168 protein-coding genes, 1 tRNA gene and 2 pseudogenes are annotated in these 200365 nt (G+C 72.9%); 85 read left to right on the forward strand and 86 right to left on the reverse strand.

The annotated features are described in order from the left end of the window. The first annotated feature begins 87 nt into the window (after positions 1-87). From BMY40_RS05360 to BMY40_RS05370, 3 genes are all read left to right on the forward strand, one after another. Positions 88-1047, forward strand: a complete 960-nt coding sequence (locus tag BMY40_RS05360) for a glycosyltransferase family 9 protein (protein ID WP_093656728.1) — start codon at positions 88-90, stop codon at positions 1045-1047. Continuing rightward, the gene (locus BMY40_RS05365; RefSeq protein ID WP_245769879.1) at positions 1044-1916 is read left to right on the forward strand and encodes a glycosyltransferase family 2 protein; all 873 of its coding nucleotides are present in this window, start codon (positions 1044-1046) and stop codon (positions 1914-1916) included. Before BMY40_RS05360 ends, BMY40_RS05365 begins: the two co-directional genes overlap by 4 nt. 73 nt (positions 1917-1989) lie before the next feature. After that, positions 1990-2892, forward strand: coding sequence for a glycosyltransferase family 2 protein (locus tag BMY40_RS05370; protein WP_093656730.1), 903 nt, complete (start codon positions 1990-1992; stop codon positions 2890-2892). Here BMY40_RS05370 and BMY40_RS05375 read toward each other — a convergent pair. Continuing rightward, positions 2880-3737, reverse strand: a complete 858-nt coding sequence (locus BMY40_RS05375) for a DUF1932 domain-containing protein (protein ID WP_093656015.1) — start codon at positions 3735-3737, stop codon at positions 2880-2882. The two genes, BMY40_RS05370 and BMY40_RS05375, sit on opposite strands and share 13 nt — an antisense overlap. A 119-nt stretch (positions 3738-3856) precedes the next feature. Between BMY40_RS05375 and BMY40_RS05380 the strand changes: the two genes are divergently transcribed. The 7 genes from BMY40_RS05380 (at position 3857) to BMY40_RS05410 (ending at position 9691) form a co-directional block, all read left to right on the forward strand. Next, the gene (locus tag BMY40_RS05380; protein ID WP_093656016.1) at positions 3857-4513 is read left to right on the forward strand and encodes a GntR family transcriptional regulator; all 657 of its coding nucleotides are present in this window, start codon (positions 3857-3859) and stop codon (positions 4511-4513) included. 78 nt (positions 4514-4591) lie between these two features. After that, complete coding sequence (locus BMY40_RS05385) at positions 4592-5518, forward strand: DUF6282 family protein (RefSeq protein WP_093656018.1); 927 nt, start codon at positions 4592-4594, stop codon at positions 5516-5518. Positions 5519-5551: 33 nt separating this feature from the next. Then, positions 5552-6268: a PIG-L deacetylase family protein gene (locus tag BMY40_RS05390; RefSeq protein ID WP_093656020.1), complete on the forward strand. Its 717-nt coding sequence runs from the start codon at positions 5552-5554 to the stop codon at positions 6266-6268. Continuing rightward, complete coding sequence (locus tag BMY40_RS05395; RefSeq protein WP_093656022.1) at positions 6265-6912, forward strand: 4-carboxy-4-hydroxy-2-oxoadipate aldolase/oxaloacetate decarboxylase; 648 nt, start codon at positions 6265-6267, stop codon at positions 6910-6912. The genes BMY40_RS05390 and BMY40_RS05395 overlap by 4 nt, the downstream gene beginning before the upstream one ends. Next, positions 6909-7673, forward strand: coding sequence for an ABC transporter ATP-binding protein (locus tag BMY40_RS05400; protein WP_093656024.1), 765 nt, complete (start codon positions 6909-6911; stop codon positions 7671-7673). The genes BMY40_RS05395 and BMY40_RS05400 overlap by 4 nt, the downstream gene beginning before the upstream one ends. After that, positions 7670-8530 (forward strand): ABC transporter permease, encoded by an 861-nt coding sequence (locus BMY40_RS05405; protein ID WP_093656026.1) that lies wholly within the window; start codon positions 7670-7672, stop codon positions 8528-8530. Before BMY40_RS05400 ends, BMY40_RS05405 begins: the two co-directional genes overlap by 4 nt. A 138-nt stretch (positions 8531-8668) precedes the next feature. Continuing rightward, positions 8669-9691 (forward strand): ABC transporter substrate-binding protein, encoded by a 1023-nt coding sequence (locus tag BMY40_RS05410; RefSeq protein WP_093656028.1) that lies wholly within the window; start codon positions 8669-8671, stop codon positions 9689-9691. Positions 9692-9786: 95 nt separating this feature from the next. On the opposite strand, the gene BMY40_RS05415 is transcribed toward BMY40_RS05410, so the two are convergent. Beyond that, the gene (locus BMY40_RS05415; RefSeq protein ID WP_093656030.1) at positions 9787-10185 is read right to left on the reverse strand and encodes a ChaB family protein; all 399 of its coding nucleotides are present in this window, start codon (positions 10183-10185) and stop codon (positions 9787-9789) included. A 185-nt stretch (positions 10186-10370) separates the two neighbouring features. Between BMY40_RS05415 and BMY40_RS05420 the strand changes: the two genes are divergently transcribed. Next, positions 10371-10805, forward strand: a complete 435-nt coding sequence (locus BMY40_RS05420) for a DUF2267 domain-containing protein (RefSeq protein ID WP_093656032.1) — start codon at positions 10371-10373, stop codon at positions 10803-10805. Between the two features lie 151 nt (positions 10806-10956). On the opposite strand, the gene BMY40_RS05425 is transcribed toward BMY40_RS05420, so the two are convergent. Continuing rightward, on the reverse strand, positions 10957-11307 hold the full coding sequence (locus tag BMY40_RS05425) for a DUF8129 domain-containing protein (RefSeq protein ID WP_093656034.1): 351 nt from the start codon (positions 11305-11307) through the stop codon (positions 10957-10959). Between the two features lie 193 nt (positions 11308-11500). Here BMY40_RS05425 and BMY40_RS05430 point away from each other — a divergent pair, with 193 nt between their 5' ends. Next, the gene (locus BMY40_RS05430) at positions 11501-12316 is read left to right on the forward strand and encodes an SAM-dependent methyltransferase (protein ID WP_093656036.1); all 816 of its coding nucleotides are present in this window, start codon (positions 11501-11503) and stop codon (positions 12314-12316) included. Continuing rightward, positions 12313-14508, forward strand: a complete 2196-nt coding sequence (locus BMY40_RS05435) for a putative bifunctional diguanylate cyclase/phosphodiesterase (RefSeq protein ID WP_425443077.1) — start codon at positions 12313-12315, stop codon at positions 14506-14508. Before BMY40_RS05430 ends, BMY40_RS05435 begins: the two co-directional genes overlap by 4 nt. A gap of 93 nt (positions 14509-14601) precedes the next feature. On the opposite strand, the gene BMY40_RS05440 is transcribed toward BMY40_RS05435, so the two are convergent. Together BMY40_RS05440 and soxR are read right to left on the reverse strand one after the other, a co-directional pair. Further along, complete coding sequence (locus BMY40_RS05440) at positions 14602-14946, reverse strand: DUF3140 domain-containing protein (RefSeq protein WP_093656038.1); 345 nt, start codon at positions 14944-14946, stop codon at positions 14602-14604. A gap of 136 nt (positions 14947-15082) precedes the next feature. Continuing rightward, positions 15083-15544, reverse strand: coding sequence for a redox-sensitive transcriptional activator SoxR (soxR, locus tag BMY40_RS05445; RefSeq protein ID WP_093656734.1), 462 nt, complete (start codon positions 15542-15544; stop codon positions 15083-15085). A 54-nt stretch (positions 15545-15598) separates the two neighbouring features. Here soxR and BMY40_RS05450 point away from each other — a divergent pair, with 54 nt between their 5' ends. Further along, on the forward strand, positions 15599-16339 hold the full coding sequence (locus BMY40_RS05450) for a transketolase (RefSeq protein WP_093656040.1): 741 nt from the start codon (positions 15599-15601) through the stop codon (positions 16337-16339). 30 nt (positions 16340-16369) lie between these two features. Next, entirely contained in the window at positions 16370-17299 is a 930-nt protein-coding gene (locus BMY40_RS05455) for a transketolase family protein (protein WP_093656042.1), read from the forward strand. Between the two features lie 96 nt (positions 17300-17395). On the opposite strand, the gene BMY40_RS05460 is transcribed toward BMY40_RS05455, so the two are convergent. Continuing rightward, positions 17396-18316 carry an alpha/beta fold hydrolase gene (locus BMY40_RS05460; protein ID WP_245769880.1) on the reverse strand — a complete coding sequence of 307 codons (921 nt, stop codon included), beginning with the start codon at positions 18314-18316 and terminating at the stop codon, positions 17396-17398. Between the two features lie 411 nt (positions 18317-18727). Between BMY40_RS05460 and BMY40_RS05465 the strand changes: the two genes are divergently transcribed. Then, positions 18728-20077 (forward strand): acyl-CoA dehydrogenase family protein, encoded by a 1350-nt coding sequence (locus BMY40_RS05465; RefSeq protein ID WP_093656044.1) that lies wholly within the window; start codon positions 18728-18730, stop codon positions 20075-20077. Between the two features lie 105 nt (positions 20078-20182). Here BMY40_RS05465 and BMY40_RS05470 read toward each other — a convergent pair whose 3' ends face one another. The 6 genes from BMY40_RS05470 to BMY40_RS05495 form a co-directional block, all read right to left on the reverse strand. Next, complete coding sequence (locus tag BMY40_RS05470; RefSeq protein WP_093656046.1) at positions 20183-20758, reverse strand: GAF domain-containing protein; 576 nt, start codon at positions 20756-20758, stop codon at positions 20183-20185. Further along, positions 20739-21329: a GTP-binding protein gene (locus tag BMY40_RS05475; RefSeq protein ID WP_093656048.1), complete on the reverse strand. Its 591-nt coding sequence runs from the start codon at positions 21327-21329 to the stop codon at positions 20739-20741. Before BMY40_RS05475 ends, BMY40_RS05470 begins: the two co-directional genes overlap by 20 nt. Beyond that, positions 21307-21681 carry a DUF742 domain-containing protein gene (locus BMY40_RS05480; RefSeq protein ID WP_093656050.1) on the reverse strand — a complete coding sequence of 125 codons (375 nt, stop codon included), beginning with the start codon at positions 21679-21681 and terminating at the stop codon, positions 21307-21309. The genes BMY40_RS05475 and BMY40_RS05480 overlap by 23 nt, the downstream gene beginning before the upstream one ends. Before the next feature lie 3 nt (positions 21682-21684). Next, on the reverse strand, positions 21685-22101 hold the full coding sequence (locus tag BMY40_RS05485) for a roadblock/LC7 domain-containing protein (RefSeq protein WP_093656052.1): 417 nt from the start codon (positions 22099-22101) through the stop codon (positions 21685-21687). A gap of 40 nt (positions 22102-22141) precedes the next feature. Continuing rightward, complete coding sequence (locus BMY40_RS05490; RefSeq protein ID WP_245769881.1) at positions 22142-24052, reverse strand: sensor histidine kinase; 1911 nt, start codon at positions 24050-24052, stop codon at positions 22142-22144. Between the two features lie 261 nt (positions 24053-24313). Then, complete coding sequence (locus tag BMY40_RS05495) at positions 24314-24955, reverse strand: alpha-ketoglutarate-dependent dioxygenase AlkB family protein (protein ID WP_093656740.1); 642 nt, start codon at positions 24953-24955, stop codon at positions 24314-24316. 236 nt (positions 24956-25191) lie between these two features. Here BMY40_RS05495 and BMY40_RS05500 point away from each other — a divergent pair, with 236 nt between their 5' ends. Further along, positions 25192-25986 carry a tyrosine-protein phosphatase gene (locus tag BMY40_RS05500; RefSeq protein ID WP_093656055.1) on the forward strand — a complete coding sequence of 265 codons (795 nt, stop codon included), beginning with the start codon at positions 25192-25194 and terminating at the stop codon, positions 25984-25986. 81 nt (positions 25987-26067) lie between these two features. On the opposite strand, the gene BMY40_RS05505 is transcribed toward BMY40_RS05500, so the two are convergent. From BMY40_RS05505 to BMY40_RS05525, 5 genes are all read right to left on the reverse strand, one after another. Then, the gene (locus BMY40_RS05505) at positions 26068-27150 is read right to left on the reverse strand and encodes a polyprenyl synthetase family protein (RefSeq protein ID WP_410535638.1); all 1083 of its coding nucleotides are present in this window, start codon (positions 27148-27150) and stop codon (positions 26068-26070) included. 28 nt (positions 27151-27178) lie between these two features. After that, the gene (gene hpnE / locus BMY40_RS05510) at positions 27179-28606 is read right to left on the reverse strand and encodes a hydroxysqualene dehydroxylase HpnE (RefSeq protein WP_093656057.1); all 1428 of its coding nucleotides are present in this window, start codon (positions 28604-28606) and stop codon (positions 27179-27181) included. Next, entirely contained in the window at positions 28603-29574 is a 972-nt protein-coding gene (hpnD, locus tag BMY40_RS05515; RefSeq protein WP_093656059.1) for a presqualene diphosphate synthase HpnD, read from the reverse strand. Before hpnD ends, hpnE begins: the two co-directional genes overlap by 4 nt. A 5-nt stretch (positions 29575-29579) precedes the next feature. Next, a complete protein-coding gene (gene hpnC, locus BMY40_RS05520) occupies positions 29580-30503 on the reverse strand; it encodes a squalene synthase HpnC (protein WP_245769882.1) in 924 nt (307 codons plus the stop codon). A 205-nt stretch (positions 30504-30708) separates the two neighbouring features. Continuing rightward, complete coding sequence (locus BMY40_RS05525; RefSeq protein ID WP_093656745.1) at positions 30709-31431, reverse strand: TetR/AcrR family transcriptional regulator; 723 nt, start codon at positions 31429-31431, stop codon at positions 30709-30711. A gap of 109 nt (positions 31432-31540) precedes the next feature. On the opposite strand from BMY40_RS05525, the gene BMY40_RS05530 reads away from it, so the two are divergent. Next, the gene (locus BMY40_RS05530; RefSeq protein ID WP_093656061.1) at positions 31541-33757 is read left to right on the forward strand and encodes an MMPL family transporter; all 2217 of its coding nucleotides are present in this window, start codon (positions 31541-31543) and stop codon (positions 33755-33757) included. Between the two features lie 90 nt (positions 33758-33847). Here the strand turns inward: BMY40_RS05530 and BMY40_RS05535 are convergent, their stop codons facing one another. The 7 genes from BMY40_RS05535 to BMY40_RS05565 form a co-directional block, all read right to left on the reverse strand. Further along, positions 33848-34681, reverse strand: coding sequence for an ABC transporter ATP-binding protein (locus BMY40_RS05535; protein WP_093656063.1), 834 nt, complete (start codon positions 34679-34681; stop codon positions 33848-33850). Next, entirely contained in the window at positions 34668-35606 is a 939-nt protein-coding gene (locus BMY40_RS05540; RefSeq protein WP_093656065.1) for an ABC transporter permease, read from the reverse strand. Before BMY40_RS05540 ends, BMY40_RS05535 begins: the two co-directional genes overlap by 14 nt. Before the next feature lie 95 nt (positions 35607-35701). After that, the gene (locus BMY40_RS05545; protein WP_093656747.1) at positions 35702-36574 is read right to left on the reverse strand and encodes a glycosyltransferase family 2 protein; all 873 of its coding nucleotides are present in this window, start codon (positions 36572-36574) and stop codon (positions 35702-35704) included. 60 nt (positions 36575-36634) lie between these two features. After that, positions 36635-37420 (reverse strand): CDP-alcohol phosphatidyltransferase family protein, encoded by a 786-nt coding sequence (locus tag BMY40_RS05550; protein ID WP_093656067.1) that lies wholly within the window; start codon positions 37418-37420, stop codon positions 36635-36637. Then, entirely contained in the window at positions 37398-38459 is a 1062-nt protein-coding gene (locus BMY40_RS05555) for an iron-containing alcohol dehydrogenase family protein (protein ID WP_093656069.1), read from the reverse strand. Before BMY40_RS05555 ends, BMY40_RS05550 begins: the two co-directional genes overlap by 23 nt. Next, positions 38447-39196, reverse strand: coding sequence for a phosphocholine cytidylyltransferase family protein (locus tag BMY40_RS05560; RefSeq protein ID WP_093656070.1), 750 nt, complete (start codon positions 39194-39196; stop codon positions 38447-38449). The genes BMY40_RS05555 and BMY40_RS05560 overlap by 13 nt, the downstream gene beginning before the upstream one ends. Beyond that, on the reverse strand, positions 39193-41124 hold the full coding sequence (locus BMY40_RS05565; protein WP_093656072.1) for a DUF5941 domain-containing protein: 1932 nt from the start codon (positions 41122-41124) through the stop codon (positions 39193-39195). The genes BMY40_RS05560 and BMY40_RS05565 overlap by 4 nt, the downstream gene beginning before the upstream one ends. A 290-nt stretch (positions 41125-41414) precedes the next feature. Between BMY40_RS05565 and galE the strand changes: the two genes are divergently transcribed. The 3 genes from galE (at position 41415) to idi (ending at position 44234) form a co-directional block, all read left to right on the forward strand. Beyond that, a complete protein-coding gene (gene galE / locus BMY40_RS05570) occupies positions 41415-42422 on the forward strand; it encodes a UDP-glucose 4-epimerase GalE (protein WP_093656075.1) in 1008 nt (335 codons plus the stop codon). A 177-nt stretch (positions 42423-42599) separates the two neighbouring features. Then, the gene (locus tag BMY40_RS05575) at positions 42600-43538 is read left to right on the forward strand and encodes a cation diffusion facilitator family transporter (protein ID WP_093656077.1); all 939 of its coding nucleotides are present in this window, start codon (positions 42600-42602) and stop codon (positions 43536-43538) included. 135 nt (positions 43539-43673) lie between these two features. After that, positions 43674-44234 (forward strand): isopentenyl-diphosphate Delta-isomerase, encoded by a 561-nt coding sequence (gene idi, locus BMY40_RS05580; RefSeq protein WP_093656079.1) that lies wholly within the window; start codon positions 43674-43676, stop codon positions 44232-44234. 36 nt (positions 44235-44270) lie between these two features. Here idi and BMY40_RS05585 read toward each other — a convergent pair whose 3' ends face one another. Further along, on the reverse strand, positions 44271-44795 hold the full coding sequence (locus BMY40_RS05585) for an ATP-binding protein (RefSeq protein ID WP_245769920.1): 525 nt from the start codon (positions 44793-44795) through the stop codon (positions 44271-44273). Between the two features lie 380 nt (positions 44796-45175). Here BMY40_RS05585 and BMY40_RS05590 point away from each other — a divergent pair, with 380 nt between their 5' ends. From BMY40_RS05590 to BMY40_RS05610, 6 genes are all read left to right on the forward strand, one after another. Next, positions 45176-45970: an enoyl-CoA hydratase/isomerase family protein gene (locus BMY40_RS05590; protein ID WP_093656081.1), complete on the forward strand. Its 795-nt coding sequence runs from the start codon at positions 45176-45178 to the stop codon at positions 45968-45970. A 9-nt stretch (positions 45971-45979) separates the two neighbouring features. Then, positions 45980-46843 (forward strand): SCO6745 family protein, encoded by an 864-nt coding sequence (locus BMY40_RS05595; protein WP_093656083.1) that lies wholly within the window; start codon positions 45980-45982, stop codon positions 46841-46843. Positions 46844-46944: 101 nt separating this feature from the next. Beyond that, positions 46945-47070 carry an LPFR motif small protein gene (locus BMY40_RS28910; RefSeq protein WP_281250737.1) on the forward strand — a complete coding sequence of 42 codons (126 nt, stop codon included), beginning with the start codon at positions 46945-46947 and terminating at the stop codon, positions 47068-47070. A gap of 90 nt (positions 47071-47160) precedes the next feature. Next, the gene (locus tag BMY40_RS05600; RefSeq protein WP_093656751.1) at positions 47161-49605 is read left to right on the forward strand and encodes a Tex family protein; all 2445 of its coding nucleotides are present in this window, start codon (positions 47161-47163) and stop codon (positions 49603-49605) included. 224 nt (positions 49606-49829) lie between these two features. Beyond that, a complete protein-coding gene (locus BMY40_RS05605) occupies positions 49830-50810 on the forward strand; it encodes an acyl-ACP desaturase (protein ID WP_093656085.1) in 981 nt (326 codons plus the stop codon). 366 nt (positions 50811-51176) lie between these two features. Further along, on the forward strand, positions 51177-52034 hold the full coding sequence (locus tag BMY40_RS05610) for a glycoside hydrolase family 16 protein (RefSeq protein ID WP_093656087.1): 858 nt from the start codon (positions 51177-51179) through the stop codon (positions 52032-52034). Between the two features lie 72 nt (positions 52035-52106). On the opposite strand, the gene BMY40_RS05615 is transcribed toward BMY40_RS05610, so the two are convergent. From BMY40_RS05615 to BMY40_RS05640, 6 genes are all read right to left on the reverse strand, one after another. Further along, positions 52107-52802: an ester cyclase gene (locus tag BMY40_RS05615; RefSeq protein WP_093656089.1), complete on the reverse strand. Its 696-nt coding sequence runs from the start codon at positions 52800-52802 to the stop codon at positions 52107-52109. 211 nt (positions 52803-53013) lie between these two features. Beyond that, on the reverse strand, positions 53014-54192 hold the full coding sequence (locus BMY40_RS05620; RefSeq protein WP_093656091.1) for a WD40 repeat domain-containing protein: 1179 nt from the start codon (positions 54190-54192) through the stop codon (positions 53014-53016). Then, positions 54189-54551 carry a CU044_2847 family protein gene (locus BMY40_RS05625; protein WP_093656093.1) on the reverse strand — a complete coding sequence of 121 codons (363 nt, stop codon included), beginning with the start codon at positions 54549-54551 and terminating at the stop codon, positions 54189-54191. Before BMY40_RS05625 ends, BMY40_RS05620 begins: the two co-directional genes overlap by 4 nt. Before the next feature lie 236 nt (positions 54552-54787). After that, positions 54788-55600, reverse strand: a complete 813-nt coding sequence (locus BMY40_RS05630; RefSeq protein WP_245769922.1) for an ABC transporter permease — start codon at positions 55598-55600, stop codon at positions 54788-54790. Positions 55601-55641: 41 nt separating this feature from the next. Continuing rightward, positions 55642-56463, reverse strand: coding sequence for an ABC transporter permease (locus BMY40_RS05635; RefSeq protein WP_093656095.1), 822 nt, complete (start codon positions 56461-56463; stop codon positions 55642-55644). Then, a complete protein-coding gene (locus BMY40_RS05640; protein WP_245769883.1) occupies positions 56463-57614 on the reverse strand; it encodes an ABC transporter ATP-binding protein in 1152 nt (383 codons plus the stop codon). Before BMY40_RS05640 ends, BMY40_RS05635 begins: the two co-directional genes overlap by 1 nt. A 201-nt stretch (positions 57615-57815) precedes the next feature. Here BMY40_RS05640 and BMY40_RS05645 point away from each other — a divergent pair, with 201 nt between their 5' ends. The 6 genes from BMY40_RS05645 to BMY40_RS05670 all read left to right on the forward strand — a co-directional run bounded on the left by BMY40_RS05645 (position 57816) and on the right by BMY40_RS05670 (position 64743). After that, positions 57816-58577 (forward strand): DUF1206 domain-containing protein, encoded by a 762-nt coding sequence (locus BMY40_RS05645; RefSeq protein ID WP_245769884.1) that lies wholly within the window; start codon positions 57816-57818, stop codon positions 58575-58577. A gap of 161 nt (positions 58578-58738) precedes the next feature. Beyond that, positions 58739-60136: a glycoside hydrolase family 18 protein gene (locus BMY40_RS05650; RefSeq protein ID WP_107436742.1), complete on the forward strand. Its 1398-nt coding sequence runs from the start codon at positions 58739-58741 to the stop codon at positions 60134-60136. Positions 60137-60434: 298 nt separating this feature from the next. Then, the gene (locus BMY40_RS05655; protein WP_093656100.1) at positions 60435-60782 is read left to right on the forward strand and encodes a hypothetical protein; all 348 of its coding nucleotides are present in this window, start codon (positions 60435-60437) and stop codon (positions 60780-60782) included. Beyond that, positions 60779-62584, forward strand: a complete 1806-nt coding sequence (locus tag BMY40_RS05660; protein WP_093656102.1) for an alpha/beta hydrolase — start codon at positions 60779-60781, stop codon at positions 62582-62584. The genes BMY40_RS05655 and BMY40_RS05660 overlap by 4 nt, the downstream gene beginning before the upstream one ends. A 92-nt stretch (positions 62585-62676) precedes the next feature. After that, positions 62677-63192, forward strand: coding sequence for a hypothetical protein (locus BMY40_RS05665; protein WP_093656104.1), 516 nt, complete (start codon positions 62677-62679; stop codon positions 63190-63192). 423 nt (positions 63193-63615) lie between these two features. Next, entirely contained in the window at positions 63616-64743 is a 1128-nt protein-coding gene (locus BMY40_RS05670; protein WP_093656105.1) for a glycoside hydrolase family 43 protein, read from the forward strand. Positions 64744-64793: 50 nt separating this feature from the next. Here the strand turns inward: BMY40_RS05670 and BMY40_RS05675 are convergent, their stop codons facing one another. Together BMY40_RS05675 and BMY40_RS05680 are read right to left on the reverse strand one after the other, a co-directional pair. Beyond that, on the reverse strand, positions 64794-65444 hold the full coding sequence (locus tag BMY40_RS05675; RefSeq protein ID WP_093656107.1) for a nucleoside/nucleotide kinase family protein: 651 nt from the start codon (positions 65442-65444) through the stop codon (positions 64794-64796). Further along, positions 65441-66127 (reverse strand): nitroreductase family protein, encoded by a 687-nt coding sequence (locus BMY40_RS05680; protein ID WP_093656756.1) that lies wholly within the window; start codon positions 66125-66127, stop codon positions 65441-65443. The genes BMY40_RS05675 and BMY40_RS05680 overlap by 4 nt, the downstream gene beginning before the upstream one ends. A gap of 433 nt (positions 66128-66560) precedes the next feature. Here BMY40_RS05680 and BMY40_RS05685 point away from each other — a divergent pair, with 433 nt between their 5' ends. Further along, complete coding sequence (locus BMY40_RS05685; RefSeq protein WP_093656109.1) at positions 66561-68192, forward strand: ABC-F family ATP-binding cassette domain-containing protein; 1632 nt, start codon at positions 66561-66563, stop codon at positions 68190-68192. A gap of 72 nt (positions 68193-68264) precedes the next feature. On the opposite strand, the gene BMY40_RS05690 is transcribed toward BMY40_RS05685, so the two are convergent. Then, complete coding sequence (locus BMY40_RS05690) at positions 68265-68921, reverse strand: TetR/AcrR family transcriptional regulator (protein ID WP_093656111.1); 657 nt, start codon at positions 68919-68921, stop codon at positions 68265-68267. Positions 68922-69011: 90 nt separating this feature from the next. On the opposite strand from BMY40_RS05690, the gene BMY40_RS05695 reads away from it, so the two are divergent. Together BMY40_RS05695 and BMY40_RS05700 are read left to right on the forward strand one after the other, a co-directional pair. Continuing rightward, on the forward strand, positions 69012-69587 hold the full coding sequence (locus BMY40_RS05695) for a class I SAM-dependent methyltransferase (protein WP_093656113.1): 576 nt from the start codon (positions 69012-69014) through the stop codon (positions 69585-69587). A gap of 50 nt (positions 69588-69637) precedes the next feature. Then, positions 69638-70360: a MerR family transcriptional regulator gene (locus tag BMY40_RS05700; protein WP_093656115.1), complete on the forward strand. Its 723-nt coding sequence runs from the start codon at positions 69638-69640 to the stop codon at positions 70358-70360. 87 nt (positions 70361-70447) lie between these two features. Here BMY40_RS05700 and BMY40_RS05705 read toward each other — a convergent pair whose 3' ends face one another. The 11 genes from BMY40_RS05705 to BMY40_RS05755 form a co-directional block, all read right to left on the reverse strand. Beyond that, on the reverse strand, positions 70448-72649 hold the full coding sequence (locus tag BMY40_RS05705; RefSeq protein WP_093656117.1) for a 3-hydroxyacyl-CoA dehydrogenase NAD-binding domain-containing protein: 2202 nt from the start codon (positions 72647-72649) through the stop codon (positions 70448-70450). 88 nt (positions 72650-72737) lie between these two features. Further along, positions 72738-73964: an acetyl-CoA C-acetyltransferase gene (locus tag BMY40_RS05710; RefSeq protein ID WP_093656119.1), complete on the reverse strand. Its 1227-nt coding sequence runs from the start codon at positions 73962-73964 to the stop codon at positions 72738-72740. A gap of 37 nt (positions 73965-74001) precedes the next feature. Next, entirely contained in the window at positions 74002-75144 is a 1143-nt protein-coding gene (locus BMY40_RS05715; RefSeq protein WP_093656121.1) for an acyl-CoA dehydrogenase family protein, read from the reverse strand. Continuing rightward, complete coding sequence (locus BMY40_RS05720; RefSeq protein WP_093656123.1) at positions 75141-76295, reverse strand: CaiB/BaiF CoA transferase family protein; 1155 nt, start codon at positions 76293-76295, stop codon at positions 75141-75143. Before BMY40_RS05720 ends, BMY40_RS05715 begins: the two co-directional genes overlap by 4 nt. Before the next feature lie 237 nt (positions 76296-76532). Next, positions 76533-77291, reverse strand: coding sequence for a GntR family transcriptional regulator (locus BMY40_RS05725; protein WP_093656758.1), 759 nt, complete (start codon positions 77289-77291; stop codon positions 76533-76535). Between the two features lie 87 nt (positions 77292-77378). Then, on the reverse strand, positions 77379-78095 hold the full coding sequence (gene deoC / locus BMY40_RS05730; protein ID WP_093656125.1) for a deoxyribose-phosphate aldolase: 717 nt from the start codon (positions 78093-78095) through the stop codon (positions 77379-77381). A gap of 83 nt (positions 78096-78178) precedes the next feature. Further along, on the reverse strand, positions 78179-78634 hold the full coding sequence (rbsD, locus tag BMY40_RS05735; protein ID WP_093656127.1) for a D-ribose pyranase: 456 nt from the start codon (positions 78632-78634) through the stop codon (positions 78179-78181). A 74-nt stretch (positions 78635-78708) separates the two neighbouring features. Continuing rightward, positions 78709-80259 (reverse strand): sugar ABC transporter ATP-binding protein, encoded by a 1551-nt coding sequence (locus BMY40_RS05740; protein ID WP_093656129.1) that lies wholly within the window; start codon positions 80257-80259, stop codon positions 78709-78711. Then, entirely contained in the window at positions 80259-81281 is a 1023-nt protein-coding gene (locus BMY40_RS05745; protein ID WP_093656131.1) for a sugar ABC transporter substrate-binding protein, read from the reverse strand. Before BMY40_RS05745 ends, BMY40_RS05740 begins: the two co-directional genes overlap by 1 nt. Positions 81282-81364: 83 nt before the next feature. Next, positions 81365-82366, reverse strand: coding sequence for an ABC transporter permease (locus BMY40_RS05750; RefSeq protein WP_093656133.1), 1002 nt, complete (start codon positions 82364-82366; stop codon positions 81365-81367). Continuing rightward, positions 82363-83280, reverse strand: coding sequence for a ribokinase (locus BMY40_RS05755; RefSeq protein ID WP_093656135.1), 918 nt, complete (start codon positions 83278-83280; stop codon positions 82363-82365). Before BMY40_RS05755 ends, BMY40_RS05750 begins: the two co-directional genes overlap by 4 nt. An 891-nt stretch (positions 83281-84171) precedes the next feature. On the opposite strand from BMY40_RS05755, the gene BMY40_RS05760 reads away from it, so the two are divergent. Beyond that, entirely contained in the window at positions 84172-85014 is an 843-nt protein-coding gene (locus BMY40_RS05760; RefSeq protein WP_245769887.1) for a helix-turn-helix domain-containing protein, read from the forward strand. Continuing rightward, a complete protein-coding gene (locus BMY40_RS05765; protein ID WP_093656139.1) occupies positions 85011-85256 on the forward strand; it encodes a DUF397 domain-containing protein in 246 nt (81 codons plus the stop codon). The genes BMY40_RS05760 and BMY40_RS05765 overlap by 4 nt, the downstream gene beginning before the upstream one ends. Positions 85257-85331: 75 nt before the next feature. Here the strand turns inward: BMY40_RS05765 and BMY40_RS05770 are convergent, their stop codons facing one another. After that, positions 85332-85748, reverse strand: coding sequence for an MmcQ/YjbR family DNA-binding protein (locus BMY40_RS05770; RefSeq protein WP_093656141.1), 417 nt, complete (start codon positions 85746-85748; stop codon positions 85332-85334). Between the two features lie 72 nt (positions 85749-85820). On the opposite strand from BMY40_RS05770, the gene BMY40_RS05775 reads away from it, so the two are divergent. Continuing rightward, complete coding sequence (locus BMY40_RS05775; protein WP_093656143.1) at positions 85821-87011, forward strand: saccharopine dehydrogenase family protein; 1191 nt, start codon at positions 85821-85823, stop codon at positions 87009-87011. Positions 87012-87058: 47 nt separating this feature from the next. Here the strand turns inward: BMY40_RS05775 and mmpA are convergent, their stop codons facing one another. After that, positions 87059-87223, reverse strand: a complete 165-nt coding sequence (gene mmpA / locus BMY40_RS27940; protein WP_177213893.1) for a morphogenic membrane protein MmpA — start codon at positions 87221-87223, stop codon at positions 87059-87061. Positions 87224-87358: 135 nt separating this feature from the next. Between mmpA and BMY40_RS05785 the strand changes: the two genes are divergently transcribed. Then, entirely contained in the window at positions 87359-88783 is a 1425-nt protein-coding gene (locus tag BMY40_RS05785; RefSeq protein ID WP_093656147.1) for a CoA transferase, read from the forward strand. Positions 88784-88795: 12 nt separating this feature from the next. On the opposite strand, the gene BMY40_RS05790 is transcribed toward BMY40_RS05785, so the two are convergent. Both BMY40_RS05790 and BMY40_RS05795 read right to left on the reverse strand, forming a co-directional pair. Continuing rightward, positions 88796-89491 (reverse strand): DUF1707 SHOCT-like domain-containing protein, encoded by a 696-nt coding sequence (locus tag BMY40_RS05790; protein ID WP_093656149.1) that lies wholly within the window; start codon positions 89489-89491, stop codon positions 88796-88798. Positions 89492-89548: 57 nt separating this feature from the next. Further along, positions 89549-91021, reverse strand: a complete 1473-nt coding sequence (locus BMY40_RS05795; protein ID WP_093656760.1) for a glycine hydroxymethyltransferase — start codon at positions 91019-91021, stop codon at positions 89549-89551. A gap of 219 nt (positions 91022-91240) precedes the next feature. Here BMY40_RS05795 and BMY40_RS05800 point away from each other — a divergent pair, with 219 nt between their 5' ends. Both BMY40_RS05800 and BMY40_RS05805 read left to right on the forward strand, forming a co-directional pair. Continuing rightward, positions 91241-91456 carry a dodecin gene (locus tag BMY40_RS05800; RefSeq protein WP_093656151.1) on the forward strand — a complete coding sequence of 72 codons (216 nt, stop codon included), beginning with the start codon at positions 91241-91243 and terminating at the stop codon, positions 91454-91456. Between the two features lie 164 nt (positions 91457-91620). Then, on the forward strand, positions 91621-91986 hold the full coding sequence (locus BMY40_RS05805) for a GNAT family N-acetyltransferase (protein WP_177213894.1): 366 nt from the start codon (positions 91621-91623) through the stop codon (positions 91984-91986). 99 nt (positions 91987-92085) lie between these two features. Here BMY40_RS05805 and BMY40_RS05810 read toward each other — a convergent pair whose 3' ends face one another. Then, complete coding sequence (locus BMY40_RS05810; protein WP_245769888.1) at positions 92086-92265, reverse strand: hypothetical protein; 180 nt, start codon at positions 92263-92265, stop codon at positions 92086-92088. Positions 92266-92500: 235 nt separating this feature from the next. Further along, entirely contained in the window at positions 92501-93856 is a 1356-nt protein-coding gene (locus BMY40_RS05815; RefSeq protein WP_218158234.1) for a glycoside hydrolase family 16 protein, read from the reverse strand. Between the two features lie 536 nt (positions 93857-94392). Between BMY40_RS05815 and BMY40_RS05820 the strand changes: the two genes are divergently transcribed. From BMY40_RS05820 to BMY40_RS05850, 7 genes are all read left to right on the forward strand, one after another. Next, a complete protein-coding gene (locus tag BMY40_RS05820) occupies positions 94393-95406 on the forward strand; it encodes a LacI family DNA-binding transcriptional regulator (protein WP_093656157.1) in 1014 nt (337 codons plus the stop codon). 156 nt (positions 95407-95562) lie between these two features. Next, entirely contained in the window at positions 95563-97239 is a 1677-nt protein-coding gene (locus BMY40_RS05825; RefSeq protein WP_093656159.1) for an ABC transporter substrate-binding protein, read from the forward strand. Between the two features lie 166 nt (positions 97240-97405). Further along, complete coding sequence (locus BMY40_RS05830) at positions 97406-98617, forward strand: ABC transporter ATP-binding protein (protein ID WP_093656161.1); 1212 nt, start codon at positions 97406-97408, stop codon at positions 98615-98617. Beyond that, a complete protein-coding gene (locus tag BMY40_RS05835) occupies positions 98614-99594 on the forward strand; it encodes an ABC transporter permease (protein ID WP_093656764.1) in 981 nt (326 codons plus the stop codon). Before BMY40_RS05830 ends, BMY40_RS05835 begins: the two co-directional genes overlap by 4 nt. Before the next feature lie 3 nt (positions 99595-99597). Further along, complete coding sequence (locus tag BMY40_RS05840; protein ID WP_093656163.1) at positions 99598-100626, forward strand: ABC transporter permease; 1029 nt, start codon at positions 99598-99600, stop codon at positions 100624-100626. Next, positions 100623-101690 carry an ABC transporter ATP-binding protein gene (locus BMY40_RS05845; RefSeq protein WP_093656165.1) on the forward strand — a complete coding sequence of 356 codons (1068 nt, stop codon included), beginning with the start codon at positions 100623-100625 and terminating at the stop codon, positions 101688-101690. Before BMY40_RS05840 ends, BMY40_RS05845 begins: the two co-directional genes overlap by 4 nt. Continuing rightward, a complete protein-coding gene (locus tag BMY40_RS05850; protein WP_093656167.1) occupies positions 101687-103159 on the forward strand; it encodes a GH1 family beta-glucosidase in 1473 nt (490 codons plus the stop codon). The genes BMY40_RS05845 and BMY40_RS05850 overlap by 4 nt, the downstream gene beginning before the upstream one ends. On the opposite strand, the gene BMY40_RS05855 is transcribed toward BMY40_RS05850, so the two are convergent. Both BMY40_RS05855 and BMY40_RS05860 read right to left on the reverse strand, forming a co-directional pair. Further along, complete coding sequence (locus BMY40_RS05855; RefSeq protein WP_093656169.1) at positions 103126-104103, reverse strand: lysophospholipid acyltransferase family protein; 978 nt, start codon at positions 104101-104103, stop codon at positions 103126-103128. The two genes, BMY40_RS05850 and BMY40_RS05855, sit on opposite strands and share 34 nt — an antisense overlap. 52 nt (positions 104104-104155) lie before the next feature. Then, on the reverse strand, positions 104156-105010 hold the full coding sequence (locus tag BMY40_RS05860) for a GNAT family N-acetyltransferase (protein ID WP_093656766.1): 855 nt from the start codon (positions 105008-105010) through the stop codon (positions 104156-104158). A 295-nt stretch (positions 105011-105305) separates the two neighbouring features. Between BMY40_RS05860 and BMY40_RS05865 the strand changes: the two genes are divergently transcribed. Beyond that, positions 105306-106334, forward strand: a complete 1029-nt coding sequence (locus tag BMY40_RS05865; protein WP_093656768.1) for a DUF3048 domain-containing protein — start codon at positions 105306-105308, stop codon at positions 106332-106334. 39 nt (positions 106335-106373) lie between these two features. Here the strand turns inward: BMY40_RS05865 and BMY40_RS05870 are convergent, their stop codons facing one another. Both BMY40_RS05870 and BMY40_RS05875 read right to left on the reverse strand, forming a co-directional pair. Continuing rightward, entirely contained in the window at positions 106374-107186 is an 813-nt protein-coding gene (locus tag BMY40_RS05870) for an MBL fold metallo-hydrolase (protein ID WP_093656171.1), read from the reverse strand. Positions 107187-107322: 136 nt separating this feature from the next. Further along, positions 107323-108144 carry a PaaX family transcriptional regulator C-terminal domain-containing protein gene (locus BMY40_RS05875; protein WP_093656173.1) on the reverse strand — a complete coding sequence of 274 codons (822 nt, stop codon included), beginning with the start codon at positions 108142-108144 and terminating at the stop codon, positions 107323-107325. 120 nt (positions 108145-108264) lie between these two features. Between BMY40_RS05875 and BMY40_RS05880 the strand changes: the two genes are divergently transcribed. From BMY40_RS05880 to BMY40_RS05890, 3 genes are all read left to right on the forward strand, one after another. After that, positions 108265-109902, forward strand: coding sequence for an acyl-CoA dehydrogenase family protein (locus BMY40_RS05880; RefSeq protein ID WP_093656176.1), 1638 nt, complete (start codon positions 108265-108267; stop codon positions 109900-109902). A 183-nt stretch (positions 109903-110085) separates the two neighbouring features. Beyond that, positions 110086-110649, forward strand: a complete 564-nt coding sequence (locus tag BMY40_RS05885; protein ID WP_093656770.1) for a zinc metalloprotease — start codon at positions 110086-110088, stop codon at positions 110647-110649. Beyond that, a complete protein-coding gene (locus BMY40_RS05890) occupies positions 110646-111848 on the forward strand; it encodes an MAB_1171c family putative transporter (protein WP_093656772.1) in 1203 nt (400 codons plus the stop codon). The genes BMY40_RS05885 and BMY40_RS05890 overlap by 4 nt, the downstream gene beginning before the upstream one ends. Before the next feature lie 52 nt (positions 111849-111900). Here the strand turns inward: BMY40_RS05890 and BMY40_RS05895 are convergent, their stop codons facing one another. The 5 genes from BMY40_RS05895 to BMY40_RS28915 are packed head-to-tail and all read right to left on the reverse strand — an operon-like array spanning position 111901 to position 120221. After that, positions 111901-113280, reverse strand: a complete 1380-nt coding sequence (locus BMY40_RS05895) for a type 2 periplasmic-binding domain-containing protein (protein WP_177213895.1) — start codon at positions 113278-113280, stop codon at positions 111901-111903. An 11-nt stretch (positions 113281-113291) separates the two neighbouring features. Beyond that, positions 113292-114275 carry a hypothetical protein gene (locus BMY40_RS05900; protein WP_093656178.1) on the reverse strand — a complete coding sequence of 328 codons (984 nt, stop codon included), beginning with the start codon at positions 114273-114275 and terminating at the stop codon, positions 113292-113294. Continuing rightward, complete coding sequence (locus tag BMY40_RS05905; protein ID WP_093656180.1) at positions 114272-115960, reverse strand: VWA domain-containing protein; 1689 nt, start codon at positions 115958-115960, stop codon at positions 114272-114274. Before BMY40_RS05905 ends, BMY40_RS05900 begins: the two co-directional genes overlap by 4 nt. Beyond that, positions 115957-118413 (reverse strand): serine/threonine-protein kinase, encoded by a 2457-nt coding sequence (locus BMY40_RS05910; protein WP_093656182.1) that lies wholly within the window; start codon positions 118411-118413, stop codon positions 115957-115959. Before BMY40_RS05910 ends, BMY40_RS05905 begins: the two co-directional genes overlap by 4 nt. Beyond that, positions 118410-120221: a S1 family peptidase gene (locus BMY40_RS28915; protein WP_093656184.1), complete on the reverse strand. Its 1812-nt coding sequence runs from the start codon at positions 120219-120221 to the stop codon at positions 118410-118412. The genes BMY40_RS05910 and BMY40_RS28915 overlap by 4 nt, the downstream gene beginning before the upstream one ends. 82 nt (positions 120222-120303) lie before the next feature. On the opposite strand from BMY40_RS28915, the gene BMY40_RS05920 reads away from it, so the two are divergent. Beyond that, the gene (locus tag BMY40_RS05920) at positions 120304-120624 is read left to right on the forward strand and encodes a trypco2 family protein (RefSeq protein WP_093656186.1); all 321 of its coding nucleotides are present in this window, start codon (positions 120304-120306) and stop codon (positions 120622-120624) included. 633 nt (positions 120625-121257) lie between these two features. On the opposite strand, the gene BMY40_RS05925 is transcribed toward BMY40_RS05920, so the two are convergent. The 4 genes from BMY40_RS05925 to BMY40_RS05940 form a co-directional block, all read right to left on the reverse strand. Next, complete coding sequence (locus BMY40_RS05925; protein WP_093656188.1) at positions 121258-121506, reverse strand: WhiB family transcriptional regulator; 249 nt, start codon at positions 121504-121506, stop codon at positions 121258-121260. A gap of 348 nt (positions 121507-121854) precedes the next feature. Beyond that, positions 121855-122451: a dihydrofolate reductase family protein gene (locus tag BMY40_RS05930; protein ID WP_093656190.1), complete on the reverse strand. Its 597-nt coding sequence runs from the start codon at positions 122449-122451 to the stop codon at positions 121855-121857. Between the two features lie 199 nt (positions 122452-122650). Beyond that, positions 122651-123502, reverse strand: a complete 852-nt coding sequence (locus BMY40_RS05935; RefSeq protein ID WP_177213896.1) for an ABC transporter permease — start codon at positions 123500-123502, stop codon at positions 122651-122653. Further along, positions 123499-124467, reverse strand: a complete 969-nt coding sequence (locus tag BMY40_RS05940; RefSeq protein WP_093656192.1) for an ABC transporter ATP-binding protein — start codon at positions 124465-124467, stop codon at positions 123499-123501. Before BMY40_RS05940 ends, BMY40_RS05935 begins: the two co-directional genes overlap by 4 nt. A gap of 314 nt (positions 124468-124781) precedes the next feature. On the opposite strand from BMY40_RS05940, the gene BMY40_RS05945 reads away from it, so the two are divergent. After that, entirely contained in the window at positions 124782-125876 is a 1095-nt protein-coding gene (locus BMY40_RS05945) for a calcium/sodium antiporter (protein ID WP_093656194.1), read from the forward strand. Positions 125877-126014: 138 nt separating this feature from the next. Here the strand turns inward: BMY40_RS05945 and BMY40_RS05950 are convergent. From BMY40_RS05950 to BMY40_RS05965, 4 genes and pseudogenes are all read right to left on the reverse strand, one after another. Continuing rightward, positions 126015-126734: pseudogene (locus BMY40_RS05950) on the reverse strand (saccharopine dehydrogenase family protein); the annotation flags it as partial. A 495-nt stretch (positions 126735-127229) separates the two neighbouring features. Next, the gene (locus BMY40_RS05955; RefSeq protein ID WP_093656196.1) at positions 127230-127700 is read right to left on the reverse strand and encodes a GNAT family N-acetyltransferase; all 471 of its coding nucleotides are present in this window, start codon (positions 127698-127700) and stop codon (positions 127230-127232) included. 71 nt (positions 127701-127771) lie between these two features. After that, entirely contained in the window at positions 127772-128188 is a 417-nt protein-coding gene (locus tag BMY40_RS05960) for a hypothetical protein (protein ID WP_093656198.1), read from the reverse strand. A gap of 72 nt (positions 128189-128260) precedes the next feature. Beyond that, positions 128261-130390, reverse strand: coding sequence for a tetratricopeptide repeat protein (locus BMY40_RS05965; RefSeq protein WP_093656200.1), 2130 nt, complete (start codon positions 130388-130390; stop codon positions 128261-128263). Positions 130391-130816: 426 nt separating this feature from the next. Here BMY40_RS05965 and BMY40_RS05970 point away from each other — a divergent pair, with 426 nt between their 5' ends. Both BMY40_RS05970 and BMY40_RS05975 read left to right on the forward strand, forming a co-directional pair. Next, positions 130817-131086 (forward strand): hypothetical protein, encoded by a 270-nt coding sequence (locus BMY40_RS05970; RefSeq protein WP_093656776.1) that lies wholly within the window; start codon positions 130817-130819, stop codon positions 131084-131086. After that, complete coding sequence (locus tag BMY40_RS05975) at positions 131079-131720, forward strand: DUF6879 family protein (RefSeq protein ID WP_093656202.1); 642 nt, start codon at positions 131079-131081, stop codon at positions 131718-131720. The genes BMY40_RS05970 and BMY40_RS05975 overlap by 8 nt, the downstream gene beginning before the upstream one ends. Positions 131721-131764: 44 nt before the next feature. Here BMY40_RS05975 and BMY40_RS05980 read toward each other — a convergent pair whose 3' ends face one another. Further along, positions 131765-132910 (reverse strand): dienelactone hydrolase family protein, encoded by a 1146-nt coding sequence (locus BMY40_RS05980; protein ID WP_093656204.1) that lies wholly within the window; start codon positions 132908-132910, stop codon positions 131765-131767. A gap of 143 nt (positions 132911-133053) precedes the next feature. After that, complete coding sequence (locus BMY40_RS05985; protein ID WP_093656206.1) at positions 133054-133344, reverse strand: hypothetical protein; 291 nt, start codon at positions 133342-133344, stop codon at positions 133054-133056. A 509-nt stretch (positions 133345-133853) separates the two neighbouring features. Between BMY40_RS05985 and BMY40_RS05990 the strand changes: the two genes are divergently transcribed. Then, a complete protein-coding gene (locus BMY40_RS05990; protein ID WP_093656208.1) occupies positions 133854-135914 on the forward strand; it encodes an N-6 DNA methylase in 2061 nt (686 codons plus the stop codon). A gap of 91 nt (positions 135915-136005) precedes the next feature. Here the strand turns inward: BMY40_RS05990 and BMY40_RS05995 are convergent, their stop codons facing one another. Next, positions 136006-136761 (reverse strand): ThuA domain-containing protein, encoded by a 756-nt coding sequence (locus BMY40_RS05995; RefSeq protein WP_093656210.1) that lies wholly within the window; start codon positions 136759-136761, stop codon positions 136006-136008. Between the two features lie 81 nt (positions 136762-136842). Then, positions 136843-137835, reverse strand: coding sequence for an L-glyceraldehyde 3-phosphate reductase (gene mgrA, locus BMY40_RS06000; protein ID WP_177213897.1), 993 nt, complete (start codon positions 137833-137835; stop codon positions 136843-136845). 513 nt (positions 137836-138348) lie between these two features. Between mgrA and BMY40_RS06005 the strand changes: the two genes are divergently transcribed. Beyond that, entirely contained in the window at positions 138349-139521 is a 1173-nt protein-coding gene (locus BMY40_RS06005) for a cellulase family glycosylhydrolase (RefSeq protein ID WP_093656214.1), read from the forward strand. Between the two features lie 98 nt (positions 139522-139619). Here BMY40_RS06005 and BMY40_RS06010 read toward each other — a convergent pair whose 3' ends face one another. Beyond that, a complete protein-coding gene (locus BMY40_RS06010; RefSeq protein ID WP_093656216.1) occupies positions 139620-140891 on the reverse strand; it encodes a right-handed parallel beta-helix repeat-containing protein in 1272 nt (423 codons plus the stop codon). A gap of 596 nt (positions 140892-141487) precedes the next feature. On the opposite strand from BMY40_RS06010, the gene BMY40_RS06015 reads away from it, so the two are divergent. Next, positions 141488-143905 (forward strand): AAA family ATPase, encoded by a 2418-nt coding sequence (locus BMY40_RS06015; RefSeq protein WP_093656778.1) that lies wholly within the window; start codon positions 141488-141490, stop codon positions 143903-143905. Positions 143906-143973: 68 nt separating this feature from the next. Here the strand turns inward: BMY40_RS06015 and htpG are convergent, their stop codons facing one another. The 5 genes from htpG to BMY40_RS06035 form a co-directional block, all read right to left on the reverse strand. After that, positions 143974-145929, reverse strand: a complete 1956-nt coding sequence (htpG, locus tag BMY40_RS06020; protein ID WP_093656218.1) for a molecular chaperone HtpG — start codon at positions 145927-145929, stop codon at positions 143974-143976. A 145-nt stretch (positions 145930-146074) separates the two neighbouring features. Beyond that, on the reverse strand, positions 146075-147193 hold the full coding sequence (locus BMY40_RS06025; protein WP_093656780.1) for a methyltransferase domain-containing protein: 1119 nt from the start codon (positions 147191-147193) through the stop codon (positions 146075-146077). Positions 147194-147300: 107 nt separating this feature from the next. Beyond that, entirely contained in the window at positions 147301-147459 is a 159-nt protein-coding gene (locus tag BMY40_RS27945; protein WP_177213898.1) for a hypothetical protein, read from the reverse strand. Between the two features lie 56 nt (positions 147460-147515). After that, complete coding sequence (locus tag BMY40_RS06030) at positions 147516-147710, reverse strand: hypothetical protein (RefSeq protein ID WP_093656220.1); 195 nt, start codon at positions 147708-147710, stop codon at positions 147516-147518. Further along, a complete protein-coding gene (locus BMY40_RS06035) occupies positions 147707-147910 on the reverse strand; it encodes a hypothetical protein (RefSeq protein WP_093656222.1) in 204 nt (67 codons plus the stop codon). The genes BMY40_RS06030 and BMY40_RS06035 overlap by 4 nt, the downstream gene beginning before the upstream one ends. A 135-nt stretch (positions 147911-148045) precedes the next feature. Between BMY40_RS06035 and BMY40_RS06040 the strand changes: the two genes are divergently transcribed. Continuing rightward, positions 148046-148876 carry a helix-turn-helix domain-containing protein gene (locus BMY40_RS06040; protein WP_342745056.1) on the forward strand — a complete coding sequence of 277 codons (831 nt, stop codon included), beginning with the start codon at positions 148046-148048 and terminating at the stop codon, positions 148874-148876. Continuing rightward, complete coding sequence (locus BMY40_RS06045; RefSeq protein ID WP_425443078.1) at positions 148860-149069, forward strand: DUF397 domain-containing protein; 210 nt, start codon at positions 148860-148862, stop codon at positions 149067-149069. The genes BMY40_RS06040 and BMY40_RS06045 overlap by 17 nt, the downstream gene beginning before the upstream one ends. A 59-nt stretch (positions 149070-149128) precedes the next feature. Here BMY40_RS06045 and BMY40_RS06050 read toward each other — a convergent pair whose 3' ends face one another. Further along, a complete protein-coding gene (locus BMY40_RS06050) occupies positions 149129-149698 on the reverse strand; it encodes a DinB family protein (protein WP_093656224.1) in 570 nt (189 codons plus the stop codon). A 76-nt stretch (positions 149699-149774) separates the two neighbouring features. Further along, complete coding sequence (locus tag BMY40_RS06055) at positions 149775-150395, reverse strand: restriction endonuclease (protein ID WP_245769925.1); 621 nt, start codon at positions 150393-150395, stop codon at positions 149775-149777. Between the two features lie 468 nt (positions 150396-150863). Between BMY40_RS06055 and BMY40_RS06060 the strand changes: the two genes are divergently transcribed. Together BMY40_RS06060 and BMY40_RS06065 are read left to right on the forward strand one after the other, a co-directional pair. Beyond that, positions 150864-151502: an HD domain-containing protein gene (locus tag BMY40_RS06060; protein WP_093656786.1), complete on the forward strand. Its 639-nt coding sequence runs from the start codon at positions 150864-150866 to the stop codon at positions 151500-151502. Positions 151503-152046: 544 nt separating this feature from the next. Then, positions 152047-155139, forward strand: coding sequence for a glycosyl hydrolase (locus tag BMY40_RS06065; RefSeq protein WP_093656228.1), 3093 nt, complete (start codon positions 152047-152049; stop codon positions 155137-155139). Positions 155140-155695: 556 nt separating this feature from the next. On the opposite strand, the gene BMY40_RS06070 is transcribed toward BMY40_RS06065, so the two are convergent. Continuing rightward, complete coding sequence (locus BMY40_RS06070) at positions 155696-156427, reverse strand: DUF7873 family protein (RefSeq protein WP_093656230.1); 732 nt, start codon at positions 156425-156427, stop codon at positions 155696-155698. Positions 156428-156572: 145 nt separating this feature from the next. Between BMY40_RS06070 and BMY40_RS06075 the strand changes: the two genes are divergently transcribed. Beyond that, the gene (locus BMY40_RS06075) at positions 156573-157292 is read left to right on the forward strand and encodes a hypothetical protein (protein WP_093656232.1); all 720 of its coding nucleotides are present in this window, start codon (positions 156573-156575) and stop codon (positions 157290-157292) included. Between the two features lie 203 nt (positions 157293-157495). Here the strand turns inward: BMY40_RS06075 and BMY40_RS06080 are convergent, their stop codons facing one another. Then, positions 157496-158731, reverse strand: coding sequence for a DNA sulfur modification protein DndB (locus BMY40_RS06080; RefSeq protein WP_093656234.1), 1236 nt, complete (start codon positions 158729-158731; stop codon positions 157496-157498). A gap of 319 nt (positions 158732-159050) precedes the next feature. Between BMY40_RS06080 and BMY40_RS06085 the strand changes: the two genes are divergently transcribed. The 8 genes from BMY40_RS06085 to BMY40_RS06120 all read left to right on the forward strand — a co-directional run bounded on the left by BMY40_RS06085 (position 159051) and on the right by BMY40_RS06120 (position 175355). After that, entirely contained in the window at positions 159051-161222 is a 2172-nt protein-coding gene (locus tag BMY40_RS06085) for an N-6 DNA methylase (RefSeq protein WP_093656788.1), read from the forward strand. A 115-nt stretch (positions 161223-161337) separates the two neighbouring features. Then, a complete protein-coding gene (locus BMY40_RS06090; RefSeq protein ID WP_093656236.1) occupies positions 161338-163329 on the forward strand; it encodes a type I restriction-modification system subunit M in 1992 nt (663 codons plus the stop codon). Continuing rightward, a complete protein-coding gene (locus BMY40_RS27950; protein ID WP_093656238.1) occupies positions 163326-164630 on the forward strand; it encodes a restriction endonuclease subunit S in 1305 nt (434 codons plus the stop codon). The genes BMY40_RS06090 and BMY40_RS27950 overlap by 4 nt, the downstream gene beginning before the upstream one ends. Further along, positions 164627-167809: a type I restriction endonuclease subunit R gene (locus BMY40_RS06100; protein WP_093656240.1), complete on the forward strand. Its 3183-nt coding sequence runs from the start codon at positions 164627-164629 to the stop codon at positions 167807-167809. The genes BMY40_RS27950 and BMY40_RS06100 overlap by 4 nt, the downstream gene beginning before the upstream one ends. 134 nt (positions 167810-167943) lie before the next feature. After that, a complete protein-coding gene (locus tag BMY40_RS06105; protein WP_245769889.1) occupies positions 167944-170202 on the forward strand; it encodes an AIPR family protein in 2259 nt (752 codons plus the stop codon). Between the two features lie 311 nt (positions 170203-170513). After that, entirely contained in the window at positions 170514-172046 is a 1533-nt protein-coding gene (locus BMY40_RS06110; RefSeq protein WP_425443083.1) for a serine/threonine-protein kinase, read from the forward strand. Between the two features lie 80 nt (positions 172047-172126). Next, positions 172127-174268, forward strand: a complete 2142-nt coding sequence (locus BMY40_RS06115; RefSeq protein WP_093656244.1) for a UvrD-helicase domain-containing protein — start codon at positions 172127-172129, stop codon at positions 174266-174268. Positions 174269-174629: 361 nt separating this feature from the next. Further along, entirely contained in the window at positions 174630-175355 is a 726-nt protein-coding gene (locus BMY40_RS06120; RefSeq protein ID WP_093656246.1) for an EcsC family protein, read from the forward strand. A gap of 19 nt (positions 175356-175374) precedes the next feature. On the opposite strand, the gene BMY40_RS06125 is transcribed toward BMY40_RS06120, so the two are convergent. Then, a complete protein-coding gene (locus BMY40_RS06125) occupies positions 175375-175734 on the reverse strand; it encodes an ATP-binding protein (protein ID WP_342745061.1) in 360 nt (119 codons plus the stop codon). Between BMY40_RS06125 and BMY40_RS29035 the strand changes: the two genes are divergently transcribed. From BMY40_RS29035 to BMY40_RS06135, 3 genes are all read left to right on the forward strand, one after another. Beyond that, entirely contained in the window at positions 175681-175899 is a 219-nt protein-coding gene (locus tag BMY40_RS29035; RefSeq protein ID WP_342745058.1) for a hypothetical protein, read from the forward strand. The genes BMY40_RS06125 and BMY40_RS29035 overlap by 54 nt on opposite strands. 103 nt (positions 175900-176002) lie before the next feature. Next, positions 176003-176908 (forward strand): helix-turn-helix domain-containing protein, encoded by a 906-nt coding sequence (locus BMY40_RS06130; RefSeq protein ID WP_093656248.1) that lies wholly within the window; start codon positions 176003-176005, stop codon positions 176906-176908. Continuing rightward, positions 176905-177120 (forward strand): DUF397 domain-containing protein, encoded by a 216-nt coding sequence (locus BMY40_RS06135; RefSeq protein WP_093656250.1) that lies wholly within the window; start codon positions 176905-176907, stop codon positions 177118-177120. The genes BMY40_RS06130 and BMY40_RS06135 overlap by 4 nt, the downstream gene beginning before the upstream one ends. A gap of 875 nt (positions 177121-177995) precedes the next feature. Here BMY40_RS06135 and BMY40_RS06140 read toward each other — a convergent pair. From BMY40_RS06140 to BMY40_RS06150, 3 genes are all read right to left on the reverse strand, one after another. After that, a complete protein-coding gene (locus BMY40_RS06140; protein WP_093656252.1) occupies positions 177996-184877 on the reverse strand; it encodes a polymorphic toxin-type HINT domain-containing protein in 6882 nt (2293 codons plus the stop codon). Between the two features lie 158 nt (positions 184878-185035). Next, entirely contained in the window at positions 185036-188560 is a 3525-nt protein-coding gene (locus tag BMY40_RS06145; RefSeq protein WP_245769926.1) for a LamG domain-containing protein, read from the reverse strand. 491 nt (positions 188561-189051) lie between these two features. After that, a tRNA-Leu gene (locus BMY40_RS06150) sits at positions 189052-189139 on the reverse strand. Between the two features lie 276 nt (positions 189140-189415). On the opposite strand from BMY40_RS06150, the gene fdhD reads away from it, so the two are divergent. The 9 genes and pseudogenes from fdhD to BMY40_RS28230 form a co-directional block, all read left to right on the forward strand. Further along, positions 189416-190285, forward strand: coding sequence for a formate dehydrogenase accessory sulfurtransferase FdhD (gene fdhD / locus BMY40_RS06155; RefSeq protein ID WP_093656254.1), 870 nt, complete (start codon positions 189416-189418; stop codon positions 190283-190285). A gap of 262 nt (positions 190286-190547) precedes the next feature. After that, positions 190548-192374 (forward strand): AMP-dependent synthetase/ligase, encoded by a 1827-nt coding sequence (locus BMY40_RS06160; RefSeq protein WP_093656256.1) that lies wholly within the window; start codon positions 190548-190550, stop codon positions 192372-192374. A 211-nt stretch (positions 192375-192585) separates the two neighbouring features. Beyond that, the gene (locus BMY40_RS06165) at positions 192586-193413 is read left to right on the forward strand and encodes an aldo/keto reductase (RefSeq protein ID WP_093656258.1); all 828 of its coding nucleotides are present in this window, start codon (positions 192586-192588) and stop codon (positions 193411-193413) included. Between the two features lie 318 nt (positions 193414-193731). Next, positions 193732-194319, forward strand: coding sequence for a sigma-70 family RNA polymerase sigma factor (locus tag BMY40_RS06170; protein ID WP_093656260.1), 588 nt, complete (start codon positions 193732-193734; stop codon positions 194317-194319). Then, entirely contained in the window at positions 194316-195092 is a 777-nt protein-coding gene (locus BMY40_RS06175; RefSeq protein ID WP_093656262.1) for an anti-sigma factor, read from the forward strand. Before BMY40_RS06170 ends, BMY40_RS06175 begins: the two co-directional genes overlap by 4 nt. Positions 195093-195661: 569 nt before the next feature. After that, on the forward strand, positions 195662-197272 hold the full coding sequence (locus BMY40_RS06180) for a molybdopterin-dependent oxidoreductase (RefSeq protein ID WP_245769927.1): 1611 nt from the start codon (positions 195662-195664) through the stop codon (positions 197270-197272). Positions 197273-197398: 126 nt separating this feature from the next. Further along, positions 197399-198076 (forward strand): fasciclin domain-containing protein, encoded by a 678-nt coding sequence (locus BMY40_RS06185; RefSeq protein ID WP_093656264.1) that lies wholly within the window; start codon positions 197399-197401, stop codon positions 198074-198076. Between the two features lie 275 nt (positions 198077-198351). Next, entirely contained in the window at positions 198352-199560 is a 1209-nt protein-coding gene (locus tag BMY40_RS06190) for a S1 family peptidase (RefSeq protein WP_093656266.1), read from the forward strand. A 314-nt stretch (positions 199561-199874) separates the two neighbouring features. Further along, a pseudogene (locus BMY40_RS28230) lies at positions 199875-200365 on the forward strand (S1 family peptidase); the annotation flags it as partial.

Raw genomic sequence — 200365 nt, forward strand, 5'->3', positions numbered from 1 at the left:
GAACGGGACGCGGTGAACAGCCCGGAACGGGGCACGGTGGGCGGCCCGGAACGGGACGCGGCGTCCGGCCGCCGGCCGGACGCCCCCGTGAACGGTTCCGCGGGCGCCCCCCGCCGGCCCCGGCTGCTGGTGCTGCGCGCGCTGGGCCTGGGCGATCTGCTGGCCGGGGTGCCCGCGCTGCGGGCGCTGCGCCGGGCTTTCCCCGGCCACGAGACCGTACTCGCCACCCCGGCGGAGCTGGCCCCCCTCGTCCGCGCGAGCGGTGCCGTGGACACCCTGCTGCCCGCCTCGGCGCCGGGCCGCGCCGTCCCCGCGATCACCGGCTGGCACGGGCCGCCGCCGCAGATCGCCGTCGATCTGCACGGCAGGGGGCCGGAGAGCATGCGGGCGCTGGCGGCGCTGAGCCCCGGGCGTCTGCTGGCCTTCGCCGCCGAGGACGGCCCGCGGTGGTACGCCGAGGAGCACGAGCGCGACCGCTGGTGCCGCTTCCTGTCCTGGTACGGCATCCCGGCGGACCCCGCCGACCTCCGTCTGCCGCCGCCCCCGGTGGCCTGCCCCGCCCCGGGCGCGGTGCTGCTCCACCCGGGCGCGGGCTCCCCGGCCCGCTGCTGGCCCGTCGAGCGGTACGCGGCCGTGGCCGCGCGGTTGCGGCACGCCGGGCGCCGTGTGGTGGTCACCGGCGGCACCCACGAGTACGACCTGCTGGCGCGGCTGGCCAAGCTGGCCGGTCTGCCCGACGCCGATGTCCACGGCGAACCGCCGCTGGAGCGGCTGGCCGCGCTGGTCGCGGGGGCCTCGGCCGTGGTGAGCGGCGACACCGGTGTGGCCCATCTGGCGGTGGCCCACGGGACTCCGTCGGTGACCCTCTTCGGGCCGGTGCCGCCCGCCCTGTGGGGTCCGCCGCCGCTGGAGCGCCACCGGGTGCTGTGGCATCCGGGCCCGCCCGGCGACCCCCACGGCCGCGGTCCCGATCCCCTGCTGCTGCGCATCCGGCCGGAGGAGGTACTGGAGGCGCTGTCCCTACTGCCGGAGGTGCGTGCCGCGTGAACGGCTCGCCGATAGGCGTGGTCATCGCCACCCGCGACCGCGCCGACAGCCTCGCGCGCACGCTGCGCGCGCTGACCGCACTGCCCGAGTGCCCGCCGGTGCTGGTGGTCGACAACGCCTCGGCCGACCACACCCGCACCATGGTCTCGGCCCTCTTCCCGCAGGTGGCGCTGATGCCACTGCCCGAGAACCGCGGGGCGATCGCCCGCAACCTGGGCGTGGCGGCGATGGAGACGCCGTACGTGGCCTTCAGCGACGACGACTCCTGGTGGGAGCCCGGGGCTCTGGAGAGCGCCGTCTCGCTGCTGGACGCCCATCCGCGGCTGGGGCTGATCGCGGCCCGCACCCTGGTGGGCCCCGAGGAGGATCCCGACCCCCTCGACGACCTGCTGGCCGGCTCCCCGCTGGGCACGGTCCCGGACCTGCCGGGCCCGCAGGTGCTGGGCTTCCTGGGGTGCGCCTCGGTGGTGCGGCGGTCGGCGTTCCTGGACGCCGGGGGGTTCCATCCGCTGCTGTTCTTCGGCGCCGAGGAGACCCTGCTCGCCTACGACCTGGCCGCCCGGGGCTGGGGGGTCGCCCACTGCCCGGAGGTCGTCGCCCACCACCATCCGGACCCCTCGCCGCGGTCCGGGCGCGGCTCCCGGGTGCTGCGCAACGAACTGCTCACCACCTGGCTGCGCCGTCCGCTGCCGCTGGCCGCGCGCCGCACCGGGGCGCTGGCCGCGCGGGCCCGCCGCGACCCGGAGGCCCGCCGCGCCCTGCTCGGCGCGCTGGCCCGGTTGCCGTCGGCGGTGCGCGCCCGCAGGCCCCTGCCGCCCTACATCGAGGAAGCCGCACGCCGTGTGGAAGGACAGCACCGTGGCCCCTGAGCCCACCGGAACCGACGAGGCCGCCGGACCCGGCGGGGCCGCCCGGCCCTCCGGGCACGCCGGCGCGGACGAGATCCCGGACGCCGGCTCCCGGGTCTCGGTCGTGGTGATCACCCACAACCGCCGCGAGGAGCTGCTGCGCACCCTGGGCCGGCTGGCCGGACTGCCCGAGCGCCCACCGGTGTTCGTCGTCGACAACGCCTCGGCGGACGGCACCGCCGAGACCGTCGCACGCGTCCGTCCGTGGGTGCGGCTGCTGCGGGCGGAACGGAATCTGGGGGCGGTGGGGCGCAATGTCGCGGTGGAGCGCGTGACCACGCCGTACGTGGCCTTCTGCGACGACGACTCCTGGTGGGAGCCGGGCTCGCTGGAGAGGGCCGCCGGCCTGCTCGACGCCCACCCGCGGCTGGCGGCGGTCACCGCGCGCATCGTGGTGGAGCCCGGCGGCACCGAGGATCCGATCGTCGCCGAACTGCGCGGCTCCCCGCTGTCCGGCCCCGAGTGGCTGCCCGGCCCGGCCCTGGGCTCGTTCCTGGCCGCGGCCACGGTGCTGCGCACCGACGCCTTCCGGGAGGCGGGCGGTTTCTCGCCCCGGCTGTGGCTGGGCGGCGAGGAGGAGCTGCTGGCCACCGATCTGATGGCGCGCGGCTGGTGGCTGGCCTACGCGGAGGAGCTGACGGTCCACCACGCCCCCTCGGCGGTGCGGGACCCGACCGCGCGCCGGGAGGACGGGCTGCGCAACACGCTGTGGTTCGGCTGGCTGCGCCGGCCGCTGCCCGCGGCGCTGCGCCGCACCTGGCGGCTGGCGCGCACGGTGCCGCGCGACGCGGCGTCGGCGCGGGCGTTCGGCCGGGCGCTGGCGGGGCTGCCGTGGGTGCTGCGCGAGCGCCGGGTGGTGCCGCCGGAGGTCGAGGAGCGGCTGCGGCTGCTGGAGGAGGAGCAGCGCCGCTCCGCCGCCCGCCGCTACGTCGGCTGAGGCGGCCGGGGCGGCCGAGACGGGCCCCGGGAATCGCCGGACGAGTCCTCCAGGGGCTCGTCCCGCGGCCGTTCCGCCCGTCCCTCGGCCAGGATCCGCAGCAGCAGGTCCCGGCTCGCGCGGGCGACGGCCGGCTCGACCCCGAGGTCCTCCAGCATTCCGGCGGCGGCCGCCATCTCCTCGGCCCGGCGGCCTGCGTGGCGCCGGGTGCCGGTGACCAGCCGGTCCACGGTCCGGGCGTCGGCCGCGGCGAGTTCGGCGGCGATGTTCTCCCGCAGCCAGTCCTCGCAGCCGGCGGCGCGGGCCGCCTCCAGCGCCTCGACGACCGCGGCCGCCATCCCCTTGAAGAACACGCTGCGCAGCAGCTTGCGGCGGGCGGCGGCGCCGGCTCCGCCGGGCTGGACGGTGACGGGCGTGCCCAGCGCCCCGAGGACGGCGGCGACGCGCTCCGCGGCCGGGCCGCTGACCAGCATCGGCACCCGCAGTCCCCGCCCGGGGACGGGCGCCATGATCGCCACGTCGGCGAAGGCGACGCCCAGCCGGGCGGCGGTCTGGCAGAGTTCGGCCTTCGCCCGCGGCGACGCGGTGTTCATGTCGGCCCAGACCGTGCCCTCCCCGATCCCGGGCGCGGCAGCCAGCAGGGCGCCGGCGGCGGCCGAGGCGCTGTTGACGCTCAGCACCAGACCGGCGCCCCGTACGGCCTCGGCCTCGTCGGCCGCCGTCTCGACGGCGTCCGGGGGGCGGACCGCCGGGTCGTGGACGCGTACGCGCACTCCGAGGGCGAGCAGGTCGCGGCCGAACGCCGATCCGGCCTCCCCGTAGCCCAACAGCGCGATGGACGGCATGGGTTGCACGGGAGCCTCCTCCTCGGCCCGCACCCGTTCGGAGCCCGGTGCTCCAGTCGGCACCCTGCTACACTCCCGCCAATATTGTCAACAATTCCGCCACCATTCGGGAGTCTGGAATGCCGAGTGACGCGCCCAGCGCGACGAGGGTCCGCACGAACGTCACGTCCGACATCCGCGAGGCCATCATGCGGGGCGACTTCGTGCCCGGTCAGCGGCTGATCGAGGCGGACCTGACGGAGCAGTTCGCGGCGAGCCGCGGAGCGGTCCGGTCGGCCCTGCTCGAACTCGCCGCCGACGGACTGGTCGAGCGGGTCGCCAACCGGGGCGCCCGCGTGCGGGTCGTGCCGCTCGACGAGGCGATCGAGATCTACGAGGTACGCATGGCGGTGGAGGCCCTCTGCGCGGCGAAGGCGGCCGAGCGGATCGGCGACGCGGAGGCGGAGGAGCTGCGTTCGATCGGCTCGGACATGCGGGCGGCCGTCGCCGACGGCGACACCATGCGCTACCGGCAGCTCAACCAGCGGCTCCACCAGCGGATCAGGGAGATCAGCGGGCAGCGCACCGCCTCGAACGTGCTGGAGAGGCTGCGCGCGCAGAGCGTGCGCCAGCAGTTCAAGGTCGCGACCATGCCCGGCCGTCCGCAGGTCTCGCTGCCGGAGCACCTGGCGATCATCGAGGCGATCTGCGCGGGCGACGCCGAGGGCGCGGACCGGGCGATCCGGGTGCACCTGAGCAGCGTCATGGACGCGATGCGGAAGGCCTCCGAGAACTGACCCCGCCGTGACCCTTGACGCTGGCAACAGGATTGCTAACAATCCCGTTCAACAAGTTGCCGACAAAAAGGTGTCACCGTGCCCCACCCCACTCCGAGCCAGCACGCCAGGGATCTCGTGCGCGGCGCCTACGACGTGCACGTCCACGTCGGGCCCGACGTCATGCGGCGCCGCATCGACGACAGCGACCTCGCTCCCCGCTTCGCCGACGCCGGACTGGCCGGATTCGTGCTCAAGAGCCACTACGTCCCCACCGCCGAGCGGGCCGCCGTCGTCAACCGGCTCGGGCGGGCCGAGGCGGTGGGGGCCATCACCCTCAACGCCTCGGTCGGGGGCCTGAACCCGATCGCGGTCGAGATCGCCGCCCGCGGCGGCGCCCGGTTCGTGTGGATGCCGACGGTCGACAGCTCCAACCAGCGCTCCTGCCTGGCCAGCGACCCCGAGGGCGCCAAGCCGCCGATGTGGGCCCGGCTGCAGGAGGACCTGCGGGCGGCCGGGATGGCCGCCGATCCGGTCGAGGTCGTCGGACCGGACGGCGCCGTCCTGGAGCGCACCCGCCAGATCCTGCGGCTCGTCGCCCGGCACGACATGGTCCTGGCCACCGGTCACCTCCACGGCGACGAGATCGCGGCCGTCGTCGCGGCAGCCGCCGAGGAGGGCGTGCGCCGCATCGTCGTCACCCACCCCGAGTTCACCTCCCAGCGGATCGGCATCGAGCGGCAGCGTGAACTGGCCGCCCACGGCGCGCTGCTGGAGCGGTGCTTCACCACCCCCTACACCGGCAAGGTCGACTGGGACCTGTGGTTCTCCAACATCCGCGCGGCGGGACCGGAGAACTCGATCGTCTCCAGCGACCTGGGCCAGCCGTTCAACCCGCCCGTCGAGGACGGGCTGGCGCTCGCCGCCGACCGCCTCCTCCAGGCCGGTTTCAGCGACGAGGAGGTCCGCACCATGACCGTGCACAACAGCCGGGCCCTCGTCGGCGCCGAACCGCTGGACGACTGACCGCCCCCGCACGGAACCGAGAGAGAAGAACCGATGAGCACACGTCGCATGCTGGTCGTCGGCGCGCACAGCGCCGACTTCGTCTGGCGCTCGGCCGGCGCCGTCGCCAAGCACACCGCCGCCGGAGGGGAGGCCCTCGTGGTGGCCCTCTCCTACGGGGAGCGCGGGGAGTCCGGTGTCCTGTGGAAGCAGGAGGGGCAGACCGAGGAGAACGTCAAGAAGATCCGCCACGAGGAGGCGGCCGGGGCCGCCGCCGTGCTCGGCGCCGAGTTCCGGGCGCTGGACCTGGGCGACTACCCGCTGCGCGTCGGCGACGAGGCCGTGGAACGACTGGCCTCGATCATGCGCGACTTCGCCCCCCACGTCGTGCTGACCCACCCCGAGAACGACCCGTTCAACCCCGACCACCCCGTCGCCCACCGGGCGGTGGCCAAGGCCCGGCTGCTGACCTCGGGCGCGGGCGTGGCCAGCGCCTTCCGGACGGCGCCGCCCTCGGAGTTCCTCGCCTTCGAGCCGCACCAGCCGGAACTGTGCGGCTTCACCCCGTCGGTCTTCGTCGACATCACCGACGTCTTCGGGCGGAAGGTCGAGGCCATGGGGCACATGGCGGCCCAGCGGTACCTCCAGGAGTACTACGCCCAGCGCGCCGAGCACCGCGGCAACCACGCCCGCAAGGTGACCGGCGACGCCGGCATCCGGCAGGCCGAGGCCTTCCAGCGCCTCCTGCCCAACGTGGTGGGTGCGCTGTGAACGGCACCCCGGAACGGGACGCGGCCGAGCTGGGCAGGGCCGGAGTCGCCACGGTGTACGAGGCGTACGGCCGCCGCGGGCTCATCGAGCACGCCTGGGACGCCGTCACCCCCGGGCGCCGCGCCGCCGGGCCCGCCTGCACCGTGCTGTGCGGCCCCGGCGACAACCGCGCCGTCCACGAGGCCATGGACGCCCTCCGGCCCGGACAGATCCTGGTCGTCACCATGGCCGAGCCGCGGCCCGTCGCCCTGCTCGGAGACCTCCTGGCGACCCAGGCGGCGGTGCGGGGAGCGGCCGGGATCCTCGTCGACGCGGCGGTGCGGGACACCGCGGAGCTCGCCGGCATGCAGATAGCCGTCCACACCCGGTGGCGCAGCGCCCGCGGCGCCGGCAAGGAGCACCGCGGGCAGGTGAACGTCCCCGTCCGCGTGGGCGGCACCACCATCGAGCCGGGTGACACGGTCGTACTGGACGACGACGGCGCCACCGCCGTACGGGCCGCCGACGTCCCCCGGGTGGTGGAGGCGGTGCGGGCCCGCATCACCAAGGAGGCCGCCCTGCGGGCGCGCTGGCTGAACGGGGAGATCAGCTACGACGCCTACGGCCTCCGCGCGCAGGACACCGAAGGGAGCGTGAGGGCATGACAGCCCTGCTGAGCGTCGACGGGCTCTCCAAGCGATTCGTCAAGAACGACACGGCCACGGTCGCCCTGCGCGACTTCAGCCTCTCGGTGGAGAAGGGCACCTTCGTCTCGGTGCTCGGCCGCAGCGGGTGCGGGAAGTCCACCATGCTCAACCTCCTCGCCGGGCTGACCACCCCCACCAGCGGCGAGGTCCGCTACCAGGGCAGGCGGCTCACCGGCCCGCACACCGACATCGGCTACCTGACGCAGTCGGACACGCTGATGCCGTGGCGCGACGTCCAGCGCAACGTCGAGATGCCGCTGGAGCTCCAGGGCGTGCCGGCCGCCGAGCGGTCCCGCACCGCGCGCGACCTCATCGACCGCGTCGGCCTGTCCGGCTTCGAGCACCACTACCCCCGCGAACTCTCCGGCGGCATGCGCCGCCGGGCGAGCCTGGCCCGGATGCTGGCCGGGAGGCCCTCCACCCTGCTGATGGACGAGCCGTTCGGCGCGCTGGACGCCCAGCTCCGCCACGAGCTCCAGCAGGAACTGCTGCGCCTGTGGGAGGACAGCGACCAGACCGTCGTGTTCGTCACCCACGACATCGAGGAGGCGATCCTGCTCGGCGACCGCGTCGTGGTCCTCGGCGGGCTGGGACGCATCGTCGTCGACCGGCGCATCGACCTCCCGCGCCCCCGGAACGCGGACGAGCTGCAGGTCGACCCCACCTACGTGTCACTCCACCGGGAGATGGCCGGCGCACTCCAGGGAGCCGCGGCATGAGCACCACCGACACCCCGCCCGAGGCCGAGGTCCGGGCGGACAGCCCGCCCACCGGCGCCGTCCGCGAGCACGTGCGGCGCACCTGGTGGCAGCGCCACGGCGGCACCGTGACCGTCTGGGCCGTCCGGGCCGTACTGCTGGTCGTCGTGCTCGCGCTCTGGCAGGCCGCCTCCGGCCGCTGGATCGACGGCACCTTCATCAGCAGGCCCAGCGACATCGTCGACCGGCTGGGGGCGTGGTGGGCCGACGGCACCCTGGCCGACCACACCTGGATCACCGTGCAGGAGATCGTCTACGGCTTCCTGCTCGGAGCCGTGGCGGGCGCCCTGGCCGGCTACCTGCTCGGCGCCTCGCGCTTCGTCTACCGGGTGCTGGACCCCTTCATCATGGCCCTCTACGCCATCCCCAAGGTCGCCCTGGCCCCGCTGTTCATCGTGTGGATCGGCATCGGCATGGACATGAAGGTCATGCTGGCCGCCGTCACCGTGTTCTTCCTGGTCTTCCTCAACACCGCGGCCGCCGTCCGCGAGGTCGACCAGGGCCTGGTGGACGCGGTGCGCCTGATGGGCGGCGGCCGCCGCCAGATCGCGCTCAAGGTGGTCCTGCCCTCGTCGATGGCGGGCTTCCTCACCGGTCTGAAGGTCTCCGTGCCCTACGCCCTCATCGGTGCGGTCATCGGTGAGCTGGTGGCCTCCAACCGAGGCCTCGGATACCTGATCAACGACGCCGCGGCGCAGTTCGACACGGCAGGCGTCTTCGCCACGCTCGTGATCCTCAGCCTCATCGCCGGAGCCCTCAACATCCTCGTCGGAGTGCTCGACCGGCGCGTCAACCGCTGGAAGCCCCTCCGGGACTGACCGCGCGGCCGGCCCGCGCCCCCACCCGGCGCCGCCGTCCCGTACCGCCGGCCCATACCGCACCACCCGCTCACGCCCCCGCCGCCCCCCCGCCCTCCCCGTCCACCGCGAAACGCCCGTCATGAACCGGAGAACCCCGTGTCACCATCGCGCCGCACCCTGCTCAAGGCGTTCGCCGCCTCCTCCGCCCTCCTGTCCCCCACCCTGCTCTCGGCCTGTTCGAGCGCGGGCTCGGCCACCAGGGGCGGCACCCTCAACATCGGTCAGATCAGCGACTCCGTCGCCTTCTTCCCGCTGTTCATCGCCGAGAAGCGCGGCTTCTTCGAGGACGAGGGCCTCTCGCTCGGCGACCGCCCCCGGCTCGGCACCGGCGCCAAGGTCGCCGCCGCGCTGAAGTCCGGGAGCATCGACATCGGCGCCGGGGTCATGACCGACGTCCTCAACCTCGCCGAGAACGACTCCCAGGCCCGGCTCACGACCTCCCTGGTCACCGAGTACTACGTCGACATCGTCGTGAAGAAAGGTTTCAGCGCAAAGGGCTCCTCCATCGAGGAGAAGACCCGCGCACTGGCCGGGGGGAAGATCGGCATCACCGGCCCCGGCAGCGGCACCGAGGCCCTGGTGAACCACCTCTTCGGGCTCGCCGGGCTGGACGCCAGGAAGGACGCCACCCTGGTCAACCTCGGTGCGGTGAGCAGCGCGGCCCTGGGCGCCCTGAAGGCCGGGCGGGTGGACGCGCTCGCCTTCTTCCAGCCCATCGGCCAGCAGGCCGAGGCCGCCGGGATCGGCGAGATCTACATCTCGCCGGCCGCCGGCGACGTGCCCTCCCTGTCCGGCGCCCTGCACGGGGTCGCCTTCACCAGGAGCGGCGTCCTGGAGGCGAAGTCCGCGGAGATCGCCTCCTTCCAGAGCGCGATCGACCGCTCCCTGGAGTTCATCGCCGGCGACGCCTCCCGGGTCAGGGACCTGCTCGGCGAGTACCTCAGCAGTGCGCCGGGCCCCGCGCTCGACGCCCTGGTCCCCATCCTGCGGAAGGAGTCCCCCGCGTCGGCCGCGGTCACCGGGAAGGGGTACGGCATAGCCCGGCGCTTCCACGTCGACAGCGGCCTGGTGGCGAAGGCCCCCTCCTACGAGAAGCTCGTTCCCGAGTCGTTCCGGTAGGCGCGGGACGCCGGCCGCGCGGGGGCCGTGGGCGCGGAGGCGCCCACGGCCCCCGCGCCGTGCCGGCGCTGTGTCAGCCCCGTGTCGGCACGGCCTCAGCGTGCCCGGCGGGTCTCGGAGCGGTTGGCCTTGCGGATGGCCCGCAGCAGCTCGTCCTTGGACATCCGGGAGCGCCCGTTGATGTCCAGCCGCTGCGCGATGGAGTACAGGTGCTCCTTACTGGCGTTCTCGTCGACGCCCTCGCCGCTGCGCCCGCCCCTGCCGCGCGGGCGGGCGGCCCGCTCGTCGGAGGGCCCCTTGCGGCCGCCCTCCTTGCGCTCCCAGTGGTCGCCCACCTTCTCGAACTTGTGCTTCAGCGCGCTGTAGGCGGTCTGGTGTGCGCGCCGGCCCTCCCCGTACTCCTCCACAGCGGAGTCGTGGGCCTTGATCCAGGTGCGCTGCGCCTCCTCGGGGGAGCGCTCCAGGGTCGACGGAAGCTCCTTCCGTGCGGGCACGTTCCTCACCTCCGATCGGTCTGATCCACTACGGGTTCCCGGCCGCCGGTCACGGAAACGGCAGGTGTCGATGCGCACCGGCAGGGTCACCCGCACCCGGGGGGGCCGCGGCCGGCGCGGAGACGGGCGAGTGCCGCGGCGGGCCCCCAAGAGATCCCGACGAGACGCCGAGAGGAGTACCGACCATGCGGTACGAGGAGCTCACCGGCCAGGTGCAGGCGCACGCGGACCTGCCGGACCGGCAGGCGGCCGAGCGGGCCCTGCGGGCCACGCTGGAGACGCTGGCGGAGCGGATACCGGACGGTGTGGCCGACCATCTGGCCGCCCAGCTGCCCGGGGAGGCGGCGGAGTCGCTGCGCCGGGTGGTGGCCGGGCACGAGACCTCGCCGCAGCGGCGGGCCGACGCCCGCACCCACGGCGAGCCGTTCGATCTGACCACCTTCGCCGGGCGGGTGGCCTGGCGGTCCCACGCCACGGAGGACACCGCGGTGCGGGAGGCCACGGCGGTGCTGGAGGTGCTGGACGCGGCGGTCTCGCCCGAGCTGATGACCAAGGTGGGCCACGTGCTGCCGCCGGACATCCGCGAGCTGCTGCCGTCCACCCGCGCCGAGGAGTACTGACCGGTCCCGGCTCACCCCGGCACTTCGGTCCTGCCCGCGCCCGGCCGCCCCTTCGGCGGCCGGGCGCGGGCAGGCCGGGCGCGGGCAGGGCATGGGCAGGGCCCCCGGGAGCGGGGACAGGCTCCCGGGGGCCTCGCCTGCCGGGCGGCCTCTACCGGAAGCGGTTGCCCACCGGCTTGGCGCGCTGGTCGGGGGTGCCGTGCGGAGGCGGGTTGTACGGCTCCGGCGAGGTCGCCGGGCTGACGGGGGATCCGCCGGGCTCGCCCTGCGGGCCCGAGGGCGGCTCGGCGCCGCCCGGGGAGCGCGGGCTGCCCTCCTCCAGCTGGTGCACACGGGCCGTCAGCAGCGCGATCACATGAGTACGGCCGGCGTGTTCGCGCTCGTAACGGAGCAGCCGCTCCAGGTCGTCGTGCGACAGGGCCCGAATCCGGTGCTCCAGCTCGCCCGCGGAGAGGTGATCGTAGTCGGGGAACGGGAGTTCGTCGTGATCGGTGGTACTCATCCACCCCGGGTGTCCGGGCAGGGGGGTGGGAAAACCCGGTGGCCGCCACGATTATCCCGACGGAGGAACCGGGGCAAGCTATACGTAGCGGGCCGGTGCCGGAACGTCGGCGTTCCGGGTCCGTGTACCTGCCAGCCTGGGATCAGTAGCCTCAGGAGTCCCTGTCATATTCACCGACCGGTTGGAGACATTGATGGAGCGTCCCGCCTGGGCTCCGCAGGACATAGACCTGTCCGTGCCGAGCGTTTCCCGCATCTACGACTACTACCTGGGCGGGTCGCACAACTTCGAGGCCGACCGGGAGGCCGCTCGGCGGGCCATCGAGGTGTTCCCGGGGCTTCCGAAGATCATGCAGGCCAACCGCGCGTTCATGCGCCGGGCCGTCCGCTTCGCCGCGCAGCAGGGCATCACCCAGTTCCTCGACGTGGGCTCGGGCATCCCGACCTTCGGCAACGTCCACGAGGTCGCGCAGGCCGCCACGCCGGAGGCGAAGGTGGTCTACGTCGACAACGACCCCGTCGCCATCGCCCACAGCCGGGCCGTGCTGGAGGGCCAGGAGGACCGCACCGGCGTCGTCGCCGCCGACTTCCGCAAGCCCGAGGACATCCTCGGCAGCGCGGAGGCCGGCCGCCTGCTCGACCTGGAGCGCCCCGTGGCCCTGCTGCTGGTGGCGCTGCTGCACTTCCTGGAGGACGGCGACGACCCTTGGGCGAAGGTGGCCGAGCTGCGCGACGCGCTCGCCCCCGGCAGTCTGCTGGTCCTCACCCACGCCTCGGTCGAGGGCGGCCCGCGCAGGCCCGAGCAGGGGGACGAGGTGGAGGGCGTCTACCGCAACATCGGCTCGCCGCTGATCATGCGCTCGCGCTCGGAGGTGGAACGCTTCTTCGACGGTTTCGAGATGGTCGAGCCCGGCCTGGTCTCCATGCCGAACTGGCGTCCGGAAGGACCGGTCGACCAGGAGGACCCCGTGGTCTTCACCGGCTTCGGTGGAGTGGGACGCAAGGCGTGAGTCCGACGCCACAGGGGCCCACCGCCTCCGGCCACCCCCTCGCGCCGGAGGCCCCCGGCGACCCTTACGACGGATACCGCCGCTTCGCCCGGATCTGGAGCCGCGCGGTCTACCCCGCCACGGCCACCTCGATGACCCGCACCGAGTTCGAGGACTACCTCCTCCCCCTGGCGCGCGCCCTCGGCGAGGCGCTGCACGCCCGCCCCTTCGACCCCTCGCCGGGGCGCGACGTGGGTGCGGCGCTCGTCGAGGCGCACTGCACCGCGCCCGAGGCGCTGCCGCAGGTGCTCGGCGTGGTGGACGCGTACCTGCTGCTGTACTGCAGCGACCCGGCGGTGCTGCCGACCGAGGAGGGCCGGGCCCGCTGCGCCCGGCTCCAGCACGCCGTCTCGGCCGGGTTCGCCCGCGCGCTGCAGGAGCGCACCCGCTCCGAGCAGGAGGCGCTGGCCCGTTCCGCGCTCGCGGCGCGGGAGAGCGCCGAGAAGGCCCTCCACGAGAGCGAGACCCGTTTCCGGGCGGTCTTCGAGGGGGCCACGGTCGGCATCGGGATCGCCGACATGGACGGGACCGTCCTCGACATCAACAGCGCGCTGGCGAAGATGTTCGGCGGCTCGGAGCAGCATGTGCGCAGCCGCCGCGTCTCCGACTGGGTCCACCCCGACGACGCCCCGGGCGTCTGGCGGATCCACGAGGAGCTGGTGCGCGGCGAGCGCGACCACTACCGCATGGAGAAGCCGTACACGCGCAGCGACGGCACCGTGCTGTGGACCAACCTGACCGTCTCGCTGCTGCGCGGCCCCGACGGCGAGCCGCGCTACATGCTGGCGCTGATGGAGGACATCACCGAGCGGCGCCTGCTGAACCTGCGGCTGCGCTACGAGGCCACCCACGACGCGCTGACCGACCTGCCCAACCGCACGCTGTTCTTCGAGCGGCTGGAGCACGTCCTCTCCCCCGGCTCCGGCACCGCCCGGATCGGCCTGTGCTACCTGGACCTGGACGGCTTCAAGACGGTCAACGACAGCCTGGGCCACTCGGTCGGCGACCAGCTGCTGGTGAACGTGGCCGAGAGACTGCAGAGTTGTGTGGCCTCGCCGCGCCACATGGTCGCGCGGATCGGCGGCGACGAGTTCGTGGCCCTGGTCAGCGACCCCGCCTCGCGCTCGGAGGTGACCGACCTGGCCCAGCGGGCGCTGGACGCGCTGTCCTGCCCGATCCCGCTGGCCGGCCGGGAGCTGCCGGTGCGCGCCAGCATCGGCGTCGTGGAGGGCCCGGTCGGGGAGCTGACGCCGGCGGAGGTGCTGCGCAGCGCCGACATCACCATGTACCGGGCAAAGGCCAGGGGCGGCAACCGCTACGAGCTGGCCGACCCCGACTGCGACGCCCGCACCATCAGCCGCCACATGCTGACCACCCATCTGCCCGCCGCGCTGGAGGGCGAGGAGTTCTTCATCGAGTACCAGCCGCTGGTGCGGATGGAGGACGGCAGTGTGGAGGGCGCCGAGGCGCTGGTGCGCTGGGCGCATCCGCTCCACGGGGTGCTGGGGCCGGACCGCTTCATCCCGCTGGCCGAGCACACCGGACTGATCGTGCCGCTGGGGCGCTGGGTGCTGGAGCAGGCGGTGCGGCAGGCGTGCGAGTGGCAGGTGCGCGGCATCGGCGGCACCCGGCCGCTGCGGGTGAACGTCAACCTCTCGCCGCGGCAGCTGCACCATCCGGAGCTGGTCTCCGAGACCGTGGCGGTGCTGGAGGACGCCGGGCTGGACCCGGCCTCGCTCTGCCTGGAGGTCACCGAGAGCGCCCTGATCCGCGCCGACGACGCGGAGCTGAAGCCTTTACGCCGACTCGCCGACCTGGGGGTGCGGATCGCCCTGGACGACTTCGGCACCGGCTACTCGAACCTGGCCAGTCTGCGCAGGCTGCCCGCGACCACCCTGAAGCTGGACCGCTCCTTCACCCGGGGCCTCCAGCAGGACCCGGCCGACCCGGTCGACCTCAAGGTCGTCGAGGGCATCGTCTCGCTGGCGCACGCCCTGGAGCTGGCCGTGACCGTCGAGGGCGTGGAGACGGCGGCCCAGGCCGACCAGTTGCGGAAGCTGGGCTGTGACTCCGCCCAGGGCTGGTACTACGCCCGGCCCGGCCCGCCCGAGCGCCTGTCGTCGCGGGCGCTGCCGCTGGCCGCCGGTCAGTGACGGGCGGCGCGGGCCGGGCGTACGGCACGGGCCGGGACGGAGAAGGGCACCGTACGGTACTGCGTACGGCACGGCACCCGGCGCGCGCCGCGGTCAGGACGCCCTGACGGGGTCGTGCCCCAGGGACATCATCCGGTGGCGCCAGTCGGAGTCCCGCACCGCCTCGGCCACACGCACCCGCTCGCGTTCGGCGCTGACGGTGTCGACGACCTCGCGCATCACCGCGACGTCGTCGTCGGTGAGGTCCGTGCGGCGCTTGCGCAGGATCGCCAGCACCTGCCGTCCCCGCTCGGATCCGGCCTGCTCGGGCAGCTCCTCGGCCCGCTCGCCGGCGACGCTCGTCCTGAGCCAGGCCTCCAGTTCGTTCGACGTCATGTTCACCACGGCGTGGAACTCGTCCCACAGGGCGTCCAGCTCCAGCTCGGAGATGTCGGCCATCAGTCAACCTCCCGGATCTCTCGCGCCGCGCGAGTGCCCCCGGCGGGGCCCGGGGAAACCCGTCCGGGGGCGGACGGGTTTCCCCGGGCCCCGCCGGGGCGGGTGCCGGGAGCCGCGCTCGCGCACCGGCCGTGCCTCAGGCCTCCGGCAGGGGGTCCCCCTCCAGGTAGCGCGCGCCCGGGCCCTGCGAGCCCGCGACGTCGCCCGGGTTGTACAGGCCGCACTTGCGCAGGCTGAGGCAGCCGCAGCCGATGCACCCGGTCAGCCGCTCCCTCAGCCGCTCCAGTTCGCCGATCCGCGCGTCGATCCTCCGCTGCCAGGTACGGGCCACGGCGTTCCACTCGGCCGCGCCGGGCGCCCGGTCCACGGGCAGCCGGTCCAGCGCGGCCCGGGCCTCCTCCAGGGACAGGCCGACCACCTGGGCGGCCCGTACGAAGGCGACCCGGCGCAGGGCGGTGCGCGGATATCGCCGCTGGTTGCCCGTGGTCCGCTCGGAGTGGATCAGGCCCATCTCCTCGTAGTAGCGCAGGGCGGAGGGGGCGAGCCCGGAGCGGGCGGCCAGCTCCCCGATGGCGAGGCGTCCGTCTCGGTCGGTCATGGCGGCGAGCATAGCGCTTGACCTCAAGCCGACTTGAGATTGCAGCCTCTTGGCATGACGATCTCGACACCGCCTGGCACCCCCGCGTCCGCGCCTCTCCCCGCACCGCGCGGGAGCCTCGGATTCGACGCCCTTCCGGCCCTGATGTCCCTGATGACCGGCGACGAGAAGCACGACGCCGCCGCCACCTCCACCCTGGACGCCCTGTGGGTGCTCTACGACAGGGTGCTGAGGGTCTCCCCGGACCGCCCCGGCGACCCCGGCCGGGACCGCTTCCTGCTGTCCAAGGGGCACGGCCCGATGGCGTACTACGCCGTGCTCGCAGCCCGGGGCTTCTTCCCCGCCGGCTGGCTGCCGGGCTTCGGCTCCTACGACTCGCCGCTGGGGCACCATCCCGACCGCACGCTGGTCCCCGGCGTGGAGATCGGCAGCGGCTCGCTCGGGCACGGGCTGCCGCTGGCCGTGGGAACCGCTCTCGGGCTGCGCGCCCGCGGGCGGTCCGGCCCGCGGGTGTGGGTGCTGGTCGGGGACGCCGAGCTGGACGAGGGCAGCAACCACGAGGCGATCGACTTCGCGGGCGCCGCCGGGCTCGACCGCCTGCACGTCCTGGTGATCGACAACTCCTCCGCCTCCCACCCCCTGCCCGGCGGCGTCGCCTCCCGTTTCACGGCCGCGGGCTGGTCGGCGCTGACCGTCGACGGCCGCGACCACGAGGCGCTGTACGCGGCGTACACCAGCCGGCACCCCGGGCGCCCGCACGCCGTGGTCGCCCGCGTCGAACCCAAGCACGCCTGACCGGCACGGAAAGCACGAGGAGATCCCCATATGGACACCATGCGCGAGCGCTTCGCCTCCGTCGTCTCCCGCCTGCTGGACGAGGATCCGCGCCTGGCGGTCGTCCTCGCCGAGATCGGCGCGGACGGCTTCCGCCGGGCCGCCGGGCGCCACCCGGACCGGGTGGTCAACGTCGGCATCCGCGAGCAGTTGCTGGTGGGCGTGGGCGGCGGGCTGGCCCTCACCGGCATGCGCCCGGTACTGCACACCTTCGCCTCCTTCCTGGTGGAACGCCCCTTCGAGCAGCTGAAGCTGGACTTCGGGCACCAGGGGACGGGCGGTGTGCTGGTGAGCGCCGGAGGCTCCTACGACTGGCCGGCCGGCGGCTTCACCCACATGGCGCCCGGTGACGTGGCGCTGCTGGACACCCTGGACGGCTGGACCGTCCACGTGCCCGGCCACCCCGACGAGGCCGAGACGCTGCTGCGCCACGCCTGCGCGGGCGGGGACGGGCGCGGGGACGACCGGGTGTACGTCCGGTTGTCGGCGCAGACCAACGCACGCCCCCTGCCGGTCACCGGCGAGGGCTTCCTCACCGTGCGGCGCGGCGGCCCCGGGGCTCCGGCGGTCGTCGCGGTCGGCCCGCTGCTCGGCGGCGTCCTCGACGCCGTACGGGGACTGGACGCGACGGTCCTGTACGCCGCCACCGTCCGCCCCTTCGACGCGGCCGCCCTGCGTGCGGCCGTCGTCGGCTCCGGCGCCCCCGAGGTCGTCCTGGTCGAGCCGTACCTGGCCGGCACCTCCACGGCGGCGGCCGCCGAGGCCCTGGCCGACGTCCCGCACCGGATCCTCGGGCTGGGGACGGCACGGGCCGAGCTGCGCCGCTACGGCACGGCCGCCGAGCACCTGGCGGCCCACGGCCTGGACCCGCGCTCGCTGCGGGAGCGGATCACCGGCTTCACGGCGGGCGCCGCGGTCTGACGACGCCCGCCCCGCGCGGCCTGCCCGTCCGCGGTGGTCCCGCCGGCCCCGGCCCCCGCGCGCCGTCTCGCACGCGCCCTTCTCACACGCGCCTTCTCACACGCGGTCGTCCAGCCAGGCCAGCAGGTCCGCCTGGACCTCGTCGCGGTTGGTCTCGTTGAGGATCTCGTGCCGGGCGCCCTCGTAGGCCCGCCAGGTCAGATCGCGCAGCCCCAGGTAGCGGAAGTCCTCCAGGAGTTCGTACACCAGCGTCATGCCCTGGTGGCAGGGGTCCCGGTCGCCGACCGCGACGTGCACCGGCAGGTCGCGCGGCACGCGGTCGAGCTGCCGCGGGTCGTTGGTCTTGCGCACCCCCAGCACCCAGTCCAGCGCCAGGCCGGCGCTGAAGGGGAAGCCGCACCGCTCGTCGGCGACGTACCGGTCGACCTCCGCCTCGTCGCGGGAGAGCCACTCGAATCCGGTGCGGTGCTCGTAGGGGTCGTTGAAGGAGCCGAAGAGGGCGGGCACGAAGTCCGAGGGGGCGGCGCGGCCGCCGCGGTCGATCTCCTCCCGCAGCCGCTCCACCGCCCCCTGCGGCTCCGCGCCGGGCAGCGAGCGGAAGGTCCCCGACAGGATGAGCCCGGCCAGCCCGCCACCGTGCTCCTGGGCGAAGTCGCGGGCGAGCTGGGAGCCCATGCTGTGCCCGAGCAGGACGTGGGGCACACCGGGCAGCTCCGCGCGCAGCCGGTCGCCGACCGCCTTCAGGTCCTCCACCACGGCCCGCCAGCCGCTCTCCCCCACCACGCCGTATCCGCCGGTGTGTTCGGCGGTGGCGCCGTGGCCGCGGTGGTCGGAGGCGACGACCGCGTAGCCGTGCCCGGCCAGGAAGCGGGCGAACCGGTCGTAGCGCAGGGCGTGTTCGGCCGCACCGTGCGCAATCTGCACCAGCGCGCGGGGGGTCGCGCCGGCCGGGAGCCAGGTGTAGGTGGCGACGGGCAGTCCGTCCTGGGCCGGGGTGGTATCCGCTCGCAGGGTCACGTTCTCTCGCTCCTCGGTGTCGGCGGGTCGGGAGGACCCTTCCCCACCACACCCCCGGCCGAACAGACCCCAGCCCTTAGCATGACGGGGCGTCCGATCGCACGCTGTCGGCGCGAACGGTTCTGTGACGTCGGTTACACACGGGGGTCGTGTAACCGGGCTATGCCACTGGGTAGTGCTCCCGGGTAATCCGCTCAGGGCTCATCGTGTTCAGATCAATCAACACCCCCCGCGAAAGGCACTCTGCATGACCCAATGGCATATTTTCGGCCATAGTCATGGAGTGATCTTGAAATGATCCGCACGCCGGAGACGATGTTGGTGGTGTCGGCCGAACGGGGCGGGACCACCGCAGACGCTCCACCCCCGCCTGACAGGCAAGCGGGGGCGTACCGCAGAAGAGGGCTCGTCATGGATGGTTACTTCGCCGACCAGCGGCACAAGGACCTGCGTCTGCAGGTGAGGGAGTTCGCGGAACGGGAGGTCCGGCCGCGGATAGCCGAGATGGAGGCGTCACGCGCGGTCTCCCACGAGCTGTCCCGGCTGATCGCCCGCCAGGGGTGGATAGGCGTGACCGTCCCCCGTGAGTACGGCGGAATGGGGGCGGGTCACCTCGCCAAGACGATCGTCATCGAGGAACTCGCGCGGGTGAGCGGGGCCATGGGCGCCATGGTCCAGGCATCGCAGCTCGGCGTCGCCAAGATCCTCCACTTCGGCGGCGAGGAGCAGAAGAAGCAGTGGCTGCCCGCGGTCGCCTCCGGCGACTGCCTGCCGACGATCGCCGTCACCGAGCCGGAGTCCGGCGGCCACGTCCTCGGCATGACCAGCAGCGCCGTCCGGGACGGCGACGACTACGTCCTCAACGGCCGCAAGGTCTTCGTCGGCAACAGCCACGTCGGCGATCTGCACGGCGTAGTGGTGCGCACCGGGCCCGGCTCCAAGGGACTGTCCGCCTTCCTGGTGGAGTCCGACCGGCCCGGCTTCTCCCTGGCCCCGCAGAAGCCCTCGATGGGGCTGCACGGCTTCAGCTTCGGCGAGCTGATCTTCGACAACTGCCGCGTCCCGGCGGCCAACCGGCTCGGCGAGGAGGGCGACGGCCTGTCCGTGGCCTACTCCTCGAGCGTGCTGTACGGACGCGCCAACCTCACCGCCGTGTCCCTCGGCATCCACCAGGCCGTCCTGGAGGAGACGACGAGGTTCTGCGCCGAGCGGCAGCGCTACGGCGCCCCTCTGGGCGAACTGGGCTCCATCAAGCTGAAGCTGGGGCAGATGCAGTCCCGGCTGATGACGGCCCGGCTGGCCGCCTACCACGCGGTGCACCTGCTGGACCGCGGCGTGCCCTGTGACGCGGAGCTGATGAACGCCAAGCTGGTGAACGTGGAGTACGCCCTGGACTCCGCACGCGAGGCCATGGAGATCCACGCCGCCGCGGGCCTGTTCACCGACCGGCCCGTCGAGCGCTATCTGCGCGACGCCCATCACATCTTCGCCCCCGCCGGGACCTCGGACATCCAGCGGCTGAGGCTGGGCGAGGTGGCGATGGGCACCGCGAAGGGCCAGTGGTCGGAGCGGCTGTCGGACCTGGTGCGGACCGACCCCGACGGCCCCGGTGAATTCGCGGCCCACGCGGACCTCGCGGCCGGGATACCCCCGCAGACCGCGGAGACCCCGGAGACGGCACCGGAGCTGTTCCCCGAGGCCGCCCCCCAGGAGCCCGCGCGCCGCGCGGGGCTGCTGGAGACGCTGCTCAACAGGCGCTGAGCGGCGAGCGCGGGCTCCTGGGGGGCGGCCGGGCGCCGAGCAGCCGCCGGACCGCCGGGCGGATCCGTTCCGTGGGTGCCGGAGCACTCACGGAACGGACGCCGCTCAGGCGCCCTGCTCCCGCCGGTGGATCTCGTCCACCAGCTCGGCGGCCATCGACTTGATGGTCTCCAGTCCCTGGCGGCCCCACGGGCGGGGCTCCTGCGCCACCACGCAGACCGTCCCGAGCGCCGTGCCGGTGCGGTCGATGAGCGGAGCGCCCAGGTAGGAGCGGATGCCGATCTCGTCCACGACCGGGTTCCCGGCGAAGCGGGGGTAGTCGCAGACGTCCTCCAGGACCAGGGCCTTGCGCCGCACCACGACGTGCGGGCAGTAGCCGTGGTCGCGGGCCATGACCCGGCCGACCTGCGGGGAGGAGGCCTGCGCCGGCCCCAGCTCCACGGCCCGGTCGGAGCCCGGTGCGTACAGACCCGCGAAGTACTGGCGGTGCTCGTCTATGAAGTTGACCATCGCGTAGGGGGCGCCGGTGGTCTGCGCCAGCCTGCGGGCGAAGTCGTCGAACTCCGGGATGGGGGCGTCCCCGATGCCCAGCTCGCGCAACCGCGTCACCCGCGCCGGGGCTTCACTGTCCTGGGGTGTGAGGAGCAGGTGGCTGGTGGGGTCATACGACGTGGGGGACATGGCCACTCCTTGAGTCGATCAGGTGCTGGACAAGGGATACGAGGACCTGCGTGCCGGAACTGGCGTGCCGCGCGTCGCACATCACCACCGGCACCTCGGGCTTGAGGTCGAGGGCGACCCGGACCTCGTCGGGGTGGTAGCGGTGGGCGCCGTCGAACTCGTTGACCGCGACGATGAACCCCATGCCGCGCCGCTCGAAGTAGTCCACGGCCGCGAAGCACTGGTCCAGGCGCCGGGTGTCGGCGAGCACCACGGCGCCGAGCGCGCCGCTGGACAACTCGTCCCACATGAACCAGAAGCGCTCCTGACCGGGGGTGCCGAACAGGTAGAGCACATGCCTGGCGCTGAGGGTGATCCGCCCGAAGTCCATCGCGACGGTGGTGGTCGTCTTGTCCTCCACCCCCTCCAGGCTGTCCGTGGCGGCGCTGACCTGGGTGAGCAGCTCCTCCGTGCTCAACGGCTCGATCTCGCTGACGGCTCCCACGAAGGTCGTCTTGCCGACCCCGAACCCGCCCGCGATCAGGATCTTCAGGGCGGTCGGAAACGGATCAGAGTCGTTTACGGAGTCCATGCAGCACCGCCTCCAGCAGTTCTCGGTCGGTCGGGTCCGCCCCCATCTGCATGGGGGCCCGTGTGGTCACGGCGCCGCAGTCCACCAGGTCGGAGAGCAGCACCTTGGTCACCACGGCGGGCAGCCGCACGTGGGCGGCGATCTCGGCGACGGTCATCGGCCCGTCGCACAAACTCAGCACCTGGGCGTGGTCGGGTCCCAGATAGCTCTGCGGCTTGGTCCCGGTGGACCGCACCATCGTCAGCAGGTTGAAGTCGGCCGTCGGCCGCGTCCGTCCGTTGCTGACGGTGTACGGCCGGACCAGGCGTCCGGCCGCGTCGTCCAACCACAAGTTCTCCTCGGGTTCCGGCATCCGTCAGTGCCCCGCCGGCTGCCGCGCCGGTGTGGCCAGATACGGGCGGACGCTCTTGACCAGCATCGCCATCTCGTATCCGAGTACGGCCGCGTCCGCCTCGCTCTCGGCGAGGACGGCCAGGCACGCGCCGGAGCCCGCGGTCGAGACGAACAGCAGCGCGGTGTCGAGCTCGACGACCACCTGCCGCACCTCTCCTCCGCTGCCGAAGCGGATGCCGGCGCTGCGGGCCAGCGAGTACAGGCCCGAGGCCAGCGCCGCCAGATGGTCGGCGGTGTCGGTGTCCAGTCCGTGGGCGGCCTTCACCAGGCCGTCGGAGGACAGCAGCAGTGCGCTGCGGGTGCTCGGGACGCGCTGGACGAGACCGGTCAGCAGCCAGGACAGGTCGGTCGTCTGGCCGATGGGGGCATCGCTCACCATGATCGCGTTCTTCTCCTTGGGGTGAGAGCCGTGCGCGGGACTAGCTTGGCTGGCTGGGGGTGTTGTCGTCGGTTCCCTCCGCGAGGCTGGCGCCCCGGCGGAAGGCGGCCATCAGGCCGGGAGTGTGCTCGGCCTCGGGCTCGTCCGACGCCCCCGGGGCCCGCGGAGACTGGCGCAGTTCGGGAACGAGGTGCTCCTGGCGACGGCGGCGCGGGAGCTGCGGACGGTCGCCGCCCGCCGCGCCCTCCGGCCCGCCGGGGCCCTCCGGGAACGGCGGTGCCGGTACGGCCCGGGAGGCGGACACGGACTGCGCGGCGGGGGCGGCGGCCTCCGCCGCGGAGGACTGGTAGTGGGGCCGGGGCTGGGGCGGACCGTACTCCGAAGGCGCCGCGGGGGCGGCGTGGGGCAGGGGCCGGGCCGTCTCCTGCTCGTACATCTGCTGCCCATAGGCGTGCTGCCCGTGGTCCTGCTGCCCGTAGGACTGCTGTGCGTAGGACTGCTGAGGGGGCGCGTCCTGACGGGAGGTCTCCTGGCGGGGGGTCTCCTGGCGGGGGGTCTCGGGCGGCAGCGGCCGGTGCCCGCCCGCGTCCGCCTCCACGGCGGCACGCCGCTGCGCCTCCCCGCCCTCGTCGCCCAGGACCGCGTCCGGTACGACGAGCACCGCCTGGGTGCCGCCGTAGATGTTGGTCTGCAGCTGCACGGTGATGCCGTGCCGCCGGGCGAGCGAGGAGACCACGAAGAGCCCGATGCGGCCGTCCTGCAGCAGTTCGGCGACGTCGATCCCGTCGGGGTCGGCCAGCAGTCCGTTCATCCGGTGCTGCTCGGCGGCCGTCATGCCCAGCCCGCGGTCCTCGACCTCGACGGCCAGACCCGCGGTGACGCGCTGGGCGCGCAGCAGGACCTGGGTGTTGGGGGCGGAGAACACCGTGGCGTTCTCGACCAGTTCGGCGAGCAGGTGGATGACGTCGGCGACGGCGTGGCCGCGCAGGGTGCCCTCGATCGGCGGCACCAGCTTGACCCGGGAGTACTGCTCGACCTCGGCGATGGCCGAGCGCAGCACCTCGGTCAGGGTGACCGGGCGGCTCCACTGCCGGCGGGAGACCGCGCCGCCGAGGACGGCGAGGTTCTCCGCGTGCCGCCGGATGCGGGTGGCCAGGTGGTCGACGTGGAAGAGGCCCTTGAGCAGGTCCGGGTCCTCGACCTCGTTCTCCAGCTCGTCCAGCAGCTCGATCTCACGGTGCACCAGGGACTGCAGCCTGCGGGCGAGGTTGACGAAGACCTCGACCTTCTCCTCGCTGCCGCTGGCGTTGCTGCGCACCAGCGCGACCGCCTGGACCAGAGCCAGTTCGGCGGCGCGCTGGGCCTGGCTGACGTCGTGGACGACGAGGCCCAGCGAGTCGCCCTCCGGCTCGGGCAGCGGACCGTGCACGGGCGGCCGCAGCCACTCGCCCTTCTCCAGCCGGCGGAGCATCGACTGGAGTTCGCCCTGGCTGTGGGCCGCGCCCTGCCGCAGCCGGGCGTGGCGCTCGGCGGTGGAACGTGCCTCGGAGGAGGCGGAGAGCGCGGCGCCGACCACCACGGCGCAGCCGAGCAGCAGCGCGCCGCCGAGCACGCCCCAGACGGTGGCGCCGTCGGGCCCCGCGGACACCCCCTCCCGCACACCGTCGAGCGCCCGCAGCACGTAGGCGACGACCGCCGCGGCGATGACCGCGACCAGGGCCGCGGGCAGGACGGCGAGACGGATCATGCGGTGCCGCAGCGCGGTGTCGGCGGCGGTGTCGCGGGCGGGGCCCCTGCGGTGCCCCGTGTCGTGTGCCGCGCCCGCGCCCCGCTTCCTCCTGCGCCTTCCCGGTGCGGAAGCGGCGCTCGGGACGCCGTCGTACGCGGGAGGGGCCGGGCGGCCGGGAGGAGAGGGCACGGAAGGCGGGGAGGGCGGGGAGGCGACGGACATGGGAGCGGAACTTCCCCTTCCTTGTTGCACCGCGCGGCTCGGGGGCTCAGGCATCGCAGTCCTCGGAACGTTGAGGTCGTCTCAGCGGGCCGGTGCGTCACCGGCTCTCGTGGCACCGCCGCAACGCTAATCGTCACCCAGCGGGGGCGCGGGCGAGGTCGGCGTATTCGCCACCCTTCGCCAGCCCCCAACGAGTGAAAGCATCGTCGCGCCCCGTGGGGAAGGGCGGCACGATCATAACCCTCGTTTGCCAGGGGCAAGTTACCGTGCCCGGACCGTCACGTTAACCCGCCCCCGCAGTCCGGTTCCAAGTGGCGCCGTGCCCGGGTGGACACGTGGGACGCCGTGGTAGGCCAGTCTGGAGGGACCTCCGAACACGAAGGCGTCCCCGCTGCGCAACTCGACGTCGGTCCACGGCCGTCCGCGGCCGTCCGGATTCCCGAACCGGAAGACGCAGGTGTCGCCGAGGCTGAACGAGACCACGGGGTCGCGGGAGCGCTCGTCGCTGTCACGGTGCATCCCCATACGGGCCTTTCCGCCGTAGAAGTTGACGAGCGCGATCTCGTAGGGGACCGTACAGGACCCGTCCCCGTACGCCTCCTCCACCGCCCGCCGTGCCCACCGCCCCAACCAGGCCGGGAACGGCTTGACCGGCGCCTCGTCGCCGTCCACCGCGGTGCGGGCGTAGCCGTACGGGTACCAGTGCCAGCCCAGACCGACCTGGCGCACCGACATCTCCCCGCCCCGGGGCATGCGCACGGTGCGCAGCCCGGCGGGCGGCCGCGCCCAGGCGCGGCAGGCGTCCAGCAGCTCACGCTGCGCGGCCCCGTCCAGGTGGCCGGGCAGGTGCACCGCGCCCGGCGCCACCTCGACCGCCGGGAGCCGGAACAGTGCGTCGTCCACGCCTCCCACCTCACCTCCGGGCACCAGACCGACACCGGACCCGGCACCGTAGTTCCACCGGATCTCCACGCTTCCGCCCCATCCCGGCGCAGCCCCGGCCCTTCCACACCCCCATGCCGTAGGGTCGCAGTGGCCGGTGCGGGGCTGTGCGGCGGGCGGCGTACCGACCCCGCCGTCCCGGCCGCCCAGAGCGAGGCCGGAGCAAGGCCGGAGTCAGGCCGGAGCAAGGAGTGCCCATGACATCCGAAACCGTGGAGCCAGTGCTGGCGGGGGTGCGCAACTTCCGCGACGTCGGCGGTCTGCCCACCACCGACGGCCGGCGGGTGCGCCAGGGCGTGCTCTACCGCAGCGGGCACCTGGCGCACGCCACCGAGGAGGACGCCGCCTTCCTCGCCCGGCTCGGCCTGCACACGGTCTTCGACTTCCGCAACTCCGCCGACCAGGCCCTGGAGGGCCCGGACGTGGAGCTGCCGGGCGTGCGCAACGTGAACATCCCGCTGTCGGACCCGGCCGAGGGCGCCGAGTTCTGGACGATGGTGCGCGAGGGCGACCTGGCACTGCTGCGGTCCCTGCTCGGCGAGGGGCAGGCCGAGGCCCGGATGGTGGCGTCGTACCGGATGATGGTCCGGCAGCGCACCTCCGAGCACGGCCGGCTGCTGCGGGAGCTGGCCGACGAGAGCGTGCCCGCCCTGATGCACTGCGCGGCGGGCAAGGACCGGGCCGGGCTGTCGATCGCGGTGACGCTGCTGGCTCTGGACGTGGAGCGGGACGCGATCGAGGCGGACTACCTGGAGTCCAACGCCCCGCACCGCCGCTACCGGATCCACCGCTCCCCCGACGCGGGCGGCGGGATGTCGCCCGAGGTCAGAGAGCTGATCGCACCCCTCTTCGAGGTCCGTCCCGCCTATCTGCACGCGGCGTTCGACACCATCACCGAGACCTGGGGCGGGGTGGAGTCCTACCTCTCCGAGGGGCTCGGCCTCACTCCCGGCCTGCGCGAGCGGCTGCGCGACCGCCTCCTGGAGCCCTGACCGCCGGAGCCCCGGCGTCCCGGCTCCGGCGGTGCCCGCCGGCCGGCCGCGGACAGAGCCGGCCGGCCTCCGCGGACGGAGTCAGCCCTCGCGGACGACGACGAAGTCCGCGAGGGCGGCGAACTGCTCGCGCACCCGGTCCGGCATGTCCACGCCGTCCAGGGCGGCGAGGGCGGTGGCGTGCCGGCGGCGGGCCTCCTGGGAGGTCCACTCGCGGCCGCCGGCCTCCTCGATCAGCCCGGCGCGGGTCGCGAACTCCTCCTCGCTGAAGTCCTCGAACTCCCGCTGGCTCTTGGCGGCGTCCGCGGCCAGCAGCTCCCCGAGCCGCTCGGCGGCCGGTCCGCCCCCGGCCAGGGCGGCGACCACCGGCAGGGACTTCTTGCGCTGCCGCAGGTCGCTCCAGGGCAGCTTGCCGGTCGCCGACGGGTCGCCCCAGATGCCCAGCAGGTCGTCGACGGCCTGGAAGGCCAGGCCCAGGTGGTGGCCGTACGCCTCCAGGGCGTCGGCGGTGGCCTCGTCCGCCCCGCCGAGGACCGCGCCGATGGAAGTGGCGCAGGCCAGCAGCGCTCCGGTCTTGTTGCCCTCCATCTCCAGGCACTCGGCGACGGTGACCTTCTCCCGGTGCTCGTAGGAGATGTCCTGGGCCTGCCCGTCGATGAGCTTGCGGGTGGCCAGGGTCAGGCGGCGGGTGGCGCGCGCGGCCTCGGCGGTGCCCAGTTCCAGCAGCACCTCGCCCGCCAGCGCGAACAGGGCGTCGCCGACGAGGATGGCCTGTGCCGGACCGTGCACCTTCCACACGGTGTCGCGGTGGCGGCGCTGCTCGTCGCCGTCCATCAGGTCGTCGTGGAGCAGGGAGAAGTTGTGGACCAGTTCCACGGCCACCGCCCCGGGGACGCCGGTGGCGGGCTCGGCGCCCGCGGCCTCGGCCGACAGCAGGGCCAGCGCCGGGCGCACCGCCTTGCCGCCGTCGCCGCGGGCCGGGTTGCCCTGTGCGTCGATCCAGCCGAAGTGGTAGGCGGCGACGGAGTCCATGGGCGGCGCGAGCCGCGCCACGGCGGCGCGCAGCATCGGCGTGGCGAGGGTGCGGCCGCGCTCCAGCAGCTCGATGACGCTCGCGGTGTCGACGGCTGTGTCCGTCAGGGTCCTCGGGGTCGCCGGGGTCACGGGGTCTCCTCTGCGTTCGATGTCGTGCTCACGCCGCCTCCTGGAAGACGTCGTCGTGCGGGCGGCCGAGGGCGGCCAGCGCTTCCCGGGCGGCGGTCAGCCCGCTGCGCACGGCGCCCTCCATCGTCGCGGGCCAGCCGGTGGCGGTCCACGCCCCGGCCAGCCACAGCCCCGGTGCCCCGGTGCGGGCGGCGGGACGCAGGCGTCCGACGCCGGGTACGGGGGCGAAGGTGGCGGTGCGCTCGCGGGTGACGAAGAAGTCGCGCACCTTCGCCTCCCGGGCGGCGGGCAGCAGCCGGGCCAGTTCGGGCAGGTAGCGGTCGCGCAGCGCGGCGACCGGCAGGTCGATCTCGTCCTGCGCGGCGGACTGGGACACCGCGACGTACTGGCTCGCCGCCCCTCCCGGCGCACTCCGCAGCCCGGAGGCGGCGGTGCGGTCGAAGACCCACTGCACGGGGGTGCCGAGCGCGGCGAGGAAGGGGCGGTGGAGCACCTTGCGGTCGTAGACCACGTGGACGTTGAGGATCGGCGCGTCGCCGATGCGCAGCAGCCGCTCCGGTTCCTCCAGTGCGCCCTCGGGGAGCAGCCGGTGGGCCTCGCGCTGGGGGACGGCGAGGACGACCGTGCCGGCCCGCAGCGTCCGGCCGGTCCGGCGCGCGCCGGTGTCCACCGCGACCCGCCAGGCGCCGTCCGGCTCCCGGGTCAGCTCCCGGGCACGGCCCTGCCGGACCACGCGTACGCCCGCCTTCTCCAGCACGGCGGCGGCGAGCGTGTCGTGCAGGTGCCCCAGCGGGACCCGCGACCAGCCGATGTCGGCCGCGCCGGGTTCGCTGAGCAGGCCGGTGGTGAGGACCATCGCGGCCAGCCCGAGCGAGACGTCAGGTGCGCGGGCGTTGAGGGTGGCGACGCCGACGAGGTCCCACAGCGCCCGTACCGCGCGCGGCGACTGGCCGTGGCGGCGCAGCCAGCTCCCGAAGTCCTGGGCGTCCAGGGCGGGGTCGGAGGGGTCGACCCTGCCCAGGCGTCCGAGCGCCAGGGCGGCCCGCCCCACGCGCAGCCGCTCGGCCGGGGAGAGGTGGGGGTAGCGCGCCAGGGAAGGGCCCAGGTGCAGCGGCGCGGGCAGGGCCGCGCGCCGCAGCCGGCCCGTCCTGCCGCGCGCGGCGTCGTGGACGGGGATGTCCAGACGGGGCTGGAGGGGGGCCAGCGCGCTCGCGCCGATGCGCTCCAGGAACCAGCGGTAGGCGGTGCAGCAGCGCAGATGGACGTGGTGGCCGTTGTCGACGGTCAGCTCGCCGGCCGCGCCGGAGCGGCGGAAGGAGAAGGCGAGCCCGCCGAGCCGGGGCCTGCTCTCCACCAGGGTGGTGGCCACCCCTGCGTCGGCCAGGCGCAGTGCGGCGGCGGTGCCCGCCAGCCCTCCTCCGACGACGACGGCGCGCGGATCGGGTGCGCCGCTCATGTCGCGCTCTCCCCGGGGGCCGTGCGGGCGGCCAGCCGGGCGTCGAGCCCGGACAGGCCGCGCAGGGCGACGTACGCCTTCTCGCGCGCCGGCAGGGAGACCCGGCCGCGCAGTACGGCGTGCGGGTCGCGGGCGATACGGGCCAGCAGGCGGTGGTAGATCCCGGCCATGGCCGCCACGCAGGCGGCCGAGCGGCGGTCCAGCAGCGGCAGCAGCCGCAGTCCCTCGGCGAACAGCGCGCGGGCGCGGCCCACCTCGAAGCGCACCAGCCCGGCGAAGTCCCCGCCGGCGGGGGGCGCGTGGCGGTCCAGCGAGGTGTCGCAGCCGAACGCGGCCAGATCCTCGCGGGGCAGGTAGGTGCGGCCCTCCGTGGCGTCCTCGCGCACGTCGCGCAGGATGTTGGTCAGCTGCAGGGCGAGGCCGAGGGTGTCGGCGTAGTGGGGGGCGCGGTCGGCGCCGGGTGCGCCCGGCACGGTGCCGAACACCCCCAGGGAGAGTCTCCCGATGGCGCCGGCGACGCAGCGGCAGTACTCCTTCAGCTCGTCCCAGGTCTCGTAGGCGCGGCCCCGGACGTCCATCAGGACTCCGTCGATCAGCTCGTCGAGCCCGCCCAGCGGGATCGGGAAGCGGTCCGCGGCGTCGGCCAGGGCGACGGCGACCGGGTCGGTGGCGTCGTCGGGGACCTTTCCGGCGCGGACGAGGTCGAGCAGGTCGCGGGTCTCCTCCAGCCGGGCGCGCTTGACCTCCGTCTCCAGCGGGCCGTCGCCGATGTCGTCCACCCGCCGCGAGAAGGCGTACAGGGCCGACATCGCCCGGCGCTGTGCGGTGGGCAGCAGCCGGATGCCGTAGGCGAAGTTGCGCGCCTGCCGCCCGGTGACGGCCTCGCAGTAGCGGTAGGCGGCGAAGACCTGCGGGGAGGGCGGCGCCTGCCGCGCGGCCCGCTCCGCGTTCGCGGTCCGCCTTTCCACCGGGCTCACCTCGCCCGGCCCAGGACGGCCGCGGTCTCGCGCAGCACACCGGCCGGGGTGGGCCGCGGGGCGCCGCCCAGGACGTCGTACCGGGCGGAGCTCAGGGCGCGCAGGGCCGCCCGCCCGCCGCCGGTGAATCCGGCGATGAGGATCTTCGGTATGCCGGGGACGCTGGCCACCAGCGGGACTCCTTCGTTCAGTAGTTCGTGCGCGCGCCGCGCCTCCCAGGCGACCAGGGCGCGCACCGAGGCGTTCGCGGTGGGCGCGGCGAGGTCGGCCTCGGTGACGCGGAAGCGCTCCAGGTCCTCGGCGGGGAGGTAGACCCGGTCGCGCAGCGCGAGGTCCTCGGCGACGTCCTGGAGGTGCTCGATGATCTGCAGCGCGGTGCAGACGGCGTCGGAGCGGCGGACGCGCTCGGGAGTCGTGGTCCCGGTGACGGCCAGGACGAGCCGCCCCACGGGGTTGGCGGACAGCTCGCAGTAGCCCAGCAGCTCCTCCCAGGTGCCGTACCGGCGGACCTTCTGGTCCAGCCGGTTGGCCTCGACCAGGGCGAGGAACGGCTCGGGGGTCAGCGCGTGGCGGCGCACGGTCGGCACCAGGGCGTACAGCAGGGGGTGGCGGGGGACGTCCCGGCCCTCGGCGCCCGGGTCCCGGGCGGTGCGGAAGACCCGGTGCAGATCGGTCTCGAAGGCGTCCAGCAGGGCGCCTCGGTCGCCGGCCCGGCCGGGGTCCACTCCCAGCAGCGCGGCGTCGGCGCCGCCGGGCGGCAGGTCGCCGTCGCCGATGTCGTCCAGGAGGCGGACGCAGCCGTACACGGCCATCAGGTCGTCCCGCCAGGCGCGGGGCAGGAAGCGGGGGGCCACGGGGAAGTTCTCGCGCGCCGCCTTGTCGAGGACGGCGCGGCTCCGCGCGTCCCGCGCAGGGGTCACCGGGGGCCGCCCGCTGCCATCGCCGTCATCTCTCCGTCCTTCCACCGACAGCACCCGGGCACCGGCACCGCCTCGTCGTCCGCGTCCGTGGCCGCCGGTCACCGCCCGCTGCAGGAGCATCATATTTCGGGCACGCCCAGGCTTCGGTCCGGTACTCGGCCGACCGGGTGCCGGACCGCCCGGTGCGTCGTCCGCCGGGACCGGCTCAGCTTACGTCGTGCTCGGGGGCATCCTTCGCCGCGGGTCCGGCGGGGCGGGTCGCGGACGGTCGCTCCGGCGCGGTGAAGCCCCGGATGACCGTGGTCAGGGCACTGGCGGTGAAGGCGTCGCGCTGCTCCGGCGCGAGCCGGCCCAGCGGGCCGTCCAGCAGCAGGACCGCCAGGCCGTGCACCGCCGCCCAGGCGGTGATCTCGGCACCGGGACGCCGTCCGGCGGGCATCCGGCCGGTGGCGACGAGCCCGTCGAGGGCCTCGGCCAGCAGCCGGAAGGAGCGGTACATCCAGCGGGACGGGTCCTCCTCCGGTCCGGGCCCGTGGCCGCCGTCCGGCGCCTCGGGGGTGCGGCAGAAGGCTGCGCGGAACAGGCCGGGCTCGGCCAGCGCGAACTCGATGTAGCCGGCGCCGAGCGCCCTGACCCGCTCCTCGGCCGCCTCTCCGGCACTCGGCGACCCGCCACGGGCGCCGGCCGACCGCTCCATCGTCTCCGCGAGCCCCCGCTGCCCCTGCTCCTTGACCGCCATCAGCAGGTCGCCCTGGCCTGTGAAGTGGCGGTAGGCGGCCGTCGGCGAGACCCCGACCCTGCGGGCGGCGGCGCGCAGCACGACGGCTTCCGGCCCGCCGTCGCGTGCGAGGTCCGTCGCCGCCTCGATGAGCGCGTTGCGCAGATCTCCGTGGTGGTAGCCGCTCTTTCCGGTGCCTTCGGTCCGCATCATTCGATACTGCCTGATGTTGACATCATTAACATCCCTCTGCCAGAGTCGAAGTTAACGCCGTAAACATCCTATGGCGCGCGCCCGCAAGTGAGCGAGAGGGAAGACCATGCTGTCGTGGATCGCCGATCTGGTACTGCGCCGCCCCCGAACGGTGCTGGTGGCCGCACTCGTCTCCGTGCTGGCCATGGCGGCCGTCGGCATCGGCGCCTTCGGCAAGCTCCAGAGCGGCGGTTTCGACGACCCCGACGCCCCTTCCAGTCGCGCCACCGCCCTGATCGACGAGAAGTTCGGCGGCGAGACCAATCTCGTCCTGCTGGTACGGGCGGACGGTGGCGGACGGCTGGACTCCCCCGCCGCCGAGCGGGCGGGCCGGGAGATCGCCGACGGGCTGAAGGACGAGCCGGGCGTGTCCGGCGTGGTCTCCTACTGGGACACCGGCGGCTCCGCGCTCACGTCCCGCGACGGCGACCAGGCGCTGATCCTCGCCCACATCGAGGGCGACGACACCGAGCGCACCGACCGCGCCGGCGAACTCTCCGAGAAGTGGTCCGGTGACCGGGGCGCCGTCACCGTGCACACCGGCGGCCAGGCGGCCGTCGCCAGCGACATCACCTCCCAGATATCCAAGGACCTCGCCATCGCCGAGGCGATCGCCGTCCCCATCACCCTGATCCTGCTGGTGATCGCCTTCGGCAGCGTCGTGGCCGCGCTGCTGCCGCTGGCCATCGGGCTGATCGCGGTCATGGGCACCTTCGCCGAGCTCTACGTGCTCGGCAGCATCACCGACGTCTCGATCTTCTCGATCAACCTCACCACCGCCCTCGGTCTCGGCCTGGGCATCGACTACGGCCTGCTGCTGGTCAGCCGCTTCCGCGAGCGGCTGACCGAGGGCGACGACGTACCGGACGCGCTGCGCACCACCGTGGCCACCGCGGGCCGCACCATCGCCTTCTCCGCCGCCACCGTCGTCGCCGCGCTCGCCGCACTGCTGCTCTTCCCGCCCTTCTTCCTGCGCTCCTTCGCCTACGCCGGGATCGGCGTCGTCGCGATCGCCGCGGTCGGCGCGCTGGTGGTCGTCCCGGCCCTGCTGGCAGTGCTGGGCCACCGCGTCAACAGCGGCCGGCTGCCCTGGGCGGAATCCGTACGGCGCCCCGACGCGCCGGTGTGGGGCCGCCTGGCCTCGGTGGTGATGCGCCGCCCCGCACTCACCGCGCTGCCGGTCCTGGCCGTGCTGCTGCTCGCCGCGAGCCCGCTGCTGGGCGCGTCCTTCGGCAACCCCGACGAGCGGGTACTGCCCGACAGCGCGCCCAGCCGCCAGGTGGCCACCGCCGTCGACGAGGACTTCGGCCGCGACGACACCTCGGCCGTCCAGATCGTCACCACCGGCCCGGTGGACGCCGCCGGGCTGGACGCCTACGCCACCGCGGTCTCCCGCCTCGACGGCGTCACCCGTGTCCAGGCCTCCTCCGGCACCTACCAGGACGGCGAGGCCGCCCCGCCCGGCCCGGTCAACGCCGCGCTCGGCCGGGACGACGCCCAGCGGCTGACCGTCGCCACCGAGCCGGAGTCCGGATCCGGCGCGGCCGAGGACCTGGTGCACGACATCCGCGCGGTGCCGGCCCCTGACGGGGTGGAGGCCCTGGTCGGCGGCCCGGACGCCCGGCTGGTGGACACCAAGGCCGCCATCGGCGACCGGCTGCCCGCCGCGATCGCCTGGGTCGCGCTGACCACCTTCGCCCTGCTGTTCCTGTTCACCGGCAGCGTCGTGCAGCCGCTGCGCGCGCTGGTGCTCAACACCATCAGCCTCACCGCCGCGATCGGCGCGATGGTGTGGATCTTCCAGGAGGGCAACCTGTCCTCGGTGCTGGGCTTCACCCCGATGCCGATGAACACCTCGATGACCGTGCTGCTGTTCTGCATCGTCTTCGGGCTGTCGATGGACTACGAGGTCTTCGTGACCAGCCGGATCAAGGAACTGCACGACGCGGGCGAGGACACCGGGACCGCCGTCACCCACGGGCTGTCGCGCACCGGGCGGATCGTCACCATGGCCGCCGGCCTGCTGGCGGTGAGCCTGTTCGCCTTCACCACCAGCGAGATCAGCTTCATGCAGATGTTCGGCCTCGGCAGCGGGCTGGCCATCCTGATCGACGCGGTCGCGGTGCGCGGCGTACTCGTCCCGGCCGCGATGCGGCTGCTGGGCCGCGGCGCCTGGTACGCGCCGAAGGCCCTGCGCCGGCTGCACGGCCGGGTGGGGCTGTCCGAGGCCGCCGCTCCCCCTCCGGCCCCCGCCGAGCCCCGGCGCGAGCCCGCCGGAATCTGACCCGGCCCCCGGCGGACCGCCCGGACGCGGACCGGCCCCGCCCCTGACAGGGGCGGGGCCGGTCCGCGTCCGGGCTCGGCGGCACGAGCGTCACTTGCGGGTGAACTCCTCGTACGCCTTCATCACTTCCTCGGTCGGGCCGTCCATGCGCAGCTCGCCGCTCTCCAGCCACAGCACCCGGTCGCAGGTGTCCCGGATGGACTTGTTGTTGTGGCTGACCAGGAAGACCGTCCCGGCCTCCTGGCGCAGCTCGCGGATGCGGGCCTCCGAGCGCCTCTGGAACTTCTTGTCGCCCGTCGCCAGCGCCTCGTCGATCATCAGCACGTCGTGGTCCTTGGCGGCGGCGATGGAGAACCGCAGCCGGGCCGCCATGCCGGAGGAGTACGTCCGCATCGGCAGACTGATGAAGTCGCCCTTGTCGTTGATGCCGGAGAAGTCCACGATGTCCTGGTAGCGCTCCAGGATCTGGGCCCTGGACATGCCCATCGCCAGTCCGCCCAGTATGACGTTGCGCTCGCCGGTCAGGTCGTTCATCAGCGCGGCGTTGACGCCCAGCAGCGAGGGCTGGCCGTCGGTGTAGACCCTGCCGCGCTCGGCCGGCAGCAGACCCGCGATGGCACGCAGCAGCGTGGACTTGCCCGAGCCGTTGGATCCGATCAGCCCGATCGCCTCGCCACGGTAGGCGGTGAAGCTGACGCCCTTGACCGCGTGCACCTCGCGCATGCCCGCCGGGGCCTTGCGGCGCAGGATGCGGCTGAGGGCCGCCGTGGCGCTCCCCCGGCCCCGGCCGCCGCCGTTGACGCGGTAGACGATGTGCAGGTCGTCGGCGATCACGGTCGGCCGCCGTTCCACGGGAGCGGCCTCCGCCGCCCCCTCGTCCTTGTGCGCCGACGCTGCGGCTGCGCTCTTCTCAGCCACGGCCATAACGCTCCTCCGCCTTCCAGAAGTACACGAACCCGCCGATGCCGATCACCAGGGCCCAGCCCGCGGCCAGCAGCCACACGTACCCGTCCAGACTCTGGTGGTGCGGTCCGTCGATCAGCGCGTAGCGCATCAGTTCCATGTAGACCGCCGCCGGGTTGGCCTCCAGCACCCCGGCCAGCCAGCCCGGGGCGTTCGCCTTCTCCAGCATGTAGGCCAGCGGGAACATCACGCCGGAGGCGTACATCCAGGTACGCAGCACGAACGGCATCAGCTGGGCCAGGTCGGGGGTCTTGCTGCCCAGCCGGGCCATGATCATCGCCAGGCCGGTGTTGAAGAGGAACTGCAGCAGCAGGGCCGGTACCACCAGCAGCCACAGCGGACCGGGGTAGTGCCCGAGTCCCACCAGGATGACGACCAGGACGATCATCGAGAACAGCAGTTGCTGGAGCTGCTGGAGGGAGAAGGAGACCGGCAGCGAGGCCCTCGGGAAGTGCAGGGCCCGCACCAGCCCCAGGTTCCCCGAGATGGACCGCACGCCCGACATCACCGAGGTCTGGGTGAAGGTGAAGACGAACACCCCCGTCACCAGGAACGGGATGTACTCGTCGTTCTCCATGCCGCCGCGTCCCCCGAGCAGCAGGCCGAAGATGAAGTAGTAGACGGCCGCGTTGAGCAGGGGCGTCAGGACCTGCCACACCTGGCCGAGCTTGGCCTGGCTGTACTGGGCGTGCAGCTTGGCCCGGGAGAAGGCGAGGATGAAGTGCCGCCGTGCCCACAGCTGCCGGACGTACTCCGTCAGGGAGGGCCGGGCGCCGCTCACCGTCAGCCCGTACTTGGCGGCGAGTTCGGCCGGGGACAGGCCGTCGTCTGGTGAACGCGGGGGCTCGCTCGTCGCGATCGCACCGCCGTGCGTTGTGTCGCTCACGTTGAAACTTTCGTCCTCACAGTGCGCAGCCGGGATGGAATGAGCGCAGGGAGCCCGGCCCTGTCACCGGACCCGATGCTCTCAGACAGAGCTTGTCAGATGACGGGAGGGCGGCCCAGCCGGGTCAGACGCCACACCGTACGCCACTTCATGGGACGGCGGGGGCCGCACGGGGTCGTCCAGCCCTCCCGGAAGCCGCCCAGCCAGGCGCGCAGGGCGGGGCGCGAGGGGCGCCGGGCGAGGGTCAGCAGCAGCCATACGCCCAGGTAGAGGGGGATCAGCGGCAGCGGCAGGTTGCGCCGGGCCAGCCACACGCGGTTGCGGGCGACCATGCGGTGGTAGACCGCGTGGCGGCTGGGGAGGGTGGTGGGGTGGTGGAGCACCATGTCCGCGCGGTAGTCGATCATCCATCCCGCGTCCAGCGCCCGCCAGGCCAGGTCGGTCTCCTCGTGCGCGTAGAAGAACTCGTCCGGCAGCCCGCCGACCTGCCGGAAGACCGCCGTGCGCACGGCGTTGGCGCCGCCGAGGAAGGTCGTCACGCGCGAGGAGCGCATCGGGTCCGAGGCGCGCAGCCGCGGTACGTGGCGGCGCTGGGTGGCCCCGGTGTCCGGGTCGGCGATGCGGAAGCTGATGATGCCCAGCTCCGGGTCGGCGGCGAACGCCTGCCGGACCAGCTCGGCGGTGTCGGTGTTCGGCAGCAGCCCGTCGTCGTCGAGGAAGAGCAGGGCGTCCACCTCGCTCCCGCCGGGCCCGAACGCCTCGATGCCGACGTTGCGGCCGCCGGGGATGCCCAGGTTCTCCGGCAGCTCCACCGTCCGCACCCCCTCCGGGAGCTCCGGCAGCGGGGCGCCGTTGCCGACGACCACGACCTGGACCGGGTCGCCGTCCTGCTTGGCGACCGAGTCCAGCAGGGCGCGCAGCTCCTCGGGGCGGTTGCCCATGGTCAGGACGACCGCGCCCAGTGTCAGGGGCCTGCCGGAGGCGGACTCCGCGCCCTCCGTCATGTCACTCAACGTCGTTCACCGCCCTCACCGCAGCCGGCTCGAGGCCAGGATGGACACCAGGTGCAGCAGCGTCTGCAGGACCGCGATGGCCGCCAGGACGGCGACGCCCAGCCGGGTGAAGAACAGGCCGCCGTGCAGTACGTCCGCCACCGCGACCAGCAGGATCACCAGGGACGCCTCGACGCCGCCGACCAGCCGGTGGAACTTCAGGGCCGCGGCCGCCCGGCGGGCCAGTGCCAGTCCCGAGGAGCGGGGCACGGCCGCCTCGTCCTTCACGGCCGGCAGGCCGCTGCGGGAGCGGGCCACGTCCACCAGGTCGGTCTCGGCCTTGATCAGGATCGCGCCCAGCGCGGCCACGGTGCCCAGGAAGGCCCACAGCCAGTTCGCGGAGGCCCCCTCGGTGCGGAAGACGTCGGCGGCCCGCACCCCGAAGCCGACCAGCAGTGCCGCCTCGGCCAGGTAGTGCCCCACCCGGTCGAGGTAGACGCCGGTGATGGAGGTCTGCTTCCGCCAGCGGGCGACCTCGCCGTCCACGCAGTCCAGCAGCAGGTAGAACTGGATCAGCAGGGCGGCGAGGACGGCCCCGGTCAGGCCGGGCACCAGCAGTACGGCGCCGGCCGCCACACCGGCGACGACCATCAGGTAGGTGAGCTGGTTGGGCGTTATCCGGGTGTTCACCAGATGCCGGGTCCAGCGCAGCGAGATCTCCCGCATGTACAGGCGCCCGGCCCAGTGCTCACCGCTGCGCCGGTCCTTCACCCCGGCGGGGTGGACGACCGGACGGAGTTCAGCTACTGACGGCTTTGACATAGTCGGCGTACGCGTCCCTGATCTGGTCGGTGGACAGGTCCAGGTGCTCGATGATCGTGTAGCGCCCGGGCCGGGTCTGCGGCGCGTACTCCACCGCGCGCACGAACTCGTCCTCGTTGAAGCCGATCTCGCCGGGCAGCACGGGCAGGCCGTGGCGGCGCAGCACGTCGACGATCAGCGCCGTCTGCTCCTCCGCCCCGCGCAGGTGCATCGCGAAGGCCGCCCCGAGCCCGCACTGCTCGCCGTGGGCGGCGGCGCGCTTGGGGTAGAGCAGGTCGAAGGCGTGGTTGATCTCGTGACAGGCGCCGGAGGCGGGGCGGCTGTCGCCGGCGACCGACATGGAGATGCCGGTGAGCACCAGCCCTTCGGCCAGCACGGTGAGGAACTCGTCGTCGCCGCAGCCGCCCGGGTGGCGCAGCACCGCCTCGCCGGCCTGGCGGGCCATGGCGGCGGCCAGGCCGTCGATCGACTCGCCGGTGACCTTGTGGGAGAGCTCCCAGTCGGCGACGGCGGAGATGTTGGAGATCACGTCGCCGACGCCCGAGCGCACGAAACGGATCGGGGCCTCGCGGATGACGTCGAGGTCGATCACGATCGCGATCGGGTTCGGCACTCCGTACGAGCCGCGGCCGGCGTCGTTGTCGAGCGTGGCGACGGGGGAGCACAGGCCGTCGTGGCTGAGGTTGGTGGCGACGGCGACCAGCGGCAGGCCGATGCGCGCGGCGGCGAACTTGGCGCAGTCGATGATCTTGCCGCCGCCCATGCCGACGACCGCGTCGTAGTGGCCGGACTTCATCGCGTCGGCCAGCTTGATCGCGTCGTCCAGCGTGCCGCCGCCGACCTCGTACCAGTCGGCGCCCGGCAGGGCGGGCGCGAACCGCTCGCGCAGGGCCGCGCCCGAGCCGCCGCTGATGGCGATGGCGAGCTTGCCGGAGGCCGAGATGCGCTGGTCCACCAGGAGGCCTGCCAGATCGTCCAGCGCACCGGGCCTGATGTCGACGACGACCGGCGACGGAATGAGCCGGGTCAGTACTGGCACGCGATCTCCCGCGCCTTGTTCAGGTCGTCGTGGTTGTCGATCTCGACCCACCTGACGTCGCCGATCGCGGCGGTGTCGATGGTGAGGCCGCGGTCGACCATCTCCTGGTAGCCGTCCTCGTAGTAGAGCTGCGGGTCGCGCTCGTAGGTGGCCTTCAGCGCGTCGGCCAGGTCGGCGGCGGCGTCGCCCTCGATGAGGGTCACGCCGATGTACTCGCCGGTGGCGTCGGCCGGGTCCATCAGCTTGGTGATGCGGCGCACGCCCCTGCCGGGCTCGGTGACGACCTTCATCTCCTCGTCGGCCAGCTTCTTGACCGTGTCGAGGGCGAGGATGATCCGCTGCCCCTTGCCGCGGGCCTCCAGCAGGGTCTGCTCGACGGAGACGGGGTGGACGGTGTCGCCGTTGGCCAGGATCACGCCCTCCTTGATGACGTCGCGGGCGCACCACAGGGAGTAGGCGTTGTTCCACTCCTCGGCCTTGTCGTTCTCCACCAGGTGGAGCTTGACGCCGTACTTCTTCTCCAGGGCGGCCCTGCGCTCGTGGACGGCCTCCTTGCGGTAGCCCACGACCACGGCGACGTCGGTGAGGCCGACCTCGCGGAAGTTGCCGAGGGTGAGGTCCAGCACGGTGGTGGTGCCCTCGCCCGCCGGGTCCACCGGCACCAGGGCCTTGGGAAGGGTGTCGGTGTAGGGGCGCAGACGCCGTCCGGCGCCGGCGGCCAGCACGAGGCCGATCATGCGGGTTCTCCTGTTTCGTCGTGTACGGCGGGTGCGTGTGAGGACACCCAGAAACGGACGCTCTCGGTGATCACCGTGAGCGCCAGGGCCCCGGCCAGGGCCGTGAGCGCGATCGTGAAGCCCTGCCCCGCGGCCCAGAGGGCGGCGGCGGCCGTGACCGCCACAGCGCGTCCCTCGTGCCCGCCGATCGCCCGCACCAGCAGGCGCGGGGGGGCGCCGGTGCCGCCGCGGATGCGGTACACCGTGTCGTAGTGATGGTAGGCGACCGCCGCGACCAGCCCGAACGCGGCGGGCAGGGCCCCCTCCGCGTCCGAACGGGCGGCCAGCGCCAGGACGGTGGTGTACTCCGCCGCACGGAAGAGGGGCGGGACCAGCCAGTCCAGCGCGCCCTTGAGCGGACGGGCGACGGCCAGTCCGGACAGGGCGGCGTAGCCGAGCGCGGCGGCCGGCAGCCAGGGCCCGACCGGCGCCCACAGCGCTGCGGCCACCAGGGCGGCCGAGCCGAGCAGGGCGAGGGCAGGGGCGGCGAACCCGGACGGCCGCCCGCCGCGCCGCCGGAACGCGGCGGCCCGCGCCACGCCCTCGGCCAGCGGCCCGGAGTCGGCCAGCTCGGCCAGGGCCCGCGCGGCGCCGTCGGTGCGCACGCCCTTGCGGCTGAGGGAGCGCAGCACCCGTCCGGCGGTGGTGTAGCAGGCGGCGAACGCGCATCCGGCCAGCAGCACGACGAAGGTGGTGCGGGGCGTGGTGAGCGCGGTGAGGACGGCGATCAGCGCCCAGCGTTCGCCGATCGGCAGCACGATCATGCGGCGGGCCCACACCGTCCAGCCGACCCTGTCGAGTCTCCCGGACAGGGCGGCGGCGGGGTTGGCGCTCCCGGCCGCCGGCTCCCCCTCGCGCTCCCCCGTGTGCTCCCCGCCGGCCTCCCTCTCGTGGCGGTCGGCCTCGTTGAAGGAGAAGTCCACCACGTGGCGGCAGGTCTGGAGCACCATCGCGCCCAGCGCCAGGGCCCACACGTCGTCACCGCCGCGGGCCGCGCCGAGGGCCAGGCCCGCGTAGTAGGCGTACTCCTTGGCCCGGTCGAAGGTGGCGTCCAGCCAGGCGCCGAGCTTGGAGTACTTCAGCGCGTAGCGGGCGAGCTGGCCGTCGGTGCAGTCCAGCACGAACGATGCGATCAGCAGCGCCCCGGCCGCGACGAAGCCGCCGCGGGTGCCGGTGGCCGCACAGGCGGCGGCGATCAGCGCGGTGAGCAGCGAGGCGGTGGTCACCTGGTTGGGGGTGAGTCCGCGCCGGGCGCACCAGCGGGCGATGTGGCGGGAGTAGGGGCTGACGAAGAAGGTGGTGAAGAAGCCGTCGCGGGGCTTCACCGCCGAGCGCAGCCGCACCCGTTCGTCGTCGACGGCCGCCACGGCCCGTTCCGCCTCGGCGCGCTCCGCGCCGTCGGCGGGCACGGCGGCGACGAGGACGCCCAGCTCGGGCCGGTGCACGGCGGGCGCCCGGCCGTCCTCCTCCAGGGCCGCGGCCACCCGGTCGGGCAGGCCGGCGGGCCCGCGGGCGGCGGTGCGCGCCGCACCGGCAGCGGCGCCGGCCGCGGTCCGCGCGGACGGGGCGGCGGCCGTGGAGACGGCGGCGGACACGGCGGTGGACACGGCGCGGACCAGGGCGGCGCGCGCCCCGGGCTGGACGGCCAGTGCGCCGGGGACCGCGGCGGCGGGGAAGCGCGGGTCGGTCAGGGCCAGCCGCAGGCTGTGCGCGTGCCCGACGAAGCGGGGGTCGACGAGGGCGACGCGCTCACCGGCCGGTACGGCCGCCAGCGCCGTCTCCACCCCGGCGGCGTCCTCCGCCACCCGCACGTCGAACCCCAGCGACCGCAGATCGCCCTCCAGGGGCGCCCCCGCGACCGGCGGACCGGTGAGAATGGCGGTCGACAAGAACGAACTCACTCCTTGGAAGCCGTACCGTCCGCGGCGCGGTCCGTAACGAGCGGCATCCGGGCAGCGGTCACCGTGCGCCATCACCCGTTCGGGGGGCAGGCAGCACGTGGCCAGAGGTTATCGGATAGGTGGAAGCGTCCGTTCACCCCGCATTCACCGGGCGAGAGCACCCCACCGTCACGAAAGGTGACAGAACACCACGGACCGCGTTCCAGGATCCTCGATCCCGGCGACTCGCACAAGGAGCGCGTCCGCGGCGGTGTCCGGCCGGTGGTTAGGCTGCGGCCATGACGTGGCTGGTGACCGGAGGAATCGGATACGTCGGCGCACACGTGGCGCGGGCGATGGCGGAGGCCGGTGAGGACGTCGTCGTGCTCGACGACGTCTCCAGCGGCCTGCCCGAGCGGTTGCCGCCCGGCGTGCCCCTGGTGCGCGGATCGGTCGCCGACCGGGGGCTGCTCGACCGCACGATCGCCGGGCACGGCGTCACGGGCGTGGTGCACCTGGCGGCGAAGAAGCAGGTGGGCGAGTCGGTGGAGCACCCGCTGACGTACTACCGGGAGAACCTGCACGGGCTCACGGTGCTGCTGGAGGCCGTGGTCGCGGCCGGGGTGCGGCGCTTCCTGTTCTCCTCCTCCGCCGCCGTCTACGGCATGCCGGACGTGGACCTGGTCACCGAGGACACCCCCTGCGTCCCGATGAGCCCCTACGGCGAGACGAAGCTGGCGGGCGAGTGGCTGGTGCGCGCCGCCGGGCGGGCGCACGGGCTGTCCACCGCCTGCCTGCGCTACTTCAACGTGGCGGGGGCCGCGCGGCCGGAGCTGGCCGACGTCGGCGTGTTCAACGTCATCCCGATGTTCTTCGACGCCCTCACGCGCGGTGAGGCCCCGCGGATCTTCGGTGACGACTACCCCACCCCCGACGGCACCTGCGTCCGCGACTACATCCACGTCGCCGATCTGGCCGAGGCGCACCTGGCCGTCGCCCGCCACCTGGCGGAGCGCCCGGCCGGCGGGGACCTGACGGTGAACGTGGGCTCCGGCGAGGGCGTGTCGGTGCGGGAGCTGGCCGATCTGGTCGTCGAGACCACCGGCATCCGCGAGCCCGCCCCGGTCGTCGTCCCGCGCCGCCCCGGAGACCCCGCGCGGGTGGTCGCCTCGGCCGAGCGGATCGGCGGGGAGCTGGGCTGGAGGCCCCGGCACGGGGTGCGCGAGATGGTGGCCTCGGCCTGGGAGGGCTGGCGCCTGCGCCACGCCGACGGCCTCCGGCGGGACGCGGCCGCACTCCCCGAGTGATCCGGGCCGGACCCCCGAACGAGCGGACGTCATCCGCCAGGTGACCGGAAAGCGCAGGTCAGAGGGGATGACAACGGTGTTCAGTGCCGCGTTGCCCCATACCCCCCGCCCGTAGTTCACTGGGATCGTCCGCACCGGTCGTACGCGGCGCCGGCCGCTATACGGGAGGCATCATCCATGGGCGCAGGGCACAACCACGGCGGGCCGCGGCCGGCCGGGCCGGGTACGGCGGGAGCCGCCTACCGGGGGCGGCTGCGCGCCGCGCTGGTCATCGCGGTCGTCCTGCTGCTCGCCGAGCTCGCGGGCGCCGCGCTGACCGGTTCGCTGGCGCTGCTGGCCGACGCCGGCCATGTGGCCACCGACGCGGTCGGCATCGGGATGGCGCTGCTGGCGATCCATGTCGCCAACCGGCCCGGCAGCGAGCGGCGCACCTTCGGCCTCGCCCGGGCCGAGATCCTCGCCGCACTGCTCAACGCCCTGCTGCTGCTCGGGGTGGGCGGCTACATCCTGGTGGAGGCCGTCGAGCGGCTGCGCCATCCCCAGGAGGTGCCCGGGGGCCTGACGGTCCTGTTCGGCGTCGTCGGCCTGGCACTCAACGGCCTGTCCCTGGCCCTGCTGATGCGCGGGCAGCGCGAGAGCCTGAACGTGCGGGGTGCCTTCCTGGAGGTCGCGGCGGACGCCCTGGGCTCCCTGGCGGTGATCGCCGCCGCGCTGGTGATCATGTTCACCGGCTGGCGGCAGGCCGACCCCGTCGCCTCGCTGCTGATCGCGGTGCTGATCGTGCCGCGGACGGTGCGGCTGGCCCGCGAGGCGATCGACGTCCTGCTGGAGGCGGCGCCCAGGCATGTGGACATGGCCGGGGTGCGGGCGCACATCCTGGGCGTGCCCGGAGTGGAGGACCTGCACGACCTGCACGTGTGGACCATCACCTCCGGCATGCCGGTGCTCTCCGCGCACGTGGTGGTCGGCAGGGAGGCGCTGGAGGCCGAGGGGGGCCACGACAGGATCCTGCGGGATCTCCACAGCTGCCTGGGCCGGCACTTCGACGTCGAGCACTGCACCTTCCAGCTGGAGCCGCACGGGCACGCGGCGCGCGAGGGGCGGTTGTGCCACTGACGCCCCCACCTGCGCAGTGACGGACTCCGTGCGGCACGCCCGGCGAGCGGCCCCCGTCCGTGTACGGCACACTGGAGCGGACAGTCGGAACATCGGAGAAATGCCGTTCCGACGCATTCGCGGTGAAGGGCGGACATGACCAACGGCACGGCGGACCCGATCATGCTCGAGCTGGTCGACGAGGACGGCAGGACGATCGGGACCGCGGAGAAGCTCTCCGCCCACCAGGCCCCCGGCCGGCTGCACCGGGCCTTCTCCGTCTTCCTCTTCGACGACATGGGCCGGCTGCTGCTCCAGCGCAGGGCGCTGGGCAAGTACCACTCCCCCGGTGTGTGGTCCAACACCTGCTGCGGCCACCCCTACCCCGGCGAGCAGCCCTTCGCCGCCGCGGCGCGGCGGGTCGGCGAGGAACTGGGCATGGCCCCCTCCCTGATGCGGGAGGCGGGGACGGTGCGCTACAACCATCCGGATCCGGCCTCCGGCCTGGTCGAGCAGGAGTACAACCACCTCTTCGCGGGACTGGTGCGGGACATGCCCCGGCCGGACCCGGAGGAGATCGCGGAGACGGCGTTCGTGACGCCCGAGGAGCTGCTCAAGCGGCACGAGGCTGAGCCGTTCTCGGCCTGGTTCATGACGGTTCTGGACGCGGCGCGGGGCGGCATCCGCGAGGTGACCGGGGTCTCGGCCGGCTGGTGACGCGCACGCCGCCGGCCCGCTGAACCGCGTCGCTGTTCAGCGGGCCGGCGGCGGTGTCGAGGGCGGTGTCGGGGGCGGCGCCGAAGGCGGCAGGGGGGCCAGCGGCATCGCGACCCGGACCACCTTGCCGCCGGAGGCGGTCCGGTCGGCCTCGCAGAGCCCGCCCGCCTCGGCGACGACGGCCTTGACCATGAGCAGCCCCCGTCCCCCGGTGTACTCCCGCCCCGGGGCGGCGGCCAGCGCCGCGGGGCGGTAGGGGTGGCCGTCCTCGACCCCCAGGCGTACCCGGTCGGCGTCGAGGGAGACTTCGACGCCGATCTCCTCGGAGAGCAGGGCCGCGTGCCGCACGGCGTTGGTGACCAGCTCGGAGAGGATCAGCAGCAGGCCGTCCATCAGCTCGCCGGTGACCGGGGCGCCCCTGCGGCGCAGTAGGTCCCGCACGGCGTGGCGCGCCCGGGGCACGGAGGACTCGTGCACCGGGACGGTGAAGCGCCAGGCGCCCTCGTACGGCCGGGGGCGGGGCTGCGTCTGCGGCCGGGCGTACGGCTGCGTCTGTCGCAGCGTCTGCTCCTGCGGTTGTTCCGGTGGCTGTTCCCGCGGCCGGGGACGCGGTTGCGGCCGCGATGGCGCGGCCGACCGGTCCGGCGCGGCCACCGGCACCCGTCTGTCCCGGTCAGGGAGGGAATCCCCGCGGATATCCATCTGCCGCACCCCGCTCTCGGCTCTCGCCGGCCGCCTCGGCCCGGACCGGTTCCGGACCGGTTCTCCCGTCGAGTGTTGGCCCGCCGTGCGCGCGATCCGGCCCTGTGACCGCAACTCGGCACTTATCGATGGCAATTGACAGAAGGCTTGCGCGCCGTTCGCGACTGTGACCGGCCCTGCGCGATCGTTTCTGCGCCCCCGCCTCGGCCCCCGCGCCCGCTGCCGTTACGATCCGGCCCATGCCCGCGCAAACCCCTCCGGCCGGCGGCCCGGCCCTGCCGGTCTCCGTCCAGGACGGCGTCGCCACCCTGACCATCCGCAATCCGGCCAAGCGCAACGCGATGACGCCGGACATGTGGCGGCGGATGCCCGCCGTGCTGGAGCGGCTCGCCGCCGATCCCTCCGTACGGGCCCTGGTCCTCACCGGCGAGGGCGGCACCTTCTGCGCGGGCGCCGACATCTCCGCCCTGCGCGAGGGCGACGAGGAGTCCCGCGGCCTGGCGGTGGCCGCCGAGGAGGCGCTGGCGGCCTTCCCGCGGCCCACGCTCGCGGCCGTGCGCGGGCACTGCGTGGGCGGCGGCTGCCAGCTCGCCGTCGCCTGCGACCTGCGCTTCGCCGCCGAGGGAGCCCTGTTCGGCATCACCCCGGCGAAGCTCGGCATCGTCTACGGCGCGTCCTCCACCCGGCGCCTGGTCTCCCTGGTCGGCCCTGCCACCGCCAAGTACCTGCTGTTCTCCGGCGAGTTGATCGACGCCGAACGGGCCCTGCGCACCGGGCTGGCCGACGAGGTGCACCCGGAGGGCGAACTGGACGGGCGGGTCGCGGCGTTCGCACGGCTGCTCGTCTCGCGCTCGCAGCTCACCCAGGCCGCCGCCAAGGAGTTCGCGAACGGCGCCGGGTCCGGCCCCGTGCAGGCGGAGCGGGTCGCGCACTGGGAGGAGCGCGCCCGGGAGAGCGGTGAGCGGGCCGAGGGGGTGGCCGCCTTCCTGGAACGGCGCTCTCCGGTCTTCACCTGGCCACTTACCGACGGGTAGCGTGCGGGTATGACGTCCCTCCCCGCCAAAGCCGGACGGCGCTGCCACAACGCCGTCAACCCGCTGCACTCGGCTCTCTACTTCGCCCCCGACCTGGCCCGCGAGCTGGCCCCCTACGGCATCGAGGACCCCTCCGCGGTCTACTTCGCAGGCCGTGCCGCGGCGCTGGGCCGGGTCGGGCCCGGGGTCGTCACCGCGACCTTCCACAACTTCCACCACGCCCTCGTCGCCCGCCACCTGCCGGCCGTGTGGGAGCTGGCCGCCCCCGAGACCGTGCTCGCCGCCCGGCTGCGCGCCGCCGACTCCATGCTGCGGCGCCTGCTGGGCGAGGAGGCGGTGGCGTCCAAGGAGATGGCCGAGGCCGCCGAACTGGCCCTGCGCGCCGCCGAGGGGTGCGTCCGCCCGGGCCGCCCGCTGTACGCGGCGCTCGCCGACCTCCCCGTGCCCGAGGCCCCGCACCTGGCGCTGTGGCACGGCGCCTCGCTGCTGCGCGAGCACCGCGGCGACGCCCATGTCGCCGTCCTCCAGCACGCCGGGCTGGACCCGGTGGAGGCGCTGGTCAGCCACACCGCCAGCGGCCGCGGCATGAACCCCAAGTGGGCGCTGGCCACCCGCGGCTGGAGCCGCCGGGACTGGGAGGAGGCCCAGGAGCGGCTGCGCGGGCGCGGACTGCTGGACGGCGACGGCGAGTTGACCGAGGCCGGCACCGCCCTGCGCAAGGGGCTGGAGGAGGAGACCGACCGGCTCGACGCCGCGCCGTACGAGCACCTGGGCGCGGCGGGCACCGAGCGGCTGACCGAGCTGTGCGGCGCCTTCACCGGCGCGGCCCTCGCCTCGGGCGCCTTCCCGGCGGACCTGTTCGGCAAGGACTGAGCCGAAACGGACGGAACACCCCAGAGGGCGAGAACCGGCCAACAGGGCCGGAACGGAGACGGAACGGGTTTGCCCGGCGCGGAATCGGCCATGCGATTGACATGTTCCGAGCCATAGCAGACGCACTCCGTACCGTCGGCGGCGCCATCGCGACCGTGGTGACGCTGCCCTTCCGCCTCCTCGCCCGCCTCTTCGGCGGGGCTTCGCACGGCGGACGCCGCGTCTGACCGTTCGCCTGTCGGTGCGGCCTGTAACAATGCGGGCTACCGGGGGAGCACCCAGCACCGAGTGAGGCGGAACGGATCGTGACACAGTCCATCGGAGAGACGCCCGTCGAGGGCGCGGCACCGGCCGGCACGTCCGGCGCGGCGTCCGTCGAGGGCAGGATCGCCGAGGAACTCGGCGTACGGGAACGGCAGGTCAGGGCCGCCGTCGAACTGCTCGACGGCGGCTCGACCGTGCCGTTCGTCGCGCGCTACCGCAAGGAGGCCACCGGCGGCCTGGACGACGCGCAGCTGCGCGCCCTGGAGGAGCGGCTGCGCTACCTGCGGGAGCTGGAGGAGCGGCGGACGGCGATCCTGGAGTCCGTACGCTCCCAGGGGAAGCTCGACGCCGAGCTGGAGGCCCGCATCCGGGCCGCCGACTCCAAGGCGCGCCTGGAGGACGTCTACCTGCCCTACAAGCCCAAGCGGCGCACCAAGGCGCAGATCGCCCGCGAGGCGGGCCTGGAGCCGCTGGCCGACGGCCTGCTCGCCGACCCGTCCGTGGAACCGGCCTCCGCCGCGGCGGCTTTCGCCGACCCGGACAAGGGGGTGGCCGACACCTCCGCGGCGCTGGAGGGCGCCCGCGCGATCCTCACCGAGCGCTTCGGCGAGGACGCCGACCTGATCGGCGAGCTGCGCGAGACGATGTGGCGGCGCGGCCGGCTCGTGGCGAAGGTGCGTGAGGGCAAGCAGGAGCAGGGCGCCAAGTTCGCCGACTACTTCGACTTCTCCGAGCCCTTCACCGAGCTGCCCTCGCACCGGGTGCTGGCGATGCTGCGCGGTGAGAAGGAGGAGGTCCTCGACCTCTCCCTGGAACCGGAGCCGGAGCCCGCCGGGGAGGCCGCGGAGGGCGGCGCCCTGCGCGAGACCACCGGCCCCTCCGAGTACGAGCGCGCGATCGCCCGCCGCTTCGGCATCGAGGACCGCGGCCGCCCGGCCGACCGCTGGCTGGCCGACACCGTGCGCTGGGCCTGGCGCACCCGCATCCTGGTGCACCTGGGCATCGACCTGCGGCTGCGGCTGCGCACCGCCGCCGAGGACGAGGCGGTCGCGGTGTTCGCGGCCAACCTGCGCGACCTGCTGCTGGCCGCCCCCGCCGGCACCCGCGCCACCATGGGCCTGGACCCGGGCTTCCGCACGGGTGTGAAGGTCGCCGTCGTCGACGCCACCGGCAAGGTCGCCGCCACCGAGACGATCTACCCGCACGTGCCGCAGAACCGCTGGAAGGAGTCGCTGGCGACGCTGGCGCGGCTGGCGCAGGAGCACCGGGTGGAGCTGATCGCCGTCGGCAACGGCACCGCCTCCCGCGAGACGGACCGGCTGGCCGCCGAACTGTGCGCGGCACGGCCTGAGTTGAAGCTGACGAAGGTGATGGTCTCGGAGGCGGGGGCCTCGGTGTACTCCGCTTCCGCCTTCGCCTCCCGCGAACTGCCCGACCTGGACGTCTCGCTGCGCGGCGCGGTCTCCATCGCCCGGCGCCTGCAGGACCCGCTGGCCGAACTGGTCAAGATCGACCCCAAGTCGATCGGGGTGGGCCAGTACCAGCACGACGTCTCCGAGGTGAAGCTGTCGCGCTCGCTGGACGCGGTGGTGGAGGACTGTGTCAACGGCGTCGGCGTGGACGTCAACACCGCCTCGGCGCCGCTGCTGTCGCGGGTGTCGGGCATCGGCTCGGGCCTGGCGGAGAACATCGTCGCCCACCGCGACGCCAACGGCCCCTTCCGCAGCCGCAGGGCGCTCAAGGACGTCCCCCGGCTCGGCCCCAAGGCGTACGAGCAGTGCGCGGGCTTCCTGCGCATCCGCGGCGGGGACGATCCGCTGGACGCCTCCGCCGTCCACCCCGAGGCGTACCCGGTGGTGCGCCGGATGGTGAAGACGACGGGCAGCGACGTCGCGGCCCTGATCGGCAACACCAAGGTGCTGCGCGGCCTGCGGCCGCAGGAGTTCGTGGACGACACCTTCGGCCTGCCGACGGTGACCGACATCATCAGGGAGCTGGAGAAGCCGGGCCGCGACCCGCGCCCGGCCTTCCGCACGGCCACCTTCAAGGAGGGCGTGGAGAAGATCGGCGACCTGGAGCCGGGGATGGTCCTGGAGGGCGTGGTCACCAACGTCGCCGCGTTCGGCGCCTTCGTGGACGTCGGCGTGCACCAGGACGGCCTGGTCCACGTCTCGGCGATGTCGAAGACGTTCGTGAAGGACCCGCGCGAGGTGGTGAAGTCCGGCGATGTCGTGAAGGTCAAGGTGCTGGACGTGGACGTGCCGCGCAAGCGGATCTCGCTGACGCTGCGGCTGGACGACGAGACCGGCCCCGGTGCGGGCGACGGCGGCCGTCCGGCGCGCGGGCAGCGCGGAGGCGGGCAGCGCGAGGGCGGCCGGCGCGCCTCCGCTCCGCGCCCGCGCCAGGGCGACCGGCGGGGCGGGGGCGGACGGGGGCGCGACGCGGCTCCGGCCAACAGCGAGATGGCCGAGGCCCTGCGCCGCGCGGGCCTGCTCTGACATTCGGACGACCCCGCGGAGGCGGGGGCGGCACTGTGCGCCGCCCCCGCCTCCGCTGATTTCCGCCCCCGCGGCTCCCGGGGCTCCGAGGCCTGCCCGCCCTCGGGCACACACGGTCCCCGCCTGCTCACGGAACCGATATTGCCTTTTGCGGTCCCATCAACCTACGGTTTCGTAACCTACGCTCTCGTAGGTATTGTTTCCCCCATCCCCGTGGAGCCTTCATGACCCTCGCCACCCCGTACGCCCCCGGATCGGAGCAGTGGACGGACGCCCGTCTGCTCTACGCCCTGGAAGAGGTGGTGGAGAAGGAGCTCAACCGTCATCTGAAGATCGCCAAGGACTGGATGCCGCACGAGTACGTCCCCTGGAGCGACGGCCGCAACTTCGACGGCCCGCTCGGCGGCGACCCGTGGGAGCCGGAGCAGTCCAAGGTCACCGACATCGGCCGCATCGCCCTGGTGGTCAACCTGCTGACCGAGGACAACCTCCCCAGCTACCACCACGAGATCGCCACCCTCTTCGGCCGCGACGGCGCCTGGGGCACGTGGGTGCACCGCTGGACCGCCGAGGAGGGGCGGCACGGCATCGTGATGCGCGACTACCTGCTGACCTCCCGCGCCGTGGACCCGGTGAAGCTGGAGGAGTTCCGGATGGCGCACATGTCGGAGGGCTTCGAGTCCGACAACCGCCACTCGATGCTCCACTCCGTGGCCTACGTCGCCTTCCAGGAACTGGCCACCCGCATCTCCCACCGCAACACCGGCCACCAGTCCGGCGATCCGGTCTGTGACCGGATGCTCGCCCGCATCGCCACCGACGAGAACCTGCACATGGTCTTCTACCGCAACCTGCTGCGGGCGGCCTTCGAGCTGGCCCCGGACCAGACGATGTCGGCGGTGCGCGACGTGGTGGTGAACTTCCGGATGCCCGGCCACGGCATGCCCGGCTTCGAGCGGGCCGCCGCCCAGATGGCGATCGGCGGCATCTACAACCTGCGCATCCACCACGACGACGTGCTCCAGCCGGTGCTGCGCCATCTGAAGGTCATGGAGATCGGCGGGCTCGGCCCGGAGGGCCTGAAGGCCCAGGAGGAGCTGGGCCTGTACCTGGACGGCCTGGACGGCGAGGCCCGCAAGCTCGACGAGCGCCTGGCCGCCCGCCGCGCCCGCATCGAGGCCCGCAAGGCGGCCGCCGGGGCCTGAAGCCCTTCGCCGCGCCCCGGCCCCCGGCGGGCCGCGCCCGACCCCGCCGCCGTACCCAACCCTGCCGCCGTGCCCGCCCCGTGATCCGCCACGGGGCGGGCACGGCGCTGCCGGCCCGGAACGGGGCAGCAGGTCCGGACCATTGACACGGGTGCCGTCGCGGTCGATCCTGAGAGCGCTCTCATACCGTCCGCCGCCGATCCGCCCCCGGACGACCGTCCGGCAACCGCCCGGCGGACCGGGCCGGACACCCTCCCCGTACGAGCCCCTCACGCTGGAGAGACCTTGCCCCACACATCGTCTCCGCCCCGAAACCGCCGCGGACCCCGGCGCCTGCGATGGCTCACGGCCGCCGCGGCGGCCGCCATGTCCGGTGTCCTCTTCGCCAACTCGGCCGCGGCGGCGCCCGTCACGGAGCACTGGACCGGCGAATCCCCCTACTTCTACCGGACATCGGCTCCCGGCGGCACCGTCGGCGTCGTGTCGATGAACGGACCCGACGACGGCCGCGCGCTCCAACTCAGGCTCGGCGCCCGCCCCGGCACCGGCCCGGGCAACGGCGTGGAGATCAGCAGCAACGAGGCCACCTACCGCTACGGCACCTACGGCACCCGCATCAGGACGGCGGACTGCACCGGCCAGGGCCGCCTCGGCGTGGTGACCGGCACCTTCACCTACTCCACCGACCACTCCGACGGCAACGGCAACGGCCTGCCGGACAACGACGAGATCGACATCGAGGTCCTCTGCGCCCAGCCCCACGTCGTCTGGCTGACCATCTGGACCGACTACGACGGTTCGGTGGCGCCGGGGCAGCCCATCCCCGTGCGCAAGATCTCCCGCGCGATCGACATGCGCACCGGGAAGGTCCTGCACAACTGCTACATGGTGCGGCTCGGCGGGGACTGCCAACCCGAACTGCCGGGCGAGAACAGCCCCGCGAGCGTCACGCCCGTGCCCGGCTTCGACTCCTCCACCCAGTTCCGCACCTTCATGTTCGACTGGCAGCCGGACTCGGTGACCTTCTGGGGCTACGACGACAGCGGGCGCAGGAACGTGCTGTGGGACTACCGCGGCCCCGCCTCCCGCATCCCGGACAAGCCGTCGGCCTTCATGCAGAACGTCTGGCACACCAACGAGTGGGACCCGCTGGACGGACCGGCCCGCGAGCAGCCCCAGACCGCGGTCTCCGCCTACGTCGACTCCACCACGCTCCCCCGCTGATCCCGGCGGCCCGGTGGTGCGCGGGGAGGCCCCGGCCCTCCCCGCGCACCGCCTTCCCCGCACCGGCCCGGGTCAGATCCCCACGGCGCCGACCTGCCGCAGCAGACCGAGGTCGTCCCAGTTCCACCAGCTCTCCGCGATCTTGCCGTCCACGAGGCGGAAGGTGGCGTGGCCGGTCCCGGTGATCTCCTTGCCGGTGGGCTCCAGGCCCTGGTACGGCCCCGAGTGGCGACCGGTGTAGGACAGTCGCGCACAGACCTTGTCACCCTCGGCGAACAGGTCCTCGATGGTCATCACCGGCTGGAACGCCTCCAGGATCTCCTGGTTCTCCTCCTTGGCCTGCGCGAGCCTGACGTCGTAGGAGGAGAGCGAGGGGTCGTGCTCGCGGTAGCCGTCGGTGCACAGCCCGTCCGCGACGTCGAGGTTCCTTCCGTTGATCACCTCCTCGATGAAGGTGCGGACCACGCCGGTGTTGAGCTGCTCGTCCCGGGAGACCTCCAGGTCCGTGAACGTCGGCCCCTCGTCGCAGGCCGCCGCCAGCCTCCGGAAGATCCGGTCGGTCTCGGGCAGATGGGAGTTGCGCATCGCCTCCTCGTAGGAGGGGAACTCCACGATCTCCACCACGTGGTCGGGGTCGGAGCGGTCCCGCGCGACGATCGAGTGGGTGGCCGTCCGCTTGCCCTGGGTCGCCCGGACCCAGTCGTCCATCAGCCGATCCAGTTCGTCGGCTCGGTGGGTCCTGCAGTCGATGACCTGGATGAACGTCATGATGTCGCCTCCCGCCGCTGGGAAAGTCGAGGCATCTCCAGGCTATAGCCGTTATGCGGCCTGTGTCCCGCCCGCCGGGCGCGCTCCTCCCCGGGGCCGGACTCGGCCCGGACGGTCTTCCCGCGGTACAGCCGGCCGGCCACGCAGCTGTGCGGGACGGTGCCGGCGATCGGGTCCGGCCGACGGGCCGCGGGCCCGATGCGGCTCCCTGCTACGGCGAGCAGACCCAGTCGGGCAGCCGGTGCGTCGGGAAGCTCTGCCGTCTGATCGGCCAGCGGTTCGACGAGAGGCTCTCGCAGATCTTCCCGGCCATCTCCTCCGGCCCGAGTACGGGTGCCTCCCACACCCTCGTCCCCTTTCCGTCCTCGGTGGCGATGAGGCCACCGGGGCCGAACACCACCGAGTCCACGGCGCCGCGGTGACCGGTGAGGGTGTCGCGGACCCTTCCGGTGCCCACGTCCCACAGGCGGAACCCGCCGTCCTCGCAGCCGACGGCGAGGACGGCGCCACCGGGATCGAACTCCATGGAGGTCGCGAGGCAGGGCCTGCCGTCGGCCGGGGCATCCGCGCCGGAGAACTCCGGCCCCTCGCCGGACCCGCCGTCTGCCGGGAGGGTGCCACGGAGCACGCCGGTCTCCGCGTCCCACACCTGCGCCTTCCCATCGGGCAGGAAGTCGCTGACGGCGACGGTACGGCCGTCCCGGGCGAACGCCACCTCGACCACGCCTCTCCTCTCGGATCTCCCCATGGAGAAGGCCTGGCGGACCTCCGCGGCCTCCACTTCCCACACCTGTACCTCGCCGCCGCTCGCGGTGGAGATCCTGTCGGGATCGCCGCCACCCACGACGGCGAGCCGGCCGTCCGGGGCGAACGCCACCGCGTACACCTCCCTTCTGTGTCCGGCGGCCGGTGTGGCACGGACCCTCCCGCTGCGGACGTCCCACAAGCGCACCCTGCCGCCAGCGATGGCGGCGAGAGTGTCTCCGTCCGGGGCGAACACAACCGAGCCGGCCCAGTAGGGGGAACCGGTGGAGAGCGATTCCAGGGCCTCCCCCGTGGCCACGTCCCACAGCCGCAGCCTGTCGTCGCAGTCCGCGACGGCGAGGAGATCCCCCTTCGGGCTGAACGCCGCGGCCCCCGGATCGTCGACGCGCCCGGCCATGGTCTGCCGCCTCGTCCCGTTGCCCACGTCCCGCACGTGCACCCGCCCGCCCGGCTCGCCCCCGGCGGCGCGCACCACGTGCGCGCAGGTGACGACGGTGTCCGCGGCGACCAGGAATCCCGTCCCGGCCGTGGCCCCGCCGTCCGCGGTGATCCGTACGACCGAGGCCGGGAGCGCTCGGCGGCGCCCGTCCCCGGCGCCGGCGGGCGCGGGGTCCGCGAGGGTCACTCGGTTCCCCCGTCCCGTCCGGTGTGCCCCTCGCCGCGCTCACCGCCGTTCCACAGCACCCGTACCTTCAGGTGGACCGAGGAACCGCCCTTGGTGATGACGGCTCCGGCCTCGGCCGACAGGTCCACCCCGAACTCGACCTCGTCGGGACCGGCCTGCCGCAGTTGCTCCAGCACCGCCCTGGCGGTGTCCGTGACCGGGGCCAGCGTCTGCTGCAGCGTCCGGGGCATCTCGCGGACCGTGTCGGCGATCCGTCCGGCCTTCACCGGCCCGCCGGCTCCGGCGGCGCCCGGCTCCGGCGGCGCCTCGAACAGGACCGTGCCCCCGTCCTCCAGCGGAATCCGCGCAAGGTCTCGCATCGTTTCCCCTCCCCGTTCCGGCCCGCGGCCAGGCCGGCGCGCCCGGCCGGACAGCCGGAAAGGCTGGCCGGTAACGCCCCGTCAGGAGGCGGAATCCGCTGTTCGCACCGGCGGGCACCGCGGCGGGAGGACCGCGGCGGGAGGACCGCGCCGGCCCGCCGCGCCTGCCGCGATCGGGTTCCGAGGACGGCTCCCGCGATCGGGTTCCGAGGACGGCGAGCGCTCCGGGCGGGCGGTCAGCCGTTGACGCCGGTGTAGTGCCGCAGGCTCCGGTTCCACAGCAGACGCGCCGCGACGAAGAGCGCCAGGCCCACCGCCGGGGAAGCCGCCGCCAGCCAGAACGGGACGCCCAGCGCCGCGCCGTGCCCGGTCAGCACACCTGCCGGGAGATAGGCGACGAACGCCAGCGGCAGCACGAAGGTGAACACCCCGCTCACCGCCTTCGGCAGGATCGACAGCGGATAGCTGCCGAAGGTCGCCATCAGCTCGTCCACCCAGGTGCTCCAGTAGAAGGCGGACGGGAAACGCAGCGCGGCGCAGGAGACGGCGGTGAAGACGGCCGCCTCCACCAGCATGCCGCCCGCCACCCCGGCCGCCAGGAAGACCGCCCGCCCGGCCGTCCAGGGCTCGGCGGCCTGCTGGACGGCGAAGGCGAACATGGTGGCGCCCACCGCCAGGTCCCCCAGGCCGTGGGTGGGGAAGACACTGAGCTGGATCTGCCGGTAGACGGGCATCGGACGCAGCAGGCAGGCGTCGAGCCGGCCTTCCTGCACCAGGAACGACAGGCTGTGGACCCGGCCGAAGAGCAGCACGTACAGGGCGTGGGCCAGCATCCGCATGCCGACGATCAGCAGTACGTCCGCGCCGCTCCAGCCGCCCATGCCGGGAAAGCGCTGGAGCAGCACGGTGGCGAAGACGATGACGGACGACTGCCAGGCGACACCCATCCCGACGGACATCAGGAACTCGGCGCGGTACTCGAGCTGCGCGCGGAAGTTGAGCCGGGTGATCCGCCAGGCGACGCACCAGGCGCGGGCCCACCGCCGCAGCCGTCCGGCGGCGGTGGGGTCGACGGCGAGGGACACGGCGGTCACCCTCCCTGGGAGACGACGCGAAGGGCGGCGCGGTGCCACAGCCACCGGGTGAGCACGGCCAGCCCGACCGCCCACACCGCCTGCACCAGCAGCGCGTGCGGGGCCTCGGAGGGCGGGATGCGGCCGATGTAGAGGGACAGCGGGGTGTTGAGCGTGGCCTGGAAGGGCAGGAAGTCGCTCATCGTGCGGAACCAGCCGGGGAAGAACCACAGCGGCGCGAAGGCGCCGGAGAGCAGGTTCTGCGCGAACTGCACGATCCGCAGGGCCGCGCCGTCGCGCAGCGTCCAGAAGCACAGCAGGTCGACCAGGAGCATCACCCGGTACAGGACCAGCTGCCCCAGCACCACACCGGCCAGGAACGCGGCGCCGGCCTCGGCCGAGGCGGGCGGGGGCAGCACTCCGGCCGAACGGCAGAGCAGGTAGCCGGCCACCACCCAGGCGAAGCCGTAGAGCTGGTCGCCCAGGGCGCGCAGCGCGTGGTAGCGGCGCGGCGCCACCGGGCGCAGGAACCAGTAGACGATGGTGCCGTGGTGCAGATGCTGCTGGACGGTGTCGCGTCCCGAGTGCCGGTCCAGTTCCCGGATGCGCAGGGCCAGTACGGCCAGGACGGCGTAGGCGACGGCCTGCTCGCGGTCGAGTCCGGCGACGGCGCCGTCGGTCTGCGCGTACAGGCCCCGCCACAGGAAGACCACCAGGAAGACCTGCACGGTCAGGCGCAGCGCGGTGGCGGTGAGCCGGGGCGGGGAGAGCAGCTCGCCCCGCGGGGTGATCCAGGCCGTCCGCCAGGGCCGGTGCGGCGCCCGGGCCGGTGCCGCCATCAGGCGCTCCGCCCGGCGGCGGGCGCCGCACCGTCCCCGGCCGCGCCGTCCGCCGCCGCACCGTCCGCCACCGCGCCGTCCTCGGCCGCGTCCCGCACCGGACGTTCCTCCCGCCGCAGGTAGGCGGCGCGCATCACGTCCTCCAGGTCGTTCTCCTCCAGCGCCAGATCGGTCACCCGGTAGCGCTCGACGATCGCCCGCAGCGCCCGGTGGACGGTGGGCGGGGCGGCACCGCCGGAGCCGCCGGGTCCGCCGGAGCCGTCCGGACCGAACACCACACGCGGCCCCTCCCGGCGCACCACCCGGATCCCGGGCGGCGGCGCGCCCTCCAGCTCGGCCGGGTCCAGCGTCGCGTGCACCTGCCAGGTGCCGCCGAACCGTCCGCGGATCTCCTCCAGCGAGCCGTCCAGCACGATCCGGCCGTGGTTGATCAGCACCACCCGCTCCGCCAGCCGGGCCACCTCGGTCATGTCGTGGGTGGTCAGCAGCACGGTGCGGCCGCGCCGCTCCACCTGGTGCCGCAGGAAGCCGCGGACCTGCTCCTTGACCACCACGTCCATGCCGATGGTGGGCTCGTCCAGGAAGACGACCGGCGGGTCGTGGAGCAGCGCCGCGGCCAGGTCGCACCGCACCCGCTGGCCGAGGGAGAGGTGGCGCACACGGGTGTCCCAGAACTCCGACAGCTCCAGCAGGGAGTCGAACTCGGCCAGCCGGGCGCGGTGTTCGGCCTGCGGCACCCCGTAGACGTCGCGCAGGACGGCGAACGACTCGCGGGCCGGCAGGTCCCACCACAGCTGGGTGCGCTGGCCGAAGACGGCCCCGATGTTGCGGGCGTTGCGCTCCCGCTCCCGGTAGGGCACCACCCCCGCGACCCGGGCCTCCCCGGAGGTGGGGGTGAGGATGCCGGTGAGCATCTTGATGGTGGTGGACTTGCCCGCGCCGTTCGGCCCGAGCAGGGCGAGCAGCCGGCCGCGCTCCACGCTGAAGGAGACGTCCCGCACGGCGGTCTTCTCCACCCGCAGCGGGTCGACCAGCGATCTCAGCGCGCCGGCGAAGCCGGGCCGCCGTACCGCGGTGTGGAAGGTCCTGGTGAGGTTCCGGGCGACGATCCCCTCCGCCGCCGTGTCCGGTCCGGCTGCCAACGTTGCCAAAACACGTCTCCGTCCGTCGGTCCCCGACGAGGCTGCCGGACCCCGCGGAGCGTCGGCAAACGATTTCCCGGGTCCCCGTCCGCGGGCGTCGGCGCGCCCGCCCGGGGCAGACGGGGCGGTATGAGGACATCGACGAGGACATCCGCACCGGCACCGGCGTCGATACGCGGGGGTGCCAGACGGGCGGCGAACAGCTCCGCCATGACGACGGCCGCCCGCTGGGGGATGGTCGCGTACGGCGTGATCTACCTGCTGATCGGTCTGCTGGCCCTGCGGATCGCCTTCGGCGACCGGGAGGGCCAGGCCGACAGCGGCGGCGCGCTGCGGGAACTGGCCCAGCAGCCGTTCGGACGGGTGCTGGTGTGGGCGGTCGGCATCGGGCTGGCCGGGCTGGCCCTGTGGCGGCTGTCGGAGGCCCTGCTGGGCGCGGCGCGCCCGGACGGGCACACGGCGAAGGAGCGGCTGCGCTCGGCCGCGCGGTGCGCGGTGCTCGCCGTGCTGTCGGCCTCCGCGATCGCCTTCGCCACGGGGAGCGCGAACGGCGGGTCGAGCGACCGGCAGTCCCAGGACCTCACCTCCCGGGTGCTCGACCTGCCCGCCGGGCGCTGGCTGGTCGGCGCACTCGGCCTGGCGGTCGTCGTGATCGGCGTGTGGAGCGCGGTGCGGGCGCTGCGGCACGAGTTCCGCCGGGAGCTGGGCCCGGTGCCCGCGCGCCTGCGCCGCGCCGTGGACTTCCTGGGCGTGGCGGGCGGCCTCGCGCGCGGGCTGGTGTTCGCGGTGGCGGGCGGCTTCGCCGTCCTGGCGGCCGTGCGGTACGACCCGGACCGGGCGAAGGGCCTGGACGACTCCCTGCGCGCCCTCGCCGCCACCCCGGCCGGCCCGTGGCTGCTGGCGGCGGTCGCCGTGGGGCTGGCGCTGTACGGGCTGTTCACGTTCGCGATGGCCCGCTGGCACAAGGGGTAGGAGGCGGGCACCGCCTTGCCGGCGGACCGCTGCACTCTTCCGGGGGACATGCGTACGGGCCGTTGCGGTGACTCGGGTGATGATCCGACCGGTGCGCCGCCGGATGGAGCCTCTTTCTCCCGATCATGGTCCGGCCACCGAACCGGATCCCGGGGAGTCCCATGACCGCCGCATCCCGTACCGCCCTTCCTCCACGGCCCCGCCAGCCCGGGGCCGCGCCGCTCCTCGCGGGCGCGCTGGCGGTGCTGCTCGCCGTCGCGCCGCCCGCCCCGGCCTCCACCTCGGCCTCCGCCGCGCCGGCCGGGGCTCCGACCGGGGCTTCGGCCGGGGTTTCGACCGCCCCCGAGCGGCCCGGCGGGGAGCGCGTCGGCTACTTCCCCTCCTGGGGGCCCGGGGACGGTTTCCACGTCAGGGACATCGACCGGGCCGCGGCCAGGCTCACGGTCGTCGACTACGCCTTCGGGCAGGTCTCGGACAAGGGCGTGTGCGTGGAGTCCGACGACAACCCCCGCAAGGACGCCTGGAGGGACTACCGGCGCCCGGTACCCGCCTCCGAGTCCGTCGACGGTGCGGCCGACCGTCCCGGGCAGCGCCTCAAGGGCAACTTCAACCAGTTGCGCAAGCTCAAGGAACGCCATCCGCATCTGCGGGTCGTCATCTCGCTGAAGTCCGCGCACTTCTCCGACGCCGCGCTGACGGCGAAGTCCCGCGCAGAGCTGGTCTCCTCGTGCGTGGACCTGTTCATCGGGGGCGATCTGCCCGAGACCCAGGACAGGGGCGGGCCCGTGGGCGGGCCGGGCGCGGCGGCCGGTGTCTTCGACGGCATCGACCTCGACTGGGAGTACCCGGCCCACCCCGGCTCCGGCGGGCACCGCCACCGTCCCGCCGACACCCGCAACTTCACGCTGCTGATGGCGGAGTTCCGCCGGCGGCTCGACGGCGCGGAGCGGCGTGCCGGACGCGAACTGCTGCTGACCGCGGCCGTTCCGCCGGACTGGCCCAAGCGCAGCAGGATCGAGGCCGGCGAGCTCGCCCGGCACGCCGACTTCCTGAACGTCATGGCGTACGACTTCGCCGGACCGTGGTCCCCGAAGGGGCCGACCGACCACCACGCCAACCTCCGCCTCGGCAGGACCCGGAACGTCACCAGCGGGCGGCTGAGCGCCGAGCAGGCGGCCCGCGCCTACGTCGCACAGGGCGTGCCCGCGCGGAAGGTGGTGCTGGGCGTCCCGTTCTACGGCTACGGCTGGAAGGACGTGCCGCCGCACGGCCACGGGCTGCACCAGCCGGCCGGGGCGGCGCTGGACAGCCGGCCCTACCGGTTCGTCGCCCGGCAGCCGGGCCGGGTCTTCCGCGACCGGGCCGCCGGTGCGGTGTGGAAGTACGACGCGGGCAGCCGGACGTTCTGGACCTTCGACGACGCCTCGACGGTGCGGGCCAAGGCCGCCTTCGTCCGCGAGCACGGCCTGGGGGGTGTGATGGTGTGGTCGCTGGACGGCGACGACGCACGCGGAACCCTGCTGTCCGCCCTCGACGCGGGCCTGCGGAAGGGGAGTTGACCGGCCCGTCCGGCCGGGCGCGGCAGGCGGGTCGCCCGAACGGGTGGAGATGAGTACGTGTACTCATGAGGCGGCACCGCGCAGCCGCCATGCTGGCCACCGGAATCAGGTGTGCCCCGCCCCCTCGACGCCCTTCCGTACTTTCGCGCGGCACGGGGGCAGGGCAGCATGACCTCGGTGATCGCATGGAGCGGGGCGCGGAATGGCGGAAGACCGGCAGTCGGATGTCTGGCAGCAGTTACTCGAGCTCGCGGAGAGGCCCGGGGGCGTGGGTTCCCCTGCTGCCGACAGCCCATGTATGACGCTGGCGTCCACCGACGCCCCGGGATCCGATCCCGGCGGCGCGGGCGGTCTCGAACAGAGCAACGGCCCGTGGACATCGGCCGCCGGTGTGGCCGACGATCTCGCGGGCAGCATGCGGACCGCGGAGGAGCGGCTCGGGACCTCCCACGGTGACGTGGGTGCCGAGGGGGTCGGGCTGGCGAGCATCGCGGCCCTGCACACCGTCCGCCGGTCGTGGGAGCGGCGTCTGGAGGACGCCCGCAAGGAGTGCGAGAGCCTCAGCGGGAAACTGCGGCAGGTGGCCAAGGACCATGACGAGAACGAGACGGCCACCAAGTCGTCCTTCGAGCGGCTCGGAGGATGACGGTGACGAGCACACTGACCTGGCGGCAGCTCCGGGACCTGGACATCGCCGGAATCCAGGACGCCGCCGACGGCTGGGCCGGTGCCAGTAACCGGGCGGCGTCGGCCCGCGACCGGGTCGACAACGAGATGCTGGCCAAGTTGAAGGACTCGCAGGAGGGAGAGGGCGCACGGGCCGCGGTCCGGAGACTGGGCCGGCTGAGCGAGAACTTCCACTACATCCACGTGGAATGCGGGCTCGCACGCACCGCCCTGGACGGCCTGGCACACGAACTCGGATCTTTTCAGAAGACGTTGAGAGACAACCTCGACGACGCCGAGGCTCTGAAGTTCACCGTCCACGCCGACGGTACCGTCAGTTACCCTTCGGCGGGTGAGGAAGTGGGCGGTGTCAAACCACCGGGCGGGACCGTCACCGGCTCGCACGACCTGCTGAAGCCCACCACCGACCCGTCCCTGAAACTGACCGACCGCAATCCGAACCGTGCAAGGGCCCAGGAGATCGCCGACCGGATCGCGCGCGTGATGAGAGACGCACGGACCGCGGACGGCGACTACGCGGAGGCGATCCGGAGGCTGAGGACCAAGCCCGGGATCGACATCAGCGACGCGATGTGGGCCGACGCCCACCGCGACTCCGCCATCGCACGCGACGCGGCCTACGACTACCTCGGCAAGGAGATCCCCCGTGACCTAACCCCGGCCCAGCGCAAGGAGTGGTGGGACGAGCTCGGCAAGGAGGAGCGGGAGCAGTACCTCACCCTCTACCCCCGTGAGATCGGTTCCCTGGACGGTATCCCCGCGGAGGTCCGCGACAGCGCCAACCGGACCTACCTGCCGCTGCTGATGGGCAAACTGGAGGGCGAGGGGACGGAGAGCGCCGCCACCAAACTCCAGGGACTCCGGGTCATCGACCGGAAGCTGGACGAGGACAGTGAGCCTCCGATGTTCCTCCTCGGCATCGGGGACGAGGGCAACGGGCGCGCGATCGTCAGTTACGGGAACCCGGACACGTCGAAGAACGTGTCCGCTTACGTGCCCGGACTCGGAACCGCGCTGGACGAGGATTTCGCCAACAACGACCTGGAGCGGGCGCGGGACACCGCACTTTCCGCTCAGAAGTACGATCCCTCGAGCGCGTCGATCGTCTGGCTCGGCTACGACGCACCGCAGCTTCCGGCCGACAAGTGGCTGGACAACGCCGATGTCATGAGCAAAAACCATGCTGCCACCGGGGCAGCGGAGTACAACGAGTTCATGGGTGGCCTGGCCGCGACCAACCGGCACTCCGACCCCCACCTCACCGCGATCGGTCACTCCTACGGCTCGCTCACCGTCGGCCTGGCGGCTCAGAAGTCGGGCGGGATTCCCGGCGCTGACGACATCATTCTGCTGGGAAGCCCCGGAGTGGACGCGGAAAGAGCCGAGGAGTTGGGGGTGGGCAGAGGCCACGTCCACGTCGGGGCGGCGGAGAACGACCCTGTGACGAAACTTCCCTCCAAGAAAGAAACCCTGAGCGGCGCGCTCGGTCTCGGAACCGGACCGTTCGGCACCTACCTCCACTCGAAGTCGGCAGACATCGAAGACGACGACATCTGGTTCGGGAAGGACCCCGCCAGCGAGGCTTTCGGCGCCAACCGATTCAGAGTGGACGACGGCCCGCGCCCCCTCATCGACGGCGAAGGCCCCACCCCGGCACACTCCAACTACTTCAACCCCGAGAAAGACCCGGAATCGAACGCCAACATCGGCGCCATCGTCGCCGACCGGCCCGACCTTGTCACCTCCGAGGAGCACCGGTGAGAGCCAGATCGGCAGCGGCAGTACTGATGGTGCTGGCAGTCTCCAGCTGCGGGATCGCAAGGGAAACAGGGAAGAGCGTGGAAGAACCGGCCATGAGCATGCAGGAAGCGGCCGAGGAAGCCGACAAGATCGTCAGCAGCACCATGCGGGCCGTCAAGCCACCCGTCGCATGGGCCCACAGCGTCTCGTCCGAAAGCTCTTGCGGCACCTCCGGCGAGGGCACCAGGACAGGATCGGTCACCCGGCGTGCAGCCGTCCTGACCGTCATCTCCGACGAGCGGAGAGGGAACTTCCTCGGTGTCCTGGAACGCCACTGGAAGAAAAGCGGATACGAGATCACCAGCGTACGGAACCACCCTGACAACCCGGCGATATTCGCGGCGACTCCAGATGATTTCCGCATGTCCCTGGAAGTCGGCTACAAGGGACAGGTCTTCCTCGATGTCACGACTCCCTGCGTGGCGGAATCCGAGGTGGCACCGCCCAACCCGGAGCCCGGCGAGCCCGAGTACACGGGAGAGAAACCACCGCTTCCCGACAGGCGGTCCGATTTCTGGTCCGCACGGACCCCCGTGACGTCCGGCGGGTCGGAATCGACCGCGAACTGACCGGACGGGCCGTGTTCTTGGCACCAGGCAAGCCGTTCCGAGCCGGGCTGCGGGGGCGCGCCCTGCTCGGAACCGGGGCCGCGGTGTTCGGCACGAACACCAGGCGAAGCCCCGGAAGACCACCGTGGTGGTCTTCCGGGGCTTCGCCGGGGCGGTACGGGAGAGCGTCGCGCCGCTGGAGCGGGGACGGTGAGCAGACGGCACGGAGGGGCGCCCCGGAACGCCCTGCCGGCCGCCGAGTGCGGGTCGCGGGCCCCGGGCCTCGTGTCGGTCGGCTGTTCCGCAGGCGTCTCGAAGAGGTGTCTCGAAAGCCGCCGGCGCTTCCGCCGATTCCGCGCCGGAAGCCTTGACGAGTGCGTACGGCGGGCCTACGTTCGCCCGGAATTACGAATGGCGTTCGATATATCGAACCTGGAGTCGTCCATGCCCCCCACACACCTCCCACGCCCGCTTCCCGGCGCCCGTACCCGGGCACTACCGCTTCTGGTCGCGGCGCTCCTCGCCTTTCTGGTCTCGCTCCTGCCGGGGTCCCCCGCGCCCCGCGCCGGGGCCGCCCCGCAGAGCGCGGTATCGGCCGCGGCCGCCCCGGCGGCGGCCGGGACCTTCACCAACCCGGTGGTCACCGCGAACGGCGCGGACCCGACGATCATCCGCTACGCCGGGTACTACTACCACCTGGGCACCACCTGGGCCTCCCACTGGGAGATGCGCCGCTCCCCCACGCTCGGCGGGCTGCGCGACGCGGCCCCCACCACCGTCTACCGCGAGACCGTCGCCTCCCGGTGCTGCAACTTCTGGGCGCCCGAACTCCACCACATCAACGGACCCAACGGCCTGCGCTGGTACCTGACCTACAGCGCGGGCGTCTCCGGGAACATCGACCACCAGCACGTGCACGTCCTGGAGAGCGCCGGGAACAGCCCCCTGGGCCCCTACACCTACAAGGGCCAGGTCGACCCGTACGGCGACAACCGCTGGATGATCGACAGCACCTACCTGTCCATGCCGGACGGCCGTCTCTACATGCTCTACTCCTTCTGGGAGGGCGGCACGCAGAACCTGTACGCGGTCCGGATGAGCAACCCGTGGACGCCGACCGGCCGCGCGGTGCGCATCGCCTCCCCCACGCACTCCTGGGAGAGGCAGGGCGCGAGCGTCAACGAGGCGCCGGTCGTCCTGCACCACGGGGGCCGGATCTTCCTCACCTACTCCGCCTCCTACTGCAACACCCCGGACTACAAGCTGGGGCTGATGGAACTCACCGGTGGCGACCCGCTGGCCGCGGGCGCGTGGCGGAAGTTCTCCAGTCCCGTCTTCCAGCGCGACGACGCGGCCGGCGTCTACGGGCCGGGGCACAACTTCTTCTTCCCCTCGCCCGACGGCAAAGAGGTCTGGATGGCCTACCACGCCAACTCCAGCCCGAGCGAGGGCTGCAGCGGCACCCGCACCACCCGTGTCCAGAAGGTGAACTGGAAGGCCGACGGCACCCCCGACTTCGGCACCCCCGTCTCCACCTCCACGGTGCTCCGGGAGCCCTCCGGCACCCCGTGACCCGGCACCGCGCCTGCCGACGCGCCCCGCCCGTCCGGCCCGGTGCCGGGTCAGCCGGTCCAGGCGGGGCGGCGGGGGTCGTCGGCGCGGACGACCACGTCGGCGGCCTCCCCCGGCCGCACCTCCTCCTCGTAGCGGGCGAAGGCCGGCAGCTTCCAGTGCTCCTCGGCCGGGGTGCGGCGGGCCAGGGCGGCGGGGGTGAGCAGCAGGTGGACCGCCAGGTCGAGGGGGAAGCCGCGGCCGAGCAGCAGCGGGCCGTCCATCACCAGTACGCCGCCGGGCGGCAGTTCGGTGTACGGGCTGCGGGTGGCGCGGTCGGCGGCCGGGTCCCACAGGTCGGGCAGCACCCGGCCGGTGCCGCCGGGGCCCAGCGGGCCGAACACCTCGCGCCACAGGGCGCCGTCGTCCAGCCACAGGTCGTAGTACGCGTCCGGGTCCCGGTGGCCGTACTCCAGGCGCAGGGAGGCGGGCCGCAGGAAGCCGGCCGCGCTCACCCTGTGCACCGGGCGGCCGCGCAGCCGCAGCGCCTCGGCCAGGTCGTCCGCCCACTCACCCGGCCGGGCGGCCGGGGCGCCGTCCACGGCGGCCCGCAGCCAGGGCGAGCCGTCGGCGGCCTCGGCGCCCGCGAGGCGGTCGGCGAGCGAGGCGATCGCCCGCTCCCGGGTGACGGGTGTGAACGCGCCGCGGGCCGGAGGTGTCACAGCCGCACCATGACCTGCTCCAGGTCCTTGCGGTGGATGTCGGGGACCTGTGCGTCGTCGGCCGGGTAGCCGACCGGGATGACGTACGCGGCGCGCTCCTCGGGCGGGCGGTCGCAGACCTCGTTGAGGAAGCGCATCGGGCTGGGGGTGTGGGTGAGGGTGGCCAGGCCCGCCTGGTGGAGGCAGGCCAGCAGCAGGCCGACGGCGATGCCGACCGACTCCTTGGTGTAGTACGGGCGCGGGGAGCCGGGCCCCTTGTGGACCTCGAAGACCACGATCACCGCGGGCGCGGTCTCCAGGAACGGCTTGCGCCAGTCGGTGCCCAGCGGCGCCAGGGCTTCAAGCCATTCGGCGGACGCACGGCGGCCGTAGAACTCGCGCTCCTCCGCCTCGGCCGCCGCGCGCAGCCGCGCCTTGCGCTCGGGGTCGGTGAGGACGACGAAGCGCCACGGCTGGACGTTCGCCCCGCTGGGCGCGGTGGCGGCGGTGCGGACCGCCCACTCCAGGACGCCCTCGGGCAGGGGGCGGTCGGAGAAGTCGCGCACGGTACGGCGGCGGGCCATCACGTCGTGGAAGGCGCGGGCACGGCTCTCGGCCTCCTCGGCGGGGACGCGCAGCGGCCGGTGCGGGACGGTGGGGCAGGCGGCGGGCGGCTCGTCGGCGAGCCCAGCGGTACGGTCCATGTGCCGCAGCACAGCACACCCGCGGGCGGCGGTAAACACCGCGGTGCGTCCGTCCGCGTGCCCGTTCGCGCCGCCGTTCGCGCGTCCGGCGGTACGCCGGCGGAAAACCGTTTGCGGCCCCGGCCCGCCCCTCCTAACGTCTTCCCCGGCCCTGTAGTCGTCGATCGGAGAAGGCCGTTGCTCGCCTGAGGTCCTGAGGCACCGGACCGCGGGACGCATGTGCGTCCGCGCGGCACCCGCCTGTGCGACGACCTCGGGCTGTGAGCCGCCCTCCGGACCGACCGGGCCGTACCGGCCGACCGGACCGTCCCCGTCCCCGTCCGGGGGTTCCGGCTCCGCGCCTTCCACGCGCTCCCCACCGTCGTACGGGTCCCCTCCCGGTGCCTCCCGCATGTCGCTCCCCCTTCCACGCCGAGAGCAACAGGAGGCCCGTATGGCGCTTTCCCCTTCCCACTCCCCCGCACCGTCCAATCCGTCCGTCGTCTGCACCGGGGTGCACTTCGCCTGGCCGGACGGCACCCCCGTGCTGGAGGACTTCCAGTTCTCCGCGGGCCCCGGCCGCACCGGGCTGGTCGGCCTCAACGGCGCCGGCAAGTCCACGCTGCTGAAGCTGATCGCGGGCGAGCTGACCCCGGTCAGGGGCTCGGTGCGCACCACGGGCGAGGTGGGCCACCTCCCCCAGACCGTCCACCTGGACACCGCGATGCGCGTGGACCGGGCCCTGGGCATCGCCGGGACCCGCGCCGCGCTGCACGCCATCGAGGCCGGGGACGCGAGCGAGGAGAACTTCGCGGCCGTCGGCGACGACTGGGACGTGGAGGAGCGCGCCCGTGCCGTCCTCGACCAGCTCGGCCTGGGGCACATCGGCCTGGACCGCACCATCGGCGAGGTGTCGGGCGGTGAGGCGGTGCTGCTGCGGCTGGCCGCGCTGCTGCTGGCCCGGCCGCGGATCCTGCTGCTGGACGAGCCGACGAACAACCTCGACATCACCGCGCGCGGGCGGCTGTACGAGGCCGTCCGCTCCTGGAACGGGGTGCTGCTGGTGGTCAGCCACGACCGCGAACTGCTGCGGCACATGGACCGGATCGCCGATCTGCGCGACGGCGGGGTCCAGTGGTACGGCGGGAACGTCGACGCCTACGAGGAGGCCCTGGCCACCGAGCAGGAGGCGGCCGAGCGGGCGGTCCGCGCGGCGAGGGCGGACGTCAGGCGGCAGAAGCGCGATCTGGTCGACGCGCACGACAAGCTCGCCGGGCGGATGCGCCAGGGCCGCAAGGCCGCCGCCACCGCGGGCCTGCCGAAGATCGTGGCGGGAGCGCGCAAGCGCGCGGCCCAGGTCTCGGCGGGCAAGCACCGCATCCTGCACGAGGAGCGGCTGGAGGAGGCGCGGGGGCGGCTGGACGAGGCCGCCGAGGCGTTGCGGGACGACGACGAGATCCGCGTCGACCTGCCGCACACCGCCGTACCGCGCGGCCGTACCGTCCTGACCCTGCGCGGTCTGGAGCTGCGCTGCGGTGCCCGCGCGGAGCTGGAGTTGCGCGGACCGGAGCGCGTGGCGCTGGTCGGGCGCAACGGCGCGGGCAAGACCACGCTTCTGCGCACGATCGCCGGGGAGCTGGAGCCGGCGGCGGGCGAGGCGGTGGCGCACGTTCCGGTGCGGTATCTGCCGCAGCGTCTGGACGTGCTGGACGACGCGCTGTCGGTGGCGGCGAACGTGGCGCGCTTCGCGCCGGGGGCGACCGACAACCGGGTCCGGGCGCGGCTGGCCCGCTTCCTGTTCCGGGGCGCGCGGGCGGACCGCCCGGCCGGGACGCTCTCGGGCGGCGAGCGCTTCCGGGCGGCGCTGGCGGCCCTGATGCTGGCCGAGCCCGCACCGCAGCTGCTGATGCTGGACGAGCCGACGAACAACCTCGACATGGCCAGCGTGCGGCAGCTCACCGGTGCCCTGGCGGGCTACGAGGGCGCGCTGGTCGTGGCGAGCCACGATGTGGCGTTCCTGCGGGAGATCGGGATCACCCGGTGGCTGCTGCTGGACGGGCGGCTGTCGGAGACCGATCCCCTGTAGCCGTCTGGGACGGGGGGGTAGCCGGACGGCAGGGGCAGGAACCGGGGGCGGGAGCGGGGGGGCGCCTCCGGTTCAGCTCCCGGCCGTTCCCGGGCGCGCGCCGCCGGTGAGCATGCGGCGGGTCAGCTCCGCGAGTCCGTTCTCCAGTTCCGTCCGGGACGCCCCGGGCAGGGCGGTGCCGCGGAAGCGGTGCGAGGCGACGAACGACAGCAGCCACCACGCGCCGGCGGCCGGGTCGAGGTCCGCCGTGATCTCGCCCGCCCGCTGCCCCCGGGCCAGCAGCGCGGTCAGCTCGTCGGCGAGGCGGCGGGTGCAGCGGCCGTACGCCTCGGCGATCGGGGGCTCCTCGGTGAGGGCGGCGGCGTCGGCCAGCAGGGCGCCCAGGCTGCCGCGCGCGTGCATCCGGTCGATGTGGCCGGGGGCGAGGACGTGGTCGAGCAGGGTGGCCACCGAGCCCCCGCAGCAGGTCTCCAGTTCCTCGCGCAGTTCCGCGCCGACCCGGTCGGCCACCCTGTCGAGCACGGCGGCGTACAGCGCGGCCTTGGAGCCGAAGTTCTGGAAGACCACCGGTTCGCTGACGCCGACGCGGGCGGCGATCTCGGCCGTCCGGCCGCGCCGGTAGCCGGCGTCGGCGAAGACGGCGGTGGCGGCCTCCAGGATCGACGCCCTGCGGTCGGCCGCGCTCAGCCGGGTGCGGCGGGGGGCGGTGGTCGGTTCCTGCTGGGGCACCGCCCCATCGTATCCGTCCGCTTGCCCGGGAACTTAGTGGCGACTAAGGTGAGGCTTGTTAGTCGCAACTAAGTAATTGGGGGAACCGCCATGCCCGGAACCGCGGCCGACAGCAGCCCCGGCCTCCTCATCAACCACCCCCGGCGCTACGAGCTGTTCAGCTCGCTCGCGCTGCCCCTGGTGCGCCGCCGGCTGTTCCAGCGGCTCGCCGGACGCTCCGGGGTCCGCCCCGGCGACCGGGTGCTCGACATCGGCTGCGGCACCGGGGCACTGACCCTCGCGGTCGCCGCGGCCGTCTCGCCGGGCGGCTCCGTACTGGGCGTCGACCCGTCGGAGCCGATGGTGGAGCACGCGCGCCGCCTGGCCGCCCGCCGCGGCGCGAACGCCTCGTTCGCCCTGGGCACGGCCCAGGAACTCGACGCCGCGGACGGCTCGTTCGACGCCGTCGTCACCAGCTTCGCCGTCCACCACGTCCGCGCCGACCGGCGCGAGCGCGCCTTCGCCGAGATGTTCCGCGTGCTGCGGCCGGGTGGCCGCCTGCTGGTGGCGGACTTCCGCAGGCCCGCCGGGCGGCACCGGGGGATGATCGCCGCGGCCGGCTTCACCGGCCTGGCCCGGGGCCGGGAACTCCCCTTCGCCCGCTGGATCACGGCCACCCGCCCCTGAGGCGCCGGGAGAGGTTTCACAACTGCGGTGAGACAGCAATACTGTCCGGCATGGATCCGGCTGCCTCACTGACCGTCGACGAGCTGGCCGCGCGCGCCGGTGTCACCGTCCGCACGATCCGCTTCTACTCCACCCGGGGGCTGCTGCCGCCGCCGGAGATCGGGCCGCGGCGCGTGGGGCGGTACGGGCCCGGCCATCTGTCGCGGCTCGCGCTGATCGAGGAGTTGCAGCACCAGGGGATGACGCTGGCGGCCATCGAGCGCTACCTGCGGCAGCTGCCCCCGGATCTCAGCCCCGAGGACCTCGCACTGCACCGGGCCCTGGTGGCCTCCTGGGCGCCGGACGCCGAGGCGGAGGCCACCAGGGAGAAGCTGGAGCGGCGGGCCGGGCGGCGTCTGACCGAGGACGACCTCGACCGGCTCGCGGCGATGAACGTCCTGGCCCGGACCGACGACCCGGACGTCTTCCGCATAGACCCGGTGATCCTGCACCTGGGGGTGCGGCTGCTGGAGGTGCCGGTCTCGCTGAAGACGCTGCTGGCGGCGCGCGAGGTCGTCCTGGAGCACAGCCGCGAGGCGGCCCGCGAGCTGAGCAGGATGTTCAAGGAGGAGGTCTGGGAGCCCTACCGGCGGCGCGAGTCCGACCCCGAGCAGGTGGAGACGATGCGGACGCTGTCGGCCCATATGCAGCCCATGATCGTGCAGGCGCTGGTGACCGCCTTCCAGCGCTCCATGCGCGAGGAGCTGAAGGCGTCCTTCCCCGACGAGGGATGACCTGCGCGTGGCGCGGGCCGGCCCGGGCCGCGGCGCCCCCGCGCGCACCGGGCGGGGGCGCCTTGAGCGGCCCCCGCCCGGCAGGGCCTACGCGGCGGGCGTGCCGGGCGTGTCGGTGAAGGTCTCGCCCTTCTCCGCCTTCTCCACCAGCAGCGCGGGCGGTGCGAACCGGTCGCCGTACAGCGCCTGGAGCTCGCGGGCGCGCGCCGTGAAGCCGGGCAGGCCGCCCTCGTAGCCGTTGATGTACTGGAGCACGCCGCCGGTCCAGCCGGGGAAGCCGATGCCCAGGATGGAGCCGATGTTGGCGTCCGCGACCGAGGTCAGCACGCCCTCCTGAAGGCAGCGCACGCTGTCGAGCGCCTCGGAGAAGAGCATTCGCTCCTTCATGTCCGTGAAGGGAACGGCCGCGTCGGGGCGGGTGAAGTGCTCGCGCAGTCCCGGCCACAGGCCCGCGCGCCGGCCGTCCGCGTCGTACTCGTAGAAGCCGGCGCCGCCGCTGCGGCCGGTGCGGCCGAACTCGTCGACCATCCGGTCGATGACCGCGTCGGCCGGGTGCGGCTCCCAGGTGCCGCCCGCGGCCTCCACCGCGCGCCGCGCCTCGTTCCGGATCTTCCGCGGCAGGGTCAGGGTCAGCTCGTCCATCAGGGAGAGCACCTTGGCGGGGTAGCCGGCCTGGGCGGCGGCCTGTTCCACGGAGGCCGGGTCCACGCCCTCGGCGACCAGCGCCACGCCCTCGTTGATGAACCGGCCGATCACGCGCGAGGTGAAGAAGCCGCGCGAGTCGCCCACCACGATCGGGGTCTTGCCGATCTGCCGCACCAGGTCGAAGGCGCGGGCGGTGGCCTCGTCGCCGGTCCGCCCACCGCGGATGATCTCCACCAGCGGCATCTTGTCGACGGGCGAGAAGAAGTGCAGTCCGATGAAGTCCTGCTGCCGCTCCACGCCCTCGGCCAGCGAGGTGATCGGGATGGTGGAGGTGTTGGAGCACAGCAGAGCGTCGGGGGCGACGACGTCCTGGATCTCGGCGAACACCTTGTGCTTGAGGGCGGTGTCCTCGAAGACGGCCTCGATCACCGCGTCGCATCCGGCGAGGTCGGCCGCCTCCGCGGTGGGCGTGATGCGGGCCAGCAGCGCCTCGCGCTTCCCGGGGGTGGTGCGACCCCTGGCCAGCGCCTTGTCCAGCAGGCCGGCGGAGTACGCCTTGCCCTTCTCGGCGGCCTCGGCGCTCACGTCCTTGAGCACGACCTCGATCCCGGCCTTCGCGCAGGCGTAGGCGATGCCCGCGCCCATCATCCCGGCGCCGAGCACGGCCACCTTGCGCACCTTGCGGGGCTCGACGCCCCGGGGGCGGCTGCGGCCGGAGTTGACGGCCTGGAGGTCGAAGAAGAACGCCTGGATCATGTTCTTGGCGGTCTGCCCGGTCGCCAGCTCGGTGAAGTAGCGCGACTCGATCGCCTGGGCGGTCTCGAAGTCGACCTGGGCGCCCTCGACGGCCGCGGCCAGGATGTTGCGCTGGGCCGGGTAGGGGGCGCCGCCGAGCTGCTTGGCGAGGTTTGCGGGGAAGGCCGGGAGGTTGGCGGCGAACTTCGGGTTGGCGGGGGTGCCGCCGGGGATCCTGTACCCCTTGACGTCCCAGGGCTGGACGGATGAGGGGTTGGCGTCGATGAACGCCCGCGCCCGCGCGAGCATCTCCTCGGGGGTGTCGACGACCTCGTGGACCAGGCCCTTCTCCATGGCCTGGCGCGGGCGGTACTGCCTGCCCTGGAGCAGTACGTTCAGCAGGGCGTCGGTGATGCCCAGCAGCCGCACGGTGCGCGCCACTCCCCCGCCGCCGGGCAGCAGGCCGAGGGTGGCCTCGGGCAGGCCGATCTTCGAGCCCGGGGCGTCGAGTGCGACGCGGTGGTGGCAGGCCAGCGCGATCTCCAGGCCGCCGCCGAGGGCCGCGCCGTTGATCGCGGCGACGACGGGCACGCCGAGGGTCTCGATGCGGCGCAGGTTCCGCTTCATGGCCATGCCGCGCTCGTGGAGCTCGCCGGCCTGCTCGGGCCGTACCGCCAGCAGGTCGTTGAGGTCGCCGCCGGCGAAGAAGGTCTTCTTGGCGGAGGTGACGATGACGCCGCGGACGCCCTCGCGCTCGGCCTCCAGGCGGTCGGCGACGGCCGCGAGCGAGGCGGCGAACGCGGCGTTCATGGTGTTGGCGGACTGACCGGGGTCGTCCAGGGTGAGGGTGACGACACCGGTGTCGTCCTGCTCCCAGCGGATGGTGGAGGGGGCTGCGGGGGCTGCCATGGTGGGTTTCGGTCTCCGTTGAGGTCTGGCTGCGTCGGAAGGTTCTGGGTGGGTGGGGCGGGGCGGGTGCCGTCGGGCGCGGTGGGGGTCAGAGCCGCTCGACGACGGTGGCGATGCCCATGCCGCCGCCGACGCAGAGGGTGGCCAGGCCGTAGCGCAGGTCGCGGCGCTCCAGCTCGTCCACGAGGGTGCCCAGGATCATCGCGCCGGTGGCGCCCAGCGGGTGGCCCATGGCGATGGCGCCGCCGTTGACGTTGACCTTCTCCATGGGCAGGCCCATGTCCCGCACGAAGCGCAGGACGACGGCCGCGAACGCCTCGTTGATCTCCACCAGGTCCAGGTCGTCGACGGTCAGCCCCGCCTTGGCCAGCGCCTTGCGGGAGGCCGGGGCCGGGCCGGTGAGCATGATCGTCGGTTCGGAGCCGGAGACGGCGGCCGAGACGATCCGGGCGCGGGGGGTGAGGCCGTGGCGCTCGCCGACCTCGCGGCTGCCGATGGCCACCAGCGCGGAGCCGTCCACGATGCCGGAGGAGTTGCCCGCGTGGTGGACGTGGTCGATCCGCTCCACCCAGTGGTACTTCTGCAGCGCCACCGCGTCGAAGCCGCCCGCCTCGCCGATGGTGGCGAAGGACGGCTTGAGGGAGGCGAGGGAGTCGGCCGTGGTGCCCGGGCGCATGTGCTCGTCGCGGTCGAGGACGACCAGGCCGTTGCGGTCGGTGACGGGGACGACCGAGCGGTCGAAGCGGCCCTCCTTCCAGGCGGTGGCCGCGCGCTCCTGCGACATCGCGGCGTACTCGTCCACGTCGCGGCGGGAAAAGCCCTCGATGGTGGCGATGAGGTCGGCGCCGATGCCCTGCGGGACGAAGGCGGTCTCGAAGCTGGTCATCGGGTCCATGGCCCAGGCGCCGCCGTCGGAACCCATCGGCACCCGCGACATCGACTCCACGCCGCCGGCCAGGATCAGGTCCTCCCAGCCGGAGCGGACCTTGGCGGCGGCCAGGTTGACGGCCTCCAGGCCCGAGGCGCAGAAGCGGTTCTCCTGGACGCCGGCGACGGTGTCGGGCAGCCCGGCGGCGATGGCGGCGGTGCGGGCGATGTCGGCGCCCTGGTCGCCGACGGGGGTGACGACGCCGAGCACGATGTCGTCGATGGCGGCCGGGTCCAGGCCGGGGAAGCGGCGGCGCAGCTCGTGGATCAGGCCGACGACCAGGTCGATCGGCTTGGTGCCGTGCAGGGCGCCACTGGCCTTGCCGCGCCCGCGCGGGGTGCGGATGGCGTCGTAGATGTACGCGTCGTTGCTCGCGTGGGTCGTCACGGTCGGGAGCCTTTCGAAGCTTCGGGGCGAGTGCGGGTCAGGAGAGCAGGGAACGGCCGATGATCTCCTTCATGATCTCGGTCGTGCCGCCGTAGATGGTCTGGATGCGCCCGTCGGTGAACGCCCTGGCGACGGGGTACTCGCTCATGTAGCCGTAGCCGCCGTGGAGCTGGAGGCAGCGGTCGGCGGTGCGTTTCTGCAGTTCGGTCGCCCACCACTTGGCCATCGAGGCGTGGACGGCGTCCAGCTCGCCGCTGACGTGGTCCTCGATGCAGCGGTCGACGAAGGCGCGGGTGACGGCGCACTCGGTGGCCATCTCCGCTATCTCGAAGCGTACGTGCTGGAGCCGGGCGAGCGGCCGGCCGAACGCCTCGCGCCCGGTGACGTACTCGCGCGTGATCTGGAGCAGGTGCTCGGCGCCGGCGATGCCGGCCACCGCGATGGCCAGCCGCTCCTGGGCGAGCTGCGTCATCAGGTGGACGAAAGCGCCGTCCCGCTCGCCCAGCAGGTTCTCCTTGGGCACGCGCACGTCGTGGAAGAACAGTTCGGCGGTGTCCTGGGACTTCTGGCCGATCTTGTCGAGGTTGCGACCGCGTTCGAAGCCGGGCATGCCGCGCTCGACGACCAGCAGGCTCAGCCCCTTGGCGCCGCCCTCGGGGGTCGTCCTGGCGACGACGATCACCAGGTCGGCCAGGATGCCGTTGGAGATGAAGGTCTTGGAGCCGTTGAGCAGCCAGTGGTCGCCGCGGTCCTCGGCCGATGTGCGGATGCCCTGGAGGTCGGAGCCGGCGCCGGGCTCGGTCATGGCGATGGCGGTGATCGTCTCGCCGGAGCAGAAGCCGGGCAGCCAGCGCTTCTTCTGCTCCTCGGTGGCCAGGGAGGTCAGATACGGGCCGATGACGTCGTTGTGCAGGCCGATCGCCAGGCCGGGCGTGCCCGCCCTGGTGAACTCCTCGGCCAGCACGGCGCCGTAGCGGAAGTCGTCCTGCCCGCCGCCGCCGTACTCCTCGGGGACGGCCACCCCCAGCAGGCCCTGGCGCCCGGCGGCGCGCCACACCTCGCGGTCGACGGCGCCCTCGCGCTCCCAGCGCTCGTAGTGCGGCAGCACCTCCCGCTCCAGGAAGGCCCGGACCGTCCGCCGGAAGGCCTCGTGGTCCTCGGTGAAGATCTTCCGCTTCATCGTGAGCCTTCCTGTCGCGGGCCGGACATGAGTGCGGGCAGGTCCCAGTCGCGGGCCACCTCGGCGGCGTCCGCGCCGGGCGTGGCGGGCGGGCGGCGCAGCGCGCCGGGGGTGGCGGAGAAGCGGGGGGCGGGGGCGGGCTGGACGGCTCCCGCGTACTCGGTGTAGGTGCCGCGGGCGGCCAGGTGGGGGTGGGCGGGGGCCTCGCGCAGGGAGAGCACGGGGGCCACGCAGGCGTCGGTGCCCTCGAAGACCTCCGTCCACTCCGCCCGGGTGCGGGTGCGGAAGCGGGCGGCGACGGCCCCGCGCAGCCCGTCCCAGCGGGCGGGGTCGTCGCGGCCGGCCGCGGTCCGCTCGTCCAGGCCGATCAGGCGGGCGAACTCGTCGTAGAACGGCCGCTCCAGCGCGCCGACCGCCATCCAGCCGCCGTCCGCGGTCTCGTAGACGCCGTAGAAGGGGCAGCCGCCGTCCAGCAGGTTGGCGCCCCGGCGGTCCTGCCAGGCTCCGGCGGCCAGCATGCCGTGGATCATCGCCGTGAGGTGGCTGGTGCCGTCCACGACGGCCGCGTCCACGACCTGGCCGCTGCCGCCCTCGGTGCGGGCGTGGTGAAGGGCGGCGAGGACGCCGACGACGAGGTAGAGGGAGCCGCCGGCGTAGTCGCCGAGCAGGTTGGCGGGGATCGCGGGCGGTCCGCCGGCCGGGCCGATCATGCCCAGCGCGCCGGTGACGGCGGTGTAGCCGATGTCGTGTCCGGCGCTGGCGGCCAGGGGGCCGTCCTGGCCCCAGCCGGTCATCCGCCCGTAGACCAGCTTCGGGTTGCGGGCCAGGCACGGCACGGGGCCGACGCCCAGGCGTTCGGCGACCCCGGGGCGCCAGCCCTCGATCAGCACGTCGGCGCGTTCGGCCAGGCCGAGTACGGCTGCGGGGCCCTCCGGTGCCTTGAGGTCGACCACCACCGAGCGCTTGTTGCGGCCGGTGACGTCGAGGGCGGGGTCGATGCCCAGGGCCTGCCCGCCGGGCCGGTCGACGCGGACGACGTCGGCGCCGAGGTCGGCCAGGAGCATCGCGGCGAACGGGCCGGGGCCGATGCCCGCCAGCTCCACCACCCGCACTCCGGCGAGCGGGCCGGGGCCTGTGCCTGCCGCTGCCATCCGGTCTCCAACCGTCCGGGCCGCCGCGCCGCGACCGTATGACACCAATGATGTAACACCGGCGATGCTAAGAACACGTTCCACTTTCCACAACCCCTCGCGGGGGGCGCACGCGGAACGTTGTGCCCGTGCCCTGCGGCGTACCGGACCCAGCCGTACCGGAAAGCCCGTATGCCGAAGGCCTGTCCCTCGGGGGACAGGCCTTCGGCATACGAGCGGGGCGGCGCACGGCCGTCCTCATCTGCGCTGCAGCAGGGAGGTGACGCGCAGGCGGCCGCTGTGGATCCACACGTCCGAGTACTCCACCGGGCGGTCGTCGGCGAGGTAGGTGACCTGCTGGAGGTACTGCACGGGGGCACCCTCGGCCAGCGACAGCGCCTCCGCGACCTCCCGCGAGGCGGCCTCCGCGCTGAAGGTGCGGCGGGCCGAGGCGATCTTCAGGCCGTAGGCTCCCTCCAGCGCCCCGAAGAGGCTGGAGGCCGTGAAGTCCACCTTCTCGATGCCGGGCGCGAGGTCGGCCCGCACGAAGTTGAACAGCAGGGCGACCGGCCCCTCCTCGGTGCTGCGCACCCGCACCAGGCGCAGCACCTGTGTGCCGGGGGCCACGTCCAGCAGGGCGGCGACCGGCCGGGGCGGGGTGATCAGGGAGCTCTCGCGCACTCTGGTGGAGGTGACCACGCCCTGGCTGGCGAAGTCCTCCGACAGGGTGCTGAGCTTCTGGGCGATGGCCGGCTCGATCACCGTGGAGGTGACGAACGTGCCGCGTCCGCGCACCTGTCGCAGCAGCCCCTCCTCGATGAGGGTCGCCAGGGCCCTGCGTACGGTGCCGCGGCTGACGCCGAACTCCTGGGCCAGCTCGGGTTCGCTCTTGAGGCGGTAGTGCGGCGGCCACTCGCCGCCGGCGATGCGCAGCCGGATGTGCTCCGAGATCTGGGCGTGGATCGCGGTGGGAACGTTGCGCTTGATGTCCGGAAGACCTCCCTCGTCGGCCGTCACGGTCACGCGTCTCCTCTCCGGTTGCGAAGTGCTCGGTCGCCGTGCACCGCCCGCGCGGGGCGGGCGGGGCACGGAGGCGGCCGGCCGTCAGTAGCTGGTGGTCGAATCGTCGGCGGCGTCGGTGACGATCGCCACGCCGGCACTGGTGCCGAGCAGCGAGGCCCCGGCACGCAGGAGTTCCAGGCCCTGACGGTAGCTCTTGATGGACCCGGAGGCCTTCACCCGAACGCCGTCGCGTGCCCGGTCGACAAGGTAGCGAACACTCGTCGGATTCGCGGTCTCGATCTGCCCGCTGCTGGCGTTCTTCAGGTAGGCCGCGCCCGCCTCCATGGCCAGTTCGACGGCGGCCTCCTTCTCCGCGTCGGTGAGCAGCGGCAGTTCCAGCATGACCTTGACGGGCAGGCCCGAGGCCCGTACGACGCCGGCGATGTCCTCCCGGAACTCGTCGTACATAGCGCTCTTGAGCCAGCCGATCTGCACGCCGATGTCGAGCTGCGTCGCGCCCAGGCGGGCGATCTCGGCGGCCTCGGCCGCCTTGCCCGCGCTGGTCATGACGCCGACGGTCGGGAAGTCCAGGGCCGAGGCCACCTCGATGCCGGTGCCGCGCAGTTCGGCGGCCACGACGGGGACCCAGGAGGCGGGGACCATCGCGGCGTTGAAGCCGTGGGCGACCGCTTCCCGGGCGTGGGCGACCATGTCGTCGCGGGTGGCGTCCGGGTCGATTCTGGTGTGCTGGATGTAGGGCGCCATCTCGGCCGGGCTGAGCGTCGGTTCGGCGGTGGCCGTGGTGGTGGTGTCGGACATTCGGGGGTCTCCTGTGGTGGAAGCCGTGGTGGAAGCCGTGGTGGAGGCTGTGGGTCGGCGCGGCGGGCGGGCCGCCGCGAGGGTCAGAGCTTGGACGCGTAGTGGTCCGGGACGACGACGCCCTCCCCGCCGAACCACCGGGGGGCGTCGACGCCGCAGAACAGGCCGATGTTGCCCCACGGTTCGAAGGCCCCGGTGCGCACGACGACCTTGGCCTGGTGGGCCAGTTCGCCGAGCACCTCGGCGTGCGGGCGCGTGGTGAACTCCGCGTCGGCGAAGCGTTCGCGCAGCCACCGGTCGAGCAGCGGGTTGTTGGACGGGACGTCCTCGGCGCGCACCACGCCCTCGACGACCAGTTCGTCGGCGATCAGGCCGAGCACGGTCCGCAGGTCCGGCAGGTTCTCGGCGATGGCGAGGTCGATGCGGTGCGCACCGCGGGGGACGGGGAAGCCGGCGTCCACGACCATCAGCAGGTCGGTGTGGCCGAGCGTGGCCAGGGCTCCGCTCAGTTCGGCATTGAGGATGCCGGAGCGCTTCATGACGGGGTCCTTTCCGGAAAAGGTACGGGGGCATGGGTGGGAGGCGCGGGAGGAATCGGGAGCCGGGGCGGGTGTCAGGCGGCCGGCACCGCTCCGGTGGCCAGGGCCATGACCGATTCCTCGGTCGCCTCCGCGGCCTCGACCGTGCCGACCAGGCGGCCTTCGCTCATCACCGCGATCCGGTCGGTCAGGGTGAGCAGTTCGGGCAGGTCGGAGGAGGAGCACAGGATCGCCAGGCCCTTCTCCGCCAGTTCGAAGAGCTGCTCGTAGATCTCGGCCTTGGCCCCGACGTCCACGCCGCGCGTGGGCTCGTCGAGGATCAGCACTCCCGGGTCGATCGCCAGCCAGCGGCCGAGTACGGCCTTCTGCTGGTTGCCGCCGGAGAGGCTGGTGATGGGCTGGCTCATGGTGGCGGTCTTGACCCGCAGCCTCCTCGCCTGCTCGGCGGCCCGCCGGTCCAGGGCCCGGCGGCGTACGAGCCCGAGGCGGCTGAGCGGCTTGGTCATCAGCGCGCCGACGTTCTCGCCGACGCTCATGGTGGTCAGCAGGCCCTGGGCGCGGCGCTCGCCGGGGACGAACGCCAGGCGGCGCTCGACGCTGGCGATGGGGTCGCGCCGCTCGTAGGGCCTGCCCAGCAGCTCCACCGTGCCGCCGGTCCCCCTCTCGCCGCCGAAGATGTTGTGCAGCATCTCCACCCGGCCGGAGTCGGGCAGTCCGGCCACGCCCAGGATCTCGCCGGGGCGCAGGTCGAAGGAGACGTCGGTGTGCCGCCGCCCGCTCAGTTCCCGCACCCGCAGGGCGGGTTCCCCGGCGGGCCGGGCGGGGCGCTCCGCGCGGCGGGTGAGCTGCCCCAGTTCACGGCCGACCATGGCGGCGACCGCCTGGTCGGGGGTGGTCTCGTCGCTGCGCCAGGAGGCGACGTGGGTGCCGTCCCGCAGCACCTCGATGCGGTCGGCCAGCCGGAAGACCTCGGGCATGCGGTGCGAGACGTAGAGCATGGTCGTCCCGTCCGCCTTGAGCCTGGCCATCAGCGCGAACAGCCGCTCGGCCTCGGCCGGGGTGAGCATCGCCGTCGGCTCGTCCAGGATCAGCACGCGGCAGCCACGGGCGACGGAGCGGGCCACCACGACGAGCTGCTGGGTGGCCAGGTCCAGCGACCGCACGGGGGCGGCCGGGTCCAGCCGGAGGTCCAGCGCTTCGAGGAGTTCGGCGGTGCGCTCCAGCATCCGGCGCCGGGAGGGGAACCAGCGGCTCCCCGGCTCGACGCCGCTGAGGACGTTCTCGGCGACGCTGCGGTCGGGCAGCAGCGACAGCTCCTGGGGGACGATCGCGACGCCGTGCCGACCGAGCATGGTGCTCGGGTCGAAGGAGGCGACCTCCTCGCCGAACACGGTGACGCCGCCGTCGCTGGGCGGCTGGAGACCGGCCAGGATCTTGAGCAGGGTCGACTTACCGGCGCCGTTCTCCCCCAGCAGTGCGGTGACCTCGCCCGCGGGGACGTCGAAGGAGACGTCGTCGAGGGCGCGCACCGGGCCGAAGTTGCGGGACAGACCGCGGACGCTGACGGCCGGGGCGGTCTCGCGGGAGGCGGTGGCCGGGGCGGTCTCGCGGGAGGTGGCGGTCATCAGTCCTCCACGGTCGCTTCGTCGAGGTTGTCCTGGGTGATGAACTGGGCCCCGGTGTCCATGCCCTCGATCTCGGTGCCCTCGGTGAGGAAGTCGTGCAGCACCTTCACGGCCTGGTAGCCCTGCTCCGCGGGGTTCTGGCTGATCGTGAAGTCCAGCACCCCCTCGTCGATGTACTCGGCCGTCCGGGTGAGGAGATCGAAGCCGCCCATGGCGATGTCACCGGCATCGCCGGACTGCGCCACCCACTTGGCGGCGGCGGTCGTCGAGCAGCAGTCCAGTCCCGCGACCGCCACGACACCGGACTGGCCGGACATGGTGGACTCGACGGTGTTGTAGGCGGCGCTGGGCTCGTTGCCGACGTTCACCGGCCCGACGATCTCCAGGCCGCTACCGTCCAGCCCCTCCTTGAAGCCGCCGAACCGGTCGTGCGACCAGCCGGCCCCGGTGTCCACGGAGAAGACGACGACCTTGCCCTCGTTCGTCCCGTCCAGTTCCTCGAGCAGCCGCTCGGCCTGGGCCTTGCCCGAGCCCTTGAGGTCCTGGCCGACGAAGCCCATCTGCTTGGAGTCGGGGTTGTCGGTGTTGAAGGAGATGACCGGGATGCCCGCGTCGTAGGCCTGGGCGATGACCGGCTTCAGGGCGTCGCTGGAGGCGGAGGAGACGGCGAGGCCGTCCACGGCCTTCTGCTGGATCAGCGTCTGTATCTCGGACACCTGCTGGGCGGCGTCGCCGCCGGTGGGCCCGATGAGGGCGACGTCGGCCCCCAGTTCCTCGCCCGCCTTCTCCATGCCCGCGCCGATCGGCGTGGCGAAGGCCAGGGAGGGGTCGTGGTAGCTGAGCTTGATCCGCATCGGCTCGCCGTCGTCGATGCGCTGCTGGATGTGGGAGGCGAGTTCGAAGGAGCCGTCCTCCGAGCCGCCGGAGTCGGCGGGGGTGACGGCGCCGCACGCGCTGAGGGTGAGGGTGGCGGCGGCGGCCGTGGCGGCGGCGAGGCCTCTGAGGAGGGTGCGAGCAGACATGGGCGTTCCTTGGTGGTGTTCGGGGGTGTCTGGGGTGTCCGGGGGCGCGGGCGTGCCCCCGGGGGGGCGCGGTGGCCGGGCTGTCAGGCCCGGGTCTTGCGCCTGCGCTGCCAGGTGTCGGCCGCGACGGCGGCGACGATCACGAGGCCGGTGACGACGGTCTGCCAGAAGGAGGAGATCCCGTTGATGTTGAGGATGTTCTGGAGCAGGCCGATGAAGGCGACGCCGATGACGGTGCCCCACATGGTTCCGGAGCCGCCGAACAGGGCCGCGCCGCCGATGATGACGGCGGAGATCACCGTCAGCTCCAGCCCCTGGCCGGTGACGCCCTGCACGTAGGAGAGGAAGGACAGGCCGAGCACACCGGCGAGGCCGGCGGCGAAGCCGGAGAGGACGAACGCGGTCAGCTTGACCTGCTTGACGTTGACGCCGACCAGCCGGGCGGCCTCCTGGTTGCCGCCGACGGCGTAGGTGTTGAAGCCGAAGCGCGAGCGGGACAGCAGCACCACTCCGACGGCCGCGACGGCGACGAAGAAGACGAACTGCATCGGTATCAGGCCGAACAACCGCCCCTGACCGAGGAGGTTGAACTCCGCGACCCCGGGCTGGGAGGAGCTGAGGGAGATCGGGGCGCCGTCGGAGATCAGCAGGGCGACCCCGCGGAAGACGCTGAGCGTGCCGAGGGTGACAATGAACGACGGCACGCCGAGCACCACGACGGCCAGCCCGTTGAGCAGCCCGGCCATCGCTCCCACGGCGAGTCCGGCGCCCATCGCCAGGGGCCAGCTCCAGCCGTCCGAGATCAGCATTCCGGTCGAGATCGCCGACAGCGCGTAGGTGGACCCCACCGACAGGTCGATCTCGCCGTTGAGGATGACGAACGTGGCGCCGACGGCCATGATGCCGATCTGCGCGATCTGCTGGCCGACCGAGAGCAGGTTGTCGGACTGGGCGAAGCTCGGCGAGAGGACGGTGCCCAGCAGGAAGAGCAGCACGAGAGCGGCGAAGACACCGGACTCACGGGCGTGGAGCAGTCTGCGCAGCGGGAGGGAGAACTCCCGTGCCGGTGCGGTGGTCGAGGTCATGGGACGTTTCCAATCCAGGCGTTCAGCCGGTCTCTGGTGGGCAGGGCGGGGATGACGCCCGCGATCGTGACGGTGTGGGCGCCCGCCGCGGCGGCGAACTCCGCCGCCTGCCGCAGGTCCCGCCCCTCCGCGAGGGCGACCGCGAGCGCGGCGGTGAAGGAGTCGCCCGCGCCCGTGGTGTCGACGACGGTGCCGGCCGGGTAAGGCGGCACCCTCGTCACGTCGGCGCCCCGGGCGATCAGCGCGCCCTCGCCGCCCCGGGTGAGGACGGCCGCGCCTTCGGTGCGCTCGCACAGGGTCCGGACGAGGTCCTCGTCCCCGAGCCCGTGCTCGTCGCCGAGGCCGAGGAGTACGGGGGCCTCGGTCTGGTTCGGTGTGATCACGTCGATGAGCGGCCAGGCGTCCTCGGGCAGCGGCCGGGCGGGCGCCGGATTGAGCAGGGTCGTGGTGCCGGTCTCGCGGCCCGCGCGCAGCGCTGCCACGACGGCCTCCTCGGGGATCTCCATCGAGACGACGAGGACGTCGGCCGAGGCGATCTCGGCGCGGAACGGCTCGACGGCCGCCGCGTCCAGTTCGTCCAGGGCTCCCGGGGCGATGGCGATGCGGTTCTCGCCGGACGGCTCGACCAGGATGAAGCCGACCATCGTGGGGGCGCGGGCCGTCAGCACGTGCCCGGCCTCGACACCCTCGCGCCGCCACAGCTCGCGCGCGGCGCGGCCGAAGTCGTCGTCGCCCACGGCGGTCAGCAGGGAGACCTCGGCGCCCAGCCGGGCGGCGCCCACGGCCTGGTTGCTTCCCTTGCCGCCGGGGCCGGGATCGAACACGCCGCCCGACACGGTTTCGCCCGCCGCGGGCGCCTTCGGTACCCGCATGGTGAGGCCGGCCCCATAGCTTCCGACAACTGCGATCTTCATCGACGCACCACGCTTTGTATGTGAACAACCATGAACAAGCGCGAGCGTAGGTACAGGGATGTCCCTAGTCAATAGGTTGCCGAGAAGTGAACGTCCGTTACGTTTCCGTGTCATTCGCCCGGGCCCGGCTCCGGCCCCGGCGCCCAGGACCGGGCGGGCACCCCGCCCCCGTCCACCCGTCGGGCTGCTCGGGCGCGGCGCCCTCGGCCGCCGCCCCCTTCGCCCGTCCCGTTCTGCCGTTCCGGCATTCCGACGCTCTGGCGCTCTGGCGCTCCGGCGCCGCAACCGGCGTGAAGTCGCCCGGAGTCGGCTCGTGTCAGCGCACTTCCGACCGGTGCGAGCCCGCCTTGGCGGGGCTCGCCTCCACCCGTCCCTGACACCCGACAGCACCTGTCGCCGCTACCGCCGGAGCCCGAGGTCAGAGGTCAGAGACCCCGAGCCCCTTCGAGCGGACAGCCGGACGCGGGACACGGGAAGGCCGCGGAACCTGCGGTGGGATCACTTGCGGCCGTCCCGTGACAGCGGCCCTGAGCAGCCGTTCGCCATCGAACCGCGAAATGGCGCGGTAAGCACGGGAGTCCCTGTTCGGCCTTGCCGACCGGTTCGCGGTACAGGGCCAGATACCGGGCGAGCCGGGCGCGCAGTGGGGTGGAGCTGAACCACTGCGTGAACACACGTACGGTAACTGCCTCTTGAGGGGGAAAGGGTTGCGTCCTGGCCTCGATCCGGCCTGGTCAGAGGGGCTCGACCGGCTCCGCTGCCCTACGCGGAGTCAGTGTACGAGCACGCCGGGGAGGCAGTGCGAGTTACCTTCCGTGACGGCGGATCAGCCGGTCGGACATATGGGAGGGGTCGGCGATGGCAGCGAACGGTACGGGCGGAAACGGCGACATGGCGGCTTTCCCCCCGGAGGACGGCGGCCACGTCGAGCCGGAGAGGCTGGACAGCCTCAGGGCGTTCGGCGAGGTCGTCAAGGCGTTCCGCAAGCGGGCGGGGCTGACCCAGGAGTCACTGGCCCCGAAGGTGCGGTACTCACCGGAGACGGTCGCCTCCATCGAACAGGGCCGCCGTTTCCCGCCACGGGACTTCGTCGAAAGCGCCGAGGAGGTCCTGGACGCGTTCGGCACGATCAAGGGCGCGGCCCGCCATCTGACCCGGCGGCCGGGACTGGCCAACTGGTTCCACCAGTGGGCCCAGCTGGAGACGGAGGCGATCAACCTCTACACGTACGAGTGCCGCCTGATCCCGGGCCTGCTCCAGACCGAGGCCTACGCGCGCACACTCTTCGTGGACCAGCTTCCGCTGCTGAGCGACGAGCAGATCGAAGCCCAGTGGGTGGCGCGGGCCGAGAGGCAGCGCCTGCTGCGGGAACGCCCGGGCACCACGTTCGGCTTCATCCTGGAGGAGCATCTGTTCCTGCGGCAGACGGGCGGCCCGGAGGTGACGCGTGAGCTGATCGACCACGTGCTGGAGATCTCGAAGCTGCGGAACGTGGAGGTGCAGATCATGCCGCTGGTGCGCGAGAACCATGCAGGTCTGGACGGCTCAATGCAGCTTCTGGAGACTCCAGACAACCGATGGTTCGCCTACAACGAAGGTCAGCGGGGTGGGTTGTTCATCAGCGACCACAGGGAGCTGAGCATTCTCCAGATGCGGTATGCCAGGATGCGTTCGCAGGCTCTTACTCCCGAAGACTCCGTGAGCCTGTTGCGGCGGATGCGAGGAGCAGCATGAGCAGCACGGAACTGTCCTGGTTCAAGAGCAGCTACAGCAGCGGCTCCGGCGGTGACTGCGTCGAGGTCGCCCTCTCCTGGCACAAGTCCAGCCACAGCAGTGGCGGAGACGGCGACTGCGTGGAGGTCGCCTCCTGCCCCGGCACCGTCCATGTGCGGGACTCCAAGGACAAGGACGGCCCGCAGCTCGCCGTCGCCCCGGAGGCGTGGAGCGGTTTCCTCGCCTACGCGGCCCGGAGCTGACCGCTCACCCAGCCGAACGCCTCGCACCGGAACGCCTGCGGTGCGAGGCGTTCCGCTCGGGACGGCGGCGGGCCGTCAGCCGGCTGCTCGCGCGTCGAGCTCCGCCACCAGCCGCTTCGGCGCGATGGTGCGGTAGCTCTCCTCCACCCAGTCGCACAGCAGCTCCGCGTCCGGCGCGTCCGGCGCGCCCAGCGGGATGGTCACCCAGCCCGCCCGGCCGAGTCCGTAACCGGTGGGGAGGGCGCCGGGGGCGGACATCGCGTGGGCGTGGGCCCCGGGGTCGGTGAGTTTGACGGTGGCGGTGGGCGGGGAGTCGCCCTGCCCCGCCACGAGGTGCCCGAGGAAGAGGAAGACGAAGATCTTCCGGTTGACCTTGACCACGGACTCCCCCCAGGGGAAGTCCTCGTACGCGCCGGGCAGTTCGAGGGCGAATCCGCGCACCCGCTCACGTACCGCCTGCGCGTCGCCGCGCCCCTTCGCACGCTCGTCCATGCCCCCACCGTAAGGTCGGGCACCGGCAGACGTCTCCGTCCGCTTCCCCCTCTCACCCTCAGGAGGTCAGGAGTGCCCCGCAACGACCGCGAGTACGACGTGGTGCTGTTCGGCGCGACCGGTTTCACCGGCGGGCTGACGGCCGAGTACCTGGCCGCCCACGCCCCCGACGGCTGCCGCTGGGCGCTGGCCGGGCGCAACCGCGACAAGTTGCTGCGGCTGCGCGAGCGGCTGGCGGAGCTCGATCCGGCCTGCGCCGAACTGCCGCTGCTGCACGCCGATGTCACCGACCCCGGCTCGCTGCGCGCGGTGGCCCGGAGCGCCGCGGTGGTGGCCACCACCGTCGGCCCGTACGTCGAGTACGGGGAGCCGCTGGTGGCCGCGTGCGCCGAGGCCGGGACGGACTACGCCGACCTCACCGGCGAGCCGGAGTTCGTCGACATGATGTACCTGCGCCACCACGACCGGGCCCGCCGCACCGGTGCGCGTTTGGTGCACGCCTGCGGTTTCGACTCGGTGCCGCACGACCTGGGCGTGCTGTACACCGTCGAGCGCCTTCCCGAGGGGGTGCCGCTGCGGATCGACGGCTATGTGCGGGCCTCCGCGGCCTTCTCCGGGGGTACGTTCGCCTCCGCGCTGACGGCGTTCTCCCGTGGCCGGCAGATGCGGGCCGCGGCGCGGGAGCGGCGGCGGGTGGAGTCCCGTCCGGCCGGGCGCCGGGTCAGCGCGCCGCTGGACCGGCCGCGCCGCAGCGGGAAGGCAGGGGTGTGGGCGGTGCCGCTGCCGACGGTCGATCCGCAGATCGTGGCCCGGTCGGCGGCCGCCCTGGAGCGCTACGGCCCCGACTTCCGCTACCGCCACTACGCCGCCGTCCGCACGCTGCCCATGGCCGTGGGCGGCATGGCCGGGGCGGGGGCGCTCTTCGCCGCCGCTCAGCTCCCGGCCGCGCGCCGCGCGCTGTCGGCCCGGCTGGCGCCGGGGGACGGACCGAGCCCGCGCAAGCGCGCGGAGAGCTGGTTCAAGGTCCGCTTCTTCGGCGAAGGAGGCGGCCGTCGGGTGGTGACGGAGGTCTCCGGCGGCGATCCGGGCTACGACGAGACCGCGAAGATGCTGGCCGAGTCGGCGCTCTGTCTGGCGCTGGACGACCTGCCGCCGGCCTCGGGCCAGGTCACCACGGCCGTGGCGATGGGGGACGCGCTGATCGACCGGCTGGTGCGGGCCGGGGTGGGCTTCCGGGTGGTCTCCTCCACGGAGCGCCGCTGAGCGTCGCGGGTGGGCCAGGGCCGGGGAGCCGGGTGGCGGGCGGGCGGTCAGCCCGTCACCCAGGAGGCTATGACGTAGAGCATGGCTATCACCCAGCCCACGGCGAGCGTGCCCGCCAGGGCGAACGCCAGGGCGGGGCCGCGCCCGAGGTCCGAGGCCAGGGAAGGGGCCATTTCGGGGGTTCCGTGCATGTTCTCCATGATCCGCTCCATGCCCTCAGGGTGCCGTGCCGGCACGACTTCCAAACATCCGTACGCGTACTCATCCGCGTTGGGGATCAAGCTAGTTGCGGGTACTGACAACGCGATCTCCGTGCGGGCGCACGGGACTGCGGGCACAATGCGTGCATGGATCAACGGTCTTGGGCCCGGCTGTGGGCCGCACTCGGCGGCGATCCCGGTCTGCTCGAGCGTGTCCGTCTCGTCCCCCGCACCTCCCCCGACGGGGCCGGCGGCGTGCTGCCCGCCCGGCTGCCGGTGCGGGAGCTGGCACGTTCCACCGTGGCGGTGTGCGCGCTGGCGGCGGCCGAGTTCGAGGCGCGCTCCGCCACGGGGAGCGCGGGGGCGCCCGTGCCCGGGGTCGGGGTGGACGACGGGGCGGTGGCCACCGCGTTCGTCAGCGAGCGCCATCTGCGGATCGACGGGCGCGCGCCGGCCACCTTCGCGCCGCTGTCGCGTTTCTGGCGCACCGACGGCGGTTGGCTGCGTACCCACGCCAACTACCCGCACCACCGCGCCCGGTTGCTGTCCGCGCTCGGCGTGCCGGACGGCGGCGACGACGAGGCACTGGCCGCCGCCGTCGCCGCCGTACTGGCGGAGCGCCGCGCCGAGGACGTCGAGGAGGCGGTGTACGCGGCGGGCGGTCTGGCCGTCGCCGTCCGCACCCCCGGGCAGTGGTCGGCGCATCCGCAGGGCGCGGCCGTGGCCCGGCTCCCGCTGGTGGGGATGGAGCGGCTGGACGACGCGCCCGCGCCGCCGCTGCCCTCCCCCGGCTCCGGCCCGCGCGTGCTGGACCTCACCCGCGTCATCGCCGGTCCCGTGGCCACCCGCACCCTCGCCCTGCTGGGCGCCGACGTGCTGCGGATCGACTCGCCGCACCTGCCCGAGAGCGCGGACGCGCACGCCGACACCGGGTTCGGCAAGCGGTCGGCGCTGCTGGACCTGGCGTCCCGCTCCGGCCGCGCCTCCTTCGAGGAACTGCTGGGGAGGGCCCATGTGGTGGTCACCGGCTACCGTCCCGGCGCGCTGGACCGCTTCGGGCTGTCGGCCGGGGAGCTGGCCGGGCGGCGGCCGGGTGTGGTGGTGGCGGAGCTGAGCGCCTGGGGCGGTCCCGGTGTCGGGCCGTGGGGCGGCAGGCGGGGCTTCGACAGCCTGGTGCAGGCGGCGAGCGGCATCGCCGTGACCGAGGGCGGGCCGGACGGCGGGCCGGGTGTGCTGCCCGCGCAGGCCCTGGACCACGGCACGGGCTATCTGCTGGCCGCCGCCGTGCTGCGTTCGCTCACCGACCAGCGCGGCGGCGGGGGTTCGCGGCTCGTACGGCTGGCCCTGGCGCGGACGGCGCACTGGCTGCAGCACGAGCTGGAGGATCCGCGGGCTCGGGAGGAGCCGGGCGAGGCCGGGGAGCCGTACGACCCGGCCGACTGGCTGGACGAGACCGGCAGCCCGCTGGGCCGACTGCGGCACGCCGTCTCCCCGGTGGCCTACGACGGCGGGCCGGGTGGCTGGACCCGGCCGCCGGGGCGGCCGGGTGCGGACGCGCCCGTGTGGGAGTGAGGAGGCCGCGGGTCAGTCGTCCCGGTCGTCACGCCGCCTGCCGTGACCGTGACCGTGACCGTACGTGTGACCGTGGCCGCCCTCCAGGCGCTTGCGTTCGCGGCGCTCCTCGCGCCTGCGCTTGCGCTCGACCCCGACTCCGCCCCAGAAGGCGAAGCCGCTGACCACCACGCGCGGCGCGCCCGGCTCGCCCCGGCCCGCGGCACTGTGGTCGAAGCCGCCCATGACGCCGATGCCGCGTACGTCGACCTCGGCCTCGTCCGGGACGATCACGTTGATGCCGCCCATGATCGCGAAGCAGCGGATCTCCACCTCGCGGTCCTCGAAGTACGCCTCGCGCAGGTCGATCTCGCCGCCGCCCCAGAAGGCGAAGCCGGTGAAGCGGCGGGGAGCGGTCCACGGCCCCTTGCGCACGAAGCCGCCCATGATCGCCACTCCGCCGCGGGAGGTGGCGCTGCCGCCGAAGCGGTCGGCCCAGCCGCGGCCGGCCCGGGCGGGCTCGGCCGGCGTGGCCGGCGCGGTGGTCTGGGGCAGGTCCCTGACCAGGGGCGCCAACTCGCCCTGGGTGCGTGCGGCGTAGGCGGAGTCCAGCCGTTCCTGGAACTCCTCCATGTCCAGGCGCCCCTCGGCCACCGCTTCGCGCAGTACCTCGGCCACGCGTTCCCGGTCGGCGTCGGAGGCCCTCATCTCGGGCAGGTCGTCGGTCATGGCGGCAGGCTACCGGCCGGGCCCGCCCGCGGGTCGGTTCGCGGGCGGGCCCTCCGGTCAGGCCAGGTCGACGCCGGGGTAGAGCGGGTGCCCGGCCAGCAGGTCGGCGGCGCGTCCGGCGGCGGCCTCGGCGACCTTGGGCTCCAGCAGGTACCGGGCCCTGGACGGGGCTCCGGCCGCGGTGGTGCCCGGCTCGGCGGCGGTCAGGACGGTGTGGATCAGGTCGGCGACCTCGTCCATCTCGGCCGTGCCCAGGCCGCGCGTGGTCAGGGCCGGGGTGCCGATGCGGATGCCGGAGGTGTACCAGGCGCCGTTGGGGTCGCGCGGCACCGCGTTGCGGTTGGTGACGATGCCGGCGTCCAGCAGCGCGTCCTCTGCCTGGCGGCCGGTGAGGCCGTAGCCGGTGACGTCCACCAGGGCCAGGTGGTTGTCGGTGCCGCCGGTGACGAGGGTGGCGCCGCGGCGCATCAGGCCCTCGGCGAGGGCCGCGGCGTTGTCCACCACCTGCCGCGCGTAGTCGCGGAAGGACGGCTGCCGGGCCTCGGCCAGCGCCACGGCCTTGGCGGCCATGACGTGGGGCAGCGGACCGCCGAGCACCATGGGGCAGCCGCGGTCCACGTGCTCGGCCAGCGCCTCGTCGCACAGCACCATGCCGCCGCGCGGGCCGCGCAGGGACTTGTGGGTGGTGGTGGTGACGATGTTGGCGTGCGGCACCGGGTCGAAGTCGCCGGTGAACACCCTGCCCGCGACCAGCCCGGCGAAGTGGGCCATGTCGACCATCAGGGTGGCGCCGACCTCGTCGGCGATCTCCCGCATGATCCGGAAGTTCACCTTCCGCGGGTAGGCGGAGTAGCCGGCGATCAGGATGAGCGGGCGGAACTCGCGGGCGGCGGCGCGCACCGCGTCGTAGTCCAGCAGACCGGTGGCCGGGTCGGTGCCGTAGCTGCGCTGGGTGAACATCTTGCCGGAGATGTTGGGCCGGAAGCCGTGGGTGAGATGGCCGCCGGCGTCCAGGGACATGCCCAGCATCCGCTGGTCGCCCAGCGCGCGCCGCAGCTGTGCCCAGTCCTCCTCCGACAGGTCGTTGACGTGCCCGGCCCCGGCCCGCTCCAGGGCCGGGCTCTCCACGCGCTGGGCCAGGACGGACCAGAAGGCGACGAGGTTGGCGTCGATGCCCGAGTGCGGCTGGACGTAGGCGTGGTCGGCGCCGAACAGCTCGCGGGCGTGCTCGGCGGCCAGCGCCTCGACGGTGTCGACGTTGCGGCATCCGGCGTAGAAGCGGCGGCCCACGGTGCCCTCGGCGTACTTGTCGCTGAGCCAGTTGCCCATGGCCAGCAGCACGGCCGGGGAGGCGTAGTTCTCGCTGGCGATCAGCTTGAGGGAGGCGCGCTGGTCGGTGATCTCGGCACCGATGGCGTCGGCGACGCGCGGCTCGACGGCGCGGATCACGTCCAGGGCGCTGTTGAACGCGGCCGATGCCGCCGATGCGGTGGCGGCGCTGCCGGTGTGCGGGGTGGGTGCGGTGGCCATGGGCCCCTCCTTGACGTCCTCGACGACGGTGCGGGCGGCCCAGGCGCGCGGCTCTCGGCGCGGCGGGCTCGTCACCCGGTGCGCGGGCCGCTCCCCGATGGTCGATCCCATCCCTACGCGCCAGTCACGGCCCGCTCGGAGCCTAGCACTCGCGGACCGCCCCGCCCTGGGGCACCGTGGAGACGAGAACCGATCGCCCCACCCTTCGCAGGAGGCACCATGACCAGCCACACCTACCGGGTGACCGAGATCGTCGGCACCTCGCACGAGGGCGTCGACCAGGCGATCCGCAACGGGATCGCCCGGGCCTCGGAGACGCTGCGGAACCTGGACTGGTTCGAGGTGACGCAGGTGCGCGGCAACATCTCGGACGGCGAGATCGAGCACTACCAGGTGGGGCTGAAGGTCGGGTTCCGTCTGGAGGGCGAGGCGTAGGGCCGCCTCGGCGCGCGTCCGCCGGAGCGCTCCTCCCGACCGGTTCACCCGTCCTGCCGGGGGCGGGAGGGATAGGAACGCCGCCGTGTGGCACTCGGACACCCGGAAGAATGCCCCTGTATCGCGCCTTTTGCGCGATTCGGCCATTCCGGGAGGAACGCAGCATGCCCACGGCAGCCACCAACAGCCAGGCCACGATCACCGACGCCCCCGCCCACGGCCGGTTCGAGGCCCGGATCGGCGCGACCCTCACCGGTTTCGCCGACTACGTCCGCGACGACGATCTGGTGACCTATCCGCGGGTGGTGGTGTCCCGGCCCTTCCTCGGCCGGGGCATCGGCGACCGGCTGGTGCGCACCGCGCTGGACGACGCGCGGCGGCGCGGCCTGAGGATCCGGCCGGCCTGCGCCTTCGTCGAGCAGTGGCTCGCCATGCACCCCGAGTACCGGGATCTCCTGGCGGAGGAGGCCGGGGACGGCGGCCCCGGCTCCGGGCCCGGTCCCGGCGGTGCGGGGCAGGCGGGCGGATAGCGCGCCGCGCGTCCGGGACCGCCGGGCGTCCGGGACCGCCGGGCGGGCCGGGCGCCGGGCTCCGCGGCGCCGGGGCGCACCACCGGCGCGTACGCGCCGCTACTTTCCGCGGCTTCTCCTCCTCTGCAGCGCCAGCCGCCGCTTGCGCAGTTCGGCCTGGCGCCGCCGGCTCTCGGCGCGAGCCCTGGCCCGCTCCCGCGCCTCGGGGCCCCCGGGCCTGGTGTGGCGCGTCTTCAGCAGCCCCCAGGCCAGGAGCGCGACGATGAGCAGCCCGAGCACGCCGAGGGCCCCGGCGGCCGCCGGGGGAGGTCCTGGAAGTCGATGTCCCAGTACCTGATGTGGTCCCGGCTGTGGTACATCGCCACCTCCACACGCCTCTGCCCGTACGGGAAGCCCACACCCTACGCGTACGCCCCGCCCCCACCCGGATCGGTCCCCGAAGCGGGTGGCCGGAGGTGAAGGCGGGGCGGCGGCCGGGGTCAGTACCCGGGACGGAGCGCGGGCCGGGACCGGATCAGGGCGTGTTCCACTTCTGGTTGGCGGTGCCCGAGCAGGTCCAGATCTGCGTCTTCGTGCCGTTGGCGGAGTTGTTGTCCCTCACGTCCAGGCACTTGTCGGCATTGGGGTTGACGATGTCCCGGGCCCCGGTGACGACCCACTGCTGGGCGGCCGTGCCGTTGCAGTCCCAGATCTGGACGGGTGTGCCGTCCGCCTTGCCCGCGCCGGAGACGTCCAGGCACTTGCCGAGCGCCCGTATGGTGCCGTCCGTGCCGACGGTCCACTGCTGGGCGGCGTTGCCGTTGCAGTCGTGGATCTGCACGGGGGTGCCGTTGGCGGTGTCCGCCCAGGCCACGTCCAGGCACTTGCCCGCCAGACCGGTGATGGTGCCGGTGCGCCCGCCGCCACCGCCGCCGCTGTCGCCGCCGCTGGTGACGCGGACGTAGTCGACGACGAGCTTCTGCGGGAAGACGGTGCTCGAGTCCGGCAGGCCCGGCCAGTCGCCGCCCACCGCGAGGTTGAGGATCAGGAAGAACGGCTTGTCGAACACCCAGCGGTCGCCGCCCAGGTCGGCCGGGGTGCGGCGCTGGTAGACCTGGCCGTCGACCGACCAGGTGATGGAGTTCGGGGACCAGTCGACGGCGAAGGTGTGGAAGTCGTCGGCGAACGCCCGGCCGCCGGGGAGGGTGTAGCCGGCGCCGATGCCCTCGCCGCCGGAGTAGCCGGGCCCGTGCAGGGTGCCGTGCACGGTGCCGGGCTCGTAGCCGACGTTCTCCATGATGTCGATCTCGCCGCTGTTGGGCCAGCCGACGCTGCCGATGTCGTGGCCGAGCATCCAGAACGCGGGCCACATGCCCTGTCCGCGCGGGAGCTTCATCCGGGCCTCGATGTGGCCGTAGGTGGTGGTGAACTTCCCCGCGGTGTTCATACGGGCCGAGGTGTACTCGCAACGCCCGTACCAGCACTGGTAGTTGCCCGGGTTCTCCTTGCGGGCGGTGATCACCAGGTTGCCGTTGCCGTCGAGCGCGGCGTTGGCGTTGCCCGGCGTGTAGTACTGCCGCTCGTGGTTGTTGCCGCTGTTGTCGCCGGTCTCCAGCTGCCATCTGCGGCTGTCGACCGCCGAACCGGCGGGGCCGTCGAAGTTCTCCTCGAACAGCACCGCCGCCGGGGCGGCCTCGGCACCCTGGGCGGCCTTCTGGACGGTTCTCCCGGCGGTCTCGCCCGCCGGACCGGCGGCCGCGGTGCCGGTGACCGCCATGGTCACGGCCAGCGTCAGCAGCGTGGCCGCCGACGCCCAGCGGCGGGACCGGCGGCGCCGGGCGGGTTTTCCGCGGGGAGGGTCGTGGGGCGTGTGGGGGATTGTCGGGTACATGACCATCACATCCGTCTGTCGTCCGGAGGATCCGGCGGTGGGGTGCCGCTCCCCGAGGCACGGGCGGCGGGTACGCAAACGTACGGCGGCCGCGGCGGCGCTGAAGCCGCCTCGTGCGCGCGGGGCGCGGCGCGGACGGGGTGCGGGCGGCGCTCGGCACACCAACCGCCCGCTTTCCAGGCTTGGTTCGGGCAGTGAGTCAACTCCTGGGGAAACCCGGCCGTCAAGGGCTTGGACGAGACCAATTGACTTCAAGAAGTGAACAAGGGAGCGCTCTTGAGAGCGTTCTCAAACAGTGACACGCAATTTTGACGTGAAGTCTTGACGCCCTCGCTCGCTGCCGTTTGACTCCGTGCCCATGCCCGGCACCGGTCCCGGGACCGGTGCCGCCGCCACGCCACTGCCGTACCACCGCCGCGCCGCCGCCGTCCCGTCGCCCGTCCGCCGGCCCCGTCCGTCACCCTGTCCGCCACCCCGCCCCCGCCCCCGCCCCCCGCAGCCGAACCGAGCAGCGCCGAGCCGCCGAAGGAGTGCCCATGCGCGTCACCATCGCCGATGTCGCCCGTGCGGCCGGCGTCAGCAAGTCGACCGTCTCCCGGGTGCTCAACGCCAAGGGCGAGGTGGACGGCCGGACCGCCGAGCGGGTGCGCGACGTCATCGGCAGGCTGGGCTACGTGCCCAGTTCGCGCGCCGTCGGGCTGGCCCGGGGCCGCAGCCGCACCATCGGGATGCTCGCGCCCTCCCTGGCCTGGCCCTGGGTGGCCGAACTCGTCCAGGGCGCGGTGGACACCGTCGAGGCGGCCGGATACGGGCTGCTGCTGTTCACCTGCAGCCGGGGCCGGGAGTCGATGACGCGGCTGACCGCGCAGGTCTCGGCGAACGCGTTCGACGGGCTGCTGGTTGTGGAACCGGAGACCGAGACCGGCGCCGTCGCCGCGATGCACCACTCGGGCCTGCCGGTCGTGCTGATCGACGACCGCGTCCGCCACCCGGGGTTCCCCTCCGTCGCGACCACCAACGCCCTCGGCGGCCGGCAGGCGGCACACCGGCTGCTCGGCCTCGGCCGCAGCAGGCCGCTGGTGGTCACCGGCCCCCGGCGGTTCGACTGCGTGCGCGAGCGGCTGGAGGGCTTCGTCCGGACCCTGGAGGAACACGGCGTCGGGCACGATCCGCGCCGCACGGTGGAGGGCGGCTTCGGCGAGCGCTCGGGCGAGGAGGCCGTGGCGCGCCTCCTGGGCGAAGACGCCGGCTTCGACGCCGTCTTCGCCCACAACGACCTGAGCGCCATGGGCGCCCTGCGCGCCCTGCGCGCCGCCGGGCGGCGGGTGCCCGACGACGTCGCGGTGATCGGCTTCGACGACATCCCGCTGGCCGCCTACACCGACCCGCCCCTGACCACCGTCCGCCAGCCGCTGCGGGCCATGGGCGGGGCGGCCGCCGCCCTGTTGCTGGCCCGGATCGGCGGAGACCCCCCGGACGGCGACCGGGTCGTCCTGCCCACCGAACTGGTGGACCGCGCGTCGGCCCCCGGCCCGGTCCTCACCCCCTAGAACCCCACCCCCGCCCCGCTCGTACCCGCCGCAGAACCCCGATGAGAGCGCTCTCAAGCGCAGAGTCCCAGCCACTCTGAGAGCGCTCTCAAGGGCCAGTCCAGATCGCTCCCTCACCCACCGCGATCGAAAACGGAAAGACCAGGAGGAGACACCATGAGAGTCCGGACCCGGACCAGAACCGCCATCGCGGTGGCCCTGGCCGCCACCGCCCTGCTCGCCGGCTGCACCGCGGGCGCCCCCGGTGCGGGCGGCGGGCAGGCCGAGGGCGACAAGGGCGTGCTGACCGTCGGCATGCCCAACGGCCCGCAGACCGACAACAGCAACCCGTTCCTGGGCACCTCCGCAGGGGCCTCCCTGGGCTACCGCCACATGATCTACGAGCCGCTGGTGATGGTGAACGGCGTCCGCCCCGCCGAGAAGGGCACACCCTGGCTGGCCAGCGAGTGGAAGTGGTCGGACAACTACAGGAAGCTCACCCTGACCGTGCAGGACGGGCCCACCTGGTCCGACGGGAAGGAGTTCAGCGCGGGGGACGTGGAGTTCACCTTCCGGCTGCTGAAGGAGAACGAGGCGCTCAACACCAACGCCATCCCCTACGACGGCATCAGCCGCAAGGGCGACACCGTCGAACTGACCTTCCCCGAGTCGCAGTTCGTCAACCAGAGCAAGATCCTGACCACCTTCGTCGTGCCCGAGCACATCTGGTCGAAGGTGGAGAACCCCGAGACCTGGCCCAACAAGAAGCCCGTGGGCACCGGCCCGTACACCCTCAAGACCTTCACGCCGCAGACCATCACCCTCACCGCCCGCGACACCTACTGGCAGGAGAAGCCGAAGGTCGAGGAGCTGCGCTACACCTCCTACAACGACAACAACGCGCAGACCACGGCCCTGGCCAACGGCACCTGCGAGTGGTCCTTCGTCTTCACCCCGGACTACGAGAAGATCTACGTCTCCAAGGACCCCGAGCACCACAAGCTCTGGTTCCCCTCCGGGCTGGGCGTCCACGGCCTGTGGTTCAACACCGCCAAGAAGCCCTTCGACGACCCGGCGCTGCGCCGCGCCATCAACCACGTCGTCGACCGCGAGGCCATCCACGTCCGGGCGCAGGCCACGCTCTACCCGGAGATCGAGAGCGTGACGGGCATCCCGCTGCCCGCCGGCGAGCCCTTCATCGCGCCCGAGTACAAGGGCGAGAAGCAGGAGGTGGACGTCGAGGCCGCCAAGAAGGAGCTGGAGAAGGCCGGTTACACCCTGTCCGGAGGCGTCCTGAAGGACCCCTCGGGCAAGCCGGTGACGATGACGCTCACCGACCCGGCCGGCTGGTCCGACTACCTCACCGGTCTGTCGATCATCAAGGACAACGTCAAGCAGATCGGCATCGAGGCCAAGGTCAGGACCCAGACCGTCGACGCCTGGACCACCGCGATGAACGAGGGCGACTTCGACGCCAGCCTGCACTGGACCAACAGCGGCGCCACCCCGTACGACATGTACCAGCACGTGATGGACGGCGAGCTGTACCAGCCGCTCGGCAAGGCGGCCCCCGGCGGCAACTTCGGCCGCTTCCGCAACGAGGCGGCCACCAAGGCGCTCAAGGAGTACGCGAACGCGAGCGACGAGAGCACCCGCACCGAGGCGCTGAACGAACTCCAGCGGATCATGGTCGAGGAAGTGCCGCTCATCGCCACCGCCGCCGCCCCCATCGGCGCCGAGTACAGCACCCGCAACTGGGTCGGCTGGCCCTCGGAGTCCGACCCGTACGCGCCGCCGCAGCCCACCCAGCCCAACTCCCTGGACGTCGTCCTGCACCTGCGCCCCGCCTCCTGACGGCACGCCGGGCGCCGGACGCCGGGCGGGCCGCCCGCCCCCGCCGCACACCTCATCCCATCCCCGCACAGCGGCGGGGCGGGCCCCGCCCGGCACATCCCGGCATCCCCGCGCACACGGCACAGGCAGCCCGACAGCCATGACCACAGGGACGACAGGAAGAGCCATGTCCGAAGAACGCTCCGAAGAACACCCCGCACCACCACCCGGCCGTGCGGCCGGCCCCGCCGGCCCGACCTCCGGCACCGGCACCGGCACCGGCACCGGCACCGGCACCGACGAGAGCGTGGTGCTGGAGGCCGAGGGGGTGAGCAAGCACTTCCCCGTGCGGCGCGGCGCCCGCGCGCTGCTGGGCGGGGAGCGCCGGGCCGTCCACGCGGTGGACGACGTGTCGCTGCGGCTGCGCCGCGGTTCGGTGACTGCGCTGGTGGGCGAGTCCGGGTCGGGCAAGTCCACCGTCGCCCGGCTGCTCGCCCAGCTCCACCCCGCGACCGCCGGGGAGATCCGGCTGGACGGCAGGCCGGTGCGGGCCGGGCGGGGGCGGGCGTTCCGCGCGTACTGCCGGCACGTCCAGTTGATCTTCCAGGACCCGTTCGCCTCGCTCAACCCGGTGCACACCGTCCGCTACCACCTCACCCGCGCGCTGCGCATCCACGGCCGGGCCGGCAGCGGTGCGGCGGAGCTGGAGAAGGCGCTGGCCGCGCTGCTGGAGCGGGTGCAGCTCACCCCGGCCTCCCGCTATCTGGACGCCTTCCCGCACGAGCTGTCCGGCGGCCAGCGCCAGCGGGTGGCCATCGCCCGCGCGATGGCCGCCGATCCGCGGGTGCTGCTGGCCGACGAGCCGGTCTCCATGCTGGACGTCTCCATCCGCCTGGGCGTGCTCAACCTGCTGCGCGACCTCAAGGAGCGGCTGGACCTGGCGATCCTCTACATCACCCACGACATCGCCTCCGCCCGCTACTTCGCGGACGAGACGCTGGTGATGTACGCGGGGAGGATGGTCGAGGGCGGCGACAGCGAGACCGTCACCCAGCGCCCCGCCCACCCCTACACCCGGCTGCTGCTGGCCTCCGCCCCCGACCCGGACCGGGTCACCGGGAGCAGTGGGGACGGCGGGACCGGCGAGGGCGGCGAGGGCGGCGGGGACCCGGCCGATCCGTCGGCGAGCGAGCCGCCCAGCCTGATCTCGCCGCCCGACGGCTGCCGCTTCCACCCGCGCTGCCCGCTGGCGATGGAGCGCTGCCGCGACCGGACCCCGCCGCGCTTCGACCTCGACGGCGGCCAGTGGGCGGCCTGCTGGCTGTACGACACCTCCCCGGACGTACCGGCCCCCGGGGACGCGCGGACCGCCGGGACCGGGCGGGGGGCCGCGTCGTGAAGTTCGTCCTCCAGCGCCTGGCCTTCTACCTGCTGACCGCCTGGGCGGCCATCACCATCAACTTCCTCATCCCCCGGCTGATGCCCGGCGACCCGGTGCAGTCGCTGCTCGCCCGCTACCAGGGCCAGCTCTCCAGCAAGTCCATCGCCTCCCTGGAAGCCCTCTTCGGGCTCGACCGGGACCGCTCGCTGTGGCAGCAGTACACCGACTACTGGGCCAGCCTGTTCCGCGGCGACCTGGGGACGTCGTTCACCTTCTTCCCCACACCCGTCTCGGAGGTCATCGCCCAGAGCCTGCCGTGGACCCTGGCCCTGGTCGGCACCACGACCCTGATCAGCTTCCTGCTCGGCACCGGCATCGGCATCTTCGCCGGCTGGAAGCGCGGCTCCTGGCTGGACGGGCTGCTGCCGGTGACCACCTTCATCTCGGCCATCCCGTACTTCTGGCTGGGGCTGATCGCCATCGCGGTGTTCGCCGTGCAGTGGCCCCTCTTCCCCGCCTCCGGCGGCTACGACACCTCCCTGGTGCCGTCCCTCAGCGGGGCGTTCGTCTCCAGCGCGCTGTACCACGCGGTGCTGCCGGGCGTGACCGTCGTGCTCAGCGCGATGGCCGGCTGGGTCCTGGGGATGCGGAACATGATGGTGACCGTCTCCTCCGAGGACTACGTGATGGTCGCCCAGGCCAAGGGCCTGCCCGAGCGCCGGGTGATGTTCTCCTACGCCGCCCGCAACGCGATCCTGCCCAACGTCTCCGGCTTCGCGCTCTCGCTGGGCTTCATCGTCGGCGGCACGCTGCTGGTGGAGATGGTCTTCTCCTACCCCGGCATCGGCTACGTCCTCTTCCAGGGCGTCGGGGCCAAGGACTACCCGCTGATGCAGGGCGTCTTCCTGATCATCACCCTCGCGGTGCTGGCCGCCAACCTCCTGGCCGACCTGCTCTACATGATCCTCGACCCGCGCACCCGGAAGGAGGGCTGACCCATGGCCGTGCAGGCGTCCGAAAGCGCCGCTCCCGTCGGCACCGTCCCCGCCGCCGCCCCGCCCGCGGCCCGCCGCGACCGGCTGCGCTTCCTGCGCAACGGCAAGACCGCCACCGGGCTGGCGATCCTGGGCCTGTTCGTCCTGCTCGCCGTCGCCGGCGAGTGGCTGGCCCCGTACGACCCGTCCGCGATGAGCGACGACGTGCTCCAACCGCCTTCTTGGGAGCACCCGTTCGGCACCACGCAGACCGGGCAGGACATCTTCTCCCAGGTGCTGGTGGGCACCCGCGGGGTGCTCGTGGTGGGCTTCGTCGCGGGCTTCTTCGCGACGCTGCTGTCGGTGCTGGTCGGGGTGAGCTCCGGCTTCCTGTCCGGCATCGGCGACGAGGTGCTCTCCGCCCTCACCAACATCTTCCTCGTCCTGCCCGGACTGCCGCTGATCATCATCATCGCCAGCTTCCTGCCGGACTCCGGCGACGTGATCATCGCGGTGGTCATCAGCCTCACCGCGTGGGCCTGGGGAGCCCGGGTGCTGCGCGCGCAGACCATGTCGCTGCGCGGACGGGACTACGTCCAGGCCGCACGGGCCACGGGCGAGTCCACCTGGCGGATCATCGTCTTCGAGATCCTGCCGAACCTGACCGCCGTCATCGCCTCCGGATTCGTCGGAACGGTGATCTTCGCGGTGCTGTCGGAGATCACCCTGGCCTTCATCGGCGTGGCCGACATCTCCCACTGGAACTGGGGGACCATCCTGTTCTGGGCGCAGAGCAACCAGGCGCTCGGCCAGGGCGCGTGGTGGTGGTTCGTGCCCGCCGGACTATGCATCGCGCTGCTGGGCACGGCGCTGACGCTGATCAACTTCGGCATCGACGAGTTCGTCAACCCCAGGCTGCGCACCGCCGTACGCGTCCGGGGCGGGGCCCGGATGCGGGTCGGCTTCACCCCCGTCGCCCGCGCCCCGCGCGGCGGGGCGGAGCCCACGGGGAAAGCGGTCGGGGCGCGCGAGACCGAGGAGACACCCGTATGAGCACATCGGCAACCTCCCCCGTGAGCGCCCCGCCGCGCTCCTCGACGCGGCCGCCCGTGCTGGAGATCGGCGGTCTGTCCGTCGACTACGGCGTCGGGGACGGCGCGGTGCGGGCCCTGCACGACGTGGACCTGACGCTGCGCCGCGGCGAGGTGCTGGGCCTGGCCGGCGAGTCCGGCTCGGGCAAGTCCACCCTGGCCTACGCCGTCACCCGGCTGCTCTCCCCGCCCGGGGTGATCACCGGCGGGGACGTGCGCTACCACCCGCGCGAGGGCGAACCGGTGGACGTGCTGGCCATGACCCCGCAGGAGCTCCGGGCGTTCCGCTGGCAGGAGGTCTCCATCGTCTTCCAGGGGGCGATGAACTCCCTCAACCCCGTCCACACCGTCCGCACCCAGCTCACCGACGTCCTGAAGGCCCACCGGCCGCGGATGTCCCGGGAGGAGCGCACCGGGCGGGCGCGGGAGCTGCTGTCGCTGGTGGGGATCTCCCCCGACCGGCTGGGCGCCTACCCGCACCAGCTCTCGGGCGGGATGCGGCAGCGGGTGATGATCGCGATGGCGCTGGCCCTGGAGCCGGAGATCGTCGTCATGGACGAACCGACCACCGCGCTGGACGTGGTGATGCAGCGCCAGATCCTGCGGCAGCTCGTGCGGCTGCGCGAGGAGCTGGACTTCTCGGTCGTCTTCATCACCCACGACATCTCGCTGCTGATCGAGTTCTCCGACCGGATCGCCATCATGTACGGCGGCCGGGTCGTGGAGCAGGCCGGGGCCGCCGACATCTACCGCGACCCCCGCCACCCGTACAGCCACGGGCTGCTGCACTCCTTCCCCGCGCTGCACGGCCCGCGCCGCGAGCTGACCGGCATACCCGGCTCCCCGCCGGACCTGCGGGCCATGCCGTCCGGCTGCGCCTTCCACCCCCGCTGCCCGAAGGCCTTCGAGCCCTGCGGCCTGCGCACGCCTCATCTGGCGCCCGTGACCGACACCGGTACCGACACAGACACCGGCCGCAGCGTCGCCTGCTGGCTGAACGACGACCGCCGATCTGGAGAATCATGACCGCCACCACTTCCGCGCCGACGCCGACCTCGACCGCCACCTCCCCCGCCGCCGAGCCGGTCGCCGGGCTGCCCGCGGACTTCCGCTGGGGGGTGGCCACCTCCTCGTACCAGATCGAGGGCGCGGTCGACGAGGACGGCCGCACCCCCTCCATCTGGGACACCTTCTGCCGCGTGCCCGGAGCCGTGGCCGGCGGCGAGAACGGCGACACCGCCTGCGACCACTACCACCGGATGCCGCAGGACGTGGAGCTGATCGCCTCCCTGGGCGTGGACACCTACCGCTTCTCGCTGGCGTGGCCGCGCATCCAGCCGGGCGGCCGCGGGAAGGGCAACCCGCGCGGCATCGCCTTCTACGACCGGCTGGTCGACGAGCTGCTGGACCGCGGCATCACCCCGTGGGTCACCCTCTACCACTGGGACCTGCCCCAGGAGCTGGAGGACGCGGGCGGCTGGCCGGAGCGCGACACCGCGTACCGGTTCGCCGACTACGCCGAGATCGCCCACGACGCCCTCGGCGACCGCGTCCGGCACTGGACGACGCTGAACGAGCCGTGGTGCTCGGCGGTGCTCGGCTACGACCAGGGGGTGCACGCGCCCGGCAGGAGGGACTTCGGCGACTCCATGCGGGCCGTCCACCACCTGCTGCTCGGCCACGGGCTGGCCGCCCGGCGGCTGCGCGCCGCCGGGAACCCGCCCGAGGAGCTGGGCATCACCCTCAACCTGGGCACCGCCACCCCGGCGAGCGACAGCGAGGCCGACCGGGCCGCCGCGCGCCGGGCCGACGGCATGGGCACCCGGCTCTACCTGGACCCGCTGGTGCACGGGCGCTATCCGCACGACGTGGTGGAGGACCTGGCCGCCAGGGGGGTGACCCTGCCCGTGGAGGACGGCGATCTGAAGGCGATCTCCACGCCGCTGGACGTGCTCGGCGTCAACTTCTACTCCGGCCACGTCTTCTCGGGAACCGCCGAGGACGGCTCCACCACCGGTGAGGACGGGCTGCCGGTGACACGGGTCGTCCCGCAGGGCCGGCCGCGCACGGCGATGGACTGGGAGATCGTCCCCGAGCGCCTGACCGAGCTGCTGGTTCGGCTGCAGGAGGACTACGGACTGCCGACGGTGATCACCGAGAACGGCGCCGCCTTCGACGACGAGCCGCCGGCCGACGGGGCGGTGCACGACGCCGACCGCACCGCCTACCTCGCCGACCACATCCGCGCGGTGGCGGCGGCCCGGAGCGCCGGGGCGGACGTGCGCGGCTACTTCGCCTGGTCGCTGATGGACAACTTCGAGTGGGCCTACGGGTACGCCAAGCGGTTCGGTCTGGTCCACGTGGACTACGGGACCCAGCGCCGGACCGTCAAGGACAGCGGACTGTGGTACCGGGACACGATCCGCCTGACCCGCCGGGCCGCGGGCCGGGCCGGCGGGGGTCAGGCCACCGGGGACCAGGCCGCCGCGGGCTGACGCCCGGGCGGTGGTGGCGGGCGGCGGTCCGCGCCCGCCACCGCCGCCACCACCGCCGCCCGCGCGCCCGTGCCCAGGGCCGTCTCCACCGCCTCCCGTGCGGCGGCGGCCAGCGCGCGGCGGTCGGGGTGGGCGCCGGGCGGCAGCGGCGGCAGTACGGTCACCTCGGCGACCAGGCCCCGGGCGGCGGCCACCCGGCGCAGCGAGGCGGCCAGTGCGTCGTCGCCGACGAAGGCGGCCCGCGTGTCCACCGCCCCCGCCGTGTCCGTCACGCCCGGCCCGTCCGCCGTGTCCGCCGTGTCCGCCGTGCTGTGCGCCCGGTAGCGGATCGCCACCGGCTGCACGGGGACCCCGGCCTCCAGCGCGGCCTGGAACAGCGCCCCGCGGAACGGCCCCAGTTCCCTGCCGCACCGGGTGCTGCCCTCGGGGAAGGCCACCACGGTCGAGCCCGCGCGCAGCGCCCCGGCGACCTCCGCGACCGTCCCCGGCAGGGACCGCAGCCGCTCGCGGTCGATGAACAGGGTCCCGCCGCGGGCGGCCAGCCGCCCCAGCACCGGATACCGTCCGACCTCCCGCTTGGCCACCATCCGGCCGGGCGCCACGGCGGCCAGCAGCGGTACGTCCAGCCAGGAGACGTGGTTGGCCACCACCAGCGCCGGACCGGCCGCGGGCCCGCCCGTGACGCGGACCCGCACCCCCAGCGCGGTGGCGATCGCACCACCCCACCACCGCACCAGCACCGCGCGGCGGGCCGGGGCGAGGCGGCGTACCACCGGTGACAGCGCCACCCCCGCCGGCAGGACGGCGGCCAGGGCCGCCCAGCGCGCCGACCGCCGCACCGCCCCGGCAGCCGCCGGGCGGCGGGGCAGGCAGCCTGCCACGGTGCACGGCGAGAACGGGAACCAGGGATCCGCCCTGGGCTCCGCCCGCTCCGGTGCGTCCATCGCTCCTCTTCCTCCTTCCCCCGCTCTCCGGCTCATTCCGCCGCCGGTTCCGTCAGGCCGGGAGGAGGGAGAGGAAGTGCCGCAGGTAGCGCGGGTTGGTGTCGCGCAGCGACAGCAGCACGTACAGATCGGCGACGCCGAAGTCCGGGTCGTGGGCGGGTTCCCCGCAGACCTTGGCGCCCAGGCGCAGATAGCCGCGCAGCAGCGGCGGCAGCGCGGTGCGGGAGGCGGCGGCGCCCGGCGCCGGCTCCACGTCCCCGGCGCGCCAGGGCAGCCGGGGGCGCACCCGGTGCTCGGCGGGGGCGAGGTGCCGCTCGGCGACGGCCGCCCACACGGCGGCGGCCGTCGCCCCGCCGTCGGCCAGCGGCAGGGAGCAGCAGCCGCCGAGCCAGTTGTGCCCGGTGCGCTTCAGGTAGCGGGCTATGCCCGCCCACATCAGGGCGATGACGGCGCCGTCGCGGTGGTCGGGGTGGACGCAGGAGCGGCCCGCCTCCACCAGGTCGCCGCGCAGACCGGCGCCGTCCAGCAGACCGTCCAGCTCGAACTCGCCCTCGGCGTACAGCCGTCCGGCCACCCGCGCCCGCTCCGGCGGCAGCAGCCGGTAGGTGCCCACCACCTCCCCGGTCGCCCGCTCCCGCACCAGGAGGTGGTCGCAGTAGGCGTCGAAGGGGTCGGTGTCCAGACCCGGTTCGGGGCCGGCGAGGCGGGCGCCCAGCTCCCCGGCGAAGACCTCGTACCGCAGGCGCTGCGCGGCCCGTACGTCCGCCTCGTCGCGGGCGAGGGAGACGGTGTACCCGTCGCCGGGAGGCGCGGGGGCGGGTGCGGGGGCCGGTGCGGGTGCGGATGCGTAGGAGGGCTGGGCGGGGATGCCGGGGAGGGTGGGAAGGGCGGCGGGTACGGCTGGCACGGCGGAAGCGGACACGGCGGGTCCTCCTGGTCCGGGCGGCAGTGGATCGCCGGTCCGTCATACGGCGGGACCGGCTCTCCCCCTTTCTTCGCCGGGCCGGCTGGACTCCGCGTGACCACTCCGGGGAGCGGGGGTGTGCGCCGACTGAACACACGCCCCCGGCGCGTACGCAGCGCGGACGGTGCCGCGTCACCCGCGCGGGGCAGAGGGACATGAAACCGCCCGTCCCGGTCAAGGGATGGAGTGAGAGGTCACCAGGCGGCGCGGCGGCGCCCGGCCGGAGGGACGGCGAGTGATGCGGACGATGCGGACGGGGCGGGCCGGGAGGGCCTCGGGCGGCGGGCCGGGTACCGGGCGGCGGGCCGTACGGGCGCGGGTCCGGGCGCTGGCGGCGGCGGTGGCGTGCGCCGCGCTGCTGACGGGCTGCCCGGGGGCCGGAGACGGTGACGGTGGCGGGGAGCAGAACGGCCGCTCCCCCTTCACCGGTGAGAGCGTGGCCGACGCCTCGGCGCCGGTGCTCGCCGTGAAGATCGACAACGTGGCGGCCGCGCGCCCCCAGACGGGGCTGGAGCGGGCCGACATCGTCTATGTGGAGCAGGTCGAGTCGGGGCTGACCCGGCTGCTGGCCGTGTACTCGTCCGACCTGCCGCCCACCGTCGGGCCGGTGCGCAGCGCCCGGGAGTCCGACATCGAGCTGCTGCGGCAGTTCGGCGAGCCGGCGCTGGCCTACTCCGGGGCGCAGTCGAAGCTGGTGCCGGTGCTGGAGGCCTCCCCGCTCCACCTGGTGCCGCCCGGCGAGGCGCCCGGCGCCTACTCGCGCAGTGCGGAACGCTCCGCCCCGCACAACATGTACCTGGACCCCCGGGCCGCCCTGCGCGAGGCCCCCGACGGGGTGAGCGGCGCCTCCGACATCGGCTTCCGCTTCGGCGCGGCGCCGCAGGGCGGCCGGGCCGACACCGAGGAGGCCGTCCGCTTCCCGGCCGTCCGGTACGCCTTCACCTGGTCGGCCGAGCACGACCGCTGGCTGGTGTCCATCGACGGCCGGGAGGCGACCACCACCGACGGCGGCCGGCTCGGGGCCCCCACGGTCGTCGTCCAGCGCGTGGAGATCCGCGACTCCCGCTTCAGCGACCGCGGCGGCAGCGTCAGCCCGTACTCGGAGACGGTCGGTTCCGGCGAGGCGACGGTGCTGCGCGGCGGCCGGGCGTACGAGGCGCGCTGGTCGCGGCCGTCGGCGGAGAGCGGCACGGAGTTCACCACGCCGGACGGCGATCCGATGACCTTCGCCGAGGGGCAGGTGTGGGTGGTGCTCGCCCCGCGCTGAGGCGCACCGGGGCTCGCCGGGGCGCCACGCGCGCGGACGTCAGCCCCGGGCGGCGGCGCGGACGGCGAAGCCTTCCAGCGCCGCGGCCGCCCCCGGACCGGTCATGGGCTCGCCGTGACCACCGGCCAGCACCGACGGCCGGAGCCGGGCCAGCCTCTCCACCGACTCCCGGGCCGCCCGCCGGTCCCAGGTGGTGTACCACGGCGCCCCCGACAGCCCCGGCCTCGGCGCGAGCATCCCCCTCACCGTGCCGATCCGCACCGTCACCAGTGCGTCGCCGCTGATCAGGACGCGGTCCGCGGGACGGAAGTACGCGGTGTGCCCGGGAGTGTGGCCCGGCGTGTGAACGCACTCCCAGTCCGGCAGGCCGGGGGGCGCGGCGCGCGGGTCGAAGGCGCGCGCGGCCCCGTCCAGACCCGCCCCCGCCAGCATCGCCTCGTACCGCCGCCGGCCCGCCGCCCGCATCACCGGCAGCAGGAGCCGGCGGTCGAGCGGTGCGGCGGCGGCCTCGATCGCGGCCGGGTCGCCGGTGGCGAGGGGCAGTTCGCCGGGGTGGAGGTGGACGGGGCACCCCCACTCCCGCGCCAGCCGCGGGGCGGAGCCGGCGTGGTCGGGGTGGCAGTGGGTGAGCAGGACGGCGGCCGGGCGCGAGCCGGGGCCGAACAGGGACGCCGCGGCCCGCTCGACGCGCGGTGCGTCGGCCGCCCAGCCGGTGTCGACCAGCGCCCAGTGCGGGCCGGAGCGGACCAGGTAGACGTTGGTGCGCGTGTGGCCCCACGGCCCCGGGCAGTACACGCCCGGGGCGATCTCCCGCGCCCTCGGCGCGGGTGCGGTACTGCGCCGACGTGTCATCGCACACCGTCCCGTGTGGCCGAGCGGGGTTCCCGGGGATTCCGGCGGGGACTTCACCGTGGGAGACCCGCGCGGTGCGGGTGCCCGCCGCCGTGCCGTCCACTCCCCCGCCGTGCCCTTCGGTCCGTACGGCGTGCTAGTCCGGTGCGGTGTGGCGCCGCAGGACGGCGCGGAGATCGGCCTCGAAGGCGTCGTAGCGGGCGCGCAGCGCCGCGCCCGGCCAGTCGCCGGGCAGCAGGGCGGGCGGGAGCAGGGGGTCGGCGAGCAGATGGCGCAGGACGGCGGCCGAGACGGTGAAGCGCCGGGCCGGGTCGCCGGCCTCCGCCGCGGCGTCGGCGGCGGCCGTCAGGGCGCGGGCCCGCGCCGCCCAGCCGTCCAGGTCCCACAGCGCGGCGGCGAGTTCGGCCGGATCGCCGTCGGGGGCGCCGGTCAGCAGGGTGCACTGCCCGGTGACGACGGGCGGGCGGGGCCGCAGCAGGTTGGCGGGGCGCAGCCAGGTGCCCTCGCGCAGTTCGGCCAGGCGCAGGGCGGCCATCGCCCGGCGCAGGGCGCCCCGGTCGGCCGCGGCCCGGCGCTCGGCGGTGACGACGGCGATCTCCCACTCCCCCCGCCAGTCGCGGGTGCGGGGCGCGCGGCTGTCGTCCTGGCGGGCCTGGCGCTCCAGCAGGCGCGCGGTGAGGCCGTACGAGCCGTCGGCGGTCTGGGCCAGGTCCCCGGCCGCGACCATCCGCGACAGCGCCACCCGTACCGTGCCCTCCGCGATCCCGAAGAGTTCGCCGACCCGCACCAGGGCTCTGGCGGGCAGGGCGGGCGGGTGGTGGCCGAGCAGGGTGCTGAGCACGATCGAGCGGGCCGTCAGGGGACGCAGGGCGAGCGCCCGGGCGCCGCGACCACCGTGGGTGCCGTCGCGGGTCGCGCGGGTGCCGTCGGGGCCTTCCGCGTCGTCTGTGCCGTTCATGGTCTCCGTGATCCTAACCGCCCGGCGCATTACAGTCTTCCGTCACACATACGGAATCTGTAATGTCGGGGTGCCGGGCACCGCCCGTCCCCCGCCGCCCCGCCACCTTCGGAGGCCGCCGTGAGCGCCACCCATGAAGTGATCAACCAGCCCCCGCCGCTGACCGGCTTCACCGCGGCGGACGACCCCGCCGTGTTCGAGGCCCTGCGCCGCCACGGCGCGCAGTGGGGCGAGGCCGAGGTCCGGGAGCTGGGCGCGCTGGCCGGCGCCCCGGAGGTGCAGGACCGGGCCCGGGCTGCCGAGGAGACCCCGCCCCGCCTGCGCACCCACGACCGCTACGGCCACCGCGTGGACGAGGTGGAGTTCCACCCCGCCTGGCACCACCTGATGGCCACCGCCGTCGAGCACGGGCTGCACGCCGCGCCCTGGGCCGACCCCCGCCCCGGCGCCCATCTGGTGCGCGCCGCCAAGTTCCACCTGTGGTCCCAGGCCGAGGCCGGGCACGGCTGCCCGGTCTCCATGACGTACGCGGCCGTCCCCGCGCTGCGCGCCCAGCCGGAGCTGGCCGCCGTCTACGAACCGCTGCTGACCGCCCGCTCCTACGACTTCGGGCTGCGCCCGCCGCTGGGCAAGTCCGGGCTGATCGCGGGCATGTCGATGACCGAGAAGCAGGGCGGCTCGGACGTACGGGCCAACACCACCGAGGCCGTCCCCGCCGGCGACGGCGGCTACCGGCTCACCGGCCACAAGTGGTTCACCTCCGCGCCGATGAGCGACGTCTTCCTGGTGCTGGCACAGGCCCCCGAGGGCCTGACCTGCTTCCTGCTGCCGCGCGTGCTGCCCGACGGCACCCGCAACGCCATGCACCTGCAACGGCTGAAGGACAAGCTGGGCAACCGCTCCAACGCCTCCGCCGAGGTCGAGTACGACGGTGCCGTCGCCTGGCCGGTCGGCGAGGCGGGCCGCGGGGTGCGCACCATCGTGGAGATGGTCAACATGACGCGCCTGGACTGCGTCCTGGGCACGGCCGCCGGCATGCGCGCCGGACTGCGCCAGGCCCTGCACCACACCGCCCACCGGCGGGCCTTCGGCGCCAGGCTGGCCGACCAGCCCCTGATGCGCTCGGTCCTGGCCGACCTGGCGATCGAGTCGGAGGCCGCCACCACCCTGGGGCTGCGGCTGGCGGCGGCCGTGGACGCCGCACACGCCGGGGACGAGGCGGAGGCCGCCTTCCGCCGACTGGCCCTGGCCGTGTCCAAGTACTGGGTGTGCAAGCGCGGCAGCACGCACGCCGCCGAGGCGCTGGAGTGCCTGGGCGGCAACGGCTACGTCGAGGAGTCGGGCATGCCCCGCCTGTACCGCGAGGCGCCGCTGCTGTCGATCTGGGAGGGCTCGGGCAACGTCGCCGCCCTGGACGTGCTGCGCGCCCTGGCCAGGGAGCCGGCCGGTCTGGACGCCGTCCTGGCCGAGGTGGACGCCGCCTCCGGAGCCGACGCCCGCCTGGACGCGGCCGCCGCCGGGGTGCGGGCCATGCTGCCGGAGCTGAAGGACCCGGTCGGCGCGCAACTGCGCGCCCGTGCCTTCGCCGAGCGCCTGGCCCTCGTCCTCCAGGGCAGCCTGCTGGTGCGCCACAGCCACCCGGCGGTCGCCGACGCGTTCTGCGCCTCCCGGCTGGGCGGCGACTGGGGGTACGCCTTCGGCACGCTCCCGGCGGGCGCCGATCTCGGCGCGATCCTGGAGCGGGCCCGGACGCGGTGACGGAGGCGGCCGCCGCGCCGCACCGCCTCCCGCGGCTGGACTCACCGCCCCTCTTCCTGCCAACCTCTGTGCCGGCAGCGGCCGTTGCCGCCGACCGGGCGGCCGGTGCTGCTCCGGCCCGGTTCCGGCACGGTCCGCACCGCAGCCGCGACCGCCCACGACGGACGAGGGGGACCGCTCACCGTGAAGGAACGGGAACTGCGCCGGCGGTGCAGACGGCTGCTCAACGAACTGGACATCCGGCCGCCCCTGGACGTGACCGAACTCTGCCGCCGCGTGGAGCGGCGGCGCGGCAGGCCCCTGAGACTCGTGCCCCACCCGATCCCCGTTCCGGGCCCGTTCGGCATGTGGATCGGCGCCCCCGCGGCCGACTACATCGTCTACCAGCAGCAGACCAGCGGCGCCCATCAGCGCCACATCATCCTGCACGAGCTCGGCCACATGCTGGCCGACCACCACGGCGACCGCCCCGACCGCCACGAGGAGGAGCTGCTGACCGCGCTGCGCCGCGGCACCGAGCACCTCGCCCCCGGCGAGATCCCCGAGCTCGACCTCGACCCGGACGCCGTACGGCGGGCGCTGCGCCGGACCGCCTACGACAGCGTGCAGGAGCGGGAGGCCGAGACGGTGGCCACGATCATCCTGGAGTGGGCCTCGGTACTGGACCAGGTGGTCCCGCGGTCGTCCGCCGATGCCACCGCGGAGCGCATCGGCGCGGCCCTCGGCGACCGGCTGGGGTGGCTGTGAGCCTGCTGCTGACCCTGTACGGAGTGGGTTCGTTCCTGGTGCTGGCCTGGATGGCCCACCGGCTGACGCGGGCGCCGCGCGACGTGCCGCTGTGGGCGGTGACCGGGCTGATCGCCTGCTGGGCCGCGGCGTACCCCTTCGGACTGGCCGCCGACCGCGAGGAGGTGTTCCTGGGGCTGGCGCCCATGACGTCCCGGCTGGTCCAGCACATCCTGGTGCTGGCCGCGGTCAACTGCATGGTCTGCTTCTACCTCTTCTCCGCGCTGGAGCCCGCCCGGGCCCGCAGGCGCGCCGGCTGGTACGCGCTGGCGCTGATGGGCACGGTCGCCGTCCTCATCGCCGCGGTGGCGGCCGCCCCCGCGGGCACCCGTACCCGGGACCACACCGTCACCGGCGTGGCGGTGTTCTTCGTGACGGCCGACCTCTACCTCGCCGTCGGCTTCGCCCTGGGCTGGATATGGACCCGGCGCTACGCGCGCATCGCCGAGCCCCGGCTGGCGCGCGGACTGCGGATCACCTCCTGGGGCATGGCCGCCGTCGTCGTGGCCGACGCCCTGTTCGTCCCGGCGGTGCTGATGCGCTGGGCAGGCGGCGACGGCGCGCCCGGGTCGCTGGACACCGCGGGCGCCGCGGAGACGACGCTGGGCTGGTTCGGGGCGGTGTTCTTCCTGCTTCCGGGCATCGTGCTGATCCTGGCCGGCATCACCTACCCGGCCGCGGTGATGCGGCTGACCGCGCTGCGCGTGTGGTGGCGGCACCTGCGGGCGTACCGCGGTCTGGAGCCGCTGTGGACGGCGCTGCACCGGCAGTTCCCCGAGGACGCGCTGCACCGGGTGCCGGCGCGGCGCTGGCGCGACGCGCTGAGCCCGCGCGGGGTGCACCGCCGCTACTACCGGCGGGCCATCGAGTGCCGCGACGGCCTGGTGCGCGTCAGCCCCTACCTCGCCGCCCTGGACGGCGGGAGCGGAGGCGGCGGCGGTGGTGACGGTGCCGGGGCGGAGGGCGCGGCGCCGCCGGAGCGGCTGGCGGTGCGGCTGCGGGAGGCGCTGCGGGCGCACGCCGCGGGCCGCCCGGTGGACACCTCCGCGGTACCCGTGGCCGTACCGGCCGAAGGCGGCCTGGACGCCGACGTGGAGCGGCTGCTGGCGCTGTCGCGGGCGCTGCGGGCCGTGGAGCGCGCCGGGCGGGACGCGGCGTGAAGGGGCGGCGCGGTGCGGTGCGGGAGGCGGCGCGGTGTGAGGGCGCGGCCGGTCACCGGCAGATCCGGTCCAGCCGCTCGGGCTCCCGCCGGAACCGCTGCCGGAACTGCCGCTCGGACTCCTCCTGGACCTCCTGGATCTGCCCCAGCAGCCCGGTCGGATCCTGCCCCGGGTCGGCGAGGAACTCCAGGACCTTCTCGTAGAAGACGCGGCGGATCATGGGCGGCATGACGTCCGAGGCGTCCAGGCAGAGCCTTCCCGCCCTCTCCAGCTCCCGCACGACGCGGCGGCTGACGGTGTCCCTGCCGCCGGCGGGGTAGCTCTCCTCGCCCACGTCCTCGTGGGCGGAGAAGAAGGGGATCTCGCCCCTGGCCCAGCCCTCCTCGTCCTTCGCCCAGACCCGCTGCGCCTCCAGGGAGGCCAGGAAGCGCATCAGCTCCTGGCCCTCGGGGCTCGCCCGGAACATCGCCGCGAAGTCCGCGGAGACCTCCCGGTCGCGGCCGTCGCGGTCGGCGGCCCCGGGCAGCAGCCGGGGCGAGGGGACGAAGTCGGCCTCCGGGGCCCTGGGCCCGTACAGATGGCGGGCGAAGCTGCCCTGGTGCTCCAGTTCGCAGCCGCCGCCCGGGCCCGTGCCGAAGAGCAGCCCGTTTCCGCCCTCCGGGCCCCGGTGGTCGGTGGTCAGCGCTTCGCGGGCCGTCCTTCCTCCGTCGCCGGACATGAACTCGCCCCAGGTCCGCCAGGCCCGCACCACGGCCTCTTCCGTCCACTCCATCTCACCGGCCGCCCACTCCTCGTAGGCCTCGTGGCCGGACTGCTGGAGGAGGACGTCCTCGATCCAGTCGCTGCCGGGCCAGCCGGAGGTGGCGTCGGAGCCCATGCCGACGCACCAGCGTTCCGCGTCCGCGCGCGAGGGGTCCGGCCGCCTGCCCTTCTCGTGCCAGACGATGCTCTTGAGGTCGACCTTCACCGGGATCCAGTGGCGTTCGTCCATCCCGGCGGGCTGTGCCAGCCAGGGTCCGCCGTCGTACTTCTCCTCGTCGACGACCCCCTTCCCCAGGGGCTCCAGGAAGCCCTCGCGCTCGTAGTCGACCAGATCGCCGAGGACGGGCAGGACGGCGACGTCGGGAGGGTCGCCGGCCAGCAGGCCGGAGAGCAGCACCTCGCGGGTCGCGGTGGTGCCCTGGTACTCGACGGAGACGCCCTGCTCGGCCTCGAACAGCTCCAGCAGTTCCTCGAAGGACTCCTGCTCCCCTCCCGTCCACGGGCCGAGGACGGTCAGGGCGCGGCGGGGTTCCGCGGCGTCGCGGGCGCAGCCCACCGGGCCCGCCAGCACCAGGAGCAGGGACAGCGCGCCGAGGGCGGCCGTACGCCCCCCGCGCACAGGTCTGCCGGTCCGCGCCCCGCGCACGCTCCTGACGCGCCCTCCCCTCACACGTCCCTCCCTCACGACCGGAACCTGTACTGGCTCAGATGCCGTTGCAGCCCGGCCCAGGACAGCAGCGCGACCGCGGCGCCCCCGAGCGGTATGAGCACCGCCCTGCGCTCGCTCCCGGACGTCGCGTCCAGGACCTCCTCCACCCCGGTGCGCGCGCCGGTGACGGCGGCCCTGGTCTCCTCCGGCTCCCCCCTGGGCGCCTCCCCGCGCGCCTTCGTCCCGTGCTGCGGCCCGGCGACCGCCACCAGCTCCCGGCGGGCCTCGTCCAGCCCGTTCTGGGTGTCCTGCGCCCACCGCACCGGCAGCCAGGAGGCCAGCAGGACCGCGCAGGCCAGCAGCAGGAAGGGGTTCAGCCGCTGGGGGAAGCGCCGCTGGAGCTGCCACTGCGCCACGGCCAGCGCCAGCAGCGGTACGAGCGGGGCCGCGACCGCCGCCCTCCACAGCTCCCGCCGGGCGTCGGTGAACTCCGTCTGCTCCCGCAGCCTCCGGAGCTGGTCGCGCTGGAGATCGTCGAGCCTGGAGAGGATGCCGGTCCCCCCGCGGTTGATGATGGTGTCGGCGCTCGCGCTCCACGCCTCGCTCAGCGCCTCGTCCTCCGCGTGCTCGATCGCCCGGGCGACGGCCTCCTGGTAGACCATGAGCAGGGCGATGACGGTGCTCAGCTCCCGCTTGCCCTCCTCCCCCGCGACCTGCCGGTCGGCTATCTGCGACAGGCTCTGGGTGGCCGCCGCCATGTAGGTGCGGTACGTCTCGTCGGTGCTGGTGCCGTCGACCAGTTCGGAGGCCAGGTAATCGCGGGCGGCAAGGTGGGCGTCGACCAGTGCGCCGCGGGCGGCGGCGACCTCCAGCACGGCCGGCGCGGTCCGGTCCCGGACGGCGGCGGGGCGGCGGTGGGTGTCGTCGTAAGCGGCGAACAGCACGGCCGCCGCGAGCAGGGCCAGCACCACCAGCGAGACCAGCTGGGCCACCAGCAGCCGCCGGGTGCCGATCACCGCTCCTCCCCCAGGGGGTGCCCGCAGCTCTCGCAGAACCTGTCCGGGCGCACCCACTCCGCACACCGGCGGCAGCACACGGGCGGCTTCTCGCTGTGCCCGCCGCCCTCGCCTCCGGGAACGTCCCGGGACGTTCCCGGAGGCGAGGGCGCGGCGCCGCCCGCTCGTGGCGGGGGCGCGGTGCGGCTGCTCCTGGCGATCAGCTTCCGCAGATGGCCCGGGTCGACGGCGTCGCGGACGCGCACCAGGCCGACGGCCGCGTTCTCCACGGTCACCAGCGCGCGCAGCCGGGCGAGGTGCGCGGTGTCGTTCAGCTCGTACGCCAGGCGCACCGCGCGGCCCAGCTCCCGTTCGGCCGAGGGGACGTCGTGCCGGCCCAGGGCCGCGCAGCCGGCGCGGGTGGCCTCCTCCAGCTCGGTGTAGCGCCGGAAGTGGCGTCCGGCGGCGCCGAGATCGGTCGGCGGCGCCTCCGCGACCCACCGGACGGTGATCTGCTCCTCGCGCGGCAGCACCACGCCCGCGGCGTCCTCGGTCTCCAGCCGCAGGGAGGCGATCCGCGCCTCCCGCACGCCGCGGACGGACGGGTGGCCGGGGTCCACGCACAGCCGCAGTTCGTACCAGCGGGTCTCGTCGCCCCACGCCCCGGTGGGCAGGAGCGTCCGGCCGCCGTCGCGCACGGCGGTGCCGGTCAGGTCCAGCACCGTCGGGTTGACCTGGCGGAAGAGGGCGACCGACGCCTGCGGCCCGGTGTGCACGGCCAGGGTGAGTCCGGCCAGTGTCCTGCGCGTGGAGGCGCCGACCAGTTCGCGGAAGAGGCGGGTGAGCTGTTCGCCGAGCCCCTCGCCGTCCGCGCCGGCGCCGTCCGCTTGGGAACCGTCCGCGTCGGGGGAGCCGGCGCCCGGGAGGCCCGCGTCCGGGGGGTCGTCGACGACCGCCTCCACCCGCCCGTGCAGCCGGTCGGCGATCTCCCTGAGCTGCTCGGCGTCCCAGCCCTCGCCGATGCCGAGCGCGTCGCAGACGAATTCACCCGCGCAGTCGTCCAGTACGCGCCGCAGCTCCTCGGCCCGGCCGTGCTGGTCCATGCCGTCGGTGAGCAGCAGGGCGTGCCGGAAGGCGGCTCCGGGGCGCGCGGTGAGCAGTCTGCGGGTCAGCGACAGCCAGGAGGAGATCCGGGTGCCGCCGTGGGCCTCCAGCGCGCGGGCGGCGCGGGCGCCGTCGGCGCGGGAGGCGGGCGAGGCGGCGACGGTGGCGGGCGAGGCCGGGTCGCGGCGCGGATGGACGACCCGGGCGGTGTCCGTCCCCTCCACCAGGGCGAAGTGGGTGCCGTCCGGAAGCATCTCGATCGCCGCCGCGGCCGCTCTGCGGGCGGCGGCGATCTTGCGGACGGAGGGGTGTCCCATGGAGCCCGAGCAGTCGATGACGATGACTTCGGAGCGCTCCGGGGGGCGGCGCGGCACGGTGGCGTCCAGGCCCTCCGCCCTGAGCCTCACCAACACCTGCACCTCGTGGCCGCCGCCGGGCGCGCCGCCGCCCCGGCCGGGGGCGTACTGCTCGTGGGCGGCCTCCACCGACATGTCGACGCGCGGGCGGCCGGGGGCCGCCGGTCCGGCCGCCGCCCCGGTCTGCGGCCCGTTCTCCGGCCCGTCCGCCCTCCCCGCGGTGGGCTCTCGCTCGGTGTCGGTCATCGGGTCGGCTCCCTGCTCGTCCGGGGGTTCGTCCGCGGGGTCGTCCGGGGGCCGGCACGGCGGTCGCGGCGGCCGCCCGGCCGGACGAACCAGGTGCGGGGGAAGACCGCGTTGGAGCAGTCCTCGAGGTGCTCGTGCTGCTCAGGGGTGGTGCCGGGCAGCCGGGCGAGGTCGTGGAAGGACCACGACAGCAGCGTGCGCAGCCCCCGCTCGGTGGGCGGTTCCCCCCGGCCCCCGCCGAACAGCTCGCCGGTCAGCTCCGCCAGGTGCGCGCGGTCCTCCTCCCAGACGCCGTCCGCACCGCGGCCACCCGCACCGGCACCGGCACCGCCCGCCTCCCGTACGCCGCCGGCGACCCGCTGGATCCAGTCCAGCGCCCACTCGCGGATCTCGGCGGTCAGCCGGGTGCGTTCGGGCCCGACGCCGGCGCCGCCGTCGAGCTCCAGGCCGGGCAGCTCCTCCCGTACGACCGCCAGGCCGCGCCAGTCGGGCAGGCCGCCGGACCGGTCCCCGGGCCCCGGTGTCAGCCGGGCGGCGCGGATGCGCACCGCCGCGATCCGGGCGGCGTCGTAGTGCCGCGAGGTGGGCGCCACACCGTCGAGCACCTCGGCCGCGCGCTCGCGGTCGCCCCGGGCCAGATGGACCCGGGCCAGGCCGAAGGCGGCGCTGCCCTGCTGCGGGTTGCGCCGCCACACCGCGTGGTAGAAGCGCTCGGCCCGCTCCGGTTCGCCGCGGTGCTCGGCGCAGTAGCCGAGCGCCAGCTTGGGGGCGTACTCGCCCGGCAGCGCGCCGTAGACCTCGGCGAAGTGCCCCTCCGCGCGCCCCACTTCCTCCCGGGCGAGGCGGACCAGGCCGCGGTGCCAGGCGATGCGCCAGTCGGGGGCGGGCCGCGCGTCCGGCGCCAACCCCAAGGCCGCCTCGGTCTCCCGCAGCCGCCGTTCCGCCCCCTCCAGCTCCCTGCCGCGGTCCCTGGTGTGCTCCGGCGGCAGCTCCTCCCGCGCCGCCAGATGGGCCCGGCACAGCCGCAGCCGGACCTCCGCGCTCGTGCCCGGGCCGTCCCCGCCCAGGAGCCTCTCCAACTGCCGTACGACCGCCCGCGGATCCGTGGGTCCGGGCATGCGCAGCTGGACGGCCGCCGGGTCGTCGGGGCGCGGCAGCGGGGCGGGCAGTCCGGCGGCGACGGCGGAGGGGGCGGGCCGGCCCGGGCGCAGGACGGGTGCGGTGACGGTCCGCCGGTAGTCCCGCACCCGGCGGCCTCGCCAGTTCTCCAGTCCGGGCACGGCGCCGAGCCCGGCGTCCAGGAGTGTGGGGGTGGGCTCGAAGACGTCGGAGGGCCGGTTGTACGGGCGCCCTGTCCGCAGCGACAGCAACTCCCTGAGCACACGCTCCAGTTGGCCGGACATCTCGGCGGCGGAGGAGAACCGGCGCGCGGGGTCCCGGTCGGTGGCGCGCTCCACCAGCCGGTGGAAGGAGATGTGGCCCAGTCCGGTGCCGTGCGCTCCGGGAGCACCGTCCACCGCGGCCCCGGACAGCTCCTCCAGGGTCCGGCCGACGGTGTGGATGTCGTGCGCGACGGTGGGCCCGCCCCCGGAACGCACCTCGGGCGCCGCGTAGTCCGGGGTGATGACGGGGGCGCGGCGGGCGGAGCCGTCCGGCCGCCGCGCGCCGCCCAGGTCGATGAGGACCACGCGGGTGCCGCGGTGGATGACGTTGGCGGGCTTCATGTCGCTGTGCACCAGGCCCTGTTCGTGCAGTGCCGCCAGGGCGTCCAGGATCTGGCACCCGTAGCGTGCGACGTGCTCCAGGGTCAACGGCTCGTCGGGGCCGAGCGGGCGCAGGCCGCGCGCGGTCTCGTCCAGCACCTCCTGGAGGGACTTGCCGCCGACGTACTCCATCACGATGTAGTCGGCGTCGATCCCGCCGTCGCCGGGCCGGTGGTGCACGTAGTCGAGGATGCGGACGATCGACTCGTGGCTGACGGCGATCATCTGGTTGCGTTCCTCCAGCATGCTCTCCCGCGCCTCGTCGTCGTGCGGGTTGAGCACGCCCTTGAGGACGATGGGGCGGTTGCGCAGCCGGGTGTCGACCGCCAGGTAGACCCAGCCCAGACCGCCGTGGGCCAGCGGGCCGCGCACCTCGTAGCGCCCGCCGTCGAGCAGCTCCCCCTCCCCGAGCTGGGGGCGCAGCGAGTAGCGGGTGCCGCAGCGCGGACAGTAGCCCTCCTGTCGGGCGGGCATGCCCCGGTAGGGCCTGCCGACCGGGTTTCCGCACTTGCCGCAGGGGCGGCCGTCCAGGGGCGGTACGGGGTCGGTCAGGACGAGGGCGGCCGGGTCGCCGGGCGGTGGCAGCGGAGGCAGGGCCAGCAGGCGGCGGCGCTCGTCGGCCGGCCCCCCGTGGCCGGTGCCGTGGTCCGCCCCGTGGCCTGCGCGGTCGGCCGTGCCGCGTCCGTTCACCGTACGCCTCCCTCCGCCTCCCGGGCACCCGCCGGGCCCCGCTCCCCCGTCTCCGGGGCTCCCGCCCGGGCACCTCCCTCCTCCGGACCGTCCTCCTGCGGGCCGTCGGCCTCCGGACCGCAGGTCTCCGGACCGCCGGTCTCCGGCGGCCAGCCCAGCACACGGCGGACCGCGCCCGTGTAGCCGGCCACCGCCCGCGCCGCGCTCTCCGCCTCGAACGGGCCCGTGTGCAGCGCCTCGTGGGCCGCCCGGTACTCACGGTCGAGCGCGACGTCCTCGATCCGGCCGTGCCGCACGGCCAGCCGGCGGTAGGCCCGCAGCTCCCCCCTCAGCTCCGCCCGCCGCCCGTACCCCCGCTCGGCCGCCTCCCACGCGCTCTCCACCGCCCGCTCGGCCCGGCTCGTACGGTGCCGCAGCCCCTCCAGCGCACCGGAGAGCCGCCGCCGGTCCAGGTCGGCGCCGGTGCGGTGGGCGTGCCGCAGCCAGGCCAGGTCCATGTGCAGCCGGGTCACGGCCGGGCCGGGGTAGTCCACCCCCGACAGCCGGGCGCCGGCGCGGGCCAGGTCCCGCAGCCGCGCGTCGAGCGCCTCCAGCCGGCCGGCCAGGGCGCCCATGCGGTGCCGCAGCACCAGGTCCTCCTCGGCCCGCTGGTCGATCCGGGTGCCGGCCCGGTGGAAGACCAGCAGCAGCCGGCAGCCGCGTTCGGCGAACTCGCCGCACAGCTCCAGCAGCCGGGCCGGGTCGGCGCACCCGTCCACGCCCAGCACCGCCACGGTCAGCGGCGTGCGCACCTGCCTCAGCCGCTCCAGGGCCCGCGCCGGGCCGCTCTCCTTGAGGTTCATGCGCCCGGCGATCCGGACCGCCGCCTTCTCCGGTGCCTCGTTCCGTACGTCGACGGCCAGGTCGAGGCTGCCGACCGGGGGCACGGTGGACTCGGGGTCGGTGGAGCCCGCGGCCGGCGCGTCCGCCGACAACTCCCGGTCGGCCAGGGTCAGGGCTCGCCGCAGGGTGCGGTCGCGGCCGGAGCCGGGCCGGACCTCGGTGACGTAGACCGGGGGCCGCCCGTCCCTGTCCGCCAGCCAGGCGGCGAGCCGCTCCGCGTAGTCCGGCTCGTCCAGCCTCGCGGGCGGGCCGCCCCGAACCACGGACGGCTCCACGCCAGGCGGGCCCTGGACGCAGCCGCCCAGCCGGGGCAGGTAGTTGAGGACGGTCTCGACGGGGATCATGTGCGCCATCGTCAGCGGCGCGAGCCGTCCAGACTCCGCGGAGGCGGTGACCGTGATGCCCAGCACCCCGGGCGGATCCTGCATGTCCAGCACCGGGCCGCCGCTGAACCCGCGCCGCGGCAGGTGCTCGGGGGCGACGTTGAGCTGTACGCGCTCGCCGAAGGGCAGGCTCACCGTGGCCGCGAGCGCCGCGCCCCGGGCGTGCCGCACGGAGTCGGCGTAGCCGCACATCTCCACCCGCATGTCCCGCATCGCCGCCCGCAGCAGCGGCGCGGAGTGGCCGCCGGGCGGCGGGCGGTGCACCCGCAGCAGGGCCAGGTCCGCGCGGTCCTCGCCGCGCCGGGGGAACCAGCAGCCGTCGGCGACGGTGGCGGTGGAGCCGGCCGCCCCCTCGATCTCGGGGAACTCCACGACGACCGGGGAGGTGCGGTCGGGCAGCACGTGGGCGCACGTCAGCACCGTGTCCCCGCCGAGCAGCACGCCCGAGCCGATGACCGCGCGCGTGTCCTGCGAGCGGATGCGCACCAGCCACGCCATCCCCCGCGTCCCCTGCGCGACACCGGCCCCCGTGCGGTCCCCCATGGGGCCGCAGCATACGCCCGGGCCGCGTCTCTCTGTAGTCTCTCGGTGTCAATCGGTGAGAGCGGCAAGGGGGGGTTGGGGCATGACGGACTCGGACGACCGCGGCAGCGACATCGGTCTGGCCGACGTGATCCGGCAGGTCCGCGCGGATCTGGCGGCGGCGCAGCGCGAGGGCGACGCCGCCGGCGACGGGCTGCGCTTCGCCGTGGACAGGGTGTGCCTGGAGATGGCCGTCCAGGTCCGACGCGAGGGCAGCGGCCGCACCGGCCTGCGCATCGGCGTCGTCACGGCCGACCTGGGCGGCGGGCTCAGCCGGGACACCACGCACCGGGTGCAGGTGGAGCTGACCCCCCACTGCGGCGGGGGCGGCACCTATCTGGTGGGCGGGGAGCCGGACGACTGATCCGGCCCGCCGCGCGCCCCGCCAGGGTTGCCCCGCGGCAGCGACGCACCTCGTGACCATCGGCGGCCGGGACGCTCCGGGCCGGGTCGTCGCCGCCCGGCGCACGGCCTTCCCCACCGGCCGGCCCGCCGCCCCGGCCGAGGGCGGCGAGGTGCTGCTCCAACACCACGCGCGGCTGTTTCCGTAACCCCGGCCCCGCCGGCGACCTCGGCCGGGTCACGGCGCGGGCCCGCGTGGCCGGACCGGTCCGCAGCCTGGACGAACCGGTCCGGTTCGGCGAGCGCGCCTTCACCGGAGGACACGACCTGCGCACCGGCGGCCTCGCCCCGTACCGCGAGGGCCTGGTGCTGCGCGCTCCGGTGCCGCGTCCGGCCGTCTTCCCCGCCCCGGCCCCCTGGAGCGTGCGCCTGCGCCGCACCGCCCCGCCCGCCGCGGGACGCGGAGCTGACCGGCCGTGGGCCCACTCCCCGTCCGCGGTCCTACGCGGTAGCCGTCGACGGCCACCGCAACGCGCGACGCGGTGCCCGACGCGCCCCCACACCGCGTCGGACACCGCGCCGCGCCCCCCGTTCCCCCGTTTCTCCCCCGTCCCCGGTCCTCCCCGTTTCCCCGCTCCCCCGTTCCGCGCGGACGTCAGGCGCTGCGCCTGAGTCTGCGCCGTTCCTCCTCCGACAGCCCGCCCCACACCCCGTAGCGCTCGTCGTTGGCGAGGGCGTACTCCAGGCACTCGATGCGCCCCTCGCACGACTGACAGATCTTCTTGGCGTCCACGGGTGTTCTGCCCGGCTCCGGGAAGAAGGGCTCGGAGCCGATCTGCGCGCACAGCGCGCGCTCCCACCATCCGGTCAGCTGCCCGACCGGACCGGAGTAATCAATTGCCATGCCCAGGAGCCTGCCCGGCGCCGATCAACGTTCTGTCAACGTCCGATCAACGCGCGCTGACGAGCCCCCGCCGGCTCTCACCCTGCCACCTCCCGCACACGTATGCCCCAGGGTTCGCCCACCGGGCGTGTCCGCCCGCCGACGTGTCGTGTACGGGCCGGGCCGGGTCCTGTCCGGGTGCGGGCCGTGACCGGAAAGCCCCCTCGAACTCGCCGTCGGCCCGGGGGAGCCGGCCGCGAGGGGGCACGCGGGCCTCAGCGGTTCGATGGTGCTGCCGGAGACCGGCGACCGCCGGCGGGCGCCCCACGTCGACGCGTTCATCGCGCACACGGCGAAGCGCCGGGCGCGTCAGCCCGCGGCGCGCGTGTAGGTGAGGATCACCGCGCCGCTCCCGAGGACGGTGTGATCGGTGAGGGTCCAGGTACGCGGATCGAAGGCGGCCTTGCGGGAGAACATCGGGATCCCGTCGCCGATGGTCAGCGGAGCGATCTTGAGGATCAGCACGTCGATCTCGGTGTAGAGGGAGCCGGCCAGTTCGGCGCCGCCGATCAGCCAGATGTCCTTGCCGTCCTGTCGCTTGAGCTCCCGGACGGTCGCCACCGGGTCGTCGGCGACGAGTTCGACGGCCGGGTCCGGGCTCTCGGTCATGCTCCGGGAGAACACCAGGTGACGCAGGTGGGGGTAGGCGTCGGTGACCCCGGCCGCCAGGCCGATCTCGTAACTGCGCCTGCCTTCGAGCACGGTGTCGAAGCGCGTGCCCTCCGCGGTGACGGACAGCGCCTGCCGGGCCTGCACGGGCAGCGTCTCGGGGTACTCGGCCACGAGGTGCCGGACGTAGTCCTCCGCGATGGGCCAGAAGCCGTTCGGGCCGGTGGGGTCCGCGCCGTCCGGGCCCGCGATGAAGCCATCGGGGGTGGTGGCGACGTAGTAGACGAGTCTGCGCATGCTGGATCCCTTCCGTCGGTCCGCTGCCGCAGCGCGCCCCGGGGCCGCCGGACGGCGTGCCGGGGCGGGGGCCGGCCTGGTGATCATCTCACCGGGCCGGCCCTCCGCGGGTGCCGTTCCGCCGGATCCCACGAGCGTTCGCGCACACGCCGGGTTCCGCCTCCTGCCGGGGACCCGGCCCGGCGGCCCCGGCGCCTCGTCAGCCGACCCGCTGCATCGCCTTGCGGTGCCGCTCCGCCATCGCGGCCCCCGACTCCCGGCGGGCCATCCTGCGCAGGACGGGCGGCGCGAGGAGCAGTCCGGCGACCGCCCAGGCGCCCAGTACGCCCGCCGTCTCCAGGTACCGCCATGACTCGCCGATCTCGGCTGCGACCGCCTCGGCGGGCAGCAGCGCGGCGCGGAGGCCGAGGCCGAGCCAGTAGACGGGGAAGACCTGTGCGACGAGCTGCAGCCAGTCGGGCAGCTCCGTCAGGGGGAAGTAGATCCCGGAGACCACCACGAGTCCCATCACCGGGAGCATCAGCAGCCCGACGGTGCGCGGGCTGGTGACGAGCGAGCCGATGACGGCGCCCGCCGGCAGGGTCGCCAGGAGGCCCAGCGGCACCACCCACACCAGCGTCAGCAGCGCCCCTCCGCCCCGCTGGGCGACCCCGTCGACCATGAACACGCCGACGGCGAAGGGGAGCGCCATGGAGACCACAGCCGTGCCCGAGACCATGACGACCTTGCCGACCAGATGGCCGACCATGCCGTGGGGCACGGCCTTGGCGCGCAGCAGCGTGCCGTCCTCGCGCTCGGTCGCCAGGAGCTGCGCCGTGGTCATCATCCCGGTGAAGGCGAGCGTCATCCCCAGCATGCTCGGCAGCATGAACGCGCCCGCCGAGATGCCCGCGCCCTCCAGCGGGTCGTCCCCGACCAGGAACAGCGGCACGATGAGCAGGACCGTCCAGAGCACGTACCCGAACACGTCCTGGCCGCTGGTGAAGGTCTGTTTGAGCTCCGTCCAGCCGCGCCGCAGCCCCGTCCTCGCCGCGTACCACACCGGGTTCATCGCACTCCCTCCCCGAAGGCGTGTGCCGTCCGCCCGCCGCCGGCGCCGCCCGGCTCCAGCTCCCGCACCATCGTCAGATAGGTGTCCTCCAGGCTCGCCCGGCGCACCTCCAGCCCGCCGATCGCGTCGCCGTGCTCCTCGAACAGCCGGCGGACGAACCGGGTGGGCTCGGCCGTCGCCTGCTCGAAGGGCCGCCCGTCCCGCGTCCAGCGCACGGTGGCCTCGGCCGAGGCCTGCCGGGACAGCTCCGCGGCCGGACCGTCGGCCACGATCCGGCCGCCGGCCAGGATGAGGATCCGGTCGGCGAGCTTCTCCGCCTCGGCGAGGTCGTGCGTGGTCATCAGCACGGTGGTGTTCTCGTCCGCGAGCCCGCGCACCAGGCCGTGGAACTCGTTCCTGGCCTCCGGGTCCAGACCGGCCGTCGGCTCGTCCAGGAACAGCAGCTCGGGCCTGCCCACGATGCCGACGGCCACGTCGAGGCGCCTGCGCTGCCCGCCCGACAGGGTCGCGACCCGCTTGTGCGCCTGCTCGGCCAGGCCGACGGCGGCGATGAGCTCATCGGTGTCCCAGGGGCGCCGGACGAGGTCGGTGGAGTACGGCGCGTAGTAGGCGCCCAGGTGCTCCAGCAGCTCCCGCACCCGCCACTTGCCGTGGTCTCGCCAGGACTGCAGCACGATGCCCAGGCGCGCACGCCACCGCTCGTCCCCGTGGGCCGGGTCGGTGCCGAGGACGGTCACGTCACCGGCCGAGCGCATCCGGAAGCCCTCCAGGACCTCGATCGTGGTCGTCTTGCCCGCGCCGTTCGGGCCGAGCAGTACGACGACCTCGCCCCGGCGGGCCGTGAACTCCACCCCCTTGAGCACGTCGTGGCTGCGGTAGCGCATCCGCAGGTCCCGTACGTCGATGACCGTGTCGCCCTCCGGCGGGCTGCCCCCGGCTCCGGGTATGGCGTGGTCGGCCGTCATCGGCTCTCCCCCGTCTCTGTGGTGGTCCGCTCTGCCGGGTCGGGGCCGGAGGCCGTGCCCGCGTCCGTGGTCATGGGACGCGTCCTGCCGCCTGTGGCCGCCACCGCCGTCCGGCGGCTGCCGTCCGGGCCCTCCCCGGACGGGCACCCTACCGAACGGCCCGGCCGCACCTCCCGGCGAGCGGTACGGCCATACGCACACGCCGCGGCCGGGCGGGCCGATCAGCCGACGAGTGGGTGAGTTCGGCCCGGCGCAGGGGCGGCACGGCTGTCGGCAGCGCGACGGCCCACCGGCGGCTGCCTACGCTGCGGGATGTGGACACTGTGGAGATCCTGCTGGTGGCGGGTGGACTGGTCGTGCTCGTCGGCGGCGGGGAGCTGCTGGTCCGCGGAGCCTCCGGGCTGACGGCACGGCTCGGCCTCTCGCCGCTCGTCATCGGCCTGACGGTGGTGGCGTTCGCCACCTCGGCGCCGGAGTTCGCGGTCACCCTCGACGCGGCTCTGCGGGGCGAGCCCGACCTCGCCGTCGGCAACGTGGTGGGCAGCAACATGGTCAACGTGCTCCTCATCCTCGGAGCCTCGGCGGTCATGCTGCCGCTGACCGTCGGGGCCCGGTTGGTGCGTCTGGACCTGCCCATCCTCGTCGGGGTGTCCGGGCTGCTGCTCGCCCTGGCCGCGGACGGCGCCGTCACCGCGGGCGACGGTGCGTTGTTGCTGGCCGTCATCGTCGGCTACACGGCTCTGGCCCTGGTCCTGGGCCGCCGGCAGGCCGGCGCCGGGCCCTCCGGCACGGCCGCCGGTCAGGGCGCGCGGCGGCCGCTGTGGGCGCAGTTCGCGGCGGTGGTCGGTGGCGTGGGCCTGTTGGTCTTCGGCGCCCGCATGCTCGTGGAGGGGGCGGTCGGGATCGCGACCGGGTTCGGGGTGAGCAGTCTGGTCATCGGGCTCACCGTGGTGGCGGTGGGCACCTCGCTGCCGGAGCTGGCCACGACACTGATCGCGGCCCGGCGCGGAGAGCGTGACCTGGCGGTGGGCAACATCGTGGGCAGCTGCGTCTTCAACATCTGTGTGGTGCTGGGCCTGGCCGGGGTGATCGCCGCGGACGGGGTGCCGGTGGCGCCGGCCGCGGTCGCCCTCGACATCCCGCTCATGATCGCCTCCGCGGTCGCGCTGCTGCCTATCGCGTTCACCGGGCTCGCGATCGCCCGGTGGGAGGGCGCGCTGTTCCTGGCCCTCTACGTCGCCTACACGGCCTACGTGCTGCTCGCGGCCACCGAGCACGACGCGCTCGAGGGGTTCACCACCGTCATGCTGTGGTTCACCCTCCCGCTCGTCGCGCTCACCCTCGTCGTCCTCGCCTCCTTCGAGGCCGGCCGGCGGCGCGGCGGCGGGCACCCGATCGTGCCGCGCTAGCCCGGCCCGGCCCGGCCCCCCGCCCCGCGCCGGACGGGAGTGACCGCGGCGTCCTCGTGGTCTTCCCTGGCCCGCCGGGAGTCCGGGTCCTGCCCGAGGTGCCGGGAGCCACCGGCCCACGCGAGGGCAACCCGCCCGTCACGGGCGCGGGTCCAAGGTGATGTGCGGGGACAGTGCGCGCAGGAAGCCGGGCGCGTCGAACACCGCGCCGGCGGAGGCGACACCGGCCGTCCTGGTCCGTCCCGTGAGGATGCGGTCGACCGCTTCCACGGCGAGCGGCGCGGTGACGGCGTAGATGTCCCGGCCCCTTGCCACGGCGCGCCGTTCGACGCCGCCGGAGCGTACGACGGCGTCGAACGAGGAAGGTCTGCGCGGACCGCCCGCGCTCGTCGGCCGCAGTCGGTGCGGGGGTGTCGGGAGCCGACACGTCACTGGCCGCCTCGACCGTCATGTACGTGCGCACCTCGGGGACGGAAAGGTGGCTGGGAACGGTGACGACGTCGGCCATCGTGAACTCGCCGATGACGGAGCGGGTGCCCATCGGCTCGGGGAAGGGCCACTCCAGGGTGGGCGGGCTGTCGTGGCGGTACTCCAGCCGCCCGTTCGCGTAGCGGACGCGCCGGCCGCCGCGCCGCTGCCGGGAGACCGCGCCCGCGGCACGCGTCCCGGCGGTGGGGTGCCAGCCGCTCAGCCCGTACGCGATGTGCACCTCGTCGGCCGCCGTCCATCGTCCATCGCGGTGGTGGCCAGCAGGTCGCCGAGGCCGCCGTAGAAGGCCATCGCGGGGACGACCACCGCTCCCGCGGCGCGGGCGCGCTCGCTGAAGTGCGCGAACGTGGCGTCCCTGGCCACGATCTCGGGCTTCGGCTTCGCCGAGGTCGGAGAGCAGTGGGATGAGGAGGACGGTCGTGAACTCGTCTTCGAGGTTCCTGCCCACCGGGTTCCACCCGCTTGTCGGGAAGGGCCACGGCATAACGCTGAGCTGTGACCGTGGCGTCCGGCGTGGTGGTCACGCTGCGGCAGCGAGTGGGCACCCGTCTCAGCGGATGCCTTTCTCGCTCTGCGGATCCGGGCACGCTCGCGGAAGACCTTGAGCACTGCCCCGAAAGTCTTCAGGCTGCCGGACATCCCGGGTCCGCCGTCGATGTTCGCCATGAGTGACCCCCGTCGCACATATCGTGGATGCGTCGTACGTGTCCAACGAGCCGGTGGGGCCGGGGCTCGTACGCCGCGGGGCCGCAGCCCGTACACACCGGCCCGGCACGGTGGGCGCATGACACCAACGACAACCGTGCGAAGCGCGCCCCACTCCCTTCTTGCCGCCCGGTCGGCGTCTGTCCGGCGGGCCGAGGTTCAGGCGAGTTCCAGTTCGCCGACGCACTGGTCCCCGCTCGTCTCTCCTGTCAGCCGGAACCCGAATCCGAGGTAGAAGTCTTCGGCGCCATCCTTACCGGGATGCCAGCAGGCCGTGAGACGGGTGCCGCCGCGGCGGCGGATCTCGGCAGCCACTGCCCGGACCGCGAAACGGCCGTAGCCGCGCCCCTGCTCTCCGGCCGCGATGTTCAGGCGCCACAGACCCGAGCGGATGTCGGTGCCGGTGCCGTCCCCGGCGAAGTCGATGTCGAAGAAGGCCATCAGGAAGCCGACGGGTCGGTCACCGTCGAGGACGAGCCGGGGCCAGGCGACGCCCGGATGCACATACGCCTCGGCGAGGGATGTGACGACCGGGGCAACCAAGTGGTCCTGGTCGGGATGTACCTTCAGGGCGATCGCCGCCTCGAAGTTGTCGGGGGTGATCTTCTCCAGACGGGGCGAGGCGGCCATGCGTGAACTCCATCCCCGGTCCCGTACAGGGGCCCGCCAGTAGGTTGGCGGGTCCTCACGCGAGGTCGAGGTCAGGATTCGGTGATGTGCTGGTCGCGGCCGGCCATGTAGATCCGCGCGGAGTCGCGGGCCTCGGCCCGCATGACCACTGTGCGGGCCCGGTCCTGTTCCTCCGGGGGCAGAGCGGGAGTCAGGTGCTCGTCCAGCAGACGCCGCAGTTCGGCGGCCAGTTCCGGGTCCTCCTCCAGGAGTTGCTGAAGCCGCAGCCTCCAGGCGCCTGTCAGTGCCTGCTCGGTGTCCTCGTCCTCTTCCCGGCGTGCTGTCAGCACCCGGCCGCGCAGCGCTTCCAACTCCGAGCCCACGTCCTCGGCCCGCTCCGGTCGGTGGCGCCGCCACCAGGCCACCACCGCATCCCGCACGTGCTGCCAGCCGTCGGTGGCCATCGCGCTGACCATCGCCGCGCCGGCCGCCGCCACGATCGGATCCATCTCCCGCCCTCCCCTGTCAGCTGTTCCGTTTTCCGCTTTGTCCGGGCCCTACGGGCTACCGAAGCTTCCTCATCAGGTCTGGTCGGCCCCACTGTCCGCTCTGAGTTCGCCCAGTAGTCCGCGGCTCGCCGCTGTGAAGGGATGGCCGGCTCCAAGCGCGCGTTCGCGTCTGGCCACGACATCGGACATGAGGGCGATCCCCTCGTCCCGGTGGCCCAGTGCGGCCCGGGTCCGGGCGAGGAGTTGCCGCGCCGACAGTGCGATCGGATAGTCAGGGCCGAAGCGGCGGTCGTATGCCTCGGCGACCGACCGGATTTCCTCGTCGGCCGCCTCGAGACGGCCCAGGACATACAGGGCCCAGGCGTGGTTGTGCCTGGCGCCGAGGGTGACGGTGTGATCGGGGCCGAGGTGTCGCACGCATTCCTCGGGCAGGGAGAGCAGGGTACCGCCGTCCTCGGTCTCGAGGCCGGGAGCCGGCAGGATCACGAGGAGGCTGGCACGGGAGCGCAGGGTCAGCGGATGCGCCGGTCCCAGTGCCGTACGCCGGCCCGCCACCGTCTGTCGCAGGAGGGCCAGCGCCTCGTCACGTCTGCCGAGGTTGCCGAGGACGAGCTGGAGGCCGTGGTAGGTGTCCAGGGTGTCCGGGTCGTCGGGGCCGAGGAGTCTTTCCTGTGCCCGGCGTACACGGCTCAGCAAGGATTCCGCCTCGGTGTACCGGCCCAGTCGGAAGAGCGCGCGGCCCTCCCTGGAACGCGCGGCCAGTACAAGGCGATGCTCCTCCCCGAGGAGCGGTTCCGTGAGGGCCGCTGCGGTGCGGACGGTCTCCCAGGCTGACAGGTAGTCCCCGGTGCGGTGCAGGGCGACGGCCAGCCGTGTCGCCACGGCCAGTGCGTCGGGCATCGCGGGGGAGTCCGCGACACGCCGCAGCAGGGCGAGAACGTGGGGGGCGAGCAGTCGTAACCGCGGCTCGTACGGCCCGGCATCCGGAATCGCCGGCACGGCTGCGCCGAGCAGCTCGACCGCTGTCGAGTCGAGGACCGCGACCTCCGTGAGAGGAGTGGCGGCGGCGACGCTGTCGAGCAGCACACCGTGGCTCTGCACGCAGCGGACACTGGTGTCGACCAGTTCGGCCAGCGAGTGGTCGAGGAGTGCCCGCAGCGCCGTCTCGGTGCGAGTCCGGGGAAGAACCTCCTCGATCTCCGGGCGGTTCAGCACGGACAGGGGCAGAGGCTCGGGCGCCATCCGGGCCAGGAGCCTCAGCAGGGCCACGGCGCCGGTCAGGCCTCGGGCCTCGAACGTGTCGAGGGTCAGCTGCCATGTCCGGCCCACCAACTGCCGGGGGTCCTCCTCCAAGGCGTCAGCCCCCTGATCTATGAGTGCCACTCGTTCGCCCTCGTCGAGACGGTGTCCGTAGACCTCCATCGACCAGGGGTCGATCACCTGGTGGGAGAGGAAGCCGCCCGCGAGTGTGAGCGCCAGCGGCAGACGTCCCAGCCGGTCGGCGATCTCGGCCGCCTGCTCCATTGTGCCGCTGTGGGGTGCGAGATCACAGAGCACGCGCGCGGCGTCCTCACGCGGCAGGACCCCGATGTGCTGCAACTGCGCTCCCGGCCACCAACGTGCGGCGGCCCGGCGGGTGGTGACCACGACGGTGCCGCGCGGGCTGGTGCGCAGCCAACTGCCGTCCCGGAGGATCGCGGGGTCGTCGGCGTTGTCGAGCACCAGCAGCCAGGGCTCGGCGGACCGGTCGAGGTACTCCCACACCAGATCGGCGGCGGGTCGGAACCCGTTGCGCACTGCCAGCAGTTCACTGTCCGCGGCTCCCCGGTCGGAGGCGACGGCGAGCATTCCGGCGCGCAGGCTCGCGCGGTCGGAGGCGTTGACCCACAGGCCGGTCAGACCGAGTTCCCCCGTGGCGGAACGGAAGAAGTCGTAGGCGACGGCCGTCTTGCCGCAGCCACCCAGACCATGGAGAACATGGATGTCGCAACCTCGTCCGGAGGCGGCACTCTCCCTCAGGCGTTCCAACACCTCGAGGCGGTCGCGCAGGACCACCGGCGGACGGCCGACCGCCGGGTGACGGACGGAGTCCGGGGTGTCAGGCCCGGCCTCCCCGCCACCGTGGTGATGGTGGTGCTCGCTGATGTGCTGGTCGCCCAAGGCCTGGTAGACACGGCCCTCGCCCTCGGCGTGGCCGTCCATCGAGCCCCTCACCGCTGCCTGGCGGTGCGGTACCGCCGGGTCCGCCTCCGTCGGAAATCCGCCGCCATCGGAGTGGTCGGCGGTGTCTGCGTGCTCTGTGTGCGTACAGGTACCTTTGAACTCACAAGCCCCCCGGTCGTTTCCCTGCGCTCACTTGACCAATGATCACAAATACTATGACTTAATTATCAGCATATAGAGTTGAAGTTCACTCTTTCAACCGGCTATCGACGCAGCGAACACCTCTGGATCGGCGAACACCCGCCACAGGCCCCACCCTGGGCAGTCAACCGCATATGCCAATAATCCACCATCCCCGGTTTGACTCGAAAAAGCATCTTAGATCGCTCGCCGAAGCGATACAGTTGCAACATTTCGGCCGATCGAAATGACCGGGCAGCAGACCTGGCCAGAGGGGTGGTGGCTGTGGGCAGACCGTGGGAAGCCGACGCCGAGACCGGCTTCAGCAGGAGACTGGGCAAAACCCCGCAGGAGTTAGGGGTGACCACGGACAATCCTGACTGCCCGGACATCTGGGAGCTCGGGAACGGGGACATCGCCGTCATCGGACGGGACCTCACGGAATCACTCGGAAAGAACCTGCCGGCCGGTGTGTCGATCGGAGCCGACGAGCGGCTGGTAGTCATCCCCAGGAGCATGATGATCGCGGCGAAACCGGATATCCCCAATGTTTGAATCGTTCCCGGCAGGTGAATCAGTGCGCCTCGACCGGAAGAGGTACCACGAGGACTTCTACCGCGTCTTCGAGAGCGGGATCCGGGAGTTGAGGAAGCTCGAGCGCGGCCAACACTTCAGGGAACGCGGCTTCCCGAGCTGGGAGGCCTTCGACTCCGGAGAGTGGGAGAAGGCCCTCTCCCTCGTCGAGGAGAAACGCGAAGCCTATACGCGGCAGCTGCGGGAAGCGGAACACCTCGGGGTCCGGCAGCGCCGCCTGCGGGTGGTGGAGTTCCCCGTCACCCCGTATGTGCAGTGGGAGTTCTTCGTCCTCCGCCTCAAGGTGGAACTGGGCGACGAGATCAGGGCGATCGACGCCCACGCCATCGCGGAGATCGAGCGCGAGCGGCCCGTGCCCGAGGTCGTGATCCTCGGGGACCGGGCCATGTACGAGGTGGTCTACGAGAACGGGGACGCGGCGGGCGCCAGGCGTTACGCCGACCCGGCGCTGATCGCCGAGACGGCGGCCGGTTTCGACACGCTCTACGAGCGCGGCGAGGACTTCGCGGAGTTCTTCGAGCGGGAGATCGCCCCGCTGCCCCCGCCCTCCGTGGGAGGCCGCGCCCCTGTGGGGCACGGGGCGTCCCGGACCTGATCCACCACCGCCCCGGGCCCCGCCGCTCGGGGCCGTCCGGGTCGCTAGGGCCGCCCCGCCCAGGCGTCCAGCCAGGCGAAGGCGTCGTCCTGCGCAGCGGGGCCGAAGACGTGGCCGAGCCCCGGGCGGATCTCCGTGTGGAGGCGGTCCTCCGCGTGCTGGGAGCGCCAGACGGCGCGCAGCCTGCGGTACGCCTTCTCCACTGCGGCGGCGGTGAACAGCGGGTCGTCCCAACCGCCGGTGAGGTAGAGCGGTTTGGGTGCGGCGATGCTCGCCACGTCGGGGAGGTCCAGATGGCGTGCCAGTCCGGGGTGGAGCATGAAGTAGGCGGACTGGCCGCGCAGGGCGTTGTCGCCCGGGACCATCATCTCCTTCAGGCCCGTCATCCAGGAGGCGGCCACCGCCGCGCGGACGTGGTCGGAGAGGGCGGCCGTCTGCCAGGCCCGGTAGGCGCCCATCGAGAAGCCCAGCGCCGCGACCCGTTCCCCGTCCACCTCGGGGAGGGAGGCGAGGAAGGCGGCGGTGCGCTGGTCCTCGCGGGCCATGAGACCGGCCGGTGAGGAGCCGAGGTTGAACAGGTTGGCGGCCAGCGCCTGCTGGCTCTCGTAGGTCAGCCCCGAGCGGTCGCCCCAGCCGGGGGCGTCGACGGCGAGTACGGCCCAGCCGCGGCGGGCGAGTTCGTCGCCGACGAAGCGCCCGCCGAAGCATCTGTCCGCCCAGGCGCGCGCCGAGGACAGCCGCGCCCGGTCGTACCAGGGCCGTACGAGCTTCTCCTTGCCGATGTCGAACCGCGATCCGTGGTCGTGCAGCAGGAGCACCGCCGGGTGGGGCCCCTCTCCGTCCGGCACCAGCATCAGCGCGCGCACCCGGCTCAGGCGCGTCACGTTGAACAGGAGGATCCGGCGGCGGTAGCCCTCGGCCCGCTGCTCGTCGGCGATCTCGGGGGCGAAGGGGGTGTCGTCCGGGGGCTGGAGAAGGTGCCGTTCGACCGTGGCACGGGCTGCCTCGCGCCAGGCGGGGAAGTCCCGGATCGGGGAGGTTCCCCAGGCCAGGGGGAAGGTCAGCTCGTCCTTGAGGCGTTCGTGGAAGACCGGCAGACCGCCGTCCACCACGGCCGGGGACTCGAATCCCGAGGGGGCCGGGGCGTTGGGGATCGGGGCGGCGGGCTCCCGTCCACCGGGGTGTGTCATGTGTGCGTCCCTCGGCCGTGCGGCCCCGCCGTGGATCGCAGCGGGTCACCGCGGAACCTAGCGAGCGGGCGCGTCTTCGGGCAAGGGCCCCGCTCCCGCCGGTCCGGGAGGGCCGCCCCAGCGGGGAGCCGGTACGGGGAGCGTCAGGTGCGGGCGTCCAGGCGGTGCAGCAGTGAGCCGTCCCTCCCGAAGACGTCCATCAGGTATCCCCGTTCCAGCGAGACGCCCTCCACCTGCACCAGGAAGAAGACGAGCGAGTCCTTCAGCCGGTCGAACCTCTCGGCGTCCGATTCCGTGGCGCGGCTGCGGACCACCAGCAGGGGCACGCCCTCCGGGCCGGGCTCGCGCTCGACGGCGTAGACGTCCTCGTCGCCGCCGGAGCCGCGGTAGCGCTCGGCCAGTGCCTTCGCCTCGGCGGGCGCGGCCGTGCTCACCGCCGTGGGGCCGGCGGTTGCCGAGGCGGACGGGGTGCCTGGCCCGGCGTCGGAGCGCTCCTGCCCCTGCCCGGTGCAGGCGCACAGGACGAGGGCGAGAGCGGCAGTGCCAGTGCGGCGGCACGTCCGGGCGGGCGTGATGCGTCCGGACACGTGCCGGTGCCCGCGGTGTCCGGAGTGCGTGATCTTCTTCGTAAGGGCATTGGCCGACCCTAACGTTTCCGGGCGGCGACTTACGCGGCCTGCCCCGTCCGGTCGCCGGCTGCTCCCGTGAGGAACGCCCGCGCTCCGCGGTGACCGCCCTCGGCGCACCCCTCGGGGTGGCCCCTTCTCCGCCCCCGTTCCGTGGGACCGCCGCGCATCGTCCTGTGAACGGTGTCAAACGCCGTAGTAACCTGCCCGGTGACACCGATTGTTCGAATCCCGGCGCTCTCATCGGAGCTTTGAATTCGAACATTCGCCTGCGACGACCCGGCCCGACTCGACCCGACCCGACTTCGGAGATCTCGATGCCTTCAACACGCGCAGTGCCGGTCACCCTCGCGGAGATCGCGCGGATCGCCGGGGTGGGGCGGGCGGCCGTCAGCAACTGGCGGCGCCGGCACGACTCCTTCCCCGCCCGGATCGGCGGCACCGACGCCAGCCCCCAGTTCTCCCTCGCCGAGATCGAGCAGTGGCTGCGGGAGAACGACAAGCTCAAGGAGATCGGGGGGCGCGAGCTGCTCTGGCCCGGCTTCGAGGCCCTCGGCAGCCGGGACGAGACGGGACTGGCCATCGCCGAGGCCGGACGGCGGATGCTCGGCGGCAAGGCTCCCGCGTCCGTTCCGCCCTTGTCCGAGCAGGCCGGGGAGCTGGTCGACGAGGCCGTGGCACTGGGGCGGCGCGAGGGAGCGCGGGAGGTCTTCGAATTCCTGCTGCAGCGCTGGCTGGACGCCCACGTGCGCCAGGTCAGCGCCAGCCCCCGCCCCCTGGCGGACCTGATGGCCCAGGTCGCCCTGGCGGCTCGCCCGGCCCCGTCCCCGGACGGCGGGACGACCGTGCTCGACCCGGCCTGCGGTGCCGGCCATCTGCTGGAGGCCGCCGCACGGGCGCAGACGCGCGCGGGGGCGGCCCGGATCGCCCTGCTGGGCTGCGACAGCGATCCGGCCCTCGCCGCACTGGCCGCCGCACGGCTGGCATTCGTCGTCGACGAGGCGGGCGGGGCCGGAAGGACCGGTACGGACGGGGCGCGGGTGACGGCGGACGTACGGGAGGGCGACTCCCTGCGCGCCGACCCGCACGAGCGCGCCGCCGCGGACGTCGTCCTGTGCAACCCGCCCTTCAACGAACGCGACTGGGGCTACGAGGAGCTGTCCACCGACCGGCGCTGGGTGCACGGCCTGCCGCCGCGCACCGAGTCGGAGCTCGCCTGGGTACAGCACGCCCTGGCCCGGCTGCGGCCGGGCGGCACCGCCGTGCTGCTGCTGCCGCCCGCCGTCGCCTCCCGCCGGGCCGGCCGCAGGATCCGCGGCGCGCTGCTGCGCTCCGGGCTGCTGCGCGCCGTCATCGCCCTGCCCCCGGGATGCGCGCAGCCGCACAGCGTGTCGCTGCACCTGTGGCTGCTGCGCGCCCCCGGGGGCACCGGGCCCGCCGAGGACAACGGGGTCCTGCTCGCCGACGCGGCGGCCTCCCGGCGGGCGGCGGCCGGACGCGAGGGCGGGGTGGACTGGGACGCGCTGGGCGACTTCGTGCGGACCGCGGTGGCCGCCTACGGCAGCGGGGCGGCCGAACTGCCGGACTGCGCGCGGCGCATGGCCGTCATCGAACTGCTGGACGACGAGGTCGACCTCACCCCCGGGCGCCATGTCTCCCCCGCCCCGGGCGGCGAGGAACTCGATCTGGAGGGCGCCTGGAGCGGCTTCGGGGAGGCCCTGGCCGGACTGCGCGCCGCCGGGCGGGCGCTGTCAGCCCTGGAACCCGCCGGGGACGGCGGGGGCGGGCATCCGAAGACGACCGTGGGCGACCTGGCCCGGGCCGGGGCGCTGACCCTGCGCGGCGGCCAGCAGCCGCCGGACGGGACGGTCCGCGGCGGCGAGCCCGGCGAGGGCGGCCTGCCCCTGCTGACCGTGCCGGACCTGCTCCAGGGCGGCGGGCCGACGGGCTGGCTGCACCCCTCGGACGTCTCCGGCCGCGGGATGCTGGTGGCCATGCCCGGTGACGTGGTGGTGGCCGGGGTGATCCGCGCCTTCGCCGCCTGGGTGCACCAGGGTCCGCCCACGGTGCTCGGCGCCCAGCTGTACGCGCTGCGCGTGGAGCCGGAGAAGATGGACGCCTGGTTCCTCGCGGGCTGTCTGCGCGCACCCTCCAACGGCCGCCAGGCGGGCACCCACGCCTCCAGCGCCTCACGGGTGGACGTGCGCCGGCTCCAGGTCCTCCAGCTCCCGCTGGCCGAGCAGTTGCGCTACAGCGAGGTGTTCCGGCGGCTGACCGAGTTCGAGGACTTCCGCGGGCGACTGGACGAGCTGGCCTCACGCCTGGCGCGCGACATCAGCGACGGGCTGGCGACGGGCCGGCTGTCGGCCGGACGCTGAGCCGTACGCCGGGCCGTACGCCTGGCCGCTGAGCCGTACGCCGAGGCACTGGGGCGGGCGCCGGGGCGGGCGCCGGGCCCGTCCCGCCCGGTCACCGCTCGTACCAGCCCCTCTCGCGCGGCCGCGAAGTCCAGGGCACCGGCGCCTTCGCCCGGGCGGGGGCGGCGTTCCCGGCCGGACCTGCCGAACCGGCCGCCCAGAAGGCCGCGTTGGCCAGGACGGTGCGCACGTCCTCGCGGCGGTAGACCGGGTACTCCTCGTGGCCCGGGCTGAAGTAGAAGACCCTGCCGAGCCCGCGGCGGTAGGCGATCCCGCTGCGGAAGACCTCCCCGCCCTCGAAGGAGGAGACGAAGACCAGCTCGTCGGGTACGGGCACGTCGAACGGCTCGGCGTACATCTCCTGCTCGCCGATGACCATCGGCTGCGGCACCCCGGCGGCGACCGGGTGCGTGACGTCGACCGTCCAGACCACCTCGCGGTCGCCGTGGCGCCAGCCGGAGATCCGGCCGCTGGTGCCCGTCAGGGCGCGGAAGACCTTCGACTCCGCGCTGGAGTGGAGGGCGACCAGCCCCATGCCCTCCAGCACCCGGGCGCGCACCCGCGCCACGATCCCGTCGTCCACCTCGCCGTGCCGCTCGTGGCCCCACCAGAACAGGACGTCGGTCTCGTCCAACACCGTGCCGCCGAGTCCGTGGTCGTCCTCGTCCATGGTGGCCGTGCGCACGCGCAGCTCCCCGTGGGGGGCGAACGCGTCGGCGATGGCGTTGTGCATTCCCTCCGGGTAGACGGCGGCGACCGCCGCGTCGTCCGGCCCGCACTCGGTCCACACCGTCACGGAGACGCCCATGCCCCGCTCCTCTCCCGGACTCCCCCGGCGCCCGGATTCCCGGCCGCCGACGGGAGCCCGGGTCCCCCGGGGCGGCCCGGCCTAACGGGCGAGGTGGCTCTCGATCTCGGCGAGCTCGTCGTCGGTGAAGTCGAGGTTGCCGACGGCCGCGACGTTGTCCTCGAGCTGCTTGACGCTGCTGGCGCCGACGAGCGCGGAGGTCACCCGCCCGCCGCGCAGGACCCAGGCGATGGCCGTCTGCGCCAGGGTCTGGCCGCGCCGCCGCGCGATCCCGTCGAGCGCGCGGACCGTGGCGAGGGTCTCCTCGGTGATGCCCTCGGCGTTCAGGAACGGGCTGGCGCCCGCGGCCCGGGAACCGGCGGGGATGCCGGACAGGTAGCGGTCGGTGAGCAGGCCCTGGGCCAGCGGGGAGAAGGCGATCGAACCGGCGCCCACCTCGTCGAGGACGTCGAGCAGACCGTCCTCCACCCAGCGGTTGAACATGGAGTACGAGGGCTGGTGGATCAACAGCGGGGTGCCGAGGCCGGCCAGGATGCGGGCGGCCTCGCGGGTCTGCTCGGGGCTGTAGTTGGAGATGCCCACGTAGAGCGCCTTGCCCTGCCGGACGGCGGTGTCCAGCGCGCCCATGGTCTCCTCCATGGGCGTGTCGGGGTCGGGGCGGTGGGAGTAGAAGACGTCGACGTACTCCAGGCCCATGCGGCTCAGGCTCTGGTCCAGGCTGGCCAGCAGGTACTTGCGCGATCCCCACTCGCCGTACGGGCCCGGCCACATGTCGTAGCCCGCCTTGGTGGAGATCACCAGCTCGTCGCGGTAGGGGCGGAAGTCCCGGGCCAGGTGACGGCCGAAGTTGGCCTCGGCCGCGCCGGGGGGCGGGCCGTAGTTGTTGGCCAGGTCGAAGTGGGTGACGCCCAGGTCGAAGGCGCGGCGCAGGATCGCCCGCTGGGTGTCCAGCGGCTTGTCGTCGCCGAAGTTGTGCCACAGGCCGAGCGAGACCGCCGGCAGTTTCAGCCCGCTGCGTCCGACACGTCGGTAGGGCATGGCGTCGTAGCGCGTGTCCGCGGCGGTGTGGGTCACGGTGCTCCTCTGCGGGGTGGGCGGGCCGGCGGGCCGGGTCGGCGATTCGTGATCCGGGATTCGGAACTCGGGATTCGCAACGCTACACCGCGCCGTCGCCGCGCCGGACGGCCGCTCGGGACGCGGGACCACCGCGGGCACACGGCACCGCATCCGCCCGGCCGCGGCGAAAACCCCCTGCCGGCCGGGGCCGCCGGGGAGGGAGGGTGAAACACGGGCGACGCGACTATTGACATGTAGGGAACAACCGGGGCGTCATATGGGAGCGGCGTTCGGCGTCCCGTCGAACCGCGCGGGGGTCTCGCCGTCGAACGGCGGAGGTCGGCAACACATCCGGAACGATGCGCCCGAATGCGATTGGACAACGTTGTCAGGGCTTCTGACAACGTTGTCTTGCCAGTCTTCCGCCCTCGCCGGGAGCCCCCGCCGCCCCGCCCGCGGCCACCGGCCCGGGCGTCCCCAGGGGCCCGCCCCCATGGGGCCCCTGGGGGCAGGTACCTGCCAAGGAGAGACATGGAGAAACGACCCAGAAGGAAAAGGAAACTGCCGGCGTCCGTCGCCGCGGCGCTCGCCGGTCTGGTCGGCATGCTGCTGCCGGCGTTCGGCCCGGCCGACGAGGCCGAGGCCGCCACGGGCATCCGCGTCGGCAACGGCCGGGTGTACGAGGCGAACGGCAACGAGTTCGTGATGCGCGGCGTCAACCACGCCCACGCCTGGTACCCGAACCGGACCGGCTCCATCGCCCACATCAAGGCCAAGGGCGCCAACACCGTCCGGGTGGTGCTCGCCAACGGCGACAGATGGACCCGCACCAGCGCCTCCGAGGTCTCCTCGATCATCGGCCAGTGCAAGCAGAACAGGCTGATCTGCGTGCTGGAGGTGCACGACACCACCGGCTACGGCGAGGACGGCGCCGCCACCTCGCTCTCCCGGGCGGCCGACTACTGGATCGGCATCAAGAGCGCGCTGGAGGGCCAGGAGAACTACGTCGTCATCAACATCGGCAACGAGCCGTTCGGCAACAACGGCTACGACCGCTGGACCTCCGACACCAGTGCCGCCATCCGGAAGCTGCGGAACGCCGGGTTCGACCACGCGCTGATGGTCGACGCCCCCAACTGGGGCCAGGACTGGTCGAACACCATGCGGAACAACGCCTCGACGGTGTTCAACTCCGACCCCGACCGCAACACGATCTTCTCCATCCACATGTACGGGGTCTACAACACCGCTTCCAAGGTCCAGTCCTACCTGAACCACTTCGTCGGCAACCGCCTGCCGATCGTGGTGGGCGAGTTCGGCCACAACCACGGTGACGGCGACCCGGACGAGAACGCGATCATGGCGACCGCGCAGTCGCTCCGGGTGGGCTACCTGGGCTGGTCCTGGAGCGGCAACGGCGGCGGCGTCGAGTACCTGGACATGGTCAACGGCTTCGACCCGAACTCCCTGACCGGTTGGGGCCAGCGCTTCTTCAACGGTGCCAACGGCATCTCCGCCACCTCCCGGGAGGCGACCGTCTACGGCGGCGGCTCCGGGGGCGGTTCCGGGGGCGGTTCCGGAGGGACCGCGCCGAACGGCTACCCGTACTGCGTGAACGGCAGCGCCTCCGACCCGGACGGCGACGGCTGGGGCTGGGAGAACCAGCGCTCCTGCGTGGTGCGCGGCAGCACGGCCGACGGGTGACGGCCAACCGGTGACGGCCCGCACGCGGGCGGCGTCCTCCCGCCCCGCTTCCGGGACGGGAGGACGCCGCACGGTTCCTTCCGCGTCCTCGTCCGCTCTCAGCAGGTGTTCCGGCTGGTGTTGTTGAGGGTGAGGTTGCGGTAGGTGATGTTCGTGCCGCAGGGGCTCTCCCTGAGCGAGGTGTTGCTCAGCGTCAGGTTCTGCAGGGTGATGTCCCTGTTGCCCGGGAAGTCGCTGCGGGCCGCCAGCCTGACCTCCCCGCCGCCGCTGACCGTGCCGCCCTGGGAGGCGATGGTCACGTTGTAGCAGTTCTCGATCAGGATGGCGTTGTTGCCGGTGTTGGTCAGCGTCACCCGGTCGATGACGGCGCCGCCGCTCTCGGAGACGCAGAAGACCCCGCGCCCGCCGCCGCGGGCGATGACCTCGCCGACGCGGATGTTGGTCGGGTAGCTGCTGCCGACCCGGCCGTTGCGGTTGGCCATCCGGAACGCCGCGTAACCGGTGCCGGTGGCAGTGTTGTCGGCGTCGACCTTGCCCACCGTGGCGTTGATCGTGTCGTTGAGCAGCAGGCCGGAGTAGCCGACGTTGCGGGCGGTCACCGTTCCGATCGTCAGCCCGTCCACCCCGTAGGTCTCCACACCGTGGTTGCTCGTGCCCGAGACGTAGACGTTGTCGATGCGGATGTTGCGCGAGCGCACCGAGCGGTCGCCGTGGTTGTCGATCCGGACGCCCAGGCCGCCGGAGACCCGCATGTCGATCTGGCCGAGCACCACGTTGCTGACGTTGCGCATGAAGATGCCGTACAGCGGGCGGCCGGTGACGGTCAGATGCCCGACCTCGACGTTCGTCGCGCCGCGGGAGTAGATCGGCGCCTGGTCGCCGGAGCCCGAGCCGGTGACGTCGATGGTGCCGCACACGTCGATCGCGGTGTTACTCGGCAGCGACACCCTGGTCCCGGCGCTGATCGAGCCCGAACCCCACACCACCACGCGCTCCTTGGAGGAGCGGTTCGGCGTCAGGCTGCCGATCGCGGCCTGCATCGCGTCGCGCATGCTGCTGCCGGTGTAGACGGTGCTGCCGCCCCGGCGCGCGGTCCAGGTGCTTCCGCTCTTCACGGCCTCGGCCTGGTACGAGCCCTCGCCGCAGGCGGCCGCGGCGGCGGCCGGCGCCGCCTGGGCGGTCCGGGACTTCCGCGCGGCCCCGGCCTCCTGTGCCGTCCGGGCTTCCTGCCCGGAACGGTCGGCCCCGGGCCGGGGCTCCACCGCCCCGACCGTGGTGGCCACCGTCGCCAGCATGGCCGCCGTCAGGGCGCCGGCCGCGACCGCGGCGAGTCTGCGCCTCCTGGCGGAGGGTGCGGCTCCGCTTCTCATCGTGGACTCCTTCCGTGGGGGGACACTCACCGCACACGGCACGGGGCCGCTCGCGCCGGACCGGAAGGGGATGGCCCGGCCCGGGACATCCGTCCGGGGGCGGCATGAGGGCCGCGCCGGGACGGGAATTCGCGAGAAAAGTACAGTAAGCGCTTTCTAAGTCCGTTAGTATTGCAACGTTTCATTCAGGGGGTCAAGGGGCGTGCGACCGCTTCCGGAAACAGCCACATCGCGGCCTTTTCTCGGAACGCGCCGCCGGAGTTACCGACAGGCCGCCTCTGACCTGGGGCTCTTCCCGTCCCTTCATGGACCCCGCCCGAAGATCCCGCATTTCCGGAGCACCCGCACCGAATAACGGGCGGATACGGGTGTCCGGGGCAGGCGCATTCTTCCGCCGGTTCACCCGCCGGTTCACCGCATATGCGGTGAACCGGCACGGAAAGCACCCGGACCGGGAAGCCGGCGCGCGGAGGGAGCCCGGCGGCCCCGTGCCGAGTCGCGGATCCCTCCGCCCCGGACCAGACTTGGCGGTGGCCGGGCCCGCGCCGCCCGGCCCCGACTCTGCCCACGCCCCCGGCACCGTCCAGGTGATCCCCATGCCGATGCCCGTGTTCGGACCGCGGGAGCCGTTCGCCGAACCGCTCAACCGCCTCCTCGGCACCGGCCCCCGGGCCCCCCATCCGGCCGACCATCCGGTGTCCTCCGGCGCGCTCCCGGACGAGTCCGCCCGGGAGCTGCTGTCACTGGCCGCCGGGCGGGCGGCCGCCGACGGCGGCGGGCTGGACACCGGCCATCTGCTGTGGGCCGCCGCCCGGGTGGGTCCCTCGCGCCGTGTTCTGGCGGACGCCGGGGCGGATCCGGACCGGATCGCCTCCGACCTGCTCCCGGCCCTCGCCAAGGGCGGCGGCGGTGCCGGGCCCTCCCTGACACCCGCGGCCGAACGCGCCCTGCTGGCGGCCCGTGCGGGCGCCCGTGCCGCCGGCGCGTCCCGGTTCGGCCCCGAGCACATCCTGGCCGCCCTGCTGGAGGACCCCCGAAGCGGCGCCGGACGGGCGCTGCGCGCCGCGGGCGCCGCGCCCGAGCCGGTGCGCAGGGCTTTCGCCGGCCCGTCCCGCTCCTCCGGTCCGTCCCGCCCGTCCGGCCCCACCCCCGTGCTGGACCACTACGGCCGCGACCTGACCGCACATGCCCGCGAGGGCCGGCTGGATCCGGTGGTGGGGCGCGCGGAGGAGATCGACCAGATCATCGAGGTGCTCTCCCGGCGGACCCGGAACAACCCCGCCCTGATCGGTGAGCCGGGTGTCGGCAAGACCGTGGTCGTCGAGGGCCTGGCCCGGCGGATCGCGGCCGGCGAGGTGCCGCCGGACCTGCGAGGCCGCAGGATCATCGGCCTGGACCTGGCCGCACTGGTGGCCGGCGCCCGCCACCGGGAGGAGGTCGAGGAACGGCTGCGCGCGATCGTCGGGGAGGTCGCCTCCGACGAACGGATCGTCCTCTTCCTCGACGAGTTGCACACCCTCGTCGGCGCGGGCGCGGGCACGGAGGGCTTCCCCGACCTCGGCGGCGTCCTGCGGGCCGCGCTCGCCCGCGGCGGGCTGCGCGTCGTGGGCGCCACCACCGTCGACGAGTACCGCCGCCACGTGGAGCGGGACATCGCCCTGCACCACCGCTTCCAGCCGGTTCTGGTGCCCGAGCCCACCGTCGAGGAGACCGTGCGCATCCTGGAGGGCCTGCGCGGCTCCTACGAGGCCCACCACCAGGTCCGCTTCTCCGACGAGGCGCTGCGCGCCGCCGCCGAGCTCTCCGCCCGCCATCTGCCCGAGAGCTTCCTGCCCGCCAAGGCCGTCTCCCTTCTCGACCAGGCCGGCGCCCGCGCGCGGCTGCGCGGCCTCGGGCGCAGCGGCGAGGTCCTGGAGGTCGAGGACCGCCGCGACCTGCTGCGGCGCGAACTCGACCAGGCCCTGGCCCTGGAGGACCTGGAGCGGGCCGCGACGCTGCGCGGGGGCATGCGGGAGCTGGACCTGGAGCGGGCCGCCGTCGCCGAGAAGCGCGAGACCGCCGCCCGGGTGACCGTGGCGGACATCGCCGAAGCCGTCTCCCGCCGCACCGGCATCCCCGCCGGCCGCCTGGCCCGCGACGAGCGCGAGCACCTGCGGCGTCTGGAGGAGAGGCTGCGCGAACGGGTGGCCGGCCAGGACGAGGCCGTCTCCGCGGTGGCCCGGGCTGTGCGGCGGGCGCGGGCGGGGATGAGTGCTCCCGAACGGCCCGCCTCGGCGCTGCTGTTCGCAGGGCCGCCCGGGGTGGGCAAGACCGAGCTGGCCCGGGCCCTGGCCGCCGAACTCCTGGGCGACGCGGGCCGATTGGTGCGCTTCGGCACGGGCGCCCTGAGGGAGGGGCGGGGGGAGGCGGGCCGGCTGGACGAGGCCGTACGGCGCAGGCCGCACTCCGTCGTTCTGCTCGACGGGATCGACCGGGCCCACCCGGACGTCCTGGACTCGCTGACGCGACTGCTGGAGGGCGGCCGGCCGGCCGGTGCCCGAGGCCCTGCCGCCGGCTTCCGCGAAACCGTGGTCGTCCTGACCGTCACCGTCGACCCGCGCAGCGTACTGGCCCACTCGGGCGACCCCGGCGCGCTCCGCGCGGAGACCATGGCGCATCTGCGCGACCGGGTGCGGCCGGAGCTGCTGGAGCGGATCGACGAGACCGTCTTCTTCCGCCCCCTGGCCCGCGAGGACCTGCTGCACGTCGTCGGACTGCTGCTGGAGGACAGCCGCCGGCTGCTGGCGGCCCAGGGCATCGGCCTGGAGGTCGACCGCAGTGCCCGCGAGTGGCTGATCAACCAGGGCTACCAGCCCGACTCCGGCGCCCACCCGCTGCGCCGCACCGTCCGCACCCACCTGGACGACCGCCTCACCGACCTGATCCTCGACGGCGCCCTGCGCGCGGGCGACACGGTGCTGGTGGGCATCGACGAACACGGCCTGACCTGCGATGTCACCGGCCGGAACGGGTGAGGGCGCCGTGGCCGGGGACGGCGTACGGCCGCCGCCCCCGCCACGGCGCCCGGGCCGTCAGCGGCGGGTCACAGGGACCGCTCCAGGCGTTCGGCCATCAACCGGGTGAAGCGGGCCGGGTCGCCGGGCAGGCCGCCCTCCGCCAGCAGCGCCATGCCGTGGACGAGTTCGGCCATGCCGTCCAGGTCGGGCGCGGAAGCGCCGTCCGCGTGTGCCTTGCGCAGGCCCGTGATCAGGGGGTGGTCGGGGTTGATCTCCAGGATGCGCTTGCTCTCGGGCATCTCCTGGCCCATGGCGCGGAGCATGCTGCGCAGGCCGGGCGTCATGTCGTCGGAGTCCGAGACGACGCAGGCCGGCGAGACGGTCAGCCGGGAGGACAGCCGCACCTCCTTGACCTCGTCGCCGAGCCGCTCGGTCATCCACTCCAGCAGTCCGGCGTACTCCTCGCGCTGCCGCTCCCGCTCCTCCCGGGCCCGCTCCTTCTCCTCCTCGTTGCCGAGCTCGGCCTCCCCCTTGGCGATGGAGAGCAGCTTCTTCCCCTGGAAGTCGGGCACCGCGTCGACCCACACCTCGTCGACCGGGTCGGTCAGGACGAGCACCTCAAGTCCCTTGTCCCGGAAGGCCTCCATGTGCGGCGAGCTCTCCACCGCGCTCCGGGACGGGCCGGTGAGGTAGTAGATGTGCTCCTGGCCCTCCTTCATCCGCTCCACGTACTCCTGGAGCGTCGTCGTCCTCTCCGCGTCGTGGGTGGAGGCGAAGGAGGAGGCCGCCAGGATCGCGTCGCGGTTGTCGGGGTCGTTGATCAGACCCTCCTTGACGACCGCGCCGAACTCCCGCCAGAAGTCCGCGTACTTCTCGGGCCGCGCCGTCCTCATCTCCTTGAGGGTGGACAGCACCTTCTTCGCCAGCCGCCGGCGCATCAGCTGGATGTGGCGGTCCTGCTGGAGGATCTCGCGGGAGATGTTCAGCGACAGGTCCTGGGCGTCGACCACGCCCTTGACGAAGCGCAGGTAGGTCGGGACCAGCTCCTCGCACTCCTCCATGATCAGGACGCGCTTGACGTAGAGCTGCACGCCGCGCCGGTCCTGGGAGAGGACGCCCTGCGGCGGCCGCGCGGGCAGGAAGAGCAGCGCCTGGTACTCGAAGGTGCCCTCCGCCTGGACGCGGATGGTCTCCAGCGGGTCGGTCCAGTCGTGGCTGATGTGCCTGTAGAGCTCGTGGTACTCCTCGTCGGAGACCTCGCCGCGGGGCCGGGCCCACAGGGCCTTGCGGGAGTTGATCGCCTCCGGCTCGGGCTTCCCGCCGTCCCCGCTCCCCCCGTCCCCGTCCTCGCTCTTCGCACCCTCTTCGGCGCCCGCCTCGACCAGACGGATGGGCCAGGTGATGAAGTCGGAGTAGCGCTTGACGATCTCCCTGATCTTCCAGGGGGCCGTGTAGTCGAAGAGGCGGTCGTCGGTGTCCTCGGGCTTGAGCTTCAGGATGACCGACGTGCCCTGGGGCGCGTCGTCCACCGTCTCGATCGTGTACGTGCCCTCGCCGGTGGACGTCCAGCGGGTGCCCGACTCCTCCCCGGCGCGGCGGGTCAGCAACGTGACCTCGTCGGCCACCATGAAGGCGGAGTAGAAGCCGACGCCGAACTGCCCGATCAGCGCCTCCGCCGAAGCCGGGTTCCCAGCCTCCCCGGCCTTCTGCGCCTCCTCCAGCTTCCGCACGAACTCCGCGGTGCCGGACTTGGCGATCGTCCCGATCAGCCCCACGACCTCCTCGCGCGACATCCCGATGCCGTTGTCGCGCACGGTCAGCGTGCGGGCGTCCTTGTCGGTCTCGATCTCGATGTGCAGGTCGGAGACATCGGCCCCCAGCGAGTCGTCGCGCAGCGCCTCGATGCGGAGCTTGTCGAGCGCGTCGGAGGCGTTGGAGACCAGCTCTCTCAGGAACACGTCCTTGTTCGAGTAGATCGAGTGGACCATCATCCGCAGAAGCCGGCTGGCCTCCACCTGGAACTCGAACGTCTCGGCCGTCATCGTCGTGGATTCCCCCACCAGTCGTCGTCCGTGCCCGGCGGGCCCCGCGCCGCCGGACGGCGCGGGGCCCGCCGGGAATGCCTTTCCCTGTGATGTTATGCCGGACGAGCCTCCGTCCCGGCGCACACACCCAGGTACGGCCGGCTCACACCGGCCAGGAGTCGGCCGGGTCGTCCAGCCAGGCCCGCTGTCCCTGCGGCGTGACGGTCAGCCCGAACCGCTCGTACCCCGGCCTGCCCCGCTCCTGCCACCAGCGGTGGGCTGCCTCGACCTCGTCCCACAACCGGCGGGGCCCGGACTGCCACACGCGCGCAGCCCCTCCGTCGCGGAACATCACGCAGGCCCAGGAGCGGTCGGTCAGCCCGTACCACCACACCGGCCGGGCCCCGTCCCGCTTGTCGGCGACGACGCACCGGCAGTCCGGCACCCGGAGCCCGAGCGCGAAGTGTCCCGGCTCGAACCGCTCCCCGGCGAACTCTCCCTCCGGCAGCGCGGTGGACGACTCCTCGCCGTCGGCCACGCCGCCCGTGACGTACTCGGAGTGGACCGGGGACGGCGGACGCTGGGAGCGCAGCTTCATGAACTCCACCGGCCCGGTGAAGAAACCCGACGCGCTCCCCCCATCGCGGGAGACGGTCAGCCGGGCGACCGCGTCGCCGTTGCCGTAGTGCGTCCCCCACGGGGCGACGACCAGGCCGCCGGGACGGCACTGCTCCACCCAGGCGTACGGGACGGACCGCAGCCCGCACGTGGCGATGATCCGGTCGTAGGGCGCACCGTCGGAAAAGCCCCGCGAGCCGTCGCCGTGGACGACGCGGACGGGCAGGCCGAAGATCTCCAGCGCCCTGCGCGCGGCGGCGGCCACCGCCTCGTCCACCTCCACCGTCACCACGTTCACCGTGCCGAGGCGGTGGGCCAGGAGCGCCGCGTTCCAGCCCGTGCCCGCGCCGATCTCCAGCACCCGGTGGCCCGGCCGCACCTCCAGGTCCCGGAGCATCCGGAAGACCACGGACGGCATGGACGCCGAGGAGGTGGGCTCCCGCCCCGGCGCCGTGCCGGTGTGCCGGCCGTCGTCCCACTGGGTGACGACGGGTACGTCGGCGTCGGCGTACCGGGCCCAGGCGTCCGGGTCCTGTGCCATCGACACGGCGACGCTGCGGCCCGCTTCCATGTCGTAGGGCCAGATCAGCTCCGGCAGGAACGCCGACCTGGGCACGGCCGCGAAGGCGGGCGTCCAGTCCGAGGAGAGGACGCCGCCCGCCATGAGGGCGCGTGCCAACTCCAGGCGGCCGGGGCGCTGCCCGGCCGTGCCGGTGCTTTCCGCGTCCCCCGCGCTCTGCGCGCTCTCCGCGTTTTCGGTGTGCTCGGTGCTCATCGGCCGGTGACCGCCTTGGGCGGGTTGGGGACGCCGGGGCCGCCGTCCGGAGTGGGCGGCTGGTGCGGGCCGGGGTACGGCTCCCCCGGCAGCTTGTCGCCGCCGCCGTCGGCACCGATGGCGGCGTGGCCGTTGTGCTGCGTCCGGTTCGTCATGTTCCCTCTCCTCGCTGTCATGTGTTTCCGGGCCCGGCCCCGAACGAGGCCGGGGTCTATCGGGCAGGGGCGCGGTCCCGTTGCCGCAGGGCCTCCCACACCAGGGCGTTGAGCTTCCGGACGCAGTCCTCGCAGGCGTACAGCTCGGCCTGCTGCCCCTCGGTCTGCACCGGTCCGAGCCACACCACCGGCACCTGCGGCCGGAGGCAGTAGAGCCAGCACCGCCCGGTGGTCCAGGTGCGGGGCCTCACCGGCAGCGCTGCTCGCTGTGCCGGTTCGCCGCCCGCACCCCCGCGCTCAACTGCTCCTCGGGCGTGGGCAGGCGGGTGTTCTCCGGCAGGCACTCCCACTCCCGGCCCCCGCCGGGCGGGCGGAGGAAGTACCGCCCGCCGCTCCTGCCCATCAGCTCGCCGATCCGGTCGCGCGTGGTGTCCACGAGGTACGTCGCCATGTCCGCTCCTGCGCTGCGTGCGGTGACTTTCCGTATCCACCCACTCACAGATTGCTGCCGCGGCGGTACGCTCAACAGGGCTTCCAGCTCTCCGAAGCGCATGTCAAGAGGGGCACTTCGCACATGAGTCACTCCGTGGAACGTCAGGGGCCGCAGTCGCCGAAGCAGTTCTTCGGTGAGGAACTGCGACGCAGACGAGAAGCAGCAGGACTGACACAGTGCGCGCTGGGCGAGCAGGTGGTGTGCTCCCCTTCGCTGATCGCTCACTTCGAGGCCGGCCGACGCAAGCCCCGGCTCGAAGACGCCCAACGTCTGGACGCCGTGCTGGGCACGGACGGGTTCTTCGTCCGGCTGCGCCGCGCCCTGGACGGCACCTCGCGGTTCGCCGACCACTTCGCGCCCGTGGCCGACCTGGAGCCTCTGGCGACCGCCATCGAGACCTACGCGGCCACGCTGGTGCCCGGCATCCTTCAGACCGAGGCGTACGCACGCGCCGTTCTCCGCGCCGGTCAGCCCAACTACACGGCGGAGGAGCTTGACAGGCGTGTTGTCAACCGCCTGGAACGGGCCCATATCCTCAAGGACCCGGACTCCCCCATGGTCTGGGCGATCCTGAACGAGAACGTGATCCGCGCCGTTGTGGGCGGTCCGGCCGCCATGGCGGAGCAGCTTCGCCACATCGTCGCGCTGGGACGGTCCGGCAGGGCGCTGGTGCAAGTGGTCCCGCACTCCGCAGGTGCTCACACGACCATGGGTGGCATGCTGACCCTGATGGGCTTCGCCGACGCGCCCGACGTGGCGTACACGGAAGGCGTCTACAGCGGTGAGCTGATCGATGATCCGGCTCGGGTGGCGCAGTGCAGGAGGTCATACGATCTCGCCAGGGCCGCCGCGTTGGCACCGGATGCGTCCCTCGACCTACTCGAATCGGTGGCAGAGGAGTACGAGAGTGATCATCGACCTTGACCTGGGCACCGCTGCCTGGCGCAAGTCCTCCCACAGCGGCCCGGACAACGGCGACTGCGTCGAGGTCGCCGACGGGCTTCCCGGCGCGGTCCCCGTGCGGGACAGCAAGAATCCGGGCGGCCCGGCACTGGTCTTTCCGGCGCGGGCGTGGAGTGCGTTCACAGCGGAGATAAAGGGACGCGCGCGTTCCTGACTCCAGCGTCGATGGAGAAACGCCGGGGGCGGGCCGGTACGGCCCGCCCCCGGCGTTCGTCACTGCCCCACCCGCCCGTCGACGCACTCGCGCAGCAGGTCCGCGTGCCCGCAGTGGCGGGCGTACTCCTCGATCCTGTGCACCATCAGCTCCCGGACCGCGATCTCGTCCTTGCCCACGCGCTCGCCCAGGTCCGGATGCTGGGCCAGCGCGGCGTCGGTGGCTGCCTGTTCGCGCTCCAGGTCGGCGTACGCGGCGTCGACCACGGCCTGGTCGGCGACGGCTCCGTCGAAGTCCGCGTCCTTCTCGCCGTACAGCTTCGGCAGCGGCTCGCCGTCGCCGATCCAGTTGCGCCAGTCGCGTTCCACCTCGGCGAGGTGCCGGAGCAGGCCGAGCAGCGACATCGTCGACGGCGGGACCGAGCGGCGGGCCAGTTGCTCGGCGTCCAGGCCCTCGCACTTCATCCGCAGGGTCGTGCGGTAGTCCTCCAGGAACTCCCTCAGTGTCGCGAGTTCACCTTCCGGGCCGGGGCCTTCTCTGTCGCGGGGGTCGTCGTCCGGGTCGGCCCACATGTCGGGGTGGACGGTCGCCTGGGTCCATCGCGCGGGTTGGTCGCTCATGCGCCCCATGCTCGTCCGCGACAGCCCTTGCCCGCCACCGAGTTCTCCTGGAGGCGGCGTCCCGGCTCGCCGGACCCCTCGCGCGCTACTTCCCGTAGGCCTTCTTCCACCGGGCACGGTGCCGTCGGTCGCCCTGGCCCGCGCCGTTGACGCCGGCCAGGGCGGGCAGGGAGGCGCCGTTGTTCCACAGGCCCAGGTGGTCGCGGTGCACGGCGAGGATGCCGTGCTCCACCGCCAGCGCCTGGGACGGCCGGCTGAAGCGCGAGGTCGTCACGAAGACGGCCACATCGGCCCCGAAGTGCACCTTCGCTCCCATCAGGTCGCGCATCTCGCGGCTGGCGATGGTGCGGGTCGGCGCGTACCGCTTGCACTGGACGACCATCGTGCGGCCGTCCGGCAGCCGTCCGACCACGTCCGCGCCGTTGTCGTGGGAGCCGCCCACGCGCCGCACTTCCGTGCAGCCGTCGCGGCGGCACAGTTCGGCCACCAGTTCCTCGAACTCGGTGCCGGACATCGCGTCCACCTCGGCCGGCGTGCGGTGTCCGGCCGCCACCGCGTCCGCCTGCCGCCAGGCCCGGTCCCCGCCCCGGGCGATCCGGTCGGTGCGCCACAGCCACCACACCAGGCCGCCGAGGCTCGCGGCGATCGCGGTCCCCAGGAGGTACGGCCAGACGGCCGACCAGGAGGCGACGAGCAGGAGCAGCACCGCCACGCCGCCGACGACCGCCGTCCTCTGCCTGGCCTCACGCCTGCGCCGCGCCGCCGAGCCGCGTCCGCGGCCCCCGCTCCCCTTACGGCCTCCACTGCCTCCACGCCGAGCAGCCATCCCCGGCCCCCTCTCCCCCACGATCCGCGCAGCAGTCTGGGCAGGAGGGAGGCGGGGGCGGTAGGGCGACCTTCGGCCATGGCCGGAAACCACGCGGCGGCCGGGCGGACGCGGGGGCGTTCGCGCCGGAGACGCCGCGGTGAGGCTGTGCCCGTCGGGGAGGAGCTGCCGGGCGCGGTCGGACGGACCCGCTCGGCCCAGCGGGCGGAGGTGGTGCCCGGTTCGGTGTGGAACAACCGGATCGGGTGCCGGGTGCTGACGGCGCGGCGCGGACCGTGGCGCCATGCCAGGCGCCCTGCGACCCTGGCAGGGAGGCCGGACCGCCGGGACGAGGAGCGGAGAGAGACCATGAGCGAGACGATCGCGGGCGTGCGCATCCCGGACAGCGCCATGGCGCGGGAGGCGACCGAACTGGTCCGTGAGGCGGCTTCGCCGCTGCTGTTCGACCACTCCCGGCGCGTGTTCCTCTGGGGAGCGCTGCGCGGACGCGAACAGGGGCTGCGGTTCGATCCGGAGCTGCTGTACGTCGGGGCGATGTTCCACGACCTGGGGCTGACCGAGCGGTTCCGCCGCACCGACCAGCGCTTCGAGATCGACGGCGCCGACGAGGCGCGGCGGTTCCTGCGCTCCCACGGCATCACCGGCGAGGAGGCCGACCGGGTCTGGACGGCGATCGCCCTGCACACCACGCCGGAGATCCCGCTGCACATGGCCCCCGAGATCGCCCTGGTCACCCGGGGAGTGGAACTGGACGTGCTGGGCATCGGCTACCGTGCGGTCTCCGACGAGGAGCGTGCGGCCGTGGTGGAGGCCCACCCCCGCCCGGACTTCAAGAACCGGATCCTGGCCGCGTTCACCGAGGGCCTCAAGGACCGCCCCGAGACGACGTTCGGCAACGTCAAGGCCGATGTGCTCGCCCACTACGTGCCCGGATTCGTCCGCGGCGACTTCGTCGAGGTCATCAAGGGCTCCGCCTGGCCCGAGTAGCCTCCGCCCCCTCGACCGACGAGGGCCGGCCGCCGCCGCGAGCGCGGCGGGCCCGCCGGTCCTGGCCCTGCCCGGAGTGCGGGGCCAGGGCCGGCCCCGTCGGGCTCAGTCCCGTCGCGGCCGCCGGGAGCGGCCGATCGTGCCCTGACCGCCCTGCTCGCCGATCGCACCCCGGTCGCACCGCCGGCTCCGCGCCCGCCACCGGCTCCCAGGCGGCGCCCAGGGCTGCCCCGTCCCGGCACAGTTCCGCCGCGAGTACGGGAGCCGCGTCAACGCCCTTCGGGCCGCCGCGGCCGGACCGTGGTCGATCCCGGTGCCGACCACGGTTCTCCCGATCCCCGGCGCCGGTTCACCGCACGAACGCGCCGGTCACGCGCGTGCGACGGTCTGGGCGGGTGCTTGCGCCCGGGATCGTCAACAAGTGATCGACGTTTGAACCGCATGCACCTTTTTCGAAGTTCCACGGTTTCAAGCATTGACCGTGAACTGTCAAGAATCTACGTTGTCGCCACTCCTTGAGAGCGCTCTCAAAGAAGGGCTGTCCATGAGATTCCACAGACGCATCGCCCTGCTTCCGGCGGTCACCCTGGCCGCCACGGGCCTGGCGGCGACCACCGGTGCCGGCGTCGCCCACGCCGCCACCATCGAGGTGGGCAAGGGCAGTTACAGCGACGTCCGCCCGGCGGGGAGGCAAGGGCCCTCCGACAGCGGCGGCCAGGCCGTCAAACCGAAGGTCACCCCGGCCATGGCGGACAGGCCGGTGCCGACCAACGACTGGTGGTCCTCGCTGGTCTTCCAGCGGTTCTCCGCCAACCCGTGGTCGGAGAACATGTACGGCCACCCCCTGACCTACAAGGCCGTCTCCGGCGGCCTGGAGGTCGGCTACCCCACCACCCACCAGATCGTGGGCGACGGGCGCCAGTACGAGTTCCCGCACAAGGCGGACCTGACCCTCGGACTGGCCGGCCTCGACTCCCCCGACGCCAGGGCGGACGGGTGGAGCGACTGGACCGTCACCCCCTACTGGAACGACGGCTCCCGCACCCTGCGCACCACCATCGGCCACGGCATGCCGTACGTGTACGCGCAGGGCAGCGGCGGCGCCGCGCAGATCACCGCGGCGGACGCGCCGACCGTCTTCGCCGACGGCGGCCACGTGCTCGGCGTGACCATCTCCGGCCACCACTACGCGCTGTTCGCCCCCAGCGGCAGCGACTGGACCGTCTCCGGCAACCGGATCCGCGCCGACCTGGGCTCCAAGGACTACTTCTCGCTCGCGGTGCTGCCCGGCAGGGACGCGCTGGCGGCGTACGAGAAGTACGCCTTCAGCTTCGTCACCGGCTCGGAGGTGGACTGGAGCTACGACGAGGGCGCCGGTGAGGTGAGGGCGACCTACACCCTGACCACCGAGGCGAAGGAGGGCGACGAGACCGGCACTCTCCAGGCCCTCTACCGCCACCAGTGGCTGCACACCACCGACGACCTCACAGCCCACAGCTATGTGTCGTCGCGCGGTGAGATGAAGGTCCGCGAGGGGAGGTCCTTCACCACCGTCCAGAAGGCCGACGGCGTCCTGCCGGGGCTGCCCGCCGCGCCGGGCGTCGACAAGGCCAGGCTGAAGACGTACATCAACGACGTGCTGACGCAGGGCGACCCGTTCAGCGGCGCCACCGACACCTACTGGACCGGCAAGGCCCTGGGCAAGCTCGCCCAACTGGTGCCGATCGCCGACCAGATCGGCGAGACCGCCAACCGCGACAAGCTCCTCGGCCTGATCAAGGGACGCATGGAGGAGTGGTTCACCGTCGGCGGCCCGTCGGAGTTCTCCTATGACAAGGACTGGCGCACCCTCATCGGCTACCCCGCCTCCTACGGCAGCGACCAGGAGCTCAACGACCACCACTTCCACTACTCGTACTACGTGATGGCCGCGGCGATCGTGGCGCAGTACGACCCGCGGTGGGCCGCCGACTCCGAGTGGGGCGGCATGGTCGAGGAGCTGATCAGGGACGCCGCCAACCCGGCCAGGGACGACGGGAAGTACCCGTTCCTGCGCGGCTTCGACGTCTACGCCGGCCACAGCTGGGCCGCCGGTCACTCGGCCTTCGCCGCGGGCAACAACCAGGAGTCGTCCTCGGAGTCGGTCAACCTCAGCGCGGGGCTGATCCTGTGGGGCTCGGCCATGGGCGACAAGGCGCTGCGCGACCAGGGCGTCTACATGATGACGACCGAGTCGGAGTCGATCGCGCAGTACTGGTTCGACGCCGACCAGAAGGTCTACCCCGAGAACTTCGGCCACGACGTCGTGGGCATGGTCTGGGGCAGCGGCGGCGCCTACGCCACCTGGTGGACGGCCAACCCCGAGGAGATCCACGGCATCAACTTCCTTCCCGTCACCGGCGGTTCGCTCCACCTGGCCCGCGAGAAGGAGATGCTGCGCCGCAGCGTGGCCGAGATGGAGGAGGAGAACGGCGGCCCTGCCGTGGAGTGGCGGGACGTCTTCTGGGAGGTCCAGGCGCTCTACGACCCGGCCAGGGCCATGCAGTACTGGAACCAGTGGAACGGCGGCTACGTCCCCGAGGCCGGCGAGACCAAGGCGCACACCTACCACTGGGTCGCCACGATGAACTCCATCGGAGCGCCGGACATGACCGTCACGGCCAACACACCCACGGCCGTGGCCTTCGAGAAGAACGGCACCAGGACGTACGCCGCGCACAACCACGGCGAGCAGGAGTGCTCGGTGAGGTTCTCCGACGGCGGCGTCCTGAACGTCCCGGCGAGGTCCACCGCGTCCGGGGCGGGCGACGACACGCTGCTCGGCAACCTCTGCGGCGCCGACGGCGGAACCCCTCCGCCGCCGGACGACGAGAAGCCCGGCGCACCCGGCACCCCGGAGGCGAGCGACGTCACCGACGACTCGGTCACGCTGAGCTGGACCGCCGCGACCGACGACAAGGGCGTCAGTAACTACGACGTCTTCCGCGGCGGTTCGAAGGTCGCCACGGTCACCGGGACCACGTACACCGACACCGGGCTGACCTCCGGCACGGAGTACACCTACAGCGTCAAGGCCCGTGACACCGCCGGCCAGATCGGCCCGGCGAGCGGGACGGTGACCGTCACCACCACCGGCACCCCTCCCCCGCCCTACGTCGAGGCGGACACCTTCTATCTGCGGTCGGGCGGCGACCTGGCCACCGAGGCGGCCCCGGCGCCCTCCGCCGACACCATCCAGTCGGCCGGCGGCACCAACAACGACGGCACGCCGAAGAACCCGCTCGTCTACGAGGTGGAGAACGTCAAGGGCACCCTGAAGCCGGGCTCGGCCACGGCCTTCACCTTCAAGGTGGACGCCGGCACCTCCGTCGGGCACGCCCAGCAGGCCCGGGTCTCCTACGACCTGACCGGCGACGGCACGTTCGACCGCGTCGAGACGTTCCGCTACTTCGCCACCGACCCGATCCCCGGCTGGGAGGAGTACTCCTCGGCCCGGCAGGGGCTGCACTCCGCCTCGGGCGAACTGGGCGACCTGAGGGGCGGGACCGTACGCGTCGAGGTCTGGAGCGCCCTGGGCAGCGGCCCGTCCACCATCCAGGTGGGCTCGGGCTCCGTCCTGACCGTCCCCTTCGCCTGACCACCGACCGCTGACCGGGCACCCGGCGGCGCGGCACGTCCCTCACACGCCGCGCCACCGGGCAAACGGAGAAGGGATGCGTGGTCGGCCGGACGACGTGGCGGGGCCCGGGAGTCGTATCCAGCTCCCGGGCCCCTGGGGATGCCACCCAATTGCGCACGCCGGCGGCGTTTAAGAGGACGGATCAGTCATCATGCCGTCGTGTTCTGCCTTTGAACTACCGCACCGCGCAAGAGGTGCAGGCGAGAGTCGAACTCGCACCCGACGGCGTTCGTCCGTCCCCGGTCGATCCGGCGATCGGCGGCGATGCTGAGACTGGAGCGAGAGTCTGAGATTGACCGCGGCTGCCTCTGCCGTGTTGGGCTACCCCGGCCCGTCGGTGGTGGTGCTGTGCCGGGGGAAGGACTCGAACCTTCACTGTCACCGCTTCTTCAGGCTGAACTTCAGTGTCAGCTTGCGCTCATCACGCGAACCGGTCCTCATTCCGGCCCGCGCCTGGTTGCGCACCCCCGCGCTCGCACGCGGGGGCGATCGTGGATGCTACCCGCGGCAGGCGTCAGCCGAACAGGTAGCCGAACACCGCGTCACCGACCCGCCGGTCGGTGGCCTCGGCGCCGTTGGCCTCCTCGCGGGCGAACTTCACGGCCTGCTGGAGCTTCTCGACCCGCTCCACCAGCTCGTTGACCCGCCGCGCCGGAAGCGCTCCGGAGAACTTCACGGTCGTCCAGTACCCGATGGGCACGTCCTCGTAGTACACCTCGACCTGCGCCGGGTGCTTGTCCGTCGCCTCCGCCTTGACGTGGTTGCGGGGGACCTTCTTGGTGCGGATCGTGCGGACCGGGTCCGTCTTCCACCAGTCCGTGGACGGGTCCTGCGACCAGGACTCGGCGGCGTCGAGCGTGGGGAGCTTTCTGACGAAGGTGTGCAGGTCGGCGAGCTGCTTCTCCAGGAACAGCAGGTAACTCACAGGAGCGTCGGCGACGATCGTGCGCCCGTCGACCGTGACGTCGGCGCGGGCCGTGCAGTTCGCCCAGTCCTTGGTGGCGGTCACGTCGAACAGCCGGGTCAGCGACGCGGACATCTCGCGCAGCACGTCCTCGGCCTGCACCTGTACCCGCGTGGACTCGGGCGGCAGCTGCTCGCCCTCCTCGTCCTTGGGCTGGTACGTACGCGAGATGCCCGCCAGCAGCGCCGGCTTCTGCACCTTGTGGTGCGCCGCGGTGATGTCCTGGAGCGCCTTGCTCTTGACACCCTTCTCGACCGCGATGATCTGGTTCAGCTTCGCCACGTCGGGTCCCCCTTCGAACAGACGGGAACGTACCCCACCGGCTCGAACGCCCGCACGTCTTTATCGCCGCGCCCCGGGCTCCGGCCCCGCCCGGAACCGCCTGCGGGCTCCTCCCCGTCTGGGCGGGGGAGGGAGGGGACGGCAGATGTTCGCGTGGTTGTTCCTGTGGCTGGTGCTGATCGTCTGGCTGGCCGTCGGGGCCTTCGCCTACGGGTTCTGGAAGCGCCGGCGCCGCCCCGCACGGCACCGGCGCTGGTGGGTGCTGGGCACAGGTACGGGCGCCCTGGGCTACGCCCACACTCTCGCCTACGGCTTCGCGCTGACACGTCCGGCGGAGATCTGCGGGCAGCGGACCCTCGACGACGACTATCCGCTGACCCACACCCGCGTCGACGTGTTCCCCCCGGAGTTCGAGTGCCACTGGACGGATTCGTTGACGCACGGTCCCGGCCACCCCACAGCCGTGGGCGTCTGGCTGCTGTGGTGCGGGGCAGCCCTTCTGGTGGCCGGCACGGCCGCCTGGGCGACGAATCTCCCCTCGCGTGCGCCGCGCTGGGCCAGGGCGGGCGTGGTCCTCGCGCCCGCGGCCGCCGCCACCCTCTGGATCACCCGGGTCGCCCCGCTCATGGGCCTGTCGGACACCGACCTCCACAACGAGTGCTTCCGCCGGCAGGTGACCCATCTGCACTCCGCGCCCTCCGGCGAGATCACGGGAACCGACCGCGGCCTCCTGCCTCCGGCCGTCGACTGCGTCTTCACCGACGGCACCGTGAATCTCGTCCGCGCCGAGACCTTCGGACTGTCGTGCTGCCTCGCCGTGTTCCTCCTCTGCTGTGCGGCGCTCCGGCTGCCGAGGTCCCCGTAGGGCGTACCGGGAGGCTGCCGGGTCGGCGGAGCGCGGGGTCGTGGGACTGCGTCGACTGCCTCGGCGCTATCGCACCGCGGGCCGCACGGGGTGTGCGGTCAGGGCGCGGGAGCCGTGGGCCGTGCGCCGTGGGCGGGGCCCGGCCGGAGAGGGGCGCCGGCCGGGAAGGCCCCGGCGTCAGGTGGCGGGCACTACGGGCCTGTTCAGCTCCACCGGCCCCGGATCTTCCGGCCGAGCTCGCTGTGCGGGTCCAGGAGCGCGCCCGCGACGCGGCCGGCGGAGTCCTTCACGCCGCCGCTGAAGTTGAGTCGGCCGGTGGAGCCGACGCTGGCGCAGACGCCGTCCCAGTAGGCGGGTTCGCGCTCCCAGCGGACGTCGGCGAGCAGGTGCGCGACCCTCTCGTAGCCCATGGCGTCGCCGGGGTCGCACCAGGGGGTGGCGCGGTGCAGCAGGATGCCGAGGCCCGCCATCACGGCCGGGGCGGTGATGGCGCCGCGCCGGGCGAAGTCGGGGAAGTGGTCGCCGATCAGGCGGGAGACCAGGCGGACGACGACCGCCTCGACCTCGCCGGCGTCGGTGTTGGGCGGCAGGTCCTCCTCGTGGACGTGGGTCGCCGAGTACTGCACGCCCTTGCCGCCGAAGACGGTGGTGGTGATCAGCGCCCGCAGCGCGGACAGCGTCACGACCTCCTTGTCGGCCGCGGTGAGCTGCCGCTTGCCGGTGTTGACCAGATTGCCGAACGGCGTCCGCCGGCCGTCGCCCGACTCGACCTCCAGCTTCTCGCCGACGGTGTGGGCGAGGCGGGTGGCGAGGTCGCGCTGGTCCATGGACATGGCCAGGTTCTTGGCGACGTCGACGCCCTTGACGTTGCGGTCGTAGAAGATCTGCCGCGCGTCCGCCGGGGAGAGTCCCAGGTAGAGCTCGAAGGGGATGCGGACCCGCCGGCCGAGCTCGGCGTAGGTGAGGCCGAAGGACTCCGGGTCCTGGTAGATGTCGTGCCAGGCGGTGGTCTGGGTCTCGCCGTCGATGGCGATCACCATGGCGTCCGGGGCGACGGTCAGCGTACGCAGACCGGAGTCGGGGATCAGCTCGTCGCTCATCGCGGCGATCTCGCCCGCGTGCCAGAGCGTGACCGGGGGCGTGGACCAGGCGGAGCCGTGCTTGCCGAGGATGCCGGCGGCGATGTACTCGGCGTAGGCCGGGATGTTCCTGCCCTTCTGGGACTTCAGCGTCCGCTGCACGGTCGCGCGCAGTTCGGCACGGCGCCGGTCGTGTCCGGACGCGGTCTTCAGGGCGCGCGGGTCCTCCTCCCGGCGCGGTGACGGCACCAGGCGTACGAGCGTCGCCAGGGACATGGTGCCGATGACCGCGTCCTCGCGGAACGGCATGACGGTGAGCGGGATTCCTTCCGGGGTGCCGCTCGGCATGGTCAGGCGCATGGGTGCCCCCTCGGGTGGCTGGGTGGTGGTCGACCGGCCCTCGCCCGGCCCCGGGGCGCCGCACCTCCTCCGGCGTCCCGCCGGAAGGGGTCGGGGCGGGACGGAGGGGGCTGGGCGTCCGAGGGCATGGCTGTGGCAGGGGAAGTGGCGCTTCACGTCGGGGAGTTCCGCTCACCGCCGGAAGCGCCAACATCAAAGCACGTCAGTGAAAGCACTGTCCAACGGCTTCCATGAGTTGACGCATGCTGTATGGTGTGACCACGCCGACCATCGGAGCCAGGACCGACCCATGCCGCAGTCATCCGCACCATCCGCCCAGGTGACAGCCGCCGAGATCTCCCGCATCGCGGGCGTCACGCGCGCCACCGTCAGCAACTGGCGCCGCCGGCACGACGACTTCCCCGCCCCCTCGGGCGGTACGGACAGCAGCCCGCTGTACGACCTGGAGGAGGTCCGCGCCTGGCTCGCCTCGCGCGGACAGCGCACGGCCGCCACGCCCAGCGGGGAGCTGCGCACCACCCTGCGCCTGCGCGAACCGGCCGGCGCGGGCACCTCCGACCTGCTCCTGCTGGTCCTGGCAGCCGCCCGCCGCCCCGCCGACGACCTCACCGGCCTGCTCGCGCTGCCCGACGCCGACTTGGTGGAGCGGGCGAACGACGCGGCGGCCGGGGTCGCGGACGTGGTGCCGGGCACCGAACCCGTCCGGTTCACCGCCGCGGACACCGCCGTCCTGCGCGCCCTGCTGCTCTGCGTCCGCGACGAGGGCGCGCAGACGGCGCTGGGCGTACTGGCCGAGCGGGAGCTGGAGGACAGCGCCGCCAGCGGCGTCTACCGCACCCCGGCCCCGCTCGCCGACCTGCTGGCCCGTCTGGTCCCCGGCTCCCCGGCCCGCGTCCTCGACCCCGCCTGCGGCAGCGGCACCCTGCTGTCGGCCGCCGCCGCGCGCGGCGCGCGCGAGCTGTACGGGCAGGACAGCCTCCCCGTCCAGGCCCGGCGCGCCGCGGTCGGCCTGAGCCTGACCGCCGGGGAGGGCGTGGACGTCACCGTGCGCACGGGCGACAGCCTGCGCGCCGACGCCTTCCCGGACCTCACCGTCGACGCCGTGCTGTGCAACCCGCCCTACGGCGACCGGGACTGGGGCCACGACGAGTTGGCCTACGACTCGCGCTGGGTGTACGGCTTCCCACCCCGCGCCGAGTCCGAACTGGCCTGGGTCCAGCACGCGCTGGCCCACCTCTCCCCCGGCGGTCACGCCGTGCTGCTCCTGCCGCCGGCCACGGCCGGCCGCGCGTCGGGCCGTCGCGTACGGGCGGAGCTGGTGCGCAGCGGGGCGCTGCGCGCGGTGATCGCGCTGCCAGCCGGCGCGTCGGTGCCGCTGCACGTCGGGCTCCAGGTGTGGGTGCTGCAACGGCCCGAGCCGGGCGGCCCGGAGCGCAGGTCGGTGCTGTTCGTGGACACGGCGGCGGACACGGCGACCAGTACGGGCGCGACGGCGGCGACCGCGCGGACACGGGGCGGCGGCCGGTCAGCCGCCCTGGACTGGGAGGGGATCACGGCGCGTGCCCTGGACGCGTGGCGGGCGTTCGCCGAGAACCCGGACACGTTCGAGGGCGAGCCCGGCGTCGCGCACGCGGTCGGCCTGGTGGACCTGCTGGACGACGTGGTGGATCTGACGCCGGCACGCCTGGTGCGGGCATCACGGGCGGAGGTCGACCCGGCGGCGCTGTCGGCCGAGGCCGACGCCGCGCGCCGCGGCCTCGTCGAGGCCGCGCGCTCCCTCGCGCGGACGGCGGGCCGCGAGGGCTGGAGCGCCGCGGACGCCACAGCCCGCGAGTGGCGGACGGCGACGGCCTCCGATCTCGCCCGCGGCGGAGCGCTCGCCCTGCTGCGGTCGCAGCCGGAGAGCGCACGCACTCGGACACAGGCCCCGGGTGGCGGAACCGGCGGAGGCGGGCGGCCCGGGACGCGGGCGGTGCTCACCGCCTCGGACATCGCCACCGGATCGGGCCCCACGGGCGACCCGGCGGGGCTGCACGACGACACCGCGCCCGTGATCGCCGCCGGGGACGTCCTCGTCCGGGCGATCGCGAGCACGGGCGGCCCGATGGCCCGGGTCGCGGGCGAGGAGGATGCCGGGGCGCTGCTCGGCCCCCACGTCCACCTCTTCCGGCCGGACCCGGCACGCCTTGACCCCTGGTTCCTCGCCGGATTCCTGGGCGCGGAGGAGAACATCGCGGGCGCGTCGACGGGAAGCACAATCCTGACCGTCAACCCCGGCCGGTTGCGCGTGCCCCTGCTGCCGCTGGAGGAACAGCGGCGCTACGGGGAGGCGTTCCGGCACGTGCACGAGCTCCGGGCGGAGGCACGGCGGGCGGTCCTGCTGGCGCAGGAGACGGCACGGCTGCTGGCGAGCGGACTCACCGGCGGGCAGCTGCTGCCGTCGCGGGCAGCGAACGAAGTACGCGGCCGGGGTGGCAATTCGCCTCATTAGGCACGCGGCTTCCCATACATGGACCACACTTGTCGGACCGTCCCGGCCGGCCGATCGAATCGGCTCGGACCGGGCGGTGGGGTCGGGACATTTCGGAAGGATTCCGGGGATTCAGTTGAACAGCAGCAAGCACACGGAGTTGGCGAACCACGCGTGGTCCGTCGCCGACCTCCTGCGGGGGGACTACAAGCAGTCCGACTACGGCAAGGTCATCCTGCCGTTCACGGTGCTGCGGCGACTGGAGTGCGTGCTGGAACCGACCCGCGAGAAGGTCACCCAGATCGCGGAGCAGTACAAGGACAGCGACATCGACCCGGACCGCTTCCTTCGCCGGGCGGCGGGCCACGCCTTCTACAACAGGTCCGGCCTGACCCTGAAGAAGATCGCCGCGGACCCGCAGAACGCGGCCAAGAACCTCGCGGTGTACGTGGGCGCGTTCTCCGACAACGCCCGCGGCGTGCTGGACCGCTTCGAGTTCGCCCAGCAGATCAAGCGGCTGGACGGCGCGGGGCTGCTCTACCAGGTCATCGGCAAGTTCACCGACCTGGACCTGCGCCCCGAGACCGTGCCCAACCACAACATGGGCTACATCTTCGAGGAGCTGATCCGCCGCTTCGCCGAGCAGTCCAACGAGACGGCCGGTGAGCACTTCACCCCGCGCGAGGTCATCCAGCTCATGGTGCGCCTGCTGGTCGCCCCGGACGGCGACGCGCTCCAGCTCCCGGGCGCGGTGCGCACCGTCCTCGACCCGGCCTGCGGCACGGGCGGCATGCTCTCCGCGATGGACGACCTGATCACGGAGCTGAACCCGGACGCCACGGTGGAGGTGTACGGGCAGGAGCTCAACCCCGAGTCCTGGGCGATCTGCCGGTCCGACCTGATGATCAAGGGTCAGGACCCGGAGAACATCGCCTTCGGCAACTCCTTCTCCGACGACGGCCACGCCCGCAAGACCTTCGACTACATGCTGGCCAACCCGCCGTTCGGCGTGGAGTGGAAGAAGGTCAAGGAGGACGTCGAGGCCGAGCACAAGACGCTCGGCGAGGCCGGCCGCTTCGGCGCGGGCCTGCCGCGCATCAACGACGGCTCGCTGCTGTTCCTCCAGCACATGATTTCGAAGATGAAGCCGGTCGACGTGGACGGCGGGGGCGGCTCGCGTCTGGCGATCGTCTTCAACGGCTCGCCGCTGTTCACCGGCGCGGCGGGCTCGGGCGAGTCGGAGATCCGCCGCTGGATCCTGGAGAACGACTGGCTGGAGGGCATCGTCGCCCTGCCGGACCAGCTCTTCTACAACACCGGCATCTCCACCTACTTCTGGATCCTGACCAACCGCAAGAGCCCGGACCACAAGGGCAAGGTCGTCCTGCTGGACGCCCGCGACCAGTGGCAGAAGATGCGCAAGTCGCTGGGTGACAAGCGCAAGCAGCTGGGCACTGACCACATCGCCACGGTGGTCAAGCTGTACGGCGAGGCCCTGGCCGTGGCGGACGACGCGGACCACCCGCTGCACGGCAAGGTGAAGGTCTTCCGCAACGAGGACTTCGGCTACCGGCGGATCACGGTCGAGCGCCCGCTGAAGCTGCGGTTCGAGGTGACGGAGGAATCACTGGCGGCGCTGGAGGCGTCCAAACCGATCCAGAGGCTTGAGCAGGCTCCGCTCCTGGCCGGCGCCTTCAAGTCCCTGATGGGCACGCGCTGGGCCACGAAGCAGGAGGCCTGGCTCGCCCTGAAGGACGCGGTGGTCCAGGCCGGCGGGACGTGGCCCACAAGCGCCCCGTTCTACAAGGCACTGCGCGAGGTCATCGGCGTCCGGGACCCGGAGGGCGAGGTCCAGCTCGTCAAGGGCCAGCCCGAGCCGGACACGGAGCTTCGCGACTACGAGAACGTTCCGCTGGGCGAGGACGTCGAGGAGTACCTGGCACGCGAGGTCCACCCGCATGTCCCGGACGCGTGGATCGATCACAGCAAGACCAAGATCGGCTACGAGATCCCGTTCACGCGGCACTTCTACGTGTACGAGCCGCCGCGGCCTCTGGCGGAGATCGACGCGGAGTTGAAGGCGCTGGAGGCAGAGATTCAGGGACTGCTGGGGGAGGTTACGGAATGAGTAACGCCATTCGGCTACGTCACCTCGCGCGGATCAACCCCGGCACTCCGGCTTTCGACACGTTGCAGGACGACGACGAATTGACCTTTCTCCCCATGGAGGCCGTGTGGCCGGGCAGCCGCCTGGACATCTCACAACGCCGCCCTAAAAAGGCAGTATCGACCGGCTACACGCGTTTCCAGAACGGTGATGTCCTGGTCCCAAAGATCACCCCCACGTTCGAGGCTGGCCGTGCGGTTCTAATCCAAGGACTGCACGGAGGTGTCGGCGCCGGAACCACCGAACTCCACGTGGTGCGCGCTGGCAAGGACATCGACCCGAGGTTCCTTCTCTACGTCGTTAATACGCACAATTTTTTGAAGCTCGGTGAGGCCGAAATGTACGGCGTGGCTGGCCAGCAGCGCGTACCGGACGAATTCCTACGCGATCTGCCGGTATCGCTACCATCGCTGGAGGAGCAGCGCCGCATCGCCGACTTCCTCGACGCCGAAACCGCCCGCATCGACCGGCTCGTCGAGCTTCGTAACAGGACACTGGCGCTGTTGACTGAGCGGATGACCAACCGGTTGGACGCTGCTGTCCGCGGTGTTGCCGCGTCTGGCCCCAAGCGTCTTGCGGACTACTCACCGCTCGGTGAAGTCCCTCTCGATTGGCGGCAGGGGCGCCTTCGGTCCGTCGATTGCGATGTACAGACCGGTCCCTTCGGAAGCCAGCTGCATGCCGAGGACTACGTAGATGCCGCATGGCCCGTAGTGAACCCAGCAAACATCACACCAGCCGGCCTGGTTGCCGACAACCAGGTAACTGTGTCCGATAAGGTTCGGGCACATCTAGAGCGGCACATTCTTCGTGCTGGTGACGTCGTGTTCGGGCGACGGGGAGAGCTCGGACGGGCGGGGATCGTGACGGAGGCCCAAGAGGGTTGGGTCTGCGGGACCGGGTCACTACGCGTTCGGTTCGCGAAAGGAGCCTTCCATCCCGGGTATCTGAGGCGTTACCTCGCAATCCCGGCGGTGCGACACTACTTCCAGCTCCAGGCTATCGGCAGCACGATGCCCAACCTCAACAGCAGCATCCTCCTGAACATGCCCCTCTTGCTTCCAAGTCCTTCGGAACAGGCTGAAATTGCGGAGAAGTGCGCAGAGATCGAAAGCCTAGCAGCGAAGCATCGGCTGTTGGTGGAGCGCCAGATGCAGCTCTTCCTCGAACGCCGTCAAGCCCTCATCACAGCCGCCGTAACCGGCCAGTTCGACGTATCCACCGCCAGCGGCCGCAACGTGACCGAAGGAGTCTCCGCATGAGTCCCGTGCACGACGAGTCGTCCTTCGGGTCCGCCATCGTCGCCGCGCTCTGCGAGCGCGGCTGGCGGGAGGCGAACCCGGAGAACTACCAGGCCGATCTCGGCCTGGACACCAACGAGCTGTTCACCTTCATCGGCACGACGCAGCCCGACGAGTGGGACGAACTGCTCACCGTCTACGGCGGCAACCCCAACGAGGCGCAGCGCGGTTTCGCGCAGCGCCTCGACCGGGCCATCGCCGACGACGGGCTGCTCCACGTCCTTCGCAACGGTGTGAAGGACCGCGGGGTCCTGCTCCGCGTGGCCTACTTCAAGCCCAACCTCATCTCCGCCGACTCCGTCCTCGACGGCTACCGGGCCAACCGCCTCACCGTCGTCCGCGAGCTGCCCTACGCCACCAAGCAGGCCGACTGGGGGCACCGCCTGGACCTGACCCTGTTCCTCAACGGCATCCCCGTCGCCACCGCCGAGCTGAAGAACCCGCTCACCGGCCAGGGCGTCGAGCAGGCCAAGGAGCAGTACCGGACCGACCGCGACCCGACCGAGCTGATCTTCACGCGCCGCGTCATCGCGAACTTCGCGGTCGACCCGGACCTGGTGTTCGTCACCACCCAGCTCCGTGGCAAGAGCACCCGGTTCCTGCCGTTCAACACCGGCTCCAACGGCCCCGGCCAGCCCGGCGGGGCCGGGAACCCGGAGCCCGCCGCCCCCGGCACGTACGCCACCTCGTACCTCTGGGAGCAGGTCTGGCAGCGGGACAACTGGCTCGACCTCCTCCAGCGCTTCGTGCACCAGCAGAAGCAGAAGACGCCCGGCGGCGGCACCACCAAAACGACGATCTTCCCCCGTTTCCACCAGTGGGACGTGGTCCGCAAGCTCACCGCGCACGCGTCCGTGCACGGCGCCGGCCAGAACTACCTGGTCATGGCCTCGGCCGGCTCCGGCAAGTCGAACACCATCGGCTGGCTCTCCCACCGCCTGAGCGACCTGCACGCCGACACCGACCCGGCCGCCCTCGACCCCGAGGCCGTCGCAGGAGGCCGCATCAAGCCCGGCGAGCCCGTCTTCGACAAGGTCGTCGTCATCACCGACCGCCGCAACCTGGACGCCCAGCTCCGGGAGACGGTCGGCGGCTTCTCGCAGACCGACGGCCTGGTCGTGAAGGTCGACGAGAAGCACGGGGCGAAGAGCGAGCAGCTGGCCCGCGCCCTCTCCCGGGACACCGGGAAGATCGTCACGGTCACCCTGCACTCGTTCCCGGCGCTGCTCGACTACATCAAGCGCAACCCGACCGAGATCAAGGGCACCCGCTTCGCGATCATCGTCGATGAGGCGCACTCCTCCCAGTCCGGTGACGCCGCCACCGCCGTGAAGTCCGCCCTCCGCGACCTCGGCCTGGACGCCGACTCGGACGACGAGGGCGCGACCAAGGTCACCGTGGAGGAGAAGCTGAAGGCGAAGGCGGTCGAGCGCTCCCGGGCCGCCAACCTCTCCTACTTCGCCTTCACCGCCACCCCCAAGGCCAAGACTCTCGAACTCTTCGGGACGGAGGGCGTGGAGAACGGCAAGACCGTCTACCGCCCCTTCCACACCTACTCCATGCGCCAGGCCATCGAGGAGGGCTTCATCCTCGACCCCCTGCGCAACTACGTCACCTACAACACCTACTGGAAGCTGGCGAACCTCAACCGCGACGAGAAGGAGGTCGACCCCTCCAAGGCGAACAGCCTGCTCGCCCGGTTCGCGCTCATGCACGAGCACACGGTGTCCCAGCACGCCCAGGTGATCGTCGAGCACTTCGTCGCCCACACCCGCGGCCGGCTCGGCGGACGGGCCAAGGCCATGGTCGTCACGGCCTCCCGCCAGTCCGCTGTGGAGATGGCCCGCGCCATCAAGAGCTACATCGCCGACCGCGCGTACGACACCAAGTACCCGGACCTCGGCGTCCTGGTCGCCTTCTCCGGCTCCCTCACCATCGACGGCGAGGAGACCACCGAGAGCAAGGAGAACGGCGGTCTGCCGGAGAGCGCGCTGCCCAAGGCGTTCGCCTACACCCGCGCCGACGACAAGGCCGCGAAGGCCGGCGGCAAGGGGCAGCGGGAGTACCGGATCCTGGTCGTCGCCGAGAAGTACCAGACCGGCTTCGACCAGCCGCTCCTGACGACGATGTACGTCAACAAGACGCTGACCGGTATCGCCGCGGTGCAGACGCTCTCGCGCCTCAACCGCACCGCCGACCGCAAGTCGCAGGCGGACCTGGCCGTCCTGGACTTCGTCAACGAGGCCGAGGACATCCAGGACGCCTTCCGCCCGTACTTCGAGGAGGCACACACCCTGCCCTCCGACCCGAACCTCCTCTACACGGCCCAGAGCCGGGTCATGTCCGCGCCGATCGTCTCGGAGCAGGACATGGACGCGTTCGTCGCCGCGTACTTCGAGGCGCAGGAGAAGGCGGGCGGCTCCCAGGCCAAGTGGGAGAAGCTGCACGCCGAGCTGTACCGGCTGCTCTCCCCCGCCGTCACCCGCTTCAGCGCCCTCCTGGAGAGCGAGGAGGAGGACGGCGTCGAGACGGCCGAGGAGTTCCGGGCCCACCTCAACGACTACGTCCGCAAGTACGGGTTCCTCGCGCAGATCGTCCCCTACCAGGACGCCGACCTTGAGCGGCTGTACCTGTACGGGCGCTACCTGCTCAACCGGCTGCCCCGCCTGGCGGACGGCGGTGTCGACATAGGCGAGGTCGACCTCAGCCACCTGCGCGTGGAGAAGACCGGCGAGCACGACAAGTCCCTGGTGCCCGAGGGACCGGCCGAGCTCAGGGGGTTCGGTGACGGGGTCGGCGGCGGCATGGAGGCCGAGAAGTCGCTGCTGTCGGAGCTGATCGAGAAGTTCAACGCGAAGTTCGGCACGGAGTTCACCGAGGAGGACGTCCTCCCGGCCTTCAACGCGACGAAGAAGGACCCGAAGGTCCGGGCCGCCGCCCTCGTCAACGACGAGGAGAACTTCGGCGTCGTCTTCGACAAGAAGTTCGAGGAGAACATGATGGACCACGTCTCCACGATCGACACGCTCGGCAAGCGGTACTTCGGCACCGACCGGGACTTCAAGTCCAACCTCGACCGCAGCGCCCGCCGCGCGGCCTGGCGGATGATCCGCCGGGAGGAGGGCCTGGACGACTTCTGACAGCGGCCCGGCGAATGTGGACGGGTTTGCGGGCTGCACCGCGTTTCATGACCGACGGATTCACCTCCCCATCGACAGCACCTCGGCATCCAAAGCAGTGGGCCCCGGCGCCACCCCGAGGCGGCACTCGGACCATGGAGTCGCCCACGTTCCGACCGACAGCACGAAAAGCATCCGCCGACTCCGTCGGCGGACCATCATGGAAGATCAACGCTGAACTGCGTCAAGGGACGCAGCGCACGGCACTGGGGAAAGAGTTGGAAGAGACGGAACGCAGGGCCGCAACGGCTCCTATCCATATCCACCAGATCCGCACTGCGCTTCTGCAGCAGTACGAGGGGCTCATCTACGACAAGGACCTCAGAGGGTACGACCAGCAGGGCTACGAGCAGCGGTTCCTTTCCCGTGCGTTAACGGCGGCTGCTGTACGCGAAGTGACCGGCTGCGACCACAAGACCGCCGGCGCCTCTGTCATCGACGGTGAGGACGACCAGGGCATCGACGGCGTGGCGGTCACCGAGGGCACGCAGGAGGTCTGGCTCGTTCAGGCCAAGTGGAGCGACGACGGCAAGGGCAAGCTCGACACCAACGCGGCACACAAGCTCATCGCCGGTCTCCGCCTCATCGAGCAGCGGAGTTTCGACCGCTTCAACGACCGGCTGGAGCCGATCGCCGCCCGTGTCAACGCAGCGATGCACGACGCCCGGCTCAAGGTGACTCTGGTGATCGCCGTCATGGGTGTGGGGACGCTCAGCAAGGAAACCACCAACGTTCTGGAAGACGCCCGGAACGAGTTCAACGGACTCGGCCCGGTCCTTGAGTACCGCGTGGTCCACGCCGCGGACATCCTCCGGCAGATCCGTGAGGACCTCTCGCCCGAGCCTGTACGGGTGACCGTGCGGATGACGAACTGGCTCCGGCGGAACACCCCGCTCACCGCTTACCAGGGAACGGTTCCGGCCGGCAATGTCGCCGAGTGGTACCAGGCGTATGAAAGCCGTTTGTACGAGCAGAACTTGCGCCAGTCGCTCGGTACCACCCGAGTCAACTCGGGCATGCTGAGCACCCTGGTGAACGAGCCGGAGAACTTCTGGCTCTTCAACAACGGGGTGACGGTGCTGTGCGACCAACTCGAGGAGGAGTGGCCGGGACGCCGCCGTCCGGACGAGCCCGTGCACCTGCGCATCTCGGGGGTCAGTGTCGTAAACGGCGCACAAACCGTCGCGGCGGCACATCGCGCCATGAAGGCGTCCCCCGAAGCGGTGGAGGACGCCGAGGTCACGGTCAAGGTGATCGTCGTCGACAAGAACATGACGGATCTCGCACAGCGCATCACCGAGACGACCAATACGCAGAACCACGTGGAGCAGCGCGACTTCATCGCCCTGGACGAGGTGCAGGCGATGATCCGCGAGGACTTCATGCTGTCCCTTCAGAAGTCCTACGTGTTCAAGCGTGGTGAACCCGACCCGGCGCCGGACGAAGGTTGTTCGGTTGTGCACGCCGCCATCGCCCTGGCTTGTGCGCACCGCAGCACCGAACTCGCCGTACGGGCGAAGCGGGACACAGACCTTCTCTGGGAGCGCGGCAACAGAGGTGCCTACCCGCGCCTCTTCGGAGAGCGGCCCAGCGCCTTCCAGATCTGGCGTTCGGTACTCGTGCACCGTGCTGTGGGTACCGCTCTCAACGAAGAGCGCAAGCGTTTCCAGAAGCGCGCCTCCGACGTGAGCCAGCGGGGTGACCTGCTCATCACCCATCTGGTCTTCCAGCTTCTCGACCAGGATCGCATCGACGATCCGGAGTACGACTGGGACACAGCATTGCGGGAGGTTCCCGCGCTCACCAATCGGGTCCTGTCCTGGCTGATCCACCACATCGACGCGGAGTACGGTTCCAACTCCTTCCTCAGCGGGACACTCACCGACGCCGGGCGCTGCAAGCGACTTGCCGAGCTGGTACTGCGTGACGCCCAACGTGAAGGGGTCATTCCCGACCTGCCGACGATCTACAAGGCCACCAAGGGAAGCAAGCGCAAGCCACGCCGCCCCAACGCCGTGCCCACCCTTGTGGACAACGGAACGATCAAGAACGGCACGCCGGTCCGGCTGCGCCTGTGGAACAAACCCGAGATCGAAGCGCTCACCCCCTGGCTCGCGGAGGACCCCCGACGTGGCGAGGCCACTTGGGTGAACGACCGGACGCGGTGCCTCGTATGGGCGGTCGACGGGAAGGCCTACTCGCCGACCCGCCTGGTCCTGAACCTCTACGAACTCGCCGGCTGGCAGGAGGCACCCGTGGCGGTGCAGGGGCCGGCACGCTGGACGCTGGACGGCACCGCCACTCTCTCTGATCTCGCACGAGCACTACACGACGAGCAGGCCGAACAGGAGTGAGTACAGGTTGTGCCGTAGCGCGTGCTGCGGCACAACCTGCTCACTCGCTGTGCAGCACGTGATCGGGTAGCGCTTGGGCGGGTGGGTCCGGGCCCAGGACGCGGTGGCGCGAGACGGCCTGCCGGCCGCGCCCGCGCGGGGGGGGCGGGCTGGACGCGGTGATCCTCTTGCGGGGAGACTGGCCGCGGCCAAAGGGACTCAGGGGCTCGGGGAACGGGCGAGCGCGAGTGCAGGACGCGGGGCGGGGACAGGTGCCGGACAGACCGATCGCGGACCGCTACGAGCTGCTGGAGCGGCTCGGCAACGGCGGCATGGGGGACGTGTGGCGGGGCTACGACGCGGTCCTTGACCGGCCCGTCGCCGTGAAGCGGATCCGGCCGCAGGCCGTCGCCGCCACGCCCCGGCTGGCCGAGGAGCTGGAGCGGCGCTTCCGCCGCGAGGCGCGGATCACCGCCCGCATCCAGCACCCGGGCGTGCCGCAGGTGTACGACGCCGTCCTCGACAGCACCTACGAGCACCTGTTCCTCGTCATGGAACTGGTGGAGGGCGTCCCCCTCACCCGGTACGTGCACGAGGAGCGGCCCCTGCCGGTCAGCTGGGCGGTGGCGGTCGCCGCACAGGTCGCCACCGTGCTGTCGTACGCGCACGACGTGCCCGTGGTGCACCGCGACCTCAAGCCGTCCAACATCCTGGTCGCGCGGGACGGCACGGTGAAGGTCCTCGACTTCGGCGTCGCTGCGATCCTGCAGACCGACGTCACCAGGCTGACGGCCTCCGGCCGGCCCATCGGCACCCACCGGTACATGTCGCCCGAGCAGGTGCGCGGCACCCGCGTCACCCCGCGCACCGACCTCTACGCGCTGGGTTGCGTGCTCCACGAACTGCTGTGCGGCAGGCCGCTGTTCAGCGCGCACAGCGACTTCGAGCTGATGGACCGGCACGTCCGGGCCGCGCCCACCCCGCTGCGGCGGCTGCGGGCCGACGTGCCGGAGGAGCTGGAGGCGCTGGTCCTGCACCTGCTCCGCAAGACCCCGGAGAGCCGGCCGGTGGACGTGCAGGAGGTGTACGAGCGGCTGATGCCCTTCCTGCCGGCCCCCGGTGAGTCCTCCGCCCTGGGGGAGGCCGGGCCGCCCGGTGCGCCGGACCCGACCGGGCTCTACCGCCGCCCCTACGCGCCCCGCGCCCGGGCCGGGAGCCGCCCCCGGACCGCCCCGGACACGGCGGCGCCCGGCCAGGTCGCCGAGTACGTGGTCTCGCCGCCCGAGCGGGAGCGGCTGCGGGCTCAGTTGCGGGAGGTCGACGAGCACTACATCGCCCTCATGGAGGAGGAGCGCTACACGCAGGCCGCCGAGGTCGCGGGCGAGATGATCGAGCCGCTGGCCAGGGCCCTGGGCGCCGAGAACAAGGCCGTCCTGCGGCTGCGGCAGCGCCGGGCGGTCAGCCGGCAGCTGGCGGGCGACCACCGGGCGGCCCTGCCGGAGTTCGAGGCGCTGGCCGAGGCGTACGGCCGCATCAACGGCCCCACCGGCGAGGACGCCCGCGACTGCCGCGCCCAGGCCGCCCGCTGCCGGGGCGAACTCGGCCAGGCGACCGAGGCCCTGGCGGAGCTGCGGGCCGTCCTGGAGCTGGAGCGGGCCGCCGAGAGCGATGTCAGCGACGTGGCCGTGGAACTGCGCCGTGACATCGGCATGCTGCTGCTGAGCCAGGGCAACCCGCGGGAGGCCCGGGCATGTTTGAAGGCCCTGTACGAGGACGTCGTGCTCGTCCACGGGCCGGGCCACGAGGTGGCCGTCGAAGCCGCCGAGGTCCTGGCCATGCTCCGCCGGGAACTCGACGGCGGATGACCGGCGGAGCCCGGCCGGGAGCCGCTGAACGAACGCCCGAACGGCCTGCGGCCACGCCGGGGCGGTCCTAAAATCCCGTCATGCCGCACCTCGCCCTCGACAAGGCCTTCTGTCAGCAGCTGGAGAAGCTCGAGAAGCACGTCAGGAACGGCGTGTTCGATGCCTGGGAGAAGTTCGAGCGGCTCACCCTCGACCAGCTGTTCAGAGATCCGGGCCTGAAGCTGGAATCCCTCAAGGGCGCCAAGGACCGGCAGATCCGGACCATCCGGATCACCCAGGGATACCGGGGTGTGGTCCTCGCGCCCGAGACCGGGGACACCTTCGTGCTGCTCCGGGTCGGCCCGCACGACGAGGCCACCGAGTGGGCGGCGAAGCAGAAGGCGACCATCAACGCCGTCACCGGCGCGGTGGAGCTCCGCGAGATAGCCACCCTGGAGGAGCTGACTCCCGCCTACGAGCGCATCGCGCCCGCCGAGGAGCGGCGGCTCTTCGCGAAGGTCTCCGACGGGGAGATGGCCGCGCTCGGCATCGACACCACCACCCTCGCGCAGGCGCGCGTGCTGACCAGCCTGGAACAGCTCGACGTCTTCGGCCGGTTCTTCCCGCCGGACCAGTACAGGGTGCTGGAGCACCTGGCCCTCGGCGCGAGCGTCGAGCAGACGTGGCAGGAGGTCGTCGTGCCGGCGCTGGCCGACGCGGCCTCCCAGGAGCCCGTCGACACCACCGACTACGCGACCGCCATCGCGCACACCCGCACTCGGATCGCCGTCGTCACGGACGCCGACGAACTGCGCGACATACTCGACAAGCCGTTCGCCGCCTGGCGGATCTTCCTGCACCCCGCCCAGCACAAGGTCGCCTACCGTCCGTCCTACTCCGGCCCCGCGCAGGTCACCGGCGGGCCCGGCACCGGGAAGTCCGTCGTCGCCCTCCACCGGGTGCGGCATCTGCTGCGGCACCTGCGCGACGGTGACCGCATCCTGCTCACCACCTTCACCAACGCCCTCGTGGACTCCCTCAACGAAGGGCTCGGCCTGCTCGTCGACGATCCGGACCTGCGCGACCGGGTCGACGTCATGACCGTCGACGCCTTCGCCGGACGCGTGGTCAACACCTCGCGCCGGCCGATCACCGGGTACGAGGAGAGCGCCCGGTGGGAGCGGGCCGCGGAGGCCACCGGCTTCACCGGCACCCCGCAGTTCCTCGCCCAGGAGTACAAGCACGTCGTCCTCACCCAGGACATCCGCGACCGGGAGGAGTACGAGCGCTGCGAGCGCCGGGGCCGCGGCAGCGCGCTGCCCGCCTCCGCCCGGCGGCTGGTGTGGCGGACCGTGGAGGAGTTCACCCGGCGCCTGGACGAGGACGGGCTGCGCACCTATCTCGGCACCTGCGTGGAGGCCGCCGACCTGCTGGCCGGGCAGGGGCCGTGCTACCGGCACGTCGTCGTCGACGAGGCCCAGGACCTCCACCCGGCCCAGTGGCGGATGCTCCGCGCGGCCGCGCCCCGGCGTCCCGACGATCTGTTCATCGCGGGCGACCCGCACCAGCGGATCTACGACAACAAGGTGTCGCTGAAGTCCCTCGGCATCAACATCGCCGGCCGTTCGGCCAAGCTGCGCAAGAACTACCGCTCCACCCAGGAGATCCTCAGCTGGGCGACGGGGATCCTGCTCGGCCGCCCCTACGCCGAACTGGCCGACAGCGGACGACACGACACCCTGGTCGGGTACAGCTCCGCCCTGCACGGCTCCGGGCCGCGCCTCCACACGGCACAGACGGAGGAGGCCGAACTCGACGCCCTGGTCGAGCAGGTGCGTACGTGGGTGGACGGCGGTGCCGCATACGGGGAGATCGGGATCTGCGCGCGGTTCAACAAGACCTGCGAGAAGGCCAGGGACCGCCTGGTCGCGGCAGGCGTCCCCGCCAGCCGGGTCCGCGCGGGAGCCGCCCGCACCGACGACGCGGTCAACGTGGGCACCATGCACACCTTCAAGGGGCTGGAGTACCGCTACACCGCCGTCGTCGGCGTCAACGACCGCGCCCTGCCGAACCCTTCGGCCATCACCCCGGAGGAGGTCGACCGGCTCCAGCACGAGGCCGACCTCGCCGCGGAACGCTGCCTGCTGTTCGTCGCCTGCACCCGGGCCCGGGACGGCCTGTACGTCTCGTGGACCGGGCAGCCGAGCCCGTTCCTGGTGGAGGCCGGCTGCGAGGCGGAGTAGTCGGCAAGGCCTGCTCGCCGTCTCTGGCGCGAGCACGCACGAGCAAATCAGAGCCATTTGACAACGCTTTCACCGCATGGAAAGGTGTAGCCGCTTCGGCTCGCGAAAGGCGGTGCGGCGAAGAACGTCGCGGCGCGAAGGGGTGGGCGGGCGGTGGCGAGGGGGCACGGCTTCGACAGCCCACGGTCTTGCCGGGGACACCGGCGACCGGAATCCCTCTCCCTGCCCGCAGCGGTGCGAGGCGCCCTCGGTGGGGCGCTCGCGGAAGGGGTGTGTGATGGCCGACGAGAAGACTCCTGACGAGGACGGGAAGACTCCCGACGAAGAGGGAAAGACTCCCGACGAGGGAGCGAGTGAGGGAATGGCCGAGAAGACCGGGCGGTGGGCCGCCGAACTCGCGGAGAGGGTCATGGTGAACGGCGTGGGGCCGATCACCGGATCGGTGACCTGGGCCGAGGACCGCCTCTCACGTCGGCAGGGCGCCGACTACAGGGCTCCCGATGACGACGAACGCCGCTCCCCCGAGGACATGAAGGACGACATCGACGCGGTCGTCACCCGCCTCATCAAGGAGTCCGTGGCAGCGGCCGGGACGCAGGGATTCGTCACCGGGCTCGGGGGGCTCCTCACCGCGGGCGTGACGATCCCCGCGAACGTGGCCGCCTCCATCGCCGTCAACATGCGGATGGTCGGTGCCATCGCGCACCTCCGGGGATGGGACGTCCACGACCCGCACGGGCGGACCGTCGCGATGATGCTCGCGATCGGAATGAGTACGCAGAAGGTCCTGGCGGCCTTCGGGGTGAAGGTCAGCCAGAAGCTCGGCGAGCAGATGATCAAGAAGATCCCGATGACGGTGATCCATGCCATCAACAAGAAGGCCGGGTTCCACCTCGTCGCGAAGTACGGAACCAAGCGCGCCGCGATCACGCTCGCCAAGGGAATCCCGATCCTGGGGGGCATCGTCGGAGGCGCGGTGGACGCGGGATCGACCGCCGTCATCGGACGGACCGCGGACAAGGCCCTGCGCGGCGACACCCTGCAGGCCGAGCCCGAGGACAAAAACGGGGCCGAGGAAACGAAGTAACGAACCGGGCGGTCGCCGCTCACCGCTCCCCCAGTGCGTACTCCGCCCAGACGGTCTTGCCCGGTCCGTCCCGGCGCGGGTGCCAGTCCCAGCGCGCGGCCAGTTCCGACACCAGGAGCAGGCCACGGCCCGACTCCTGCGGGCGCTCGGCGTCCGGGGCGGCGGGGCGCACCGGCAGGCGTTCGGCGCGGGTGTCGGTGACCTCGACGCGCACGCACCGGCCGCCGGCCGGTGCGTGCAGGCGGAGGTGGAAGTCCCGGCCGGGTACGTGCCCGTGCCGTACGGCGTTCGCGGTGAGCTCGGCGGCGATCAGCACGATCTCCTCGTGCGCGGTGGTGCCGTACGGGATCCCCCAGGCGTCGAGGCGGACGGCGACCAGCCGCCGGGCGAGACGGCCCCTCTGGGCGTGGAGGTGAAGCGCATCCCGAAGACGCGGTCGCCGGGGCCGGTGAGGCGGGTGGGACGGGTGTCGTCAACGGGGCTGCCGGGCTTGCTCGTCATGCCCACCACGGTTCCCGTGGTGGCGCGGCGCGACCAGTGGTGACGCGCCTCGCGGACCTGTTGTACGCGCGGTACGCGCGCGAGTACGAGGCGTGCGGCGTGACCGCCTTCCGGGTAAGCGCGTTGGCCCGGTGAGGTGATGTTCGATGACTGAGCGTACGGACGAGGAGACCGCACCGAGTGGCGGGGCGGTCGTGAACTTCGGTGACGGCTGGGAAGGCGACGACGGAGGCGGGCGGCGGCCGGAGGACGAGAGCGGGCGGGGCGTCGTCACCGCGTTCGGGCGGACCATGAAGGCCCTGCGGTCGCGGCAGGGGCTGGAGCGCGAGGAGTTCGGCAAACGGATCGGGTACTCGGCCTCGACGGTCGCCTCGTTCGAGCAGGGGCGGAGGATTCCGTCACCCCGGACGATCGAGCGGGCGGACGAAGTGCTGGGCGCGGACGGGTTGCTGAGCCTGTGGAAGGAGGAGGCGGAGCGGGCCCAGTACCCGCTCTTCTTCCAGGGAATGGCGGCGCTGGAAAAGGAGGCCATCGAGCTGGTCATGTACGACACGCTCGTGGTCAACGGCCTTCTCCAGACCGAGGAGTACATGCGTGCGCTGCTCGGCATGAGGCGCCCGCCGCTGGACCCGGAGACCATCGAACTGCGCGTCGCCGCACGACTGGCCCGCCAGGAACTTCTGGACCGGCGGCCCGCACCGCTGCTCAGTTTCGTGATGGACGAGCCGGTGCTGCGACGCCCCTACGGCGGGAAGGACGTGCTGCGCGGACAGTTGGAGCACCTGCTCACGGTCGGCCAAAAACGGAACGTCGAACTTCAGGTCATGCCGCTCGGCTGCGAGGACAACGCGGGCGTGAACGGACCGTTCACGGTCGTCACACGCAAGGATGGCAAGAAGTTCCTGTACGCCGAGGCGCAGGGAATCGGCTCTCTTCAGACTGACCCGGAACAGGCGGTTCTCGCACACGCGCGCTATGGGATCATCCGCTCACAGGCTCTCAGTCCGCGAGAGTCGCTGGAGTTCATCGAAGGGGTGCTGGGATCGCTATGACCAACACTGAGTCCTCGACCGTCGCCTCCGGCCTCGTCTGGTTCAAGAGCAGCTACAGCGGGACCGAGGGCGGTCAGTGCGTGGAGGTCGCGGCCGGCATGGCCGCTGTGCACGTCCGGGACTCCAAGGCCGTCGCCGGGCCGGTCCTCACGGTGTCGCGCGAGGCCTGGACGGAGTTCGTCGGGCTGGCCTCCTCGCAGCGGGACGTCTGACACCCGACAGGCCCACGAGAGCCCTGCCGCCCCTCCCCGGACGGCAGGGCTCCGGCGTGCCGCCGGGTCTCAGCCGACCTCGCGCCCACGACGGCTGAGCTCCGCCTGGACGGCGCGTATCTCGCCTTCGCGCTACACCCGGCAGTGGGCTGCCTCGAGTTCCGTCGAGTCCGGCGATGTGCCCGGATGCCCGCGACTGACGCGCGGCCGGCGGACGCCGGTGCGGAGCAGGACGAAAGCCCCCAGCCCAAGCCGAATCAGGCTCTACGACGACTCATCATTGCCAATGACCTCTGCCCACTGACGTTGACGTCAATCGCCGATGACAAATATCTCTGAAGCCCCACCAGTAACACCTGGTGGGGCTTCAGATTTGCCAAAACAACGGCTTCGAGGCCCGTCCGGGGGTAGTCGATCCCGTTTCGAGGGCCCGCCGCACGCCGAGTTACCCACCCATTAGCATCCGAGCTTTATCTCGCAATTCCGGCGACAGTCTCTCCGAGGCAGTCACTTCAAAGAGAAGCGTTCGAGTTACCTCTTGATCAAATCCCTCTCGCTGGACCATCTCAATGACCCAAACAGCGGCTAGCTCCATCCAGTATGGCCGACCAGACTTCCATGCCGTCTCAACTGTCAACTCAATGAGCTTCTCAGGAGTTGAAATTCCACCCTGCTCGAGAAGCTCCCAAGAGCGGGAAAAAACAGCCAAGCATGCAGAGAGGTCTTTCTCCAAATAAGGCCACATGGGAACGAACCCCGCCCCCTCAAGAGAGGACCGTCCTTCCGACTCCACGCCTACACCGATCCGGCCGTCGGGCATAATTCCAATCCATGCCCCATCACCTCGATAAACCACTGGAGTCCAGTTTTCCATCTCAACCCCACGGCCTGTATTCGAATTCAATCCCTTGATCGTTCATGAACTTCTGGAACTGCCGGCGCGCAGCGTCCGTCCACCTATGACCATAGTGACCGCTATTTTCCGTGAAGACCAAGCGACCGTCTTCCCGGAATAGCGTGCCACCCAACACTGTCCCTCTGTCCATGCCCGCCTTCTCCGCCAGTTGCTCGTGAGGGCTGAGGCCTCCAGGAATTCTTTCGCGATCTCCTGCCAGGAATCTTCCAGCGCCGGCATCGAAGACGAATTCAGTCTCCGGCTTCGTTGACGTGAAAGCCCTCAAGGCATCAGCGGATCCCTCTCCCGGCCCCAGGACAACGTCACAGTCGCTGTTGTGGACCAAGACCGGGGTCTCGCCTGCCAGAGCATAGTACGTGTGCAGATCGGCGACGGTGAAGTTGTAGGTTCGCGCCCGCTCGGTGTAGGCGTGGTTGGCCGTCACGATGACGGTGTCGCCGTCGTCGGTGAGCAGGGTCATGCCGGACTTCAGTTCGGCTGCGTCGACCCAGCTCTTCTCCGAAGGGGACCAGAACGGGTGCTCGTGGGTCGCGGTGAGCTTCTCGATGCCGTCCTCGGTGGCTATGGACAGCTCGTTGAAGTACTTGTCGTCCTCCGTGACGATGAGGCGGACCACCTTTCGTGGTCCCGTCTCGCCCGTTTCGGGATCGGTGGCCAGCACCTCGTCCCCGAGCTCGACATCCTCAATGTCCTTAGTCGCGCCGTTCGCCATGAGGACGGCAGTCCCCGCCAGGAAGCATTTACACCCGTTCGGGGTTCCGGGTCTGCTCTCCTTCTTGCCGACCTTCTTGACGACGTGCTTCACCACGGCGCGGGCCAGTCCCGCGATCCCGGTGGCATAACTCGCCACCTCGGCCGCTTTCTCACCGGAGTCCGCGGCCCTGGAATCCAGGTCGACCCCCATGTCCTCGGCGAACTCGTCGTACATCTCCGTCGCGCCGCTGCAGTCCTCTATCCAGCACCACGGGCTGAAATTGCTCGCCGCCTCGCCTGACTCGGCCAGGAAGTGACCGATGCCCCCCAGCAAGTACTTGAAGCTTCCTTCGGCGCCGGGGTTTTCCGGTTCCTTGCTGCAGCCGATCCCGTACAGCTGGCTGGTGCAGCTCATTCCACCACCGCCGCCGCCACCACCACCTGCGGAAGTGGCAGTGGCGGTGCCCGTGCTGGTCGTACCGCCGGAATTCCGAGATTGAATGGTGGCGTTCCGCAGGTGGTTGATCATGATCTGAATCATCACGATCATCGCCCCGATGATCCTGGCGAGCGCTTCGAAGAACTTTCCGCTCGGATCGGCGAAGGTGACCGGGTTGTTGTTGCTGTAGGCGTAGCCGTTGATCTGCTGGGGGTCCTTCAAATCCATGACGGGGTCGGCGCTGATGAAGCGGCCGGTCGACGGGTCGTACTCGCGGGCTCCCAGATGTGTGAGGCCCGTCGGGTCCTGAGTGCCGCCGACGAAACCCTTCTCCCCGATCCAGCCTGTGGCGGCCGCTCCGCGCTGCTCGCCGAACGGGGTCATGTGCCGACGCGTCACGGCCTGGGTTGCGGCGTCGATCTGAACGCTCGCGGTGCCGTTGTGATCGCCGGCGAGCCAGGTGAGGGACGAGGGCGTGCGTACGGCGACCGTCTGGTCGGCGTGGCCGTAGTAACGAACGGCCTCGACCTTTCCGGTGACCTTGTCCATCCTGAGTTCGGTCTCACCCAGGTACAGGGTGCTGCCGGTGGTGTCCCGGCGTATCAGGCGGTTGCCGTTGGCGTCGTTCAGATACGAGGTCTCGGATCCGTCCGCTTCCGTGACCTTGCTGAGGTTGTTCTCGATGTCCCAGTCGAGGGTCTGGGTCTCGGTTCCGATGGTGCGAGTCCTGGTGTTCCCGGTCTTGTCGTAGGTGTGGCTGGTGTCCGGAATCGAGGCGTTCACCGGGGAGGTGGCGGTGGAGGACAACAGGTGCGGGCGCGCCTTGTCGCCGGTCCGCAGGTCGTAGCCGTAGGCGGTGGTGGCCGGTCCGCCGGATGCCAGGTGGTTCGTGCTGGTCTTGCGGTTGCCCGCGCTGTCGTAGGTGAAGGACTGCCAGTACGGGGCGGGGCCGCCGACGGTGCTCTGGGTGGGGGCGGTGGCGCAGTCCGTGGTCGAGGTCCAGGCCGTCTTCAGCCGGCGGTGGCCGTCATAGGCGAAGCACTGCCGGTCACTGGTGCTGGTGGAGCGGTCCTCGATCTCCACCGGATTTCCGGCCCGGTCGTAGCGGTAGTGGGTGTCGGACGCGGTGCCCGGCCCGGTTTCGGTGACGACGGTCTGCCGTGCCAGACGCTTGGTGCCGTTCTCGTACGAGGTGTTGATGTCGGCCCACTTGGCGGTGGAGGAGACACCGAGTGTGGTGCGGATCCGCTCGCCGGCGGGCAGATAGTCGGTGTTCTGCACAATCCCGGTCAGGCCCTGGAGGGTGTCGGGCATGCGCTGTTCGGTGTAGCCGTAGGTCAGGACTTCGGCGGCGAGCCCACCCATCGCGGGGATAGTGCGCTTCTGCAGTGTGCCGTCGAGGTTGTAGGTGTTGCTGATCGTCCAGGTACCGGTTCCGGCCAGGGCACCTTCGGATGTGCTGATGGTGTACTGCTCTTTGAGGGTCCGATACAGCTTGTCGTACGCGGCGTGCGTGTAGGCGTAGACCTTGCCCGCCTTGCCCCCCACGTAGCGGATGGCCGAAGTCGGCTGGCCCTTGGCTATGGAGTCGTACGTCCAGCGAGCCAGGTACTTGGAGTCGTCGGGCGTGGCCTTGCCGTCCACGACCGGGACGCGGCCTTCGAGCTTGCCGGTGGGACGGCCGATCAGGTCATAGGTGTGTCCCACCGTCCTCTGCTCGGCATCGGTGGTGGCGATGATCTGGTCGAGGTCGTTGTACTCCGCCGAACTGGTGCCCGTGTCGGGATCGGTGACGCCGGTGTTGCGGCCGAGGAAGTCGTACCGGTAGTTCCAGGTGTTGCCGTCACTGTCCTCGACCTCGGAGATCCGGTCGGCGTGGTCGTAGGAGTAGCTGAGCCTGGTGAAGTCCGCGCCGGCCTTGTTGCCGTCGTATTCGAGCTTCTGGGTCAGGCGCCCGCGGGCGTCGGCGGTCTCCTGTACGGCGGAGGCGCCCTCAGGCGGCTCCACCGTGGTGGTGTTCCCGTCGTAGGTGTGGCTGCTGCGGGCGTATTCCGCGCCGTTGACGAGTACCTTCGTGATCGATGGGCGGCCCGCGCCGTCGTAGACGGTCTGCGTACCGCCCGGTGCTGGTGTAATCAGTGTGGCGAGCCGGCCGGAGGGTGCGGTGGTGTCGATGTAATCCGCGGAGGTTTCCGTCTCCAGGCCGCGGGTGTCGTACTTGATCTCCGTGATCACCCGGCCTCCGCCGACAGCGGCCGGGGCCTGCGTCTGTCTCGGCCTGAGGAGGGCGTCGTAGATGGTGTAGGTGGTTTGGTAGGTGCTGCCGTCGTTGTTCAGCGACTTGGTGGCGACCCAGGATGCCTGGGTGTTCTGGATCCTGTATTCGAATTTCTGGCTGGGTGCTCGGTCCTGTGTGCGGTCGGCGAGCCAGACGTCGGTGAGGCGGCCCAGTGCGTCGTAGGCGAGTTCGGTGCGGTTGCCATTGGCGTCGGTGGTGACCGCGTTGACACCCCAGTCCGGGATGAGTTCGGTCGTGACCGAGTGACCGAGTGCGTTCTTCTCCAGTCGCTTGGTGAGGGGACCGCCCGCGGCGGGCGTGTACTCGATGTTCCGCATACGGGTGCCCGCGGCGTTCCAGGTGTCCGTCTCACGACCGAGTGCGTCGTAGGCGTGTGTGCTCACGGTCTGGAGCCGCGGCTTGCCGTCGGTGCCGTAGCCGGTGACCCGCTCGACGCGCGTGGTGTCGCCCTTGGTCGGTGCGGTGCCCCACGCCTGGCCGTCGTAGGAGGTGCGGGTTTCGGAGATCACGTCGGTGGTCTTGGGATCGCCGGTGCGCGAGGGGGTCTGACCACAGCCGACGGATACTTTCTCCACCCTCTTGGGGTAGGTCAGCATCCACGCTGTGGTGTCCGTGGCGTACTCGGTGATCGTGCAGTCCTTCTCGCCGGCGGCGTCCTTCTCCAGCGTGAGGGTCTGGCCGCTCCTGGGGTCGTACGTGCTTCTGACCGTCGAGGTGAGTTCACTGCCGTCCGACTTGGGGGTGCGGGTCACCGCGGTGGCGGTACGGACCATGTAGGCCCTGACGGTGCCGTAGGAGTGGCTGTCGGTGGCGGTGTTCTTCGACCATGGGGTGTTGATGGTGCCGGAGATCTCGCCGCCGCCGGTCCCGTTGTAGGTGATCTGCTCCCGCAGCTGTCCGGCGTACTGCTCGGAGTCGGTTTTGACCGTTCCCTTGGAGTCGGTGACGGTGGCGGCGCGGGTGGTGCCGTCGGACTGCTTGTCGCCGTTCATGCCGCGGTAGTACAGGGCCGTGGTCTTGGAGCGGGTGCCCGAGGTTTCCCCAGTGGTGGTGGTGACCTTCTGGTAGCCGCGCCAGATGCCCCAGGTACGGTACTTGGCCGGTGTGATGGGCGACTGGTCGTCGTAGGCCCAGGCTCCGCCGCCGTGGTAGTTGTAGTCGGTCTGCTTCAGCGGAGCGCCGCCGGTGGGGTCGGACTCGGTGACCTGGGTGACGACGTACTTGTGGAACCAGTCGGTGCGCGGCTCGGGATCCTCGCCCGGGGTCGGGTTGGACGGCGGGATCCATTTGACCGGGTAGCAGCGCTTGGTGTTCTTGTCGAGCGCGGAGGGCATGTCAGTGTCCGCGACGCATTCGGGGTCGGAGTAGTTGATGGTGAGCACCGAGCCGGTTTCCGAGGTGACGGTGCGCACACGCCATTTGATGAACGGGGCGACGTCGTCGCCGGTCTTGTCCACCCGGTTGTGCAGCTGGATGCCGCTGAACCTCACCGGCGGCAGGGCGGCGTCCGTGCCGACCTTGCCGGTCTGCTGGATGGACTTCAGCCACAGCCCGGGGTCGGACCCGTCGCCCGGGTCGGGGAAGGACTGCTCCAGGTGCCAGGTGTTGACGTCCCGGTAGTCGGTGTCCGCTCCCGTGCCGGTGCCCTTGTAGACCTGGGTGGTGACGTCGGTGAGCCGCTTGCGGGTGAAGAAGGACGGGGACGGCTGGTCGGTGCAGGCGGTGTCGGCCTTGCAGATCTGGTCGAAGGGCACGTCCGGCCAGGCATTGCGGTTGGTCCCGGTGAGCGAGGAGCAACTCTCGCCGCCTTCGACGGGAATGCAGCGCTCGGCGACTGTGAACTTCACGCGGGCCGCGGCCGGCTGGGTGGTGGAGAAGACGGTGTCGCTGCGCTGGCCGTAGTCGATGCGCTTGAGGTGACCGCCTCGGGTGTAGGCGGTGCCGTTGCCGGTGGTGCCGTTCTTGGCGTAGTGGTTGGTCTCCTTGGCGTACCAGTACGTCATGACGTTGCCGTGCGGGTCCACGACGTAGTCAAGGTTCCACCGCCAGGCCTGCGTCTTGGCACGTCCGGAGAAGGAGGTGCCGCTGGAGTGGCCGGGTTCACCGGAGTCGTCGCCGAAGACGGGAACGGTCCACACCGAACCGGTCTCGGGCTTGCCGCTGGTCCAGCCGGGCAGCCGGTTCTTCCCAAACACGTACCGGGTTCCGTCAGGGGTCGTGACCGTCCAGTGCTCGCCCTTGTCGCCGCTGTCGCCGTCGTCGCCGTTGACGGCCCCGGTGCCGCGGACGATCCGCTCGCCGTCGTCGCTCTTGGGGCGCCACTCGCCGGTGCTCTCGTCCTTCACCAGAGCGGTGGACTTGCCGTTCAGGACGAGGGAGGCGTTGTCCTCCTTCCAGCACAGGTCGTACTTGCCGTCCTGGCCGTCGTCCTCGCAGCTGCCGTAGGAACGTTCGATGTAGGAGACCGGCAGGTCGAATCCTTCGCCGATCCAGGAGGGCTGGGCGCTGGTCGACGAGGTGCGGCCGTCCACGCTCTGCGCGGAGTACCCGATCGACAGCTCCGGGGCCGGTCCGGCCGGTGTCGGCGGAGCATCCAGCGGATAGTTCCAGGTGAAGTCGCCGTTGGAGCCGCCCCCGGCCCAGGTGGAGGAGACGGAGAGCGGGGTCGCCTCGTAGGTGCCCTGGTCCGAGGCGGTCCCCGCTGACAGGGCGAGCACCGCCGTTCCAGCCGAGGCAGCCTTGGCCGCGGGAATGTCCACCTGCGCGGTGACGGCTTGCTGCTCGGTGTCGTTGGAGGACGGCGCCAGGGTGGTCTTGCGGCAGGCCGCCTTCTCGGGGGTGGTCAGTGCGCACGAGGGAAGCCGGACCAGCCGCAGGCGGGAGGACCAGTTGCCGCTGTAGGCGTGGGCGAAGCCGCTGTAGTCGACGGTGGTGCCGAGAGCGGCTGCGCCGGTTTCACCGTCGGCACGGGCGACGGTGAAGACCAGGCCTTCGATTCCGAGTTCGCCGGTTTCCCTGCGGTTGAGGACCTTGACTTCCGCCCGGTCCGGGGCGGTTGCCGCCTTCTGGTCGGCTGTGCGCTTCTGCTTTGCCCCCTTGGCCGCTTTCGGCTGGGCGATGCCGATCGGCAGCTCGCCCACTTCGGCGTGCCCGGTGGTCTTCTCGGGCACGCCGACCGTCTCGGAGGCGGCGCCCGGCCACACCACCTTGCGTGCCGCCTCGGACCGGGTCTTCTTCGCCGCTTCGACGGTCGGATCGTGAATCTTCCTCGTCTTGGCGGCGAAGGGCTCAGCCTTGCCGTACTCGGGCTTCTCCAGCGCGCTGTGCCCGCGCTCGAAGTCCCGGGAGGGAGCGGCCCCCAGCAGGGTGGCGATGACCGCACCGGATACCGGTAGGACGACGGCCGCCATGCGGCGGCGGCTGGCTCTGCGCCATGCCCATCTGCGCAGCACTGATGTGTGCCCGGACACGTGGGTTCTCCGCATCTCGAAGGTCGAGGTGTGCCGGGCACGTCCCGGCACACCTCCGTTGATTCGTGGTCTGTGGCTGTCGGCGGTCCGACGTGCGGTCACTCGATGGGAACGGGGGGCTCGTCCACCGTCGCCAGTCGTGTGATCTCACTCTCCGAGAGCACGCCCGCGTAGACCCGCAGGTCGTCGAGTTGGCCGGGCAGCGGGTTGCCCCACTCGCCGGTGTCGTGGCGACGTGCTCCGCCGACCACGAGCGGCCCGGTGGGCTGGAAGGTCTCCTCGACGAAGGCGCCTTCCTCATCGCCCTGGCGCTGTCCTGTCACATAGAGCTTGGCCGACCGGTTCACCGAGTCGTACACACCGACCACGTGCATCCAGCCGCCGGGAGAGTTCACCTCGTCCGACTTCGCCGTGTAGTTCGGCCCGCCCAGGACGTCGGTGCCGAACAGGCCGAAGTTCCAGTCCCCGACGGTCACACCCGCCTCCTGCCGGTACCACAGGCGGAAGGAGTTCCGCTGGGTGCCAGGGTGGGAGAACACCGAGGGCGAGTGCGCCACCGCGGTGTTCTCCAGCTTGGACTGAGCGGCCAGGTTGACCCAGCCCGCCACGGTGAAACTGCCGGAGTCGTCCAGCGCGACCGGTGACGTCGCACGTCCGAGAAGAGTCGTGTCCAGTTCCATGACGTTGCCGTGGGCCGGGTCGTCGGTGGCTGTGAAGACGGCACCGGGTTGCAGGTTCAGACTGTTGGCACGTCCGGAGCTGTCCGCACCGACGGTGCCGGAATCCTCGTCCAGCGCCCAGTGCGCCAGCAGGGCGGCTTCCGGGCTCCCCGTCTGCGGGTTCTCCATGTTGGCCACCCCCCACAGTTCGTCCGGGAAGACGACCCGGTTCCATACCTGGACGTGGTCCACGTCCGCATGGAGTCGCGGATTACCCACCCAGCGCCCGATCTCGAGGGCACCGCCGGCCGCCCAGGGAGTGGTGAAGGCGGTCTCCGCGTCGAGCTGCCCGTTGACGTACAGGCGGATCTTCTGTGCCTGCCGGTCGTAGACGCCCATCAGGTGGGTCCATGCACCCAGCACCGGCGGGCGCTGCGATGTGGCGCGCACGACGGTGGTGTCCGCCGATACCTCGTCCGTGGCGTGGCGGTTGAAGACCCACCGGTCGGGGCTACTGGAGTAGTAGAGCGCGAAGGCCCCGATGTTGGTGCCCTGCTGTTGCATCAGGACCGTTTGCTGCCTGTCGGTGAGCCGTACCCAGGCGGAGACCGCGAAGCTGCCCGTCGTGTCCACCACGGGCCCCTGGGTCGTGGCGTAGACACCGTCGCCGGTCTTCAGGCCAGCGCCGAGCCGGGCGTGCTCGGTCCAGGACGAGGCGCTCAGTGCGAGGTCGTGACCGCCGTCCTCGGCATTGGCGGCGGCGAGGCCGCTTCCCTCGTCGAACTTCCACGTCGCGACCGGACCGGCCGCTCTGGCGACCTTGAACAGGTAGTCCTTGGTCGTCCCCGCGTTGCCGGCGGCGTCGAAGGTCTGCACCCTCAGCGTGTTGGTGAGCCGCTTGTCGGGAGTGACCGCGACCGAGTGTGCGGAGGTATTGGTGGAGAAGGTCTTGCTTCCGAGCTTGGTCCCGTTGAGCCACCAGTCGTAGCGGCGCACGTCGGAGGCGCCCGCGGTGATCCGGAAGGTGCCCGTCATGCCGACGCTGCCGGACTCGGGATCGGCTTCACACGTCGTTCCCGTGCACTCCGGGTACTCCTCCGAGGCCACCGTGGGCGCGGGCGGCCCCTGGGTGTCGACCTTGAAGTAGCAGTAGCTCGACCACGGACCGTACAGGTATCCGGTGCTGCCGCCGTAGGTGTACTTGTACTGCGCCCTGGCACGGAACTTGTACATGGTGCTCTGTTCCAGGGTGGCGGTGACCGCGGTCCCGGCCGTGCCGCTGGCCGTCCAAGTGCTGGGGTACAACCTCGTCGGCGTGGTGCTACTGCCCTTGTAAAGATCGAAGTTGGGACGCAGGACCGCCTTGGAGCCGTCACTCGAGACCGGTGTGGCGGTCAGACGCGGAGTCGCGTCGCGGATGACGGCCGGGCTGGAGGAGGCCGAGCACGACACGTTCGGGTCCGACATCTTCACCGACGACGGCTTGGAGTTCGGCGGCGTCACATAAGTGATCGACAGCCGGGGCTTGCGAGTGGAGGTGGCCCGGTCGTCCAGCGGGGACATGAACTGCTTCCAGGCGATCGGATCCGACTCGTCGGCACGCAGTCCGAGGGTGGTCGTCGTCGACTTGGTCTTGGCCGTGTAGGCGACCGCCGCCGTGGCGTCGAACTCGACATCTCCGTCCGGGCAGCTCGACGAGTGCCCCTTGGCCGCCGAGACGGTGTCCACCTTGGAGGACCACGACGGCGGCTTGGACCATGTGGTACTCGACGAGATCGTGCTCGTACGCCACAGCTCGACGTTCTTCTTGGTGCAGTTGGCCGACCAGATCTCGTACGCCGTGAACGTGGCACCCAGGATCTTCTTGCCCGCCACCGAACGGGTGTCGAACTGGAAGAGCGAGCGCACCTTCTTGTTGTCGACATAAACGTCGTAGCCCACGCCGAGCGCGTGCTTCGTCTTCCAGAAACTCGTCCCAGGGGAGTCCGACCACAGCGCCGTCCAGCCGGTCAGCGACGCCTTCACGGCCGGCGGGTCCAGCACCACGGGGAAGACCGTCGACTCATCGGCGAGGAAACCCTGGTCCGGCATGATCGACAGCGCATCGTCTGTGACCGTCGTATCCATCACCGCGGTGCGGGCTCCCGGGCCGGCCGTGAGGCTGTGGACAGACACCTCTGCGTCATTTCCCGTCAAGCGCGCGGCAGCCGACTGTGCGCTGCCCGGCGAGGGCGCGGAGTCCCACATCAGCGCCGATCCGCTGGTCACCACCGCATGGCCCCCGGTGTCCACGAATGTCGTGGCCCCCGTGTCGGATGGTCGCGCCGACAGCCCCCGCGTCTCGACGGGGAACTCCACCGCCCGCAGATCGGGGTGCGAAGCGGCTTCCGCCGAGTGAAGGACGAGGTGGTAGGTGAACCCGTCGGGATGCACCTGGACGGCCAGGTCCACGTCTGGAAGGACCGACGGGTAAACGGCCGTGGAACCTTGTGTCACAGGCTCCGGCAGCTCCCAGGGCGAGGAGATCGCGTACTCCTTGCCCTCTGCCGACAGCCGCGCCAGCGGCTCGTCCGCGCCGCCCCTGGACAGTTCGATGTCCCCTGCCGCCCTGGGGGCCAGGTTGCCACCCTGCCGCTCGACCAGCGTGGTGTCGACGGCTACCCACTCGCCATCCTGGCGGACGCGCTCGGGGGATGTCGCGGTCTCGACCGTGAACGTGCCGTCGCTGTTGGCGAAGACCTGACTGTTAGGAGTCGTCAGCGTGGCGACCTCGACCCGCTTCCCCGAGGCCACGGCTTCCCTGGACGCCTTCTCCTCCTCGGTCGCGGGCGGCGGGCCGTCGTCCTCCCAGAATGCCTTGCCCCTTGCCGCCTCGTCGGCCGGAGTGCTTGACGCCGGTTCGGCCACCTCGGTGTGCTCACCACCATCGGCTGCGGCCGCCTCTGCCGAGACGCCCGTCAGCACCAGCAAGGAAGCAACGACCGATACCGCCCCACGTGCCGTTCTCCAACGGCTCCTTCGCCCCACCACTCCCGCCCCTCACATTTTGAAATTTTCGTGAAGATCACATAGACCAGGTGAAGCTACAGCAGTGAAGGAGCCCGACTCGATAACTATTCGGCCATAGGTGAAAGAAAACTGGCCATGATTCGCTTGCTTACGGAACTTTTCAGTCGTGTGGCGTGTCACAGCAGAGGTCTTCTGCGCCCTCGCTGCTGGGCGGCTCGGCAGCAGCAACGTCGCCGGCCTCTGGGCGGAATCAGGGGTCACCACCCGGGGAAGCGGGGCCCGGGCGTCGCGTCCGGCTCCCCGAGCCCCGGGATGCCCACCAGGCGGCCGGTCACCGCACCGCCGACACGCCGGTCAGCGGACCGTGACGCAATGCGGTCGGCCCCAGAGACAGCACGAAGCGCGGGTCGAGAAGGGTCTCGACCCGCGCTTCGTCAGTGAATGTCTGGTGTCCGAGGGGGGACTTGAACCCCCACGCCCGATAAAGGGCACTAGCACCTCAAGCTAGCGCGTCTGCCATTCCGCCACCCGGACCGGTGTGCGACCTGCGGCCTTCCGGCCGCGGCGACGGGGAACACCATACCAAGTTTTCGCGGTGCCTCTCACATGCATAAGCCGTGGTCCGGTGGGGTGCCGGGACGGCCGGGCCGGTTCGGGAACGGGGCCGGCGGCCCCCGCTCCCTCGCACGGACGGACGGACGGCCGGGCGGCGGGTGAGCGTACGGCGGAAGCGGGGCAGCAGCACAATGGGACGGCCGCGGTGGAGGGCGCCGCGGCCGTGAAGCGTCGACCGAGGCGGGACTGATTTCCATGGGCCGAGTCACCGAACGCCGCCGTGTCGTCCGTCTGCGCGACGGTGCGGTGAGCGAGCGTCCGGACACCCTGGTGGCCGAGGAGCCGCTGGAGATCCGCCTGAACGGCAAACCGCTGGCGGTCACCATGCGCACGCCCGGCGACGACTTCGCCCTGGCCGCCGGTTTCCTGGTCAGCGAGGGTGTGCTGGGCGGCCCGGAGGAGCTGGCGAACATCGTCTACTGCGCCGGCGCCACCGAGCAGTCCGACGGCACCACGCGCAACAGCTACAACGTAGTCGACGTGCGCCTGGCCCCCGGCGTGACCGTCCCCGACATCACCCTGGAGCGCAACGTCTACACCACCTCCTCGTGCGGGCTGTGCGGCAAGGCCAGCCTGGACGCGGTGCGCACCACCGCCCGCTGGCCCATCAGTGGGGAGCTGCCTCCGCTGGAGCCGGAGGTGCTGGCCGCGCTGCCCGACCGGCTGCGCGCGGCCCAGCGGGTGTTCGACCGCACCGGCGGCCTGCACGCGGCCGCCCTGTTCTCCCCGGAGGGGGAGCTGCTGGACCTGCGCGAGGACGTCGGCCGCCACAACGCCGTCGACAAGCTCGTCGGACGCGCCCTGACCCGGGGGGAGCTGCCGCTGTCGCGCGCGGTGCTGCTGGTGTCGGGGCGGGCCTCGTTCGAGCTGGCGCAGAAGGCGGTGATGGCCGGGGTGCCCGTGCTGGCGGCCGTCTCCGCGCCGTCCTCCCTGGCCGTCGATCTGGCCGCCGAGACGGGGCTGACGCTGGTCGGTTTCCTGCGGGGGGCGTCGATGAACGTCTACGCCGGCGAGCACCGCGTCGCGCTCGGTGTGTCCGGCGCGCCCGGCGCGCGGCGTGCCTGAGGACGGCGTGCCCGAGGGCGGCGAGCCTGAGGGCGGCGGAACCGGCGCGCCGGTGGGCACGTCCCACCGGAGAAGAGGGGGCACCGCACGGGAGATTCGGTGGAGAGGGCCGGGATGAACGGTGACGGCCCGGCACGGACTTCCCGAAACGACCGCATTCACACCGTCAGGCCGTATCACATCCCTTCCTGGGCGGCCCGCGCATCCGATACGGTCGGCCCGCTGTGAGTCCCCCACGCCACAGCGCGACGAGGAGCGGCACGTGCGCGAGTTCACCGTCCCGGCCCTGGCGACGGAGCCTCAGACCGGAGGGCTGGCCGACACCGTCTTCGACCGCGCCGACGCCGACCCGCGCCAGGTGGTGATGGCGCGCAAGGACGCCTCCGGCGCCTGGCGGGACGTGACCGCCGCGGAGTTCCGCGACCAGGTGCTGGCACTGGCCAAGGGGCTGCTCGCCGAGGGCGTGCGCTTCGGCGACCGGGTGGCGATCATGTCCCGCACCCGCTACGAGTGGACGCTGTTCGACTTCGCCCTGTGGTCGGTCGGCGCCCAGCCGGTGCCGGTCTACCCCACCTCCTCGGCCGAGCAGGTCCACTGGATGCTGCACGACGCGGAGGTCTCGGCCGCCGTCGTGGAGCACGAGGAGCACGCGATGACCGTCGGCTCGGTCGTCGACCGGCTGCCGCGCCTGAAGCGGCTGTGGCAGCTCGACGCCGACGCCGAGGGCGCGCTGGCCGCCGCCGGGGCGCACATCCACGACGACGTGGTGCACCGGCACCGGCTCGCGCTGACCCCGGACACCCCCGCCACCGTCCTGTACACCTCCGGCACCACCGGCCGTCCCAAGGGCTGTGTGCTGACCCACGGCAACTTCATGGCCGAGTGCGACAACCTCGTCCGGCGCTACGAGGCCCTCTTCCCCTCCGGGGGCGGGGGGCAGGCCTCCACCCTGCTCTTCCTCCCCCTCGCCCATGTCTTCGGGCGGATGATCGAGGTCGGGGCGGTGCGCGCCGGGGTCAGGCTCGGCCACCAGCCCAACATGACCGCCGCCGCCCTCCTGCCCGACCTGGAGACCTTCCGGCCCACCTTCCTGCTGGCCGTGCCCTACATCTTCGAGCGGATCTTCCACACCGCGCGGCGCAGGGCCGAGGCGGAGGGGAGGCTGGAGCCGTTCGACAAGGCGGTGGACGTCGCCGTCCGCTACGCCGAGGCGATGGAGGACAGGGCCTTCGGAACCGGGCGCGGTCCCAGTCCGGCCCTGCGGATGCAGCACCGGTTCTTCGACAAGGCCGTCTACTCCCGGCTGCGCGCCGCGCTCGGCGGCCGCTGCCGGTACGCCGTGTCGGGCGGCTCGGCGATGGAGCGGCGCCTGGGGCTGTTCTACGACGGCGCCGGCATCCGCGTCTTCGAGGGGTACGGGCTGACGGAGACCACCGCCGCGGCCACCGCCAACCCGCCCGAGCAGACGCGTTTCGGCACCGTCGGCGTCCCCGTCCCGGGTACCACGGTGCACATCGCCGAGGACGGCGAGGTGTGGCTGCGCGGCGGCCAGGTCTTCGCCGGCTACCTGGGCGACGCCCGCGCCACCGCCGAGGTGCTGCACAACGGCTGGCTGGCCACCGGCGACCTCGGCTCGCTGGACGAGGACGGCTATCTGACGATCACCGGGCGGAAGAAGGACGTTCTGGTGACCTCCGGCGGCAAGACCGTCTCGCCGACGGTGCTGGAGGACCGGGTGCGGGCGCACCCGCTGGTGGCGCAGTGCGTCGTGGTCGGCAACGACCGGCCCTACGTCGCCGCGCTGGTCACCCTCGACGAGGACGCCGTGCACCACTGGCTGACCATGCGCAACAAGCCGCTCCTGGGCCCGGCCGAGCTGGTGCGCGACCCCGATCTGGAGGCCGAGGTCAGACGGGCGGTGGTGGCCGCCAACACCCAGGTCTCCCAGGCCGAGTCGATCCGCACCTTCCGGATACTGGGGTCGCGGTTCACCGAGGAGGACGGGCTGCTCACCCCCTCGCTGAAGCTGAGGCGCAAGGCCGTGGAGAAGGCCTACGCGGTCGAGATCGACGCCCTCTACCAGCGCTGAGCGGGCCGGGCGGGCCGGACCCGGGGACGGGTGGGGGCGGACCGGGCCGGGCAGGCCGGGTGCCGCGGCCGCCGCACGGCTCCGCGGCCGCCGCCGGGCTCGGAGCCGCGCGGCGGGAGGAGATGCGGCGAAGCGGGAATGACAACGCTGCCATGATCGTTGGGACCCCGGGTACACGTGTCGCCAACCGACTGACAAGGACCGATCGCTCGTGAGCAACGTCCCCAACATCATCCTCAACAACGGCGTCCGGATGCCGCAGCTCGGCTTCGGCGTGTGGCAGGTGCCGGACGAGGAGGCCGCCGCCACCGTCGGGCACGCACTCGCCTCGGGCTACCGCAGCATCGACACCGCCGCGATCTACCAGAACGAGAAGGGCACCGGGAAGGCCATCGCCGAGTCCGGGCTGCCGCGCGAAGAGCTCTTCGTGACCACCAAGGTCTGGAACAACGACCAGGGCCGCGACGCCACACTGCGCGCCTTCGACGCCTCGCTGGAGCGGCTGGGCCTGGACTACGTCGACCTCTACCTCATCCACTGGCCCGCGCCGAAGCAGGACAGGTACGTCGAGACGTGGAAGGCGCTGGAGGAGATCCACGCCGACGGCCGGGCCAAGGCCATCGGCGTGTCCAACTTCAAGCCCACCCACCTGCGGCGGCTGATGGAGGAGACCGAGGTCGTCCCCGCCGTCAACCAGATCGAGCTGCACCCCAACTTCCCGCAGGCCGAGGCCCGCGCCTTCCACGCCGAGCACGGCATCGCCACCGAGGCCTGGTCGCCGCTGGGCCAGGGCAAGGACCTGCTGGACGACCCGGTGATCGCCGAGATCGCCCGCAAGCACGGCCGCACCCCCGCCCAGGTGGTGCTGCGCTGGCACCTCCAGACGGGGAACGTGGTGATCCCCAAGTCCGCCACCCCCTCCCGGATCGAGGAGAACATCGACGTGTTCTCCTTCGTCCTGGACGAGGACGACATGACGGGCATGTCCACCCTGGACAACGGCACCCGGCTGGGCCCCGACCCCGACGAGATGGGCTGAGCCGGGCCCGCCACCGGCCCTGCCCGGCCGCCCGGCCCGGCACCGTACGCGCACGCGCGGCGCGCCCACTGCGGCGCGCCGCGCGTGCGTGCCTCCTCCCCCGCGGCACGGGGAGCGGGGACGGGGAACAGGCGGCGGGGGGACGGGCGCACCGCCCGGAGATCCGGTCCGGTCCCGACCAATCCGCCGCCCCGGCGGCCACGAACACCGGGTGAGGACCGTCTTGCGGGAGGAACGCATGCCACAGGTGCGACAGGCGCCACAGCCGGCACAGACACCACACGCGCCACGGGCGCCCCGCTCCGAAGGTGCGGCCGGGTGAAGGAGACCGTACGCATCACCGGGCCCGCCGACGAGCAGGGCCCCACCCTGGACGAGCTGCTGGTCGAGGTCGCCCGCGGCGACCAGGAGGCCTTCGCCTCCCTGTACGACGCGGTGTGCGGCCCCGTGCTGGGGCTGGTGCGCAGCGTGCTGCGCGACCCGGCCCAGTCGGAGGAGGTCGCCCAGGAGGTGCTGGTGGAGGTGTGGCGGACCGCCGCGCGCTTCCGGCCCGACAGGGGCGGCGCCATGGCCTGGGTGATGACCCTCGCCCACCGGCGCGCCGTGGACCGGGTGCGTTCCGTGCAGGCCGCCTCCGAGCGCGAGCGCCGGGCCGCCCTGCTGGACCACACGCCCGCGTTCGACTCCGTCACCGAGCAGGTCGAGGCCCGGCTGGAGCGCGAGCAGGTGCGCCGCTGCATGGGCGGCCTCACCGAGGTCCAGCGCCAGTCGGTGACCCTGGCCTACTACCGGGGGCTGACCTACCGGGAGGTGGCCGAACTGCTGTCACTGCCGCTGGGCACCGCCAAGACGCGGCTGCGCGACGGCCTCATCCGACTCCGCGACTGCCTGGGGGTGGCCTCGTGAGCGCCGCCGACCTGCACACCCTGACCGGCGCCTACGCCGTCGACGCGCTGGACGGACCCGAACGCGAGGAGTTCGAGCGACACCTGGCCGTCTGCGCCCCGTGCCGCGAGGAGGCCCGGGAACTGACCGCGACCGCCGCCCGGCTGGGGCTGGCGGCCTCCGCCGCTCCCCCGCCGGGCATGCGGGAGGAGGTCCTGCGCCGTGTCGCGGCGGTGCGCCAGGAGCCGCCCCGCGCCCGGCCGCCGGCCGGCTCCCCCGGAGGTGCGGGCGGCGCGGGCGGCGGGACCGGCCGCCTCCGGCGGCTGCCGCGCCTGGCGCTCGCCGCCTCTGTGGCCTCCGCCCTGGCCCTGGGCGGGGTCGCGGCCTGGCAGTACGAGCGGGCCCGCGACGCCCGGCAGCTCGCCGAGCAGGCCCGGCAGCGGGCGGACGAGCTGACCCGGCTGCTCGCCGCGCCGGACGCGCGGCTGGCCGCCGGGGAACTGCCCGGCGGCGGGAGCGCCACCGTGGTGGTCTCCCGCAGCCGCGACCGGGCCGCGTTCCTGGCCTCGCGGCTGCCCGAACCGCCCGCCGGCAAGGTCTACCAGCTGTGGTTCGACGACGACGGCGCCATGCGCCCGGCCGGTGTGGTGAAGGCCTCGGACGGGCGGGCGGCGGTCGTCATGGACGGGCCCGTCGCGGGCGCGGACGGCATGGGCGTGACCGTGGAGCCGGAGGGCGGCTCGGCGCAGCCCACCTCCGAGCCTCTGGCCGTGATGGAGTTCCCGGCCGCGTGAGGGCCGGGGAGGCGGGGACGGGCATGCCGGCGGCGCCGTTCGCCGGCACACGGCGGTCGCCCGGGCACCTGCCGTGTGCCGCCCGGGCCGGGGCGGACGAGGTGGTGCCGCCGTCCGCGCCGGGCTCCGGCGTCCGGGCGGCGGGCACCGGTGACGGCAACCGCCCCCCGGGCCGCTTCCCCAGCCCCTTCCCTCCCGGTCCCTTCGCGCAAGGGCGGCCGTCCACACGCCCTGGGTCCTGTCCGCAGCGGAGAGGGCCCGCGGCCCGGGCGGAACCCGGCCCGAACGGGCGGGCGCGGCAGGGCGGTTGATCCGAACGGTCCGGAGGGCCCGGAACCGTTCGGGCCGCCCGGTCCGCCCGGCCGCCCGGAGTCGGCGGTCTCCCGCGTCGGCGCCGATCCGCAGGAAGGCCGCGGAAAATGTTTTTTCACTGGATCGGGTGACATACCAATCCGCCGGACGGCCCGCTCCGAATACGGGATGTGAGCGACGACAGGCAGACCACGGCGGCGGCACCCGATGCCGCCGCACCCGCCCGTACCGCGCCCGGCCGGGTGCGGAAGGGCCGGGTGCGGTACGGGCGGTGGGTCCGCCCCGCCCTGGGCGCGACGGCCGGGCTGCTGTCCGGCGCCCTGGCCCTGACCGTCGCCGAACTGGCGGCGGCCGCCGTGACCGGCCCGGAGGCCGGGCCGGTCACGGCGGTGGGCGGAGCGGTCGTCGACCGCACCCCGGCCTGGCTGAAGGACTTCGCCATCCGCACCTTCGGCGACGACGACAAGCTGGTGCTGCGGCTGGGCATCCTGGCGCTGCTGGCCCTGGCCGCCGCCGCACTGGGGCTGTCGGCCCTGCGCCGGCGCGGGGCCGGGGCCGCCGGGGTGCTGCTCTTCGGCGCGGTCGGCGCGGCGGCGGCCGTCGGCCGCCCGGACACGGGCGGTACGGGCGCACTGCCCTCGGTGGTCGGCGCCGCCGCCGGAGCGGGAGCCCTGTACCTGCTGGCCGGGCGGCTCGCCCCGACGAGGGGCGCGCACACCGCCGGTGGCGGCGCACCCGAGGGGGGACCACAGCCCGGTACGAGCGGCGAGCGCACGCCGTTCGACCGGCGCGGGTTCGTCCTCGCCGCCACCGGCACCGCCGCCGCCACCGCCGGGGCGGGGCTGCTCGCCCGCGCCCTGACCGCGTCGGACACCGCCCGGGCCGCCGCCTCCCGCGAAGCGGTGGCCCTGCCCGCCCCCGCCTCCAAGGCCCCTCCCCTACCGCCCGGCGCCGATCTGCGGCTGCCCGGCATGAAGCCCTTCATCACCCCCAACGACGCCTTCTACCGCGTCGACACCGCCCTGACCGTCCCCCGCCCGGACGCCGGCGCCTGGCGGCTGCGCCTCCACGGCCTCGGTGTCACCCGCCCGCTGACCCTGGACTTCCGCGAGCTGCTGGAACGCCCGCTCATCGAGCGCGACATCACCCTCACCTGCGTGTCCAACCAGGTCGGCGGCCCCTACGTCGGCACCGCCCGATGGCTTGGCGTGCCCCTGGCCGAGCTGCTGCGCGAGGCCGGGGTCAGGCCGCCCTCCCGGGGCGGGCCGGCCGACCAGCTGGTGTCCCGCTCGGTGGACGGCATGACGCTGGGCACCCCGGTGGAGACGGTCATGGACGGCCGGGACGCGCTGCTGGCGGTCGGCATGAACGGCGAGCCGCTCCCCTTCGACCACGGCTTCCCCGTGCGCATGGTGGTGCCCGGCCTGTACGGCTACGTCTCGGCCTGCAAGTGGCTGACGGAGCTGGAACTGACCACCTTCGACGCCTACGACGCGTACTGGGTCCGCCGCGACTGGGCGGCCGAGGCCCCGGTCAAGACCCAGTCGCGCATCGACACCCCCAAGCCCCTCGCCTCCCTGGAGGCGGGGACCGTGGCCGTCGGCGGCGTCGCCTGGGCCCAGCACACCGGGATCGACCGCGTCGAGGTGCGCGTCGACGACGGGCCCTGGCACGCCGCCCGCCTGGCCGCGGAGGACAGCGCGGACACCTGGCGGCAGTGGGCGTGGCGGTGGAACGCCACACCCGGCTCGCACCGGCTGGAGGTCCGCGCCACCGACCGCGACGGACGCGTGCAGACCGCCGAGCGCGTCGGAACCCTTCCCGACGGCGCGACCGGACGGCACTCGGTGGTGGTCGACGTGACCTGACCGCCCGCCGCGCCGCCGCGCACTTCCGAGACCGGCCGCCTCCGTCCGGCCGGAGCCATCCGAGCGAAGCCACCCGAACGGGGCCGTCCGGCCCGCGTATCCGAACCGACAGGAGAACCACACCACATGAGCGCCACCCGTACCCGCCGCGTCCGCCGCATCGCCCTCGCCGTCACCGCCGCGGTGGTGCTGCCGCTGTCGGTGACCGCCTGCTCCTCCGAGGACGGCGGCGACGGCGCGGCCGACTCGCAGTCCGCCTCGCCGGCCGGGTCCATGCCCGCCGACGGGGCGCAGGAGGAGTCCGGGGACACGGCCGCGACCGACACCTCCAAGCCGTTCGGCCCCGGCTGCCAGGCCGTCCCCGAGGACGGCGAGGGCAGCTTCGACGGCATGGCCGACGACCCGGTCGCCACCGCCGCCTCCAACAATCCCGCCCTGTCCACGCTGGTGAGCGCGGTGCAGAAGGCCGGCCTGGTCGACACCCTCAACAGTGCCGAGAACATCACGGTGTTCGCGCCCACGGACGACGCCTTCGCGAAGATCCCGGAGAAGGACCTCAACGCCGTTCTGGAGGACGAGAAGGCGCTCACCGAGATCCTCACCTACCACGTCGTCGGCGAGAGGCTGACACCCGGGGACCTGGAGAACGGCTCCTACCCGACGCTGCTGGACAAGAAGGAGCTGACCGTCTCCGGCTCCGAGGGCTCCTACACGGTCAACGACGCCTCGAAGGTCGTCTGCGGCAACGTGCCGACCGCCAACGCCACCGTCTACATCGTCGACACGGTGCTGATGCCCCAGTGACCCCCTGAACCGGAGAACCGCCCACGACCCCGGTGGCCCCCTGCCGCGTCCCGGCACGGGGTCACCGGCCAACGGCCCCCGGCGTCCCGCCCACCGGACGCCGGGGGCCGCGGCGCGGACACCGGTGTGACGGTCCGCTGGAGGCTGTGGCCCTTCGGTGAAGGCGGCCCCGTCCCCGGTTCCGCCGCGTCGCGCGGTGGACAGCCTCCAGGTGCGCCGGGCGGCCGACGGCGGCCCGGCGCCCATCCCCCCACACACAAGACGTAGGAGTCCACATGCGGCACAGCCGTGGTGCGTCAGCCGGCTCGGCCCTCGCGATCGGCGCCCTGGTACTGACCGTCCTGCCCGCCGCCGCCGAAGCGGCCGCCCCCTCCCCCGCCGGGGCGCCCGCCGCGATCATCACCGGCGACGCCGGACAGGACGCCGGCCGGTCGCCCGCCGGCGCGTTACCCGCCGGCGCGCTGAAGGCCATGCAGCGCGACCTGGGCATAACCGCCGAGCAGGCCCGCGAGCGCGTGGCGAACGAGTACCGCGCCGGGAAGATCGCCCCCGTCCTCGCCAAGGATCTCGCCGGCGACTTCGCCGGCGCCTGGACCACCGGCGACACCTCCACCCTCGTCGTGGCCACCACCGACGCCTCCGACGCCCGCCGGATCTCCGCGAAGGGCGCCCGGGCGAAGGTCGTCGAGCACACCATGGCCGAACTCGGCGCCACCAAGGAGGCCCTGGACCGCGCCGCCCGGCACGGCGCCCCGACCTCCGTCTCCCAGTGGTACGCCGACGTGAGGACCAACTCCGTCGTCGTCCGCGCCTCCGACACCGCGAAGGCCCGCGCCTTCGCCGAGGCCGCCGGAGCCGGCAGCGACCTGGTGCGCGTGGTGAAGTCGTCCGAGAAGCCCCGCCCGTACGCCGAACTGCGCGGCGGCGACGCCTACTACATCAACGACACCAGCCGGTGCTCGGTCGGCTTCGCCGTCACCGACGGCACCCGGCAGGGCTTCGTCACCGCCGGCCACTGCGGCGTCCCCGGCGACACGACCGCCGGGCACGACCGCTCGGCCCAGGGCGTCTTCCAGGGCTCGTCCTTCCCCGGCGACGACTACGGCTGGGTCGCCACCGCGGACGGCTGGACGGCCACCCCGTACGTCAAGGGCTCCGGCGGCGCCGACGTGACCGTCGCCGGCTCCGCCCAGGCGCCCGTCGGCTCCTCCGTCTGCCGCTCCGGCTCCACCACCGGCTGGCACTGCGGCACCATCGAGCAGCACGACGTCACCGTCCAGTACGGGCAGGGCGACGTGCACGGGCTGACGCGGACCACCGTGTGCGCCGAACCCGGCGACTCCGGCGGCCCGTACATCACCGGCGACCAGGCCCAGGGCGTCACCTCCGGCGGCTCCGGCAACTGCACCACCGGCGGCACCACCTTCTACCAGCCGGTCGAACCGGTCCTGGAGGCGTACGGCCTCACCCTCGTCACCGGCTAGCCCCCACGGGCCGGCCGTCCCCGGGCCGCCCCGCGCGCCGCTCCCTCCCCCGGCGCGCGGGGCGGCCCTTCGCACTGCCGTGCGTCCTCCGACGCGAGTCCACCGCCAGGGGTCCACCGCCACGAGTCGGCCACCGCGGTCCGGTGCAGCCCCTGTGATCATGCGTGAAGTTCTTGTGACCGCTTCCCCATGGTGTCCGATATGCGACACCGGCACACCGCGAAACCTCTAACTTGACAGGCGCACGCCACCCTCATGAAACACGGGCGTGCCGTTCGCCCCCACCCTCTTTCCCCCACAACAGAGGAGAACGAATGCGCCACAGCCGTGGTATCGCGACCGGTGCGGCACTCGCCGCCACCGCACTCGCCCTGACCGCCCTGCCCTCCATCGCCGGCGCGGTCACGTCGTCCCCCACCGACACCCCCGCCAAGACCGCCGCCGAGACCACCCTCACCGCCGAAGCCCTCCGCGCCGCCGAGGAGATGCCCGCCGGCGCGCTGAAGGCCATGCAGCGCGACTTCGGCATAACCGCCGACCAGGCCCGCGAGCGCGTCGCGAGCGAGTACCGCGCCGGGAAGATCGCCCCCGTCCTCGCCAAGGACCTCGCCGACAGCTACGCCGGCGCCTGGACCACCGGCGACACCTCCACCCTCGTCGTGGCCACCACCGACCCCGCCCAGGCCCCCGCCATCACCGAGACCGGCGCCCGGGCGAAGGTCGTCGAGCACACCATGGCCGAACTCGAGGCCGTCAAGGCCGGACTGGACCGCGCCGCCGAGAAGAACTCCACCACCGCCGCGCC

Source organism: Streptomyces radiopugnans, from assembly GCF_900110735.1.
Lineage (GTDB): Bacteria > Actinomycetota > Actinomycetes > Streptomycetales > Streptomycetaceae > Streptomyces > Streptomyces radiopugnans.

Bases quoted from the DNA above. Each gene is read 5' to 3' on its own strand.
- BMY40_RS05375 (WP_093656015.1), bottom strand. From the start codon at position 3,737: ATGCCGTCCATCGCGCTGTTGGGCTACGGGGAGGCCGGATCGGCGTTC.
- BMY40_RS05380 (WP_093656016.1), top strand. From the start codon at position 3,857: ATGCCGAGTGACGCGCCCAGCGCGACGAGGGTCCGCACGAACGTCACG.
- BMY40_RS05390 (WP_093656020.1), top strand. From the start codon at position 5,552: ATGAGCACACGTCGCATGCTGGTCGTCGGCGCGCACAGCGCCGACTTC.
- BMY40_RS05400 (WP_093656024.1), top strand. From the start codon at position 6,909: ATGACAGCCCTGCTGAGCGTCGACGGGCTCTCCAAGCGATTCGTCAAG.
- BMY40_RS05405 (WP_093656026.1), top strand. From the start codon at position 7,670: ATGAGCACCACCGACACCCCGCCCGAGGCCGAGGTCCGGGCGGACAGC.
- BMY40_RS05420 (WP_093656032.1), top strand. From the start codon at position 10,371: ATGCGGTACGAGGAGCTCACCGGCCAGGTGCAGGCGCACGCGGACCTG.
- BMY40_RS05425 (WP_093656034.1), bottom strand. From the start codon at position 11,307: ATGAGTACCACCGATCACGACGAACTCCCGTTCCCCGACTACGATCAC.
- BMY40_RS05430 (WP_093656036.1), top strand. From the start codon at position 11,501: ATGGAGCGTCCCGCCTGGGCTCCGCAGGACATAGACCTGTCCGTGCCG.
- BMY40_RS05440 (WP_093656038.1), bottom strand. From the start codon at position 14,946: ATGGCCGACATCTCCGAGCTGGAGCTGGACGCCCTGTGGGACGAGTTC.
- soxR (WP_093656734.1), bottom strand. From the start codon at position 15,544: ATGACCGACCGAGACGGACGCCTCGCCATCGGGGAGCTGGCCGCCCGC.
- BMY40_RS05450 (WP_093656040.1), top strand. From the start codon at position 15,599: ATGACGATCTCGACACCGCCTGGCACCCCCGCGTCCGCGCCTCTCCCC.
- BMY40_RS05455 (WP_093656042.1), top strand. From the start codon at position 16,370: ATGGACACCATGCGCGAGCGCTTCGCCTCCGTCGTCTCCCGCCTGCTG.
- BMY40_RS05465 (WP_093656044.1), top strand. From the start codon at position 18,728: ATGGATGGTTACTTCGCCGACCAGCGGCACAAGGACCTGCGTCTGCAG.
- BMY40_RS05470 (WP_093656046.1), bottom strand. From the start codon at position 20,758: ATGTCCCCCACGTCGTATGACCCCACCAGCCACCTGCTCCTCACACCC.
- BMY40_RS05475 (WP_093656048.1), bottom strand. From the start codon at position 21,329: ATGGACTCCGTAAACGACTCTGATCCGTTTCCGACCGCCCTGAAGATC.
- BMY40_RS05480 (WP_093656050.1), bottom strand. From the start codon at position 21,681: ATGCCGGAACCCGAGGAGAACTTGTGGTTGGACGACGCGGCCGGACGC.
- BMY40_RS05485 (WP_093656052.1), bottom strand. From the start codon at position 22,101: ATGGTGAGCGATGCCCCCATCGGCCAGACGACCGACCTGTCCTGGCTG.
- BMY40_RS05490 (WP_245769881.1), bottom strand. From the start codon at position 24,052: ATGTCCGTCGCCTCCCCGCCCTCCCCGCCTTCCGTGCCCTCTCCTCCC.
- BMY40_RS05500 (WP_093656055.1), top strand. From the start codon at position 25,192: ATGACATCCGAAACCGTGGAGCCAGTGCTGGCGGGGGTGCGCAACTTC.
- hpnE (WP_093656057.1), bottom strand. From the start codon at position 28,606: ATGAGCGGCGCACCCGATCCGCGCGCCGTCGTCGTCGGAGGAGGGCTG.
- BMY40_RS05525 (WP_093656745.1), bottom strand. From the start codon at position 31,431: ATGCGGACCGAAGGCACCGGAAAGAGCGGCTACCACCACGGAGATCTG.
- BMY40_RS05530 (WP_093656061.1), top strand. From the start codon at position 31,541: ATGCTGTCGTGGATCGCCGATCTGGTACTGCGCCGCCCCCGAACGGTG.
- BMY40_RS05535 (WP_093656063.1), bottom strand. From the start codon at position 34,681: ATGGCCGTGGCTGAGAAGAGCGCAGCCGCAGCGTCGGCGCACAAGGAC.
- BMY40_RS05550 (WP_093656067.1), bottom strand. From the start codon at position 37,420: ATGTCAAAGCCGTCAGTAGCTGAACTCCGTCCGGTCGTCCACCCCGCC.
- BMY40_RS05560 (WP_093656070.1), bottom strand. From the start codon at position 39,196: ATGATCGGCCTCGTGCTGGCCGCCGGCGCCGGACGGCGTCTGCGCCCC.
- galE (WP_093656075.1), top strand. From the start codon at position 41,415: ATGACGTGGCTGGTGACCGGAGGAATCGGATACGTCGGCGCACACGTG.
- BMY40_RS05575 (WP_093656077.1), top strand. From the start codon at position 42,600: ATGGGCGCAGGGCACAACCACGGCGGGCCGCGGCCGGCCGGGCCGGGT.
- idi (WP_093656079.1), top strand. From the start codon at position 43,674: ATGACCAACGGCACGGCGGACCCGATCATGCTCGAGCTGGTCGACGAG.
- BMY40_RS05590 (WP_093656081.1), top strand. From the start codon at position 45,176: ATGCCCGCGCAAACCCCTCCGGCCGGCGGCCCGGCCCTGCCGGTCTCC.
- BMY40_RS05595 (WP_093656083.1), top strand. From the start codon at position 45,980: ATGACGTCCCTCCCCGCCAAAGCCGGACGGCGCTGCCACAACGCCGTC.
- BMY40_RS28910 (WP_281250737.1), top strand. From the start codon at position 46,945: ATGTTCCGAGCCATAGCAGACGCACTCCGTACCGTCGGCGGCGCCATC.
- BMY40_RS05605 (WP_093656085.1), top strand. From the start codon at position 49,830: ATGACCCTCGCCACCCCGTACGCCCCCGGATCGGAGCAGTGGACGGAC.
- BMY40_RS05610 (WP_093656087.1), top strand. From the start codon at position 51,177: ATGTCCGGTGTCCTCTTCGCCAACTCGGCCGCGGCGGCGCCCGTCACG.
- BMY40_RS05615 (WP_093656089.1), bottom strand. From the start codon at position 52,802: ATGACGTTCATCCAGGTCATCGACTGCAGGACCCACCGAGCCGACGAA.
- BMY40_RS05625 (WP_093656093.1), bottom strand. From the start codon at position 54,551: ATGCGAGACCTTGCGCGGATTCCGCTGGAGGACGGGGGCACGGTCCTG.
- BMY40_RS05635 (WP_093656095.1), bottom strand. From the start codon at position 56,463: ATGGCGGCACCGGCCCGGGCGCCGCACCGGCCCTGGCGGACGGCCTGG.
- BMY40_RS05645 (WP_245769884.1), top strand. From the start codon at position 57,816: ATGACGACGGCCGCCCGCTGGGGGATGGTCGCGTACGGCGTGATCTAC.
- BMY40_RS05650 (WP_107436742.1), top strand. From the start codon at position 58,739: ATGACCGCCGCATCCCGTACCGCCCTTCCTCCACGGCCCCGCCAGCCC.
- BMY40_RS05655 (WP_093656100.1), top strand. From the start codon at position 60,435: ATGACGCTGGCGTCCACCGACGCCCCGGGATCCGATCCCGGCGGCGCG.
- BMY40_RS05660 (WP_093656102.1), top strand. From the start codon at position 60,779: ATGACGGTGACGAGCACACTGACCTGGCGGCAGCTCCGGGACCTGGAC.
- BMY40_RS05665 (WP_093656104.1), top strand. From the start codon at position 62,677: ATGAGCATGCAGGAAGCGGCCGAGGAAGCCGACAAGATCGTCAGCAGC.
- BMY40_RS05670 (WP_093656105.1), top strand. From the start codon at position 63,616: ATGCCCCCCACACACCTCCCACGCCCGCTTCCCGGCGCCCGTACCCGG.
- BMY40_RS05680 (WP_093656756.1), bottom strand. From the start codon at position 66,127: ATGGACCGTACCGCTGGGCTCGCCGACGAGCCGCCCGCCGCCTGCCCC.
- BMY40_RS05685 (WP_093656109.1), top strand. From the start codon at position 66,561: ATGGCGCTTTCCCCTTCCCACTCCCCCGCACCGTCCAATCCGTCCGTC.
- BMY40_RS05695 (WP_093656113.1), top strand. From the start codon at position 69,012: ATGCCCGGAACCGCGGCCGACAGCAGCCCCGGCCTCCTCATCAACCAC.
- BMY40_RS05700 (WP_093656115.1), top strand. From the start codon at position 69,638: ATGGATCCGGCTGCCTCACTGACCGTCGACGAGCTGGCCGCGCGCGCC.
- BMY40_RS05705 (WP_093656117.1), bottom strand. From the start codon at position 72,649: ATGGCAGCCCCCGCAGCCCCCTCCACCATCCGCTGGGAGCAGGACGAC.
- BMY40_RS05715 (WP_093656121.1), bottom strand. From the start codon at position 75,144: ATGAAGCGGAAGATCTTCACCGAGGACCACGAGGCCTTCCGGCGGACG.
- BMY40_RS05720 (WP_093656123.1), bottom strand. From the start codon at position 76,295: ATGGCAGCGGCAGGCACAGGCCCCGGCCCGCTCGCCGGAGTGCGGGTG.
- deoC (WP_093656125.1), bottom strand. From the start codon at position 78,095: ATGTCCGACACCACCACCACGGCCACCGCCGAACCGACGCTCAGCCCG.
- rbsD (WP_093656127.1), bottom strand. From the start codon at position 78,634: ATGAAGCGCTCCGGCATCCTCAATGCCGAACTGAGCGGAGCCCTGGCC.
- BMY40_RS05740 (WP_093656129.1), bottom strand. From the start codon at position 80,259: ATGACCGCCACCTCCCGCGAGACCGCCCCGGCCACCGCCTCCCGCGAG.
- BMY40_RS05745 (WP_093656131.1), bottom strand. From the start codon at position 81,281: ATGTCTGCTCGCACCCTCCTCAGAGGCCTCGCCGCCGCCACGGCCGCC.
- BMY40_RS05750 (WP_093656133.1), bottom strand. From the start codon at position 82,366: ATGACCTCGACCACCGCACCGGCACGGGAGTTCTCCCTCCCGCTGCGC.
- BMY40_RS05755 (WP_093656135.1), bottom strand. From the start codon at position 83,280: ATGAAGATCGCAGTTGTCGGAAGCTATGGGGCCGGCCTCACCATGCGG.
- BMY40_RS05760 (WP_245769887.1), top strand. From the start codon at position 84,172: ATGGCGGCTTTCCCCCCGGAGGACGGCGGCCACGTCGAGCCGGAGAGG.
- BMY40_RS05765 (WP_093656139.1), top strand. From the start codon at position 85,011: ATGAGCAGCACGGAACTGTCCTGGTTCAAGAGCAGCTACAGCAGCGGC.
- BMY40_RS05770 (WP_093656141.1), bottom strand. From the start codon at position 85,748: ATGGACGAGCGTGCGAAGGGGCGCGGCGACGCGCAGGCGGTACGTGAG.
- mmpA (WP_177213893.1), bottom strand. From the start codon at position 87,223: ATGGAGCGGATCATGGAGAACATGCACGGAACCCCCGAAATGGCCCCT.
- BMY40_RS05785 (WP_093656147.1), top strand. From the start codon at position 87,359: ATGGATCAACGGTCTTGGGCCCGGCTGTGGGCCGCACTCGGCGGCGAT.
- BMY40_RS05790 (WP_093656149.1), bottom strand. From the start codon at position 89,491: ATGACCGACGACCTGCCCGAGATGAGGGCCTCCGACGCCGACCGGGAA.
- BMY40_RS05795 (WP_093656760.1), bottom strand. From the start codon at position 91,021: ATGGCCACCGCACCCACCCCGCACACCGGCAGCGCCGCCACCGCATCG.
- BMY40_RS05800 (WP_093656151.1), top strand. From the start codon at position 91,241: ATGACCAGCCACACCTACCGGGTGACCGAGATCGTCGGCACCTCGCAC.
- BMY40_RS05805 (WP_177213894.1), top strand. From the start codon at position 91,621: ATGCCCACGGCAGCCACCAACAGCCAGGCCACGATCACCGACGCCCCC.
- BMY40_RS05815 (WP_218158234.1), bottom strand. From the start codon at position 93,856: ATGTACCCGACAATCCCCCACACGCCCCACGACCCTCCCCGCGGAAAA.
- BMY40_RS05820 (WP_093656157.1), top strand. From the start codon at position 94,393: ATGCGCGTCACCATCGCCGATGTCGCCCGTGCGGCCGGCGTCAGCAAG.
- BMY40_RS05825 (WP_093656159.1), top strand. From the start codon at position 95,563: ATGAGAGTCCGGACCCGGACCAGAACCGCCATCGCGGTGGCCCTGGCC.
- BMY40_RS05830 (WP_093656161.1), top strand. From the start codon at position 97,406: ATGTCCGAAGAACGCTCCGAAGAACACCCCGCACCACCACCCGGCCGT.
- BMY40_RS05840 (WP_093656163.1), top strand. From the start codon at position 99,598: ATGGCCGTGCAGGCGTCCGAAAGCGCCGCTCCCGTCGGCACCGTCCCC.
- BMY40_RS05845 (WP_093656165.1), top strand. From the start codon at position 100,623: ATGAGCACATCGGCAACCTCCCCCGTGAGCGCCCCGCCGCGCTCCTCG.
- BMY40_RS05850 (WP_093656167.1), top strand. From the start codon at position 101,687: ATGACCGCCACCACTTCCGCGCCGACGCCGACCTCGACCGCCACCTCC.
- BMY40_RS05855 (WP_093656169.1), bottom strand. From the start codon at position 104,103: ATGGACGCACCGGAGCGGGCGGAGCCCAGGGCGGATCCCTGGTTCCCG.
- BMY40_RS05865 (WP_093656768.1), top strand. From the start codon at position 105,306: ATGCGGACGATGCGGACGGGGCGGGCCGGGAGGGCCTCGGGCGGCGGG.
- BMY40_RS05870 (WP_093656171.1), bottom strand. From the start codon at position 107,186: ATGACACGTCGGCGCAGTACCGCACCCGCGCCGAGGGCGCGGGAGATC.
- BMY40_RS05875 (WP_093656173.1), bottom strand. From the start codon at position 108,144: ATGAACGGCACAGACGACGCGGAAGGCCCCGACGGCACCCGCGCGACC.
- BMY40_RS05905 (WP_093656180.1), bottom strand. From the start codon at position 115,960: ATGACCGACACCGAGCGAGAGCCCACCGCGGGGAGGGCGGACGGGCCG.
- BMY40_RS28915 (WP_093656184.1), bottom strand. From the start codon at position 120,221: ATGGGGGACCGCACGGGGGCCGGTGTCGCGCAGGGGACGCGGGGGATG.
- BMY40_RS05920 (WP_093656186.1), top strand. From the start codon at position 120,304: ATGACGGACTCGGACGACCGCGGCAGCGACATCGGTCTGGCCGACGTG.
- BMY40_RS05925 (WP_093656188.1), bottom strand. From the start codon at position 121,506: ATGGCAATTGATTACTCCGGTCCGGTCGGGCAGCTGACCGGATGGTGG.
- BMY40_RS05930 (WP_093656190.1), bottom strand. From the start codon at position 122,451: ATGCGCAGACTCGTCTACTACGTCGCCACCACCCCCGATGGCTTCATC.
- BMY40_RS05935 (WP_177213896.1), bottom strand. From the start codon at position 123,502: ATGAACCCGGTGTGGTACGCGGCGAGGACGGGGCTGCGGCGCGGCTGG.
- BMY40_RS05940 (WP_093656192.1), bottom strand. From the start codon at position 124,467: ATGACGGCCGACCACGCCATACCCGGAGCCGGGGGCAGCCCGCCGGAG.
- BMY40_RS05955 (WP_093656196.1), bottom strand. From the start codon at position 127,700: ATGGCCGCCTCGCCCCGTCTGGAGAAGATCACCCCCGACAACTTCGAG.
- BMY40_RS05960 (WP_093656198.1), bottom strand. From the start codon at position 128,188: ATGGATCCGATCGTGGCGGCGGCCGGCGCGGCGATGGTCAGCGCGATG.
- BMY40_RS05965 (WP_093656200.1), bottom strand. From the start codon at position 130,390: ATGGACGGCCACGCCGAGGGCGAGGGCCGTGTCTACCAGGCCTTGGGC.
- BMY40_RS05975 (WP_093656202.1), top strand. From the start codon at position 131,079: ATGTTTGAATCGTTCCCGGCAGGTGAATCAGTGCGCCTCGACCGGAAG.
- BMY40_RS05980 (WP_093656204.1), bottom strand. From the start codon at position 132,910: ATGACACACCCCGGTGGACGGGAGCCCGCCGCCCCGATCCCCAACGCC.
- BMY40_RS05990 (WP_093656208.1), top strand. From the start codon at position 133,854: ATGCCTTCAACACGCGCAGTGCCGGTCACCCTCGCGGAGATCGCGCGG.
- BMY40_RS05995 (WP_093656210.1), bottom strand. From the start codon at position 136,761: ATGGGCGTCTCCGTGACGGTGTGGACCGAGTGCGGGCCGGACGACGCG.
- BMY40_RS06005 (WP_093656214.1), top strand. From the start codon at position 138,349: ATGGAGAAACGACCCAGAAGGAAAAGGAAACTGCCGGCGTCCGTCGCC.
- BMY40_RS06010 (WP_093656216.1), bottom strand. From the start codon at position 140,891: ATGAGAAGCGGAGCCGCACCCTCCGCCAGGAGGCGCAGACTCGCCGCG.
- BMY40_RS06015 (WP_093656778.1), top strand. From the start codon at position 141,488: ATGCCGATGCCCGTGTTCGGACCGCGGGAGCCGTTCGCCGAACCGCTC.
- htpG (WP_093656218.1), bottom strand. From the start codon at position 145,929: ATGACGGCCGAGACGTTCGAGTTCCAGGTGGAGGCCAGCCGGCTTCTG.
- BMY40_RS06025 (WP_093656780.1), bottom strand. From the start codon at position 147,193: ATGGCGGGCGGCGTCCTCTCCTCGGACTGGACGCCCGCCTTCGCGGCC.
- BMY40_RS27945 (WP_177213898.1), bottom strand. From the start codon at position 147,459: ATGACGAACCGGACGCAGCACAACGGCCACGCCGCCATCGGTGCCGAC.
- BMY40_RS06035 (WP_093656222.1), bottom strand. From the start codon at position 147,910: ATGGCGACGTACCTCGTGGACACCACGCGCGACCGGATCGGCGAGCTG.
- BMY40_RS06050 (WP_093656224.1), bottom strand. From the start codon at position 149,698: ATGGGGCGCATGAGCGACCAACCCGCGCGATGGACCCAGGCGACCGTC.
- BMY40_RS06060 (WP_093656786.1), top strand. From the start codon at position 150,864: ATGAGCGAGACGATCGCGGGCGTGCGCATCCCGGACAGCGCCATGGCG.
- BMY40_RS06065 (WP_093656228.1), top strand. From the start codon at position 152,047: ATGAGATTCCACAGACGCATCGCCCTGCTTCCGGCGGTCACCCTGGCC.
- BMY40_RS06075 (WP_093656232.1), top strand. From the start codon at position 156,573: ATGTTCGCGTGGTTGTTCCTGTGGCTGGTGCTGATCGTCTGGCTGGCC.
- BMY40_RS06080 (WP_093656234.1), bottom strand. From the start codon at position 158,731: ATGCGCCTGACCATGCCGAGCGGCACCCCGGAAGGAATCCCGCTCACC.
- BMY40_RS27950 (WP_093656238.1), top strand. From the start codon at position 163,326: ATGAGTAACGCCATTCGGCTACGTCACCTCGCGCGGATCAACCCCGGC.
- BMY40_RS06100 (WP_093656240.1), top strand. From the start codon at position 164,627: ATGAGTCCCGTGCACGACGAGTCGTCCTTCGGGTCCGCCATCGTCGCC.
- BMY40_RS06105 (WP_245769889.1), top strand. From the start codon at position 167,944: ATGGAGTCGCCCACGTTCCGACCGACAGCACGAAAAGCATCCGCCGAC.
- BMY40_RS06110 (WP_425443083.1), top strand. From the start codon at position 170,514: ATGGGGGACGTGTGGCGGGGCTACGACGCGGTCCTTGACCGGCCCGTC.
- BMY40_RS06115 (WP_093656244.1), top strand. From the start codon at position 172,127: ATGCCGCACCTCGCCCTCGACAAGGCCTTCTGTCAGCAGCTGGAGAAG.
- BMY40_RS06120 (WP_093656246.1), top strand. From the start codon at position 174,630: ATGGCCGAGAAGACCGGGCGGTGGGCCGCCGAACTCGCGGAGAGGGTC.
- BMY40_RS06130 (WP_093656248.1), top strand. From the start codon at position 176,003: ATGACTGAGCGTACGGACGAGGAGACCGCACCGAGTGGCGGGGCGGTC.
- BMY40_RS06135 (WP_093656250.1), top strand. From the start codon at position 176,905: ATGACCAACACTGAGTCCTCGACCGTCGCCTCCGGCCTCGTCTGGTTC.
- BMY40_RS06140 (WP_093656252.1), bottom strand. From the start codon at position 184,877: ATGGCGGCCGTCGTCCTACCGGTATCCGGTGCGGTCATCGCCACCCTG.
- fdhD (WP_093656254.1), top strand. From the start codon at position 189,416: ATGGGCCGAGTCACCGAACGCCGCCGTGTCGTCCGTCTGCGCGACGGT.
- BMY40_RS06185 (WP_093656264.1), top strand. From the start codon at position 197,399: ATGAGCGCCACCCGTACCCGCCGCGTCCGCCGCATCGCCCTCGCCGTC.
- BMY40_RS06190 (WP_093656266.1), top strand. From the start codon at position 198,352: ATGCGGCACAGCCGTGGTGCGTCAGCCGGCTCGGCCCTCGCGATCGGC.